This is a genomic window from Pararhizobium gei (assembly GCF_029223885.1).
GTDB classification, from domain to species: domain Bacteria; phylum Pseudomonadota; class Alphaproteobacteria; order Rhizobiales; family Rhizobiaceae; genus Pararhizobium; species Pararhizobium gei.
In genome coordinates, this window is sequence record NZ_CP119409.1 from 4,115,093 (window position 1) to 4,345,778 (window position 230,686).

General features: G+C 59.9%; 192 protein-coding genes and 2 pseudogenes (2 of these 194 cut by a window edge). 103 read left to right on the top strand and 91 right to left on the bottom strand.

Annotated features, from left to right (window positions below):
• A protein-coding gene (phaR, locus tag PY308_RS19895; protein ID WP_275786110.1) for a polyhydroxyalkanoate synthesis repressor PhaR crosses the window boundary here: on the top strand, positions 1-88 show its 3' end. 494 nt of this gene lie to the left of the window's left edge; only the last 88 of its 582 coding nucleotides appear in the window; its start codon lies beyond the left edge, outside the window; the stop codon is at positions 86-88.
• A gap of 57 nt (positions 89-145) precedes the next feature.
• Here the strand turns inward: phaR and PY308_RS19900 are convergent, their stop codons facing one another.
• The 4 genes from PY308_RS19900 to mtgA all read right to left on the bottom strand — a co-directional run bounded on the left by PY308_RS19900 (position 146) and on the right by mtgA (position 2,539).
• The gene (locus tag PY308_RS19900) at positions 146-553 is read right to left on the bottom strand and encodes a hypothetical protein (RefSeq protein ID WP_275786113.1); all 408 of its coding nucleotides are present in this window, start codon (positions 551-553) and stop codon (positions 146-148) included.
• 144 nt (positions 554-697) lie between these two features.
• Positions 698-883, bottom strand: coding sequence for a 50S ribosomal protein L32 (gene rpmF / locus PY308_RS19905; RefSeq protein WP_037208532.1), 186 nt, complete (start codon positions 881-883; stop codon positions 698-700).
• A 156-nt stretch (positions 884-1,039) separates the two neighbouring features.
• Positions 1,040-1,687: a glutathione S-transferase family protein gene (locus PY308_RS19910; protein WP_275786120.1), complete on the bottom strand. Its 648-nt coding sequence runs from the start codon at positions 1,685-1,687 to the stop codon at positions 1,040-1,042.
• Positions 1,688-1,762: 75 nt separating this feature from the next.
• A complete protein-coding gene (mtgA, locus tag PY308_RS19915) occupies positions 1,763-2,539 on the bottom strand; it encodes a monofunctional biosynthetic peptidoglycan transglycosylase (protein ID WP_275786123.1) in 777 nt (258 codons plus the stop codon).
• 133 nt (positions 2,540-2,672) lie between these two features.
• Here mtgA and PY308_RS19920 point away from each other — a divergent pair, with 133 nt between their 5' ends.
• Positions 2,673-3,587: a polyprenyl synthetase family protein gene (locus PY308_RS19920; protein ID WP_275791214.1), complete on the top strand. Its 915-nt coding sequence runs from the start codon at positions 2,673-2,675 to the stop codon at positions 3,585-3,587.
• Between the two features lie 245 nt (positions 3,588-3,832).
• Positions 3,833-4,471 (top strand): LysE family translocator, encoded by a 639-nt coding sequence (locus PY308_RS19925; RefSeq protein WP_275786126.1) that lies wholly within the window; start codon positions 3,833-3,835, stop codon positions 4,469-4,471.
• A gap of 12 nt (positions 4,472-4,483) precedes the next feature.
• Here the strand turns inward: PY308_RS19925 and ispG are convergent, their stop codons facing one another.
• The 3 genes from ispG to PY308_RS19940 all read right to left on the bottom strand — a co-directional run bounded on the left by ispG (position 4,484) and on the right by PY308_RS19940 (position 7,983).
• Positions 4,484-5,737, bottom strand: a complete 1,254-nt coding sequence (ispG, locus tag PY308_RS19930; protein WP_275786129.1) for a flavodoxin-dependent (E)-4-hydroxy-3-methylbut-2-enyl-diphosphate synthase — start codon at positions 5,735-5,737, stop codon at positions 4,484-4,486.
• Between the two features lie 111 nt (positions 5,738-5,848).
• Positions 5,849-7,039 carry an MFS transporter gene (locus tag PY308_RS19935; RefSeq protein WP_275786132.1) on the bottom strand — a complete coding sequence of 397 codons (1,191 nt, stop codon included), beginning with the start codon at positions 7,037-7,039 and terminating at the stop codon, positions 5,849-5,851.
• 161 nt (positions 7,040-7,200) lie between these two features.
• Positions 7,201-7,983, bottom strand: coding sequence for a DeoR/GlpR family DNA-binding transcription regulator (locus PY308_RS19940; protein WP_275786134.1), 783 nt, complete (start codon positions 7,981-7,983; stop codon positions 7,201-7,203).
• A gap of 269 nt (positions 7,984-8,252) precedes the next feature.
• On the opposite strand from PY308_RS19940, the gene PY308_RS19945 reads away from it, so the two are divergent.
• From PY308_RS19945 to PY308_RS19955, 3 genes are all read left to right on the top strand, one after another.
• On the top strand, positions 8,253-9,029 hold the full coding sequence (locus tag PY308_RS19945; protein WP_275786136.1) for an amino acid ABC transporter substrate-binding protein: 777 nt from the start codon (positions 8,253-8,255) through the stop codon (positions 9,027-9,029).
• 108 nt (positions 9,030-9,137) lie between these two features.
• Complete coding sequence (locus PY308_RS19950) at positions 9,138-9,818, top strand: amino acid ABC transporter permease (RefSeq protein WP_275786138.1); 681 nt, start codon at positions 9,138-9,140, stop codon at positions 9,816-9,818.
• Positions 9,815-10,576: an amino acid ABC transporter ATP-binding protein gene (locus PY308_RS19955; RefSeq protein ID WP_275786139.1), complete on the top strand. Its 762-nt coding sequence runs from the start codon at positions 9,815-9,817 to the stop codon at positions 10,574-10,576. The genes PY308_RS19950 and PY308_RS19955 overlap by 4 nt, the downstream gene beginning before the upstream one ends.
• 92 nt (positions 10,577-10,668) lie before the next feature.
• Here PY308_RS19955 and pyc read toward each other — a convergent pair whose 3' ends face one another.
• Both pyc and PY308_RS19965 read right to left on the bottom strand, forming a co-directional pair.
• Entirely contained in the window at positions 10,669-14,124 is a 3,456-nt protein-coding gene (gene pyc, locus PY308_RS19960) for a pyruvate carboxylase (protein ID WP_275786142.1), read from the bottom strand.
• 113 nt (positions 14,125-14,237) lie between these two features.
• Positions 14,238-14,978 carry a LuxR family transcriptional regulator gene (locus PY308_RS19965; protein WP_275786147.1) on the bottom strand — a complete coding sequence of 247 codons (741 nt, stop codon included), beginning with the start codon at positions 14,976-14,978 and terminating at the stop codon, positions 14,238-14,240.
• Between the two features lie 404 nt (positions 14,979-15,382).
• On the opposite strand from PY308_RS19965, the gene PY308_RS19970 reads away from it, so the two are divergent.
• Entirely contained in the window at positions 15,383-17,140 is a 1,758-nt protein-coding gene (locus PY308_RS19970) for a glucan ABC transporter ATP-binding protein/ permease (protein WP_275786150.1), read from the top strand.
• A 98-nt stretch (positions 17,141-17,238) separates the two neighbouring features.
• Here PY308_RS19970 and PY308_RS19975 read toward each other — a convergent pair whose 3' ends face one another.
• The 3 genes from PY308_RS19975 to PY308_RS19985 all read right to left on the bottom strand — a co-directional run bounded on the left by PY308_RS19975 (position 17,239) and on the right by PY308_RS19985 (position 28,301).
• Positions 17,239-18,402 carry an OpgC family protein gene (locus tag PY308_RS19975; protein ID WP_434064177.1) on the bottom strand — a complete coding sequence of 388 codons (1,164 nt, stop codon included), beginning with the start codon at positions 18,400-18,402 and terminating at the stop codon, positions 17,239-17,241.
• Positions 18,403-18,515: 113 nt separating this feature from the next.
• Positions 18,516-26,996, bottom strand: a complete 8,481-nt coding sequence (locus tag PY308_RS19980) for a glycoside hydrolase family 94 protein (protein WP_275786153.1) — start codon at positions 26,994-26,996, stop codon at positions 18,516-18,518.
• Between the two features lie 411 nt (positions 26,997-27,407).
• A complete protein-coding gene (locus tag PY308_RS19985; protein ID WP_275786156.1) occupies positions 27,408-28,301 on the bottom strand; it encodes a LysR family transcriptional regulator in 894 nt (297 codons plus the stop codon).
• A gap of 112 nt (positions 28,302-28,413) precedes the next feature.
• Between PY308_RS19985 and hglS the strand changes: the two genes are divergently transcribed.
• The 3 genes from hglS to amaB are packed head-to-tail and all read left to right on the top strand — an operon-like array spanning position 28,414 to position 32,800.
• Positions 28,414-29,814, top strand: coding sequence for a 2-oxoadipate dioxygenase/decarboxylase HglS (gene hglS / locus PY308_RS19990; RefSeq protein ID WP_275786158.1), 1,401 nt, complete (start codon positions 28,414-28,416; stop codon positions 29,812-29,814).
• Between the two features lie 9 nt (positions 29,815-29,823).
• Positions 29,824-31,245, top strand: coding sequence for an FAD-binding oxidoreductase (locus tag PY308_RS19995; protein ID WP_275786160.1), 1,422 nt, complete (start codon positions 29,824-29,826; stop codon positions 31,243-31,245).
• A gap of 22 nt (positions 31,246-31,267) precedes the next feature.
• Complete coding sequence (gene amaB, locus PY308_RS20000; protein WP_275786162.1) at positions 31,268-32,800, top strand: L-piperidine-6-carboxylate dehydrogenase; 1,533 nt, start codon at positions 31,268-31,270, stop codon at positions 32,798-32,800.
• A 112-nt stretch (positions 32,801-32,912) separates the two neighbouring features.
• On the opposite strand, the gene phnN is transcribed toward amaB, so the two are convergent.
• From phnN to fba, 4 genes are all read right to left on the bottom strand, one after another.
• The gene (gene phnN, locus PY308_RS20005) at positions 32,913-33,509 is read right to left on the bottom strand and encodes a phosphonate metabolism protein/1,5-bisphosphokinase (PRPP-forming) PhnN (RefSeq protein ID WP_275786163.1); all 597 of its coding nucleotides are present in this window, start codon (positions 33,507-33,509) and stop codon (positions 32,913-32,915) included.
• The gene (locus tag PY308_RS20010) at positions 33,509-34,648 is read right to left on the bottom strand and encodes an alpha-D-ribose 1-methylphosphonate 5-triphosphate diphosphatase (RefSeq protein WP_275786166.1); all 1,140 of its coding nucleotides are present in this window, start codon (positions 34,646-34,648) and stop codon (positions 33,509-33,511) included. The genes phnN and PY308_RS20010 overlap by 1 nt, the downstream gene beginning before the upstream one ends.
• 26 nt (positions 34,649-34,674) lie before the next feature.
• On the bottom strand, positions 34,675-35,358 hold the full coding sequence (locus tag PY308_RS20015; protein WP_275791216.1) for a DUF1045 domain-containing protein: 684 nt from the start codon (positions 35,356-35,358) through the stop codon (positions 34,675-34,677).
• Between the two features lie 139 nt (positions 35,359-35,497).
• Complete coding sequence (gene fba / locus PY308_RS20020) at positions 35,498-36,544, bottom strand: class II fructose-bisphosphate aldolase (protein WP_275786169.1); 1,047 nt, start codon at positions 36,542-36,544, stop codon at positions 35,498-35,500.
• 743 nt (positions 36,545-37,287) lie between these two features.
• Here fba and PY308_RS20025 point away from each other — a divergent pair.
• The 13 genes from PY308_RS20025 (at position 37,288) to PY308_RS20085 (ending at position 54,485) form a co-directional block, all read left to right on the top strand.
• Positions 37,288-38,886, top strand: a complete 1,599-nt coding sequence (locus PY308_RS20025; protein ID WP_275786172.1) for a peptide ABC transporter substrate-binding protein — start codon at positions 37,288-37,290, stop codon at positions 38,884-38,886.
• 59 nt (positions 38,887-38,945) lie between these two features.
• Complete coding sequence (oppB, locus tag PY308_RS20030) at positions 38,946-39,869, top strand: oligopeptide ABC transporter permease OppB (protein WP_275786175.1); 924 nt, start codon at positions 38,946-38,948, stop codon at positions 39,867-39,869.
• Entirely contained in the window at positions 39,862-40,989 is a 1,128-nt protein-coding gene (locus tag PY308_RS20035) for an ABC transporter permease (protein ID WP_275786178.1), read from the top strand. The genes oppB and PY308_RS20035 overlap by 8 nt, the downstream gene beginning before the upstream one ends.
• Before the next feature lies 1 nt (position 40,990).
• Positions 40,991-42,592: an ABC transporter ATP-binding protein gene (locus PY308_RS20040; protein ID WP_275786180.1), complete on the top strand. Its 1,602-nt coding sequence runs from the start codon at positions 40,991-40,993 to the stop codon at positions 42,590-42,592.
• 66 nt (positions 42,593-42,658) lie between these two features.
• Positions 42,659-42,844: a hypothetical protein gene (locus PY308_RS20045; protein ID WP_275786183.1), complete on the top strand. Its 186-nt coding sequence runs from the start codon at positions 42,659-42,661 to the stop codon at positions 42,842-42,844.
• Between the two features lie 120 nt (positions 42,845-42,964).
• Positions 42,965-44,920 (top strand): putative bifunctional diguanylate cyclase/phosphodiesterase, encoded by a 1,956-nt coding sequence (locus tag PY308_RS20050; protein WP_275786185.1) that lies wholly within the window; start codon positions 42,965-42,967, stop codon positions 44,918-44,920.
• Between the two features lie 181 nt (positions 44,921-45,101).
• The gene (locus PY308_RS20055; protein ID WP_275786188.1) at positions 45,102-45,356 is read left to right on the top strand and encodes a hypothetical protein; all 255 of its coding nucleotides are present in this window, start codon (positions 45,102-45,104) and stop codon (positions 45,354-45,356) included.
• A gap of 206 nt (positions 45,357-45,562) precedes the next feature.
• The gene (locus PY308_RS20060; protein ID WP_275786191.1) at positions 45,563-48,235 is read left to right on the top strand and encodes a glycosyltransferase; all 2,673 of its coding nucleotides are present in this window, start codon (positions 45,563-45,565) and stop codon (positions 48,233-48,235) included.
• Between the two features lie 86 nt (positions 48,236-48,321).
• On the top strand, positions 48,322-48,888 hold the full coding sequence (gene rfbC / locus PY308_RS20065) for a dTDP-4-dehydrorhamnose 3,5-epimerase (protein WP_275786192.1): 567 nt from the start codon (positions 48,322-48,324) through the stop codon (positions 48,886-48,888).
• Positions 48,889-48,923: 35 nt separating this feature from the next.
• Entirely contained in the window at positions 48,924-49,991 is a 1,068-nt protein-coding gene (gene rfbB, locus PY308_RS20070) for a dTDP-glucose 4,6-dehydratase (RefSeq protein ID WP_275786195.1), read from the top strand.
• Positions 49,988-50,884 (top strand): dTDP-4-dehydrorhamnose reductase, encoded by an 897-nt coding sequence (gene rfbD / locus PY308_RS20075; protein WP_275786198.1) that lies wholly within the window; start codon positions 49,988-49,990, stop codon positions 50,882-50,884. Before rfbB ends, rfbD begins: the two co-directional genes overlap by 4 nt.
• An 18-nt stretch (positions 50,885-50,902) precedes the next feature.
• Positions 50,903-51,769, top strand: coding sequence for a glucose-1-phosphate thymidylyltransferase RfbA (rfbA, locus tag PY308_RS20080; RefSeq protein WP_275786200.1), 867 nt, complete (start codon positions 50,903-50,905; stop codon positions 51,767-51,769).
• 61 nt (positions 51,770-51,830) lie between these two features.
• On the top strand, positions 51,831-54,485 hold the full coding sequence (locus tag PY308_RS20085) for a glycosyltransferase (protein ID WP_275786203.1): 2,655 nt from the start codon (positions 51,831-51,833) through the stop codon (positions 54,483-54,485).
• 104 nt (positions 54,486-54,589) lie between these two features.
• On the opposite strand, the gene PY308_RS20090 is transcribed toward PY308_RS20085, so the two are convergent.
• Together PY308_RS20090 and PY308_RS20095 are read right to left on the bottom strand one after the other, a co-directional pair.
• Positions 54,590-55,324, bottom strand: coding sequence for a P-loop NTPase family protein (locus PY308_RS20090; protein WP_275786204.1), 735 nt, complete (start codon positions 55,322-55,324; stop codon positions 54,590-54,592).
• A gap of 17 nt (positions 55,325-55,341) precedes the next feature.
• Positions 55,342-56,553 carry a glycosyltransferase family 4 protein gene (locus PY308_RS20095; RefSeq protein ID WP_275786206.1) on the bottom strand — a complete coding sequence of 404 codons (1,212 nt, stop codon included), beginning with the start codon at positions 56,551-56,553 and terminating at the stop codon, positions 55,342-55,344.
• A gap of 148 nt (positions 56,554-56,701) precedes the next feature.
• Between PY308_RS20095 and PY308_RS20100 the strand changes: the two genes are divergently transcribed.
• The 8 genes from PY308_RS20100 (at position 56,702) to PY308_RS20135 (ending at position 66,226) form a co-directional block, all read left to right on the top strand.
• A complete protein-coding gene (locus tag PY308_RS20100; RefSeq protein WP_275786209.1) occupies positions 56,702-57,775 on the top strand; it encodes a polysaccharide pyruvyl transferase family protein in 1,074 nt (357 codons plus the stop codon).
• 113 nt (positions 57,776-57,888) lie between these two features.
• Positions 57,889-58,833 (top strand): polysaccharide pyruvyl transferase family protein, encoded by a 945-nt coding sequence (locus PY308_RS20105; protein WP_275786211.1) that lies wholly within the window; start codon positions 57,889-57,891, stop codon positions 58,831-58,833.
• A 124-nt stretch (positions 58,834-58,957) separates the two neighbouring features.
• Positions 58,958-60,154 (top strand): polysaccharide biosynthesis/export family protein, encoded by a 1,197-nt coding sequence (locus PY308_RS20110; RefSeq protein WP_275786213.1) that lies wholly within the window; start codon positions 58,958-58,960, stop codon positions 60,152-60,154.
• Between the two features lie 157 nt (positions 60,155-60,311).
• On the top strand, positions 60,312-61,601 hold the full coding sequence (locus PY308_RS20115; RefSeq protein WP_275786216.1) for a KpsE/RkpR family capsule polysaccharide export protein: 1,290 nt from the start codon (positions 60,312-60,314) through the stop codon (positions 61,599-61,601).
• Between the two features lie 33 nt (positions 61,602-61,634).
• Positions 61,635-62,426: an ABC transporter permease gene (locus tag PY308_RS20120; protein ID WP_275786220.1), complete on the top strand. Its 792-nt coding sequence runs from the start codon at positions 61,635-61,637 to the stop codon at positions 62,424-62,426.
• A gap of 118 nt (positions 62,427-62,544) precedes the next feature.
• Positions 62,545-63,972 (top strand): mannose-1-phosphate guanylyltransferase/mannose-6-phosphate isomerase, encoded by a 1,428-nt coding sequence (locus PY308_RS20125; protein WP_275786222.1) that lies wholly within the window; start codon positions 62,545-62,547, stop codon positions 63,970-63,972.
• A 203-nt stretch (positions 63,973-64,175) separates the two neighbouring features.
• Positions 64,176-65,504, top strand: a complete 1,329-nt coding sequence (locus tag PY308_RS20130) for a glycosyltransferase family 4 protein (RefSeq protein ID WP_275786225.1) — start codon at positions 64,176-64,178, stop codon at positions 65,502-65,504.
• Positions 65,505-65,551: 47 nt separating this feature from the next.
• Positions 65,552-66,226, top strand: coding sequence for a hypothetical protein (locus tag PY308_RS20135; RefSeq protein WP_275786228.1), 675 nt, complete (start codon positions 65,552-65,554; stop codon positions 66,224-66,226).
• 18 nt (positions 66,227-66,244) lie between these two features.
• Here PY308_RS20135 and PY308_RS20140 read toward each other — a convergent pair whose 3' ends face one another.
• Together PY308_RS20140 and PY308_RS20145 are read right to left on the bottom strand one after the other, a co-directional pair.
• Positions 66,245-67,345: a polysaccharide pyruvyl transferase family protein gene (locus PY308_RS20140; RefSeq protein ID WP_275786231.1), complete on the bottom strand. Its 1,101-nt coding sequence runs from the start codon at positions 67,343-67,345 to the stop codon at positions 66,245-66,247.
• A gap of 112 nt (positions 67,346-67,457) precedes the next feature.
• The gene (locus tag PY308_RS20145; protein ID WP_275786233.1) at positions 67,458-67,664 is read right to left on the bottom strand and encodes a hypothetical protein; all 207 of its coding nucleotides are present in this window, start codon (positions 67,662-67,664) and stop codon (positions 67,458-67,460) included.
• 124 nt (positions 67,665-67,788) lie between these two features.
• Here PY308_RS20145 and PY308_RS20150 point away from each other — a divergent pair, with 124 nt between their 5' ends.
• Positions 67,789-68,103 (top strand): DUF6074 family protein, encoded by a 315-nt coding sequence (locus PY308_RS20150; RefSeq protein ID WP_275786235.1) that lies wholly within the window; start codon positions 67,789-67,791, stop codon positions 68,101-68,103.
• Positions 68,104-68,182: 79 nt separating this feature from the next.
• On the opposite strand, the gene PY308_RS20155 is transcribed toward PY308_RS20150, so the two are convergent.
• The 11 genes from PY308_RS20155 to PY308_RS20205 all read right to left on the bottom strand — a co-directional run bounded on the left by PY308_RS20155 (position 68,183) and on the right by PY308_RS20205 (position 85,618).
• Positions 68,183-68,350, bottom strand: a complete 168-nt coding sequence (locus tag PY308_RS20155; protein ID WP_275791245.1) for a hypothetical protein — start codon at positions 68,348-68,350, stop codon at positions 68,183-68,185.
• A 17-nt stretch (positions 68,351-68,367) separates the two neighbouring features.
• Positions 68,368-68,850 carry a transcription elongation factor GreA gene (gene greA / locus PY308_RS20160; RefSeq protein WP_275786238.1) on the bottom strand — a complete coding sequence of 161 codons (483 nt, stop codon included), beginning with the start codon at positions 68,848-68,850 and terminating at the stop codon, positions 68,368-68,370.
• Positions 68,851-69,016: 166 nt separating this feature from the next.
• Positions 69,017-72,514: a hypothetical protein gene (locus tag PY308_RS20165; protein WP_275786240.1), complete on the bottom strand. Its 3,498-nt coding sequence runs from the start codon at positions 72,512-72,514 to the stop codon at positions 69,017-69,019.
• Positions 72,514-75,846, bottom strand: a complete 3,333-nt coding sequence (locus PY308_RS20170; protein WP_275786243.1) for a hypothetical protein — start codon at positions 75,844-75,846, stop codon at positions 72,514-72,516. The genes PY308_RS20165 and PY308_RS20170 overlap by 1 nt, the downstream gene beginning before the upstream one ends.
• 111 nt (positions 75,847-75,957) lie before the next feature.
• Positions 75,958-76,344 (bottom strand): hypothetical protein, encoded by a 387-nt coding sequence (locus tag PY308_RS20175; RefSeq protein ID WP_275786246.1) that lies wholly within the window; start codon positions 76,342-76,344, stop codon positions 75,958-75,960.
• A gap of 31 nt (positions 76,345-76,375) precedes the next feature.
• Positions 76,376-77,662, bottom strand: a complete 1,287-nt coding sequence (locus tag PY308_RS20180; protein ID WP_275786248.1) for a hemopexin repeat-containing protein — start codon at positions 77,660-77,662, stop codon at positions 76,376-76,378.
• Between the two features lie 10 nt (positions 77,663-77,672).
• Positions 77,673-78,986 (bottom strand): hypothetical protein, encoded by a 1,314-nt coding sequence (locus PY308_RS20185; RefSeq protein ID WP_275786250.1) that lies wholly within the window; start codon positions 78,984-78,986, stop codon positions 77,673-77,675.
• Positions 78,987-79,018: 32 nt separating this feature from the next.
• Entirely contained in the window at positions 79,019-80,662 is a 1,644-nt protein-coding gene (locus tag PY308_RS20190; protein ID WP_275786252.1) for a hypothetical protein, read from the bottom strand.
• Positions 80,663-81,009: 347 nt separating this feature from the next.
• Positions 81,010-82,710, bottom strand: a complete 1,701-nt coding sequence (locus PY308_RS20195; protein WP_275786255.1) for a S8 family serine peptidase — start codon at positions 82,708-82,710, stop codon at positions 81,010-81,012.
• Between the two features lie 48 nt (positions 82,711-82,758).
• The gene (locus PY308_RS20200) at positions 82,759-83,745 is read right to left on the bottom strand and encodes a phosphatase PAP2 family protein (RefSeq protein ID WP_434064268.1); all 987 of its coding nucleotides are present in this window, start codon (positions 83,743-83,745) and stop codon (positions 82,759-82,761) included.
• A gap of 40 nt (positions 83,746-83,785) precedes the next feature.
• The gene (locus PY308_RS20205; protein WP_275786260.1) at positions 83,786-85,618 is read right to left on the bottom strand and encodes an AfsR/SARP family transcriptional regulator; all 1,833 of its coding nucleotides are present in this window, start codon (positions 85,616-85,618) and stop codon (positions 83,786-83,788) included.
• A 570-nt stretch (positions 85,619-86,188) separates the two neighbouring features.
• Here PY308_RS20205 and PY308_RS20210 point away from each other — a divergent pair.
• The 8 genes from PY308_RS20210 to PY308_RS20245 all read left to right on the top strand — a co-directional run bounded on the left by PY308_RS20210 (position 86,189) and on the right by PY308_RS20245 (position 94,980).
• Positions 86,189-87,325, top strand: a complete 1,137-nt coding sequence (locus PY308_RS20210; RefSeq protein ID WP_275786261.1) for a transporter substrate-binding protein — start codon at positions 86,189-86,191, stop codon at positions 87,323-87,325.
• Positions 87,322-87,903 (top strand): ANTAR domain-containing response regulator, encoded by a 582-nt coding sequence (locus tag PY308_RS20215; protein ID WP_275786264.1) that lies wholly within the window; start codon positions 87,322-87,324, stop codon positions 87,901-87,903. The genes PY308_RS20210 and PY308_RS20215 overlap by 4 nt, the downstream gene beginning before the upstream one ends.
• Positions 87,903-88,751 carry an ABC transporter permease gene (locus tag PY308_RS20220; protein WP_275786267.1) on the top strand — a complete coding sequence of 283 codons (849 nt, stop codon included), beginning with the start codon at positions 87,903-87,905 and terminating at the stop codon, positions 88,749-88,751. Before PY308_RS20215 ends, PY308_RS20220 begins: the two co-directional genes overlap by 1 nt.
• Position 88,752: 1 nt before the next feature.
• Positions 88,753-89,673: an ABC transporter permease gene (locus tag PY308_RS20225; protein ID WP_275786271.1), complete on the top strand. Its 921-nt coding sequence runs from the start codon at positions 88,753-88,755 to the stop codon at positions 89,671-89,673.
• 37 nt (positions 89,674-89,710) lie between these two features.
• A complete protein-coding gene (locus PY308_RS20230) occupies positions 89,711-91,330 on the top strand; it encodes an ABC transporter substrate-binding protein (RefSeq protein WP_275786273.1) in 1,620 nt (539 codons plus the stop codon).
• 178 nt (positions 91,331-91,508) lie between these two features.
• A complete protein-coding gene (locus PY308_RS20235) occupies positions 91,509-92,453 on the top strand; it encodes an acetamidase/formamidase family protein (protein ID WP_275786277.1) in 945 nt (314 codons plus the stop codon).
• Positions 92,450-94,132 (top strand): ABC transporter ATP-binding protein, encoded by a 1,683-nt coding sequence (locus PY308_RS20240; protein WP_275786280.1) that lies wholly within the window; start codon positions 92,450-92,452, stop codon positions 94,130-94,132. The genes PY308_RS20235 and PY308_RS20240 overlap by 4 nt, the downstream gene beginning before the upstream one ends.
• A 182-nt stretch (positions 94,133-94,314) precedes the next feature.
• Positions 94,315-94,980 (top strand): helix-turn-helix domain-containing protein, encoded by a 666-nt coding sequence (locus PY308_RS20245; RefSeq protein ID WP_275786282.1) that lies wholly within the window; start codon positions 94,315-94,317, stop codon positions 94,978-94,980.
• A 37-nt stretch (positions 94,981-95,017) separates the two neighbouring features.
• Here PY308_RS20245 and PY308_RS20250 read toward each other — a convergent pair whose 3' ends face one another.
• From PY308_RS20250 to PY308_RS20265, 4 genes are read right to left on the bottom strand one after another with little or no spacing between them, the layout of a single operon-like run.
• On the bottom strand, positions 95,018-95,590 hold the full coding sequence (locus PY308_RS20250; protein ID WP_275786285.1) for a sarcosine oxidase subunit gamma family protein: 573 nt from the start codon (positions 95,588-95,590) through the stop codon (positions 95,018-95,020).
• Positions 95,583-98,540 (bottom strand): sarcosine oxidase subunit alpha family protein, encoded by a 2,958-nt coding sequence (locus PY308_RS20255; protein ID WP_275786288.1) that lies wholly within the window; start codon positions 98,538-98,540, stop codon positions 95,583-95,585. Before PY308_RS20255 ends, PY308_RS20250 begins: the two co-directional genes overlap by 8 nt.
• On the bottom strand, positions 98,537-98,809 hold the full coding sequence (locus tag PY308_RS20260; RefSeq protein ID WP_275786291.1) for a sarcosine oxidase subunit delta: 273 nt from the start codon (positions 98,807-98,809) through the stop codon (positions 98,537-98,539). Before PY308_RS20260 ends, PY308_RS20255 begins: the two co-directional genes overlap by 4 nt.
• An 11-nt stretch (positions 98,810-98,820) precedes the next feature.
• Complete coding sequence (locus tag PY308_RS20265) at positions 98,821-100,071, bottom strand: sarcosine oxidase subunit beta family protein (RefSeq protein ID WP_275786294.1); 1,251 nt, start codon at positions 100,069-100,071, stop codon at positions 98,821-98,823.
• Positions 100,072-100,159: 88 nt separating this feature from the next.
• On the opposite strand from PY308_RS20265, the gene PY308_RS20270 reads away from it, so the two are divergent.
• From PY308_RS20270 to PY308_RS20340, 15 genes are all read left to right on the top strand, one after another.
• Positions 100,160-101,140 carry a GlxA family transcriptional regulator gene (locus tag PY308_RS20270; protein ID WP_275791217.1) on the top strand — a complete coding sequence of 327 codons (981 nt, stop codon included), beginning with the start codon at positions 100,160-100,162 and terminating at the stop codon, positions 101,138-101,140.
• 153 nt (positions 101,141-101,293) lie between these two features.
• Positions 101,294-102,199 carry a class II glutamine amidotransferase gene (locus PY308_RS20275; protein WP_275786295.1) on the top strand — a complete coding sequence of 302 codons (906 nt, stop codon included), beginning with the start codon at positions 101,294-101,296 and terminating at the stop codon, positions 102,197-102,199.
• Positions 102,200-102,237: 38 nt separating this feature from the next.
• A complete protein-coding gene (locus tag PY308_RS20280) occupies positions 102,238-102,924 on the top strand; it encodes a GXGXG domain-containing protein (protein ID WP_275786297.1) in 687 nt (228 codons plus the stop codon).
• A gap of 15 nt (positions 102,925-102,939) precedes the next feature.
• Positions 102,940-104,268: an FMN-binding glutamate synthase family protein gene (locus tag PY308_RS20285; protein WP_275786299.1), complete on the top strand. Its 1,329-nt coding sequence runs from the start codon at positions 102,940-102,942 to the stop codon at positions 104,266-104,268.
• A gap of 89 nt (positions 104,269-104,357) precedes the next feature.
• Positions 104,358-105,665: a type III glutamate--ammonia ligase gene (gene glnT / locus PY308_RS20290; protein WP_275786302.1), complete on the top strand. Its 1,308-nt coding sequence runs from the start codon at positions 104,358-104,360 to the stop codon at positions 105,663-105,665.
• Between the two features lie 58 nt (positions 105,666-105,723).
• Positions 105,724-106,608: a formyltetrahydrofolate deformylase gene (gene purU / locus PY308_RS20295; protein ID WP_275786306.1), complete on the top strand. Its 885-nt coding sequence runs from the start codon at positions 105,724-105,726 to the stop codon at positions 106,606-106,608.
• Between the two features lie 103 nt (positions 106,609-106,711).
• Positions 106,712-107,845: an aminomethyl transferase family protein gene (locus PY308_RS20300; protein WP_275786308.1), complete on the top strand. Its 1,134-nt coding sequence runs from the start codon at positions 106,712-106,714 to the stop codon at positions 107,843-107,845.
• A 10-nt stretch (positions 107,846-107,855) separates the two neighbouring features.
• The gene (locus PY308_RS20305; protein ID WP_275786310.1) at positions 107,856-108,461 is read left to right on the top strand and encodes a dimethylamine monooxygenase subunit DmmA family protein; all 606 of its coding nucleotides are present in this window, start codon (positions 107,856-107,858) and stop codon (positions 108,459-108,461) included.
• Positions 108,458-109,423 carry a PDR/VanB family oxidoreductase gene (locus PY308_RS20310; RefSeq protein ID WP_275786312.1) on the top strand — a complete coding sequence of 322 codons (966 nt, stop codon included), beginning with the start codon at positions 108,458-108,460 and terminating at the stop codon, positions 109,421-109,423. Before PY308_RS20305 ends, PY308_RS20310 begins: the two co-directional genes overlap by 4 nt.
• 18 nt (positions 109,424-109,441) lie before the next feature.
• Positions 109,442-110,482, top strand: a complete 1,041-nt coding sequence (locus tag PY308_RS20315; protein ID WP_275786315.1) for a heme-dependent oxidative N-demethylase family protein — start codon at positions 109,442-109,444, stop codon at positions 110,480-110,482.
• Positions 110,483-110,666: 184 nt separating this feature from the next.
• On the top strand, positions 110,667-112,004 hold the full coding sequence (locus PY308_RS20320) for a trimethylamine monooxygenase (protein WP_275786317.1): 1,338 nt from the start codon (positions 110,667-110,669) through the stop codon (positions 112,002-112,004).
• A 424-nt stretch (positions 112,005-112,428) separates the two neighbouring features.
• Complete coding sequence (locus PY308_RS20325) at positions 112,429-113,784, top strand: ammonium transporter (protein ID WP_275786319.1); 1,356 nt, start codon at positions 112,429-112,431, stop codon at positions 113,782-113,784.
• Positions 113,785-113,882: 98 nt separating this feature from the next.
• On the top strand, positions 113,883-114,050 hold the full coding sequence (locus tag PY308_RS20330; protein WP_275786321.1) for a hypothetical protein: 168 nt from the start codon (positions 113,883-113,885) through the stop codon (positions 114,048-114,050).
• 136 nt (positions 114,051-114,186) lie between these two features.
• Entirely contained in the window at positions 114,187-114,453 is a 267-nt protein-coding gene (locus PY308_RS20335) for a type II toxin-antitoxin system ParD family antitoxin (protein WP_275786324.1), read from the top strand.
• The gene (locus tag PY308_RS20340) at positions 114,446-114,796 is read left to right on the top strand and encodes a type II toxin-antitoxin system RelE/ParE family toxin (RefSeq protein WP_275786327.1); all 351 of its coding nucleotides are present in this window, start codon (positions 114,446-114,448) and stop codon (positions 114,794-114,796) included. Before PY308_RS20335 ends, PY308_RS20340 begins: the two co-directional genes overlap by 8 nt.
• On the opposite strand, the gene PY308_RS20345 is transcribed toward PY308_RS20340, so the two are convergent.
• Positions 114,763-117,132 (bottom strand): trimethylamine N-oxide demethylase, encoded by a 2,370-nt coding sequence (locus PY308_RS20345; RefSeq protein ID WP_491565762.1) that lies wholly within the window; start codon positions 117,130-117,132, stop codon positions 114,763-114,765. The genes PY308_RS20340 and PY308_RS20345 overlap by 34 nt on opposite strands.
• Positions 117,133-117,418: 286 nt before the next feature.
• Between PY308_RS20345 and PY308_RS20350 the strand changes: the two genes are divergently transcribed.
• Positions 117,419-119,206 carry a trimethylamine N-oxide permease gene (locus tag PY308_RS20350; RefSeq protein WP_275786332.1) on the top strand — a complete coding sequence of 596 codons (1,788 nt, stop codon included), beginning with the start codon at positions 117,419-117,421 and terminating at the stop codon, positions 119,204-119,206.
• A gap of 263 nt (positions 119,207-119,469) precedes the next feature.
• Entirely contained in the window at positions 119,470-120,423 is a 954-nt protein-coding gene (locus PY308_RS20355) for an IS110 family RNA-guided transposase (protein WP_275786334.1), read from the top strand.
• 63 nt (positions 120,424-120,486) lie between these two features.
• Here PY308_RS20355 and derI read toward each other — a convergent pair whose 3' ends face one another.
• From derI to PY308_RS20370, 3 genes are read right to left on the bottom strand one after another with little or no spacing between them, the layout of a single operon-like run.
• Positions 120,487-120,930: a D-erythrulose-4-phosphate isomerase gene (derI, locus tag PY308_RS20360; protein ID WP_275786336.1), complete on the bottom strand. Its 444-nt coding sequence runs from the start codon at positions 120,928-120,930 to the stop codon at positions 120,487-120,489.
• Positions 120,931-120,955: 25 nt separating this feature from the next.
• A complete protein-coding gene (locus PY308_RS20365; protein WP_275786338.1) occupies positions 120,956-121,723 on the bottom strand; it encodes a triose-phosphate isomerase in 768 nt (255 codons plus the stop codon).
• Entirely contained in the window at positions 121,720-122,505 is a 786-nt protein-coding gene (locus PY308_RS20370; RefSeq protein WP_275791218.1) for a DeoR/GlpR family DNA-binding transcription regulator, read from the bottom strand. The genes PY308_RS20365 and PY308_RS20370 overlap by 4 nt, the downstream gene beginning before the upstream one ends.
• Before the next feature lie 284 nt (positions 122,506-122,789).
• Here PY308_RS20370 and pncB point away from each other — a divergent pair, with 284 nt between their 5' ends.
• A complete protein-coding gene (gene pncB / locus PY308_RS20375; protein ID WP_275786340.1) occupies positions 122,790-124,094 on the top strand; it encodes a nicotinate phosphoribosyltransferase in 1,305 nt (434 codons plus the stop codon).
• Positions 124,095-124,214: 120 nt separating this feature from the next.
• Here the strand turns inward: pncB and PY308_RS20380 are convergent, their stop codons facing one another.
• Positions 124,215-124,499: a hypothetical protein gene (locus tag PY308_RS20380; RefSeq protein ID WP_275786343.1), complete on the bottom strand. Its 285-nt coding sequence runs from the start codon at positions 124,497-124,499 to the stop codon at positions 124,215-124,217.
• Between the two features lie 103 nt (positions 124,500-124,602).
• Between PY308_RS20380 and PY308_RS20385 the strand changes: the two genes are divergently transcribed.
• The 3 genes from PY308_RS20385 (at position 124,603) to glgA (ending at position 127,984) form a co-directional block, all read left to right on the top strand.
• Positions 124,603-125,259, top strand: coding sequence for a TetR/AcrR family transcriptional regulator (locus PY308_RS20385; RefSeq protein ID WP_275786345.1), 657 nt, complete (start codon positions 124,603-124,605; stop codon positions 125,257-125,259).
• Positions 125,260-125,272: 13 nt separating this feature from the next.
• Positions 125,273-125,947 carry a spermidine synthase gene (locus PY308_RS20390; protein WP_275786348.1) on the top strand — a complete coding sequence of 225 codons (675 nt, stop codon included), beginning with the start codon at positions 125,273-125,275 and terminating at the stop codon, positions 125,945-125,947.
• Positions 125,948-126,505: 558 nt separating this feature from the next.
• Complete coding sequence (glgA, locus tag PY308_RS20395; protein WP_275786350.1) at positions 126,506-127,984, top strand: glycogen synthase GlgA; 1,479 nt, start codon at positions 126,506-126,508, stop codon at positions 127,982-127,984.
• Positions 127,985-128,015: 31 nt separating this feature from the next.
• Here the strand turns inward: glgA and glgX are convergent, their stop codons facing one another.
• From glgX to PY308_RS20415, 4 genes are all read right to left on the bottom strand, one after another.
• The gene (gene glgX / locus PY308_RS20400) at positions 128,016-130,094 is read right to left on the bottom strand and encodes a glycogen debranching protein GlgX (RefSeq protein WP_275786352.1); all 2,079 of its coding nucleotides are present in this window, start codon (positions 130,092-130,094) and stop codon (positions 128,016-128,018) included.
• A 203-nt stretch (positions 130,095-130,297) separates the two neighbouring features.
• The gene (locus tag PY308_RS20405) at positions 130,298-130,678 is read right to left on the bottom strand and encodes a DUF6481 family protein (RefSeq protein ID WP_275786356.1); all 381 of its coding nucleotides are present in this window, start codon (positions 130,676-130,678) and stop codon (positions 130,298-130,300) included.
• Positions 130,679-130,869: 191 nt separating this feature from the next.
• Positions 130,870-131,085 (bottom strand): hypothetical protein, encoded by a 216-nt coding sequence (locus tag PY308_RS20410; protein ID WP_275786359.1) that lies wholly within the window; start codon positions 131,083-131,085, stop codon positions 130,870-130,872.
• Between the two features lie 174 nt (positions 131,086-131,259).
• A complete protein-coding gene (locus PY308_RS20415) occupies positions 131,260-131,469 on the bottom strand; it encodes a cold-shock protein (protein ID WP_113242549.1) in 210 nt (69 codons plus the stop codon).
• Positions 131,470-131,851: 382 nt separating this feature from the next.
• Here PY308_RS20415 and PY308_RS20420 point away from each other — a divergent pair, with 382 nt between their 5' ends.
• Positions 131,852-132,784, top strand: a complete 933-nt coding sequence (locus tag PY308_RS20420) for a VOC family protein (RefSeq protein ID WP_275786365.1) — start codon at positions 131,852-131,854, stop codon at positions 132,782-132,784.
• 11 nt (positions 132,785-132,795) lie between these two features.
• A complete protein-coding gene (locus PY308_RS20425) occupies positions 132,796-133,395 on the top strand; it encodes an alpha/beta hydrolase (protein ID WP_275786368.1) in 600 nt (199 codons plus the stop codon).
• A 72-nt stretch (positions 133,396-133,467) separates the two neighbouring features.
• Here the strand turns inward: PY308_RS20425 and ggt are convergent, their stop codons facing one another.
• Together ggt and PY308_RS20435 are read right to left on the bottom strand one after the other, a co-directional pair.
• Positions 133,468-135,213 carry a gamma-glutamyltransferase gene (gene ggt / locus PY308_RS20430; protein WP_434064178.1) on the bottom strand — a complete coding sequence of 582 codons (1,746 nt, stop codon included), beginning with the start codon at positions 135,211-135,213 and terminating at the stop codon, positions 133,468-133,470.
• A 117-nt stretch (positions 135,214-135,330) separates the two neighbouring features.
• Positions 135,331-136,557, bottom strand: coding sequence for a TIGR03862 family flavoprotein (locus tag PY308_RS20435; RefSeq protein ID WP_275786371.1), 1,227 nt, complete (start codon positions 136,555-136,557; stop codon positions 135,331-135,333).
• 171 nt (positions 136,558-136,728) lie between these two features.
• Here PY308_RS20435 and PY308_RS20440 point away from each other — a divergent pair, with 171 nt between their 5' ends.
• Positions 136,729-137,523: an SDR family NAD(P)-dependent oxidoreductase gene (locus PY308_RS20440; RefSeq protein ID WP_275786374.1), complete on the top strand. Its 795-nt coding sequence runs from the start codon at positions 136,729-136,731 to the stop codon at positions 137,521-137,523.
• A 32-nt stretch (positions 137,524-137,555) separates the two neighbouring features.
• On the opposite strand, the gene PY308_RS20445 is transcribed toward PY308_RS20440, so the two are convergent.
• Positions 137,556-140,429 carry a PAS domain S-box protein gene (locus tag PY308_RS20445; RefSeq protein ID WP_275786377.1) on the bottom strand — a complete coding sequence of 958 codons (2,874 nt, stop codon included), beginning with the start codon at positions 140,427-140,429 and terminating at the stop codon, positions 137,556-137,558.
• 281 nt (positions 140,430-140,710) lie between these two features.
• Here PY308_RS20445 and PY308_RS20450 point away from each other — a divergent pair, with 281 nt between their 5' ends.
• The 7 genes from PY308_RS20450 (at position 140,711) to PY308_RS20480 (ending at position 148,197) form a co-directional block, all read left to right on the top strand.
• Positions 140,711-141,454 (top strand): FadR/GntR family transcriptional regulator, encoded by a 744-nt coding sequence (locus tag PY308_RS20450; RefSeq protein WP_275786380.1) that lies wholly within the window; start codon positions 140,711-140,713, stop codon positions 141,452-141,454.
• Positions 141,455-141,490: 36 nt separating this feature from the next.
• Complete coding sequence (locus PY308_RS20455; RefSeq protein ID WP_275786382.1) at positions 141,491-142,465, top strand: sialic acid TRAP transporter substrate-binding protein SiaP; 975 nt, start codon at positions 141,491-141,493, stop codon at positions 142,463-142,465.
• A 63-nt stretch (positions 142,466-142,528) separates the two neighbouring features.
• Positions 142,529-143,101, top strand: coding sequence for a TRAP transporter small permease (locus PY308_RS20460; protein ID WP_275786384.1), 573 nt, complete (start codon positions 142,529-142,531; stop codon positions 143,099-143,101).
• Between the two features lie 3 nt (positions 143,102-143,104).
• The gene (locus PY308_RS20465) at positions 143,105-144,511 is read left to right on the top strand and encodes a TRAP transporter large permease (RefSeq protein ID WP_275786385.1); all 1,407 of its coding nucleotides are present in this window, start codon (positions 143,105-143,107) and stop codon (positions 144,509-144,511) included.
• Entirely contained in the window at positions 144,508-145,569 is a 1,062-nt protein-coding gene (locus PY308_RS20470) for an L-idonate 5-dehydrogenase (RefSeq protein ID WP_275786386.1), read from the top strand. The genes PY308_RS20465 and PY308_RS20470 overlap by 4 nt, the downstream gene beginning before the upstream one ends.
• A 10-nt stretch (positions 145,570-145,579) precedes the next feature.
• Positions 145,580-146,776: a mannonate dehydratase gene (gene uxuA / locus PY308_RS20475; RefSeq protein WP_275786389.1), complete on the top strand. Its 1,197-nt coding sequence runs from the start codon at positions 145,580-145,582 to the stop codon at positions 146,774-146,776.
• 2 nt (positions 146,777-146,778) lie between these two features.
• Positions 146,779-148,197, top strand: a complete 1,419-nt coding sequence (locus PY308_RS20480; protein ID WP_275786392.1) for a mannitol dehydrogenase family protein — start codon at positions 146,779-146,781, stop codon at positions 148,195-148,197.
• A gap of 522 nt (positions 148,198-148,719) precedes the next feature.
• Here PY308_RS20480 and PY308_RS20485 read toward each other — a convergent pair.
• A complete protein-coding gene (locus PY308_RS20485) occupies positions 148,720-149,646 on the bottom strand; it encodes a DMT family transporter (RefSeq protein WP_275786395.1) in 927 nt (308 codons plus the stop codon).
• Between the two features lie 430 nt (positions 149,647-150,076).
• On the opposite strand from PY308_RS20485, the gene PY308_RS20490 reads away from it, so the two are divergent.
• A complete protein-coding gene (locus PY308_RS20490; RefSeq protein ID WP_275786398.1) occupies positions 150,077-151,153 on the top strand; it encodes a DUF475 domain-containing protein in 1,077 nt (358 codons plus the stop codon).
• Positions 151,154-151,412: 259 nt separating this feature from the next.
• Positions 151,413-152,366 carry an IS110 family RNA-guided transposase gene (locus tag PY308_RS20495; RefSeq protein WP_275786334.1) on the top strand — a complete coding sequence of 318 codons (954 nt, stop codon included), beginning with the start codon at positions 151,413-151,415 and terminating at the stop codon, positions 152,364-152,366.
• A gap of 63 nt (positions 152,367-152,429) precedes the next feature.
• On the opposite strand, the gene PY308_RS20500 is transcribed toward PY308_RS20495, so the two are convergent.
• From PY308_RS20500 to PY308_RS20520, 5 genes are all read right to left on the bottom strand, one after another.
• Complete coding sequence (locus PY308_RS20500) at positions 152,430-152,597, bottom strand: hypothetical protein (RefSeq protein ID WP_275786401.1); 168 nt, start codon at positions 152,595-152,597, stop codon at positions 152,430-152,432.
• Between the two features lie 172 nt (positions 152,598-152,769).
• Positions 152,770-154,287, bottom strand: a complete 1,518-nt coding sequence (locus PY308_RS20505) for a tripartite tricarboxylate transporter permease (RefSeq protein WP_275786404.1) — start codon at positions 154,285-154,287, stop codon at positions 152,770-152,772.
• A gap of 9 nt (positions 154,288-154,296) precedes the next feature.
• Positions 154,297-154,788 carry a tripartite tricarboxylate transporter TctB family protein gene (locus tag PY308_RS20510; protein WP_275786406.1) on the bottom strand — a complete coding sequence of 164 codons (492 nt, stop codon included), beginning with the start codon at positions 154,786-154,788 and terminating at the stop codon, positions 154,297-154,299.
• The gene (locus tag PY308_RS20515) at positions 154,785-155,729 is read right to left on the bottom strand and encodes a Bug family tripartite tricarboxylate transporter substrate binding protein (RefSeq protein WP_275786409.1); all 945 of its coding nucleotides are present in this window, start codon (positions 155,727-155,729) and stop codon (positions 154,785-154,787) included. The genes PY308_RS20510 and PY308_RS20515 overlap by 4 nt, the downstream gene beginning before the upstream one ends.
• 237 nt (positions 155,730-155,966) lie before the next feature.
• Positions 155,967-157,034 (bottom strand): ABC transporter substrate-binding protein, encoded by a 1,068-nt coding sequence (locus PY308_RS20520; protein ID WP_275786412.1) that lies wholly within the window; start codon positions 157,032-157,034, stop codon positions 155,967-155,969.
• 77 nt (positions 157,035-157,111) lie between these two features.
• Between PY308_RS20520 and PY308_RS20525 the strand changes: the two genes are divergently transcribed.
• Positions 157,112-157,786, top strand: coding sequence for a response regulator (locus PY308_RS20525; RefSeq protein WP_275786415.1), 675 nt, complete (start codon positions 157,112-157,114; stop codon positions 157,784-157,786).
• Between the two features lie 2 nt (positions 157,787-157,788).
• On the top strand, positions 157,789-159,177 hold the full coding sequence (locus PY308_RS20530; RefSeq protein ID WP_275791220.1) for a sensor histidine kinase: 1,389 nt from the start codon (positions 157,789-157,791) through the stop codon (positions 159,175-159,177).
• Here the strand turns inward: PY308_RS20530 and PY308_RS20535 are convergent.
• Positions 159,174-159,296, bottom strand: coding sequence for a hypothetical protein (locus tag PY308_RS20535; RefSeq protein ID WP_275786418.1), 123 nt, complete (start codon positions 159,294-159,296; stop codon positions 159,174-159,176). The two genes, PY308_RS20530 and PY308_RS20535, sit on opposite strands and share 4 nt — an antisense overlap.
• Before the next feature lie 170 nt (positions 159,297-159,466).
• The gene (locus PY308_RS20540; RefSeq protein WP_275786421.1) at positions 159,467-160,276 is read right to left on the bottom strand and encodes a MerR family transcriptional regulator; all 810 of its coding nucleotides are present in this window, start codon (positions 160,274-160,276) and stop codon (positions 159,467-159,469) included.
• 190 nt (positions 160,277-160,466) lie between these two features.
• Here PY308_RS20540 and PY308_RS20545 point away from each other — a divergent pair, with 190 nt between their 5' ends.
• Together PY308_RS20545 and PY308_RS20550 are read left to right on the top strand one after the other, a co-directional pair.
• Entirely contained in the window at positions 160,467-161,735 is a 1,269-nt protein-coding gene (locus PY308_RS20545) for a 4-aminobutyrate--2-oxoglutarate transaminase (protein ID WP_275786423.1), read from the top strand.
• 104 nt (positions 161,736-161,839) lie between these two features.
• Entirely contained in the window at positions 161,840-163,297 is a 1,458-nt protein-coding gene (locus PY308_RS20550) for an NAD-dependent succinate-semialdehyde dehydrogenase (RefSeq protein WP_275786425.1), read from the top strand.
• 48 nt (positions 163,298-163,345) lie between these two features.
• Here PY308_RS20550 and PY308_RS20555 read toward each other — a convergent pair whose 3' ends face one another.
• Together PY308_RS20555 and PY308_RS20560 are read right to left on the bottom strand one after the other, a co-directional pair.
• A complete protein-coding gene (locus tag PY308_RS20555) occupies positions 163,346-164,815 on the bottom strand; it encodes a UdgX family uracil-DNA binding protein (protein ID WP_275786426.1) in 1,470 nt (489 codons plus the stop codon).
• Positions 164,815-166,047, bottom strand: a complete 1,233-nt coding sequence (locus PY308_RS20560) for a putative DNA modification/repair radical SAM protein (protein WP_275786427.1) — start codon at positions 166,045-166,047, stop codon at positions 164,815-164,817. Before PY308_RS20560 ends, PY308_RS20555 begins: the two co-directional genes overlap by 1 nt.
• Before the next feature lie 113 nt (positions 166,048-166,160).
• Between PY308_RS20560 and PY308_RS20565 the strand changes: the two genes are divergently transcribed.
• Positions 166,161-166,721, top strand: a complete 561-nt coding sequence (locus PY308_RS20565; protein WP_275786428.1) for a type 1 glutamine amidotransferase domain-containing protein — start codon at positions 166,161-166,163, stop codon at positions 166,719-166,721.
• Between the two features lie 62 nt (positions 166,722-166,783).
• Here PY308_RS20565 and PY308_RS20570 read toward each other — a convergent pair whose 3' ends face one another.
• Positions 166,784-167,788 carry a YihY/virulence factor BrkB family protein gene (locus PY308_RS20570; RefSeq protein ID WP_434064269.1) on the bottom strand — a complete coding sequence of 335 codons (1,005 nt, stop codon included), beginning with the start codon at positions 167,786-167,788 and terminating at the stop codon, positions 166,784-166,786.
• Positions 167,789-167,811: 23 nt separating this feature from the next.
• The gene (locus PY308_RS20575; protein WP_275786430.1) at positions 167,812-168,060 is read right to left on the bottom strand and encodes a DUF6894 family protein; all 249 of its coding nucleotides are present in this window, start codon (positions 168,058-168,060) and stop codon (positions 167,812-167,814) included.
• Positions 168,061-168,239: 179 nt separating this feature from the next.
• On the opposite strand from PY308_RS20575, the gene PY308_RS20580 reads away from it, so the two are divergent.
• Together PY308_RS20580 and PY308_RS20585 are read left to right on the top strand one after the other, a co-directional pair.
• Positions 168,240-168,506 carry a hypothetical protein gene (locus tag PY308_RS20580; protein WP_275786431.1) on the top strand — a complete coding sequence of 89 codons (267 nt, stop codon included), beginning with the start codon at positions 168,240-168,242 and terminating at the stop codon, positions 168,504-168,506.
• A gap of 12 nt (positions 168,507-168,518) precedes the next feature.
• Positions 168,519-168,818, top strand: a complete 300-nt coding sequence (locus tag PY308_RS20585; protein ID WP_275786432.1) for a DUF2934 domain-containing protein — start codon at positions 168,519-168,521, stop codon at positions 168,816-168,818.
• Between the two features lie 256 nt (positions 168,819-169,074).
• Here the strand turns inward: PY308_RS20585 and treZ are convergent, their stop codons facing one another.
• Entirely contained in the window at positions 169,075-170,826 is a 1,752-nt protein-coding gene (gene treZ, locus PY308_RS20590; RefSeq protein WP_275786433.1) for a malto-oligosyltrehalose trehalohydrolase, read from the bottom strand.
• 157 nt (positions 170,827-170,983) lie between these two features.
• Between treZ and treY the strand changes: the two genes are divergently transcribed.
• A complete protein-coding gene (treY, locus tag PY308_RS20595) occupies positions 170,984-173,473 on the top strand; it encodes a malto-oligosyltrehalose synthase (RefSeq protein ID WP_275786434.1) in 2,490 nt (829 codons plus the stop codon).
• 138 nt (positions 173,474-173,611) lie between these two features.
• Positions 173,612-173,809, top strand: a complete 198-nt coding sequence (locus PY308_RS20600; protein WP_275786435.1) for a hypothetical protein — start codon at positions 173,612-173,614, stop codon at positions 173,807-173,809.
• A 266-nt stretch (positions 173,810-174,075) separates the two neighbouring features.
• Here PY308_RS20600 and PY308_RS20605 read toward each other — a convergent pair whose 3' ends face one another.
• From PY308_RS20605 to PY308_RS20615, 3 genes are read right to left on the bottom strand one after another with little or no spacing between them, the layout of a single operon-like run.
• The gene (locus PY308_RS20605) at positions 174,076-175,215 is read right to left on the bottom strand and encodes a mandelate racemase/muconate lactonizing enzyme family protein (RefSeq protein WP_275786436.1); all 1,140 of its coding nucleotides are present in this window, start codon (positions 175,213-175,215) and stop codon (positions 174,076-174,078) included.
• A gap of 13 nt (positions 175,216-175,228) precedes the next feature.
• Positions 175,229-176,146 (bottom strand): dihydrodipicolinate synthase family protein, encoded by a 918-nt coding sequence (locus PY308_RS20610; RefSeq protein ID WP_275786437.1) that lies wholly within the window; start codon positions 176,144-176,146, stop codon positions 175,229-175,231.
• 1 nt (position 176,147) lies between these two features.
• Entirely contained in the window at positions 176,148-176,729 is a 582-nt protein-coding gene (locus PY308_RS20615; protein WP_275786439.1) for a GntR family transcriptional regulator, read from the bottom strand.
• A gap of 249 nt (positions 176,730-176,978) precedes the next feature.
• Here PY308_RS20615 and PY308_RS20620 point away from each other — a divergent pair, with 249 nt between their 5' ends.
• The 5 genes from PY308_RS20620 to PY308_RS20640 are packed head-to-tail and all read left to right on the top strand — an operon-like array spanning position 176,979 to position 182,218.
• Positions 176,979-178,580, top strand: coding sequence for an ABC transporter substrate-binding protein (locus PY308_RS20620; protein WP_275786441.1), 1,602 nt, complete (start codon positions 176,979-176,981; stop codon positions 178,578-178,580).
• Between the two features lie 25 nt (positions 178,581-178,605).
• Entirely contained in the window at positions 178,606-179,667 is a 1,062-nt protein-coding gene (locus tag PY308_RS20625) for an ABC transporter permease (protein WP_275786442.1), read from the top strand.
• A 5-nt stretch (positions 179,668-179,672) separates the two neighbouring features.
• The gene (locus PY308_RS20630; protein ID WP_275786445.1) at positions 179,673-180,584 is read left to right on the top strand and encodes an ABC transporter permease; all 912 of its coding nucleotides are present in this window, start codon (positions 179,673-179,675) and stop codon (positions 180,582-180,584) included.
• Positions 180,577-181,425, top strand: coding sequence for an ABC transporter ATP-binding protein (locus tag PY308_RS20635; protein WP_275786447.1), 849 nt, complete (start codon positions 180,577-180,579; stop codon positions 181,423-181,425). The genes PY308_RS20630 and PY308_RS20635 overlap by 8 nt, the downstream gene beginning before the upstream one ends.
• A 7-nt stretch (positions 181,426-181,432) precedes the next feature.
• Positions 181,433-182,218, top strand: a complete 786-nt coding sequence (locus PY308_RS20640; RefSeq protein ID WP_275791222.1) for an ABC transporter ATP-binding protein — start codon at positions 181,433-181,435, stop codon at positions 182,216-182,218.
• A 141-nt stretch (positions 182,219-182,359) separates the two neighbouring features.
• On the opposite strand, the gene PY308_RS20645 is transcribed toward PY308_RS20640, so the two are convergent.
• Positions 182,360-183,115, bottom strand: coding sequence for an IclR family transcriptional regulator (locus tag PY308_RS20645; RefSeq protein ID WP_275786449.1), 756 nt, complete (start codon positions 183,113-183,115; stop codon positions 182,360-182,362).
• Between the two features lie 139 nt (positions 183,116-183,254).
• Between PY308_RS20645 and PY308_RS20650 the strand changes: the two genes are divergently transcribed.
• From PY308_RS20650 to pcaF, 3 genes are read left to right on the top strand one after another with little or no spacing between them, the layout of a single operon-like run.
• Complete coding sequence (locus PY308_RS20650) at positions 183,255-183,962, top strand: 3-oxoacid CoA-transferase subunit A (protein WP_275786451.1); 708 nt, start codon at positions 183,255-183,257, stop codon at positions 183,960-183,962.
• Positions 183,959-184,678, top strand: coding sequence for a CoA transferase subunit B (locus tag PY308_RS20655; protein ID WP_275786453.1), 720 nt, complete (start codon positions 183,959-183,961; stop codon positions 184,676-184,678). The genes PY308_RS20650 and PY308_RS20655 overlap by 4 nt, the downstream gene beginning before the upstream one ends.
• Before the next feature lie 10 nt (positions 184,679-184,688).
• Entirely contained in the window at positions 184,689-185,894 is a 1,206-nt protein-coding gene (gene pcaF / locus PY308_RS20660) for a 3-oxoadipyl-CoA thiolase (RefSeq protein WP_275786455.1), read from the top strand.
• 137 nt (positions 185,895-186,031) lie between these two features.
• Here the strand turns inward: pcaF and PY308_RS20665 are convergent, their stop codons facing one another.
• Positions 186,032-186,946 carry an AraC family transcriptional regulator gene (locus PY308_RS20665; RefSeq protein WP_275786458.1) on the bottom strand — a complete coding sequence of 305 codons (915 nt, stop codon included), beginning with the start codon at positions 186,944-186,946 and terminating at the stop codon, positions 186,032-186,034.
• A 108-nt stretch (positions 186,947-187,054) separates the two neighbouring features.
• Between PY308_RS20665 and PY308_RS20670 the strand changes: the two genes are divergently transcribed.
• Positions 187,055-188,263: an MFS transporter gene (locus PY308_RS20670; RefSeq protein WP_275786460.1), complete on the top strand. Its 1,209-nt coding sequence runs from the start codon at positions 187,055-187,057 to the stop codon at positions 188,261-188,263.
• 196 nt (positions 188,264-188,459) lie between these two features.
• Here PY308_RS20670 and PY308_RS20675 read toward each other — a convergent pair whose 3' ends face one another.
• Both PY308_RS20675 and PY308_RS20680 read right to left on the bottom strand, forming a co-directional pair.
• Entirely contained in the window at positions 188,460-190,766 is a 2,307-nt protein-coding gene (locus PY308_RS20675) for a molybdopterin guanine dinucleotide-containing S/N-oxide reductase (protein WP_275786463.1), read from the bottom strand.
• Positions 190,767-190,770: 4 nt separating this feature from the next.
• Positions 190,771-191,457: an FCD domain-containing protein gene (locus PY308_RS20680; protein ID WP_275791223.1), complete on the bottom strand. Its 687-nt coding sequence runs from the start codon at positions 191,455-191,457 to the stop codon at positions 190,771-190,773.
• Positions 191,458-191,627: 170 nt separating this feature from the next.
• On the opposite strand from PY308_RS20680, the gene PY308_RS20685 reads away from it, so the two are divergent.
• From PY308_RS20685 to PY308_RS20710, 6 genes are read left to right on the top strand one after another with little or no spacing between them, the layout of a single operon-like run.
• Positions 191,628-193,115 (top strand): ABC transporter substrate-binding protein, encoded by a 1,488-nt coding sequence (locus PY308_RS20685; RefSeq protein ID WP_275786466.1) that lies wholly within the window; start codon positions 191,628-191,630, stop codon positions 193,113-193,115.
• Between the two features lie 3 nt (positions 193,116-193,118).
• The gene (locus PY308_RS20690; protein WP_275786469.1) at positions 193,119-193,958 is read left to right on the top strand and encodes an ABC transporter permease; all 840 of its coding nucleotides are present in this window, start codon (positions 193,119-193,121) and stop codon (positions 193,956-193,958) included.
• A gap of 4 nt (positions 193,959-193,962) precedes the next feature.
• Positions 193,963-194,883, top strand: coding sequence for an ABC transporter permease (locus PY308_RS20695; protein ID WP_275786472.1), 921 nt, complete (start codon positions 193,963-193,965; stop codon positions 194,881-194,883).
• Positions 194,880-196,256, top strand: coding sequence for a M20 family metallopeptidase (locus tag PY308_RS20700; RefSeq protein WP_275786476.1), 1,377 nt, complete (start codon positions 194,880-194,882; stop codon positions 196,254-196,256). Before PY308_RS20695 ends, PY308_RS20700 begins: the two co-directional genes overlap by 4 nt.
• A complete protein-coding gene (locus PY308_RS20705; protein WP_275786479.1) occupies positions 196,250-197,251 on the top strand; it encodes a hypothetical protein in 1,002 nt (333 codons plus the stop codon). Before PY308_RS20700 ends, PY308_RS20705 begins: the two co-directional genes overlap by 7 nt.
• A 12-nt stretch (positions 197,252-197,263) precedes the next feature.
• Positions 197,264-198,097 carry a sulfurtransferase gene (locus PY308_RS20710; RefSeq protein ID WP_275786482.1) on the top strand — a complete coding sequence of 278 codons (834 nt, stop codon included), beginning with the start codon at positions 197,264-197,266 and terminating at the stop codon, positions 198,095-198,097.
• Positions 198,098-198,112: 15 nt separating this feature from the next.
• Here the strand turns inward: PY308_RS20710 and scpA are convergent, their stop codons facing one another.
• The 17 genes and pseudogenes from scpA to PY308_RS20795 form a co-directional block, all read right to left on the bottom strand.
• Entirely contained in the window at positions 198,113-200,251 is a 2,139-nt protein-coding gene (gene scpA / locus PY308_RS20715) for a methylmalonyl-CoA mutase (RefSeq protein ID WP_275791224.1), read from the bottom strand.
• 57 nt (positions 200,252-200,308) lie between these two features.
• A complete protein-coding gene (locus tag PY308_RS20720; RefSeq protein WP_275786483.1) occupies positions 200,309-202,330 on the bottom strand; it encodes an acetyl-CoA carboxylase biotin carboxylase subunit in 2,022 nt (673 codons plus the stop codon).
• A gap of 116 nt (positions 202,331-202,446) precedes the next feature.
• Positions 202,447-202,604, bottom strand: a pseudogene (locus PY308_RS20725) (methylmalonyl-CoA carboxyltransferase); the annotation flags it as partial.
• Positions 202,605-202,772: 168 nt separating this feature from the next.
• Positions 202,773-202,886 (bottom strand): annotated as a pseudogene (locus PY308_RS20730) (IS3 family transposase); the annotation flags it as partial.
• A gap of 72 nt (positions 202,887-202,958) precedes the next feature.
• Positions 202,959-203,687 (bottom strand): SDR family oxidoreductase, encoded by a 729-nt coding sequence (locus tag PY308_RS20735; protein WP_275786488.1) that lies wholly within the window; start codon positions 203,685-203,687, stop codon positions 202,959-202,961.
• Positions 203,688-203,706: 19 nt separating this feature from the next.
• On the bottom strand, positions 203,707-204,762 hold the full coding sequence (locus PY308_RS20740; protein WP_275786491.1) for a carbohydrate kinase family protein: 1,056 nt from the start codon (positions 204,760-204,762) through the stop codon (positions 203,707-203,709).
• 25 nt (positions 204,763-204,787) lie between these two features.
• Positions 204,788-205,771, bottom strand: a complete 984-nt coding sequence (locus PY308_RS20745; protein WP_275786494.1) for a hypothetical protein — start codon at positions 205,769-205,771, stop codon at positions 204,788-204,790.
• A gap of 45 nt (positions 205,772-205,816) precedes the next feature.
• Positions 205,817-206,542, bottom strand: a complete 726-nt coding sequence (locus PY308_RS20750; RefSeq protein ID WP_275786497.1) for an SDR family oxidoreductase — start codon at positions 206,540-206,542, stop codon at positions 205,817-205,819.
• 14 nt (positions 206,543-206,556) lie between these two features.
• Entirely contained in the window at positions 206,557-207,330 is a 774-nt protein-coding gene (locus PY308_RS20755; protein WP_275786500.1) for an SDR family NAD(P)-dependent oxidoreductase, read from the bottom strand.
• Positions 207,331-207,353: 23 nt separating this feature from the next.
• Entirely contained in the window at positions 207,354-208,415 is a 1,062-nt protein-coding gene (locus PY308_RS20760) for an ABC transporter ATP-binding protein (RefSeq protein WP_275786502.1), read from the bottom strand.
• Between the two features lie 10 nt (positions 208,416-208,425).
• Complete coding sequence (locus tag PY308_RS20765) at positions 208,426-209,469, bottom strand: NAD(P)-dependent alcohol dehydrogenase (RefSeq protein WP_275786506.1); 1,044 nt, start codon at positions 209,467-209,469, stop codon at positions 208,426-208,428.
• Between the two features lie 39 nt (positions 209,470-209,508).
• The gene (locus tag PY308_RS20770) at positions 209,509-209,754 is read right to left on the bottom strand and encodes a DUF2160 family membrane protein (RefSeq protein ID WP_434064179.1); all 246 of its coding nucleotides are present in this window, start codon (positions 209,752-209,754) and stop codon (positions 209,509-209,511) included.
• Positions 209,755-210,591 (bottom strand): carbohydrate ABC transporter permease, encoded by an 837-nt coding sequence (locus PY308_RS20775; protein ID WP_275791226.1) that lies wholly within the window; start codon positions 210,589-210,591, stop codon positions 209,755-209,757. It abuts the gene before it with no gap.
• Positions 210,591-211,472 carry a carbohydrate ABC transporter permease gene (locus PY308_RS20780; protein ID WP_275786508.1) on the bottom strand — a complete coding sequence of 294 codons (882 nt, stop codon included), beginning with the start codon at positions 211,470-211,472 and terminating at the stop codon, positions 210,591-210,593. Before PY308_RS20780 ends, PY308_RS20775 begins: the two co-directional genes overlap by 1 nt.
• Positions 211,473-211,577: 105 nt before the next feature.
• The gene (locus PY308_RS20785) at positions 211,578-213,011 is read right to left on the bottom strand and encodes an extracellular solute-binding protein (protein ID WP_275786511.1); all 1,434 of its coding nucleotides are present in this window, start codon (positions 213,009-213,011) and stop codon (positions 211,578-211,580) included.
• 235 nt (positions 213,012-213,246) lie between these two features.
• Complete coding sequence (locus PY308_RS20790) at positions 213,247-214,203, bottom strand: AraC family transcriptional regulator (RefSeq protein WP_275786513.1); 957 nt, start codon at positions 214,201-214,203, stop codon at positions 213,247-213,249.
• Positions 214,200-214,544, bottom strand: a complete 345-nt coding sequence (locus PY308_RS20795) for a hypothetical protein (RefSeq protein WP_275786515.1) — start codon at positions 214,542-214,544, stop codon at positions 214,200-214,202. The genes PY308_RS20790 and PY308_RS20795 overlap by 4 nt, the downstream gene beginning before the upstream one ends.
• A 29-nt stretch (positions 214,545-214,573) precedes the next feature.
• Here PY308_RS20795 and PY308_RS20800 point away from each other — a divergent pair, with 29 nt between their 5' ends.
• The 4 genes from PY308_RS20800 (at position 214,574) to PY308_RS20815 (ending at position 219,055) form a co-directional block, all read left to right on the top strand.
• A complete protein-coding gene (locus PY308_RS20800) occupies positions 214,574-215,458 on the top strand; it encodes a sugar phosphate isomerase/epimerase family protein (protein WP_275786516.1) in 885 nt (294 codons plus the stop codon).
• Positions 215,459-215,494: 36 nt separating this feature from the next.
• Positions 215,495-216,682: an ROK family transcriptional regulator gene (locus PY308_RS20805; protein ID WP_434064180.1), complete on the top strand. Its 1,188-nt coding sequence runs from the start codon at positions 215,495-215,497 to the stop codon at positions 216,680-216,682.
• Positions 216,683-216,770: 88 nt separating this feature from the next.
• On the top strand, positions 216,771-217,778 hold the full coding sequence (locus PY308_RS20810) for a tagatose kinase (protein WP_275786518.1): 1,008 nt from the start codon (positions 216,771-216,773) through the stop codon (positions 217,776-217,778).
• Entirely contained in the window at positions 217,772-219,055 is a 1,284-nt protein-coding gene (locus PY308_RS20815; RefSeq protein ID WP_275791228.1) for a D-tagatose-bisphosphate aldolase, class II, non-catalytic subunit, read from the top strand. The genes PY308_RS20810 and PY308_RS20815 overlap by 7 nt, the downstream gene beginning before the upstream one ends.
• Before the next feature lie 59 nt (positions 219,056-219,114).
• Here PY308_RS20815 and PY308_RS20820 read toward each other — a convergent pair whose 3' ends face one another.
• The 7 genes from PY308_RS20820 to PY308_RS20850 form a co-directional block, all read right to left on the bottom strand.
• Positions 219,115-220,791, bottom strand: coding sequence for a glycerol-3-phosphate dehydrogenase/oxidase (locus PY308_RS20820; protein WP_275786520.1), 1,677 nt, complete (start codon positions 220,789-220,791; stop codon positions 219,115-219,117).
• Positions 220,792-220,804: 13 nt separating this feature from the next.
• Entirely contained in the window at positions 220,805-222,325 is a 1,521-nt protein-coding gene (locus PY308_RS20825) for an FGGY-family carbohydrate kinase (protein ID WP_275786522.1), read from the bottom strand.
• Between the two features lie 74 nt (positions 222,326-222,399).
• A complete protein-coding gene (locus PY308_RS20830) occupies positions 222,400-223,266 on the bottom strand; it encodes a DeoR/GlpR family DNA-binding transcription regulator (RefSeq protein WP_338051094.1) in 867 nt (288 codons plus the stop codon).
• 103 nt (positions 223,267-223,369) lie between these two features.
• Positions 223,370-224,317, bottom strand: coding sequence for a D-ribose ABC transporter substrate-binding protein (locus PY308_RS20835; RefSeq protein WP_275786524.1), 948 nt, complete (start codon positions 224,315-224,317; stop codon positions 223,370-223,372).
• 117 nt (positions 224,318-224,434) lie between these two features.
• The gene (locus PY308_RS20840) at positions 224,435-225,475 is read right to left on the bottom strand and encodes an ABC transporter permease (protein WP_275786526.1); all 1,041 of its coding nucleotides are present in this window, start codon (positions 225,473-225,475) and stop codon (positions 224,435-224,437) included.
• A gap of 12 nt (positions 225,476-225,487) precedes the next feature.
• Entirely contained in the window at positions 225,488-227,029 is a 1,542-nt protein-coding gene (locus PY308_RS20845) for a sugar ABC transporter ATP-binding protein (RefSeq protein WP_275786528.1), read from the bottom strand.
• Entirely contained in the window at positions 227,026-227,676 is a 651-nt protein-coding gene (locus tag PY308_RS20850; protein ID WP_275786531.1) for a DUF2291 family protein, read from the bottom strand. Before PY308_RS20850 ends, PY308_RS20845 begins: the two co-directional genes overlap by 4 nt.
• 775 nt (positions 227,677-228,451) lie before the next feature.
• Between PY308_RS20850 and PY308_RS20855 the strand changes: the two genes are divergently transcribed.
• Positions 228,452-230,002, top strand: a complete 1,551-nt coding sequence (locus PY308_RS20855; RefSeq protein WP_275786533.1) for an FGGY-family carbohydrate kinase — start codon at positions 228,452-228,454, stop codon at positions 230,000-230,002.
• 48 nt (positions 230,003-230,050) lie between these two features.
• Positions 230,051-230,686, top strand: partial view of a glycerol-3-phosphate dehydrogenase gene (locus tag PY308_RS20860; protein ID WP_275786535.1) — the start only. The gene runs 876 nt beyond the window's last position; the window shows 636 of its 1,512 coding nt (coding positions 1-636); it begins with the start codon at positions 230,051-230,053; the stop codon falls past the right edge of the window.

The following is a 230,686-nucleotide window of genomic DNA, read 5'->3' on the forward strand; positions in this document are numbered from 1 at the left end:
GGAGCCGCGCAAGGCCGAAGCGAAGGACATTGACGACCTGAAGGAGCAACTGCGCGCCTTGCAGACAAAGCTGGAAAATCTGGGCTGACCGCTGCACCCGGTCCGGATCGGGCAGCGTGTAAAAGCGCTCCCGTGAAATACGCGGTCATAGCCCGATCGATACATCCCGCCCGGCCGTGCGCATGGACACGGAAAAGCCTGCGATCACGTCGATGAAGCAGATCGTCATGAGAATGAAGAAGACATGCGTCGCCGCATTGGCGACGAGCAGGAACTCGACAAGAAAAACGATGAACAGCACCATGGAAAGAAGGTGATCCATCAGCGCCTTGGAACTGATGCGCGTGGCCTTGAGGATTTCCACGAAAAGCACGGCGAGCGCGATCACGATCAGCAGGTCCCCGACACTCATCGTCCAGACCGCACCGGACAGCATGGTCATCGAGAAGATCGTATTGTCGAAGACGGCAACCCCTCCGCTTCCCAGCAGCCCGACCATGCCGAGATTGTAAAGCACGAAGGGCAGGATCAGCAAAGGAATGGCGGCAATCATCGACAGGAACTCCCGGTTTCTTGAGACCGGTCCCGACCGGCGCAATGATATTCGCTTACAGTGTTTTTGCGGTCAAGAAATGGCACCAAAAGAAAAGGGCCGGCAAAAGCCAGCCCTCCGTCTTCAATCCCAAGCATGCGCTGATTAAGCGGAAGCCTTCGGGGTCAAAACCTGGCGGCCGCGGTACATGCCGGTCTTCAGGTCGATATGGTGCGGACGGCGAAGTTCGCCGGAGTTCTTGTCCTCGACATAGGTCGGGGACTTCAACGCGTCAGCGGAGCGGCGCATGCCGCGTTTGGACGGGCTTGTTTTTCTTTTTGGTACAGCCATTTCAGTCTCCACTTATCGGGCAAAACTCTGTTCAGCGGCCAGACCGTTGGTCGGGACAAACAGATGTCAATCTCGGAATTTTCCGGGCTTATACATGCCCGGCAGATGTTTGACCAGTCCCTGCCATCATTTTTTCGCAAAGGACGGTTCGCATCATCAAGCCTCGTCCTCCGGAACGATCCAGCTTTCCTGCAACGCCGCGTCCTGCCATTTCCGGAAGGCCGGATGGGTCTTGACCGCATCCATATAGCCGAGCGAGCCAGGATTGCGGGTGAGATCGTAGATCTCGAACCGGTTGACCACCGGTGCGAACATAGCATCCGCAGCGGTGAAGCGACCGAACAGGAAGGGGCCGCCCGAGCGGGCCACGGCCTCCCGCCAGATCGTCTCGATCCGCTCAACATCCTCCATAACGCCGGCAGGCAGGTCTATGGCGCGCTTTTCACGGCGGATATTCATCGGGCAGGCATTGCGGAGAGCCCGGAACCCGGAGAGCATTTCCATGGAATAGCTGCGGGCGGCGGCGCGTTCCACCATATCCTCAGGCCAGAGCCCGGCCTCAGGAAAGAGCTCGGCGACATATTCGATGATCGCCAGTGATTCCCAGATCCGGATATCGCCGTGGTGCAGCACGGGAACGCGACCGGTCGGCGAAATATCCCGAAATTTGGGATTTCCGGCTGGAAAATCGAAAGGGATGACGACATCTTCGAAGGGAATGCCGCAGCCTTCCAGCGCAAGCCAGGGCCGGAGCGACCAGGAGGAATAATTCTTGTTGCCGATATAGAGGGTGAGATTGGTCACGGTCTTCTCCGATCCGCTTGGGTTGCCCTGCTATAGGGGCAAAGCCACGCTCAAAGCCAATCAAAAGGCCTGATCCTACTCATAAAGACACTTGATATATTCGCCGGAACGCCCGGCCCGGCGTTCGATGACCGAGGCGAGACGCCGCAGACCGCGTCCCGGTTTGCCCGCATTGCGCTCGACCGGATTGGGAAGCGATACCGCGAGAAGAGCCGCCTGGCGGCGCGTCAGCTTGGCAGCAGGAACGCCGAAATGGCGTTGCGCGGCGGCCTCGGCGCCATAGATGCCCGGACCCCATTCGGCAATATTCAGATAGAGTTCCATCATCCGCCGCTTGCTCCAGACGAAATCCGCCGCGACCGCCAGCGGCAATTCCATCGCCTTGCGGACAAAGGAGCGCCCATTCCATAGGAACAGGTTCTTGGCCGTCTGCATCGGGATGGTCGAGGCACCGCGGGTGGATTCGCCTTCGAGGGCCTCGTTGACGACGCCACGCATCTGTACCCAGTCGACGCCGGCATGGATGCAGAACTGGCCGTCCTCCGACATCATCACGGATTGGACGAGATTGGGAGAAATATCGTCGAGCGACACCCACTGGCGGTCGTAGCCGCGCAGCAGCACCAGATCGCGCAGCATGAGCGTCGAAACCGGATGGACGAAACCCGGCACGTAAAGGACGATCAGCACATAGGGCAACAGAACGATGGCGAGGACGATGAATATGATCTGGCGCCAGCGACGGTGCAGAGCCGCGCGCCATCCCTGAGAACGGCTGGACGACACCACCTCTTCCTCTTCCCGGCTTTCCGGTATGATTTCCACCCCTGACACACCCGCCTGATGATCCATTTGAATTTTCATAGAGCAAGAACAGCGGGAGTTGAACGCTTTTCTGGACTTTGTCCCGTCCGGCGGCCGCATCCATGGCCATATGGCAAAATCCCGTTGCCAGCGGCAGCGCAGTCGTGCCAAACAGCGCCGCATGAGCGACCTGCCCCATTCTTTCGAAGTGCGCCTGAAGAGCCATGCTATGGCCGTCGAGGCCTGCCTTGTTCACCTTCTGACAGATCAGGTGCAGTCCGACGAGATCGCCCGGCCGACATCGCTCCTTGCAGCCATGCGGCACGGCGTGCTGAACGGCGGCAAGCGCCTGCGCCCGTTTCTGGTGATGGAGAGCGCTGCCCTGCTCGGCGGCGATGCACAGGCAGCACTCAGGGTCGGCGCGGCGCTCGAATGCGTTCACAGCTATTCCCTTGTCCACGACGATCTTCCGGCCATGGATGACGACGAACTGAGGCGCGGGCAGCCGACCGTGCATATCGCCCACGGCGAAGCGAATGCGATCCTTGCCGGCGACGGCCTGCTGACGCTCGCCTTCGACATTATCGCCGCACCGGAAACCCATCTCCCGGACAGCAGCAAGACGGACCTGATCCTGGCGCTGGCCCGCGCTTCAGGTATTGGCGGCATGGCCGGCGGACAGGCGCTCGATCTGGCGGCAGAGGGGCGCGGTCTCGACGAAGCCCGCATTATCACCCTGCAGGCCATGAAGACCGGGGCGCTGATCCGCTTTGCCTGCGAGGCCGGCGCCATCATCGCCGGCAGCACCGCGGACGACCGGCGCGTGATGCGCCAGTACGGCGAAACGATCGGCCTTGCTTTCCAGCTCGCCGACGACCTTCTCGATCTGACGGCCGATGCCAAGACCATGGGCAAGGCCACTGGCAAGGACGCTGCCCGCGGCAAGGGCACGCTGGTTGCGCTGCGCGGTCAGGTTTGGGCTGAGGCAGAGCTGGCAAGGCTTGTCGCCAATGCAGAGACCTTGCTGACGGCTTTCGGACAGGAGGCCTCGATCCTTTGTGAAACGGCCCGTTTCGTGGCCAATCGAAGCCACTGACCATTATATGCTTTCGCCGGAGCCTCGGCCCTGCCCCTTCCATTGGGGAGGAGCAAGAACGCAGGCCAGCGGGAACTCCTTCTTGGTCTCTCTCGGCTTAAAGGGAGAGGTACCAACAAGGCGAGGAACGTCGGGCCATTGTCCACCCGGCCAGCCAACTTGTTACCGCAACAAGATTGCACATTCCCTTCGCCGGCCGCTGCGGCAGAATGAATATACGTAACTTTCCGCCCGGAGTCTCCGCTTTGCCAGATCTTCTACCCCACCTGCCGCAGCTTATGCTTGCCTGGAGCGCCTATCTGATCGCCGTCGCGTCGCCCGGACCGGCAGTCCTCGCCATCATCGGCACCTCGATCAGCCGTGGGCGCAGCGCGGGTATGGCGCTGGCGCTCGGCGTGCTCACAGGGTCCTATATCTGGGCGATGCTGACGGCGGCCGGGCTTTCGGCTCTGATCCGCTCCTATGGGCAGGCGATGATCGTTCTGAAGATCGCCGGCGGCCTTTATCTGCTGTGGCTTGCCTTCAACGCCTTGAGGGCCGCTCTGCGGAAAGATCTGCCGGCAGCAGCCGCAAACGAAGTTCAGCCTTCTCTGCGGAAACTCTATTTCAAGGGCCTGGGCATCCACCTTACCAATCCCAAGGCGATCTTTGCCTGGATCATGCTGGTCTCGCTCGGCATGCCGAAGGATGCGCCCGCCAGCATCATGGCGGTGTTGATCGGCGGCTGCATGGTCATGGGCGTGGTCGTGTTCACTGGCTTTGCGCTGTTGTTTTCGCTGGCACCCGTCAACCGGGCGTACCGGAGGGCGCACCGTTGGATCGAGGGGGCCATGGCGGGCTTCTTCACCTTTGCCGGCCTCCGCCTGCTGACGGCAAGGCTTTAGAGCATCGTTCCCTTACTCGGCGGCGGCCTGTCCCTGGCCGAAGCGCTTCTCGATATAGTCGGCGACGAGCGTCTCGAAATCGCCGGCAATATTGGTGCCGCGGATCGTGATCGCCTTCTTGCCGTCAATATAAACGGGAGCGGCCGGAAGCTCGCCGGTGCCGGGCAGCGAAATGCCGATATCGGCATGCTTGCTTTCACCGGGTCCGTTAACGATGCAGCCCATGACCGCGACCTTCAGCCCTTCAACACCGGGATATTTTTCGCGCCAGACCGGCATGTTGCGGCGGATGTCGCCTTCGATCTTCTGGGCCAGTTCCTGAAACACCGTCGATGTGGTGCGGCCGCAGCCGGGACAGGCGGCAACGACGGGAATAAACTGCCGGAAACCCATGACCTGCAGCAACTCCTGCGCGACCTGCACCTCGCGGGTGCGGTCGCCGCCGGGCTCTGGCGTCAACGAGATGCGGATCGTATCGCCGATGCCCTGCTGCATCAGGATGCCGAGCGAGGCGGCGGACGAGACGATGCCCTTGGAGCCCATGCCGGCCTCCGTGAGGCCGAGGTGCAATGCATGGTTCGTCCGGCCGGACAGCATCGAATAGCATGCGATCAGATCCTGCACGTTCGACACCTTGGCCGACAGGATGATGCGATTGCGCGGCAGGCCGATGTCTTCGGCCAGTTCGGCCGAAATCAGCGCGGATTGCACGATGGTCTCGCGCATGACCTGGCTGGCCGTCAGCGGGAATCCCTTGGCCTGATTATCGTCCATCAGCTTCGTCAGCAGATCCTGATCGAGCGATCCCCAGTTGACGCCGATGCGCACCGGCTTGTCGAACAGGATGGCGCGCTCGATGATCTCGGCGAATTGCTTGTCCTTCTTCGCCTTGAAGCCGACATTTCCCGGATTGATGCGATATTTTGCAAGCGCTTCGGCGCAGGCCGGATGGTCGGCGAGAAGCTTGTGTCCGATATAGTGAAAATCGCCGATCAGGGGCACATCCAGCCCCAGCCGTTCGAGCCGTTCGCGGATTTTCGGTACGGCGGCCGCGCTCTCGTCGCGATCGACGGTGATGCGCACCAACTCCGAGCCTGCGCGGTGCAGGGCGGCGACCTGTGCAACTGTCGCATCGACATCGGCCGTATCGGTATTGGTCATCGACTGGACGACGACGGGCGCCGATCCTCCGACGATCACGCCGCCGACATCGACGGCAACGGAAGCCCGGCGCGGCTGAGGGTCGAAATCAAAGGCGGACGACATGGTGGCCCCTTGAAGGTTCTGGTACGGCGACGATCCTCAGGTGGATGAGGATGGCCGCCTTGTCAACGGCCAACACCATGTCTTGACGGCGAATTGATGGTTGCCCTGCCGTCAGTCGCGCCCTTTCAGATCGGCATGCGCCGCATGATGGGAGAGCAGGAGGACGACGATAAAGAGGATGGGCACGCAGGTGAAGATAATGGCAAACCCCGTGTGTTCGGCAACGAAGCCGATCAGCGAGGGCGCAAACAGCATGCCGGAATACCCCATGAAGGTGGCGACCGACAATCCGATGCCGGGCGCCAGCCCCGGCATGTTGCCTGCCGCCGAAAAGGCGATCGGCACCATGTTGGAGATACCGACGCCGGCCAGCGCGAAGCCGAGAATGGCGAGCGGCGCAGTGGGAGAAAGGCCTGCCAACAGAAGGCCGACCAAGGCCGTCAACGTGCAGATGCGCAGCGTCTTCACGCCGCCGAACCGGTCGCGGACATGGTCGCCGGCAAATCGCATAATCGCCATGGTCGCGGAAAAAGCAGCAAAGCCGAACCCCGACAGCGCGACCGAGGCGCCGAGCTCATTGCGAAGGTATAGCGCGCCCCAGTCGAGCACCGTCCCCTCCGGCACCATGGAAAACAGCGCGACGAGACCGATCAGCCAAGGCAGCGGCGTCAGCGGCAGACGCAGTTTCTGCTTTGCGACATCGGGATGAGGCTTGTCTGCATGGATCATCGGCCAGGCAATGCCAAGAACCGCAACGCAGAACAGCGTGACGAGGAGTGCGTGCGGCAGGACGCCGAACTGCGCCATGATCACGCCGCCGCTGGCCGAGCCGATCAGGCCCCCGAGACTCCAATAGGCATGGCAGGACGACATGATCGCCCGGCGCATGGATTTCTCCACCTCGACCGCATTGGCGTTCATCGCCACGTCCATCGCGCCCACAAAGCCGCCAAGCAGGAACATGGCGGGAATTGCCGTCCAGATGTTCGACACCAGCGTGAGAAGAAACAGAAGAGGCGACAGGATGACGGCCGTCACCCTCACGACCTTCTGCGACCCAAGTTTGGCGATATAGCCGCCGGCAATTGGCATCAGCACCAACGAGCCGATGCCAAAGACGAGGATGAGAAGCCCCAGTATGCTTTCGCTGATACCCAGCTTGTCCTTGAACTCGGGAATTTTGGGCGCCCAACTGCCGGTAACGAAGCCGTTCATCAGGAAGAGAAGAGAAACGGCCAGGCGCGATTTCGGCATGTAACCTTGCCGGAGGGTGTCGTGCTGAGGAAGAGAATGCTGATCCATGACCTTTTCCAATGCGGGGCGGAACCCGCTTCAAACCGTTGTTTAACAAAATTGCCGTCGGGTCGTTCAGGACGGCCACGCAAAGCCGCGGCTCCTGATGCCGGCAGGAGGGATGAGAACCGGTCGCCACGGCACCGGCAGCTCTTCGACGATGAGCATCCTCATGGTTTCGCCTTTCGTGCACGGGCGATGACAATACCTGCTTCTTCGAACGAACCGACGGCATCGGCCGGCGCATCATATTCGACGATCAGTGTTGCACAGTCTTGCGCGCCGATGACGGCATGGGGAGCGGAGATCCCGAATTTGTCGTTGGTAATGGCTGTGATGACCGAAACACTGTGATGCGCCAACAGCCTCTTGAACTCCGCGTCCTCGTATTCGGACACGGTCAGGCCGGTCTTGATATCCGCACCGCAGGCCCCGAGAATACAGAGATCCGGCCGCAGCATCTCCAGATCGCGCTGCGCCTTTGCGCCGATAGCCGCTCCCACCCGCTGGTCGATCCGGCCTCCGATCACGATCAGTTCCACCAGCGGCTTGTCCAAAAGGGCCGAGGCGATCAGCGGCGTGTTTGTCGCCACGGTCAACTCGAGATCCGGGGCAAGAGCACGGGCAATGGCAAGATTGGTGGAGCCGGCATCGAAGAACACCATCATGCCGGGACATATGAAGGGCAATGCCGCCGCGGCCAGCGCCGCCTTGCGCTCCGGCGCCTGGCCAACCCGTTCCGTGAGCGTCGTGCCGCCCGGTGCGACAAGCAACGCTCCACCATAAACCCGCTCGCACAGTCCAGCCGCGGCAAGCTCCCGGAGATCGCGCCTTATCGTATCCTCGGAAACCCTGAACTCCTGCGCCAGATCGGCCGCCAGCACCCTGCCGGAAACGGTCAAACGGTCTCGGATCATCCGCTGGCGTTCCTGAAGGAGAAGCTCTGGCTGCATATTTAAGCGCAATCAAGGATGAATCGGCATAAACAGGCATAAAGGGGTCAGAAACAAATTGCAACCCGATCATCATTTTCCGTCAAAGAATGAGCAGGAAGCCTTGTTTTTAGGCTAAGGAAGCCAAACTTCTCCCAAACCTGCCAATTTAGAAAAAGCATTCCCTGCTTGGCGCGGCACCCGGGGTTTTGTACGCAGAGATCGGGGCAGAGCTGTGCGATTGTCACGCAACATCGGCATATGAGCCGTCAGAAAGAATGGAAAAGACAATGAAGTGGGTTCCCAAACTTCTCGCCGCCGCCGCTTTTGCCCAATTGGTGTCTTTCGGGGCGGCTCAGGCCGGCGAAAACCTTGAGGCTGTCAAATCGGCCGGCGCCCTGAAGATCGGCACCGAAGGCACCTATGCGCCATTCACGTATCACGACGAAAGCGGCAAGCTCGTCGGCTTCGATGTCGAGATCGGCGAAGCCCTTGCCAAGAAACTGGGCGTCAAGGCCGAATTCTTGGAAGGCAAGTGGGACGGCCTGATCGCCGGCCTCGACGCCAAGCGTTACGACACCGTGATCAACCAGGTTGGCATTACTGACGAACGCAAGAAGAAATATGATTTTTCCGAGCCCTATATCGCCTCAAAGGCCGTTCTGATCGTCAAGGCGGACAATACCGAGATCAAGGGCTTCCCGGACTTGAAGGACAAGAAAGCAGCACAATCGCTTTCGAGTAACTTTGGCAAGATTGCCGCCGATGCCGGTGCAGAGCTCGTCGGCACCGATGGCTTCGACCAGTCGATCCAGCTGGTGCTGACGGGACGCGCCGATGCTACCATCAACGACAGCCTGTCTTTCCTCGACTTCAAGAAGAAGAAGCCGGACGCGCCGGTGAAGATCGCTGCCGAGCAGGCCAATGCCGATTATTCCGGCGTCATCATCCGCAAGGGCGAACCCGAGCTTCTCGAAGCCATCAACAAGGCGCTGGCCGAGATCAAGGCAGACGGCACCTACGACACGATCTCGCAGAAATATTTCGGCGCCGACGTTTCGAAATAGGCGTTCGGTGGGTGCGGGGGAACAGGTTTCGTCGCTCCCTGGTCTGAACTATAGTCGTGATCCGTTCCGGACCTCCGGGACGGATCACGGTGTTTGAAAGGCTCTTCCGTGCCCCCCTGGCTTCAACTGATGCTCGATTCGCTCCAGCCGCTTCTCTGGGCCGGGCTGATCTTTACCATTCCGCTGACGCTGCTTTCCTTTGCGCTCGGACTGGCGCTCGGTCTTCTGACGGCTGTCGTGCGGCTGTTCGGACCAAAGCCTCTGGTCGCGGTGGCGCGCTTTTATGTCTGGGTCATCCGGGGCACGCCGCTTCTGGTGCAGCTCTTCGTTATTTTTTACGGCCTGCCAAGCCTTGGCATTCTGCTCGACGCTTTCCCCGCAGCGCTGATCGGCTTCACGCTGAACATCGGCGCCTATACCTCGGAAATCATCCGTGCCGTCATCTCCTCGGTCCCGCGCGGCCAATGGGAAGCCGCCTATTCGATCGGCATGAGCTGGGGCCAGGCAATGCGCCGGACCATCCTGCCGCAAGCGGCGCGTGTCGCCGTGCCGCCGCTTTCAAATACCTTCATTTCGCTGGTGAAGGATACATCGCTTGCCGCTGCAATCACCGTGCCGGAGCTGTTCCAGACGGCGCAACGCATCGTCGCGACGACCTATGAGCCGCTGATTCTCTACATCGAAGCCGCGCTGATCTACCTCGCGCTAAGCTCGGTGCTCTCCGCGCTGCAGGTGCGCTTGGAAAAACGCTTCGCCCGCTATGGCGGTTTTCTGGAGGCGCGCACATGATCGAACTCACCCATATCGAAAAACGCTTCGGTGACAATATCGTTCTGAAGGATATCAGCGTCACCATTGCCGAGGGCACGGTGACGGCCCTGGTCGGCCCCTCCGGCGGTGGCAAAAGCACATTGCTGCGTTGCATCAACCTGCTCGAGATTCCGACATCAGGCACGATCAGGCTGGGCGAAGAGCAGATCACCTTCGCGCCTGACAAAAAGACCGGCTGGGACGCCAGCCAGCGCCTTCGCCGCCAGACCGGCATGGTGTTCCAGAACTTTCAGCTCTTCCCGCACCAGACGGCGATCGAGAACGTCATGGAGGGACTGGTCACGGTTCTGAGATGGCCGAAGGCGAAGGCGAAGGTTCGAGCGCAGGAACTGCTCGAAAAGGTCGGCATGATCCATAAGGCCGATGCATGGCCGGCGACTCTGTCCGGCGGACAGCAGCAGCGTGTCGCCATTGCCCGCGCGCTGGCCCCCTCTCCACGGGTTCTCTTGTGCGACGAGCCGACATCGGCGCTCGACCCGGAGCTGGCGGAGGAGGTCGTGGAGGTTCTCAACCGTCTTGCCGCGGAGGGCACCACGATGATCATGGCCACCCACGACCTGCGGCTGGCCTCAAAAGTCGCCGATCAGGTTCTGTTCCTCGACGGAGGCCTGATCGTCGAAAGCGGCGCGCCCAGGAACATTTTCCAGACGCCGGAGCGGGAGCGGACAAAGAAATTCATCTCTTCGTTGAGTGCCGGAAACAGCTACGATATTTAAGGAGTTTTCGAGTTTCAATGTCGCGAAGGCTTACCCTCTGTCGCTGAGACAGAGGGTAGTGCGCGTGACATGCCGACGATAGGCACAGCCCCTCAGCCATAAACTATCAGCAGGTCCTTGGCATCGATCTGGTCGCCGGTCTTGACCAGCACTTCCGCGATCGTGCCGTCCTTTTCCGCATGCAGCGCTGTTTCCATCTTCATCGCCTCGATCGACAAGAGGACGTCGCCGGACTTGACTGTCTGGCCGGCCGAGACCGAGACTGTGGAAATGACCCCCGGCATGGGCGCGCCGAGATGGGCGGCATTGCCCAGATCGGCCTTGCGGCGCGCGGCGCTGGACGCGGAGCGGTTGCGATCGGGAACCTTGATCAGGCGAGGCTGACCATTCAGCTCGAAGAACACCTTGACCATGGCCTGCTCGTCCGGTTCGGTCTTTGCCTGATGCAGGATGACGAGCGAAACACCCTTTTCCAGCTCCGGCAACAGTTCCTCTCCAGCCGAAAGCCCGTAAAAATAGGCGGGCGTCGGCAGAACGGAAACTGGACCATAGGTATCGACAGCAAGCGCGTAGTCGGTGAAGACCTTCGGGTACATCAGATAGGAGGCGAACTCGAAGTCGGAAATCTCACGGTCGAGCTTTTCCTCAATAACCTTGCGTTCGGCATCGAGATCGGCGTCGGCAAGCAGCGAGCCAGGTCGGTCCGTATAGGGCCGTTCACCCTTCAGCGCCTTGTCCTGCAGCGCCTTTGGCCATCCACCCGGGGGCTGGCCGAGATCGCCTTTCAACATGGAGACGACCGATTCCGGGAAGGACACCTCCTTGGCCGGGTTTTCGACATCGGCGACCGTCAGATCCTGTGACACCATCATCAACGCCATGTCGCCGACGACCTTGGAGGAGGGTGTCACCTTGACAATATCGCCGAACATCTGGTTGGCGTCGGCATAGGTCTGCGCAACCTGGTGCCAGCGGGTCTCAAGCCCGAGCGAACGGGCCTGTTCCTTCAGATTGGTGAACTGGCCGCCGGGCATTTCGTGCAGATAGACTTCGGAGGCGGGGCCTTTCAGGTCGCTTTCGAAGGCGGCATACTGGTTGCGCACGGCCTCCCAGTAGAAGGAGATGCGGCGGATCCAGGCCGGATCGAGGCCGGGATCGCGCTCCGATCCGCGCAAAGCCTCGACGATCGAGCCGAGGCAGGGTTGCGAGGTATTGCCGGAGAAGGCGTCCATTGCCGCGTCGACCACGTCGACGCCAGCATCGACGGCGGCCAACACCGTTGCTGCGGCGATGCCGGACGTGTCATGCGTGTGGAAATGGATCGGCAGGTCGGTCGCTTCCCGCAAGGCCTTGAACAACACCGTCGCAGCCGCCGGCTTCAGAAGGCCGGCCATGTCCTTGAGCGCGATCATATGCGCGCCGGCCTTTTCCAGGTCGGCGGCAAGGGCCGTGTAGTATTTCAGATCATATTTCGGACGCGCCGAATTCAGGATGTCGCCGGTGTAGCAGATTGCCGCTTCGCAGATCTTGTTCTCTTCCGACACCGCGTCCATCGAGACGCGCATGTTGTCGACCCAGTTCAGGCAGTCGAACACGCGGAACACGTCGATGCCGCCCTTGGCCGCCTGACGAACGAAATATTTGACGACATTGTCGGGATAGTTCTTGTATCCGACGCCGTTGGCGCCGCGCAGCAACATCTGCAGGAGGAGGTTCGGGGCGTCTTCCCGTACCTTGGCAAGACGCTCCCATGGATCTTCCGTCAGGAAGCGCATGGAAACATCGAACGTGGCGCCGCCCCAGCATTCGAGCGAAAACAGGTTCGGCAGGGCGCGGGCATAGGTGCCGGCGATGCGGGCAATGTCATAGGTGCGCACGCGTGTCGCGAGCAGCGACTGGTGACCGTCGCGCATCGTCGTATCGGTCAAGAGCACGCGTTTTTCGGCACGCACCCATTCTGCGAATTTCTTCGGCCCGAGCGCATCCAGCTTCTGTTTCGTGCCATCGACGATATCGCCCTTGCTGTGGGGAACGATCGGCTTGGCGGCATCGGCGCTCGGCTTCGGCCGGCCCTTGGCTTCCGGGTGCCCGTTGACCGTGACATCGGCGAGATAGGTGAGCAGCTTGGTGGCGCGGTCCTGGCGCTTGACCTGCTGGAACAGTTCCGGCGTCGTATCGATGAACCGCGTCGTATAGGTATTATCCTTGAACTTCGGGTGCGTGATGATCGCTTCGAGGAAGGTCAGGTTGGTCGCAACGCCGCGGATACGGAATTCGCGCAGTGCGCGGTCCATGCGGGCAATCGTCTCCTGCGGGCTCGGCGACCATGCCGTGACCTTGACCAGCAGCGGGTCATAGAACCGGGTAATCACCGCGCCCGGATAGGCTGTCCCGCCATCGAGGCGGATACCGAAGCCGGAGGCGGAGCGGTATCCCGTGATGCGGCCATAGTCCGGAATGAAGTTCTGTTCAGGATCTTCCGTCGTGATCCGGCACTGCAGCGCATGGCCGTTAAGGCGGATATCCTCCTGTTTGGGAACACCCGATTCCGGCGTGCCGATGGCAAAACCGTCGAGAATATGGATTTGCGCCTTGACGATATCGATGCCGGTGACGACTTCCGTGACGGTATGTTCGACCTGGATGCGCGGATTGACTTCGATGAAGTAGAATTTGCCGGTGTCCATATCCATCAGATATTCGACGGTGCCGGCACCGACATAGTTCGTCGCCTGGGCGATCCGCGTCGAATAGCCGGCCAGTTCCTGGCGCTGTTCCTCGCTCAGATAAGGCGCCGGGGCGCGCTCGACGACCTTCTGGTTGCGGCGCTGCACCGAACAATCGCGCTCGAACAGATGCACGACATTGCCGTGGGTATCACCAAGCACCTGGCTTTCGACGTGGCGCGCACGCTCCACAAGTTTCTCCAGATAGACCTCGTCCTTGCCGAAGGCAGCCATCGCCTCGCGCTTGGCTTCGACGACTTCCCGGGAAAGATCCTTGGGATCGCGGATGGTGCGCATGCCACGCCCGCCCCCGCCCCAGGAGGCCTTCAGCATGATCGGATACCCGATGCTCTCGGCCATCTTTGCCACTTCCGCCATATCGTCCGGCAGGGGCTCTGTCGCCGGAACGACCGGCACGCCGATCTCGATCGCAAGATTGCGCGCCGCCACCTTGTTGCCGAGACGGCGCATCGTATCGCCGGTCGGGCCGATGAAGATGATGCCGGCTGCCCTGCAGGCGTCGACAAATTCCGGGCTTTCCGACAGGAGGCCATAACCGGGATGGATCGCGTCGGCACCGGAGAGCTTGGCGACGCGGATGATTTCCTCGATAGACAAATAGCTTTCGATCGGTCCGAGATCGCGCGCCAGATGCGGGCCCCTGCCGATCGGATAGCTTTCGTCCGCCTTGAAGCGGTGCAGGGCGAGCTTGTCCTCCTCGGCCCAGACAGCAACCGTTTTGATACCCAGTTCGTTAGCCGCGCGAAACACGCGAATGGCAATTTCCGAACGGTTGGCGACCAGAATCTTCGAAATGGGCAAATCGGACTCCTCAAGACCTGAACACGGCAATGCTGCACCGCGAAACAGATTAGTAGCGGCTCATGAGATGAAGTTCAATTTCAGACTTGCACGGTGCCGCGAAAGATTTTCAATCAAGAAATAAGACCGAGCCGAAAGGACAGGGCGACGATGTGCTGCCGGTTTTTTGCCTTCAGCTTATCCTGGATTCCGTTCATGTACCAATCGACGGTATGGTTCGATATTTTCAGCACCCGCCCGATTTCGGCCGATGTCATTCCCTGTGCAAGATAGTTCAGCGCTTCCATTTCGCGGTGGGTCATCTGGACATCGACGCTTGAGGCCAGTTCTGCCAGCACGGCCGGATTGACAAGTTCAAGCAACCTCCAGAACAGCTTCTTGGCAACGGCGTCGAACAGGCTGATCTCGACGGGGCTGAGATCGACCGGTTTTCCGCCGATGGTCAGGTTGCCAAGCAGCCCACGCCGGCCATGTACGGGAAGGATATAGCCGTCATGGAGGCCGTGGCTGCGCGCCTCGACGATCATTCGCTCCATCCGCTTGCGATGCGGGTCCGAACGGAACGCGACCATGGTTTCGCGCCAGCGGAACCCGTGCCGCGCATGACCAAGATAGCGGATCGTCGGATCGATCACGACATATTTCTTGCGGATGTAGATATGCGGCCAAAGCTCCGGCCATCGCCCCGCCAGCAGCAGGCTCAAAGGATCGACACTCGGTTTGAGCTGCTGGAAGACACCGTAATATTCAAAGCCGTACCGGTCCAGAAGCCTTTCGAATTCCTGCACGATCTCGTCGCGGCCGCGCAACTCGTCGATCAGGGCGAGGAATTGAACCAGCAACGTAATCTTCATGCAATTTCCTCGAAGGGCAGCTGTTTTTCAGGCGGAAAACATCATTGCAGCGCAACATGAATGCCTTGTTCAGCACTGGTTCATGTTGCAACCGCGATAGTCGGCATCGTCAGTCCATGGACCACCTAACACTGCATCATAACTGTTCTGCAAGGCGCAAAAATTCGGGCGATGGAATGCGGCACCGACGACGAGACCCGTCGCGCCTGCCACAGGAAGCCCGGACTGCCTGACCGGATCAGGGACGGTGACTGTTTTGTGGGCCATGGAAATAGGAAGATTTCGAAGCTCCGGCAAAGAACAACTCTCAAGAAGAGGTTGCGGTCGCCGGGACGGACAATTTTCCGCTTCATCGTATCGCGGAGCATTTGCGCCGCACCCAACTGCCCAAGAGGGATAAGACCGTGTCATTGTTTCAGGTCTATGCAAGAGCGCTTCAATACCTTGCCGTACATAAGTTCCGCGTTTCGGCGATTGTCGCTGCCAATATCGTATTGGCAATGATTACGATCGCGGAACCCGTTCTGTTCGGCCGCATTATCGATGCGATGTCTTCCAAGCAGACCGTAACGCCCATGCTTCTGATGTGGGCGGGTCTTGGCGTGTTCAATACGATCGCTTTCGTGCTGGTTGCCCGCGAGGCCGACCGGCTTGCTCACACGCGCCGTTCGACCCTGATTACGGAAGCCTTTGGCCGGATCATTTCCATGCCCCTGTCCTGGCACAGCCAGCGCGGCACCTCTAACGCCCTTCATACGCTGCTGCGCGCCTGTGAAACCATGTTCGGCCTTTGGCTGGAATTCATGCGCGAACATCTGTCGACCGTCGTAGCCCTGGCCTTGCTGGTGCCGACTGCGCTGATGATGGATGTGCGTCTGTCGATCGTTCTCTTCGTGCTCGCCGTTCTCTATGTGCTGATCGGCAAGGTCGTCATGTCCAAGACCAAGGACGGCCAGGCTTCGGTTGAAGGCCATTATCACACGGTTTTCAGCCATGTCTCCGACTCGATCAGCAATGTTTCGGTCGTTCACAGCTATAACCGCATCGAGGCTGAAACGCGTCAGCTCAAGGAACTTGCCAATCGTCTGATTTCCGCCCAGCTGCCGGTCCTCGACTGGTGGGCGCTTGCCAGCGCACTCAACCGCATGGCATCGACCATCTCGATGATGACCATCCTGGTGATCGGCACCGTGCTCGTCCAGCGCGGCGAGCTCGGGGTTGGAGAAGTTGTTGCCTTTATCGGCTTCGCCAATCTCCTGATCGGCCGTCTCGACCAGATGAAGAACTTCGTCAACCAGACTTTCGAGGCGCGTGCCAAGCTGGAAGATTTTTTCAAGCTGGAAGACTCCGTGCGTGAACGCGAAGAACCGGCCGATGCCGGCGAACTGAACCATGTGCGCGGTGAAGTCGAATTCCGCAACGTATCCTTCAACTTCCCCAACACGAATGACGGCCTTCAGGATATCTCCTTCAAGGTGAAGGCTGGCCAGACGATCGCGATCGTCGGTCCGACCGGCTCTGGTAAGACCACGCTGATCAACATGCTGCAGCGCGTTCACGAGCCGCTGTCCGGGCAGGTGCTGATCGATGGGGTCGATGTCGCCACCATTACCCGCAAGTCGCTGCGTTCGTCGATTGCCACCGTGTTTCAGGATGCCGGTCTTCTCAACCGCTCGATCAGCGACAATATCCGCCTTGGCCGGGAAGATGCGTCCGATGAGGAGGTTGTCCGGGCGGCTGAAGCTGCAGCGGCTGCCAACTTCATCGAAGGCCGGGAGACGGGTTATGAGACGCGGGTCGGCGAGCGGGGCAACCGGCTTTCCGGCGGCGAGCGCCAGCGGATCGCCATTGCCCGCGCCATCCTGAAGAATGCACCGATCCTCGTTCTGGACGAGGCGACCAGCGCACTGGACGTCGAGACGGAAAATCGGGTCAAGGAGGCGATCGACAATCTGCGCAAGGATCGCACCACCTTCATCATCGCCCACCGCCTGTCGACAGTTCGGGAGGCTGACCTGGTGGTGTTCATGGACCACGGCCGCGTCGTCGAAATGGGCGGCTTTACCGAGCTCAGCCAGAGCAATGGTCGTTTTGCAGCCCTTCTGCGGGCAAGCGGCATCCTGACGGACGAAGATGTCCGCCGGAGCCAGACAGCGGCCTGATCCATCCATATGCAGCAAAAATCCCCCAGGACAGATTGTCCTGGGGGATTTTTTTTGCGTTCAGTTCCAGACCGGTGAGAACCAAACCGGTTTGTCTGTTAAACCCCAACGGTCCGCGGTCGCGACAGGCCGCCCAGCCAGTCGAGATAACGCGCATAGACAAAGTGCAACACGAGACCGAAGGCCACCAGCAGCGAGCCCCATAGAGGGTCCCGGCCCGTCACGAAGAGGATGACCTGGGCCACCATGGCCAGAATCGTACCGAAGATGAAGATCGGCAGGGAATGGCGCCCGATCATGACCAGCGGATGATCTGCGCGCAGCCGCGTCACGCGGCTGAACACGGGGAAAACGGCAAGCAGATAGCCAAGCGCAAGAATATGGAGTAGCCGCGTCAGCGACAGGAAAGTCTTGTCGAACCCGGTGAGGACTGCGGGAAGTCCATAGGAAAAATCGATGTTCCACCACGACAGCGTCACCCAGAAAAAGGACAGCGTGACGTAGCCGGCGGAGACGAGGATCATCAGCGGGTGGCGCGGCAGGGGCTTTCCCTTTCTGGACCGGGTCATGCAGATCAGACCGATGACAAACAGGAACTGCCATGACCAGGGATTGAGAAACCAGTACCCCTCGTCGAGAAAATTGATCGGCACGATGGTGAAGATCCCAGCCGCCAGCCAGAGCAATGCGGATGCGCAGAACAGTAGCAGCGGACTGCGGGCATTGAGCCAGAGCATGCCGGGCAGAAGCAGGAATAGCACGGCATACATCGACAGGATATTGTTGTAGCCAAGCTGATGCCCGAGAAGCACCATCGCGACAATGCCCTGCTCAGTGTGTTCGAGAAGCGGGCGGATATTGATCTCGCCGATGAGATCCTGCCGGCCGAAATAAAGCGCGCCGCCGGCAAAGATCGCCAGCGTCAGAATGCTCGTCATGATATGCGCGACATAAAGCGTGAGCGCCCGGCGCCAGATCTTCAGGCTGACCGCGAGCCGATGGCCCGGCGAGAATTTCCGGGCATAGGCAAGGCCGGCCGATAGCCCGGAGATCAGCACGAAAGCTTCAGCCGAATCGGAAAAGCCGAAATTCTTCGTCGTGAGATATTCCAGATACTGCCCGGGAACGTGATTGATGAAGATCATGATCAGGCAGATCGCGCGATAAACATCCAGCCGGGTATCGCGTTCGGGCGGCGTGGGCGGGACAGCTCCGATATGTCCTTTGACGGCGGGCGGGTCGAAATTCAGCTTCTGAAGCATAGCAAAGGGTCTCGTCGGAGTTCAGTGCCCCTGCCCTCATTGACGGATGACATAATATGCAGTGGACGAAGGCTGGCCGCGCTGGCCAGCCTCTTGCGTCGAAGATGCCCGTTTTAAAGCAGCACACCTTCATGCGCGTTGTTTGTGACAGTTTTATTGACACTGACGATGGGCTCGCCGCTTTCCCCGTTCTTTGTTACGGAAATCTCGTAAGGCTTGCCGTCGATTGTCAGGGTCGCCGAAAAGCCGTCCCAGCCCGTGGGCAGAACAGGGGTAACGAACAGCTTGTCGCCTTGCTTGCGGATTCCGAGAATGCCTTCGACTGCAGCCCGGTAGAGCCAGGCCGCCGAACCCGTGTACCACGTCCAGCCGCCCCGTCCCGTCAGTTCGCCATCGCCATAGATGTCGGCGGCGACCACATAGGGTTCAACGCGGTAGAGATCGGCGCTTTCACGATCCTTGGCGTGGCTGACCGGGTTGAGCATTTGAAACGCGCGCCATGCGTCCTCTGTGCGGTTCTGTGCCGCGAGCGCCAGCACGACCCATGTCGCGGCATGGGTATATTGCCCGCCGTTTTCACGTACACCGGGCGGATAGGACTTGATATAGCCAGGATCCTGCGCGGTCCCGGACAGCGGCGGCGTAAACAGACGAATGATCTGATGATCGGCATCCGCCAGTTCGGATAGCACCGCATCCATTGCCTGCGCCGAACGGGCGGCATCGCCTTCGCCGGAAAGCACGCTCCAGGATTGCGCAATCGAATCGATCCGGCATTCGCTGCTTTCTGCCGATCCCAACGGTGTTCCATCGTCATAATAGCCGCGACGATAATGCCCGCCATCCCAGCCGGCAGTTTCCAGAGCCTGCTTGAGGGCAGCAAGATGGGCTTCCCAGGCTTGAACCCGCTTTTCATCGCGCCGCTCCCGGGCGATTGCGAGGAAGGAGCGCAAGGTGGCGGCCAGGAACCAGCCGAGCCAGACGCTCGTACCGCGACCGTCAATGCCGACCCGATTCATCCCGTCGTTCCAGTCGCCGCCGAGAATGAGCGGAAGGCCGTTTTCCCCCTTGCGGGCGATCGCAAGGTCGAGCGCCAACGCGCAATGGTCGTACAAGCTCGCGCGTCTCTCCGACACATCGGGTTGGAAGAAGTTGTCGTGTTGGCCGGACTGAAGTGCCGCTCCCTCGATAAAGGCGACCTGTTCGTCAAGGACCGCCCTATCCCCGGTGACCTTGCAATAATGCTGTACAGCGTAACCGAGCCAGACCACGTCATCGGAAATAAGTGTCCGCACGCCCGAGCCGTTGCCAGGCAACCACCAGTGCAGAACGTCACCTTCGGGAAACTGCCGGGCCGCCGCGTTGAGGATCTGCGTGCGTGCGAGTTCCGGCCGATGGATGAGGAAGGCAAGCGTGTCCTGCAACTGATCACGGAAGCCGAAAGCGCCGCTTGCCTGATAAAAGGCCGAGCGGGCGAGAATACGGCAACCGAGGCTCTGGTAAGGCAGCCATGCATTGACCATGTTGTTGAAGGACTTGTCCGGTGTTTCCACCTTCAGAACATCGGTGAAGTCGTGCCAGAAGGCATGCGTGGCGTCCAGCACGGCGTCGAATGTTTCCTCCCGCGCCGCGGCAAGATGTGTGAGCGCCTGCTCGGCCGAGTCCGCATCACCCATATAGAAGGTGAGGTCGCGGCTTTCGCCCGGCTTCAGAACGATATCCACAGCAAGCGCTGCGCAGGGATCGCCGTCGGCATCCATCTCGCCTGAGAGGGATACCCCGTCCGATACAGCCTTCGGCGCCAGGATGCTGCCTGCAAGCCCGATGAATTCGCGCCGGCTCGTGGTGACGCTTTCCGGCAATTCGCTCGCCCCCAGAAAGGCCGTGCGCCCGGAATAATCGATACTATAGGGATTGCCGGCCAGAATCGCCCCGCTCGCCTCATCGCGGGACGACAGAATGAACGGCGCGGTCTTGCTGCGATTGTTTCCAAGCACCCATTCCGCATAGCCATAGACCCTGAGGCTTCTGCTGCCCTTCGACTGGTTCGAAATCCTGACCCGCCAGTATTTCACCGGCGCCGTGCGATGGACGGCATGTCCCACGTCAAGGGCAAGCCCGCCCTGTACACTGGAGAAGACCGAATAACCGAGCCCGTGTCGCGTTTCGAACAGGACCGACTTTCGGCGCGAGAGCGCCGCATAGGGCGAGAATACATCGCCGCTGTCCTTGTCGCGGATGAAGATCGCCTCGCCCGGCCTGTTGATGACCGGATCGTTCGTCCAGGGCGTGAGCTGGTAGTCGCGCGAATTGCGGCTCCAGGTGAAGGCCGATCCTTCCGCTGCGACGTGGAACCCGAAGGCCTCGTTGGAAATAACGTTGATCCAGGGCTGCGGCGTCGCCTCGCCACCGCGAAGACGTGTCACATATTCGCGTCCGTCCTGCGAGAATCCGCCATAACCGTTCCAGTAGTCGAGACCGTCGCCATTGATCTGCGCCGGAGCCCCATCGCCATCGGCACGGGGGCTCGAGAGCAGCGGGAGCACGATCGTCTTGTCCACGGGCTTGGCAAACAATGCCTCGGCGCGGGCGATCTGGTCCGAAATCTTGCCGTTGCGGGCATGGAAAACAGCGCGTGCCGACGCCAGAAGCGCCGACCAAGTCTGCGCCTCCATGATGTCGCGGCGAACGGCGAAGATATGCTGGCGGGCGCTGTCGGTGAGGCGCAAGCGTAAATTTTCGCACATGGCATCCAGCGTATGCTGCATGTCCTGCGCATAGGAAGAGGCCCGCTCGTTGATGATCACGAGATCGGCCGTGACGCCGCGCGAGCGCAGATATTCCTGAGCTTTCAAAGCCTCGCGGGCGATGCCGAGATCGATATCGTCGTTGATGCGCACGGCAAAGATCGGGTAGTCGCCCGAGATGGACAGCGGCCAGAGGGCGGACTGCGGCGCAAGCCCCGCTTTGACAGTGGCGATGTCGGCGCGCAATTGCATGTCCGGATAGGTCAGGTAGCGGCCGAGCGTCTGGAAGCTTGCCGCTTCCTGTGATGTCACGCCGACATGCCGCATCTGAACCTGGCTTCGGGTCCAGGCATGAATCATTTCGTGATTGAAACTGTCGGGATGACGGTAGCGTTCGATCGCCCTGTCTATCTGCTCGCGGCCAGGCGCCGCGATGGTCCAGAAAATGACGCTGACTTTCTTGCCGGCCGGCACCCTTACGGTACGGCGCAGCGAGATTACGGGGTCGAGCGTATAACCGTCGGCGCCAGATAACTTGGAGCCTTCATCGAACGCCTGAGCTTCAGCCAAGGTGCGTCCGACACCGATGAAGCGTCGCCTGTCCGTTTCTGCCTCGGTCAGCCGGTTGCTGCCGGCATTGTCAACGATGAGATGCGCAACCTGCATGTCCGGTTCGCCTGGGCTACGCTTGTTGCGCGTCACATAGATCACATCGCCCTTGGGATCGATGTCCGTCCGCAGGAACATCTTGGCGAACATGGGATGAGCGCTGTCTGTGTCATCCGTCGTCAGAACAGGCTCGGCATAGGACGTCACCTCGATGAATCGGTCTTCCGTGCCGGTGTTGAGAAGGATCACCCGCCGGCCTTCGGCATCGTGCTCGGTGGCGACGATGCATTCGACCTCGCTCACCAGGGAACCGACCGTCTTGATGAACTCGGCCTTGTCGTCGCCGAACCGGATCGACGCTTTCTCGCCCTCCGTCCGCCGCGGCTCTGCTGTCGCCGACCACCAGCCGCCGGTTTCCGTGTCGCGCAGGAAGATGAAGGTGCCGGAGCGGTCCTCGCTGGGGTCGGACTTCCAGCGAACGACGGTTTGGCCATTCCAACGGGAATAGCCGCTGCCCGTCGCCGTCAGCATGACCGAATAGTGGCCATTCGACAGGAAGGCGGTTTCACGGTCCTTGATAAGCGGATTGTTGACGGTCCGCACTTCAGGGCGAAGCAGATCTTCCTGCCCCTTGCCAAGCGCTTCCGGCTCTTTCTTCGTATTGATGATGGGAATGTCGCGCGGGGCTTTTTCCTGTAACAGTAGTTCCGCCGCCTCGATGACGGGGTCGGCGTGGAACCAGCCGCGGAGGCGACCGTTGAACACGACGTTCGCGACCGCAGCGATGGACATGCCATGGTGGTGGGCATAATAATTGCGCACCACCGCACAGGTTTTTCCTTCGGGCACGCGTGTCGGCGTGAAGTCGACGGAATCGTGGAAACCATAGGCGCCGAGGGCTCCGACCCCGCGCAGCCGTACCAGATTGGCAAGTGCTGCCTTCGGGTCATACATGCTGGCAAGGATAGAGGCATAGGGCGCGATGACGGCGTTCTGGCCAAGACCACGCTTCAAGCCCAAGGTCGGCACGCCGAAATTGGTGTACTGGTAGGTCAGCTCATGGTCTCGAGCGTTGAAGGCCGCCTCGGAAATACCCCACGGCGTGCCCAGCCGGCGTCCATGATTCATCTGCTCCTTGACGATGAGATTGTTGGTCTGGTTGAGAATACCGCCCTGACGCTCCTGCATGACGAGCGGTGGCATCAGATATTCGAACATCGAGCCGGACCATGATACCAGCGCGCCCCGCGCACCGATCGGCACGATCGGACGCCCGAGCTTGTACCAGTGTTCCGTCGGCAGATCGCCCTTGGCGATCGCGAACAGACTGGTAAGGCGCGCCTCCGATGCCAGAAGATCGTAGCAGGCTTCATCCAGTTCGTTTGTATTGACGCGATAGCCGATGGAAAGAAGGCGGCGTTCCGGCCGGAAGAGGAAACTGAAATCCATCGAAAAAGCGAGATCGCGCGACCGGTCGCGCAGGACCACCAGCCGCTGGCGCAATTTCTCGATGGCACCGAGATCGAACACGCCATCGGCAATGTGGGATTCGCAGGTGTTGACCAGCATGGTCGCCCACTTGGCCACTTCGCCGCTTTCGCCAGTCTTGATCTCATGGTCGAGATTGGTGGTGAGCTTATGGATATCGCGTGCCAGAACCGCAAGATTGATCACGCGGATAGAGGCGAATTCAGGCTCGCGCTTCACGGCCTGCAATGCATTGTGGAACCCGAGAATGCGCTCCTCGAGCAGGCGGCGCAACGGCCTGACGGTCTTGCGGTCATCAGGCAGATCCGCCAAAACTTCCGACAGGATCGAGGCGACATCGCCGATGCCGTCGAGATTGCCCTGGACATGCGCGGACGGCGCCTCGGCCAATTCGCGACACATGGATGACACGGCGATCAGATGGCCGGCGAGATTTCCGCTATCGACGGCCGAGATATATTTCGGCTCCATCGTATTGAGCGGGTTGGTCGTATACCAGTTGAAGAGGTGGCCCCGGTATTTCGGCATCCGATCGATGGTGCCGATCGTCTCTTCAAGGCGGCGAACGGTCTCTTCGAAGCCGATCCAGCCGAAATCGCGGGCAGACATGACGGAGAGCAAATAGACGCCGATATTGGTCGGCGACGTGCGCTCAGCCAGAACGGGATGCGGGGTTTCCTGAAAATTGTCCGGCGGCAGAAAGTTCTGCTGCGCCGTGACGAACTGCTCGAAATAGAGCCATGTCCGGCGCGCAATCTTGCGCAGTTCCCCGGCATCCTCGTCGGATACGACCAGTTGGTCCTCGGTTTCGGCGGACTGGCTGACGAACCAGGCGATTGCCGGAGAAAGGGCCCAGAGCAAGGCAAAGGGAATTCCGATGAAGGGCAGTCCGGTGTCCGAAACGGCTGCAAGAAGCAGAGATAGCACGGCGAGCGCCGGCGCAATCCACATGGAGCGGTAGTAGTCGGCAATGGTGCCGCCGGCGGAACTCTGGGCTTGCGCCGCCGTCCGCCACTCGAGCATCAGCTTGCCGCTGACAAAGGTGCGGTAGACCGATCGCACGATGGCATCGCCCATCATGGCGGCCGAATGGGCGATGAAGACGATTCGCAGCGCGACCTGCGCATTGGCCGCCTGGATTTCCGAAAGTACCGCGTGAAGATGGGCACGCGCGACGATATCGTTGCGGCGCGGCATCAGGCCGGAGATGAGCGATAGGGTCGGCGCGACGAACAGGCTGAAAATCAGCACGAATTGCCACACCAGCGCTTGGGTCGGCTGCATGTAGTACCAGCCCATAACGGATGCGATGAGCCAAGCCATCGGGATCAGCGACCGCCTGAGGTTATCGTACATCTTCCAGCGGCCCAGCATGCTGACGCCATTGGAAAGGTTGAACATATAGGGAAGAAGTTGCCAGTCGCCCCGGGCCCAGCGGTGCTGGCGGGACATTTCGACCTCGTAGCGCGTCGGGAAGTCCTCGACAAGCTCGACATCGCTGACCAGCGCGCAATGCGCCATCGAGCCTTCCAGCAGGTCATGGCTGAGAACCGAATTCTCTTCGATCCTGCCCTTCAGCGCGGCCTCGAAGGCATCCACATGATAGAGGCCCTTGCCGGTAAAGGTGCCCTCGCCGGCGATATCCTGATACACGTCGGACACCGTGAAGACATAAGGATCGATGCCGCGATTGACGGAAAAGATGCGCTGGAAGGCAGAGGCATTGCTGCCGGTCGTCAGGGAAGGCGTTACCCGCGGCTGCAGGATGCCGTATCCTGCAGTGATCGTCTGCGTAACGGGATCGACGACCGGGCGATTGATCGGGTGATAGAGCTTGCCGACGAGCTTGGTCACGGCATCGCGCATCAGCCGGGTGTCCGAATCGAGCGTCATGACATATTGCACGTTTGCCGGAACGGTATTGGCGCCAGCGAGGAAGCTTGTATCATCGTCACCGCGCAGCAGCAGATTAAGCTCGTGCAGCTTGCCGCGCTTGCGCTCCCATCCCATCCATGCGCCTTCGGCCTCGTTGTAGAGGCGTCGACGGTGGAGCAGGTAAAACAGCGTGCGCCCGACATGGGCATAGCGCGCGCTCAGCGCATCAACTTCCTGTTTGGCATAATCGAGAACATCCAGATCCGCCGCCGTTTCCTCGTTCAGGCTGTCCGTCCAGTCGCTCAACAGGGCGAAATAGATCTCGCCCTTGGGATTTGCGAGATAATGGACCTCGAGATTTCGGACCAATTCGTCGACATCATCGCGTTTGGCAATCAGACAGGGAACGACGACGAGGGTACGCGCATCCTCGGGAATGCCGTTGAGAAATTCGTATCCGACAAGCCGGGATGGTGTGACACAAAACGTGACCAGCGTGTTGAAAAGCCCGGCAGCACCTTCCGAGGCCGGAAGCGCAAACAGGAGAAGCATGACCAGCTTGGCGCCTGTGGGAATGTCCATAGGGCTGACGAAGGCATAGACCGTGATCATCGCAAGGATTGTCAGGATGATGTTTGGTCCTGCGATCGCCAGCCAATCGAGCTTGCGGCCGAGCCGGACAATGGTTTGCAGCAAACTCGGCTTGTAGCCGATCCTGTCTTCAAGAAGCCGCCGCTGCTTGCCGACGAGGAAACCGCCGACATTCGGCTCATGGGGGATGTCGGCGGGCGACGCGACCTGCTCCTCCACCATGTCGAGCGCCAGTTGCGTCACGTCCAGTTCCGCACGACCGGAACGGCGCGCGAGGCGCTCGATGGTGTTGCGGTATTTGTTACGCGAACCGAAATCCAGCGCCATGTAATCCGAGCGCTGGCGCAGCGCCTCATCGAGCTTGCTGATGCTTTCAAACCAGACGGCCCAGTCATTATCATCGATTTCGCGCAGGCTGCGGACGATATTGCTCATCGTCGCATTGCCGGATGAAAGCCGGCTTTGCTCGGCAACCAGGGCCTCCTCTACATTGCTGTCGCGTTTCTCAAGCTGTTCCTCAAGCCAGGTAATGACAAAGCTGGAGGTCTGCGAACCGTCGCGCAGTCGATAGAGCAGCTGTGTTACGAACGTGTTGTCGGCACAGAGCGGCTGCGCCTCAGCAAGGACCGGACCGAATTTCTCCTGTTCACCCAACCGCACAATCTGGTCGGCAACGTCGTTCGCCTTGATGCGCATGCCGCGTGACCGGTCGACGCGGATGGCAATGCGGCGAAGATTTTCGATCAGCACGAAGCGGATGATCGACGGGAGAGCCCAGAGCTCGCCGATCTTCAACGTCTCGTGCTGTTGAAATCCGTCCACCATCGCCGTCAGGCTTTCACGCGAGACGGTGCTGTGGGTGTGCGCGACGTAGAGCCAGGCGAGCGCCATGGTCCGCGGAATTTCCGCTCCAAGGACGGACATGGTCGGGAGTTGCCGATAGAACTTGCGCGGGAAATCGCGTCGAACCTCCTGTATCGCTTCCTCGATCAGATAATGATTGTCGAGCAGCCATTCCGCCGCCGGCGTGATCGAGGCACCTGCTTCGACATCCGCCGCCGTTATCTTGTAGACCCGGAAAATCTCGTTCTCATTATCGCGATGCCGCGGCCGAAACTCGAAGGGAAAGAAATTCGGAAGATCCGCCAAGCCATCGCGCGCAAGCGCTGCGCCGCAATCACGAAGTTCATCGATGGTGAAATAGGTGGAGCGGATCGACTCATTGTAGTCGATCGGCTTGATCTCGGCTTCGCTCGAAGGCGTAGAGGGGGTGTTTTGATGCATGGGTGCGGGTTCTAGTCCAGGCTGTGTTGAAGGGTCCGGGAAGAATTATCGTCCCGGATGGGCGTCAGCCCTTAAGTCTGTCTCTGCGCGGCTGCCAGTCCGGAACGTGGTCGTGCCATCGGATTCACACAGGCGAAAGCCATGGAATTCGGCACTGCCGGAAAAGGCGGTAAAGGCTTCAGTCGCTTCGCTGCCGGAACGACGTGGTATAAGAAATGGGCATTTTTTAGCCGCGCTGCCAATAGGTTGCAAGGAGCGCATTGCCCTGTATAGCCGAAATCCAGCCGGTCGGGGAAAAGAATGGGCGGCTGGCTCCCATTCTTCGTGAACAAATGGATACAGCGCTTGAACCTGTTTTTTTCGGCAGGGATCATCCGCGGTTCAACGCTGATGCAGCAGAATGGTTCCACGTTATTCCACCTGACCGGTGATCCATGTCCGGAAAGAGCGGCTGACCGGATTCTCCAGCTTCCCCTCCGGAATTACGAGGTAATAATTGTTCTCCGTCTGCATAGGCCTGTCGAACACCACACAAAGCCTCCCTCCGGCCAGTTCCTGTTCGATCAGATAGCGCGGCAGAAGCGCAAAGCCGAGGCCCGCGACGGCCGCTTCGATGACCATCGAGAACTGGTCAAAGCGGTTGCCACGATAGGCTGATGTCTTGTCTCCACCATTGCCTTCGAACCATTGCGCCCACATCTTCGGGCGTGTCGCAAGATGCAGGAGCGGCTTGTTTTCCAATTCACCGGGCTCGGTCATGGGGTAAAGGGCCTGCAAACCCGGGCTGGCGACCGGCACGATGATCTCGCTGCAGAGATAGCTGCAGGTCGCGTGCGCCCAGACCGGCTGGCCATAGTGGATGGCGAGATCGAAATTCTGCTCCTCGAAATCGAAAGGCTGGGATCGGGAGGCGATATTGATGACCGTGCCGGGATGCGCATTCAGAAATCCCGGCAGCCGTGGTGTCAGCCATCGGCTGCCGAAGGTCGGCAGGGAGGCGATGGAAAGTGTCGATTCCGAAAGGGCCGACGCCATGGCGCGCACCATCAGCTCTTCCGACTGCGTCAGCAGCCGTCGCACCTCCGGCAGAAACTTCTGTCCGGCTTCCGACAGAATAACCCTTTGCCGGACGCGCTCGAACAGGAGCACGCCGATCTGACTTTCCAGATCCTTGATCTGGCGGCTGACCGCGCTTTGCGTTAGGTTCAGTTCCGCCGCGGCCTGTGTGAAGCTGCCATGGCGGGCGGCGCATTCGAAGGCCTGCAGGGTCGTGACGTCTGGAACCAGTCTTCTGCTCAACGTCATTCCGGCCTCGCATGATCTAAGTCATAACCGTCGCAATCAATGGTCATTCTACAGCTATATGATACGAAATGAGAATGATCGACCCGAATTTCATACTGCGAGGCACCGCGCCGTGAAAGAGAATAGTTTCGTTTCCACCGACCATATCCGATCGGCCTTCTCGTCTGCCATGTCGGCCATGTATCGGGCCGAGGTTCCGGCCTATGGCACGCTGATGGACCTGGACGAGACAGTTAATGCCGAAACGCTCGCGGCGCATCCCGAACTGCGTGCCCGCCTTGAGGATACCGATTCACTCGACCGCATTTCGCAGGAACGTCATGGAGCGATCCGGCTCGGCTCGCCAGCGGAACTGTCGATGATGCGCCGTGTCTTTGCCGTCATGGGCATGTTTCCCGTGGGCTATTATGATCTTTCCACCGCCGGCGTACCGGTTCACTCCACCGCCTTCCGGCCGGTGGGCGATGCCAGCCTGAAAAAGAACCCGTTTCGCGTCTTTACCTCCTTGCTCAGGCTCGACCTGATCGCTGACGAGGCCCTGCGCATGGAAGCGGAGGAGACCCTGTCGAAGCGGCAGATCTTTACGCCCGGTGCGATCGTGCTGACTGAAAAAGCCGAGAACCAGGGCGGTCTGGACAAGGATGATGCCGCGCGTTTCGTTGCCGAAACCCTTGAAACCTTCCGCTGGCACGAGAGAGCGAGTGTAAGCCCGGCCATGTACAAGCGTTTGCACGACGCCCATCGTCTGATTGCCGACGTCGTATCGTTCAAGGGCCCGCATATCAACCACCTGACCCCACGCACGCTGGATATCGATGCCGTTCAGGCGCGCATGCCGGATTATGGCATTGCGCCCAAGGCGATCGTCGAAGGACCGCCGACCCGCCAATGCCCGATCCTGTTGCGCCAGACCTCGTTCAAGGCGCTGGAAGAACCGGTCTCCTTCCAGGCCGACGACGGAAGCTGGCAGCAGGGATCGCACACAGCCCGCTTCGGCGAGATCGAACAGCGTGGCATCGCGCTGACACCCAAGGGCCGCGCCCTGTACGACGATCTTCTCAACGCGTCCCGCAAGACCGTTCGCCCCGCAGCAGACGGTTCCAACGCCGCCGAATATGAAAAGGCGCTGGCCGAAGCCTTCGCGCCATTTCCGGACAGCTGGGCCGGGATCCGGGCTGAAAACCTCGGATATTTCTCCTACTCGCTGACGGCAAAGGGCAGATCGGCCAAGGCAGATCGCTCCGCAAGCCTCGACAGCTTGATTGCCGATGGCCTGGTCCAGTTCGATCCCATCGTCTATGAGGATTTTCTGCCCGTCAGCGCCGCCGGTATCTTCCAGTCAAATCTCGGTGACGACGCGGCGCAGGAATTCGTGGCGAGCCCGAACCAGCAGCGGTTCGAAGAGGATCTCGGCGCAAAGGTGCTCAACGAGTTCGATCATTATGCAGCGATCGAGCAGGCCTCGATCGAGGAATGCCGCCGCTTGCTGTCATCCGTTGCCGCCGCCGAGTAATCCGACCGAATGATCGATCAAGAGCACATTGCAGCACTGGCCGGGATTGTCGGTGACAAGGCCATTGTTCCCGGGAACAGTGGCATGGCTGCCTACCAGTCCGGTGCGCGCTATGATGAAGGACGCGCGGCACTGGTGATCCGGCCGCAGACGACGGAGGACGTGTCGGCGGCCCTTGGCTATTGCGTCCGCAACGGCATTGCAGTCATTCCGCAATCCGGCAACACGGGACTTGTGTCCGGCTCGACGCCCGACGCGTCCGGCGGGCAGGTTGTCCTCAGCCTCGATCGGATGACACAGCGTTTCGACATCGATCTCGACAATCGCACGCTGCATGCGGGTGCCGGTTTCCGGCTGTCGGACGTCAATGGCAAGCTCGAAAAACACGGGCTTTTCTTTCCGATCGATCTCGGTGCCGATCCGCGTCTCGGGGGCATGCTTGCCACCAACACGGGCGGCTCGCGCTTTCTGAAATATGGCGACGTGCGACGCAACACGCTCGGCATCAAGGTCGTTCTGGCTGACGAGCAGGGCACCATCCTCGACCTCACATCTCAACTGCGCAAGAACAATACCGGCATCGACTGGAAACAGGCATTCATCGGGACATCGGGGGCTTTCGGTGTCATTACCGAATGCGTTCTCAACCTCGAATATCTCCCGAAGCAAGTTGCGACCGCATATCTGGTGCCATCAAGCGGCGCCCATGTCATGCCCCTGCTGCGCGCCATGGAAGACAGGCTTGGCGCTTATCTATCCGCATTCGAGGGGATTTCGGGAAACGCCATCGCAGCCACGCTCGATCATGTGCCGTCGCTCAGAAATCCGTTCCAGGGCGGCGGCGTGCCGGATTATGTCATCCTTGCGGAAATCTCCCGCACCTGGGAACCGCGGCAAGGCGAACAGAGCCTCGATTCGGTTCTCGAAGCCGTTCTGGCGGAAATCTGGGAGACGGATGAAGCACCGCTGGCCGACGCCTTTGTTGGCCCGGCACATGAAATGTGGGCACTCCGGCACGCGCTGTCGGAAGGCGTCAAGCATGCGGGAAAACTGATCGCCTTCGATCTGTCTTTCCGCAGGGGTGATATCATGGCTTTTTGCGACCGCATGAAGAGCGAGATGCCGAAAAATTTCCCCGAGGTAACCATCCGCGATTTCGGCCATATCGGCGACGGCGGCGTCCACTTCAATCTGACGGTGCCGAAAGACAGCGCCTCGGCGACAGAGCCGGATTTTGAGAGGCGCCTGCGCGACTGGGTGTTTGCCGTCGCCGTCGATGATTTCGACGGCAGCTTCAGCGCCGAACATGCCATCGGCCGGAAAAACCAGATCTATTACGACCTATATACCCACCAGAAGATCAAGGACATGGCCCAGGGCCTCAAAGCGATGACATCACCGGGCGATCTCGGCTCGGTGCGCTTTGGATAGTCCATAGAAGGAGTTACCCATCATGAACATTGCAACGAAGACGGTGAATGTCGTTCAGGAAACGGCCGCTCTCCTTGACAAGCTCGGCGTCCCCAGGGAGCTTTACACGGGCGGCAGCATGGCCTCCTATTCGCCCGTTACCGGCGAGCAGATCGCCAGTCTGAAGACGGTTTCGGCCGACGAAGCCGCCGAAAAGATCGATGCGGCCGACGCGGCCTTCCGCGCCTGGCGTCTCGTGCCGGCGCCCAAGCGCGGCGAGCTGATCCGCCTGCTGGGTGAAGAACTGCGCGCCAGCAAGGCCGATCTCGGCCGCCTCGTGTCGATCGAGGCCGGCAAGATCACCTCCGAGGGTCTCGGCGAAGTGCAGGAAATGATCGACATCTGCGATTTCGCCGTCGGCCTATCCCGCCAGCTTTACGGTTTGACGATCGCAACCGAGCGCCCCGGCCATCGCATGATGGAAACCTGGCACCCGCTCGGCGTCATTGGCGTCATCTCCGCCTTCAACTTTCCGGTTGCCGTCTGGGCCTGGAATTCGGCGCTGGCCCTGGTCTGCGGCAATGCCGTGGTCTGGAAGCCGTCGGAAAAGACCCCGCTGACCGCACTTGCATCGCAGGCTATCCTTGATCGCGCCATTGCCCGCTTCGGCGATGCGCCTGAAGGTTTGACGCAGGTTCTGATCGGCGACCGCGCCATCGGCGAGGTCCTGGTCGATCATCCGAAGGTGCCGCTGGTCTCGGCGACCGGCTCGACCCGCATGGGCCGGGATGTCGGTCCGCGCCTGGCCAAGCGCTTCGCACGCGCAATCCTCGAACTCGGCGGCAACAATGGCGGTATCGTCTGCCCTTCCGCCGATCTGGACATGGCCCTGCGCGCCATTGCCTTCGGCGCCATGGGGACTGCCGGCCAGCGCTGCACGACGCTGCGCCGTCTCTTCGTCCACGAAAGCGTCTATGATGCGCTGGTTCCGCGCCTGAAGAAGGCTTATGCGAGCGTTTCGGTCGGCAACCCGCTGGAATCGGCGGCCCTTGTCGGCCCGCTTGTGGACAAGCCGGCCTTCGAGAATATGCAGAAGGCAATCGAAGAAGCCAAGGCACACGGCGGCATGGTGACCGGCGGAGAACGCGTCGATCTCGGTCATTCCGACAGCTACTATGTCAAGCCGGCTCTGGTGGAAATGCCGAAGCAGCATGGCCCTGTTACGGAAGAAACCTTTGCGCCGATCCTCTATGTCATGAAGTACAGCGATTTCGACGCTGCGCTCGCCGACCATAATGCGGTGGGTGCGGGTCTCTCCTCATCGATCTTCACACTCGACCTGCAGGAGGCCGAGCGCTTCCTCTCGCCGGATGGCTCCGACTGCGGCATCGCAAACGTCAATATCGGCACATCAGGCGCCGAAATCGGCGGCGCGTTCGGCGGAGAGAAGGAAACCGGCGGCGGCCGTGAATCCGGCTCGGATGCATGGCGGGCCTATATGCGCCGTGCCACCAACACCATCAACTATTCGAAAGCCTTGCCGCTCGCACAGGGCGTCTCCTTCGACATCGAATAGTCGAGAGTGACCATTGAGCAACGAGATGGACTTGGCATCTGTCTCGTTGCCTTCAGGTGCCAACCAGACTCCTGCATCGCCTGTGACGGGCAGGCAATGGCAGTATAATCAATCAAGCCTCGGAAGCGTTGCGCCTTGATCGTCGCAGCGCTTCGATCAGTTGCACGAAATGCGTACCCGCCGTTTCCAGCGGGCCGCTATTGTCGATCGTCGTGACGTCGGCGGCTTCCAGAATGTCGGGAGCCTGACGCTGCAGACGCTTGAGGATATCCGCCTCGCTTTCGCGTCCCCGCGAGACCAGACGCGCGGCAAGGACCTGCGGCGAGACGGTGACGTTGACGATCCTGACGGCGGGAAAGACCAGCCGAAACTGATCGAGGACTGCACGGCTGCCGTTGGCGACCACGATCTGCCCCGCCCGAACCCTGTCCAGCGCTTGACGGGGTATGGCATATTTCAACCCGTGGGCCTGCCAGGCGACCGCAAAATCGCCAGCCTTCAGGCGGCTTTCGAACAGCTCGTCCGAAACGCTCTCGTGATCCTCACCGCCGGCATCGGATGGCCTGGTGATGACCCGGCGCACGATGTCGACATCGTCGCAGCCTGCAAATCGGCTGGCGGCAAAGCCGATGACGCTGTCCTTTCCGGCCCCGCTCGGGCCGACGATGACGATCATGGTGCCGGGGCTGTCCGCCGATGCGCGATGCATCAGGCGACCCGCCGACCTTCGCGCCAGACCGAGCGAACAACCGGAATGGTTTCGCTTCGCTGGACCCGGACAATATCGCCGCGCAAGCCGATGGCAATGCGACCGCGATCATCGAGACCGACAGCGCGGGCCGGCGTTGCCGTGACCATGGCCAGCGCCTGGGGCAAACTGACGGTTTCGACCTCGCCGGCCAGAACAAAGGGCGCGTGAATGAGGCTGAACGGGACATAGTCGGATGACAGCACATCCAGAACCCCACGCTCCGCCAGATCCCGGGCGGCGATATTGCCGGAATGGGACATGCCACGCACGATATTCGGCGCGCCCATCAGCACACTCAACCCCGCGGCGTGGGATGCCTCGGCGGCTTCGAAACTGGTTGGAAATTCGGCGAGGCGAATGCCATAGCCAACGGATTCCTCGACATGGGCAAGCGTCGCATCGTCGTGACTGGCCAACGGAATTCCCCGCTCCGCGCAGGCTTTCGCAATCTCGGCCCGATGCGGGGCGGAATATCGCGCCGAAAGAGCCTGCTGGCGGGCGCAGAATTCCGCGAAAGCGTCGTCGGACAGACCGCGCTTGGTCTTATAATAGAGCGTGTATTGGTCCATGGTTTGAAATTGACGCTGGCCCGGCGCATGATCCATCAGAGAGACAAGGCCGACCTGCGGATCGTTTTCGAATTGCTCGAAATGCGCCAGGACGTTTTCAGTCGAAACTTCGCAGCGCAGATGGATACGGTGATCAGCGCGCAACCGGTTCTCCCGTCCCGCCTGCGCGAGCGTATCGGCCATATCGCGCATCTCGCCCTGCTGGAATCCCCCTTCGTCATCGGAGCCCATGCGCAGACAATCGAAGACCGTCGTGATCCCTGACCCGGCCACTTGCGTGTCATAGGCCTGGATGGCGGCCATCTTCACCCACCGCACGCCGGGGCGTGGGGCGTAGTGGGCTTCGAGATGATCGGTATGAAGTTCGACGAGACCGGGGATGAGGTAGTCTCCCTCGAAGTCCTCGCCGACGCGGCTGGAGCCTTCACAGATATCGGCAATCCTGCCGTCTCGAAGAAGAACGGAACCCGCGATGATCCGGTCTTCGAGAACGATTTGCGCGTTGGAGAAAACGGTTTCCGCGGTCATATCATGATCTCTCTCGTTTGGATGTTTTAACCGAGCGGCAACGTGGAATGGACGGCAAACGCTGCGCCGCGCGCTTGCTCGATAAACAGGGCAAGCGATCCAACAGCAAGCGGCTTGCCGATGAAGGGCGCAAACATCTCGAGAAGCACGGCCTTCATGGCAACCTGCCGCTCCTCCGGCACCGGCCCCGTCAGTGTCATGTGAAAGCGGAACTGGTCGAAGACATAAGGATAACCGAACGAGATGAGGTTCGCCCTTTGCGCATCGCTGAGGAGTTCCAGTTTCCGGCGCACAAAATCCTGCGGCGAGAGGGGTGCGCGGAACGGTTCGAAATGACGAACCGTCGCATCGGCCAACGCCTGCAGGTCCGGACACTCCATGGCCGGAACGAGCGCGAAAAACGGCCCGAGTTGCCCAACCGTCATTGCCGGGATCTCGAAAGGGACGGCTTGCGCGGCAAAGTCCGCAAAAGCTGCAAGAAGTTGCGCCTCGTTCTTTTCGGCTGCCAGCGCAAAAGGCGCCTTGATCGTGCCGTGGAAACCATAGCGCCGCGGATCGGCCGTCAGGGCTTCCAATTCGGCAGCCTGAAAACCGGACCTGGAACGCAGTTCGACGGCTTCCCCGGTAAAGGGATTGCGTCCCAGCCAATCCGCCGCGGCAAGCGTCAGGGGGTGGTCGCGCTCGGGCGTTATGTAACAGGCGTAGCGCAGGGTCAGTCCTCTGGTGGCGACGGGCGGCCCATCAGACCGTTTGTGCGTCGCTAACCGTCCTTCGTGACATTATCGTGATGTGGATCGAGCAAAAGGCACCCTCGAGCTGGCCGGGACCAGATTCGCGCCCGCACACCGTCTACGCTGCCGTCGAATATGCCTTTGCCATATCCGGCAGACGCTTGACGCGGATTTTCGAGGCCTGGCCGGCAGTATTGAAGGCGATGAAACGCTCCCTGCACACATCGACCATGCGCGCCGTCGCCGGCTTCAGATAATTGCGGGGGTCGAAATTATCCGGGTTTTCGAGATGATGCTTGCGGATCATGCCGGTGAAGGCGAGGCGCAGGTCGGTATCGATATTGACTTTGCGCACGCCCAACGGAATGGCCTTCTGGATTTCGGCAACCGGCACGCCCCAGGTCTGCTTCATCGTTCCGCCATTGGCGGTGAACAGGTCCTGCAGATCCTGCGGCACCGATGACGAGCCGTGCATGACCATATGGGTGTTCGGCAGCCGCTTGTTGATCTTCGCGATGGTCTCGATCGACAGAATGTCCCCATCCGGAGCACGGGTGAACTTATAGGCCCCGTGGCTGGTACCAATGGCCACGGCAAGCGCATCGACGCCGGTTTTCTCGACGAAATCGAACGCTTGTTCCGGGTCGGTCAGCAACTCCTCGCGCGACAGCTTGCCCTCGAATCCATGGCCGTCCTCCTTCTCGCCGGCTCCGGTTTCCAGATTGCCGAGGCAACCGAGCTCGCCCTCGACGGAGACGCCGGCGGCATGGGCGATCTTCACGACGTCCGCCGTGACGCCGACATTGTATTCATAGCTGGCAATGCTCTTCCCGTCGGCGAGCAGCGACCCGTCCATCATCACGGAGGTGAAACCATTGGTGATCGCCGAAATGCAGGTCGAGGGCTGATCTCCATGGTCAAGATGCAGACAGACCGGAATATGGGGATATTCTTCGGTCGCCCCGAGGATAAGATGCCTGAGGAAGGCATCACCGGCATAGGCGCGGGCTCCGCGGCTCGCCTGGAGGATGACGGGAGAATCCGTCGCATCGGCAGCCCGCATGACAGCTTGAATATATTCCAGATTGTTCACATTGAAGGCCGGCAACGCGTAATTGTTCTCGGCCGCGTGGTCCAGCAGTTGCCGCAAGGTGATCAATGCCATTAAACTCTCCCGTTCATCACACCGCCCGTTCATTGGCGGCTTGTTGTTCTCAATTCGAGCAGATTCCAGTGCAGGCCTTCGCCGGACAAGCCTCCCGCCGCGCGGATTATTGCAGCACCTTAATTGATGATCACGGTTTGGCAACCGGGAACGACGCGGATTTGCGTTTGTCGAAACGATGAAAGCGACCCGTGCCTTGAGCACGACATAGACCGATGGCCGCGCATTTTCTTGGCCGTCTTTGAATAGACCGCACCCAACTGATTGCAGACCGCTTCAAATGAGTCGCACTCGGTTTTTTCGCGCCATTTGCAGACCGGGCTGCCGCTCCAAGTAGATCCATCAACAGGATTTCACGCGTTTTCGACAGCCTTGGATATTCATCTCGAGATTGCGCCGGGATACCCGGCTTAATCACCCTGCCTCGGACTTAGCTGCAGGGAGAAAATAAAGTGTTGAAACGCTTTCTTTCGCCTCAGGGCGCTACGCCACATGACATATTACGTAAACTGCTCGAAATTGATCTTAATCTGTCGCGACGCTGCGGCTGCATCCGCGATGACGGTATTTTAGCCAGTCGGAAAGCAGGGGAGAATAATGGCGCAAAGACAACCAGAGAGCGATCGACACCGTCCCCATAACGACACAGCCAATCATCGGAAACCGACAAACGGCCTTGCTTTCGGTAGAAAATTGGCATTCTCTCGCCCCTTCGCAACCTGAAAGAGGGGAAGGATAACAAAATGACTTTGGCGAAAATCAACCTCCGCACAGCGGCACTGCTCGCGTCGTTCATCGTCGGCGCAAGCCCGGCACTCGCAGAAACCGTGCTTCACCGCGGCAATGCCGGAGAGCCTCAGACGCTTGACCAGGCCCACACCTCGATCAATATCGAGGAGTTCATCCTCAAGGATCTCTACGAGGGCCTCACCATTTATGATGCCGCCGGCCAAGTTGTGCCGGGCACTGCCGAAAGCTGGGAATTGTCCAGCGACGGCCTGGTCTACACCTTCAAGCTGCGCGCCGACGCCAAGTGGTCGGATGGTTCTCCGGTCACCGCCGGGGACTTTGTCTTCTCGCTCCAGCGCGTCGAGGATCCGAAGACAGCGGCCGGCTATGCCAATATCCTTTTCCCGATCAAGAATGCCGAAAAGGTCAACAAGGGCGAAGTTCCGGTGGATCAGCTGGGTGTGAAAGCCGTCGATGAAAAGACGCTGGAAATCACCCTTGAACGTCCGACACCCTTTTTCCTCGAATTGCTCGCGCATCAGACCGCCCTGCCGGTTTCCAAGGCAAGCGTCGAAAAGAACGGCGCCGATTTCGTCAAGCCCGGCGTCATGGTGTCTAACGGTGCCTACAAGCTTGTCGCCCATACGCCGAACGACAGCCTGACCGTCGAGAAGAACCCCAGTCACTGGGATGCGGCCAACGTCAAGATCGACAAGGTTATCTTCTACCCGATCGATGACCAGGCAGCCTCCGTCCGCCGGTTCGAAGCCAAGGAAATGGATCTCGCCTATAATTTCTCGGCCGACCAGCTGGAGCGGCTACGCAAGTCCTACGGCGCGCAGGTGCATGTATCGCCGACGCTTGCGACATATTATTACGCCTTCGACACGCGCCAGGAGCCCTATAGCGACGTGCGCGTTCGCCGTGCCCTCTCCATGGCCGTCGATCGCGACTTCCTGGCCAAGGAAATCTATTCCGGCTCGCAGCTGCCATCCTATTCCATGGTGCCGCCGGGCATGGCGAGCTATGGCGATCCGGCAAAGGCCGATTTCGCCGACAAGTCGCAACTCGACCGCGAGGACGAAGCGCTGAAGCTCATGAAGGAAGCCGGCTACGGCGAAGGCGGCAAGCCGCTCGACATCGAGATCCGCTACAACACCAACCCGAACCACGAGCGCGTGGCGACAGCCGTCGCCGACATGTGGAAGAACACCTTTGGCGCCAAGGTGTCGATGGTCAATCTCGATGTCTCCTCGCACTACGCCTATCTGCAGGAAGGCGGCAAGTTCAACGTTGCCCGCGCCGGCTGGGTTGCCGACTATGCCGATGCCGAAAACTTCCTTGCGCTCAGTGTATCGACCAACAAGACCTTCAATTACGGCCATTTCGAAAACAAGGATTTCGATGCCTTGATGAAGAAGTCCTACGAGGAGACCGACCCGGCCGCACGCTCCAAAACCCTTCATGAAGCCGAGGCGCTGATGATGAAGGAACAGCCGGTGGCTCCATTCCTCACCCAGGCCGATCTCTGGCTCGTCTCCGACAAGGTGAAGGGTTGGCAGGATAACGCCGTCAACGCGCATCTCAGCCGCTTCCTGAGCGTTTCCGAGTAACGGATTTCTGACGCGCGGCCGCTGTTGGCTGCCGCGCGTCACGGTCAGAGAGCAAAACCATGATCTCCTTTGTCCTGCGCCGCCTTGCGAGCGCCGTGCCGACCCTGTTCATCGTCGTCACGATTTCCTTCTTCCTGATGCGCTTCGCTCCGGGCGGGCCTTTCAATCTCGAACGGCCGCTACCGCCGCAGACGATGGCGAACCTGATGGCGACCTACCATCTCGACCAGCCGCTGTGGAGCCAGTATCTTTCCTATATCGGCAATGCAGTGACCGGCGATTTCGGGCCGAGCTACATCTACAAGGACAATACGGTCGCCGAACTGATCGCCAAGGGCCTGCCCTATTCGATGGAACTCGGGTTCTACGCGCTGCTTCTGGCCTTGATCGGCGGGGTGCTGACCGGCACGATCGCGGCGCTTCGGCAGAACAGTGCCGTCGATTTCCTGGTCATGTCGGTCTCGACCGTCGGCGTTACCGTGCCGAACTTTGTTGTCGGCCCTGTGCTGACGCTCGTCTTCGCGATCACGCTGGCCTGGCTTCCTGCCGGCAGCTGGGGGGACGGTTCGCTGCGCTTCCTGATCCTGCCGATGATCGCGCTCGCCCTGCCGCAGCTTGCAGTCTTTGCCCGGCTGACGCGCGGCTCGATGATCGAGGCGCTGCATACCGACCATATCCGGACCGCCCGCGCCTATGGCCTTCCGTCGCGCGTCGTCGTCGTCACCCATGCGATGCGGGCGGCGATGCTGCCGGTCGTTTCCTATCTCGCACCCGCCGCCGCCGCCCTGCTCACCGGCTCGGCCGTCGTCGAGACGATCTTCACCATTCCCGGCGTCGGCCGGTACTTCGTGCTGGGTGCGATCAATCGCGACTATACGCTGGTCATGGGAACCGTGGTGCTGATCGCCATCTTCGTCATCGTTTTCAATCTTCTGGTCGACATTCTCTACGGCCTGCTCGATCCGAGGGTTCGCCATGACTGATATCGTCACAACCCCGCTGCCGCACGAGACTGCAAGCCGAAGCCTGTTTCAGCTCGCCACCCTGCGTTTTCGCCGAAACCGCGCCGCCATGGCCGGTTGCGTCATGCTGACGCTGATTGCCCTGTTCTCGTTCCTCGGACCCTATTTCATCAGCCATGGCTACGATCAGGTTTTTCCATCCTATGTCTCGATCCCGCCGAGCCTTGAGCCGCGGCCCGACGCGTCGAGCCTGCAGGAGGTGATGGAGAGCGTTGCCTCCCGCGCGCGCGTCGATCTGAAGGAATTCGCCGTTGAGGGTCAGGCCTTCACGGCCACCGTGACATCGGCCTCACCGATCGATCCCCGCACGACCCGCTATTTCGACCGCGCCAACGAATTCGACAATACCCAGGTCACCGCCACCGAAGACGCTGGTAAGACACTGAAACTGGCCGGCAACGTATCCCGGGAATATTTTCTGTTCGGCACCGATTCCAACGGCCGTGACCTCATGGCGCGGGTCATGCTTGGCGGCCAGATCTCGATTGCCGTCGGCCTGCTCGCCAGTCTCGTCTCGCTCTCGATCGGCGTTCTCTACGGCGCAACCTCCGGCTATATCGGCGGCCGCGTCGACAATGTCATGATGCGATTCGTCGAAATTCTCTATTCGCTACCCTTCGTCTTCCTCGTCGTGGTCCTGGTCGTCTTTTTCGGCCGCTCCTTCGTCCTGATCTTCCTCGTCATTGGTGCGGTAGAATGGCTTGATATGGCCCGCATCGTGCGCGGCCAGACGCTGGCACTGAAACGGCGCGAGTTCATCGGTGCCGCGCAGGCGTTGGGTCTGACCGACTGGCAGATCATCCGCCGCCATATCATTCCCAATACCATCGGGCCCGTCGTGGTCTTCGTCACCGTCGTCGTGCCGAAGGTGATCCTGCTCGAAAGCTTCCTGTCCTTCCTCGGACTGGGCGTGCAGGCGCCTCTGACCAGCTGGGGCGCGCTGATTGCCGAAGGCGCCAACAATATCCAGTCGGCACCCTGGCTTTTGATCTTCCCGGCGATCTTCTTCGTGCTCACCCTGTTCTCGCTCAATTTCGCCGGCGACGGCCTGCGCGATGCGCTCGATCCGAAGGACCGCTGACATGACTGATACACGGGAAACAATTCTCGCTGTCCGAGACCTTAAAGTGTCCTTTTCGACACCGGACGGAACGGTGCAGGCGGTCAAGGGCATCGATCTCGACATCAAGGCCGGCGAAACCCTGGCCGTGGTGGGCGAGAGCGGGTCCGGCAAGAGCCAGACGATGATGGGCATCATGGGACTGCTTGCCTCCAACGGAACCGTTGCCGGCTCGGCCAGATATCGCGGACAGGAACTGGTGGGGCTGCCTGCAAAGGCACTCAACAGCGTGCGAGGCGCAAAGATCACCATGATCTTCCAGGAGCCGATGACCTCTCTCGACCCGCTCTACACGATCGGACGGCAGATCGCCGAACCGATCGTCCACCATCGCGGCGGCACGTTCAAGCAGGCGCGTGCCCGCGTGCTGGAACTCCTCGAACTGGTTGGCATTCCCGATCCGGGACGGCGGATCGACAGCTACCCGCATGAAATGTCCGGCGGTCAGCGCCAGCGCGTCATGATCGCCATGGCGCTGGCCAACGAGCCCGACATCCTGATTGCCGACGAGCCGACCACGGCGCTCGACGTCACCATCCAGGCGCAGATCCTTGATCTGCTCAAGACCCTGCAAGCGAAATTCGGCATGGCGGTGGTGCTGATCACCCATGATCTCGGCATCGTTCGCCATTTTGCGAACCGTGTCGCCGTTATGCGCCGGGGCGAAGTGGTTGAGACCGGAACAACCGAGGAAATCTTCGAGCGGCCTCAGGCCGACTATACGAAGATGCTGCTTGCCGCCGAACCGAACGGCCGCAAGGACGCACCGGCGGAGAATGCCCCGACCATGCTGGAGGGCATACATGTCGCGGTAGACTACGCGACAGGCGGCGGACTTTTCGGCAAGCCGGCAGGCGTCTTCCGGGCCGTCGATGGCGTGAGCATCCGCCTGCGGGAGGGACAGACCATCGGGATCGTCGGTGAGTCCGGCTCCGGAAAATCGACGCTCGGCCGGGCCTTGCTCCGGCTGATACCAAGCACCGGGCGCTACAGGTTCGGCGCAACCAATATTTCCGATTTCGACCGGTCAGCCATGCGACCCCTGCGGCGTCAGCTGCAGCTCGTCTTTCAGGACCCCTACGGCTCGCTGTCGCCGCGCCAGACTGTCGGCGAAATCATCACCGAGGGTCTCTATGTTCACGAACCGCAACTCGGTCGAGCCGAACGGGATCGAAGGGCTATTGAGGCGCTGAGGGAGGTCAGGCTCGATCCGGCTGCCCGCAACCGCTATCCCCACGAATTTTCGGGCGGCCAGCGGCAGCGCATCGCGATTGCAAGGGCGATCATTCTCAAGCCGAAGGTCGTCATTCTGGACGAGCCGACCTCTGCGCTCGACCGCTCCGTCCAGGGCCAGGTCATCGACCTGCTGCGCGACCTGCAGAAAGCCCACGGCCTCTCCTATATCTTCATCAGCCACGATCTGGCCGTGATAAAGGCCATGTCGGACTATGTGATCGTCATGAAGAACGGCACCATCGTCGAGGAGGGCCGGACGGACGAAATCTTCGATACACCCCGGGAAGCTTATACACAGACGTTGATGAAAGCTGCTTTTACCGCGTGATGCCGAGTTGAACCAAAAGGATAGACAAGCGTTGAGCAGCTGTAACGCTGATGACGGAGACCTGAGATGACAATTCCACCCGACCCTCTTCCAGACGTGCCTGGCGTACCACCCCTCGGTCAGCCCGATCCGCCGATCGGAGAACCTGAGCCAGATCGTCTGCCGGACGAAGATCCTGTTCCCAATCCGGATGAAAACCCGCAGCCGCCCCAGTATGTCGGGCCGCTCGATGCACTTCGCGATCTGAGTTAGGACAAATCGTCGGGCAGGCGCGAGGTTTGACGATCCGTCAATCGCAATCCCAGTGGGCGATTTTTTAGCTTTGCTTCATTTTTATAGCCGATAGTCTCCGCTTGGGAGGAGACAACTGCGATGCGCGGGCGACTGAAAGCATTTTTTGCCGTCGATGAAAGCAATCCTGCTTTGATTCAGGCACAACACGCCGCGTTTTCACAGCAGATCCCGCTCCTTTATTTCATGCTGCTGACCAACACGGTGGCATTGTCTCTGACACACCTGAATTCCGCGCCGCGGTATTTGACGGTCTATATTCCGGCGATGCTTGGCATTGCATGCATCATCCGCGTGTCGATGTGGTGGCGAACACGCTTGCGGGTGATCAGTGATCGGATGGCTGCGGCTCGTCTCCGCTCCACGATCAGGCTTGCGGGCATTCTCGGTTGCAGCTTCACCGCATGGGCCCTCGCTCTCTTTCCTTACAGCGAAGGACTGGCCCGGGTTCACGTGGCCTTCTACATGGCCGTGACGGTCATCGGCTGCATCTTCTGCCTGATGCATCTCCGCTCGGCAGCCTTGCTGGTGACGGCCATTGTTCTGACACCCTTCACGCTGTTCTTCGCTTTGACCGGCGAGCCGGTTTTCCAGGCGATTGCGATCAACATGGTGCTTGTCGCAGCGTCGATGATATACATTCTCTTGACCCATTATCGCGACTTCGTCGATCTGATCGAATCTCAGAAGGCACTCACCGCCAAACAGGAGGAAACGCAAAAGCTGAGCGATGAAAATCGCAGGCTTGCCAATATCGACAGCCTGACGGGCCTCGCCAACCGCCGGCGCTTTCAGGACGAGTTCCATGTGCGCATTGAGGCCGCAGCGCAGCATCATGAGCGCCTGGCCATCGGCATCATCGATCTTGATGGCTTCAAACCCGTCAACGACGCCTTTGGCCATGCAGTCGGCGATGCCGTGCTGATCGAGGCAGGCAGCCGGCTGAAAACCTTCGAGAACGAGGGCGTTTTTGCTGCACGTCTCGGCGGAGACGAGTTCGGTCTGATCGTAAAAACGGGAGACAACATTGCCCTGACGGAGTTGGGGCAGCGAATATGCCATATGTTGCATGTTCCCTGCCACGTGCGCGGCATATCGGCAAAGGTTGCGGGCTCTCTCGGTTTCGCTGTTTTTCCCGATGCCGGGACACAGGCGTCTGTGCTGTTCGAACGCGCGGATTTTGCACTTTACCACGCAAAAGAGCATCACCGCGGCCAAGTCGTGGTTTTTTCCGAGCACCATGAAAGTGAAATCACCCGTCTCAGCCGTATTCAGCAGGAATTGCAGAACGCCGAGTTCGAACGGGAGCTCAAGGTCGTCTTTCAGCCTTTTGTCGATATGGACACGAGCAGGGTCATCGGGTTTGAAGCACTCGCACGATGGCACAGTCCCGCACTCGGCGCCGTCCGGCCTGATATTTTCATTCCGGTTGCCGAGCGTTGCGGGATCATTGCTGCCATGACGCCGGTGCTTTTCGAAAAAGCACTGCAAACCGCCGTCCAGTGGCCTGCAGATACCCGGCTCTCCTTCAATCTGTCCACAAAGGACATCATGTCTGAAAAGACGGTCTCCGCGCTGATCGATATACTTTCAACGAGCGGCTTTGATCCATCCGCGCTGGATTTCGAAGTGACGGAAACCAGCGTCATGTCGAACTTTTCGCTCGCGCTGGAGAATCTCGACCGGTTGACCGCGACCGGAGCCGGAATTGCGCTGGACGATTTTGGTGTTGGGCAGTCCAGTCTCGGCTACGTGCATCGGTTGCCGCTGCGCAAGGTCAAGATCGATCGAAGCTTCGTGGTCGATATCTGCACGAACATCTTCAGCCAGAGCATTGTAAGGACGATCGTCGACCTCTCCCGCAATATCGGCTGCACCTGTATTGTCGAGGGCATGGAGACAGCGGAACAGGCGCTTCTGCTGCGCAGCCTCGGCTGTCGCGTCATGCAGGGTTATTATTTCGGCAGGCCGATGGACGGACCGGATACTTTCTTACGCCTGGGTATGTCCCACCCTTCGGCGGCACTGGCCTTATAGGTTGAAAGTCCGAAGCGCAGCCAACAACCATCAACCACGCAGCCGGACAGCAAACAAGGCTCACGCAAGCTCGACTATGGATAACGGTCCGGCCTGCAGAACTGAATGAGCGCGCCGACCCGTTGCCTGAACCCGCAACCCGCTCAGCCAGTCGCAGATCACATGCTCGATGGAGGGTTCCATGTTTCAGCCACTCGACGGAAATGCAGCGCTTGAGGCGGAGGATCTCAACCTTCTGCAAAGCTTCCTTGAAGCCTGGTGCGAGGAAAATGCTGCCGACATTCGCAGCGAAGCCGCGAGCGAGGTCGCAGCCGGGCTCATCGCCTGGTATCAGTCCGGCGTCAGCGACCGCATCCGGTTGCAGGCTATGTTCAAGGATGACGTGGTTCTGACCGACCGCATCGATACCCTGCTTTGGGAACTGTCGGCGCTCTGAATCCCGGATGTTATAACGGCTTGTCAGGCAATCAATGTCCGAACAACTGCAACGACCGCGTCGCCTGATCGTCAGCGGCTCGCCTTTACAAATTGTCAAACCGGTCCCATTTTGCATCGCCTCCAAGCAATGCTATCGGCAGGTACACGCAACATAATTTTGAACCTGCGGGCGCAGGTCAATGCTATCACAGCACTGGAAGCCTCATGAGTTCACTGGACGAGGTCGAGCGACTGAAGGGACTGGGCCGGTGGCTCGAAGCAAGCGCTGTTTACGCGAGCCTCCTTGAAAGCGACATCGAGTCAAGCCCGCGCTGGGTGCAACTGGGGCATATGCTGAAAGAGGGCGGGGCATCGGCGGATGCTGAATTTGCCTACCGCTCGGCCATAAGGGCAGATGGCACCGATCCGGACCCCCGGCTGCATCTTGCCCATCTTCTGAAGAATCTCGGGCGGCTTGAAGAGGCTTTGACGGAATTCGAAGCGCTGGACCGGCTTCCCCACGAGACGAAGGTTTCCCAGGAAATTGCAGGCCTGCGCGTCGCTCTGGCGCCGGAGAACCGGCAGTTGCGTCCGGCATCGGCAGATCTTCTCGACACAGTGGCAAAACTCGAACCGCACCGATCCAGTATCGATCGGTTGAAATCACGACAGACCCAGATCGCCGAGCGTGAGCGCGACGCTTTGTTCGCCGAAACGCCAACTCCGGCGAAGCCAAGCGGCGGTGCCGCAGCACTCTACAAGGCGGCATGCGGACGGCGGCTCGATGTAAAGCTCGTTCCGAAGGCCAATCTGATCGTCAGGAACGGCACCTTCATTGCAACGACGCCCAATCCACGTTTCGACCTGCTGTACGAAGACGGCGGCCCACCCGGTGGCTGGATCGAGATCGAGTTTGGCATCGAGGGGAAATTTCCCTCTGTGGACCCAATTCTCTATGTCGAACACAGTCCGCATTGGCAGGCATTCTCGTTCTACCGGCTTTCGCAACACGACGGCCGGTTTTACGCCTTATGTCTCCTGACAGCGCCAGTGCTGTCGATGCGGCTCGACCCGGTGCAGTTCGAAGGCGCCTTTAAGGTGACGGTCTTCCAGATGAAACAGAGAGGCCTGCCGGGCGCCCTGCGTGCAGCCTGGAGGATCGACCGCCGTTCTGCCCGAGCCGCACTTTCCAGCTGGCGCACGCACAGACGTCTGAGCCAGCTTGAAGACGACATCAGCAACATACTCGCGTTCAAAGGCCCCGATTTATATCAACGCTGGATCGGCAGACATGGCACGCCTAAGCCTGAGCAGATCGGCGCGCGACAGAGAATGTCCGAGAGATGGTCGAAGCCGCCGCGTATCACCGTGCTGATCCCGTTCGACCTGCAGCAAACGGATGCGTTGAAACAAAGTCTTCTCTCGCTATCCGGCCAGATCTACCGCCACTTCAAGGTGCAGTTCATCACCGCCGCATCGTCTTCAGATGCGGATGAAACGACGCTATCCGTTTTTCTGGAAGAAAAACACCGACTGCCGCCAGTGGACAGTCTACCGGCCGCGATTGCGGGGGGGGACGATGATTTTATGCTGATGCTCGAACCGGGTTCGACGCTCGCGCCCGGGGCCTTGTTTGCCTTCGCAGAAAAAATCGTCGCCAACCCTTCGGTGGATCTTCTTTATGGCGACGAGGACAGTCTCGAGGACGGCCGGCGCTGCAATCCCCTGTTCAAGCCCGATTGGGATCCCGACTACGAGGCGGCAACGGGCTATCTCGGCAACTTTGTCGCCATCAGGTGCAACCGGTTGAAAGCGGCACTGGAGGCAGCGCCCGCACCCGCCCCTCACTGGTTCGACCTTACGATACAAACCGCCTATACGATCAAGCCACACCAGATCGTCCATATTGCCGCCGTTCTCGGCCATATGGACAGCCGGCTACCGTCAATTGCGTCGAGGGCTTTTACCGCCGAGGGGCAGGAACTGCTCGCGCAAGCCATCGGCACACCCGGCATCAGGATCGTAGCAGACGGCCCCGGGCTCAACCGCATCGTCAGGCCTGAACCGCCGGAATGGCCTCACGTCACCCTGATCGTTCCGACACGCGACCGGGTAGACTTGCTTCGTCAATGCCTTCACTCTCTCTTGTCCATGACGGCCTATCCGAGCTTCGATATCATCATCGTCGACAACGACAGTTCCGAGCCGGAAACTCTTGCCTATTTTGCCGAGCTTGGTGGGCAACCGGACATATCGGTCCTGCCTGTTCCGGGTCCCTTCAATTTTTCGGCGCTCAACAACGCGGCCGTGCAACAGGCGCGCGGCTCCATCGTCGGTCTCGTCAACAATGACATCGTTGCCGTGGAGGAAGGCTGGCTCAAGGAAATGGTGCTCGAAGCCGCCCGCCCGGAGATCGGCGCCGTCGGAGCGAAGCTTCTATATCGGTCGGGGCATGTTCAGCATGCCGGCTTCGCCTGCGGCATCGGACTGGTGGGGGGACATCCCCACAAGTTTCGCGGGCGCGATGATGCCGGCTACATGATGCGACTTGCAGCGGCGCACCGCGTCTCAGCGGTGACGGCAGCCTGCCTGATCGTGGAAAAACGGAAGTATCTCGATGTCGGTGGCCTGGACGAAAGCCTGGCCGTCGCCTTCAATGACCTCGACTTTTGCCTGAAGCTTGGAGCGGCAGGCTATTTCAACCTGTTTACGCCTCGCGCGCAATTGATCCATCTTGAAAGTGTCACTCGCGGACTGGACACCACGCCAGAGAAAGAGAAGCGCTATCGCGACGAGGCGAGCATCGTCCTGGGCCGCTGGTCGAAAATCGTCAAAAACGATCCCTACTACAACATCAACTTGACCAGGGAACGCGAGGACTACTCCATTGGCCCATGACCGAGTGGCGAACAACTTGCCGGTTGCTTCGAGTTTCAGCCAACGGTAAGACTGCACCCAAACCACCGCTTGAATGGAAACAGACATTGATCTTCTCGCCCCTTTCGATTCCAGACGTCGTCCTTATCCAGCCGAAGAAGATTGGCGATGACCGCGGCTACTTCATGGAAACCTTCCGCCAGTCGCTGTTCGAGGAACAGGTCGCAGCGGTCGATTTCAAGCAGGACAATCAGTCGCTCTCCGCTGATGCCGGAACGGTGCGCGGCCTGCATTTCCAGCTCGAGCCACGGGCCCAGGGCAAGCTCATCCGCTGCATTGCCGGCGCCATCTTCGACGTCGCCGTCGATATCAGGGTTGGCTCTCCGACCTATGGAAAATATGTTTCGGCAGAACTGACGGCACAGAACGGTCATCAGCTCTGGATACCGGCTGGCTTTGCCCATGGTTTCTGTACATTGCAACCGGCAACCGAGGTCAGCTACAAGGTCACGGACTATTACAGCCCGGAGCATGACCGCGGCCTGCGATGGGATGATCCGGCGATCGGCATCGATTGGCCGGACGTGACCAGGACTGCCGTGGTTTCCGGCAAGGACAAGGTCCAGCCGCTCCTTACGGAGCTGTCAGAAAGCTTTTCATACATTCAAAAATAATTCATCATAATCTCTTTCAATACAGGTTTACCGATATGCGCGTTATTGTCACCGGAGGAGCTGGCTTCATTGGTTCGGCTGTCGTTCGTCATCTTGTCCTCGACAAGGGATACGAAGTTCTCAACATCGATAAACTCACCTATGCCGGCACCTTGTCGTCTCTGGCGAGCTTGGACAATCAGGCCAATCACCGCTTTTTGCAGGCGGACATCTGCGACAGGAATGCCATTCAGGAAGCTTTCGACACATTTCGTCCCGATCGGGTAATGCACCTGGCTGCCGAAAGCCATGTCGACCGGTCGATTACAGGGGCTGCCGATTTCGTGCAGACCAATGTCATCGGCAGTTTCACCATGCTGGAAAGCGCGCGGGCCTATTGGAACACCCTGGCAGGAGACGCGAAGGCGGCATTCCGGTTCCTCCACGTCTCCACCGACGAAGTCTACGGCTCTCTTGGTGAGAATGGGCTGTTCACGGAAACGACGCCCTACGACCCGAGTTCGCCCTATTCGGCCTCCAAGGCGGCCTCGGATCATCTGGCCAAGGCATGGACCCGGACCTACGGCCTGCCTGTGGTCGTGTCCAATTGCTCGAACAATTACGGCCCCTATCATTTCCCTGAAAAATTGATCCCGCTGGTCATCCTGAATGCGCTCCATGGCAAGAGCCTTCCCATTTACGGCAGCGGCAGCAATATTCGTGACTGGCTGTATGTCGAAGATCATGCACGGGCGCTTGACCTGATCGCCGAACGCGGCGCGATCGGCGAGACCTATAATGTCGGCGGCCGCAACGAGCGGCGCAATGTCGATGTCGTGACCCGCATATGCGAGTTGATGGACAAATTCCGGCCGCAGGGCAAACCGCATTCGCAGCTTATAGAATATGTTGCGGACAGACCTGGACATGATGCGCGCTACGCAATCGATGCGACCCGCCTTGAAACGGAACTCGGTTGGAAAGCCTTGGAAAATTTCGATACCGGCATCGAAAAAACGGTTCGCTGGTATCTCGACAATGAATGGTGGTGGCAACCGTTGCGCGATGGCTATGACGGTCGGCGCCTGGGGCTTCTGCAGGGTGAGGTTCCTAAGAAATCATGACGCGGAAAAAAATTCTCGTCACAGGCCGGGAAGGCCAGGTTGCTCGCTCGCTGCTTGCGCGCGCTGAAAACCATCCAGATATCGAGATTGTGATCCTTGGCCGGCCTGAGATTGATCTTGGCGAGCCGGACACGATTGTGAGCCCGCTGAAGGCGATCAGGCCGGATTTGATCGTATCCGCCGCGGCCTACACGGCCGTCGACCAGGCCGAGAGCGAAGAGGATCTTGCTCGACGGGTTAACGGGGATGCGCCGGGGGTGCTGGCCCAAGCCGCAGCCGAACTTGGTATTCCAATCCTGCAGATCTCCACGGACTATGTTTTCGACGGCAGCAAGACCGGCGCCTATGTCGAGGATGATCCGGTTTCTCCGCTTGGCGCCTATGGCCGTTCGAAGCTTGCCGGCGAGCTTGCAGTTGCAGCGGCAACGGACAACCACGTCATTCTGCGAACAGCCTGGGTCTACAGCCCCTACGGCAAGAACTTTTTGAAGACCATGCTTCGCCTGGGCGCTGATCGCGACCTGATCAAAGTGGTAGCCGATCAGTATGGAACGCCGACATCCGCGCATGACATCGCTGACGCCGTTCTGACGGTGGCCGGCAATGTTCTCCAGAGCGGAGACCCCGCGTTACGAGGAACATTTCATCTGACGAATGCCGGTAGGGCAAGCTGGGCAGAGTTTGCCGAGGCTATTTTCGAGACGTCGAAGATACAGGGCGGACCGTTTTGCAATGTCGAGCATATTCCTTCGAGCGCTTATCCGACACCGGCGCAACGGCCGGCAAATTCGCAACTCGATTGCAGCAAGCTCGCTGATAAGCACGGTGTTTCCATGCCGAATTGGCGGGAGGCCGTGAAGCCGGTGGTCAAACAGGTTTTAAAAACAGTTTAGTTTTGGGAGTATTTGAGTATGAAGGGAATTATTCTCGCGGGCGGCAGCGGTACCCGGCTTCATCCGATGACGCTGGTGACATCGAAACAACTGATGCCGGTCTACGACAAGCCGATGATCTATTATCCGCTTTCGACGCTGATGCTGGCCGGGATCAAGGATATCCTGATCATTTCGACACCCCATGATCTGCCCAGCTTTCAGCGCCTGCTCGGAGACGGCAGCGATTGGGGCATTCAGCTGAGCTATGCCGAACAACCGTCACCCGATGGTTTGGCCCAAGCCTATATCATCGGCGCCGATTTTGTTGGATCGGACCCGTCCTGCCTTATCCTCGGAGACAATATCTTCTATGGGCACGGCATAACCAGCCTGTTTGAAAATGCGGCTGCGCGTCAGACCGGCGCGACGGTTTTTGCCTATCATGTGGCCGATCCCGAGCGCTATGGCGTGGTCGAGTTCGATGATCAAATGAAGGCGTTGTCGATCGAGGAAAAGCCGCCGCAGCCGAAATCGAACTGGGCCGTGACCGGCCTGTATTTCTATGATGCCGACGTCGTTGATATCGCCGCCAATCTTGCCCCCTCGCCCCGGGGCGAACTTGAAATTACCGATGTCAACCGGGCCTATCTGGAACGCGGCTCCCTGAATGTCGAACTGATGGGCCGAGGCTATGCCTGGCTCGACACGGGAACGCCCGACAGCTTGTTGGATGCCGGCGAATTCGTCGCAACGCTGGAGCGCCGCCAGGGCTTCAAGATCGCCTGCCCGGAAGAAATTGCCTATCATCAAGGCTTCATTTCTGGCGAGCAGCTGGAAAAGCTGGGCAAAAAGCTGGGCAAGAGCACCTATGGCAAATATCTTCTATCGAAGGTTTTGGCTTAGGTGACGGTTAGCGGCTGAAGCCGGCTTGTCTGAAGCTTTTTTCAATACCGGGAATTTCAGTGTGCGGAAAAATTTTTCTACGTTTTTCGGAAGTGCCAATTCGAGCCTTTCCAAAGCCATCCAGCAGGGCGATAGGTTCAATCAGGCGCGCAACTGGCCCGAAGCCGCTCGATATTATCAGCTGGCCGTGAGCATAGACGACACCCGCGCGCCCATATGGGTTCAGCTCGGCCATGCGCTGAAGGAAACGGGAAATTTCGCAAAGGCACAGGAAGCCTACGCAACAGCAGCAGAACTCGACCCCAAGGATTCGGACGCCTATATCCATCTCGCGCATCTCTTGCGCCGGACGGGCGACACCTGGAACAGTTTTCTTACCTTCCTGAAAGCCATCGATGCTGACGGAAACGAGGAAGCTGATCGGGAAGTTGTGCGGATGATCGGATCGGACAGATCCTATCAGGAGACGCTTGGCCTTTTGAAGCAAGTTTTCGATGGTGAAGACTATCTCAAGATAAACCCGGACATCCGGCAGGCAGGCGTCGATCCGACAAAACATTATCTATTGCATGGCTGGAAGGAAAAGCGCGTTCCTTCCCGCTATTTTGATCCCTGGTATTACGAACAAAAGTATCGCAGGGCCTTGAAGAAAGGTACTATCCCTCTGGTTCACTATGCTGAAAACCGGCACAAGGGCTTCAAGGGAAATCCGATCGGCGAAAAAATGTGGTTCGTGCCGGTGGCACCGAGTGAGCAGGAATGGGCGCGTATCGAACCTGCATGCCGCTCCAGCGAGACGAGAGCTGTCGTTATCATCCCCGTTTACAAGGGATATGATGAAACCCTTGCGGCGGTTTATCATGCAGTCGCGGCGCGGGGGCAGTCGAACTACAGCCTTCTTGTCGTTAATGATTGTGGCCCGGACCTGCAGCTGAACGCCGAGCTTGAGAAGCTCGCGGCGCGCAATATGTTCGACTACCATGTGAACGACCGGAACCGTGGCTTTGTGCAGACCTGCAATTATGCGATTGAGGACCTGTCAGGATCTCTCGATGTCGTACTTCTGAACTCGGATGCTTACGTCTTCGATGGTTGGTTCGACCGCCTTGTCGCCCATGCCGACAGGGATGAAAAGATATCCACGATCACGCCGCTGTCCAACAATGCGACGATCTGCAGCTACCCGCTGACCGATCGGGATAACTTTCTTGCATTGGAGGTGACGCCGGCCGAACTGGACAAATTTGCCGCTGAAGCCAATGCCGGCATCTCCGTTGAGACGCCCACGGGAGTGGGCTTCTGCTTTTATATGCGCCGCAGCGTGATCGAACAGATAGGGGCGCTGGACTCGAAGACCTTTGCGGTGGGGTATGGTGAAGAAAACGACTTCTGCATGCGTTCCCTGAACGCCGGCTTCAAAAACGTCATCGCCTGTGACGTTTTTGCTTTTCACGTCGGCTCGGTATCCTTTTCCAGCATCAAGGAAACCAACTTCGATGCGGGCCAGAAAGGCCTGTCGCGCAAGCACCCGAATTACGTTCCGCTCGTCACCTACCATGTCGCAGCCGATCCGGCGCTGCATTACCGCCGGCAGCTGGATCTCGCCCGTCTTGCTCACTATGCCAAGGGCTGCGTGCTGGTCGTCACCCATGAATGGGGAGGGGGAATCGAGACCTATCTGAACAACAAGGCTGAGGAATTCCAGGAAATCTCGCCTTCCATTTTAACGATGACAGTCTCGGGCAGACATTATGCCAGCTTCTCTTTCCAATCCGACAGTGAGATCTTCATACCCAATCTTTCGGGGATAGATCTGCGGGTGGATCTCGATTTTATCGAGGAAATCATCGGAACGATTGCGCCGGGACTGATCCATGTCAACAGCTTTGCGGGACTGGCCTGGACGTTTCATTCCGCATTGCTCGACATTCTTGGCAGATCTCCCGCGCGAAAGCGGTATGTCGTCCATGATTATTCGCCCGTATCCCACAATTTTCAACTGATCAGGCCAGATTATATCTATACCGGCTTGCCGTCGCAGGACATGTTGCGATCCTGGGCTCGCATGAAATCCTCCGACCCGGTGGATGTCTGCGACCCCTCGGTCCGGCATGAAGCATACAGAAAATTCTTTGCCCTTACTGAAGTCGAGGCCCCGAGTAAAGCGGCAGCGGACATTATCAATATCTACTATCCCGACGTAAAGATCGAGGTTGTTCCGCATGTCGAGCGAGATATGCCCCTTCCGCTGAAGAAGGAACACCGCGTCGTCGGCCAGCGTCTTCACATTGCGTTGATCGGAGCGATCGGCCCGCACAAGGGATCGAATGTTCTACTAGCACTTGCAAAGGATGCTCAGGAGCGCGGCTTGCCCATCGATTTCAGCGTCGTGGGCCACACAAATCAGGATGACGCACTGAAGCAATACGGCGTAAAGATTACCGGGCGTTATTATTCAGAGGAGGATGCCGTGGAGCAGCTCGCCGAGTTGGCGCCGGATTTTGCCTTCATTCCCAGCGTCTGGCCTGAAACCTATTGTTATACACTCTCCTTGGCATTTCATATGGGGATAGAACCGCTGGCCTTCGATCTCGGCGCCCAGGCCGAAAGGATCAAGGCCTCCGGCACGGGCCACTGCCTGCCGACGAAGCTGATTAACGACCCCGTCGCTCTTGCGGATCATCTCCTGACGCTCCACCGGCCTTTGTCCTCGTGAGACCCATGGAATGGGACAGCCTATACGTGGCCGTCCCAAATCGGCTGCCGTTACCGTGCCTGAAGGTGACCGAAACCGCAGGATGAGTAGGCGAGCGGCGATATCTACATCATCTCGTTGTTCTCTTCTCTCTCTTCTTTCTCCTCCACATTGGCGACGCTATCCAGTTCTCCGTCACCATCTTTAAGCTTGTCCTTGCCAAACCAATTTTCCGCCTCGTCGGCTGAGTTCACTTCGTGAATTTGGAAATCGTCTATAACAAAGAAATCATTGCAATATTTTCTCAGCAGGTTCGGCGAGGACGTCACGATGATGAAGCCGGCAGATTGCATCCGGTCTTTGACGAGTTCCTCGCATTTGTTTCTAAAGGCGCCGCGCCCACCAATAATGCTTTCATCGACGATGTAAGTCTCGAACGGAATGGCGTAGCACGATGTAAACAGAAGCCTTGTGCGTTGATCTCGATTGAGATGCTTGAACGGCTTGTCGAGCGCATCGCCGATTTCCGTGAAATCCAGCACGAAACGAATGATTGGAACCGGATCGAATCCGAAGACACGGCAAAGGAACGCCAGGTTCTCGCGACCTGTCAGAGATCCGTTGAAAACACCAGGAGCGGCAACCGGAAACGACACCAGAGAGGACCGTTTTACTCGCCCCGTATCGGGACGTAGTTTGCCCGTCGTCAGGTTGGCGACGGTCGATTTTCCGGTGCGCGGCGGTGCAAGAATTCCGGTCAGTCGGTCAGGGTTGAATTCCACGTTGGCGCCCTCGAGCACCTTGGTCCGGTGGGTTTTCTGCCTGAGGGTTTTGTGGACATTGATGAATTCGATCGTCACGTTCAGTCTTTCACCTGTTAATGGCCAGACCCGCTGCTGCGTGCAGCAATCTCTTTGAGCCAGGCAAAGCCGTCCAGCGGGCTCAGAAAAATTGTACCCGGCGGTGCAATCTCGCGAAACACCGGAATGTCAGAGGCGATGGATGGCACCCCCAAGGCCGCCGCTTCCAATATAGGGATGCCGAGCCCCTCGGCAAAGGAAGGAAACAAGAGCGCCTTGGCCTGGCGCAATATCGTTTGAATTTCGAAATCCGAAAGACCTGAGAACTCGAACACCGAGTTTCCGATCACCTCGCACCGGTCAAGCATATCTATCACATTTTCGTTTTCCCAGCCACGTTTCCCGATAATGCAAAGACGGGGCGGATCCTGCCGCTGGGCAAGTTCACGCCATATTTGCAGCAAAAGAAGATGGTTTTTTCGGGGTTCGATCGTTCCAAGCACAACGAAGAAAGGTCTTTGGTCCGCCAGAAATGCATCGACACGCGGCGAAAGTGGCCTTTGCGGCGCGCTTTTGAACTCCAACGTCGGCACGACCACGTCGCTTTCCTTCAAGGTCCAGCCGTTTCGCGATGCGAATGAGGAAACCCGCCTGTCTGTGTCCCATGAATTGCTGACGGCGATGATCGGAACATCCGTCAGTTCTTTCAGAAAGCCAAGAAACTGCCGCTTGGTTTGCGGTCTTTGGTATTCGGGATATTCGATGGGTATGAGATCGTGAAAATAAATGAGGCGCTGCATTTTCTGCTGCGGATCGAGGCGTCGCATCCCTCCCTTAACCTTGCCCACACCCGAATGCGAAGCGACGACATAGGTCGTTTGCTCGGCGACGACATCTTCCCCCGCTGAAAGGAAGCGTCGTAGGAAAGGCTCAATATTCAGACGCGGCCCGACAAACAGCCGTCTGCTCGCCCCGCGTGCTTCGCCGTTCCAGGCATGCCGCAGGGCTTCAAGAACACTCTCTCCCAAAGTCCTCGGTAGAATGCAGACCCCATGCATGCCCGCATGGACGAAATGACAATTCGGGCCAAATCGCTGGGAAAGGTCCAGACCAATGGCCAGATCAATCCGGTCCACCCCTGTGCCAAACGGTTTTCCATAACTGCGGACCAGCCGTGAAATATCGAAAAGGACGCGAGGCGTTTCAATCGAAAGGGGCCGCATTGAAAGACGATACATCGATGCCTGCAATTCCAGATGCTGTTCAAACGATGGGAAACGCCACAGCACACACTGAAGAGTTCAACATGCGCCTCCCACAAGCGCCACTTTCGCATATTAAACCGGTATGGTATACGCCGCCGCAACTGAAACGGCGGTTGCATCCTTCGGAGACAATGGAACCGGAGCCTGTATCGTCATCTAAGTATGGTGAAATTTGTCGCAAGCACTTCTTGATATCGTCCGCTCGAAAGGAACGATTCCCCTTTCATGGGTGACCACCCGCAGCGATCAGAGTTATCTCAATCTTGGCGATGCCTTGTCGCCGGTCATCGTTTCGATGATGTCCGGTCTTCCGGTCGATCATACGGCGACCAAGACGAATGCGGTAAGGCTGGCAGCCGTCGGCACGATCGGCCATATGTTCGCCGGTGGCGATGTGTCTTTCTGGGGAACGGGAACATCTCCCAACCTCAACCCCAATCAATCGGACCAGCCGAAAATCGCCTATACCCGGCCCGGCAATACACGATTTCACACCTATGCAACACGCGGCCCCTTCAGCCGGCGTATTCTGGCACCGGACGCGACCGGCGCTGCGGTTTATGGCGACCCCCTATGGCTTCTTCCCCGCTTCCACGAGGCACCGAAGGAGAAAACCCATGAGCTGGGTGTGATTTTGCATTTGTCGGAGCTGGCTGACCGCGAACATGCGGCGCATCCCAAGCCTGACTCGATGCGCCATGTCATCGATGCCGCCGACCGGCAGACGGTGAAACTGATCAATACGGTTACGCCCGTATCGATCGATGGCTTAAGAGACAGGCTAGACGAGATCCTGGCGTGCAAGCGTATCGTTTCGACCAGTCTTCATGGAATGGTGTTTGCGGAATCCTATGGCATTCCGTGCCTCTATTTTTCGCCGCGATCCAAAACACCGGGGCTGGGGCGCATTGATTTGACGCTCGAGGAAGGGCTCGATCTGCGATTTGTGGATCTCTACCGGGGCCTTGGGCAGGACCATCTGGATGTGTGGTATCAGCCGCGCGGCGTCAAGACGGATTGGAATGCGCTGATCCAGACAATCGACCGCGTCTGGGAACAGAAATATCTTGACGAGGATGCGCTGATCGAATCTTTCCCGCTTCCTCTCTCCATGCTGGAAAAAGGCCAAACGGGCAGCGCATTCGATCACCCCCTGATTCGAAGCGCTCCGGTTGTCCGCGAGCCCAATCTCATCGAACGCGCCACGAACGGCTTTCTCTCGCGTTTTTTTAAGCGGACACGATAGAAATGGTGGTCGCCATGGGCTTAGAAACAGCAAAGCGCTTGCTGGGCCGTAAAACCTTGCCGGCTGCCGGCGTTCTGTCCAGGGATAGAACCAGCCGCCAAAAACGAATTCGCTTGTCCTGGGTTTGGACCACGCAGCAACATCCGGATGCCAACCTCGGCGATGCGTTGAGCGCCGTCATGGTGTCGGCCATATCCGGACTGAAAATCGATCCCTCGGCTTTCAATCAGAAAAGCGAGCGGATGACCGCGGTAGGCACCATCGGCCATGCGCAGCGTGGAGGAAAAGTCCATGTCTGGGGCACCGGCTTCGATTTGAACCGCGACCCCACCGGCGCCGTGGGTGAATACCGGGTGCCAGAGGATACGACCCTGGTCGTTCACGCTGTGCGCGGCAAGCAGACGGCGGCGGGGTTGCGCAAACTCGGGGTCGATGTTCCTGATATTTTCGGCGATCCCGTCTGGTTCCTGCCGCGCATCTTTCCCTTTGCCAGCCTGGAGAAGAAATACGAACTCGGAGTCATCGTTCATATTTCGGAACTGGATGAGGCGACGGCTCAAGCCACCGTGCGCAAGAATCTTCTGCGCTACAATATTCCCTTGGAACTTTCCAAGGAAATCAAGATCATCAACACCTACACCGGTGCAAACCTCGCCGGAATGCACGACAAGATCGAGGAAATTGTTTCCTGTCGCCGCATTCTGTCGACCAGTCTTCACGGTTTGGTCATTGCTGAGACCTACAATATTCCCTGTGCCTGGTTTTCCACCAATCAGGGCGAGTCCGGGTTTTTGCCCATCGACGGATCACGGCCGATCGATCATCGCATGATCGATTTCTATGGCGGCGTCGATAGGGACGCGGTCTTGAGTTATCTGCATCCGCACCACAAGGAAACGGCCTGGGAAAAAGCGATCGCGTTTATCGATACGCATTGGCAACCATTAACCTATACGGGAGAGGCTCTTTTCAACGCATTTCCATTGAAACACGCCGTTCGATTCCAGGATAATGTCTGGAATTGCTCACCAGAGGTGTTGCAGGGAAACCGTTATTGATGGCCTTTGATGCGCTTGGTGTGTCGCTTTTAACTAAAAATTGCTGTTTTTGTCGACGTGGCTTTGATGTGATTGTCTAGGCAGGTGCTTTGCGATATCCAGTGCGCACCTGAGATCGAGTGAAATGGCTTGGATACAAGCCGACAAGTACAGGGTTACCATGGGGCATTTGGACAAATTCACCAAGATTTCATTGACCGCGGTCTGTGTTGCCCTGTCATCGTGCACGATGCCAAGTTCCGGGCCGAGCGCCAACACGATCCGGGCGGAAGCTAAAGAGAAATACGCACCTTACACGTTGATCAATGTCAACTCCGGCGTCGCTTCCATTCTGGATCAGGCTCTGGACCAGCAACTTTCGGTATCGCTTGGAAACAGTAAAAAGCGAAGTTCGTCGCTGATCGGCGTGGGCGATACGGTAGCGATTTCCATTTGGGAAGCCTCCCCTGATGGCTTGTTCTCCAGCGGCGCCGGCCGTGGTGGCGGAACGCAGATCCCCGAACAGCCGGTTTCGGAAGCCGGCACTATCTCGGTTCCCTATGCGGGTGTCATCAAGGCCGCGAACCGGACCCCCGACGACGTTAAACAGTTGATCGAGCAAGCTCTCGTCCGCATGGCCGTCCAGCCGCAGGTTCTTGTCAGCGTCATCAAGAACGTGTCCAACACGGTCACGGTGACTGGCGAAGTGGCAAATAGCGGACGAATTCCCCTCTCGCCGCGTGGCGAGAAATTGCTTGACGTTATCGCAACTGCAGGCGGTCCGCGCATTGAATCCCACCAGCTCTCCGTGCAGATCACGCGAGGCAGGCGGACAGAAACCATTCCTATGGAACGCCTGATTTCGGATCCGAGCGAAAATATCTACGTTCAGTCAGATGATGTCGTGGCGTTGATCCGGCAACCCCGCAGCTTCACAGTGTTTGGCGCAACCACCGCCAATGCATCGGTGCAGTTCGATGAATCGAAGCTCTATCTCAACCAGGCACTTGCGAAGGTCGGTGGCTTGAATGACGATCGGGCAAATGCAAAGGGCATATTCATCTACCGGTCGGAATCGACGAGTTTGCTTCGCCGACTGATGCCGCAAAAGGATTTTTCGGCCTACGGCTCGACGACGAACGTGATCTATCAAATCGACTTGACCGATCCGAGCGGGTTCTTCCTGCTCAAGGAGTTCACCATGCGGAACCGGGATTTGATCTATATCGCCAATTCCTCGCTTGCCGAAGTGCGTAAGTTCGCAACGCTCGTCAGTTCGACGGCCGCGCCGATCGCACAGGCGGCTTCTGTGACCAATGCACTTTCGGACCTGGGCAAGTAGCCACAAAAGGCTTCGCCTCAAAGCCGCCCAGTTGTTGCAGTTAAAGCTCCATCGGTAACGCCGATGGAGCTTTGCGTTTGATGCACTTTTTCAAGTTGCATATTCGTGTTATGAAACATGCTCGTTGTGGCAAAGCGCCCAATTCAGGAGATGAAATTTGAAGGACGTGTCCGGGTCGGCGAAGCTAGACAAAACAAAAACGCGACCGGAGGATACCGGCGCACTGGTTTTGCGGCTCGATGATGTAAGACCTGCGCGGCAGAAGACCAGCGCGGTTCCTGCCACCAAGGAATTCCCCCGGAAAACGACGGTTACGTACAAATCCGCGCGCATGACGGGCATGGTCGCCAAGGCGAAGGGTGGCATATCCGGCACGTGGATTTCATTTTTCCTGATGGTAATCGTGCCAACTGTTATCGGCGCGCTCTATTTTGCCTTTGTCGCGTCTCCTCAGTATATGTCGGAGTTCCGTTTTTCCGTGCGCCCGACGGATGGTGCCGCAATGTCTTCGTCCGTCGCCGCAGATGCGGCGCTTGCCATGTCGAACAGTTTTATCGTGTCCGACTACGCGTTGAGCCGGGACGCCGTGGAATCGCTTGAAAAGACCATCGGCCTGCGTGACATTTATGCGGGAGAGACAATCGATCATTTTTCACGGTTGCCGCAAGACGCCTCACTCGAATCGCTCGTGGATTACTGGCGCGATCATGTATCGACGAGCTATGACCTCATGACCGGCATCAATGTGATCGAAGTTACGGCCTTTACGCCGGCAGACGCTCACAAGATTTCCGTCGCCTTGCAGGCGCTGTGCGAACAACTGGTCAATGATATCTCCGAAAAGGCACGCCAGACACAGATGGCTTTTGCCAAGGGCGAACTCGATCGCTCGGAGCAGAGGCTCAAGGATGTTCGTCAGCGTGAAACGGAACTGCGCTCCGGAGAGAAAAGCATCGATGTCAGGAAGGAGGCCGAAGGCAAGCTTCTTTTGAACAACAGGCTTCGCGGCGATCTGGCGAACTTGGAGGCTCAGTATTCCGCACTCTCAAGCTATATGGACGCGACTTCGCCGCGCTTGACTGTCCTGAAGAACCAGATTGCGGCCGCACGCGAGCAGATCGAGAACCTGCAGACGCAGGTGTCCACGGTTGCTGGCTCGACGCCGGGTATGCTTGATGATGCCCAGCGCATAACCAAATACGATCAGTTGCAGACCGATGTCGAGATCGCCACGAAGCTCTACAGCTCGTCTTTGACGAATTATGAAAATGCCCGTATGCGTGCCAACAACAGCCAAACCTATCTGGCAACCTATGTTCAACCGAGCATCGCACAGGTCGCATCATATCCCCGCGTGTTTGTGGATACGCTGCTGTTGCTCTTGTCGGCCATTGGTATCTGGGTTGTATCGACGCTGATCTATTACAGCATCCGCGATCATGCTTGATCGGGACATCGGACCGGGTTTGGGACAGTTTTAATGAATGCGATCGCCATCGGCCTTTCCCGTCAGGTAAGAATCGTCAGTGCGCTGACGATTCGTGAAGTTCGGTTGCGCAACAGCAAGCACGCCTTCACGCAGTTGTTCGATCTGCTGGAGGCGGTCGTTTTCATTGTCGTGCATTACGCTATTTTCAAATTTCTTGGGCGGCATATCCCCATCGGAGATAGTCTGCTTCTTTTTATCAGCACGGGCATTCTCCCCGTGCTGTTTTTCCGCACCATAAGCATTCGAGCAGCATCGGCCATAGAGGCGTCCAAAGCCGTGACGGCTATCCCGTATATTGAGGCAATCGACTACGCTATTGCACGAAGCTTTGTCGAATTCCTTTCATTCGTTATTGCTTTTGCGGGCTTTTTTGCGCTGATCGGTGTTCTCGACCTTTCGCGTCTCGCGGTTCCATACAACCCGATTGCGATCGTTCAGTTTTTGATTCTGATTTCACTCTTCGGCTTCGGCATCGGCCTGATCAATTCATTCCTGGCGTTTCTTTTTCCCCTATGGACATTCATCTGGGGAATGATCTCCCGTGTTCAGATTTTCTTCAGCGCAGTCTTCTACATTCCGGAATATATGCCGCCGCAGATGAAAGAGATTTTGGTTTACAACCCTATAATGCATTTCGTCGCGCTGTTTCGTACCGCTTTTTACTCCAATTATCCGACACACATGCTTTCAATGAACTACATGATCGGCTGGACTTTTGGTGTTATGCTCGTCGGTCTGGCACTCGAAAGAGCGCTGCGAAACCACAGGGCCAACGGACACTGAGGGCAAGCGCAACATCGTGTAGCCCTTCGGCTGGTGGGTGCCGGTAAGACTACCGGGTTCGGTCATTGTTCGGCCAAACGCTCGAGACGCGATTGCCTGAGGCTGCAGAGGAATATTCATGTCTTCGAAAATCGTGCCGGTCATAATGGCTGGCGGCAGGGGAACGCGGCTTTGGCCGCTGTCCCGATCAGCATCTCCCAAGCAATTTCTTCAGTTTCTCGGCGATCACTCCCTGTTTCAAAGAACCTTGCAGCGCATTTCAAACTCCGAGCTATATGCGCCGCCGATCATCGTCACCAATTCCGAGTTCCGCTTTATCGTTGCCGAACAGGCTATGACGGTGGGGGTTCCCCTTTCAGCTATCCTGCTTGAGCCGGTGGCACGCAACACAGCCCCGGCACTTGCGGCGGCGGCCTTTATCGTCCAGCGCGACCATGGCAGCGGCGCCATCATGCAGGTTATGGCCTCCGATCACGAGATCGATGCCTCGGCGCACTATTTCGATTGTATTGCGGTCGCGCGCGCGACAGCAGAATCCGGCAGGCTCGTGACCTTCGGCATCGCCCCCACCGAGGCGGCCACGGGCTACGGATATATCGAAATTGGCGTCGACCTCGATACCGGCGCCAAGACGGTGGCCCGGTTTGTCGAAAAACCGGATCAGGCCCGCGCCGCGCAATTGCTCGAGAGCGGACGGTATCTCTGGAATTCCGGAATGTTCATGCTGCCGGTTGGACTATTTTTAAGTGAGCTTGCCACCTTCGTTCCGGCAGTCCATGCAGCCGTGCAGAAGGCCGTCGAAAACGCAGCTGCCGATCTCGACTTTGTCCGTCTCGATAGCGCTTCCTTTAGCGAAGCACCGGACATTTCGGTCGACTATGCCGTGTTTGAAAAAACTGGCCATGCGGCTGTCGTGCCCTCATCTTTCTGTTGGTCCGACCTCGGCAGCTGGGATTCCGTCTGGGCCATTGGTGACAAGGATGCTTTCGGCAACGTCATCGGCCCGCAGGCCACGGTTTCCAACACCAGAAATTCGCTCATTTTATCCCGGGACATCCATCTTGCCGTCCACGGCCTGGACGATATGGCCGTAATCGCCAGCGAGGATGCCGTCTATGTCGGTCGCTTGGCCGACAGCCAGGATGTCGGGCAGATCGTCAAGCAACTGGCGAAAACGCCAGAGACCCGCAAGCTTGCCGAAGTTCATCCCACATCCTACAAGCCATGGGGAGCGGTTGCCTCGGTGCTGAGCGGTGAACGTTTCGAGGTCAAAAGGCTGCATGTCGCTCCGGGACGGAAAATATCCCTCCAGAAGCATCATCATCGTTCGGAGCACTGGATTGTCGTGCAGGGCACGGCCGAAATCACCATTGGAAACGAGATCCGCCTGTTGCACGAAAATGAGTCGATCTACATTCCTCAGGGCGAAGTTCACAGATTGAGCAACCCCGGGAAATTGCCCCTGGAACTGATCGAGGTGCAAACCGGCTCCTATCTCAAGGATGATGATATCGTTCGTTTGGACGATGAGTTCGGCCGGGCGTGACATCCGTGCCAGCCCGTTGATGAGCCCCCGCCTGCCCGGCAACAGATGAGGTTGCTTCCAAAATGGTGATCGCCTAGATAGCAATTAATCGCTCTCGTCATCGGCTGCGCTGATCCTCTCTGAAGCAGTCGGCCGGTGACATCGGTTAAGCCTGCGGCCAATCCGGATCTGGTTCGGCCGACAACAAATTAGGATTAGTTTTCATGTCCAGTGCCCGCATCATGGTCGATGGCTACAATCTCGCGCTGGAAAAGGGAACGGGCATTGCCACCTATGCTCGTAACTTGAGCGAGCAATTGTCAGGACTTGGCCATCAGGTCGACCTGATGTACGGGGTCCGGTCGTCGGCTGGGAAGAATGAGCTTCTTGCGGAAGTCAGCTTCTTCGACCCGTCGACGAAATCGATGCAGGCCCACGAAGTCATAAAGCGTCTTATCACCTCGCCTATGGGTGTCAGCGCCAGACAGGTGCCGATCACGGGCAAGGTCATCGCCAGAACGACCGCTGGCGGACTTCCCGTGCATGACCGGATTTTCAACGCGCGCGACCTCTATACGCTATCGCGTTGGCACTTCAGAACCTACGGCCAGTTTCTGAACGTTGACTATCCCGGCGCCGCCGATATTGCCCATTGGACCTATCCGCTGGCCGTGACGCTCAAGAATGCAGCCAATCTTTACACGATCCACGATCTGGTACCCTTGCGGTTGCCCTATACGACGCTCGACAACAAGAAGGAATTCCTGAAGAAGGTCCGGCGGATCAGCGAAAAAGCCGATCATATCGTCACAGTCTCTGAAGTTTCCAAGAGGGATATCGTCGAACTTTTGGGTGTCGATGAAAGCCGCGTGACAAACACCTATCAGGCGGTCAATCTCCCGAGCTACATCCTGAACCGCCCTGAACATGAGGTGCGTCAGGAGGTCCAGTCCATATTTGGTCTGGAGCACAAGGAATACTTCCTGTTTTTCGGCGCGATCGAGCCGAAGAAGAACGTCGCCCGCATTATCGAAGCCTACTTGGCCAGCCAGACGAACCGTCCGCTTGTCATCGTCGGCCAACTGGTTTGGAAGAACGCCAATGAACTGCGTCTCCTCGGCGTGCCCCAGGACACTGGGAAATCGCGCCGGAGCCAGTTTTCCGATCCGACGATCGGTCATGCATCGAAAACGGCTTCCGTCGTCCGGCTGGAATATCTCCCTCTCAACCTGCTGACATCACTGATCCGCTGTGCTCGGGCCGTAGTCTTCCCTTCGTTGTACGAAGGATTTGGACTGCCGATCCTCGAAGCCATGCAGTTGGGCACGGCCGTGATCACGGGCAGCGAAGGCGCGAACCCCGAGGTCGCCGGCGACAGCGCGTTGATCGTCGATCCTTACGATGTTAATGCAATTACGCAGGCCATAAAAGATGTTGCACATGATGACGGACTGGTGGAGCACTATCAGACAGTCGGCCTTGAGAGGGCGAAGCTGTTTTCGCCGGAGAGATACGGCGCCCGCCTGCAGGAACTCTATGCAAAACTGAAATAAGCTATTCGGACCGTAAGCAAAATTGTGATCCAAGAAGCAGGCCGTCGATGACAGATCCGAAATCGTCTTTGAATGATCTTCTCGCAAGGGCACGAGAAGGCGCGCTGGCATCGGCCGACAAGAATGCATCGGCGCTTCTTCTGGAAATTTGTGCCGCCACATCGGCCCTGATCGCCGAACAGGACGATATCCGCAAGGAAGCTTTCCGGGACGGAATCCGGGGCGCCGCGAAAGTCATTCGAAACCGGCAAGCCGCTCCCGGGTCGGCGCTGTCCGAACTGTTTACGGGCGAGAACAGCAATCCGGATCTTTTTGCCGAGGAATTGAACGGGATAGCCGATAATTTGACGGTGACCGTGGCGGACCTGCGCAAACTCCGTCAGAAGATCAATTCCGCACCGGATGGCAGCGATGACATCGATGACGATATTCGCCGGGTCTATTATTCGGTGATGAACGAGCGCAATCCGACCTCTGCAGACGTGTTACCGCCGGGCTCACCGTCGCGCTCGCTCGACGTTGCAACCTTCGTTATCGAAAAGATACTCCGCAAGGGCTGGTGGACGCTCGGCAATAGCGGCGTGGATGCCGATGACAAGCCTGTCGGCAAGGTCGGCATCAGCCCAAGTGAGAGCTCCAAGCCGCAGACCGCGGCAACCACGCCTCTGACTTTGCTGTCCGCCCTTGTCCTCGCCTTGATTGAAAACAGCAAGTCGCGCTGAGGTCACATATAGGTGGCCTCAGCGCTCGGTACGCATCTTGTCCGCGCGTATGAGTTCGTTCACATCGTGTTGCAGCTTTAGCCTTTGAAGCACCGGATGATCCCATATCGTTCCGCCGCTTGGGGCGGACAAAGGTTCAAGGTCAAGCGGAAAGGCTGCGAGAAGCCGCTCCGCGTCGAAGCGTTTCGGCGTCCAGGCACTGTCGATGGCAGCCATAAGCTCGTCCCAATCAGTCATCTGCCGATGCGGCTGCGCGTAGACGGCCAATTCGCTCATTCCGAGACCCCGATAGAGATCGATGATCCGGGAATCGAGGGAACAGCCGTCTCCGAGATTGCGAACATGAAGGCCGTCCGGACCCTGGGTCGGAAAAGGCAGACACGGAATGCCGTAGCTTTCGGCGAAAACCATACCGTGCAGGCTGGTCGAGACAATCCGTTCGCAGGCCAGGATCTCATCGATCCTGTCCTTGATCGCCGTCATTCCGATCGGGGTTACGGTATTGATCAGATGAACGTCATTTTTGAGATGTTCGGGAATGGAATAGCGGAGAAGATCCGCTTTGACATGGGCTTCGGGGTCACGATCCGCCAACTCGGAGAGGTGAACGATAACCCCCAGCTTCCACGTCTTGACGGGTCGCGGCGCATAGAAGCGGGGCAACAGCCAGACAGGGTCGCCATAGACCCCGACCGTCCCTTCCACCTTGCCCGTCAGAAGATTTTCCGACAAAGGTCCGCGGGTTGCCGTCACGGTAAAGCCCGTTTCGCCGGAAACATCGAAGATCACCCGCTGGTCCGCAGGCGCGCCGGGATTTTTCCATGGTGAGGCGCCGGTTCCCCAAAACCAGACTTTGCCGCCTTCGACCCCGTGCCCGACCGTGCCGACGCAGGCCATCCGCAGGGAATTCGACTTCGAGGGAACGCGCTCTATGTCGCGCCCCGACAGAAGCGCGACCATGACGGCGCTCAACGCATCGCCGATGTTCAGATAATCCATCGTAGAGGTGGAACCCGCCCACGCCAGCGGCACCTTTCCATGGCGACGGACATACTTGGCGAGCGCATTCGATTTTCTGCCGTCCGTTAATCCCAACAGCGACTTCAAAAAGGATTTCACCAAACTGCTCCTCAACCATCATATGGAAGCTGTGTCCTAGGGACAGTTCTGTCCCGAGGCAAGATGAGGCGACGAGCGCCTGCATTATTGTGAGGCTTGCCGGCCCACCGGGCTATTCGCCGATCAGGCCGTCGAAGACTTCCACGAGGGCGTCGCTGATCGCCCTTCCCAGCTTCGCTGCCGTATCGGCCAGGGCTTCCTCATTCATATCGCGGGCGGCCATGGCCAGTCGCGCGCCTTCATTTGTCAGAATTTCCTGTGAGCGCTGTACGGCCCAAAGGGCGAAGTCGGCGCGGCTGCCGATCTCGGTCGTTTCCATGGATGTTCTCCGTCCTGTTGAATGAGATTGTGTCATGGACCGAAACACGCAAAATCGCCAGCGGATACCAAGCGTTAACCATATGGTTCCTAAATAGGAATCACGAACATGGAGAACCGCCGGAATGAGTATTGCGTTGAAGGATGTGCGTTTTTCGGATTCCGATAACAAAGTTTTGTCTTTCCCGCTGGCCGGACAGGTCAGTGCCGTCAGACGATGCGCCGGCGAGCTGGAAAATATCCACGGTGAGGCAGCGCTCCTTTACTGGAAGACCGAATGCCGGGCGCTTGCAGCCCGTCTCAAGAAACTTGGTATCGCCGACGAGGCTATTTCGCAGCAGGTTCTGGCCTTCCAGACGGAAGTTCAGGTGGAAATGATGCGACGCTATTCCGACCGTCTTGCCGCGGAGGCATATGATGGTTTCCGCCTTCACCCTTAGGCAGGACTTGTATCGGAAGACCGGAAAGACATTTTTTCAGATCATACGGTCAATTTTCTAACTGCGCGGGCTTCGCTCGTTAGACGCTGAGCGCTGCAGGGCAATTGTAAAAGCCATTAATCGCCGGTTCGCGGTGCAGCCTGTCAGCGATAGCCCGGCCGACGACGTGGCGAGAGAGCAGATCGATGACAACGGCAGGATTGAGCCCGCCCTCATGGGTCCAATACGCAAGAGTAAGAGGGGTCATCCGAGCCTCGAGGTCCTTTACGCGATAACGAGGATCTCGATCTCCTGGCCATCGATATCGGCGACATCTCCAACACCCTTTCCCATCAAAGCACGCGCCACGGGGGAGACGAAGGACATCGATCCCGTCTTAGGATCGGCTTCGTCTTCGCCCACGATACGGTAGGTCTGCACGCGACCGTCGTCACGGCCGAAGGTCACGGTGCTTCCGAAGGCAACGCTGTCGGTTGATGCCGGGGCGGTCATGAGCTGAGCAGATTGCACCCGGGATGCAAAATAGCGCGTATCCCGCAAGGGACCCGCCGTTTGCCGACGCCGTTCGTTCACGTCGTCGATCCTGTTCGCGACATCGTAGTCTGCCCGGGCCTGCCGAAGCTGAGCCTCCAGAGCGTTCAATCCTGCCTGTGTGACGAGGTTGGGGTGAGGCGAAATCGGACGGTCGGGCAAAAAGGTTTCCGCAGCCGTTTCCGAGCTTTCTTCCTTGGTAAAGGCGACACTCACTTTACTCTCCGTGCTTGGCTCCTGTCCTTGTGACGCAATGGACGATGCTCTGACAAGAGGTCGCACCCAAAAATCGATTTAGCCACAGATCCTGAAGAGATAGTGAGTCATCTCGATGTAGCAAGGCTGAAATGCCAAACAGAGGACGGCCTTGGCCCGCGAAAAATCATGGAGTCAATGGTACAATATCCGTAAAGACGACCCTTTCTGTCAGTTCGTCTGCGGTTCCGGTTTGAGCTGGGAATGACGCCCCGGGGCCTCCGATAAGCTCCACTTCACGGATTCTCAGGCGCAGAAATTCCTGATCCATCGGTAGCGGCAAGGAAATTGTTCCGCCACCGAGCTCGATATGCTGGATGCCGTTCAAAACCGGCTGCCAGGCGGGTGCATCCATCGGCGATGTCGCGTGAGCGGTGAGCGCAGCGGATTGGGTTGCCGATGTCTCCAGGATCACATCCACACGGTTGCGGCGCGGGGCAATCGGCCCAAGTCCGTCAACGCCGACCGTAATACGTCCCGACGACCGTGTGACGGTCACTTCGCGGTCGGGGTAGAGCTGGACCATGTCGGTGAGGACGACCGGCGACAGTCTCCGATCGGATCTGTCGTCGACAACACTTTCCGGCTGGTACCGGCACACGGCAAGTTGCACGAACGGACAGTAGGAGAGGTTGGCGATGTTTTTCAGAATGACGTCCGCATACCAGCGATTGTCGTGAAACCAGGGCTCGAAGGGCAAGGCGACAACAGTGTCCGAGATTTCATCCAGTCTGACGCTGCCCCCTTCGCCTGAAAGCCCTGCGAAATCGGCGGGTCCGAGCCAGGCCAGCGGCAGATCCGTCCGCCAGATCGGATCCGCTCCCACACGGCTGAGAAAGCCAAAGGCCAGCGGTGGCGGGCTTTCGCTGTTTGGCCAGACGATGACTGCGAGCTTTTCGCCCTCTCCGGTCTGGAACCAGGGCCTTTGCAATTCGATACGGATACGTCCGCCCAGCCGGCGCCTTACGATCGTTCCGCTGGCGGTATCGCCGCTTTCCTCCCATAGAAAGGATGGGCGTGTCGACAGCAAGATCGGCGCAGGTGGCCTGACCGAACTGGGAATACTGACCCGGCTCTGCCCGATGCTGCCCCTCGCGACGAACCGCTCGGGCGCCTCGCTTGCATCGAAATAGCCGCGAAAGCGGGAAACGGCGGTTGCCTCATAGGCGATGACGCGATGTTTTGTATCGCCAAACGCGTGTCTTATCGGCACACCAAAATCCGCGTCCTGGCGGGAAAGCAGGACCGACTGCACGGGAATCGCCGCCTGCAACACCCTCTGGTCGTCGGAAAACTCTGTCCAGGTCGCTTCTATATCGACCTGGGCGGTGCTGTCGGGATCGACGCCGAGGCGCGGCGTATCGGCGACCAGCGTCGTGAATGTTTCACCAGGATTGCGGTGCGCTGTCAGCTTGCCAACGGGATCTCTCAGTGGTTTGCGGACGGCATGCGTAAAGGTGACGGCGGTTGCCGGCGTAACCAGCGGATGACGCCCGGCTGCGAAAGCATCGACGGATGCGCCCGGGATCGGTTGGAGCGCGAAATGCGCCATCATCTCGCCGACCGGGAATGAGGAAAGATCGAGTGTCACCTGGGCCGCCGGCGGAAGCGCCACGACCAGATGTTGCGGTCCTTCTCCGTTCTGCCAGCCGATCGTTGCGGGCTGCCCCGCAGCACGTTCCTGCAGTTCGACCCGTTTGGAAACGGTGTTGGGCCACTGCCCGGTCCAGGGCCGGTCGCTCGACGGTGCCGCAAATCCCCCCGTGTCGCGGCGCACGAAGACGCGAACGCCTTGCGCTGCCACATCCGGCAATGTCGATTCCGCTCCACGGCCTGCGGCGGCGATTGCGCTGTGCACCCGTTCCCAGACATCCTCGGAGTCCAGATCGTCCAGTGCGCCATGCTGCTCTGCAAGGGCGAGCGATGCGCGTGGTGGCCCCAGGTTGCGGCGGCTGTGGGTGCCATAGCCTGGATTGGCTGCGGCAAAGGCGGCGACAGTCATACCGCGGTCACTGCGAATGACCACCACATGCGCCGTCTCCGACGGTCCGAGACGCCCATTTTCAGGGGCCTCGCCCGGCACCGTCACCTCCGGCGAGGCAATAGGCTCGTAGCGCAGGTAGGGCACCCGATCGGTGAAGCATCGTTCGGCCGCAGGGTCGTCGAGAGAGAGGCCGCCGCCTGCGACATCGGCGACGCGGGCACGGAAGCTGTAGCTGTGCGAAAATCTCAATCGCGGCAGGCTTCCGGCAACAGGCGCAAAATCCCAGGAAAACTGAAAGGGAACGTTGTCGATTCGTCGTCCGGAAGTCCGGGCGCCCTCGGATGCATCGAAGGCCGGGCGCGGCACGGAGAGCCCCCAGCCATCCCAGCGGGCAACGACCTCGTCGGCCCGCAGCATGTCGCCGCCGTCATCGACCGCAGCATTATGCTTCAAATGCCCCTCTTCGACGATCGCTCCACCGGCCACCGCACTCTCGTCAGATGAACCGCCCACGCGGTAGCTGGCCCGTCTCTGATGCAGTGATTGCCAGCCTTTGCTGGCGGTGTCCCTGACATCGATACGGTAGCCAATGACCAGATCATCCGCACCGAGCACAACATCCTCAAGTGAGGCGCGCGCGGCATTTTCCGCTGCCGCCCGCCGACGGTTGGCGAAGTCATCTGCCCGGCCCTTCTTTACCAGCATCATGCCGGCCGACCGCAGGGTCGGCATCGTGACGCGCGGGGTGGGCAGGCCTGCTTCGCCGGCTCCGTTGTCAAGTTTTCGCGCTGCCTGTCGCAGCCGCTCGACGCCATTGTCGACATCGAACGTGACGATCCTCCAACCTTTGTCACCGTTGGCGACACGATCGTCGGTGAGCATCACCATGCCGCTGCTGATAGTGGAGGATGAAGCCGGTCGAAAGTCTGGACCATACAATGTCCAGGGCGAGGCGATTTGCGGCAGGAAGTTTGGCGCATCCGCGCAGGTGACGCGCAGGCTCGGCGCGCTTCCATCACGGGGAATTGCCGCTGCCGGAATGTCTATCTCGAAAATAAGGCCGAGACTTTTCAGCACCGCCGGATGTTCGCGCAACAGCGCAAGCACGCGGTGAAAGTCAGCGGGTTCCGGAACACCGACCGCGGTGGACGGCCGTTTCAAAACGGGCTCCGGATCCTGCAACCAGTCTTTTTGAAGATTTGACGTGACGGCAATCTCCAGCTCTGGATTGACGTCGAGATCGGCGTGAACGGGCATCGAAGCGGCCTGCACGAATGCGTGCGAAACCCTGTCTGCAAGGTCGGCAGTCGGCACGATCTGCAGGTCTTTAACCTGGCGTTTTTCACGCAGTCCGGTCGGTTTCACGGCGATCCCACCCCCGAAGAAGCGATCCCAGACGCCGTCCTCGGCAACGATGTGAGGGGGGCTGATTATAAGAGGAGGCATGGGCGGTGTATTGCCGTCCGTCCGAAACTCGACCTCAAGACGTGCGCCCGAAATCTCGGGAGGCGGCCAATTTGCAAGACCGGCCTCGGCAAGGTTCGTCGTCGTCAATCGAGGTGAGATCAAGACTCGCAGCCTGGCGCTTGATCCGTCCGCCAAAAAGCCGTTCGGGACGGCAATCCATACGAGTTCGCTCATCAGCCAAAAGCCTCCTGGTAGCGGCGCCATTGCGCGCGTTGCATCTCCTGCCTGCCTGCATCTCCCATAGGCGGCGCGGCAGATGCGGTGATGAACTGTCTGTCGGCCTCGAGCGAGCGCGTTTCGTCTCCCGCCAGCACCCATTCGCCGCTGTCCAGTTCGACCGATTCCGAGAAGAGTGTCAGATCCACTTCGATGACCAGCGTCGCCCGGCCCACAAGGCGATTGCGCTGCTGCAATCCCAGAACAGGATCGACGACCTGTTCTTCGATGTAATCCAGCGTGATGACAAGCTCGACGGAAACCGAAACCAGACCCAGCACGCTGAGGCTTCCGCCGATGCGCAGGAACGCCGACAGCGATACCGCACCGTCGGCCAGTTCGAAGCGTATCCCGCCGAGAGCATGGACTTCGCCCGATGCGACAAGAAAATCGACGGCGACGGCAGCGCCGAATTCCATCGAGGCCTCCAGTCCCGTCAGGCCTTTTGGCCCGATGGTGAAGTCGATATAGCCTCCGCCGCCGAACATCAGGACGCTCAGATTGAACGGATTGTCACGCCGGGCAAAACCGAGCGAGACGGTCACGGGCTTGCGTCTGAAGGGAACATCGACGCCGATATGGATTGCGACATTGCGCATGGCGAAGACGCCGGAGCTCACACTGGGGACGGTGAGCGTATAATCAGCCGTTACACCGTCCGTCGTTGCCCGGATGGCTGGCCCTCCCGACCCGACAAGGCTGCTGACCTTATCCAGCAGCGGCTTCAGCAATTTCAGAGCGCCGAAGAACGAAACGTTCAGTCCGCCCATCGCCATGTCCGGCATTTTTCCAGGCGCAAGGGTAAGCGCCAGCGTGCGAAAATCGAGGCGGACAAGCGGACTTGCCTCGGGAATGGCGAGGGCGAAATCATCGATCCGGCACACCGTCTCGGAGATTGGGGCCGAGCGGATGACAGTCAAGTCCATCTTGCCGTTTGGTCCTGCCTTGAACATCCCCGACGAGCGAAGTGGCAGCGCCCATTTCATCTTCACGCCCGATGGTATGGTGCCGTTCAGGATGGGGACGATCTCGGGTGTTCCGGGCAGGTCCGGGAGGGTACCTGCGACGAGGTCGCGCATTGACAATCCGAGCAGGGTCGTGTCGTTCAGCACACTGCTGAGATCGCTCCCGAAGTCTGGCAGGGCAGCCTTTGCGATGGGGCCAAGGTCTGGAGAGATGACATCCGCAACAAAATTTGGAACGACCAGTCCCCCGGAGCGGTCTGCATTGTCTTGAAAGTCGATGCCGACCGGCACCCGCGGCCTCAAGGCAATCGCGGCCTCCAGTCCCCGATCGAGAAAGTCTTCGGTGAATTCGAGGGGAACAAGGCCGATTTTTTCGGGAAGCAGTGCGCGCAGCGCAGGCAATTCGGCCAGCACCTGATCAATCACGGCGCGAAATCCGTCGCCGTGCGGCACGGCGGCAAAATTCATTTGATGCACTTCGTGAACGTCGCCGGGGCGCTGCACGACGGCACGAACGAGGTCTATCCGCTGCCCGTCAAGGGGAACGATGCCGCTCGTGCCCCACATGTCATGTACTCTCGACAGAATATCGTCGTTGGATAGTGCTCTGAATCCAAAGAATTCTTCGGTGTCCGGAATATCGATATCGCGAATGAACACGGCCTTGACCGTGAACCGTATATCGCCGTTTGTCCCGGCAGCCCGCACCGGGAGGACCAGTGCATCGGCAGAGACTGTTTTGGGCGCGAAAAAAACGGGGTGACTCGCATGCGTTGCCGCAATGGCGTCCAGTCTTGCCTGTATCTCGATCGATGCCAGTGCTGCTGGATCGCCGAGGGCAGCCAGCGCGTTTATATCGCGCGGAAGCATTGCGAATTCCTGCTCCACATCAGCCTGAGCCTGGGCGCGCGATGCTCCGGCGCTGGCGATTTCTGCCTCCTTTGCCCGGATCAAAGCAAATAGCTGCGCGGGAATGAAGCCCGAATCCGACATTATCGGCATGTCCGGAAAAACGGGCCGATCGGAGCCGATGACATCCGCTTCGATGAACTCCGGCGGCGGCGGTGGCGGATCGACTGGAGGGTCCGGTGGAATCGAAGCAATCAAATCGGCGAGCTCGGACTGCAACTGAGCCAAGATCCCATCCCAACTGTTGAGAATTGGCACCGACCCCATCTGCAGTTCGAAATACTCCGCAAGGGACCGCGGTTGAGCAAACAGGGTTTCGAACACCTGCCGTTTGAATTCCGTCAGGTTTGACCGGAGTTTTTCCAGAAACTCCGAATTCTGAGCCTGTGTATGCGTCTCCCAGTTCGGCTCGGCGATCTCGAACTGGCTTCCCATGATCTCGATTGCGTCGAACGGAAGCCTGCGCGCAAGTCGAGGATCAGACGCCGGACCGACGACGGGTTGAAGCACGGAGAGAATGGTGTGTCCACGCAGACCGGCGACTGCCCGCTCCTGCGAACCTCGAACAGGGGCGAAGCCTCGCACCGCGCTTTCCACGACCCTTGCCCTATGGCCGAAGGGATAGAGGACACCGGTTGTAACGACCTGCACATTCATGTCGCGGCCGAGAACCGTGTTGTGGGTCCAGTCGAAATCAGGCCTCGACAACCCTGTCATGAGGGAGCCGCCAAGGGCCGAGAGCTCCATGTTTTTCAGCCAGGGCAACGCTCCGCCGCCAGTCTGCGCAAGCGCGACGATTCCGCCGCGATGGGCAGCCGACAGCGGCGAAAAACCCGGGATTTCCTCGCCCGGCATAAGGTCTGCCAGCGGCAACAGGGACAACGCCGCCTCGCCGCGAATCGGGTTCAAGCTGCGCAATCGCGCGCGCCACAGTCCAGTCGTTCTATCGGCAGACGATACCGGGAATGCCGCGCATTCCACACCGAGCCGCGACTCGCCGTCTGAGGCCAGGATCGAGGACACGAGACGCCAGGGCAATTCGATCCGCGTTGGGGCGTCCGGTGTCGCGTTTCCGCCCTGAAGCTCGGTGTCGACATCACCGAGTGCTGCCAGAATTCCCTCGATGGTGAGCGAAATTTCGCGAGTGGCCGGCGGCCGGAATGTCAGGACGCTTGGGCCGGACAGTCGCGCTCCCGGATCGCGCAGGGGCTCTCCCTGAATGAGGTTTTCCAATTCACTGGCCGAGAATTTTCCCTCCCCGACGGCTTGCGGCGGGAAGGTCAGCGAAATCGTCGCGTCGGCAGTTCTGGGAACAAGCCGGGAGGGAACACCGGGCGCGACGTCATAGCCGGCCCAGGACACGCCCAGAACGACGAGATCATCGCTGCGGGTCAGCAAATATTGCGGTAGCAACATCAAACGACTCCTCTCGTCGCATTTCAAGCGCGCACCGGGAACTGTGCCGGAACCCGGGTTTCGATTATCCTGCCAAAACCGGGTGTCGGCAGTGACCTCCCCGTCATTGGGCTATTCGACAATTTCCAGATTGCTGTTGCTGTTGACGGCGCCGTCGACGGTATTTCCGTCCGCGATGACGCGGCAGATGAGATCGACATGGGTTCCGGCCTGAAGGAAACCTGCGATATCGGCCGCAATCGTCAGCGTCTCATTCGGCTGGATCGTAACGGGATCGCTCATGACTGAAAAGCCGGCAAAATCCTGATCTGTCGTGAAGAAGCCGTCCGGCTTGATTTCGAACTCGATCGTCACCTCGACATCGGTCACGTCGCAAACATAGGAAATGGTCGTGACCGCATGGGTGAGCATGCTTGCCTTGAAAAACGAGGCGCAGCTTGATCCATCTTCGGAAAAACAGGGCGCCTGAACCTGGAAGCAATCGGTAAAGTCGGTCATGGGAAACTCCTCATGGTTGGGATGAAGTCGGCTAATGCGAGACGGTCGGCCCGATCTGCATGTGGATATGGTTGTTATGGTCGTGGCGAAGACGTTGGTTGTCGGCGCTTCCGTCGCCCCAGTAGTCCGGGCAGATAACGAAACCGCCTTCGCCGATTTCTGTCGGAGGCCAGACATTCCCGCGGTTGCATTCGCACTCGTAGGTGCCGAAGGCGTAGGCGCGCTTGAAGAGATTGTGCGCAACGGGCGCCGTTGCCGCGTCCAGCCTGTATGTGCCCATCGGACCCTCCGGCCGGGCGCCCCAGTCACGCGTGACCTGCAGGTCGAATGCCGCATCGTCAACGGAGCCGCTAAGGCCAGACAGATCCAGTGCTCTTCCCTGGTTGTGGCAATCGTTGGGATTGGAGCCGCCGTGGCCGATGCCGAGATGGCGGATCTCGGTGACGGTGGGATGGTCCGCATTCATCCATCGCCCGAGCCGCTCGAGCGCCACCAGCATGCGGGGATCGAGATTGTCGATCGTCTGGCTCTGCAGGTTGAGGTCGTTGACATACTCGACCATGCCGATGCGGCGCGGCTCGACGGTGGCCGGCTTGTTCGGATTGAGCGAAGCGACGCTGCCATCCGCAGCGTGTGTAACCGCAGTCCAGGCTGTCTTGAACTGGTAGAACCCGCTGTTTGCCTGCCAGACTGCGATCTTGGCGGCATCGTCCCGCGACAGGTCACGCGCCGGCGTCAGCAATCCCCTTGGCACGCCAGCGGGAGCGAAGGATGCAATCGGCCGGTCGACACCGTCGCTGGTATCGGCGGCGATATCGAAGATGCGAAAGACCTGCCCCTTGAAGAAATAGACCTCGTTGCCTCCGGGGTAGAGGGCGGCATCGACGCCATCGGCCCATATGCCGTTCCACGCACCGGCAATGGCACGGGGATATCCCTCATCCATGCGGTCGAAGCCGATGTCCCAACGCACATAGTCGCTGCCGCGGAAGATGTAGAGCTTGCCGTTGGTCCAGTTGATGCAGGCCTCGATGCCACTGGTCCACAGGCCCGGCCAGAAGTCGACGATGGGGCGGATGTAATCGACCGTGTCGGTTACGCAGTCGTAACGGCAATAGTCGGAGCCTTTGAAAAAGAATGCCTTGTTGTAACCCCAGTAGACGCCGGCATCGACCCCATCGGGCCACAGAGTGCCCCAGGCGCTCGAGATCGCCACGTCTGTGGCCTCGCAAACGCCGGTCAGGGCGTCCCAGCGCTGATAGGTGGAACCGGAGAACAGGTAATGTTTGCTGTTTGGCCAGGCGATTGCTGCGTCCATGGTCTGATCCTCATACGGTTGGGAGATTGGGGTCGCCGGCAGGCGGAATGACGGGCATGCGTTCGCATAGCCAGCCGATCGACTGCATGCCGGAGACCGTAATGGCCGCCGAACCGGCATCGTAATCGCGCCCGAGCAGCGACAGCGGACCGAGCGATGCCGAACTGGACAGCGCCTCGCGGTCGTCGTCGGTCCACTGACCCTTGATCTGGAGGTCGCGGATCAGGATGCAGCCGGTCGGGACCAGCGCCATGGGCGCCGTCAGCGAAGATGCATCCGACAGGCTTCCCCTGGCGAAGCCCGGCAAGTACCAGCCCGGCAGGCTCAGCAGGGACTGCGAAAGCCATGGCCGATGCAGTTGCACCAGACACAGCCGAAAGGAGATGCTGAAGGAATCCGTCGAGACAGGTTTCGGCGTTGCATTGGCAAGCACCAGGTCGTTCAACGCACTCAGACGTTCCGCGGTAAAAAGCCGGCGTTTGTCCATCCGGTGGTTGCGCACCAGTCGTGGCGCGGGCTCGACGGCCACACGGGCGGCATCGCGCCTCATTGCAACACGCTGCGCAGTCAATGAGCCCACCCGTGTGATGGGAGATTCGACGGCTTCGACCTGGCGCAGGAAGCGGGCATCGATCGCGCCCGAACGTTGCAACCGGGCATGCGGCTGAAGAGGTTGAACCAGATTCAAGGGAGCATCCGCACCAAGGAAGGACGGTGTTTCCGTCGCGTCGAACAGTTGGATATCGAGCGGTTTCGACAGGATCTGGCGTTCGGTGGAAGGCAGCGTCTGCCACATCGTCAATGTGGATGCGTAGCGCCCCGGCACCCGCTGCGTCGGCGGCGGATCATCCGCGGCGCCAATTCTGATCGTCGTCCAGTTGCCGTCGGCAGAGAGATCGTACCAGTTGGCGGGCGTTGCCATGACCGGCCGGTAGCCGCCCATGCCAGGTTGCAAGGCCTGGACCTCCACATCGAAGTCATCACTTGCAATGCGTTTGACGGCGCCCAGCATTTCGGTCGTCGCAGGGTCGATCGGCGCGGCGCCGGAAAGGAGCACGCCATATTGGTTTTCCACCGTCAGCATCCGGCGCGAAAACAGAGAGTCGATCACCTCCGGGAAGGTATCGGCATGGGCCGAGATGAATTCACGCGCAAGCTCCGGCGACAGCGTGCGAGCCTCGTCGGCCAGCCTGAAACTCTGGTCGGGAATGGGCGTGCCGGGCTCGAACGCAATAAGTTTCGAATTGCCCGCCACGCCCGCTCCCCCGAGATGGTCGAGAACGGTGTCGCGCAGTGCGTCAAAGACGTGTTCGATGGTCGACATCGCGTCCTCCTCCAATCAGATGTTGCCTTGCTTCAAGCGAGTGTCGGATCGTCTTTGTCAGGGCCGGCGGGAACGACGTCGCTGAGGAAGCCGATGATCTGGGTGCCCCTGATCGACAGCGTCTGGCCATCGAACGTCGCGCCGTAATTCGACGTGCTGTCGTTTGCCGCCCAGCCGGACGATTGGCCCGAAGAGTTTGAGCGCGACGTCTTTCCCGTGCCACCGAAATTCAGGAAGCCGAGGGCGACGCCAACCGCGGCGCCAGCGCCACTTTGGGAGCTCTCGTCAGAGCCCTGGCCGCCGCCATAGGCGTTCTGAAGGGTCTGTCCGTCCTCGCCCCAGTCGGTCGAATGAATGGAGACGTTGCGCACCACCAGGAACTGCTGCGGGATCATCGGCAACAGCTTTTCCTGGCTGTCCGCCTGGCCGTCGATTGTTCCGTCGCTGACCGAGTTCTTCTTGGTACCGACAAGGTACCAGTTCTTCAGGAAAAACAGGTCGCTGATCAGCCAAGGCCGGACGATGGTGCACAGGCCGTATTCCAGGCTGATCGTCATTCGCTTGGCGGAATTCTTGAAGTTGCTGGTAAAATGCGACTCGCTCGAATTCTGCCAGGAACCGCCTGAGCTTGAGGAACTGCCGGTTGCGCCGACGGTGATAAAACCGAGCGAGACACCCGCGCTGCCCGACTTGCTCTTGGCATGGCGCTCCCAGGACTGCTGGGACTTTGAATTCGCCTGGGCGTCGGAATGGCGGGAGTAGGAGCTGCTGTCGACCGTCAGCACCTCAAAACCCTGATTGTCCTCGAAGTCGCACCAGTTGGTCGGCAGGATCAGTGAGTAAGGCATTGCACCGGGCACGATGCCCGACAGTCCGAGGTTCCAGTTGTCGTAAACGTCTTTTGCCTTGGAGATCATATGCGCCTGCATCGGGACGCCCACCGATGTGATGGTGTCGAGGGCGCGCTCGACCTTTGGCCCGCCCTCCGTCTGCAGCGCATCGCGCGCCTGATTGACAGCCTGCTGGTAGGTGGCCGACACGACCGGCCAGGCCTGCGCCTTGGCAGGATCGAGCAAGGCCGACTGGTTGGCGGTGGCGTAGTCGGCCTTCGCCTTTGCCAGCGCCTGCGCATTGGCGACATAGTTTCGGTAAATTTTGGTCTTGCCGATGATGGCGCCGTCCTCGTCCTTTTCGAAGAGGATCTTTTCGGCGGTCTCCACCCGCTCCTTCACGTCCGGAGCCATCTCTGCTTCCGTCCCGGGCTGCATCCCCTTCAGGATCGACTCATAGGCGATGTCGAGGTGGCGGCCTGTCGGATATTCGCGGTAGGTGCCGTCGGTCGTCAACTCGAGCATGGTCCGGCACAGCATGGAGGTTTTCCACGCGGCCTGCATCGCTTTCAACATCCGCGGGTCCGGCGCCGGAACCGGCGGAGCGCCTTCGACAGCAGCTGCCGGCACCGCACCATTGGCAACCGCGTCCTGAAGCGAAGCGCCGCCGGCGGGAGACCATGGACGGTGGTAGTCGTCCTTCCATATCGGCATGCCCAGCAGAAGCTGCGAGTAGACCATGCTGCCCAAGGGTTTGTCATCGGTGCGAGCCGGCGACATCTGCTTGATCCGGTCGACAAGCTCGTCAAAGATCGTGAGAACTGCTGCTCCAGGTTCGTTGCTCATGGGATCGCCCTTTGTGTTGGTGTTGACTGATATCGGCAGAGACGCGACGCGCATTGCACCAGCAGTGGGGCAATCACATTGTTGCTTCTTCTCTGTTCTGTTTGCTGTTCGTCAAAACGGGTTCGCCGGGATGGCACGGCGGCTGAGATACGTCGTCCCGCACGGTCTTTTGCTCGATTGAGCTGCGCGCCGGACTGAACCTGCTGTCTATGGGAAGATACTAAGCAGGCGGCGTTTCCTGAACGCTATCTGGCCGTCAACGCAGCGTCAAAAGCGCAGGCTGAATAGACTTTCAATAAAAAAGGACCCGCGAGCGGATCCTTTTGACGAAAGACGTCAGAGCGTGTTCAAGCGGTCAGCGCAGCCTGCACGGCCTTCGCCGCATCCAGCAATCCAGCGCCGAAGAAATAGCTTGGGTCGATGACGTCTTCGTTGTCCTCGTTCATGCAATCGGGCGTCAGGGGCCGGAAGCCCGGGGCCACATGGCTGCTGCAACTCGACGCCGCTTCCAGAATATGTTTCACCGCAACACCGTCCAGCTTCACCGCTCCGCTATGCGCGGCACGATGAGCCCGCTGCACCAGAGCCGCGACGCCCCCGACAAGGGCCGCCGCTCCGGACGTTCCGCCAAAGCTCGTATAATAGCCGCCGCCAATACCGGGATTGTTAGCGGAGGGGAGCCGCGACGACCAGGGCGCCTTGCCCTCGTCATAGCCAAAGACGCCCGGGAGATCCGTTGTCAGAAGACTGAAGTAGGAATGGCAATATTCCTTTCCGGAACCTGCGGTATACAAATGACTGCCGACGAAGGGGGAAAGACGATCGACGCGCAACTGATGCCGGTTGAAAACTTCGCTGTCATCGGAAGGCGCCACGAGGGTCAGTCCCTCTCCATAATTGCTGTACCCCGCTCGAAAACCTTCGACCGTGACGGCCCCGACCGCGACAATGCCATTGTCGGCAGCTGCCAGGCTCGCCGGATAGATCAGCTGGCTTTCGCCGCTGTTGCCCGCAGCACAGATGACCGGTATCTTCCGGCTCACGCCGATAATGACGCGCTTGAGGATTTTCCATAACCTGTCGGGATTGCAGCCTGGCTGCGGTGCTTTCGGCTCCAGTTCAGCCGGTCCCTCTTCGGCAAGGGCAATCCGCGCGAAGAGATCCGCGGCATCACGACTGGCCCAGCGTTCCAGATCTGCTTTGAGGTCATTTTTCGGCTCGATGACGCCCCTTCGCGGATCGGGGATGCCGCGAGGCACGACGATGACATCGACATTCTGAAGATAGGCATAGAGAAACGCCGCGATAAACTGTTTGGCATCCTGTTCAAACGACGTCCGGATGTTGAGAAGGCGGGAAAAGGGATCGGCGCCGAAATAGGGTAAAAGATTGAGATTTTTGTTGGGCCGCGCTTCGGTCGAACCGGGACCGGTAAAGATATCCTCGGGTGGTGAGGGACTGCCGCTGTCCGGGAAGAAGACTGCGGAGGGCTCTCCGGCAATCAATCCGGCGCAGGCCGTGCCATGGGAGGCGAACAGACCATTGACATCGAGAAGGCGACGCAAGACACCCTCCGAAGACACGTATTCTGCCACGATATCGTCCAGATATTCCTTGTCGTCGTTTGACAGGCCGAAATTTCCAAGCGCCGATATATCGAGCCCTGAAAAGAAATGCTGTTTTTGCTCCCGGAAAGCGCTGTCCGTATCGTCAAGTATGTCGAGCGTGCGGGCACCATAATTGTGCGTCGTCAGATCGATCGAAGCGCCGTGGTCGATCCGGGTCGCAAGGTTGGGATGATCGGGTGAAATTCCCACGTCGATGAGGGCCACCCTTGCCGGCGACACCGGACCGGCATCAGCGATCGCATCCCATACCGTGGTACTGATGACCGGCGACGGACTGTTGCGCAGCGCACTGTCTGAGGCAGCGGGCACCGCCGTGGGTGCGGCCCCGAAGTCGGCGTTGACAATGCCGAGGGCTGCCAGATGCCAGAGATAATAATACCCGACAGGCGCGGGCTGCATTTCATCCGATTGCGGTGCCATGTGTAACCTCATTCGCGCGTGAGCAGTCGGTAAGGAAAGGGATGCGTTTCACACCCACTCCTTGTGTACGGCATTGAAACTGGCGGTGAATGCGTCCCTCAGATAGGGGGCAAACCGCCGGGCGAGATCACGGCCGGCAGCCGTATCGCTTGGATAGTGGAGGCCCGCCCATTCCCGGTTTTCTGCAACATTCTGCGCAATTTGCGTCAGTTCTTCCGTCGCTGGGTGTTCCGGAAGGATCGTGTTGAACGCAAACGCGATCGAAAAGCACTGGAATGCATGGTTGCTCGGATAAGCCTCGTGAGCAGGCACCGCCAGAAGCGGTCTCAGGCGCGGTTCGAACTGATTGGGCCGCAGCCGATTGAATTTGCTTTTGTAGAGAAGCCCGACATATTCGCACGCCGTCAGGATGCTCTGGAAGAGACCTTCGGTTTGCTCGTAGCCGCCAATATTCTCGATATAGAGCGGTCGCGAAAACTCGCTGACGGAAAGCGACGCCTCCTGCTGGATATCCGATAGCCGCCGCGCCCGCTCACGGTCGCGCTTTTGCATCGACAGGAGAACTTTGGTTTCCAGCCGTGTGAAATCCGGGCCGGGTGGCGGCGGGATATCCAGCATTTCCCACGTGAACCGCGCTGCCGCCGTAAAGGCGTTTCGCGAGGGTTGTTGGTGCAGCCGGCGCAATTCGAACGCCGGAATCAAGGAGGCGTCGCCAGAACCGGATTCGCCGAAGGTCACCTTGTTCTTGTTTTTATTCTTGTTCTTGTTCTTGTTTTTATTCTTGTTGAGGGACGCCTTGTTCAGCACCGACTGGTTGGCGACGCCGGCGCTCATGACGCCGGCCGTATGCAAGACAGCCGCGGCCATCGGTAGAGCCGCGATGTCGGGCTGGTCCTCTGCCGGCATCGCCAATTCCGGCACGATCGAAAGGACCGGCATGGGAACACATGGCGATACCTGGTCAGCGTCCACCTGAAAGCGATACCTGTTCAAGAACTGAACCAGAGATGTTGTCGGCGTTCCGTCGGCCATGATCTGTACCCTTCATGTGGAAAGCGGATTGATCTGAAGGAAACTACCGGAGCTTCACGCCAGCCTTTGAGAGGCCGGCAATCAGCATCCTGCCGCCGGCAGTGTTCAAAAGCGGATAGCGATTGTCTTGCAGAGCCTCGATCGAAAAGTTTGGCTCGACCTTTTCCAGTCGCTGGACGCAGTCTCTCGCAAGGTCCATTTCATTGCGATGCGCGTAGCTTGCGGCGAGATACCGCAAAAGAGAATTGAAGTCGGGCCGCATCCTCAACGCCTCCTGGCCTGCCGAGATGGCTGCGGCGTGGTCGCCCGCCAGCGCCGAACTGATGCATTTTGTCGTATCGAAATAATATTTGTGGGCACTGTAGTACCCGAGATTCTGCACCCAGTTGGCCATGGCCGCCGCGTTTTCAGGCTGCCCGGCATAGCAATGCAACATGGAATAGAGATCCCAGCCGAGCGGTTGGACCGGGTTGAGACGTATCGCCCTTTCGAACAGGCCGGCGGCATAGTCATATTCGCAAAACAGGAACGAGTGCACATGCCCGATAAGAGCAAGCGCCACGGAATTATTCATATCGAGTTCCAGTGCTTTCCGGGCATAGAACTGGGCTTCCTCGACGATTGTCGAGTCGTATGCATTGAATCGCTGACCAACGCGAAAGGTTCTGATGAAGGCAAGCCACGCATAGACGGACGCGCTTGGCCGATCGGACGCAAGGGTGTGCAGGATGATCTCGGCTCGATTCAGATCGTCCCGGGACAACCGGAAAATCAAATTCACCGCTTCGACCAGACTGGTCTCTCGCTCTAGGTCTCCTCGTTCGGGCCGAAACAGAAAAAAGGCGTGGACCTGATCGATCATGTGGTTGATCAGGCCATGCACTTGGTGGGTTTCACCCCGCTCCAGCCGCCGCATTTCCGCGATGCAACTGTCCTTCCAGACCAGACTGTTATCGGCCAGCCGCAGGACCCTCAGGACGATCAGGGCCGTTTGACCGGAAAGCGTCAGTTCCAGTTGTATGCCAATCGGTGTTGCCAGTGAAACCCCGCCGTCGAATTGATCGCCATGGGGCAAACCCGCCCATCCTCCGCCGCCAAAGGAGAAATCGGTAACGCGGATGTCGGCCCCGTCAGCGATCGTCTTTGCGACCAGGCTCATCATTTCGGACGCAAGAATCTGTCCGCCATCGCTGCCTGCCGCTATGCGCGGCGGCAGGAGTGCAACGACCCATTGGCTTGATTTTGCTCCGACGATCGGGCTTGAGGAACCTGTTCCAAGACTGGAGCCTTCGCCTGCCGTCCTGTCGGTCTCCGGCCTTGTGGTGGTTGCCGGCACGAGGGGTGTTCGCTCCCTGTCATCGCGTGCCAATTCAAGTTTCGGTTCGAATTTGTGCTGGAGTTGCCCCTCCTCGTATCGACGCTGCCAGACCTGTCTTTCCAGCATCAACCATTCTTCGAACTCCGGGTCGCGCACGTCCACGCCTTCCAGGAAATGTTCGGCGGCCAGATCGTCCTGACCGCCCGCATGGGCGTTCGCAAGAATGTCGTCGGTATCCAGCCCGACGAGGTCCATCCGAAGGGAAACGGTATTCTTGTCGGTCACCAGGAGATCACGGGCGTGGCCCAGGCACTTGCGGATATCCAGCAGGGCCTGGCGAAGGCTTGCGGATGCCTGATCCTCAGGCCTGTCGCTCCATAGCTTGTCCCGGAGCCAGACCCTGGAGCGTGATCCCCTCAGGGAAAGGGCCAGCATGGCCAGAACGGCCTGCGACTTTTGCGACCGTGGAGTCAAAGCCTTTCCCGCACGGTCAGTGATCGCGAAGGGTCCGATCAGATACATGCGATAAGCCGCTTCTGGCTGCTGCCTGCGGTCCATGGGGGCTGACCTGATACTATCGTTGTAGGGAGACTTATCCTTGCCAAAATACGCGTCGCGCAAGTGTGGCACAAAACCTGGCTTTAGCAAGACGAGCGGCGATGCAGAGGCCGCTTGAGGGTAAACGGAAGCGACTATCTCCGACTGTTCGTGCACCGTTCCGCTCCATTTGCTTGGCTGCGCTACAATTATGCTGGAATACGATTCGACCGCTATTTCAGCGTGAAAGAAGCGTGAATAGTTGCGGGAAACGTGGTCAACGACGGCTACACAGTTTCCGAACGCCGTTTCGGCATGAGACGGGGAAGAAGTGCGACCAAAGGGATGATGAAGGGCACGGAGCAAACCCGTTGACGATGGCGCCTTCGCCCCTCCGCCCCGTCCCGTATACGATTTTGAGGGCAAATTTATCTTGACAAGCAGGTTCTGCCTGTATGTTAATCACGCAATAAGATTAGGCAGTTTCGTTCTCTTTCACATGACCCTCGTGGTCGCCGGGCAGTTTGGCCTCATGACGTCCCGTTCCCCACGGGAACCGCGTCATGGGGTTTTTTGATTTTTGGCGGGTTCATGCGCGACGCAGTAAAGATCGGCATTCTCTACTCCACCACCGGTCCCTACGGATCGATGGGGCGCGACGCCTGGGATGGGGCGGAATTGGCCATCGAGGAGTTGCAGGCAGCGCATGAAGACCGCATCGCGCCTGTGTTTATCGATCCGCAAGCCAGTATTCCGGGTTACCTCGAAGGAGCGCGGAGCATGCTGCGCGATCGGGGCTGCCGGCATATTGTCGGCACCATCACCTCGATTGCCCGCAAGGAAGTTCTCCCGCTGGTCGAAAAACACGACGGGCTGCTGTGGTATATGTGTCCCTACGAAGGCTTCGAGGCAAACGAGAACGTCGTCTATATTGGCGGCTGTCCCAATCAGCATTTGCTGCCAGTGTTCGATTACCTGCTGCCACGCTATGGCAGCCGGCCCTATCTTGTCGGTGCAAACTATGTCTGGGGCTGGGAGATGAACCGGCTGGCGCGGGAATTGATCGGCGCTGTCGGCGGCGAAGTTCTGGGCGAGCGTTACCTGCCGTTCGAGGAAACGGCTGTGGAACGCATCATCAGCGATATCGAGCACCGTCGGCCGAGCTTTATTCTAAACAATCTCGTGGGCCCGTCGAGTTACGCCTTTCTCGCTGCCATAAAGGCGCTTGGCGCGCGCGACCCGGCTTTCCGTCCCGAAAATTGCCCGGTTGTAAGCTGCGACCTGACCGAGTGCGAACTGTCGGACATCGGCACCGGCGTGGCGACCGGGCAGCTTTGCGCAGCGGCCTATTTCGACAGCATCGGCACCCCGGAAAACCTCGATTTCAAACGGCGTGTCGCGGCGCGGTTCGGACCGGAACGTCGGATTTCGAGTGTCTTCGCCTGCGCCTACACATCGCTGAAACTCTGCGCGGATGCGATCATTGCTGCCGGTACCGACGAGCCGGAGGCCGTGCGCCAGTTCTTAACCGCAGCCCCGTTACACACCGTGCTCGGCCCGATCCGCATCGATTCGGACACCCATCATGCGGCCCTGCCCTTCCATCTCGGCCGCATCACCGCAGATAACGGTTTCGATATCATCGCATCGCAGACGGCCATTGCTGCCGACCCCTATCTGACAGGGCGCCAGAGGCGCCTCCCGACACAGCTCCGGGTCGTTTCATGAGGGAAACACCGAATTTCAATGGCTGGCGTGCAACGATCCTGCACCGCGAAGACAGCATGACGGAGCGTCTGGCGCGCCAACTCAGGCTGCTCGGGTTGTCCGTGACGCTGCAATGGCAGCCGCTCGCGCCGAACGCGCTGCCGGATATCATCCTCGTCGATGCCGACCAGGGCTGGGATGGGCTGTTACCCTGGAAGGGAGAGGTGGCACCCCGTCCGCTCGTGGCGCTCCTCGGCTCGGAAGCCCCCGGCCGTATCGCCTGGGCAATGCAGCAGGGGGCCGGCGCGATCATCGCAAAACCGCTTTTGGTTTCTGCCGTATATCCGGCTCTCGTGATGGCTCTCGGCATTCACAGCGAGCGCACCGCCGTTCTGGAAAAGGTTCATCATCTGGAGGAGCGCGTTCGGCTGCGACCGCTCGTTCATGCAGCCGTGCTGCAGATCATGGCTGCGCGCAAGGTGGACGAACACGACGCCTATACGACCCTGCGCAACTGCGCCATGAAACGCCGGCTGCCTATGGAACAACTGGCAGCCTCGATTGTCGGCGGCGCCGAGCCCATGCCGGAGGCCGGCTGATGCGCGTGATGAAAACAATGGCGCGCCAGCCCGCGGCGCTGTTCGGTCTGTTGATCGTCGTCCTTGTCATGCTTCTGGCGATCGCGGCACCGCTGATTGCCCCCTATAGCCCCGACGAACAGATGTTCGACGGCCTGACGCTCGAGGGGGCACCCATGCCGCCAGGTGCGCAGTTCCTGCTCGGAACCGACACACTCGGCCGCGACCTGTTCTCCCGGCTGCTGTATGGCGCGCGCACCTCGCTGGTGATCGGCCTCGTCGCCAACGGCGTGGCCGTCTCCATCGGACTTCTGATCGGTATTCTCGCGGGTTATCTGCGCGGCATCGTCGGCAATCTGCTGATGCGCTTCACCGATCTGATGATGGCCTTTCCCGCCCTGCTGCTTGCCATCGTTCTGGCAGCACTTCTGCGCCCCAGCCTCTGGATCGTCGCCATGGTGATCGCGCTGGTCAACTGGGTGCAGGTCGCGCGCATCGTCTACACGGAGACACGTGGACTCGTGGAGCGTGATTTCATCGTGGCGGAGCGCTCGCTCGGCGCTGGACATACCCGTATCCTCTTTCACCATATTCTGCCGCATCTGATGCCGACGGCGATCGTCTGGGGTACGCTTGGCATTGCAACGACCGTGCTTCTGGAAGCCACGCTGTCGTTCCTTGGCATCGGCGTGCAGCCACCGCAGCCCTCCTGGGGCAACATCATCTTCGAAAGCCAAAGCTATTTCCAGGCCGCCCCATGGCTGGTTTTCATTCCCGGTGCGGTGATCCTGCTGACCGCCTTGTCCTTCAACCTCGTCGGCGATGCGCTCCGCGACATCCTCGATCCGACGCAGCGCGGGAGGGGCTGACATGGCGTTTCTGGTTGCCCGCCGTCTCGTCCAGACGCTGCTCATCCTGTTTGGCGTCGCTGCGATCACATTTCTGCTGCTTTACGCCTTTCCGGCGGATCCGGCACGCATGATCGCCGGCCGTAGCGCGACAGCGCAGACCGTCGCCAATATCCGCCACGAGCTTGGCCTGGACCAGCCGCTTCCGGTGCAATTCCTGACCTATCTGCAGGGTATCCTACAAGGCGATCTCGGCCGCTCCTACGCCCAGAAAACCGATGTCGGCACGCTGATCGCCGCGCGCCTGCCGGCAACACTTCTCCTGATGGCCGCCGGCATCTTCATCGAGGTGATGCTCGGCGTCTTCTTCGGCGTCGTCGCCGCGCTCCGCCGGGGCGGAACGGTGGACCGTGTCGTGATGATGGCATCCTTCGTCGGGGTTTCCGCACCGCAATTCGTGGCTGCCCTGCTTATGCTCTATGTCTTTGCCGTTACGCTCGGCTGGTTTCCAATGAGCGGCTTCGGGAGCTTTGCCCATGTCGTTCTGCCCGCCGCCACGCTCGGCATTCTTGGTGCCGGCTGGTACGCCCGCATGGTCCGGTCGACGATGATCGACGTGCTCAATCAGGATTATGTCCGCACTGCACGTGCAAAGGGTCTTTCTTCCGCCCGCATCGTACTTCGCCATGCGCTGCCCAACGCGCTTTTGCCTGTCATCGCCATGATCGGCATCGATATCGGCCAGTTCATGGGTGGCGTCGTCGTGGTCGAGGCGGTCTATGGCTGGCCGGGTATCGGCCAGCTTGCCTGGCAGGCCATCCAGCAGGTCGATATTCCAATCATCATGGGCGTGACGCTGGTCTCTGCGCTTGCCATCGTTCTCGGCAACCTCGTTGCCGACGTTCTCGCACCACTCATCGATCCGCGCATTCGAGCGCGTTAACCCATCCCAAAGCAGCAACCAAAAAGGGGAACTCATAATGTTCAAACGCTGGCTTCGACATACAACTGTAGCGGCGGCGCTCGCCTTCGCACCGCTTACCGCCTTCGCGCAGGACGCACCCAAACAGGGCGGCGATATCGTCATCACCTACAAGGACGACATCGCCACACTCGATCCCGCGATCGGCTATGACTGGGTTAACTGGTCGATGATCAAGAGCCTTTATTCCCGGCTGATGGACTATACGCCGGGCACGCCGGATCTCATTCCTTCGCTGGCCGAATCCTTCGAGGTCGCGCCGGATGGACTGACCTACACGTTCAAGCTGCGCAAGGGGGTCACGTTCTCGAATGGCCGCGAGGTCGTCGCATCCGATGTGAAATATTCGATCGAACGCGCCGTCAACCCGAAGACGCAAGGCCCCGGCGCCGGCTTCTTCGGCGCGATCAAGGGCTTCGACACGCTGTCGGGCGGCACGTCGGAGACGCTGGAAGGCATCGAGACGCCGGACGATGCGACTGTCATTTTCCGTCTCTCGCGTCCCGATGCAACCTTCCTGCATGTACTCGCCATCAACTTCGCCTCCGTTGTTCCGAAAGAGGCCGTTGAAGCGGCAGCTGGCGATTTCGGCAAGAATCCGGTCGGTTCCGGCACTTTCGTGCTGAAGGAATGGACCATTGGGCAGCGTCTCGTCTTCGAACGAAATCCCGACTATTTCGTCAAGGAGATGCCCCATATCGACAAGTTTACGGTGGAGGTCGGCCAGGAGCCGCTGGTTGCGCTGCTGCGCCTGCAGAAGGGCGAAGTCGATATCGCCGGGGACGGCATTCCACCGGCAAAATTCCTCGAGATCAAGAACGCGCCGGAAGGCGCCGACGTGATCGTCGATGGTGAACAACTGCACACCGGCTATGTGACGCTCAACACAAAAGTAAAACCGTTCGACGACCTGAAGGTTCGCCAGGCTGTCAACATGGCGATCAACAAGGAGCGCATCACCCGCATCCTCAATGGTCGCGCAACCGCGGCCAACCAGGTGCTGCCACCGTTGATGCCGGGCTACGACAAGGCCTATGCCGGCTATGCCTATGATGTCGAGAAGGCCAAGGCGCTGTTGGCGGAAGCCGGCCTTGCCGATGGTTTCGAGACCATCCTTTACTCGACCAACACCGATCCGCAGCCGCGCATCGCCCAGGCAATCCAGCAGGATCTTGCCGCCATCGGCGTCAAGGCCGAGGTGCGGGCATTGGCACAATCGAACGTCATCGCAGCAGGCGGGACCGAAGGCGAAGCGCCGATGATCTGGTCGGGCGGCATGGCCTGGATCGCAGACTTTCCGGATCCGTCGAATTTCTACGGGCCGATCCTCGGCTGCGCCGGTGCGGTCCAGGGCGGCTGGAACTGGTCGTGGTATTGCAACAAGGACCTTGACGCGCGGGCAATCGCGGCCGATTCGATGTCCGATCCGACAAAGTCGGCCGAGCGCACGGCCGCCTGGGAGAAGATTTTCACAGATGTCATGGCTGATGCGCCGTGGATCCCGGTGACGAACGAACGCCGGGTTGTCGCCAAGTCGCCGCGCATGGGTGGCGAGGGCAATATCTACATCGACCCGACCCGGGTCATCAACTACGACGCAATCTTCGTCAAGGACTGACGAAAGGGCACTGCCCCTCATCCGCCCCTCTTTCACCCAAAGGGGCGGGCACCTTCGCCCCGTAAACGGGGAGAAGGACGAGCGGCGAACTCCGAGCCAGTTCCCTCTCCCCGTGCGCGGGGAGAGAGCTGCGATGAGGGGCAAGCCTCACAGTTAAAAATCAATACGGGGAAACACCATGTGCGTCGCCTGCACCTATACCATTCACCGCGCCCAGCACAATTTCGGCTGGAACAGGGACTTCGAACCGGCTGTCATCGCCAGGCCGGGCGAAACGATCCATTTCGAATGCCTGGATTCCTCCGGTGGCCAGCTGGGGGCCGGCTCGACGCTGGAGACGCTGGCGGCACTCGACTTCGGCAAGATCAATCCGGTCACCGGGCCGGTCTATATCGAAGGGGCTGCGCCGGGCGATGCGCTGAAGGTCACCATCCGCCGTTTCATCCCCTCCGGCATCGGCTGGACAGCAAATATTCCCGGTTTCGGGCTCCTCGCCGATCAATTCAAGGATCCGGCCCTGCATATGTGGTCCTATGACGCCAACACCATGGCGCCGTCTCTTTTTGGCCCCGGTGGCAAGGTTCCGCTAAAACCCTTCGCCGGCACGATCGGCGTCGCACCGGCCGAGCCTGGATTGCATTCCGTGGTACCGCCACGCCGCGTCGGCGGCAATCTCGACATCCGCGACCTGACGGCAGGCGTCACGCTCTATCTGCCGGTCGAAGTCGAAGGCGCCCTCTTTTCGATCGGCGACACGCATGCCGCCCAGGGCGATGGTGAGGTCTGCGGTACGGCGATCGAGAGCCAGATGGAGGTGGAGGCGACGATCGAACTGGTCAAGGATGCCCGGCTGCAGAGCCCGCGCTTCACCACCACCGAACCCGTGACCCGGCATCTCGATGGCATGGGCTATGAAGTGACCACCGGTATCGGCCCGGATTTGATGACCGGTGCGCGGGAAAGCGTCATGCGCATGATTGACCTGCTCACCACCGAACACGGCATGAATCCCGTTGATGCCTACATGCTCTGCTCGGTCTGCGGCGATCTCAGGATCAGCGAAATCGTCGACATGCCGAACTGGGTCGTATCCTTCTACTTCCCCAGGATCGTATTTTCGTGACGCTCGCCGTTGCCGCAGCAGGCCCGGTCCTCTCCGTACGTGAACTCTGCGTCGATGCCCGCACGCCGGAAGGACGGCGCAGGGTACTCGATGCCGTCGGTTTCGACCTGCGCCAGGGCGAAACGCTGTGCATCGCGGGAGAAAGCGGCTCGGGAAAATCCGTAACCTCGCTTTCGATCATGGGTCTGCTGCCGCAAGCCTCGCTTCAGATTGCTTCAGGCAGCATCGCGCTGGCCGGCCGCGAACTGACAAAGCTCTCCAATCGTGCAATGCGCACCGTGCGCGGCGGTGATATCGCCATGGTGTTCCAGGAGCCGATGACCTCGCTCAATCCGGTGATGACCGTCGGCGCGCAGTTGATCGAGGCCATTCGCGAGCATCAGGGATCAGAAGGCACCACTCCGACCGCTGTGGCGCTGCGCATGCTGGACGCTGTTCAGATTTCAGAGCCGGTGCGCCGCATGACCCAGTATCCGCACGAGCTGTCCGGCGGCATGCGCCAGCGCGTGATGATCGCCATGGCGCTGTCCTGCCAGCCGAAGGTTCTCATCGCCGACGAACCGACCACCGCGCTCGATGTTACCGTCCAGGCGCAGATCCTGCGTTTGATGCGCGAACTGAAGCAGGAATTCGGCGCGTCGATCATCCTCATCACCCATGACATGGGGGTCGTGGCAGAAATGGCCGACCGTGTCGTGATCATGCAGGCTGGCCGAGTTATCGAGCAGGATGGCGTCCTGCCGATCTTCAACACGCCGCGTGAACCCTATACGCGCGAACTGCTGGCTGCCGTTCCGCTGCTTGGCGCTCACCGCGGCACCGACGGGCCACCGCGCGTCGGCGCAATGCCCGCAGAATCGGCAACCCCCGACCGCTTGCCGGTCCTCAACGTTCGCGACCTTGCCGTGACGTATGGGGCAAAGTCGGGATGGCTTTTCCGTCCGAAGCCCGTTGCGGCGGCAGTCGAGGAGGTGTCGTTCGATATTCTTCCCGGCCAGACTCTTGGGCTCGTCGGCGAAAGCGGCTCCGGCAAATCCACGACCGGGAAGGCCGTGCTCGGCCTCATCCCTTTCACCGGCCATATCGCCATCGATGGTAGAACTATCGGCGGCCTCAGCCAGCGGCAGATGCAGCCCGTTCGGCGCTCCGCCCAGATGATCTTCCAGGACCCCTATGCCTCGCTCGACCCGCGCATGGCTGTCGGCGATGCGATCGCCGAGCCGCTGATCATCCATGGCATCGGCAATCGCTCCGAACGCCGGGATCGCGTTGCCGAACTGCTCCGACGCGTCGGCCTGCAGCCGGATGCGGCAAGCCGATATCCGCATGAATTTTCGGGTGGACAGCGGCAGCGGATCTGCATCGCGCGTGCGCTGTCGCTCGCGCCAAAGTTGATCGTCGCCGATGAAAGTGTCGCTGCGCTTGATGTTTCGGTCCGCGCCCGCGTGCTTGATCTGATGCTGGAACTGCAGGAAACGATGGGGCTGGCCTATCTTTTCATATCGCATGACATGGCAGTTATCGAGCGCATGTCCCACAATGTTGCGGTCATGCGAAACGGCCGCATCATCGAAATGGGTTCGCGCCGGTCCGTGTTCGAGAATCCGCAGGATGCCTACACGCGGGCACTGATGGCAGCGGTTCCGATCCCGGATCCAAAGCGCCGCCATATTGCCTGATGTTGGCTTGCATGGAGGGGTTGGATGTCGCAACGCGATCTTGTGCGCCACGAAGGCCATGCTTTCGTCGCCTGCGAAAAGGTCGATTGCAGCTTCACCGCAGTTTGCATCTCATTCAGCTAAAAATTTCTTCCGAATATTGAAATGTTTCCTGTAGAGAACATAACGTACAGGAGATGGCGATGACCGACACGAATGAGAAGGACGGGCAGAAGGCAGTCCTGTCCCAGGATCCGCACCGGATTCGTGAGCCCCGGGAAAATAACCTTGAAATGGCCATAGGGCATGAGGTTCGAACCTATCGCAAAGCACTCGGCATCACCGTTACCGATCTCGCCACCGCGACCGGGATATCGGTGGGCATGCTGTCGAAGATCGAAAATGGGAATATTTCGCCCTCGCTGACCACACTGCAAGCCCTGACCAGAGCGCTTGGCGTGCCGCTCACTGCCTTCTTCCGCCGGTTTGAAGAGCCGCACAATGCGGTCTTCGTCAAAGCCGGGACAGGTGTAAACATCGAACGGCGCGGTACGCGCGCGGGTCATCAGTACAGCCTGCTCGGCCACATCGCAAACAATACGAGCGGCGTCACCGTGGAGCCCTATCTGATAACGCTGACGACCGAATCCGACGTCTTCCCGACGTTCCAGCATGAAGGCATGGAGTTTCTCTATATGCTGGAAGGCGAAGTGGTTTACCGCCACGGCGACCAACTCTTCACCATGCAGCCGGGCGACAGCCTCTTCTTCGATGCCGATTCGCCTCACGGACCGCAGGAATTGGTTCAATTGCCTGCCCGCTATCTGGCAATCATCAGCTACCCGCAGAAGCGGAGCCAGACCATTTGATTTTGTTTTCCAACGAAATTTGAAGCCAGCGGACCGTCTAACGCAATGTCGTTGCGTCGACGCCGAACTCAAGGCTCATCTGGATGAGCTCGTCCCACAGGCTTTCGGCAAAGCCGCGCAACACCAGAAGCTCGAAACCTTGCGTGTCCGTTCGCGTCATGAGCGCCGAGATATGACCGATCAGCGTCATGGCGGAGTGGCCGACCGGGAAATTGGCAGCGTCGAGATCGACGGCCGTACCCTTGGCAAGAACGGCCTCGACGAACGCACCGCTGATGCCGATCCGGACGCGACCATGGCCTTGATCGGAAATGGACGCCCTGCCATCCAGAAGCGGCGTCCTGGCAAAAATCTCTGCGGGCGAGAGAGGGATATCGCCGATGACGAACCATTGTCCGGGGCCATAGGGTCGCACGGCATGGGGCGTCCCGTCTCCGATGCGGGGGATCAGGTCTTGCAGGTCGCCGCTTCCGCGCGCGGCCAGAACCTGCAGCACATGCCCTTCCGGCAGGGCCACCAGCGAGATCCGCGTGCCGGTTGACGGGGCGCCGAACGAACCGGACTTGGCATCGGCAAGGGCAGGACGATGGAGAAGTGCAAAATCAGCCATGGAGCTTTCCGTTTTCCGGATCGAAGAAGACCGGGCTGCACAGCACGGCCTTGGTGAACTCGTTTTTCAGATCGTTCCAGACAGTGACGTGCTCGCCGTGGCGCTTCGGTCCGTGCTTGACGAGGGCGAGACCGATGGTCGAACCAAGGTTCGGCGAGTAGCAACTGGAGGAGACGTAGCCCTGGTCGTTTTCGAGCGACGGAACGGCACCCTCCGAGAGGATATGCGAGCCTGTCTTGAAGGTCGTTGCCGGATCGAGTGGCTTGACGCCAACCAGCGAGAGCCGGTCATCCGCGACCAGCCCATCCCGGGAGAGCATCGCCTTGCCGATGAAATCCAGCTTGGCCGCGGAAACCATCCTGGCAAAGCCGAGGTCCGACGGGATAACAGTACCGTTGATCTCGGAATGGGTGACATGGCCTTTTTCGATGCGCATGACGCCCAGCGCTTCGACGCCATAGGGGCAGATGCCATGCGGCGCGCCTGCCTCCATGATGGCATCGGCGATTGCCTCGCCGTAGCCGGCCGGAACCGCCAGTTCATAGGCAAGTTCGCCGGAAAAGGAGATCCGGAACAGCCGGCCGGTCAGCCGGCCGCCGCAGATCGACACTTCCCTGGCACCGAGGAACGGGAAGGCCGCGTCGGAAATGTCCTCATCGACAAGCGTCTGCAGGATCATCCGGGATTTCGGTCCGGCAACGGCGATCTGTGCCCATTGATCGGTCGAGGACGCAAACTGCACGTCGAGATCGGGCCAGACGACCTGGGCGCAGAATTCCAGATGGTTCATGACCCCTGCCGCATAGGCCGTGGTTGTTGTCATGAAGAAATGGGCTTCGCCAAGACGGCTCGTCGTGCCGTCGTCGTAGATCATCCCGTCTTCGCGCAGCATCAGGCCGTAGCGCGCCTTGCCGACCGGCAGCTTCAGAAAGGCGTTGCAATAGATCCGGTTGAGGAATTCTGCGGCGTCCTTGCCGAAAACCTCGATCTTGCCAAGGGTCGAGACATCGCAGATCCCGGCATTGCTGCGGACATTCAGCACTTCGCGATCGACACTTTCACGCCAGGTCGCCTCCCCCGGCTTTGGAAACCAGGAGGAGCGGTACCAGAGGCCGGTTTCGACGAAGACCGCGCCGTTCTTCCTGGCCCATCCGTGCAGCGGCGATTTGCGCACCGGCTGGAAGTGCTTGCCCTTGGAGGCACCGGTCAGCGCACCGAAAGAGAGCGGCGTGTAGAACGGGCGGAATGTCGTGGTGCCGACATCGGCCGGAGAGACTTTTCGCGCTTCGGCCAGAATGCCGATGGCATTGATGTTGGAGAGCTTGCCCTGATCGGTCGCCATGCCATTGGTGGTATAGCGCTTGGCAAGCTCGACATGGCCATAGCCTTCGCTCACCGCGAGGCCGAGATCCTTGAGGTGCACGTCGTTCTGGTAGTCAACGAAGGCCTTGCCCTTCGATCCGTGAACTCGCCAGAGCGGCTTGGATACGGTTGTGGTGTCGGCAATCGAGGCGAAAGCGGCGATGGCATTCGAGTAGCCGAGTGCCTGCAGGGTCGATGCCGCTTTTCCGGCGCCATCTGCAAGGCAGGCTTCGGCGCTGCCAACGCCTGCGGCGGCACCGGCGGCGGTCAGTCCGTCCTGCCCGTCCGGAGCGAGGAAAGCAGCCTTGGCGTCCGACCAGACTGGTTTTGCGCCGCGATGGCAGGCAAGGTTGATGATCGGGCTCCAACCTCCGGACATGCCAAGCGCATCGGCGGCGATGGCTTCCGGACGCCCATTCCTGAGGACCGTCACCCCCGTCACGCTCTTGCCGCCCTTGGCATCGAGAACCACCGCATTGGGAAGGACCCGGGCCCTGCCGGACCAGGTGACGGATGCATCCGGTCGGCTATCGACGACGGCCGCCACATTGACCCCAGCTGCTTCCAGGTCGCGGGCTGTCGCGTAACCGGAGGCATCGTTGGTGAAGATGACGGTGCTTTTGCCGGGCGCGACGGCCTGGCGGTTGAGATAGGAGCGCATCGCGCCCGCCATCATCACACCGGGAATGTCGTTGCCGCCGAAAACCAGCGGCCGTTCTTCTGCGCCGGCGGCGAGGATTGCCTGTTTGGCGGCGATGCGCCAGATGCGCTCGACCGGCCGGTTCGGGTCCACCGTGGCGGTGTTCTTCTGCACGTTCTCGACAGCGCCGAAGACATTGCCGTCGTACCAGCCGAAGACGGTCGTCCGGGAGAAAATGCGGATGTTCGGCAAAGCCGCCAGCTCGGCCAGCGTCTGGGCGAGCAGGTCGCTCGCGGTTTTTCCATCGACAGGCGCGGTTTCGGACAGCAGCGAGCCGCCGGGTTCGAAACCTTCATCGGCAAGAATGACGCGGGCCCCGGCGCGGCCGGCGGTCAGTGCCGCGGCCAGCCCGGCGGGGCCTGCGCCGATAACCAGCAGGTCGCAATGCGCCCAGCATTTCTCGTAGCTATCGGGATCGGGTTCATAGGTGGCACGGCCAAGGCCTGCCGCCTTGCGGATGATCGGCTCGTAGATCTTTTCCCAGCAGGCGGCCGGCCACATGAAGGTCTTGTAGTAGAAGCCGGCACCGAGGAAGGGCGAAAGCAGGCTGTTGACGGCGCCGAGATCGAAATCGACGGAGGGCCAGCGGTTCTGGCTCTTGGCGGTCAGGCCGCTGTAAAGCTCGACCAGCGTGGCGCGGGTATTGGCTTCCGTGCGGCCGCCTTCGCCGATGGTCACCAGCGCATTCGGCTCGGCGGCACCCGCCGTCAGGATGCCGCGTGGGCGGTGATATTTGAAACTGCGGCCGACGAGCTGGCGGCCGTTGGCAAGCAAAGCAGAAGCCAGCGTATCGCCGGCAAAGCCCTGCATCGACTTGCCGTCGAAGCTGAAATCGAGCGGCTTGGCGCGGTCGATGCGGCCGCCCTTGGAAAGACGGTAGGAACTCATGCGGTCTCTCCTTCGGCGCTGGCATCCATGACTGTATAGATCGCGTGGGTCATCGTATCGCGCTCGACCACCAGCCAGCGGCGGCAGCCGGAGGTGTGGTGCCAATGTTCCTTGTGGCGTCCGCGTGGATTGTCGCGCAGGTAGACGTAAGCGTACCAGGCATCCTCACCCGCATCCGGTGCCGGGCGCTTGATCCCGGCGTCGCCGCGAACGGTGAATTCTTCCTTGGGGCGCGGCCCGCAATGGGGGCAGGCGATCAGGCTGGCCATCTCTCAGGTCCTCAATGCAGATTGGGTTGGGCGCCGACGCCCTTTTCATCGATCATCCGGCCGCGCGCGAAACGATCGAGCCGGAAGGCGCGGCCGGTCTCGTGCGGTTCATTTTTGGCGATCAGATGGGCGTAGCAGAATCCGGAGGCTGGCGTGGCCTTGAACCCGCCGTAACACCAGCCCGCGTTGAGATAGAGATTGTCGATATGGGTGCGGTCGATGATGGGAGAGCCGTCCATGCTCATGTCCATCACCCCGCCCCAGGATCTCAGCACACGGACGCGCGAAAGTGCCGGGATCATCGCCACACCGGCTTCGGCGACATGCTCGACGGTCGCTAGATTTCCGCGCTGTGCGTAGGAATTATAGCCGTCGATATCGCCGCCGAAGACGAGGCCGCCCTTGTCGGATTGCGAGACATAGAAGTGGCCGGCACCGAAGGTGACGACATTGTCGATGAAAGGCTTCAGCCCCTCGGAGACAAAAGCCTGCAGGACGTGGCTTTCGATCGGCAGCTTCATATCGACCATGTCGGCAACGGTGGTGGAATTGCCCGCCGCCGCCAGCGCCAGCTTGCCGCAGCCGATAAAACCCTGGCTCGTCTCGACGCCCACGACGCGGCCGTTTTCGCGGCGGATGCCGGTGACTTCGCAGTTCTGGATGATATCGACACCGCGCATATCCGCGCCACGGGCATAGCCCCAGGCAACGGCATCATGGCGCACCGTGCCGCCGCGCTTCTGCATCAGTGCGCCCTGGATCGGGAAGCGGGCATTGTCGAAATCGAGAAAGGGCAGCATCTGGCGCACGGCGTTGCGGTCGAGCAGATCTGCATCGACGCCGTGCAGGCGCATGGCATTGCCGCGCCGCGTATAGGCGTCCCGCTGGGCGTCGGAATGATAGAGGTTGAGCACGCCGCGCTGCGAGACCATGGCGTTGAAGTTGAAATCCTGCTCCAGCCCTTCCCAGAGCTTCATCGACAATTCGTAGAACGGATTGTTGCCGGCAAGCAGGTAGTTGGAGCGGATGATGGTCGTGTTGCGGCCGACATTGCCGGAGCCGACATAGCCTTTTTCCAGCACTGCGACATTGGTGACGCCGAATTCCTTGGCGAGGTAATAGGCTGTTGCCAGACCATGTCCGCCGCCACCGATGATAATGACGTCATAGTGGTTCTTTGGGACCGGGCTGCGCCAAGCAGGCGCCCAGCCCTTGTTGCCGCGCAGGGCATTCAGAAAAACGGAAAAGGCGGAATAGCGCATGGTATGGATCCCGGTGAACCGCGCCAATCATGACAGGATTGCGTTTTCATACTTGCAGGAAAAGGCCGTTTTAAGCCATTATTGGGACATGGCGTCAGACGACCTCAAGAACGTCCAGAAGATCGGCTTCATCCTCATCCCGGGATTCGCGCTGATGTCCTATGCGTCGGCGGTAGAGCCGTTTCGTGCAGCCAATCTTCTGGCGGGGCGGGATATCTATGCGCTCTCGGCCCATGGTGTGGACGGGAATGCGGCGATGACATCCTCCGGCATTCCGGTTCCTGCCACGCCGCTGCCTGGCCGTGGATCAGGCTTTCATACCGTCTTCGTCTGCGCCGGCGGTACGCCGATCGACTGGAATGTTCCGGTTGTGCTTGCCTGCCTGCGCCAGCTTGCCCGCGATGGCGTGCGCATCGGCGGCATTTCCGGCGGTCCCTATCTCATGGCGGCGGCGGGTTTGCTGCAGGATCGCGACTTCACGATCCATTGGGAGCACGCGCCGGCTCTGGTGGAGGCATTTCCCGGACTTGCTCCGCGTCAGGCGCGCTATATCCTCGATGGCAACCGCATCACCTGTGGCGGCGGCGTAGCACCGCTCGACATGATGCATGCCCTCATCGCGGAGCGGATGGGCTCGGACTTCGCCCGCCGGGTCAGCGACTGGTATCTGCATACCCATGTGGAAAGCTCCGGTGCTCCCCAGCGGGCGTCATTGGCGGAGCGCTACAGAGTTAATCATCCGGGCTTGTTGACTGTGCTCGAGAAGATGCAAGCAACGATCGAAGCGCCGCTCGACCGGCAAAGCATGGCCAAGCTGGCCGGTGTTTCGCCGCGACATCTAGACCGGTTGTTTTCCCGTCTGATGGGCTCCTCCTTTCTCCTCGAATATCGCAAGCTGCGGCTTGATCATGCGCGGCGCCTGCTGCGGCAGAGTCCACTTTCTATCTCCGAAATTGCCTTCGCCACCGGATTTTCCAGCGCCGGTCATTTTGCGCGGAGCTACCGTGCTGCGTTCGGAGAGCCACCGCGCGCGCAGCGGCAGTCAACAGTCCCGAGCGGCTCTGCCTAGGATTTTTCTGGATACAGACCGTTTTCCTATCCAGGCACGACCAGATGGATCGGTTCAAATATTGCCTTAAAAGAAAAAAAATTTCCTGCAGGTTGAAATTCTGAAAGGCACCTGCTATCCATCTTTCATCGTCGAAATGAAGGATCATCCCCAATGTGCGGAATTGTCGGATTGTTTTTGAAGGACAAGAGCCTGGAGCCGCAATTGGGCGCCATGTTGTCTGATATGCTGGTGATCATGACGGACCGTGGGCCGGATAGTGCAGGCATTGCCATCTACGGAGCACCCAGCGACGGTCGCGCGAAACTCACGGTTCAATCGGCAAAGCCGGCAACGGATTTTGCAGGGCTGGAAGCGCTGCTGAAGCCTGCCGATGCCAGCGTGACGGTTGAGCTGAAAAGCACGCATGCGGTGATCGAAACGGCCACGACACAGGCATCGGCCGTGCGCGACCTGCTCGCGCAGGAGCGCCCTGACATCCGGGTCATGGGCACGGGCGACAGCGTCGAGATCTACAAGGAAGTGGGCCTGCCGAAGGACGTTGTTTCCCGCTTCGGCATCCGCGAAATGGGCGGCACGCACGGCATCGGCCATACGCGCATGGCAACGGAATCCGCCGTCACGACGCTCGGAGCGCATCCGTTTTCGACCGGTGCCGATCAGTGCCTCGTGCACAACGGCTCGCTCTCCAACCACAACAACCTGCGCCGCGAACTGGTGCGCGAGGGCATGACCTTCGAGACGCAGAATGACTCGGAAGTCGCCGCCGCTTATCTCACGGCAGAGATGGCCAAAGGCAAGGATCTGGGGCAGGCGCTGACCGGAGCGCTCGACGATCTCGACGGCTTCTTCACCTTCGTCGTCGGCACGAAATCCGGCTTCGGCGTGGTCCGCGATCCGATCGCCTGCAAGCCGGCCGTGATGGCCGAGACCGACCAATATATCGCCTTCGGCTCCGAATATCGCGCGCTCGTCAACCTGCCCGGCATCGAGGGTGCGCGGGTCTGGGAGCCGGAGCCGGCGACCGTCTATTTCTGGGATCATGAGAAGGCCGCCTGAACGTGAATGTCAGCCTAAAACGAGAAAGTCTGGAAGCGATGCGCACCTTCGATCTTGCCACAACGCCTCTGCGCGACCTGAACAGCGCGCTCCACAGCATTGCGCCCGGCGCGAATGATACGAACTTCGAGGTCGTCAATCCGCGCGGCAGTCATTCCGTCGCCGTCGGTATCGACCAGCCGGTGACAGTCGAAGTGCACGGCAGCGTCGGCTATTATTGCGCCGGCATGAATGATGGCGGCATCGTCACCGTTCATGGGTCCGCTGGGCCCGGTGTCGCGGAAAACATGATGTCGGGCACGGTCGTCATCGAGGGCGATGCCAGCCAATATGCCGGCGCGACGGGCCGCGGCGGTCTCCTCGTCATCAAGGGCAACGCTGCCTCGCGCTGCGGCATCTCGATGAAGGGCATCGATATCGTCGTCCAGGGCAATATCGGCCACATGTCGGCCTTCATGGGCCAGTCTGGGCATCTCGTGGTGCTTGGCGATGCCGGCGATGCGCTCGGCGATTCCCTCTACGAGGCCAAGCTCTTCGTGCGCGGCGAGGTCAAGAGCCTGGGTGCCGATTGCATCCGGAAGGAAATGAAGCCGAAGCATTTGAAGCTGCTTGCCGAGCTTCTGGAAAAAGCCGGCATCACGGGCATCAAGCCGGGAGAATTCAAGCGCTACGGCTCGGCCCGCACGCTCTACAATTTCAATATCGATAACGCTGACGCGTACTAAGGCAGGGAGCCGTTCATGAGCTATCACAACCCCTATACCCCGCCGCGCAAGTCAGCGACCTTCGACGATTATACGCTGGCCGAAATCCGTCGTGCTGCGGCAACCGGCATCTACGATATCCGCGGCGCCGGCACCAAGCGCAAGGTGCCGCATTTTGACGATCTGCTGTTTCTCGGCGCCTCGATCTCACGCTACCCGCTCGAGGGCTACCGCGAGAAATGCGACACGTCGGTCGTGCTCGGCGCGCGCCATGCCAAGAAGCCGATCGTGCTGAAGACGCCGATCACCATCGCCGGCATGAGTTTTGGTGCACTATCGGGCAATGCCAAGGAAGCACTTGGACGTGGTGCCACCATCGCCGGAACCTCCACAACCACCGGCGACGGCGGCATGACGGACGAGGAGCGCGGGCATTCCCAGACCCTCGTTTACCAGTACCTGCCGTCGCGTTACGGCATGAACCCGAAAGACCTGCGCCGCGCCGATGCGATCGAGATCGTCGTCGGCCAGGGCGCCAAGCCCGGCGGCGGCGGCATGCTGCTCGGCCAGAAGATCTCCGACCGCGTCGCCAACATGCGCAACCTGCCCAAGGGTATCGACCAGCGCTCGGCCTGCCGCCATCCCGACTGGACCGGCCCGGACGATCTGGAAATCAAGATCCTCGAACTGCGCGAAATCACCGACTGGGAAAAGCCGATCTACGTGAAGGTCGGCGGAGCACGCCCCTATTACGATACGGCGCTTGCGGTAAAGGCCGGTGCCGATGTCGTCGTGCTCGACGGCATGCAGGGTGGGACCGCGGCAACGCAGGACGTTTTTATCGAAAATGTCGGCATGCCGACGTTGGCCTGCATCCGCCCCGCCGTCCAGGCGCTGCAGGATCTCGGCATGCATCGCAAGGTACAGTTGATCATCTCCGGCGGTATCCGGTCGGGCGCGGATGTCGCCAAGGCGCTGGCGCTCGGCGCGGATGCAGTTGCGATCGGCACGGCGGCGCTGGTCGCCATCGGCGACAACGACCCGCACTGGGAAGAGGAATACCAGAAGCTCGGAACGACGGCCGGTGCCTATGACGACTGGCACGAGGGCAAGGACCCCGCCGGCATCACCACGCAGGACCCGGAGCTTGCCAAGCGGCTCGATCCGGTTGCCGCCGGTCGCCGGCTGGCCAACTATCTGAAGGTCATGACGCTGGAAGCGCAGACGATCGCGCGCGCCTGCGGTAAGAACCACCTGCACAATCTGGAACCGGAAGACCTCGTGGCGCTGACCATCGAAGCCTCCGCCATGGCGCAGGTGCCGCTTGCCGGAACCAGTTGGATCCCGGGCAAGGGAGGCTTCTGACCAACCACAATTTGGCCGTTGCCTGATCTCCCAAGGCAGGTAGCGGCCTTTCCACGAAAAAGTGTCTGAATAATCCAAAGGGGAACCCAGTGACACTCGATCTTGCGACCTTTGCCAAGGACCGTGGCATCAAATATTTTATGATCTCCTACACCGATCTGTTCGGTGGCCAGCGGGCGAAGCTCGTTCCGGCCGAGGCGATCGCCGACATGCAGAAGGACGGTGCAGGCTTTGCGGGCTTTGCCACCTGGCTCGACCTTACCCCTGCCCATCCCGACCTATTTGCGCTGCCGGATGCCTCCTCGGTCATCCAGCTTCCCTGGAAGAAGGATGTCGCCTGGGTTGCTGCCGATTGCGTCATGGAAGACAAGCCTGTCGAACAGGCGCCGCGCGTCATGCTGAAGAGGCTGGTCGCGGAAGCCGCCAAGGAGGGGCTTCGCGTCAAGACCGGCGTCGAGCCGGAATTCTTTCTGATCTCGCCGGACGGTTCGAAAATCTCCGACGAGTTCGATACGGCCGAAAAACCCTGCTACGACCAGCAGGCCGTCATGCGCCGTTATGATGTCATTGCCGAAATCTGCGACTACATGCTCGAACTCGGGTGGAAGCCCTACCAGAACGACCACGAGGATGCGAACGGCCAGTTCGAGATGAACTGGGAATATGACGACGCGCTGCAGACGGCCGACAAGCACTCCTTCTTTAAATTCATGGTGAAATCGGTCGCCGAAAAGCACGGCCTTCGCGCGACCTTCATGCCCAAGCCGTTCAAGGGGCTGACCGGCAACGGCTGCCACGCTCATATCTCCGTCTGGGATCTTGACGGCAAGACCAATGCTTTTGCCGACAAGGATATGCCCTTTGGTCTCTCTGCCAAGGGCAAGACCTTTCTTGGCGGCATCATGAAGCATGCCTCGGCGCTCGCCGCCGTCACCAACCCAACGGTCAATTCCTACAAGCGCATCAACGCGCCGCGCACCGTATCCGGTGCCACCTGGGCACCGAATACTGTGACATGGACGGGCAACAACCGGACACACATGGTCCGCGTACCCGGCCCGGGCCGGTTCGAACTGCGCCTTCCCGACGGCGCGGTCAATCCATACCTCCTGCAGGCAATCATCATTGCCGCCGGTCTCAATGGTATCCGGCAGAATGCCGATCCGGGCCGTCACTACGACATCGACATGTACAAGGAAGGCCATACCGTCACCGACGCGCCGCGGCTGCCCTTGAACCTGCTCGATGCGCTCAGGGATTACGACAAGGACGAGGAACTGAAGGCAATCCTCGGCGAGAGTTTCTCCAGCGCCTACCTGAAACTCAAGCACCAGGAATGGAATGCCTACGCATCGCATTTCACGGACTGGGAGCGGCAGACGACGCTCGATATCTGAGGGAACTCGTTTCGAAAGAGACATCACTTGGCAATCGCTTGACCGGGAAAAATCACATATGAAAAACTACGTGCTCACCGTAGCTTGCAAGGCGACCCGTGGAATCGTGGCGGCGATATCCGGCTATCTGGCGGCCAAAGGCTGCAACATCAACGACAGTTCGCAGTTCGACGACATGGAATCGGGGAAATTCTTCATGCGCGTCAGCTTCGTTTCCGAAGAACAAAGAACGATGGAGGAGATCGCCGAGGGTTTCTCCGAAATCGCCAAACCCTTTGGGATGAGTTACCGCTTCAACGACAGCGACGAGCGCATGAAGGTGCTGCTGATGGTCTCGCGCTTCGGCCATTGCATCAATGATCTGCTCTATCGCTGGAAGATCGGCGCACTGCCGATCGAGATCGTCGGCGTCGTTTCCAACCACTTCGACTACCAGAAGGTTATCGTCAACCACGACATCCCCTTCTACCACATCAAGGTAACGAAGGAGAACAAGCCGCAGGCCGAGGCCCGATTGATGGAAGTGGTCGAACAATCCGGTACGGAACTCATCGTTCTCGCCCGCTACATGCAGGTGTTGTCGGATGCCGTCTGCAAAAAAATGTCGGGCCGGATCATCAACATTCATCACTCGTTCCTGCCGTCGTTCAAGGGTGCGAACCCCTACAAGCAGGCATTCGAGCGTGGCGTGAAGCTGATCGGTGCGACGGCGCACTACGTCACCGAAGATCTCGACGAAGGTCCGATCATCGAACAGGACGTGGCGCGTATAACTCATGCGCAATCCGGAGACGACTATGTCTCGATCGGCCGTGATGTCGAAAGCCAGGTACTCGCGCGCGCCATCCATGCACACATCCACCACCGCACTTTCATCAATGGCAACCGCACGGTGATCTTCCCGCCGAGCCCCGGCTCCTACGCTTCCGAGCGAATGGGGTGAGCCATGGCAACACCAGTGTATGGGTTCATCACACTTGCGAGTTTGCGCGGCAACGGTATAGTGAAGAAATAAATATTCCGGAAAAGAAAATGGGGACGAGGATATGAGTCTTAGCTGGCGTTTTTCCGCTCTTGCAGACCGGCATCGGGCATTGGGGTCAAACCTTGAGGACTGGAGCGGCATGGGAACCGCCTGGACCTACGACAAGGACATCTACGAAGAGCACATCGCTGTGCGCACCAAGGCCGGCATCATGGATGTCTCGGGCCTGAAGAAGGTCCACCTCGTCGGCCCGCATGCGATTGCCATCCTGGAATATATCACCACCCGCGACATGACCAAGGTCTATCCCGGCAAGTCGGTCTATGCCTGCATGCTGAACGATCGCGGCCATTTTACCGACGACTGCATCGTCTACCGCACGGGTCCCAATTCCTGGATGCTGGTGCACGGCTCCGGCACAGGCTTCGAGGAAATCGTCAAGCAGGCGCAGGGCCGCAACTGCGCCGTTCTGTTCGATGATGACCTGCACGACCTGTCGTTGCAGGGACCGCTTGCCGTCGACTATCTCGAAAAATACGTGCCTGGCATCCGGGACCTGAAATACTTCCATCACATGCAGACGACCCTGTTCGGCGCACCGGTGATGATCTCGCGCACCGGCTATACCGGCGAGCGCGGCTATGAAATCTTCGTGCGCGGTCAGGATGCAGGCATGGTCTGGGACCGCATCGTCGATGAAGGCAAGGAGATGGGTATCATCCCCGTCTGCTTCAGCGTTCTCGACATGCTGCGCGTCGAAAGCTATCTGCTCTTCTACCCCTATGACAACTCGCAGATGTACCCGTTTGCCAACGAGCAGCCGGGCGACAGTCTTTGGGAACTCGGCCTCGATTTCACCGTCAGCCCCGGAAAGACCGGCTTTCGCGGCGCCGAGGAACATGCGCGCCTCAAGGGCAAGGAACGCTTCAAGATCTTCGGCCTGCTGGTCGAGGCCGACGGCCCGACAGATCTTGGCGACGAGGTCTGGGCCGATGGCAAAAAGGTCGGCGTCATCACCTGCCCGTCCTATTCGAAGCTTACAAACCGCTCGATGGCGATCATGCGCATCGAGGTTCCCTATGCCGTTCAGGGCACCAAGCTCGAGGTGAAGGGCAAGACGGTCAATGCACCGGCGATCGCGCATACGATCACCTTCGACGATCCGAAAAAGACCAAACGGACGGCGGTGGGCTGAGGATTCCAGCATGCTCGTGAAAGGGATCAAAAGCAGACCGGAATACAAGGGGCTCGACGTCGATCGCCACGCCAAAAGGCACCTCTTCGTGCTCGAGGGCGAAGGAGCCGGGGCCTTGACAGATCAGGTCGAGGTCAAAGGCAGGGATTTCCTTGAAAAATCGGAAATCCTTTACCTGCCGGCGGGTGCTGCTCCTAAAGCTTATGACGTGTCGCTTCAGGCCCTGTCCCCGGACGTCTTCTGGCAGGCCCCAACGCTGCAACCCATGCTGTTTCGACTGCGTGCCTGTCTCGAACAGGCCCGAATGGGTACGCGGCTCTACATATCGGGCACCGAAGGCTTCATCGGCCAGATCATGCAGGTAGCGCTGGAATACGGCATGGACTTCAACTCGATCCACACAGAACATCGCGGCTCGACAGCGCGCCGCGTCCAGTGCGTGCACTGCAAGGGCATCACCGACAATGTGACGACCAGCCCTTTTTCGTGCACCCATTGTGCACTTCCACTGCTTGTGCGCGACCATTATTCGCGTCGTCTCGGGGCCTTCCAGGGCGTCAACATCGATGCCGAGGAACCGGGCACTGCCCCTCAGCCAGAGGAGATGTTCCCATGAGCCTCAACACCGACATGCCCGTGCGCGTCGTTGCGGTGACGCAGGTGACCGATCTCGTCAAACGCTTCCGCTTCGAGCGGCTTGACGGCCATTCCATGCCGTTCTTCTCCGGCGGCGCCCATGTCGTCGTTTCGATGAACGACAACGGCCTGTTGCGCCGCAACCCCTATTCTTTGATGTCCAATCCCGACGACAACAGCGCCTATGAAATCAGCGTGCTCCGGGTTCCCAATTCCCGCGGCGGCTCGGTCTTCCTGCACGAGCAGGTCAAGCCCGGCGACCAATTGAGCGTCAGCCAGCCGGTCAACCTGTTTGCGCCGGATCATCGCGGCAGGAAGCATATCCTGGTTGCCGGCGGCATCGGTATCACGCCGTTCATCGCGATGATGGAGCAGTTCAGCCGTGATAACATCGCGTTCGAACTGCACTACGCCATCCGCTCGCGCTCCCACGGTGCCTATTGGCAGCAACTGCTGGAGCGCTATGGCCCACGCCGGGTGAAAATCTACATTGACGAGGAAAAGACCTTCATTCCGGTCGCTGAGATCGCCGACAACCAGCCGCTGGGCACCCATCTCTATGTCTGCGGCCCGGCCGGCATGATCGACGGCGTGCTCATGACGGCACTGAAAGCCGGATGGCCCAAGGAAAACCTGCATTCGGAGCGCTTCCTCGCGCCGCCTGCGGGCCAGCCATTCCAGGTCTTCCTCGAACAATCCAATATTCACATGACGGTCGGCGAACACCAGAGCATTCTGGAAGCCGCCGAGGCCCATGGGTGCGACGCCCCTTACATGTGCCGCGGCGGCGCTTGCGGCCAGTGTGAAACGGCGGTCTCATCCTGCGATGGCATGATCGAACACAATGATATCTACCTGTCGGACGAGGAAAAGGCCTCTGGCAAGAAGGTCATGATCTGCGTCTCGCGTTTCAAGGGCCAGCAACTCGTTCTTCAACTCTAACTTAAGGGGACCGGACAGATGACCATCACGTTCAGGAGCGAGACGTTCCGCGACGACTTCACCTTCCGCAACAGCCTCGCCAATATCAGGCGCTTTCCCTTTCCCTTCGATCGCGACGAATACATGTATTCGGTCAACATGGAGCCGCATGTACGGGGCCGGAAAGATACCATTTTCGAAAACCTGATCGACGTCGACGAGCACTATGTCGCGGAGATGCAGGACCGGGCGATGGTGCTGAAGGAAGATCCGCTGCGCTGCCAGGCGCTGCCGCACATGATGACAGCGCAATGGGATGTGCTGGAGCTTCTGATGGAGCATCAGGCGCAGGATTATCCCGAGCATTTCACGCTGACGAAGGATGGCGACCGCTGGCGCTGGATCAACCGCCCGATGGGCATCGATGACACGTTTACCTTCGGCGATCCGTCCACCCTGCCCTATCCGCCGATGGAATACATCACCCGCCAGGCCCAAGGCGACTTCTGCATCGTCGATCAGCGCGACAACAATCTCTGGATGGACGCCGGCATGGTCACCACGCAGGCCGACTGGTCGCTGGATTTCGACATCGGCATGAACTTCATGGAATGGCACGGCCCGGTGCCGCTCGCCCACCAGATCGGCGTCTTCGACCGGGCGCTCAAATTTCTGCTCAACCTGCAACAAGGAAAACCGACCCGCCGGCTGAACTGGACCATGACGGTCAATCCACGGCTCGATACCTCACCGGAGAACTATCACAAATGGGGTCCGGACCGCCTGACGGTAACGCCGGAGAATGTCGGGCAGAAGATGCACCTGCGCGTCGAGCTGCAGAGCCTGTGGCGCCTGCCGCGCTCCAACGCCATCCTCTTCGTCATCCGCTGCTATCTCATCAGCCTCGATGAACTCGTGACAGTACCGAAATGGGCGCGCCGCCTGCCCCGCGTTCTCCAAAGCCTGCCGCCGGAGATCATCGATTACAAGGGCCTGACCCGCAACCGGCCGATCATGATCGACTGGCTGGCGAAGTATGACGACGGCGCGCCGACGAGCGCGGGTATTTTTCCGGACTAGGCGCAGCCGCCCCTCGCCCAGCTGGCGGGCACCTTCCCCCCGTTTTAACGGGGAGAAGGGACAAGCGGCAACCTCCGTCGTCCCCTCTCGCCGCCTGCGGGGAGAGGGTGAGGGGTAAACAATCAAGTAGAAAATCGGCAACGACCGAAAAACCATACAGACATAACAAAGGGAACGTACCAACATGACCAGAGTAGCCGTGATCGGCGCAGGACCATCCGGCCTTGCCCAACTGAGAGCCTTCCAGTCCGCCGCCCAGAAGGGCGCGGAAATCCCCGAAGTGGTTTGCTTCGAAAAACAGGCCGACTGGGGTGGCCTTTGGAACTACACCTGGCGCACCGGCCTCGACGAATATGGCGAGCCGGTTCACGGCAGCATGTACCGCTATCTCTGGTCGAACGGCCCCAAGGAATGCCTGGAATTCGCCGACTATTCCTTCGAGGAGCATTTCGGCAAGCCGATCGGCTCCTATCCGCCCCGCGCGGTTCTCTGGGACTATATCAAGGGCCGCGTCGAAAAGGCCAATGTCCGCGATTGGGTCCGTTTCTCGACCCCCGTCCGCATGGTCCGCTTCGATGAGGAATCCAAGACCTTCACCGTGACCGCGCATGACCGCGTCAACGACGTGATGTACGACGAAATCTTCGATTATGTCGTCGTCGCCTCCGGCCACTTCTCGACACCGAATGTCCCCTATTTCGAAGGTGTGAAAACCTTCGGCGGCCGCGTGCTGCACGCCCATGATTTTCGCGACGCGTTGGAATTCAAGGACAAGGACGTGCTGATCGTCGGCCGCAGCTATTCGGCCGAGGACATCGGCTCGCAATGCTGGAAGTACGGCGCGAAGTCGGTGACGACGAGCTACCGCTCCAAGCCGATGGGCTTCAAATGGCCGGAGCGCTTCGAGGAGCGGCCGCTGCTGCAAAGGCTCGTCAATAAGACCGCCCATTTCGCCGACGGCACCACCAAGGAAGTCGATGCGCTGATCCTGTGCACAGGCTATCTCCACCACTTCCCGTTCCTGCCCGACGACTTGCGCCTGAAGACCGCCAACCGGCTCTGGTCCGACAGCCTCTACAAGGGCGTCGTCTACGAGGACAATCCGCAACTGATGTATATCGGCATGCAGGACCAGTTCTACACCTTCAACATGTTCGACGCCCAGGCCTGGTACGCCCGCGACGTCATCATGGGCCGTATCACCTTGCCGTCGACGGCCGAGATGAAATCCCATTTCGACACCTGGCGCGCCCGCGAGGAAACGCTGGAGGATGCCGAGCAGATGATCTGGTTCCAGGGCGACTACGTGCTTGAGCTCCTCGAAGACACCGACTATCCCAAGTTCGACATCGAAGGCACGAACCAGACCTTCATGGAGTGGGAACACCACAAGGCCGAAAACATCATGGGCTTCCGCGACAATGCCTACCGCTCGCTGATGACCGGCAACATGGCGCCGAAGCACCACACCCCCTGGCTGGAGGCGATGGACGATACGCTCGAGGTTTACCTCAGGAACTAACATTTGCTGCGGGCGTCGAAGGCGGCACTGCCCGAAAAAGACCTGAATGTCTCGACACCGCAGCGCTCTCCGCTGCGGTGTTCGCGTTCCCGGCAGGCACGAACCCATCACCTTCACTCGCCGAAAAAATATTCAGATGCTCATTTTTTAGAATAGATTGCAGAAAATATAGTCATAAATTACAGTAAATTCAACAACATAAAAACTTGAAACTATTACCGATAAATATAAACTGTTTTTCCAGCCTCCCGCATTTCGCATTTTCTGCACTGCATGGAATAAGACCGGGGGCGGACGAAAACGATGCCTGAAGCTATGCCATCACCTGGAATCCGGGATGGCTCGTTGCGTCCGTTTTCCCGATTGCGCTCCCTGCTGCCAGACATTTTGCAGCGGCAGACAACGGCTCAAGAAAGGGGACAGCATGGAACAGCAGTTGACGGAGCTTGCCGCCAAGGTGGCAACGCTTGAAGCCAGCGCAGGCTGGATGAAAAAAATCGACATGGAGATATTTTACTGGTGGTGCATCGCTCTGATGTTTGCGATCCATGCCGGCTTTCTCGCCTATGAAATGGGGGCGTCCCGCGCCAAGAACGTGCTTGCCTCGGGCATCAAGAACATTCTCGCCGTCGCCTTCATCATTCCTGTTTTCTATTTTGTCGGTTGGTGGATCTATCTCTCCTTTCCCGCCGGCATCACGCCCAACCTGGAGACCGGGGCTGCAGGCTTGCCCTGGTCGGCATCCATGGGACCAAACCTGACGGACAGCGCGTCCGGCATCTTCTGGGGTGCCTTCGCTCTCTTTGCGGCAACGACAGCCTCCATCCTGTCCGGTGCCGTCATCGAACGTATCCGCTTGTCAGCCTTCATCATCCTCGCCATCGTTCTCGGCTGCTTCGCCTGGATTTTGGCCGCCTCCTGGTCGTGGCATGGCAGCGGCTGGCTGTTGACGCAATTCGGCTGGCACGATTTCGGGGCCGCCGGTTGCGTGCACATGGTCGCCGGCTTCTTCGCGCTCGGTGTTCTGATTAACCTCGGACCCCGCCTTGGCAAATTCGGCCCCGGCGGCAAAATCAACGATCTCAGCCCCCACAACCTGCCCTTCGCCATCTTCGGCCTGATGCTGATCATCGTCGGTTTCTTCGGCTTCCTCGGCGGCTGCATGATCTATATCGGCGACGGCCAGTGGACGAGCATCTTCGGCAATCCGACCACCCTGTCTGCCGTTTCCTTCAATGTTCTCATGGGCTTTGCAGGCGGCATCATCGGCGCATGGCTGATGACCCGCGATCCGTTCTGGATGATGTCCGGCGCCCTTGCCGGCATCTTTGCGGCAGCCCCCGGCCTCGACGTCTACTACCCGCCGCTTTCCTTCCTGCTTGGCGTCGGTGGCGGCCTGATCACGCCGCTGGCAGATCGCTTCCTGCAAAAAATGGGCATTGACGATGCCGTCGGCGCCGTCTCTGTTCATGGTATTGGCGGCTTGTGGGGCATTCTGGCCTTTGGCATCTTCGCCTCCGGCTATCCGCAGACCGTCGCCGGTGCGCCGGATACCAATTTCTTCGCCCAACTGATCGGTGCCGTCACCATGGCGCTTGTCGGCTTCGTTCCGGGCTTCCTCGTGTCGATGCTGCTCAAGTCCATCGGAAAACTGCGCATTCCCGAGAAGATCGAGATCATGGGCATGGACAAGGCCAAGGTCCCGGTTCGCGCCTATCCGGAAGGCCATTTCGGCACGCCACCACGGGGCATGACCGAAGTCCCCTTCCCGGGCGAATAAAGACAGGCGGGTGCCGCACCTGCAAGTGCGGCGCCCTTCAATCATCTCCCAACACCCCGGTGCGCCCGGCGCTCGGGGCAAGACCTGAAAGGATTGACATGGGTTCTCCAATCGCTTCCTGGGAAGGTGCAGAAGCCTACTTCACCGGCTTCGGCAGCTTTTCCACCACCTTCTTCCTGATCGCCGCAATCGCCTTCACCATCGGCGCCATTGCCTATGGATCGAAACACGAAACAGAAGCCTACGAACGCAGCCAACTGGAATAACGACAAGGGCCGGGATGGTTGACAGGTTGACATCCCGGCCTTTTGATTCTGTCGATGTCAGCAAGGCGGAATATCCTTATAAGCATTTTTGTGATTTATTCTTATCCATGTTAGGATACTCGAAAGGAGTTCCAGCATGGCAACCATGACCATATCACTGCCCGATCCCATGAAAGAGTGGATCGAGGCGCAGATTCGCAAGGGTGAATACGCGAGCACGAGTGACTACGTCCGCGATCTCGTCCGTCGCGATCGATCCCGCCGCGATCAGGAACTGACGATTGAAGACTTGCGCCAGATCGTAACGGAATCACGATCCAGCGAAACCGGCAAACAAAGTCTGGACGAGATTTTCCAGAATGCCGAGCGCATCGCACGGGCACGGGGAATTGTAGTTGAGTAGCTACAGGCTGACTGAGCGTGCCGAAGACGATATACTTGCTTTATTTCTCGATGGTATCGAGATGTTCGGCCTGATCCAGGCCGGCCGCTACAAGGACGAACTGAAGCATTGTTTTCAACTGATCGCATCGCGTCCAAAGATGGGACGGCTTGCCCCATCGATCGGCGAAGGGGTACGGCGGCACGAGCACCAGAGCCATATCATTCTCTACGAAGAGACCAAAGGCACCATCGTCATCCTCGCAGTCGTGCCGGCGAGAAGCGTGCGACTTCTGAAACTTCAAGGACACACAGCATCAACCGATCAATGCTATGACCGCGGCTTGAGCTTCTGCGGATCGTAATGCGCAAACGGCACGATCCGAGCCGGAAAGCGCTTCTGCTGGCCATCGAGCTTGCCGATCTCCACATCCGTACCAATCTCCGAATGCAGCACGTCCATGCGTGCCAGGGCAATCGTCTTCTTCAGGAGAGGCGAGCGCGTCGAACTGGTCACGACGCCCACCTGGCCGCGGCCGATATGCACCGTGTCCCCGTGGCCGACCGCATCATTGCTGTCGATATCGAGGCCGACCAGTTTGTAGCGCGGGTTTTCCTTTCGCTTGATCAGGGCATCGCGGCCGATGAAATCCTCCGTCTTCGATTTCAGTGGCACGGTGAAACCTATGCCCGCCTCGAAGGGATCGGTCTGGTCGGTGAAGTCGTAGTGCGCAAAGATCAGGCCCGCCTCGATGCGCACCATGTCGAGCGCTTCCAGCCCCATCGGCTTAATTCCATGCTTCTGGCCAGCCTCCCAGACGGCATCGAATACAGCGACCCCATCTTTCGGATGACAGAAGATTTCGTAACCGAGTTCGCCCGTATAGCCCGTCCTTGAAACGACGACCGGCGCGCCCTCGAATTGTCCGATGCGGCCCACGGCAAAGCGGAACCACTCCAGTTCGCCGATCGACGGTTGCGCCGGCGAGGTCCAGATAATGTCCTTGATGATCTCCCGGCTCGCCGGCCCCTGAACCGCCAGATTGTGCATCTGGTCCGTCGATGAGCGCACCCAGGCCTTGAAGCCCATCTTTTCGGCCTGCTGGCGCAGCCAGAGACCGGAAAAATCGTCGCCGCCAATCCAGCGGAAATTGTTATGCGCCAGCCGGAAAACCGTACCGTCGTCGATCATGCCGCCGTTTTCGTAGCACATGGCGGTGTAGACCACCTGCCCGGGTGAAAGCTTCCGGATGTCGCGTGTCAGGCAATATTGCAGCAGCGCCTCGGCGTCCGGCCCCGTGACCTCGAACTTGCGCAAGGGCGACAAGTCCATGACGACGGCCTTTTCGCGGCAGGCCCAGTATTCCTCGATCGGTCCGTCATTGTTGAAGCGATTGGGCAACCAGTAGCCGCGATACTCCGTGTGGTTGCGCGTCATCGCCGACAGGCGTGGATGGAAGGCAGTTTCCTGGGTCATCTCGGGCTCTGCGTCGGGGGTCATTCGGATCGCGACGGCACGTGAGAATTTCTCCTGTCCCGAATAGGTGCGCACATGGATATCGGTCGGATCCCAGCCATTGGCCGCGTCGATGTCATCGGGACAGGAGGACGAGACGCAGACGAGGTCGGTCAGTGCCCGCATGAGCACATAGTCGCCCGGCCGCGACCAGGGCTCGTCGAGATAAAGCTGATTGTGATGGTCGATATTGGTATTGTAGAAATAGTTGAGTGCTTCCCAGCCCTTGCGCGGCGCAATGCCATAGGGCGCTAAGGCCTGGTTGAAGTTATCGGTGCAGTTGACATGGCCGGGATAGCCCATGTCGTCATAATAGCGTGAATTGCAGGCCGTGGCGAAGGCATCGTGGCGCCCGACCGTGTCCTGCACGATCTCCACCAGCGGCTCGAAATCCCGGTCGAACGCCTTGGACGGCAAGCCAGGCATTGGGTAGCTGCGCCCCAGAAGCGTGCGCGTCACCGTCGCATCCAGCGCGAGATCCAATCCCTTGTCGACCTTGCGTGCGGCAAACGCCTGAAAATCCGTGCATTGCCGGCCGCTGACATCGATGATCTGGATGAATTCGCCGGCCCGCACGAAATAGGCCGAAGCCGTCGCTGCCTGAATACGCAGATCCTGCAGTTGGTCGGCCATCGGTTCCGGCAGCATGTCCTCGTAACTGCGTTCGGTGTTGGAGCGGGCGACCCGCAGTTCGAGGGCGGTCGCGGTGTTCTGCGCCTCCGCGTCCATCGGCGGCGCCGGAGCCGCGACAATCAACAGGCCGTCAAGCGCGATCGTCAATTCCGCAGAGGCGCCTGGCGAGGAGCTTTCGCCAAACAGAACCAGCGCCTGTGCGCCTGCGGGATCGACATTGCGCCGTTCCAGCGCGCGCCGTGTCCGCTTAGCGCTATCTTCGTCCTGCCCGAGAATATCCAGAAAACCGTCAGCCGATCGAGAAAACGGCATGCCGAGGCCCCCGGCATTGAACCGCCCCCTGGCATCGACAAAACTCACTTCACAGAGCTGTCCACCTTCAATATCTCGGATGATGACCTGGTCGCCGGCTGTCACCTTGATCACCGTGGTGCCACGTCCCTTGACGCGATAACGCTCGATGCCAGCGGCAGGCGCCGGCATGCCCGGCCGCAAAATCCTGCTTGGCCTCGGCGGCGTAAGGGCGCTAGCGGATAGTTCGGAAATGTCCATCTCAATTCCTATCCAAACACAGTCGTTGACGCCCCGAAGGCACCCCGGTTTGTGCGCTGGCAATATGGCAAAACTATCGACGGGCAACCTTGAAAAGTAAAGAGAGACTTGACCGAGAAGAAAAAAAATTCACTATGAGAATAAGTTGCGGCGACAAATTGAAACGGGAACAGGTGGCGACACTGCAGAACGCAGGCGCCGCCGGCGAGAAAGCCGCGGCGAAACCATCATTAAAGGGGACGCGCGGAAATGCGCTTCAAGACAAAACTGGTCGAGGAGACTGTTTATGGCATCTATCGTTGAGACGGAAGGATCCACCGCTGCCTCGGGCACCGGGTTGATCCGCGCGCTGGACTGGAAAGGGGCTTTCTGGGTTGCGGCCGGCGTACCGCCGCTGGTGCTGTTTTCCATCGGCGGCATCGCAGGCACGACGGGCAAGCTCGCCTTCGTGGTCTGGATCATTTCCATGGTAATGGGCTTCCTGCAATCCTTCACCTATGCCGAAATTGCCGGCATGTTCGGCAATAAGTCGGGTGGCGCTTCCATCTATGGCGCCACTGCCTGGCTGCGATATTCGAAATTCATCGCGCCGCTGTCGGTGTGGTGCAATTGGTTCGCCTGGTCCCCGGTCCTGTCACTCGGCTGTGCCATCGCGGCCGGTTATATTCTCAACGCGCTTTTCCCCATTCCGGGCGCCAATTCGCCTGCCGTCATGGAATGGATCAGCGCCAATATGGCGACCCTGACCGCGGAAAGCCCGCGGGTCGCTGAATGGCTCGCCGCCAATGCCGGCAAGACGCCACAGGACGCAATCTCCGCTTTACTGTCAGTCGATGCCGTTGCCGCATTGACACCGGCGATCCGGAGTTGGTCGCTCGCCAGCTTCGACATTCCGTTTCTTGCTAAGGCAAACCTGAACACCACCTTCGTGATCGGCGGCATCCTGATGTTGATCATCTTCGCGATCCAGCATCGCGGCATTCAGGGAACGGCCAGCGTTCAGAAATGGCTCGCCATCATTGTTCTCCTGCCCCTCCTGATCATCGGCCTCTATCCGATCTTCTCCGGCCAGATCGACAGCGCCAATATCACCAACCTCGTACCGCCGACGGCGGGCTATTCCGGCATTGACGGCGTCTGGAGCAATGGCGGCTGGACGCTGTTCCTCGGCGGCCTCTATATCGCTGCCTGGTCGACCTACGGCTTCGAGACGGCCGTGTGCTATACCCGCGAATTGAAGAACCCGAAAACCGATACGTTCAAGGCAATCTTCTATTCCGGCCTTCTCTGCTGCCTGTTCTTCTTCCTTATTCCCTTCACGTTCCAGGGCGTTCTCGGCCATGCGGGCATGCTTGCTCCCGGTATCGTCGATGGCACGGGTGTCGCGGAAGCCCTGGCAAGTCTCGTCCATGGCGGCCAGATCGTTACGCAGATCCTCGTCGTCCTGATGATCATGGCGCTCTTCCTCGCCATCATGACCGCGATGGCTGGCTCGTCTCGGACTCTCTATCAGGGTGCGAAGGACGGCTGGCTGCCCAAATATCTCGATCACACAAACGAGCATGGCGCCCCGACCCGCGCCATGTGGACCGATTTTGCCTTCAACCTCATCCTGTTGGCCATCGCCTCCGACGTGGCCGGCTACTTCTTCGTGCTGGCCGTGTCCAATGTCGGCTATATCATCTTCAACTTCCTCAACCTCAATGCCGGCTGGATCCACCGCATGGATTCCGGCCATATTGCCCGCCCCTGGAAAGCACCGACCTGGCTGATCGGCCTCAACACCGTGCTCGCCTTTGTCAACGCGCTATTCCTCGGCGCCGGCGCCAAGGTCTGGGGTTATTCCAACGCGCTGTGGGTCGGCTTCATCTTCGCAGCTCTCATCCTGCCGGTCTTCGCCTATCGCCACTACATACGCGACGGCGGAAAATTCCCGGCGGGCGCCATGGAAGACCTTGGCCTTGTGGGGCAGGATCTAGGCGTCAGGAAAGCCGGCATCCTGCCCTATGTTGCGCTTGCAGCCGGCCTTGCCGTCGTGCTCGCCGCAAACGCCTACTTCCAACTTCCGGCCTGACCCGACAGCAAACCAGCAAGAGAGACCCGCGCATCACGAGGATGCGCGGGTCCTTATACATTGTGAGGCTGGAACATTGTTATGATGTTCCGGCCTCGTTTGTCATTGGGTGGTTGCAACACCTTGATGACGATGCGCAAAGCGGTTGGTCCTCGCGGGCCTGAACTTTCGTTCGTAAAAAAGCATAACCCTTTGCGCATTTCGAGGCTTAGTCGAACCGTTGAGAGAGCTTCTCGCTCGCGTATAAGGGAGACGTTAGCCTCATGACCTATACTAACCGTTTTATCGGCATCGACATATCAAAATCCTCCTTCGATATCTGCGTGCTTCCCGAGATCGACTTGGCAAGCTTTGCCAACGATGCCTCCGGGATTGCCCAGTTTCTCGCCTTCATCGCTCGATTGGATAACGTCGCGCGCCTGGTTCTGGAACCGACTGGTGGCTACGAGCGACCCGTCGTAGATGCCCTGCTGGCTGCTCGCCTGCCGGTGGCACGGGTGAATGCCAAACAGATCAGGCAGTTCGCGCGCGCCTGCGGCCAGCTCTCCAAGACCGACAGGATCGACGCCTTCGTTCTGGCGGACTACGCCAAGCGTATGGAAACCAAAGTTCTCACCCCATCTTCGCCAGCTCAAACAGCGATGATCGATCTGGTTTCACGTTACAAGCAACTATCGCACATGATCGTGCAGGAAAAGAACCGGCGGGAGAAGCTGCGTAATCGCGACGATAACAAATCCAAGGCCTGGATCGAAGAAACGCTGTCATTCCTGCTGCAACAGCGCCAGTCGGTGGTCGATGCCATGGAAACCTGCCTGAAGTCGCACAAAGACCTTGCCGACAAAGCGAAAGTCCTCACCTCGCTCAAGGGCATCGGACTGCGAACCGCATGCATTCTGATCGCCGGGCTTCCCGAACTCGGGCTGTTGGACAAAGGCCAGATCGCAAAGCTCGTCGGTGTCGCCCCAATCAATCGCGACAGTGGCCTGATGCGTGGAAAACGGATGATTACAGGTGGTCGAAAACCGGTAAGGGACGCTCTCTACATCGCCGCGTTACCGGCAATCCGCTTCGATCCCGCCATGAAAGCCGTGTTCGATCGACTGAAAGCCAAAGGCAAGCCCGGAAAGGTTGCTCTCGTCGCCGTCATGCGCAGGATCATCATAATTCTAAACGCTCGAATGCGTGAATATCGGGCAACGGTGCTTGACCCGTAACACCGTTACTTTTTTATCAATAAGGTCACGGCAGTCTGCACGACACAGCGACAAGACGCTGATTCACTGCGCCTTGCCGGCATCGAGCCTGTCGATTGCCTCTACATTCCCGGCGGACGAGCCGTTCGGGTCGAATTCCGATTCCAGCCATTTGTCGACGACGGCCTTTGCCAGTTCCGGGCCGATGACGCGGGCGCCCATGGTAATGATCTGGGCGTTGTTGGACTTGGCGGCCCGCTCGGCGGAATAGGTGTCGTGGGTCAAAGCCGCGCGAATACCCGGAACCTTGTTTGCCGAGATGCTCACTCCGATGCCAGTTCCGCAGATGAGTATCCCTCGCTCGTTTTCACCGTTGACGATCGTCTCGGCAAGACCTTTGGAAAGATCGGCGTAAAAGCCCGAGCGGCTGAGGTTGGTCACCTGTAAATTGCTCTTTGTCGCCAGATGCGCCTCGATAACGTCGAGAAGCGGCTTGCCGGCACTGTCGGCACCGATTGCGATTTTCATGGTCGTTCCTTTCCAGTGTTGATCGTCAGATGGCTGCGGCAACGCGGCCGAGGATATCGAGATAGCCCGTAATGTTCCAGGCAGAGCGACCGATAAAGAGCCCGCCTATATGCGGCTTGGAGATAAGCTCCTCGCAATTTCCGCTGTTGACGCTGCCGCCGTAAAGAACCGGCACAGACACGCCGAGGATTTCTTTCGCCCATTGCGAAATCAGGCCGTGGCGCTCGTCGGCATAATCAGCAGACGCTGGAATGCCGTTGACGCCGATTGCCCAGACCGGCTCATAGGCAAGCAGCACCGGTTTTTCCGTGTCGCCGCTTTCCACAAAGGAGAGCGCGCCTTCGACCTGGCGTTTCAGAACGACATCGGCATTGCCCGCTTCCCTCTCGGCCAGCGTCTCGCCGATGCAGATCAGCGGAACAAGCCCGTGCCGGATAGCTGCGGCCACTTTCAGGCCCACGGTCTCGTCCGTCTCGCCGAAAAATTCCCGCCGCTCGCTATGGCCAAGCTCGACGATGTCGAGATGGCAGTCCGTCAGCATCAGCGGGGAGATTTCACCGGTCCATGCACCGGCATCATCCCAATGCATATTCTGCGCCCCGACCTTGACGCTTGTTTCGGCCAAACGCTGCTTGACCTGCCGCACCGCAGTATAGGGCGGGATGACAAAGCGCTGGATGCGGATGTCCCGTTCCGCATCCGCATCGGCAAGGCCATTCGCAAACGTCAGAGAGTCTGCGAGAGTCTTGTTCATTTTCCAGCTTGTGCCGACCCAGATGGACGATTTCGTCATGCAATGTCCCCCGCGGCGTCCCCGCCTATGGTTTCAAGAGTGATGCCGCCTTCACGCAGCGCCGCAGCATAAGGCGCGTCGAGTTCATCGCCCGTCAGAACGGCCTGGAACCCGTCAAGCCTCGTCAAAAAGTGCAACGCGGATTTGCCGAATTTTCCGTGATCCACCAAAAGATACGATTTTTCGGCCGATTTCATCATCTGACGCTTGGTCTGGACAACCTCCTGATCCTGATGAAAGGCGGCATTGCCGTTTACGGCGGAGCTTGAGAGAAAGGCGAGATCGGCGCGCAGCGACCGAAGCGCCTCCTGCGTGTTAACGCCGAAAAAACCGTTGAATTTGCTGCTGTAAAGACCGCCCAGCGAAATCACGTTAATACCGGCGACAGGGGCGAGCTGGATGATGACGCCGAGATTATTGGTGATGACGGTCAACGGCCGCAGATCCCGGATATAGCCAGCCAGAGCGCCTGCCGTTGATCCATCATCGATAATGATGATCTGACCAGGTTCGATAAGCCGGGCAGCATGCCGGGCCAGCCGCCGCTTTTCGTCAGCGGCTATCCTTTCACGATACCGGAAATCGCTTTCGAATTGCGGACTGGATTGAATTGACGCCCCACCATGAATCTTTCGCAGCAGGCCCGCCTGCTCGAGCTCGTCAAGATCGCGATGAATGGTCATCTTGCTGACACCGAAGCGGACGGACAATTCTTCGATGGCTGCCGATCCGGTCTCCATCAACATTTCCATCATCAATTGTCGGCGGTCATCCGGCTTCATATCGCGTCCGATATCTGCGTTCATTTGCTAGTTAACAGACATTTCCGTTCCTTTCAACTTCTGTGTGTTATTTTGTTATAATTTTTCGTTACAATTATTGATGCCGGAAGAGTCTTTAAAATCGACGGCGAAGCTGATCACGCGGCAATTCAGGAGTGACGGGTTGCAGGGCAGGGAAAGCTTATGTCATGACTGACCTTGAGGGCCGGCAACCGTATCACTGGAAGCGCTGGGACAAATGACGGGAACGCGCGCCGGACGAGTGGGCGTGCAGGAGGAATTTTATGCCCAAGACTGACATTGCCCGGCGCGTCTATGATAATGCCTGGAAACTCGATCCCGTCATTCGCAGCCTTCTCGATACGGATTTCTACAAGCTTCTGATGCTGCAGATGATCTGGCGGTTATATCCCGAGGTGGACGCGACTTTTTCGCTGATCAACCGCACGAAGACAGTGCTTCTCACCGACGAGATCGATGAACAGGAACTGCGCGAACAGCTTGACTACGTGCGCGGGCTGCACTTTACCAAGAAGGAGATGATCTGGCTCGCCGGCAATACCTTCTATGGTCGCAAGCAGATATTCTCGCCGGATTTCCTGGCCTGGCTGGCGGACTTCCAGCTTCCTGACTACGAATTGTCGCGTCGGCACGGGCAGTATGAACTGACCTTTCCCGGAAAATGGACCCACACGACCATGTGGGAAATCCCGGCGCTCGCCATCATCAACGAGCTTCGCTCGCGTTCAGCCATGAAAGATATGGGCCCTTTCGCGCTGGACGTCCTCTATGCCCGTGCGAAAGCGAAGATGTGGTCGAAGGTGGAGCGGCTTCGCGACTATCCCGACCTGCGCATTTCGGATTTCGGTACGCGCCGACGCCACAGCTTCCTGTGGCAACGCTGGTGTGTCGAGGCCTTGAAGGAAGGCATCGGAACATCCTTCACCGGCACCAGCAATGTGCTGCTTGCCATGGACACCGATCTCGAAGCCGTCGGCACCAATGCCCATGAGCTGCCGATGGTCGCAGCAGCGCTCGCCCGGACTGATCTGGAACTCGGTGAGGCGCCCTACAAGGTCCTGCAGGACTGGAACCGGCTTTACGGCGGCAATCTACTGATTGTTCTTCCGGACGCCTTCGGAACCGCCGCCTTCTTGCGCAACGCTCCGGACTGGGTTGCCGACTGGACCGGGTTTCGTCCCGATAGCGCGCCGCCGATCGAGGGGGGCGAAAAGATCATAGGCTGGTGGCGCAGCAAGGGTCGCGACCCGAGGGAGAAGCTATTGGTCTTCTCGGACGGGCTGGACGTGGAGACGATCATCAAAACCTATCGCCACTTCCATGGTCAGGTTCGCATGAGCTTCGGCTGGGGCACGAACCTCACCAATGACTTTGCAGGTTGCGCGCCGATGCATCTCAGCGGGCTTGATCCGATTTCCATCGTCTGCAAGGTTATCGACGCCAACGGGCGTCCTGCCGTCAAGCTGTCGGACAATCCGCGCAAGGCGACGGGCGATCCCGCCGAAGTCGATCGCTACCTCAGGTTCTTTGGCACTGAAGATTTTACCGAACAGGCTGTTCGCGTGTAGCAACGGTTGCAATGCACAGCCTTGATGCCGTGGAAAAACAAAAGCCCAGCCGGTGGAGGCGTCCGGCTGGGCTTTTTCCGCGCCACCGGAAGCGGCGCGCTGGGAGATCGGTCGTGTTGCTCAGGCGCTCATCCTGAAGTCAGAGCGCACGGCAAGCGGATGAACCATGGATAACAGGCGGCGCTTGGGCGCCGCAAGCAGGTTGGCCGTGTGGCTTTTCGCGCCAACGGCGCCAGGCTGCATCTGGCGCAACGCACTGGCTGCCGAATAGAGCAATGTTTTCATTTCATTCGTGGTCACGCCATCCGCACGCATGATGGCGCGGATCATCGGATCGCTCAGAACCTCAGAGATGGTCAAATCGCTGTTTGGCTGCTGCATCGGGTATTCCTTCGGGTTCATCATCATACCCGGCAGACGGGTATCCGCCGGGGTCTTTCACTTGACATCCATGAGATGTGGTGTTACCAGTAAGTAACATCTGTATAGTTACCGACCGGTCACACCCATGTCAAGAACGCTCGTGCAGAAAAATTCCAAATCCGTATCGTCGGCGAAGCCGGCAGATCTAAGGCTGGAAAAAGGTGACTGTGTGCCGCTGCGCCCAGCACCCAGAGACAGGATCGTTTCGACGGCCTGCGAGCTGTTTCGACAGCATGGAATCAGGGGCATCGGCGTCGATGCGATAGCCGAAGCCGCCGATACGAACAAGATGACGCTCTATCGTCATTTCGGCTCAAAAGACGATTTGATTTGTGAAACCCTGAAATTCAAATCTGAAATGGCATCGGCTTTCTGGGAGGAGCTGGAGACCGCTCATCCCAATGACGCCATGGCGCGGCTTCTGGGGTGGGTACGAGGCCGGGCTCAATGTCTGGCTGACGACCGATATGGATGCGATCTAGCCAATGCGGCGGTCGAGTTGAAGGAGCAGAACCATCCGGCTCATGTGGTCATCGAGGAATTCAAGCTCGCCCAGCGCAGACGCCTCGAAAAGCTCTGCCATGACGCCGGCGCCAGAGAGCCGGAGCTTTTGTCCGATACGCTGTCCCTTCTGATGGAGGGCGCGCAGGTGAGTAAACTTGCAACTGGCAGCGAAGGCCCTTCGATGCGCTTCATGCGGGCTTGCGAAGCCGCCATCAACTCATTTTGCCGATCGTCCTGACAGGAAACGCGGCATGATCCCCTGGACCCACCTCGACACGGCAACGATACCCGATGGCGGCGGAGAACTGCGCCTGAAGCAGCGCGGCGCCGAATTCTCCATCATGCTTGGAGCGACCGAACTGATGAACAGCCGCTTGAGCGGTTCGGAAGAAGCTCTTGCGCGGCTTACCCATGAACGTATCCGGCAGCGGCCTCGGCCACACATGCTGATCGGCGGGCTGGGAATGGGATTTACACTGAGGGCCGCGCTCGGCGTGCTGCCCTTCGATGCGCAGGTTACAGTCAGCGAGCTCGTGCCGGCTGTCGTTGAATGGGCGAGAGGACCAATGGCCGACGTTTTTGATGGTTGCCTGGACGATCCCAGGACAAACATCGTCGAAAATGATGTCGGTCAGCTCATCCGCGCCGCAACAGGCAGCTATGATGCCATACTTCTGGACGTGGACAATGGGCCGGAAGGACTGACGCGCAAGGCCAATGATGACCTTTACAGCTTGTCCGGCCTTCTTGCCGCGAAAAAGGCACTCCGCCAGGGCGGCATCCTCTCCGTCTGGTCATCTGCTCCCGATGCAGCCTTTACAAGGCGATTGCAAAACGCTGGTTTTCTCGCCGAAGAATTGAAAGTCCGGGCAAGCACAAAAGGTACTGGCGCCCGCCATGTCATCTGGCTGGCTACAAAGAAATAGCCAGCTACAGATTTTCTCTTGAACAGTGTCCGGACTCGTTGCAGCGGCGCTCACACCGACTTTTCCATGAGCGATTGCGTCAGGGCGCGCGTTGAGACGATGGGATTTCGCCGGAACCAAATGCCGTTTTCGCGGTTGTTTCGTTGCGCATAAAGCGGAGAAGACAATGACTGTCATAACGGAGGCTGAGATAGGCCATCGACGGCAAACACCGGCAACATTGGCGAAATGCGGTCCGTGCGGCAGAAGAAGACACAGCCACGGCTGCTCCGTCATCCACGAGGATACACGGACTTCCGGTCGTTGCCCATGATGCCCCGCTGGAACAGACAACGAAGGCTGCCCGCGAACCGGTTTGATCCATCGCGCTTCTTTCTGCTACTTTCACGGCAGCGAGTCTCGCAGCGTCCCCCTTGATTGTGCGGCGCAAAGAAATGTTTTGTGCACTGCACTTTTTTGGGGACATCAACCCGACTTTGCAACATCATGCCTCTCAGCGCATTCCCTTATCGACAGCATCTGCGGATGTGGATACCCTTAAAAAGGAACGAAGCTTACGTGAAAATACTCTCGGTAACGTCGGAAATTTTTCCGTTGATCAAAACCGGCGGCCTTGCCGACGTCACCGGGTCTTTGCCGAAAGCGCTTGCCGCATATGGCTATTCCACGCGCACGCTGGTTCCCGGTTATCCCACACTCTTGGCCAAACTGGGCGAGACCACCGTTGTCCACGATTTTCCGGATTTGTTCGGGGCTCCCGCTTCCATCTTGTTGACGCGTTACGAGCAGCTGGACCTCCTGATTCTTGATGCTCCGGCGCTTTATAGTCGCCCCGGCGGCCCCTATCTCGATGAAAACGGACGAGACCATGCCGATAACTGGAAGCGGTTCGCCGTGCTCTCCTATGTGGCCTCGGCGATTTCCGACGGACTTATCGAGGATTGGCGACCCGATCTTGTGCACACCCACGATTGGCAAACGGCGCTTACCTCCGTCTATATGAAATATTCGACTGCAGGCCGGAATCTGCCGAGCGTTTTGACAATCCATAATCTCGCATTTCAGGGACAGTATCCGAAATGGGTTGTGGGGCAGATCGGTCTTCCTCAGGAGACGATTTCCATCGATGGACTCGAATATTACGGGGATATCAGCTATCTCAAGGGCGGCATTCTCACGGCAACTGCCATTACGACGGTCAGCCCCACCTATGCCCGCGAGATCGTCTCGCCGGAGCTGGGCATGGGGCTGGAGGGGGCGCTCAGTTCGCGTCCCGGGGCATTGACCGGCATTGTCAACGGTATCGATACGGAGATTTGGAATCCCGCTTCCGATGGCTATCTCCCGGCGAAATACGATCATAAAACCATAAGAGTAAGGGCCGTCAATCGCGCCAAACTGCTCGAAGCTTTTCGTCTTGACGATGGACCCGGACCGATCTTCGCGGCCGTCACGCGGCTTACCTGGCAGAAGGGCGGCGACATGCTCGCAGAAGTCGCCGAAGAGATCGCCCATCTTGGGGGACGGTTGATCGTGCTCGGCAAGGGTGAACAATTTGTCGAAAATGCCTTGTTAACCGCCGCGGGACGGTACCCAGATCGCATTGGCGTACGCATTGGCTATGATGAAGAAACGGCCCATCTTATCCATGGCGGCGCAGATCTCGTCATTCAGCCCTCCCGATTCGAGCCCTGTGGCCTGACCCAGCTTTACGCCTTGCGTTACGGTGCAATTCCGGTGGTGTCGCGAACCGGCGGCCTTTCGGAAACTATCATCGACGCCAATGATGCGGCTGTAACGGCCAGGGTCGCGACCGGATTTCAGTTTCACCCTGCGACGGCTGAAAATCTCAGGCTTTCCATCCACCGCGCCTTTGCTGCCTATCATGATCCAAAAAAATGGGCACGACTGCAGAATCAGGCGATGAAAGCCAATTTTTCGTGGGAGCGGAGCGCCGAGCAATATGCCGCGCTCTATACCGACCTCATTGAAGGCGGCAAGGCTTCGTCGATATTCACGGCAAGGGCCGCCGAGTAAGCACGGCAGCCCTTCGAGGCAGATGGCGCGGTTATTCCGGATGAAAAAGCATCAAACTGCGCGGCGGCATTTCGATGACGCCGTCCTGTATGCGATCCTGACCGCTATCGGCGGTCATCAGCACCAATTTCCAAGCTCCGGACGCCAACTCGGGCATGACGAATGGCACAGGCCCTTCATGAGGGTTGAAAAGCAGCAACAGCTCCGGCCAGACATGATCGACAGTCTTCAAATCGTCCCGTGACAGCCGGACGCCGATCGTCGTGCTTCCGCCATCGGCCCATTGCTCGGGGGTCTGCTCGCCGCCGCCGGGATTGAGCCACGTGACGATCATGCCGTCCCGCCAGTTTTCCCGCCGCAGCAGCGGCTGCTCCGCTCTCAGGTGAATAAGCGTGCGCACGAATTCCCGCAGCGCATCTGCGCTGGGCGGCAGGTTTTCCCAATGGACCCAGCTGATCTCGCTGTCCTGACAATAGCCATTATTGTTACCGAGCTGGCTGCGCCCGAACTCATCGCCGGCCAGGATAAGCGGCGTCCCGTGCGAGAGCAGCAATGTCGCCAGGAGATTGCGTTTTTGCCGGTCACGGACAGCGTTGATGCCCTCGTCGTCCGTTGGTCCCTCCGCACCGTAGTTGAAGCTACGGTTGTCGTTGTGACCATCCTTGTTGTCTTCTCCATTCGCCTCGTTGTGCTTGTCATTGTACGAAACAAGGTCGTTGAGCGTGAAACCGTCATGGGCGGTGACAAAATTGACGCTGGCCCAAGGCCGCCGGCCGCGCTGGTCGTAAAGATCACCGGAGCCCAGAAGACGGGCGGCGAAATCCGGCGCCGTGCCGTCCGTGTCTTTCCAGTAGTCGCGCACCGTATCCCTGTATTTGTCGTTCCACTCGGCCCAGCCTGGCGGAAAGCCACCCACCTGATAGCCGCCTGGACCGATGTCCCAAGGCTCGCCGACAAGCTTGACCTTTGCGAGCACCGGATCCTGGGTCACGGCGTCAAAAAAACCGCCGCGCTCGTCGAAACCTTCCGGCTCCCGCCCCAGAATAGTGCCGAGGTCGAAGCGGAACCCATCGATATGCATGTCCTCGACCCAGTAGCGCAACGAATCCGTGACCATCTGCAGAACGCGGGGATGCGACGTGTTGACGGTATTTCCAGTGCCGGTATCGTTGATGTAATACCGGTGGTCGGTCGGCAGGGTGCGATAATAGGAGAAATTGTCGATACCCTTGAAGGACAGCGTCGGACCAAGCTCATTGCCTTCGGCGGTATGATTATACACCACGTCCAGGATAACCTCGATCCCGCCATCATGAAGAGCGCGAACCATGTCGCGAAATCCGTCCATCTTCCGAGGACCATAATAGCGCGACGCCGGTGCGAAGAAACCCAGACTGTTATAGCCCCAATAGTTCTTCAGTCCACGATCGAGCAAATGGCTGTCGTCGGGGAAATAATGCATCGGCAGCAGTTCGACTGAGGTTATGCCGAGGCTTTTCAGATAATCGACAATCGCCTTGTCGCCGAGACCCTCGAAGGTGCCGCGCAGATTTTCCGGCACCGCCGGATGCAGCTGGGTGAATCCCTTGACGTGCGTTTCGTAAAAAATCGTTCTCGACCAAGGAATTGATGGCGGTCTGTCGCCTTGCCAATCATAGGAAGTGGAATCGACAACCCGGCATTTCGGCATGCCGGGAGCACTGTCCGTGGTGTCGAAGGACAGATCTTTTTCCGCGCTGTCGAGCACATATCCGAAATTTGCCTGGGACCAGGAAACGTCGCCGGCCAATTCTCGCGCATAGGGGTCGATCAGAAGCTTGTTTGCGTTGAAACGGTGCCCACTTGCCGGATCGAAGGGTCCGTGGACACGATAGCCATAAAGTGCGCCGGGTTTCAGATCCGGGACGTAGCAGTGCCAGACCTCGTTTGTATATTCCGGCATTTCGATGCGCGCAGTTTCTATTGAGCCCGTCTCATCGAAAAGACACAACTCAACCCGCTCGGCATGTGCGGAAAACAGAGCAAAATTTACGCCATCCTTGTCGGGCACAGCGCCCAATTTATGCCAAGTGCCCGCTTCGACTTCGTATTGCCTTACCTTGGCATCCATCTTTAACCCACCCTCAAAACACAACCTTCATTAATTGTGCAGTGCGTCAATTGTTCCATAGCAAGTCGTGATGCGCAAAAAATAAGGGTTTGTCCGGCCAGTGATGAAAAAAACGCGACATCGCTCCAACCCCGCATACGACAAAAAGGCCCCTTCCTTGCATTGAAGAGGCCTTAAAACAGTTGGTTCGCTCTGCGAAATGTCTAGCGCTGACGCGCCTTACGAGCAGCGTAACGACGGTCTCGTTCCGCCTTGCGTTCGGCTTCGTCCGCTATGACCCGGGAGATGCGATCGCGCTCCGCGCCTTCGCGTGCGACGGCCTCCGCCTTGGCCTCTGCCTCCGCCGCAGCGGTCAGGGCAGCAGCTTCGGCCAGTTGCCTGTCATGCTCTTCCTGCTTCGCCCGCTCCCGCTCGGCGCGACGGGCTTCGCGCGCCGCAGCGTTTGCCTGGCGTTCAGCAAGCTTGGACGCCAGTTCCGGATCGTCCGGCTTCGGCGCCGAGGCAAACTTCTTCAGGAGCTGCTGCTTGGCTTCGGCCGCAGCCTTGCGCCGATCGGCAAAGCCATTATCGGATGCGTGTCTCAATCTTCGTCGTCCTTGTTCGGTAGATTATCGTTTATGCCGGCCCATTGCCGGAAATGGAGCCAGCCCAAGGCCATCTCCACCGCTATTTCGCATTTTGCGCTTTATCAAGATAGGGGGAAGCTTAAAAAAAGAAAGCCCTGCTGGTGTCCCGCCGAAACCATATTGCACCGTCTCGGGAGATAGCAACCTGATCAGCGCTTGGTACGTTTGCGCACAACAGGAATAGCTGCAGGCGCGGCGGCCTCTCTCTCGAGGCGCAACTCCCGCAGCCTCAATGTTTTTTCGTCACGCGCAGCAGCGACATCGTCGATTTCGGAAATAGTCCGGTTGCGGGCCATGAATTGCGTTTGCGTTCTGCTGAAAGCCGATTCCGCCTGTTCGCGGGCTTTCACTGAATTCTCGGTCAAAATGACATCCTGATGTTGGCGCAGGCCCATTTCTCGGATCATCCGTAAACGGCGGCGCGCGTTTGGCTGAGAGGCCAAAAAAAAGGCCAGGCTTTAGGCCTGACCTTCGATTGGAATACGCCTCTTCAACGATGCCAGTACATCCGTGGTCACCGGCGAGGCGTCATCCGATTTTTAAGCAGCCTGGAGCTGGCAAGCGGACATTTTGCCCGACTTGTTATCGCGTTCCATTTCGTAGCCGATCTTCTGGCCTTCGACGATTTCGCGCATTCCGGCGCGCTCTACAGCAGAGATGTGAACGAACACGTCCGCGCCGCCGTTGTCAGGCTGAATGAAGCCGAAGCCTTTGGTGGAATTGAACCATTTTACTGTGCCAGTGGTCATAACGAACCCTTTCAATAGCAACATATATCCGCCACCGTGCGACGCACAGTGGCTACTTTATTTCGATTTTTGAAGGGAAGTTCGTCAGAGACGCGTCAAGCGCGGGCAGAAACAAATATCAGTCAAACAACTATCGATGACAGTCTTATAGTTTCCAATGCCCTGGGTGTCAACCTTTAGTTTTCTGAGCATTCAAAAACCAACATCGGTTGTATTCCTATTCGTTTCCCGCATGCGACGGCTGCATGATTGAACGAAACACAAGGTTTGTTCACGATTTGGAGACAATGCGTCTATTGCCACGCATCTATCGCAACGGCCCGGACGGACACATTTAGAAAGCGAAGGCAACGTCCGGCAACCGGATGGAAAGGATCAGATCATGCTCACCCAGATCAAGGGATTGCACCACGTCACATCGATGGCAGCGAGCGCCCGCACGAACAACCAGTTTTTTACCGACACGCTCGGTTTGCGGCGCGTCAAGAAAACCGTCAATTTCGATTCGCCCGACGTTTATCATCTTTATTATGGCGACGAGACGGGCACCGCCGGCACGGTCATGACTTATTTTCCTTTTCCGCATATGGGCCGTGGACGGCCGGGCACCGGTGAGGTGGGCACGACCGTCTTTTCTGTTCCTGAAGGTTCGCTCGGGTTCTGGAGCGACCGGCTGGCGCAACGGGGCATAACGGGCCTCAAGGCGGAAGAGACCTTTGGCGAGAAGCGCCTGAACTTCGCGGGGCCGGACGGCGACGGGTTTGCCCTGGTGGAAGTGCGTAACGACGCGCGTCCCGCCTGGACCGAAAACGGCGTGTCCGAAGATTATGCGATCCGCGGCTTCCATTCCGTTGCCATGCGTCTGCGCGACCAAGGCGCGACTGCCGAGCTGTTGAAGTTCATGGGCTATGACACCCTCGACAGCAAAGACGGCGTGACGCGGCTTATCGTGCCGAAGGGGAATGGTGCAGGGCTGATAGACCTCGAAACCATGCCCAATATCCAGCGCGGGCTTCAGGGCGCCGGCTCGGTTCACCACGTCGCCTTTTCGGTCGAAAACCGTGAAAAGCAGCTGGAGGTCCGCAAGGCCTTGATGGACACCGGCTATCAGGTGACCCCGGTCATCGACCGCGATTATTTCTGGGCGATCTATTTCCGGACCCCCGGCGGCGTCCTGTTCGAGATCGCCACCAACGAGCCGGGTTTCGATCGCGACGAAGATACGGCCCATCTCGGCGAGGCGCTGAAGCTGCCGCAGCAGCACAAGCATCTGCGGCCGATCCTGGAACAGCAACTCGAAAAGCTGGACGGCTGAGGAGCACTGCAATGGTTGAGTATGGATATGTACATCGTTTGAAGGCCGGCACCCCGGGACATGCGATCTTCTTCGTCTTTCACGGAACGGGCGGCGACGAACGGCAATTTTTCGACTTCGGCAGCAATTTGCTGCCCGAAGCTACGATTGTCTCACCGCGAGGGGACGTTTCGGAGCATGGCGCGGCGCGGTTCTTCCGGCGCACCGCCGAAGGCGTATACGATATGGCGGACCTTGCCCGGGCAACGGAGAAGATGGCGGAGTTTATCGAGGCACTCGCGCATGAACACCAGGCAACCGAGGTGATCGGTCTTGGATTTTCGAACGGTGCCAATATTCTGGCAAATCTGCTGATCGAAAAGAATCTGTTCGACAAAGCGGTTCTCCTGCATCCGCTCATCCCGTTCGCGCCGAAGGACAACGCTGCGCTGGCAGGCAGAAAAATCCTGATTACCGCCGGCCAGCGGGATCCGATCTGCCCGGCGCCGCTCACCCAGGCGCTCGCCGACTATTTTGCCGCGCAGCACGCCGTCGTGGACCTGGAATGGCACACCGGCGGCCACGATATCCGCCAGAATGAAATCGAGGCAGTGCAACGCTTCGTCGGTTGATCCACACGCCTCTTCTCCCGGCATCGAGAAGAGGCGTGTCGTCGCATGAATGCGCGACGTAGTGGCTGGCCTTTAATACCCCCGTGCGGCACCGGCTGCCGAGCGGCTGTCGATCGCGCCCGAATAGCGGGCGCCGCCGCCCGCTTCTATTTCCTTGAGGTTTTTGCCGCCGACGAGGATGCCTGCAGCCTGACCCCAGACAGGCCAGCTTTGGTCGATCGCCACATCATGGCCTATTTCGGTCAGGCGTTTCAGCGTATCGGACGAGAGCGCAAAGGGCTCCATATAGACTTTGTCCGGCAGCCATTGGTGATGGATACGGGGAGCATCGATCGCCTCCTGTATGGTCATTCCATGGTCGATGACGTTGATGATCGCCTCGAGCGTGATCGTGATGATGCGGGCGCCGCCGGGGCTGCCGATGACCATGAAGGGTTGGCCGTCCTTTGAGATGATTGTCGGGCTCATGGAGGACAGAGGTGTCTTCTTGGGCTCGATGGCGTTAGCCTCGCCCTGCACCAGGCCGTAAAGATTGGGTGCACCGGGCTTGGACGTGAAATCGTCCATTTCGTTGTTGAGCAGGATGCCTGTTCCCGCCGCCACGATGCCGGCGCCGAAGGAGCCGTTGAGCGTATAGGTCACCGCAACCGCGTTGCCGTCCCTGTCGATGATGGAATAATGCGTGGTCTCCGTGCTTTCGCCCATGCCTTTCGGCATGAGATCCTGCGAGATGCCAGCCCGGTATGGATTGATCTTGTCGCGGATTTTGGCTGCGTAGGATTTGTCGATCAGTGTATCGACAGGATTGTTGACGAAGCCCGGATCGCCCAGGGCCGAATTGCGATCGACATAGGCATGGCGCATTGCCTCGATCATGACATGCACCGTTTCTGCCGAACCGTAACCCATATAGGAAAGCGGATAGCCTTCCAGCACATTGAGAATTTCGCAGATGATGACGCCGCCCGAACTTGGTGGCGGCGAGGACGCGATGTCGTAGCCCCGGTAGTTGCAGGTCACAGGCTTCAGTTCCCGCACGGTATATTGCTCGAAGTCGGCCTTGGCGAGGATGCCGCCGGAATAGGTACTGGCCTTGACGATCCTGTCGGCAATCTCGCCCTTGTAGAAGGCGTCGGCTCCCTTTTCCGATATTTTAGCCAGGCTCGCAGCGAGATCCGGCTGTATCAATCTTTCGCCGACGCCGTAGCTTTTGCCGTCCGGCTTCAGGAAGACCGCGGCGGCCTCCCTGTCCTTCGATAGTTTCTTCGCGCCGCTAGCCAGCGAAGCGACATCGCCCTGTGACAGAACGAAACCGTTCCTGGCGAAATCGATCGCTGGGGCGATCAGATCCCGGCGCTGCATGGTTCCATAGCGTTCACGGGCCGTCTCGAGCCCCATGACCGAGCCCGGCACACCGACAGCCAGATAGCCGTCCGTGCTGCGCCCCTTCACGATCTCGCCTTTTTCGTCGAGATACATTGTTTTGGTCGCAGCCATCGGCGCACGCTCGCGAAAATCGAGAAAGGTCGTATTGCCATCCTTCAGCCGGATCGTCATGAAGCCGCCGCCGCCGATATTGCCGGCAGTGGGATAGACGACTGCGAGCGCATAGCCCACCGCGACGGCGGCATCGATGGCGTTGCCGCCCTTCTTCAGGATCTCGATGCCGACGTCGGATGCCAGTCTCTGGGCTGTGACGACCATGCCATTCTCTGCCTTGACAGGCTCCGGCGATGCGGCAAAGGCAGGCGACACGGGGAGAAAGGCGATCGACAGGCATTGAACGAAGGTCGCGGCAAGGCGAATGACGGGTTTCATGATCGGGGTCCCGGTTCCGGTTTTTCGGATGTTTCATCTTCGCCGAGATTGTCCGCCAATACCATCGGCTATTTTGAATTTTGAGCGGCGGAGATGCCAGTGCGCGACTGCAGAGCCCTATCGGGTCGTAGGCGAATGCGACGCGAGCCACTCCACAAGACCAAGGGCCGCAGCACGGCCCGTGGCAAAACAGGCCGTGAGCAGGTAGCCGCCCGTCGGCGCCTCCCAGTCCAGCATTTCTCCGGCGGCGAAGACACCTGGCAGAGCCTTCATCATGAAGCGATCGTCAAGCGCCGTGAAACGAATGCCCCCTGCAGACGATATCGCCTCGGCGATCGGCCGGGGTGACACCAACGGGATGGGAAGGCCCTTGATCAGCATGGCGACTGCCTCGGGGCGGAGCTGGGCAGCCTCCGGAACGATTTCCCGCAGCAAAGCCGCTTTCACGCCTTCAAGGCCGGCGGCCTTGCGCAGGCGTGTCGCCAGGCTTGCCTTGCCGCCCTGCCGCGCAAAATCCTGTGCCAGACGCGCCGCATCCCTGCCCGGAACAAGATCGACGACAAGATCGGCGGCCTGTCCGAGCTCAAGCCTGTCGCGCAAGGCCGCAGCATGGGCATAGACGAGACTGCCTTCGATGCCATGGCGGGTGACGACGAATTCGCCGGAAAAACTGCCGGCTTCCGACGTGACCTTGACGGATTTGAGCGGCGCACCGGCAAAGCGGTCTTTGAAAACCGTACTCCAACCGACGTCAAAGCCGCAATTTGCCGGCCGCAAGGGTGCTATATCGACGCCATTGCACGTCAGAATGCCTGACCATTCTCCGTCCGAGCCAAGCCGCGGCCAGCTGGCGCCGCCAAGCGACAGCAGCACGGCGTCGCACGAGACCTGCAGGCTGCCACCAGGGGTATCGAAGACGAGGTGGGATCCGTCAAGGCCGGTCCACCGGTGACGTGACCGGAAATTGACGCCCCGGCTTTCCAATCGGCGCAGCCAGGCGCGCAGCAGCGGCGAGGCCTTCATGGCGATCGGGAAAACCCGGCCTGACGTCCCGACGAATGTCTCCGTTCCAAGGCCGAACGCCCAGGCCCTCACATCGTCGGGGGTGAAGCCTTCGAGCGCCGAGCGGAGATTGGCGGTGGCTGCGCCGAACCGCGTGGCAAAGCGTGAATAATCTTCCGAATGCGTGATGTTCAGCCCGGACTTGCCCGCCAACAGAAATTTGCGGCCGAAGGTCGGCATGGCGTCATAGATCGTGACGGCATGGCCGGACTGTGACAGGGTCTCTGCCGCCATGAGCCCGGCGGGACCACCGCCGATGATCGCGATCTGCTTTCCAGTCATAAGTCCGTGCCATATCGGTTTCGGATTATTGTCTTGCGACCTCCGCAGCATTTGCGCAAGTGCCGGATGACATGCGAAGGCTTTGTCGGTGTGATCATCGACAGGATGGCTGGAAAGCCAAGCTTTCGCGCCTATGTTCATCGCCGACACGGATAAGGAGAGGGCAAGGCAATGGCGAACGGACAAAACATGTGGCATGGCGTGAAAATCGCGGACCTTGAAGGCAAGGCCGTGCTGATTACCGGCGCCTCCACAGGAATCGGGGCGGCACTTGCGAGGGCCTTCGCCGCGCAGGGCGCAAGCGTTGCCATCCATTACAACGAGAGTGTCGATGCTGCAGGCCGGCTGCTGGCGGAGGTCGAAGATGCCGGCGGCAAGGCGATGCTGGTTCAAGGGGATGTCTCCGCTGAAGGCGAAACGGAACGCGTGGTTGAGGACGCCGCCCGTCATTTCGGACGGCTCGATGGTCTGATCAACAATGCCGGCGGCATGCTCGGCCGACTGGCGACCGCTGAGATGACCGACGCACACTATCAAAAGGTCATGGACCTCAACGGCCGCTCGGTTCTCGCCGCGGCGAGGGCGGCGCATCCCTGGTTGCGCAAGCAGGGTGGCTTCATCATCAACACGACCTCGATTGCAGCCCGCAACGGCGGCGGCAACGGCGCAATTCTCTATGCTGCTGCCAAAGGCTTCGTGTCCACGATCACCCGCGGCCATGCCAAGGAGTTTGTCGGAGACAATATCCGCGTCAACGCGGTGGCCCCGGGGATCATTTCGACCCCCTTCCACGACCGCTACACCGATCGGGATATGCTCGAGGCCCAGCGGAAAACGGTGCCGATGGCACGCGTCGGATCACCTGACGACTGTGTCGGAGCCTATCTCTTCCTCGCTTCGCCAAGCCTTTCCGGATACATCACCGGCCAGATCATCGAGGTCAATGGCGGCCAGCTCATGCCGTGATCCATAGATTCGTTGCTGTGCTCGATCGAGGTTTACCTGGTACCAAGCACGCTGCGGACCTTGCTTGCCAGCTGTTCCAGCGTAAAGGGCTTCTGCAGAAAATTCGTGCCAGGGTCGAGAATGCCGTTATGGACCACGGCGTTGTTGGTATAACCGGTCGCGAAGATGACCCGCAGACCAGGCTGGAGCAACAGGGCCGCGTCAGCGAGTTTGCGGCCGTTCATGTCGGGCATGACGATATCCGTCAGCAGGAGATCGAAGGGCTTGCCCTCCTTGAGAATCCGAAGTGCTTCCGGGCCGCCATTGGCGGAAACGACGTGATAGCCGAGTTCGTTCAGCGCCTGCCGCACGAACAGCCTCACCCTGTCGTCGTCTTCCACGAGAAGAATATGTTCGTCGGCAGATCCGCGAGGGAAATTCGTCTCTTCCGGACGACGCTCGGCTGGCGATTCATCGCCATAGAAGCGCGGCAGATAGATCTTCAACGTCGTGCCGACACCGAGTTCGGAATAGATCTTGATATGCCCGCCGGTCTGGCGAACGAAACCGAACAGCTGGCTAAGGCCAAGGCCCGTACCCTTGCCGACTCCCTTGGTGGTGAAAAACGGATCGAAGGCTTTCTCCATGACATCAGGCGTCATGCCGGTGCCGGTGTCCGTCAAGGCAATGAGGACATATTGGCCGACACTGATGTCATGTTCCCCGGCATAATCGTCGTCGATATGCGCATTGGCTGTTTCGATGGTCAGACGACCGCCGTCCGGCATGGCATCACGCGCATTGACGGCGATGTTGAGCAAGGCGTTCTCCAGCTGACTGATATCGGCCTTGGTACGCCAGAGGCCGGCAGCAAGCACAGTCTCGATCCGGATATGTTCGCCGAGCGCCCGGGTCAAAAGGTCGTTCATCCCGGCAATCAGCTTGTTGCCGTCCACCGGTTCGGGCGAAAGCGGCTGCTGGCGCGAAAAGGCGAGAAGCCGCTGGGTCAGGGCAGCGGCCCGCTGCGCGCCTTCCGCCGCTCCAGCGATCAGCCGCTCCAGATCGTGCGTTTCGCCGCGCTTCAACCTGCGCTCTATAAGACTGAGGCCGCCAAGGATAACGGCGAGATTGTTGTTGAAGTCATGGGCTATGCCCCCGGTCAACTGGCCGACTGCTTCCATTTTCTGGCTCTGGCGCAGTTGCTCCTCCGACCGCCTGAGCGCGGCGGTGCGCTCCGCCACCTGTTCTTCGAGCGAAAGGGTGAGCATGTGGAGCTCTTGCTCCGCACGCCGCCGTTCGACGGCCTGTCGGGTTCGTTCCGCCACCTCGTTGATGAAGCGCAGTTCTCCCGGCTCCCAGACCCGGGGTACGCTATGCGTTATGAAGAAGAGAGCTGCCAAGCCGCTTTGTTCTCTGATCGGGATATTGACCAGGGATGCCACGTCAATGGCCTTGAAATTATCGACACTACCGCGCGTCCTGGGGTCGCGGCCAACATCCTCCAGCACGACCACGTCGCCGCGTTTCAGGTCATCGATAAAACTGCCATAGTCCCGGAAATTCTTAACGCCCTGGAGGCTACGGATCCCCTCGGCCGTCCAGTCCCTGTCGATCGTCACAGTCTCCCGTTCGAGATCGACCGTACCATAGCCGGCACGGCTGGTTTTCAGCATCCTGCCAAGCATCGCAGCCGCGGCATAAGCAACATCTGCCGGATCGTCCAGAAACCGGATTTCCTCCTGAAGATCAATGATTGCCGATCGCTCGATTTCACCCGTCTTGAGTTCGTGGATATCCGTGCACGTCCCGAACCATCGAACGATAGCGCCATCTTCGTCGCGAACTGCGTTGGCCCGGCCGATCACCCAGCGATAGACGCCGGTCCGGTGCCGAAGACGGTACTCGATATGATAGGGCTCGCCGGTTGTCAGGCAATGTCGCCAGATCGACCAGGCACGCTCCTGATCGTCCGGATGGAACATGCCGTTCCAGCCCTCGCCGTCGGTCGTGCCGTAGGGAACGCCCGTGAACTCATACCAGCGGTCATTGTAAAAATCGTGAAAACCGTCCGGGCGCGTCGACCAGATCATCTGATCGATGGAATTGGTAATGGCCTTGAGTTCGCCCTCGCTCTCGCGAAGCTTCAGCTCCATCTCGTGGCGCTCGTCGATATCAAGGACGGAGCCGATATAACCGCCAAAGGTGCCATCCGGCATGAACCGCGGTTCGGCGGTGTCGATTGCCCAGCGATATACGCCATCGGCACGCCGCAACCTGTATTCGATCCGGAATGCTTCCTGCTTTTCCAGGGCGGTAAGAAAAATATCGTTCGCACGCTGCCGGTCTTCAGGATGAGTGGCTTCAAGCCAGCCATAGCCCTCCGCCTGCTCGACCGTCTGTCCGGTGAAGGCATACCAGCGGGGATTGAGATAGGTGCAGTACCCGGCTTCATCGACCACCCACAACATAACCGGCGCGTGATCCGCCATGTTGCGAAATCGCTCTTCGCTTTCTTTCAGCTTCTGCTCGTAACGCGTCCGCTCCGTGGTTTCACTGACAATGCACAGAACACCGGCCGTTTCGCCGTTCTCGTCCGGGACAGCCGAATAGGAAATGTCGAACGTCACGGTCTCCGGCTTGCCGTAACGCTCGATATAGAATGGTCGATCCTTTGCCAGAACCGGTTCGCCGCGCTCTCGCACCTGATCCAGCAAAGGCTTCAGATCATCCCAAAGCTCCGCCCAGTTTTCCGAGGCCGGGCGGCCAAATGCATGCGGGTGTTTATTGCCGATCGTTGGTGCGTAAGTATCGTTATAAAAGGCTTTGTAGTCAGGCCCCCAGAACAGGACGATCTGCAGAGGGGCAGCAATTATCGTATCGATCATAACTTTGAGAGATGTCGCCCCGCCCGCTGCATCTTCAGACAACACGGTCTCTCCAACAGTCTTCAATAGGGTTCGAACGCTGATACGGCTGGTAGAAGTACATGTCATTTCTGGAAGTATCCTTGCAACAAGAGCCGTGGAGCGCGGATCGACGGCTTCCCAGAACCGCATGCACTTTGAGCGAGCGATTATCTAACGCTCCTTTTCCGGAAAGCAACAGCGCAACGGGCGCGAATATTTGAGCTCTTGACATATGTTCCGGCAACTATAATGTCAGGAAATTGGTATGACCACATGGCCAATTACCATGTCGGGGAGGAAACATGTTCTCTGCAGTGGAATCGCGCCGCCTGTATCGTCAGGTTGCCGATCAGATGCGTAGCCTGATTGAACGGGGCGAACTCGCCGCCGGGTCGCGGCTGCCTGCAGAGCGCGAACTGGCACAGAGGCTCGGCGTTTCCCGGCCGACGATCCGCGAGGCGCTGATCGTGCTTGAGGTCGAGGGCTTTATCGATATCCGCATGGGTTCGGGCATCTATGTCAATGCCCGCAAGCCCATGCTCGCCGATATTCCGCCGGAGGATTTCGAGGGACCGTTCGAGCTTCTGCGCGCTCGCGCGGTTGTCGAATGCGCGGTTGCAGAAGAAGCCGCCCGGCTGGCTCGACCGGAGCATATTCGGGGGCTCGATGACAATCTTGCGCGAATGGCCGATGCGCTCCATGACCGTCATGCGGCGCTTGCGCTCGACCGCGACTTTCACGTGATCGTATCGGGCATCATTGCCAATGCGACCTTGAGCCGGTTTGTCGGCAGCATTCACGACATGCGCATGACGCCCTATTTCGAAAAGCTCGCCAGCTATTTCGAGAACACCGAAACCTGGAGGGCGGCAATGGAGGAGCATTGCGTCATCCGCGACGCCATCGCCGCAGGTGACCCGGCGGCGGCGCGCGCAGCCATGCGCATGCATCTCGATCAATCGCAAATGCGTCTGTCGGAAAGCTTCGAGGAGAGGCCTGCCGGCAACACGATACCCGCCGCATGGAGTCGTGCCGGAGGAAACTAAGACATCAATGAACTTCAACTTGGGAGGAGATATAAGATGAAGCTCACACTGAAAATGCTACTGGGAGCCACGGTCGCAGTCCTGGCCTCGACACTGACGGCACAGGCCGAAACGGCCCTGAAATGGGCGCATGTTTACGAAACGTCCGAGCCTTTCCACACGGATTCCGTATGGGCTGCCGAAGAGATCGGCAAGCGAACCGAAGGGCGCTACAAGATCGATGTCTTTCCGGCATCGCAGCTCGGCAAGGAAGCCGATCTCAACCAGGGTCTGAAACTCGGCACCGTCGATATCATCATCTCCGGCTCCAGCTTCGCAGCACGCGAATCCAAGCCGATCGGCGTCACCTACTTCCCGTATATTTTCCGCGATCCGAGCCATCTGATCGCCTATACGAAGAGCGACATCTTCAAGAAGCTGTCAGCCGGCTACGAGGAAGCGTCGGGCAATCATATCGCCGCCGTGAGCTATTACGGCACGCGCCACACGACCTCCAACAAGCCGATCGAGAAATGTGCCGACATGCAGGGCCTGAAGATCAGGGTTCCCGACGTGCCGGCCTATCTTGCCATGCCCAGGGCATGCGGCGCCAATACGACGCCGATTGCATTCGCCGAGGTCTATCTCGCGCTGCAGAACGGGACGGTCGAGGCGCAGGAAAATCCGCTGACCACAATCGAGGCAAAGAAGTTCTACGAGGTCCAGAAGCACATCGTCCTGACGGGCCATATCGTCGATCACCTAAACACACTGATCTCCAAAACGCTGTGGTCGAGCCTGTCGGATGCGGACAAGGCGATCTTCACCGAGGTCATGCAGCAGGCCGCGGAGCGCACAACCAAGACGATCGAGGAGCGTGAAAACGCGCTTGTGGCCAGCTTCAAGGAAAAGGACCTGACCGTTACCAAGGTCGACAAGGCCGATTTCGAAAAGAACGTCATCGAAAAAGTGACCTTCGAGGAATTCGGCTACGACAAGCAGGATTGGGAAGCCATCCGCGCCATCAAGTGAACCGTCGTGCCGGCTGCCCGCAACGGCGGCCGGCATTCCTCTTCTCCTGTGCCGGATGATCCCATGCCACAAGAAATTCATACCCCGGTGACACCGGAGGAGCTTGCGCACTCTTTCGAAGACGCTGCGCCAACCGCTGACATTTCCGATTATGCCGTCGAAGACTGGGCCACGCTCGCGATCTTCTGGATCATGACCGGCTGCGTGTTCCTGCAGTTCTTTACCCGCTATGTGCTGAACAATTCCTATGCCTGGACCGAGGAAATCGCCACCAACTGCCTGATCGGCGTTGTCTTCCTGGGCTCGGTCATGTGCGTGCGGCTATCGCGCCATATTCAGGTCGACGTGCTCTATCACTACCTGCCGAAACAGGTCGCCCGGGCGCTGGCCATCTGTGTCGATATCGTCCGCATCGGCTTCTTTGCCTATGGCTGCTGGCTGATGTGGCGCTATGTGGCGATCGTCTCCGAGGAGCGCATGGTGACCGTCGACCTGCCGCGCAACATCGTCTTCTACAGTGTTTTTGCCGGTTTCGTGCTGATGCTCGGCCGCTCCATCCAGGTCTTCATTGCCAATCAGCGCCGCGGTTATTCGGTGCTCGAACGGCCCGAGGAATTTCAAAAGGTCGAGGATTGATCCATGCTCTTGCTCGTTGGCGGATTTCTTGCCCTGATGCTGATCGGCGTTCCTGTCGCCATCGCCATGGCCGTGTCCTCGGTCCTCTATCTGGTCTTCTACAATGTCGCTCCTGACATCATCGCCGCGCAGCGGATGATCGCCGGCGTCGAGAGCTTCCCGCTTCTGGCCGTTCCCTTTTTCATCCTGGCGGGAAACCTGATGAACTCGGCCGGCGTGACCGGCCGCATCTATTCCTTTGCCGTTGCCCTTGTCGGATGGATGAAGGGCGGGCTGGCCCAGGTCAACATCATCGGATCGGTCATTTTCTCCGGCATGTCCGGCACCGCGCTTGCCGATGCGGCCGGCATCGGGACGATCGAGATCAAGGCAATGAAGGAGCATGGCTATCCGGTGGAAGTGGCGGTTGGCGTGACGGCCGCATCGGCAACGCTCGGCCCGATCTTCCCGCCCTCGCTGCCTTTCGTCATCTACGGCATGATGGCCAATGTCTCGATCGGCGCCCTGTTCATGGCCGGCATCGTTCCCGGCGTCGTCATGACGGTGCTGATGATGCTCACAGTCGCGATCTTCGCCTACCGGCACGGCTGGGGTTCGGATACCCCGTTCGAGATAAGGCGCCTGATGGCCGCCTCCGTTGAAATCCTGATTGTCCTTGCCGTACCGCTTTCCATTTATCTTATGATGCTCGCCGGCTTTTCCCTCAACATTGCCGTCGGCATCGCCCTGGTCGCTCTGATCGCGGTCGACTGGTACTTCGATTTTTCCGCAGTCATGGCGCTGATGACGCCCGTGATCCTCATCGGCGGCATGACGATGGGGTGGTTTACGCCGACCGAGGCAGCTGTGGCGGCCGTGTTGTGGTCCCTCTTTCTCGGCCTCGTGCGCTATAGGACCATGACACTCTCGTCCCTCGCTCGCGCGACCTTCGACACGATCGAAACGACGGCGTCGGTGCTGTTCATTGTGACGGCCGCATCGATTTTCGCTTGGCTCCTGACTGTCAGCCAGGCGGCGCAGATGCTCTCCGGCGCGATCCTGACCATCACCGACAACAAATGGGTCTTCCTGATCCTGGTCAATATCCTGATGCTGTTCGTCGGTTGTTTCCTGGACACGATCGCGGCGATTACCATTCTCGTCCCGATCCTCCTGCCGCTGGTGCTCCAGTTCGACATCGATCCGGTGCATTTCGGCCTGATCATGACCCTCAATCTGATGATCGGACTGCTTCATCCGCCGCTCGGCATGGTCCTGTTCGTCCTGTCGCGCGTGGCGAAACTCTCGGTGGAACGCACGACCATGGCCATCCTGCCATGGCTGGTGCCACTGTTCATCGCGCTGATCCTCATCACCTTCATCCCGGCCATCACGCTCTGGCTACCGACGGAAGTGGGGCTGATCCGATGAGTGAGGACATTCCCCTTCAGACCCGGCTGGCAAGGCTTTATGGCCAGACCGATCTCCGGCTGGAGAATGCCGAGGTGGCAAGACCCGGCGATGGCGAGGTCCTCCTCAAGATGGCGGCAGCCGGGATCTGCGGTTCGGATCTCCACTATTACCAGGACGGCGGCTTCGGCCCCGTCCGGGTCCGGGAACCGATCATTCCGGGCCATGAAGCGTCCGGTACCGTTACGGTTCTGGGTAACGACGTCTCTGGGCTTGCAATCGGTGAACTTGTCGCCGTCAACCCGAGCCAGCCCTGCGGCGACTGCCGGTTCTGCAGCAAGGGCTTGCCGATCCATTGCACCAATATGCGGTTTATGGGCAGCGCCATGCGCCTTCCCCATGAGCAGGGAATGTTCCGCGATTGGCTGGTGGTCCCGGCGCGGCAATGCGTCTCGGCCGGCTCACTTATTTCTCCCGGCGAAGCCGCCTGCGCCGAGCCTCTGGCGGTCTGCCTGCACGCGGTTTCGCAGGCTGGAGATCTCAACGGCAAGTCCGTTCTGGTGACCGGCGCCGGCCCGATCGGCGCCCTCGTCATCGCGGCGACCCGGCATGCCGGTGCAGCCAGCGTCGTCGTAACCGACCTCGCTGATGCCGCACTGGAAAGGGCTATCTCCATGGGGGCGACCGAGACGATCAATGTCCGCCGTGATCCACAGCGGCTCGCAGTGTTCGAAAAAGACAAGGGGCAGTTCGACGTAGCCTTCGAATGCTCCGCAGCCGAACCGGCGCTTCGCAGCGCAATCGCCGCCGTGCGCCCACGCGGGCTGATCGTGCAGGTCGGCGTTACCGGTGACATCACGCTTCCTTTGAACGCGATCGTCGGCAAGGAACTGCGGCTGATCGGCTCGCAGCGGTTCGACACCGAATTTGCGCTGGCGCTCGACCTGATCGCCGATCGCCGGATTGATGTGCGGCCGATCATTTCCCATCGTTTTCCCATCGGTGAGGCAGTTCAAGCCTTCGAGCAGGCCGGCGACCGCTCGGCTGCCTGCAAGGTGCAACTGACCTTTCTTTCCTAAAGGAGTTTCCATGCGACACACGTGGCGTTGGTTCGGCCCGGTCGACCGGGTGAGCGTACAGGATGCGGCACAGGCAGGCGCGCTCGGGATCGTCAGCGCCCTGCATCATATCCCGACAGGCGAGGTCTGGCCCGTCGAAGAGATTGCCAAGCGGCAGGCGGAAGTGCGGGCGGGCGGACTGCAATGGGATGTCGTCGAGAGCGTTCCTGTCTCCGAAAGCATCAAGACGCAGACCGGCGAGTGGCGCAGTCACATCGCCAACTGGCAGGAAACCCTGCGACGGCTGTCCGCAGCCGGAATAGGAACTGTCTGCTACAATTTCATGCCCGTCCTCGACTGGACGCGCACAGACCTGCGCTGGACGACGCAGCACGGCGCCAAGGCCATGCGTTTTGACAGAATCGATTTCGTCGCTTTCGACGTTCATCTCCTGGAACGCCCCGGTGCAGCGGAGGACTACGATGCCGAAACCCTGGAGCGGGCGCGCCAGCGCGTTCGGGACATGAGCGACGATCGCAAACTTTCGCTTTCACGCAACATCGGCGCGGGCCTTCCGGGCTCCGCCGATGGCTACAGCCTGCCCCAGCTTCGGGACCATCTGCGAACGTACGACGGCATCGACAGGAGAAGACTGCAAAGCAATCTTATCGACTTCCTTGCGGAGGTGACACCCGTTGCGGAACAGGTTGGCATCAATATCTGCGCTCATCCGGATGATCCGCCATGGGCTTTGCTTGGCCTGCCGCGCGTGCTGTCGACAGCCGACGACTATGCCGTCATGCTCGATGCGGTGAACAGCCCGGCAAACGGCGTGACCGTATGTACGGGTTCTCTCGGCGCGCTGGCTGCCAACGACCTGCCGGCCATGGTACGCCAATTTGCACCCCGGATCCATTTCGTGCACCTGAGGAATGTCCGTCGCGAGGAAGACCGCACGCCCTGCTCGTTTTACGAAGACGAACATCTGGAAGGCGGCACGGATATGGTGGCGGTGATTGCGGAGCTCCTGAAAGAGGAAAAGCGCCGTCGGGACACCGGCCGCGCCGATCACGAAATTCCGATGCGGCCGGACCACGGGCAGGAGATTCTCGACGATCTCACCCGAGGCGCCCAGCCAGGCTATCCCGCCATCGGACGCTTGAAAGGGCTCGCCGAATTGCGCGGCATAGAGCGCGCCTTGTCCCACTCCGTGTACGGATTGTCCTGACCATGAAACGCCTATCTGCCTCGTCTTCCTTTCCCTTGAACGTCGTAACGCCGAATTATGACCGGGCTTCATTGAAGGCGGGCATCGTGCATCTCGGCTTTGGTGCGTTTCACCGGGCACATCAGGCCGTTTATACCGACGCGGCGCTCGAAGCGGATTTTGGGGATTGGGGCATCGTCGGGGTCAGTTTGAGATCGAGCGACATGATCCGCGATCTCAAGGCGCAGGATCATCTCTTTTCGGTAACAGGCCGGGGGGCGGATGCAACCGAGATCAGGGTCGTCGGCTCGGTCATCGGCGGCTTGTCCGCCCGGGAGCAGCGCGAGGATCTTCTTGCGCTGCTCGCCGATCCGGCCATCCGCATCGTCTCCATGACCGTAACGGAAAAGGCCTATGGCATCGATCCTGTCACAGGCGGTCTCGATCCCGGGCATCCTGCCGTGGCCGAAGATCTGGCGAACCCGCGGCAGCCAGCAGGCGTAATCGGTGTCATCGTAGAAGGTCTGGCACGGCGGCATGCTGCCGGCGCCCTGCCCTTCACAGTGCTGTGCTGCGACAATCTCCCGACCAATGGCGGTGTCGTGCGACGTTTGGTCACCGAAATGGCAACGATCCGCGATTTGGCATTGGCCGACTGGATCAGGGAGTATGGAGCCTTCCCTTCGACAATGGTCGATCGTATCGTTCCGGCGGCCACGTCGGCGACACGGCAGCGGGCGGCAGAGCTTCTCGGGGCGGACGATGCGCTTGCGCTCGACACCGAGCCCTTCATGCAATGGGTCATCGAAGACCATTTCGTATCCGGCCGGCCGGCCTGGGAAGCGGCCGGCGCCCTGTTTGTCAACGCTGTCGAGCCATACGAGAAGATGAAGCTGCGCATGCTGAACGGCGCTCATTCCATGATCGCCTATCTTGGACAGGTCCGGGGCCTCGAATATGTTCGTGACGTCATGGCTATCCCGGACTGCCGGGCCGTCGTCGAGCGCTATATGCGGGCGGCGGCACTGACGCTGGATCCGGTTCCCGGCATCGACCTCGATGCGTACCGGGAACAACTGCTAGCACGTTTTGCCAATCCGACCATTGCCCACAAGACGCGCCAGATCGCCATGGACGGGAGCCAGAAACTGCCGCAGCGTACCTTTTTCTCCGCGGTGGATGATCTGGTTGCAGGACGCGATGGTGGGATTTTCGCCTATGCCACGGCGGCATGGATCGCCTTTCTGCTTCGGGCAACAGCGCTGGACGACCCTCGCCGGGACGAGCTTGCAGATGCAGCCGCCAAGGTCGCGGAAAGCGGCAATCCACGCTTCGTTTTCGCCATACCAGGGTTGTTTCCGCAACCACTGCTGGAAGACGAAGCTTGGCTGAATCGTGTCGCACAGGATCTTCAGGAGATCGTCCGAACTGATAACCGCTGATTGCACTGATTGAGACGTACGGCCGGAACCAATTGACGGGCAGCAACGTTCCTCTCCCGGTTGAAACCAGAGGATTTATCATGAACCGTATCATCTACATCGTCGGACTCGTCGTTATCGTTATTGCAATCCTGTCCTTCTTCGGCCTGCGCTGATCCCGCGGGTCCCCAAATAATTCCATTTAAGCTGGAACATTCCCAGTTCTCTCCGGTTTATCCAAGCCAGAAGAAACAGGGGAGGAATCCTTATGCCATCAAGTGAACAACTCCGCGTTCAGTATGACTGCATCAGCAAAACCGTGCTTTTGCAGTGCAAGGAAAGAAGTCACGTTCTGTCTGAACGCTTTGAGAACAAGGACAGCGCGGAACGCGCGGCCCAGAAATATGCCGAGACGCACTGGGGCTATCGGGCGCCCGTCACCACTCAGCAATAAACGAACTGTTGAACCATTTCATGCTTGGCCCGGCTGACAACCGGGCCTTTCGCATTTTATCCCGACGATGGTCGAGCCGGCCTTTCCGATTATGTCTCGACAACGCGATCGTCAGACGATGTTTGCTTCAGTTGCTGCTCGCGGAAGAAAATGAACAGCCCGGAGGCGACGATGAGAGCCGCGCCGATGACGACGGTTAAACGCGGCGTATCGCCAAAGAAGAACCAACCGAAAATCACCGCCCAGAACAGCAGCGTGTATTGCAGCGGCACGACGGTTGCCGCATCCGCGAGTTTCAACGAGCGGCTGACAAAAAGATGGGCAAGCATGGCGACGATCCCCAGCAAGCTGAGCGAGAGCAGCGCCTGAAGATCGAGTGGCGTCCAGCCCTCAGGATTGGCTGCAACGCCGAACAGGGAAAAGATCAGGGCTCCACCCAATTGCCAGAAGATCAGCGTTATATCGGGCGTCGCGCGAAATTTGCGGCCGAGCAACAGCGCGAAGGCAAAAGCCGTGCTGCCGGTCAGAGCAATCAGCGCCGGCAGGGAAAAGCTCTGCTGCGATGGTTCAAGCGCGACGAGGACGCCGGCAAACCCGATCAGGATCGCGGTCCAGCGTTTCCAACCGACCTTCTCGCCCAAAAGAAATGGCGACGCCGCCGCCACATAGATCGGCGCTGCCAGCCAATAGGTCATGGTATCGGCAAGCGGCATATAGGCGACCGCGAAGTAGAATGCGGAAGCATCCGCGGCGAACAGAAACGCGCGCAGAGCATGCAATCTAGGTCGCTCGATCTTGACGAGGCTGCGCCAGCCGCGACGGACGAAGAACGGCGTCAGAACCAGAAGGGCGGCCAGGCTTCTGATGACCATCAATTGACTGACGGAATGGGTCGAGACGAGCCATTTTCCCATCACGTCGTTCAGCGAAAACATCAGCATGCCAAGGAGCATGATCAGCACGCCAAGGCGGGCTGAATGTCTCGAGGAGCGTATGGTATTCAGTCCGGCTTCCATGGCAATAATCCCGTTATGCTTCTGCCACTCGCATATTCGCGTGGCGTGATCCAGAGCGGAAAGCGGATGACTGCGTGAACAAACGGCATGGCTGCGTATTGTGATTGACTGGGTAAAAGCTCGATTTGCCCCAGCGCTTACGGTAAAGGGACGTCCACGGACCATGCCAGGACTTGATCTTCTGCCGATCGTCGCTAATTACTGGGGAATTCCGCAGTGCAGGGCATTTCACGCCTGTGGAGTAAACCTGATACCGGGCCCCTCTGGCGAGATTCTACGGCGCTCTCGTGATGTCGGTATCACCCGCAAATAAGCCGGCGGACGATAAGCATATGACACTCCCCAACATGTATCCGCATGCCGTTGGCATGCGGAATTTTTCCGTAGATCTTACGGTGCTCCTGAACTCCGGTTACCAGGGGGCGCGGCCATGACACCCGCCCCAACGCAAAACTCGGTGCTTGGCTATTTCACCTGGTCCTTTATCGTCACCGTGCTGGGACTGGCGCTCGGTGCCTGGCTTGGCTGGCAGACAACCGGCACGATCGGCGGCATGGCCACCGTCTTCTTCATCTGCGTGGTCCTCGCCGTCCTTGAAATCTCGCTCTCTTTCGACAATGCCATCGTCAATGCCAACAAGCTGAAGGACATGACGCCAATCTGGCAGCAGCGGTTCCTCACCTGGGGCATCCTTATTGCCGTCTTCGGCATGCGCATCGTCTTTCCGCTGCTGATCGTCGTCATCGCCGCCAATATCGGTCCGATCGACGCGATCGTCCTGGCGGCAGCGCGGCCCGAGGAATATGCGCGCATCATGAACGACGCCCACCTGCCGATCGCAGCCTTCGGCGGAACATTCCTGATGATGGTCGGCTTGAAGTTCTTCTTCGATCACGAGAAGGATGTTCACTGGATTGCCGCAATCGAACGGACAATGTCGAAAGCGGGCTCGATCAAGGGCGCTGAGATCTGCTTCGTTCTCGTCGTCATGCTGGTCTTCTCCTCTTTCCTTGAGGGCGAAGAGGCCGTGACCTTCATCTACTCGGCAATCTATGGCCTGGTTACTTTCCTCGTCGTCGAGGTTATCGGCGGCATTCTCGACGCGTCCGAGCAAACTATGAGCGCGGCGGCAAAGGGCGGTGTCGGAGCTTTCATCTATCTGGAAGTCCTCGATGCCAGCTTCTCCTTCGACGGGGTAATTGGTGCTTTCGCGCTGACCCAGAACCTCTTCATCATCGCAATCGGCCTTGGTATCGGCGCCATGTATGTGCGCTCGATGACCATCATGCTGGTCGAGAAGAAGACGCTTGCCGAATATCGCTACCTGGAACACGGTGCCTTCTACGCGATCCTGATCCTCTCCGTGATCATGTACGTTCAGACGCTCGTTCACATTCCGGAAGTCATCACCGGCCTGGGCGGCGCCGGTCTGATCGGTCTGTCGCTGTGGTCGTCAATCCGCCATAACAGGCGTGAACTCACCGGCTATCGACACGCCGAGGCGTGACGAGGCTTAAATGAACAGAAGAAGCCCGCCGGTCGAAAGACCGGCGGGCTTATACATTGTGAGGCTGGAACATTGTTATGATGTTCCGGCCTCGTTTGTCATTGGGTGGTTGCAACACCTTGATGACGATGCGCAAAGCGGTTGGTCCTCGCGGGCCTGAACTTTCGTTCGTAAAAAAGCATAACCCTTTGCGCATTTCGAGGCTTAGTCGAACCGTTGAGAGAGCTTCTCGCTCGCGTATAAGGGAGACGTTAGCCTCATGACCTATACTAACCGTTTTATCGGCATCGACATATCAAAATCCTCCTTCGATATCTGCGTGCTTCCCGAGATCGACTTGGCAAGCTTTGCCAACGATGCCTCCGGGATTGCCCAGTTTCTCGCCTTCATCGCTCGATTGGATAACGTCGCGCGCCTGGTTCTGGAACCGACTGGTGGCTACGAGCGACCCGTCGTAGATGCCCTGCTGGCTGCTCGCCTGCCGGTGGCACGGGTGAATGCCAAACAGATCAGGCAGTTCGCGCGCGCCTGCGGCCAGCTCTCCAAGACCGACAGGATCGACGCCTTCGTTCTGGCGGACTACGCCAAGCGTATGGAAACCAAAGTTCTCACCCCATCTTCGCCAGCTCAAACAGCGATGATCGATCTGGTTTCACGTTACAAGCAACTATCGCACATGATCGTGCAGGAAAAGAACCGGCGGGAGAAGCTGCGTAATCGCGACGATAACAAATCCAAGGCCTGGATCGAAGAAACGCTGTCATTCCTGCTGCAACAGCGCCAGTCGGTGGTCGATGCCATGGAAACCTGCCTGAAGTCGCACAAAGACCTTGCCGACAAAGCGAAAGTCCTCACCTCGCTCAAGGGCATCGGACTGCGAACCGCATGCATTCTGATCGCCGGGCTTCCCGAACTCGGGCTGTTGGACAAAGGCCAGATCGCAAAGCTCGTCGGTGTCGCCCCAATCAATCGCGACAGTGGCCTGATGCGTGGAAAACGGATGATTACAGGTGGTCGAAAACCGGTAAGGGACGCTCTCTACATCGCCGCGTTACCGGCAATCCGCTTCGATCCCGCCATGAAAGCCGTGTTCGATCGACTGAAAGCCAAAGGCAAGCCCGGAAAGGTTGCTCTCGTCGCCGTCATGCGCAGGATCATCATAATTCTAAACGCTCGAATGCGTGAATATCGGGCAACGGTGCTTGACCCGTAACACCGTTGCTTCTTTATCATGAGAAGGTAAAGACAGGGCGCTTTCAAAATCGCCCGCTTTGGATCAACGCTTCACGGCGTTGAAATTTCTCGGATCGATACCAAGCGTATAGAGGTCGCGGTCCATTGGACGGCGGTGGCCTTCGACAGCCGCGGCAGCGACCGTCGCCGCGCCAAAAATGGCGATGGCATTACCGAAGAAGCCTCGGGCATTGTTACGAAGGGCGGACATCTCGTTACTCGCTTTCTGATCTCTATAGATCGTGTTTCCTGCACACCGTTAAGATGATCCTCGTGGCCCTTGATTACAATGCACAACATGACATCCCAGCCATGCAAATGGACAAGGCCCGGTTCACGTCGGTGAACCGGGCCTTGTCCTTGTGACGGTCTTGGGAGGATCGTCAGTCTTCGTTGGCGGCAAGCTGCGAAAGCACCTGGCCGCGACCGCGCGCCCGCAGGATCAGGGGAACGATCAGCGCCGCGGCGGCCACAACCAGAAGCACCGCAGCCACAGGCGAGGTGAACAGCACCGTGACGTCGCCCTGGCTGATCGACAATGCGCGGCGCAGCTGCTGTTCCGCAAGCGGCCCAAGGATCAGTCCCACGACAACCGGGGCGATCGGATAGCCGAAGATGCGCATGACATAGCCGAGCACGCCGAAGGCGAGCAGCATGCCGAGTTCGAACACCGACGGATTGGCGCCTATGGTACCGAGGGTGGCAAATGTCAGAATGCCGGCATAGAGCCAGGGCTTCGGGATCGTCAAAAGCTTCACCCAGAGCCCAACCAGCGGAAGGTTCAAGACGAGAAGCATGAAATTGGCGATCAGGAGGCTGGCGATCAGACCCCAGACGAGTTGCGGATTGGTCGCAAACAGCAAGGGACCGGGCTGCAGGCCATATTGCTGGAAACCGGCCAGCATGATCGCCGCGGTCGCCGTCGTCGGCAGACCCAGCGTCAGCAGCGGCACGAGCGTCCCGGCCGCAGAAGCATTATTGGCGGCCTCAGGACCCGCGACACCCTCGATGGCACCATGACCGAACTGTTCCGGATGCTTCGTCAATCGCTTTTCGGCGGCATAGGACAGAAAGGTGCCGATCTCCGCGCCGCCCGCCGGCATGGCGCCGATCGGAAAGCCGATCGCCGTGCCGCGCAGCCAGGGTTTCCAGGAGCGCGCCCAATCCTCGCGGCTCATCCAGACCGAGCCCTTGACAGCCTCGATCTTGTCGGGTCCGAGATTGCCCTGGGCGGCGATATAGAGGGACTCGCCGATGGCGAACATGGCGACGGCCAGGGTCGTGACTTCAATGCCGTCGAGCAGGTCGGGAACGCCGAAGCTCAGGCGTGTCTGGCCCGTCAGCTGATCGATGCCGATGCAGGCAAGCGCAAAGCCGATGAACAGCGAGGTCAGGCCGCGCAGTGTCGAATCGCCGAAGGCGGAGGACACCGTAACGAAGGCAAGCACCATGAGCGCGAAATATTCGCGCGGCCCGAACACCAGTGCCAGCTTGACGATGAACGGGGCGATGAAGGCGAGCCCGATGGTTGCGATCAGACCGGCGACGAAGGAGCCGATCGCGGCCGTGGCGAGCGCCGGTCCGCCCCGCCCGGCCCGGGCCATCTTGTTTCCCTCGAGCGCCGTGACGATCGAGGCGCTTTCGCCGGGTGTATTCAGGAGGATCGACGTGGTCGAACCACCATACATGCCGCCATAGTAGATGCCGGCGAACATGATAAGCGAACCGGCGGGATCAAGCTTGTAGGTGACCGGCAGCAGAAGCGCCACCGTCAGCGCCGGTCCGATGCCCGGCAGAACGCCGACGGCAGTGCCGAGCGTCACGCCGATCAGTGCATAAAGAAGGTTCATCGGCTGGGCAGCGACGAGAATGCCCTGCATGAGAAAGTCGAAGGTGTTCATCTCAGGGCCTTACCAAAACAGGCGTTCGATCGGTCCCGCCGGGAGCGACAATTGCAGCAGACCGGCAAACACCAGCCATATGCCGAGACAGAGAATAATGCCGATCGGAATCGTCATCCACACTTTGCGTTTGCCAAAGGCCCCGGCCGTTGCGGCAAAGAGCAGACCGGTGGCAATCGAAAAGCCCGCGGTTTTCAAAAGCAGCATCTGGAGTGCAAGGCCGCCGATGATCCAGGCGACCGGCGCGATCTCCTGGCGTTCGCGCGCAGGAAAATCGCCTCGCCAGGCTTCGAAGACTGTCCAAGCGGCCAGGAGCAGCAGCCCACCTGCCACCACGAATGGAATGGTGGCAGGGCCGATGCCGGAATAGCCGCCCATGTTTGCAAGCCGGGAGGCGTCCCAGAAGATCACAGCGGCGAGTGCAGCCAGGAACACGGCGATGGCAAGCGCCGCCCAATCGGGGCGGCGCGTTTCCGTTGAAGGGATGTGACCCTTGCTCATTGGACGAGACCGATGTCCTTGAGGACGGCTTCGGTTGCGGAGACATCCTTGGCGAGCTGTTCTTTGAAGGCGTCGCCGGCCAGATAGGTGTCCTGCCAGCCCTTGGTCTTCAGGGCTTCCTGCCAGCCGGCCGACTTCGCAAGCTTTTCGATGTCGGCAGACACGGCGGCCTTCTGATCGTCGGTCAGCCCGGGGGCTGCAGCGATCATGCGCCAGTTCTCTACCACGACATCGAGACCGCTTTCCTTGATCGTCGGAGCATCGATGCCGGCAAGACGCTCGGCACTGGAGACGGCGAGAAGTCTCAGCGTGCCGGCCTTGACCTGGGATTCGAACTCACCATAGCCGGAAATGCCGGCGGTCACCTGACTGCCGAGAATTGCCGCCAGTGCCTCGCCACCGCCGGAGAAGGCGATGTAATTGATCTTGGTGGGATCGACGCCTGCAGCCTTGGCGATCAGTCCGACGGCGATATGGTCTGTGCCGCCTGCCGAACCGCCACCCCAGGATACGGCGCCCGGATCCTTCTTCAGCGCCTCGACAAGGTCGCCGAACGTCTTCAGCGGCGAATCCGCCGGGACCACGATCGCTTCATACTCGCCGGTCAGGCGCGCGATCGGAGTAACGTCGGCGAGTGTCACCGGCGACTTGTTGGTGAGGATGGCGCCAACCATGACATAGCCACCGACGATCAGAGAATTTGGATTGCCCTTCGCCTGGCTGGCGAACTGTGCAAGTCCGATGGTGCCTCCGGCGCCGGGCACGTTCTGGACCTGGACATTGCCGGAAATGCCTTCCTGCTGCATCACGGTCTGGATCGACCGGGCCGTCTGGTCCCAGCCGCCGCCCGGATTGGCCGGGGCGATGATCGTGTAGTCGGCGGCAAAGGCCGGAAGCGCGAGCGCGCCGGCCAGAATGGATGCGAGAAAAATATGTTTCAAGATTAGTCCTCCGTCAGGCGCGCTCGTTGACTGGCGCGCGATTTCAACTTTGCGGACGGGGATTTGGCTCACGTGCAATCCGGCGTTTTGACGCCGGTATGGTGAAACTCCTCCCATACGCCCTTTATCATCCGCCTCCACGGACGATGAAGAACTGCAAGGCACCATAAAAAGCTGTCATTTACCTGACATTGCCGGGCCTTGCCCGATTAATCTCTCTTAATTTTCCGGCTTCGTCTACTGGAGCCGCAGAACTTCGTTCCATCGGGCAATCAGTCGGGCCCGCTTGACCTGGTCGAGATAGACCATCAAGCCCGGACTGACCGGCACCGGCCGCAATTGCGCGCCCAGCAGGTCCCGCATCGTGCTGGCGGTGTTGGCGCCGGCGACATCGGGACTGACGGCCGGGATCTGCAACTCCCGCGCCATGATCGACTGCCCTTCCTTCGACATGAAGAACTCCAGGTAGCGCCTTCCGAGATCCGGCGCCGCCGCCGCCTGCGGCACGAGACCTATCCGTGACATGACGACTGTGTAATCCCTCGGCAGGACGATGCCGACATCCGGGTGACGGGAGGCCCAGTCCGCGGCATAGGAGCCAAGAATATTGTAGCCGAGCACGAAGCGGCCGTCCGAGACGCGCTCCAGGATGGCCGAACTGGTCGAATAAAGCTTCACGCCTGCCGCACCCATGGCCTGGATGACGGACCAGATATCGCCGAACTGCTCCTGATCGCGGGCCATGAACAGGAAGCCGACGCCTGAGCGCTCGATGTCGTAGGTGCCGATCTTGCCGAATACGTCGCTCCCCTGCTGCCTCAGATAATCGACGAATTCCCCCCGTGTCGAAGGCGGTTTTTCCTTGCTGAAGCTTGGCTTGTGATAGACGAAGACAGCAGGCTCGAAAGTCAGGGCGTAGGCAGTGTTGCGCCAGTTTGCCCATGCGGGCCAGCGGCCGCTCATCGGCAGGTCGCTGCGCTGTGCATAACCGTCATTGCTCAGCTTGACCTGAAGATCCATCGCCGAGGAAAAAGCGAAATCGGCGGTTTTTTGGCCGGCATCGGTTTCCCTGACGATGCGATCATAGATTTCGCCTGTGAGCATATCGTCATAACGCACCGCCACATCCGGATTGGCGGCCTGGAACCCCCTGATCATCGGCAGCGCGAGGGGTTCGTCGAGCGATGAATACACGGTGAGCACCGGCGCCTCGACATTTCCGGACCGCGCCGGAAAGTCGGAAGATCGGGCAATGGCCGGCAGCAACAGTTGCCCCAGAAGGCAAAGAAACAAAAGGAGGCGCATAAAAGGATATTGCCGCAGCCGCGGCCCGTTCACAAGCGGGTGGGTCGCGGCTAGGATGGTGCGGGGAGACTTGAACGTTGCGCATTCTTTTGGTCGAGGACAATACGGCACTTTCGGAAGGGCTTTTGGCCATCCTGCGCGGCAGCGGTTATGCGGTCGACGTCGTCCGCGACGGCGCATCCGCCGATGCCGTTACGGCAACCGAGAATTTCGACCTTGTGATCCTCGACCTGACTTTGCCCGAAATGGACGGGCTCGATGTCCTGCGCTCGATGCGCTCGCGCCAGAACAAGGCGGCCGTCCTGATCCTCACCGCGCGCGGCACGCAGGAGGAAAAAGTCCGCGGTCTCGACCTCGGCGCCGACGACTATATGATCAAGCCCTTCGATATCGGCGAGTTCGAGGCCCGCGTCCGGGTTCTCCTGCGTCGGCAGGCAGGGCTACGCTCGTCCCTTGTCAGTTACGGCGGAATTTCCTTCGACCTCAATTCGCGCAGTTTTTCCGCAGGCGGCGTGCCGCTCGATATCCCCACCCGCGAACTCGGACTGCTGGAAACCCTCTTCCTGCGCGCCGGAAAAGTCGTCGCCAAGGAGGCGATCATCCAGTCCCTCACGGCATTCAACGACGATCTGAGCGCCAATGCGATCGAGCAATATGTCAGCCGGCTCCGCAAACGCCTGGCGCCGCACGGCCTGACCGTCAGAACGGCACGCGGCATCGGCTATTATCTCGACAGAATCGCGGATTCCTGATGGTGCAGGCCGCCTATTCCCTGCGCCGCCGGCTTCTCGCCTGGCTGTTGATCGCGACGGCGGTGATTGGCTGCATCGCGCTGATCGACACATATCGCGAGGCGGTCAGAACAGCCAATACCGTGTCCGACCGCGTCCTGGCCGGTTCGGCCCTGGCGATCGCCGAGCGTGTCGTCGTGGCGGAAGACGGCTCCCTGCAAGTAGACATACCCTATGTCGCGCTGGAAATGCTAACGTCGGCAGCCCAGGACCGCGTTTTCTACCGGGTCGACGGTCCCCCCGGACAGTTCATTACCGGCTACCAGAACTTGCCATCCCTGACGGACACGGACGGCCAGACCGCGGCCTATGCGGATGCAGAGTTTCGCGGCGAGCCGATCCGTATCGCTGCCCTGCAACGGTCCGCCTCCACAGGTATCAAATCGGTTCCTTTCGTCGTGACAGTCGCCGAAACGACGATTGCCCGGCGTCAGCTTACCCAGGCAATCCTGCTGCGCTCCGCGCTGCGGCTCGTAACGATGATCCTGGGCGCCGCCGCAATCGTGTGGGTGGCAGTGACGTTTTCGTTGCGGCCGCTTTACCGGCTGAGCGATGCGATCGCCGAGCGCAATCCGGGCGATCTGCATCCAATCCGGCAATCCGTGCCCCGCGAGGTCGAAGGCCTGGTCGAGACGGTGAATTCCTTCATGGTGCGGCTCCAATCGGCACTGGATGCACTCCGGCATTTTTCCGGCAATGCCAGCCATCAATTGCGCACGCCGCTGGCAATCATCCGGACGCAGCTGACACTCTCGGCCCGGGCAACGACGTTGGAAGAAGCGCAACACGCAGCCCGCAAGGGCGACGAAGCCGTGGCCCACGCCGAACGCATTCTCGCGCAGTTGCTTCTCATGGCAAAGATCGACGCCGCCGGTTCGCAGAAGCCGGAGCCGCCCGATATCATCGATCTTGTTCGGCTGGCGCGGCAAATGACGGGGGAAAGAGTTCCGGGCGCGGGCGACGCCGGCATGGATCTGGGCTTCGAGGGGGAGGGCGAGGCGTTGATCCGAGCCGCGCCGCTTCTGATCGAGGAACTGCTGCGCAACCTGATCGAAAACGCGATTGCCTATGCTGGTCGCGGGGCGGAAGTGACGGTTCGGGTTAAAACCGCGGGCGCGAAAGTTCTGCTCGATGTGGAAGACAACGGCCCGGGCATTCCACTGGCTGAACGGCAGGTCGCACGCCAGCGCTTTGCACGCGGCGGACGCGGCGAAGCGCCGGGAATGGGTCTTGGTCTTCCGATCGTCGAAGAAATCGCCGGTCTTTTCGGCGGACACCTGACGCTGGGCGACGGACCGGACGGCAAAGGGCTGAAAGCCTCGATCTCGTTCCCGGCCGCGGGCTCAACCTAGCGGTGGCGACCCGTCATCAACGAGGACGTTTCACGGGTCTGAACGAGAAGGATCGCGTTCCAGATCATCTGGACAAAACCGCGATCAGACGGGTTCGACAGCTTGCGCTGCGAAAACATGATAAGCTCCATAGCATTGTTAAGAGGTGCAGATAGCATCCGGCACTGGAATTGGCCAGAGCGTCTCAAGCTGATCAGCCCTGCGCGCCGCACATGACTTCGATTTCCGAAATTGAACGGCACAATATGCCAAATACAAGTGACGCAACCTGTAACGACCCACGCAGTCATCAAAAGGTCGGCGGTGTATTGATCCACAGCAACACGGTCTCGCCATCATGCCGATTGGTCCAGGCATGGCGTTTCCGACTTTCGAAATAGAGCGAGTCGCCGGGCATGAGGTCATAGAATTCCTCGGCTTCGAGGACGAATTCCACACGGCCGGAAAGCACATGGACAAACTCTTCGCCGTCATGTTCATAGGCGCCTTCGCTGGAGGCGCCGGGCGCCAGCACGAAGCGATGGCAATCCATCTGGTTTCGCCCTTCCGCCAGGAGTTGGACCGTCACTCCGGACGTCGTGCGCGGCCAGGCCCGCCACTCACCCGCCCGCACCAGCGCCCGAACCTGTGGCTCGTCCTCACCTGACAGGCTGGAGACGGTGGTGCCGAAATAGTCCGCGAGGTTGTGCAGCACTGCAATGGAGACACCCTGGGAAGTGCGCTCCAGGGTCGAAAGAACCGACGGTGCAATACCGATGTCTGCTGAAACCTGCTCCAGCGTCTTGCCGTTCGCGTGCCTTAGGCTGCGGAGCTTGCGGCCGACCTGCATCGTGGAGGCTTCCGCAGCGGCAGGTAAGCCGCCATCGGCCAAAGCTTCGGCTTCGAGCGCCTCGCGGATGGCCGCCGGGTTGAGTCCGCGCTCGGACCGCAGGAAAGAAACGCGTTGGAGACGCGCGATGTCGCTCTCACCATAGTACCGGTGTCCGGTCACCGTCCGATCGGGAACAACCAGTCCTTGCGTCTCCCACAGACGGAGCGTCGATGACGAAACGCCGGCCAGCCTTGCAGCCTCCGCAACCTTGTAGCGGACCCTGGTCATTGGCGGTTTTGCCCTTTGTTCACGTCGTCACCCATTCCCGACCACCGACCCGGCTCCCGCTGAAGCAGCGTTGCCGAGGCGGAAGACATAAGAGACTCTGCTTCATTCCATCACCAAAATGAATTTGCAAACTTACAGAAAAAATATAAGATTTAAAGGATAAACCCACGCTAAAAACAGGATGAGTTTCGTGACCAGTTTGACCGACCGCAAGAACGCAGCCATTTCCCGCGGCGTGGGTATGACGACTCAGATCTATGCCGACCGAGCGGAAAATGCTGAAATCTGGGACAAGGACGGCAACCGTTACATCGATTTCGCCTCCGGCATCGCCGTGGTCAATACCGGTCATCGTCATCCCCGGGTGATCGAGGCCGTCAAGGCGCAGATCGACCGTTTTACCCATACGTGCCATCAGGTCGTGCCCTATGAAACCTATGTGCATCTGGCCGAGCGCCTCAATGCGCTGCTGCCGGGGGATTTCGCCAAGAAGACGATCTTCGTCACCACCGGCGCCGAGGCTGTGGAAAATGCCGTCAAGATCGCCCGCGCCGCGACGGGTCGTCAGGCGATCATCGCCTTTGGCGGTGGTTTCCATGGCCGCACGTTCATGGGCATGGCCCTGACGGGCAAGGTAGCGCCCTACAAGATCGGTTTCGGCGCCATGCCGGGCGATGTTTTCCACGCGCCTTTCCCGATCGAGCTCCACGGCGTCACTGTCGAGCAGGCGCTGGCGGCCCTGAAGAAGCTTTTTGCCGCCGATGTCGATCCCGGCCGGGTGGCCGCGATTATTCTGGAACCCGTTCAGGGCGAGGGCGGCTTCTATCCGGCGCCGCCGGCCTTTATGCGCGCCCTTCGCGATATCTGCGACCAGCATGGAATTCTCCTGATCGCCGACGAAGTGCAGACCGGCTTTGCCCGCACCGGCAGGCTCTTTGCCATGGAGCTTTACGACGTGGCAGCGGACCTGACGACCATGGCGAAAAGCCTTGCCGGCGGTTTTCCGCTCGCCGCCGTCACCGGCCGTGCCGACATCATGGATGCTCCGGCTCCCGGCGGGCTTGGCGGCACCTATGGCGGCAATCCGCTTGGGATCGCCGCGGCCCATGCCGTGCTCGACGTGATCGAGGATGAAAAGCTTTGCGAACGCGCCGAGCAGCTGGGTGGCCGCCTGAAGCAGAGGCTCGCCGCGATCCGCGAACAGGTCCCGGAGATCGTCGACATTCGTGGCCCGGGCTTCATGAACGCGGTTGAGTTCAACGATGTCGCGACCAATCTGCCGAGCGCCGATTTCGCCAACCGGGTGCGCCTGATCGCGCTGGACAAGGGCTTGATCCTGCTTACCTGCGGCGTCCATGGCAATGTCATCCGCTTTCTGGCGCCGATTACGATCGAGGACGCGGTTTTCGCCGAAGCGCTGGACATACTGGAAAGCGCCATCATGCAGGCGCGTGCCTGAACGGGCACCGCCGCACAGTGAGCCGCTTCAGGCATCCGGTGGATCTTCCATCGGGTCTGTCGGCGTAGCGAAGCAATCTCGGGCGACTGCCGAGGATATTACCGATGATCTTTACCGAAGCCCTGATCGCCCATGTCACGCGACCGGCGCTGCTGGGGCTGACGGGCAGCCCCTTCCCTTACACCGACAAGACCTTCGAGGTGCGCAATCCCTCCAGTGGCGCCCTTCTCGCCACCCTGCCGGACATGAGCGTTGCAGAAACGCAGGCTGCGATTGCCGAGGCCTACACGGCGCAATTTGCCTGGGCGGAGCGACCGGCGGGGGATCGCAGCAGCATGCTGCGCCGCTGGCACGATCTGATGGTGGCCCACATCGACGATCTTGCGGCGATCCTGACGGCGGAAATGGGCAAGCCTCTGTCGGAAGCGCGATCTGAAGTGCAGCACGCCGCGGCCTATATCGAATGGTATGCGGAAGAGGCAAAGCGCGTCTACGGCGAAACCATCCCCGCCCCCACCACCGACCGGCGCATGCTGGTGATCAAACAGCCGGTCGGTGTGGTCGGCACGATCACACCGTGGAATTTCCCGGCCTCCATGGTCGCACGCAAGATCGCGCCGGCGCTGGCCGTCGGCTGCACCGTCGTGCTGAAACCCGCCGAGCAGACGCCGCTGGTCGCCTATGCCATGCATGCGCTTGCCCTTTGCGCCGGCTTTCCGAAGGGTGTGTTCAATCTCATCCTCGCGTCGCAAGGCGATGCGATTGGCCGGGAACTCTGTTCAAACGCGCGCGTGCGCAAAATCAGCTTCACCGGATCCACTGAGGTCGGGCGGATCCTGATGCGCCAATGCTCGGACCAGATCAAGAAAGTCAGTCTCGAACTCGGCGGCAGCGCGCCCTTCATCGTCTTCGATGACGCGGATATCGACGCAGCTGTGGATGGCGCGATCCAGGCGAAATTCCGCAATGCCGGGCAGACCTGCACCTCGGCAAACCGTATCTACGTCCAAACCGGCGTCCACGACCAGTTCGCTGCAAAGCTGGCGAAGGAAGTGGGCAAGCTGACGGTCGGCGATGGCTTTTCGGCCGGCGTTTCCATTGGGCCGCTGATCGACCAGGCGGCAATCGAGAAAGTCGAACGGCATGTGAATGACGCGACAGCGAAGGGCGCTACTCTGCTGTGCGGCGGCAACCGGTTGTCGAAGGCCTTCTTCGAACCCACCGTTCTATCCAATGTCGACAGGACCATGCTGGTCGCCTGCGACGAGACCTTCGGTCCGGTGGCACCGATCATCCGCTTCGAGACGATGGAGGACGTGATCCTGCAGGCAAATGACACGATCTACGGGCTTGCGGCTTATTTTTACGCGACGGAACTCAAGAAAGTCTGGCGCGTCGCTGAAGCTCTGGAATACGGCATGATCGGCATCAATACAGGCCGCATGTCCTCGGAAGCTGCTCCTTTTGGGGGCCTCAAACAATCCGGCATCGGCCGCGAGGGCTCACGCCACGGCGCCGAAGATTATCTCGAGATGAAATATCTCTGCATGGGGAATATCTGACGGCTACTCGGACCTGCCGCGCATGGAACACGATGCCGGCGCGACAAATCATCCGGTGCGGCCGAAAGCGGTCGCTTGGGCAATATCGGCCTGAAACCGCGCAGTCTCTTCAGCCTTTTTCAGTGGATCCGGTAACCGAAGCAGATAGGATGGATGCACGGTCACAAGAAGGCTCCGGCCTTCACCGTCATCCAGCACGCGGCCCCGCAGGTCGGCCAGCTTTCCACGGCCATCCGTGAGAGCAGACAGCGCCGTTGCGCCCATGGCGACCACGAGCTTCGGCTTGACCAGGTCAAGCTCGAGTTTCAGCCACCATTTGCATTGCTGCACCTCGCCGGTGTTCGGGCGTTGGTGGATTCGCCGCTTGCCGCGCGGCTCGTATTTGAAATGCTTCACGGCATTGGTGAGGTAGAGGCCGGCACGGTCGAGCCCGGCCGACTTCGCTGCTGCATCGAAAACCTGCCCTGCAGGCCCGACAAAGGGACGGCCGGCCAGATCTTCCTGATCGCCCGGTTGCTCTCCCACCACCATGATAGCCGCATGCTCCGGGCCTTCGCCGAACACGGTCTGCGTTGCCTTGCAGTGGAGCGGGCAGCGCGTGCAGGATTTCGCCTGCTGCCGCAAGGCATCGATGCTATCGGGCAGGGCGCCGGGGACCCCGGTGGGGAGAGCCGGACCGTCTCTTGCCGTCCGCTGCAACCGATCGTGAAATGCCGGCGGCTGGCTTGCCGCTCTCTCCGCCATAGCGACGACGCTCGCCTGCGCTCCGGCGATCATGCCGGGGATAAGCCCCGCCTCCGGCAGGTTCTTCCAGTATTTCTTCGGCATTTCCGCCTGCATGGCCTTCACCTTCAGGCGGGCCGGATTGAAAATATTGGAAAAATAGGTGCGCCAGAGCTCGTCCGCCGCATCGGTCAGTCCCGGATTATCGCCGGGTTCGGTGGACGTCTTGAGGTTTTTCCCATCCCATGCCGCAATTCCCTTGGGCGTAGCGATGACCCAATCCATGTCGGTGAACCGCCGCTGGAAAAAGGGCGCTACCCTTGCGACGATATGGTGATCCGGCTCGAACCAGGCGAAGAACCGGCGTCGTGAATCCATCATCTCCTGCCCGACTTCCTTGAACCGGACGAAGGCCGTCATCTTATGATAATCGCGCCGTACAGATTTTTCCAGGCTGTGCAGGTGAACCACATCCACGTCCGGCCGCACCGCAAGCAGCGTGCGGTCTCGCTGCAAGCGCCAGAGAATGCGGTAAAGGAGCTGAAACCGGCCGGGATCGGAATGGCAAATGGCCGCTGCCGCTATATCGAGAAAGGCTTTCGGGACCGTCATCGTCTGTGTCGTGTTGATCGCGTCCGGCAGCGCCATCGTTTGAGCCGGGAAAAGTTCCAGAGCGGCGGCATCCTTCTGTCGCCAGTTGATCTCCTGCGGTGGCACGCCGGCCAGCAGAAGATCGCGCGCCGCCATGCGCCATTCCACAAGATCTCCCTTTCCTTCAAGGCTGACGGTCTGCATCAGAGCAAAGCCAGTTGTTCGGGTTTCGGCTCGAACATCGACCGCAGGTCGGGACGATCGATCAGCCTATGCGGCGTCCACCCTTCAGCAATCAGGAAAGACTGAACTTTCTTCAGGGACACACGCAGCCGCCCAAGATCCTCCAGCCGCAGGCGGCGATAGCGGCGGGCGGAGACAATCCCGTTGACAGCCTTGACCCCAAGCCCTGGCACCCGCAGAAGCATCTCGCGTTCCGCCGTGTTGATATCGACAGGGAAGCGGTGTCGATTGGCAAGAGCCCAGGCGAGTTTCGGATCAAGCTTCAGATCGAGCATCCCGCCCGGCTGATTTTCAGTGATTTCCGCGATGTCGAAGCCATAGAACCGATAGAGCCAATCCGCCTGATAGAGCCGGTGCTCCCGCATCAGTGGCGGCTTGATCAGGGGCAGGGTCTTGGACGCATCCGGAATAGGGCTGAAGGCGGAATAATAGACCCGGCGCAGCCCGTAGCTGCCATAGAGCCGGGCGCTGGTCGAGAGAATGACGGAATCGTCGGCAGTATCGGCACCGACGATCATCTGCGTACTTTGCCCGCCCGGCACGAAGCGCTTGCGCCGTTTCGTCTGTAACGTCGGATCGTTGGCTTCCTCTATTTTCAACCGGAGTTCGCCCATTGATTTGCGGATGTTCGCCGGCTGCTTCTCAGGCGCATATTGCGCCAGCCCGCTATCGGTCGGCAGTTCTATGTTGATCGACAGCCGGTCGGCATAAAGCCCCGCCTCCTCGATCAGCAGCGAAGATGCTTCCGGAATGGACTTGAGGTGGATATAGCCGCGAAAATTATGCGTTACTCGCAATTCCCGCGCAATCCGGACCATTTCCTCCATCGTGTAATCGGATGACCGGATAATGCCGGAGGACAGAAAGAGGCCTTCGATATAGTTGCGCCTGTAAAATTCCAGCGTCAGCCAGACCACTTCTTCGACGCTGAACCGCGCCCGCTCGACATTGCTGGACGACCGGTTGATGCAATAGGCGCAGTCGTAGATGCAGAAATTCGTCATGAGGATTTTCAGAAGGGAAATACATCGACCGTCCGGAGCATAGGCGTGGCAGATGCCCGAGCCTTCGGTCGATCCCAGCCCGCCGGTTTTTGATGAATCACGTTTCGTCGTGCCGCTTGAAGCACATGACGCATCATACTTGGCTGCATCCGAGAGAATGGCCAATCTTTCGTTCAGCGATTTTTTCATGTGTTCATGATATGTTCTTATCGGGTTTGCGTCAACTCCGGAAAGTCAGGGAACGTTTGAGGGACGCGGTCGTTGAGGACCCGAACCCTCCATAATCCAGAAGGAGTTGGCGAATGCCTTCCATCACCACATCGAAAATCCTCATTCTCGCCACGCATGGCTATGAACGCTCCGAGCTGCGCGTGCCCCTTGATAAACTGAAGAAGACCGGCGCCCAGGTGAAAGTCGCGTCGATCGAAAAGGACCCGATCAAGAGCTGGGATGAAAAGGACTGGGGCGACACCGTCGATGTCGATCTGCTTGCCAAGGATGTAAAGCTGGAGGATTTCGACGCTCTGGTTCTGCCGGGCGGCCAGATCAACCCGGATGTCCTGCGCCATGACGAGGACGCGATGCGGATCGTCAGGGAATTCGTTCAGTCGGGCAAGGTGGTCGCAGCCATATGCCATGCGCCCTGGCTTCTGATCGAGGCCGACGCCCTGCGCGGCAGGAATGCGACGTCCTATGCATCGATCAAGACCGACATGAAGAATGCCGGTGCAAACTGGTCCGACGAGCCTGTGGTCACCGACAAGGGCATCATCACCTCGCGCAAACCGGACGATCTCGAGATGTTCGTGAACAAGATAATCGAGGAAATCGAGGAAGGTCAGCACGACCGCCGCGCCGCATAAGCCTTTTGGGGCGGAAGCGCGCCTGGATAATTCCCGCCTCGGAGTCCTGGGGCGGGAAACGCTCAGTCGATCGCCTCCCCAAGCGTGTCAGCGACGTAGGCACCTCTTTCACCCATTGGCTTGGGGCTGCCGGTGGTCGTGTCGCAGGCAGTCTGATGTTCCAGCTCCGCATTCAGCTGCGCTCCGACAATCAAGATAATCATCGATATCCAGGTCCAGACCATAAAGCCGATCAATGCTCCCAGGGCACCATATGTCGCGTTGTAGTCGGCAAACGTCTCCAGGTAGAACGAAAACAGGATCGACGCGATGAGCCACAGCAAAGTGCTGAAGACCGCCCCCCAGCTAAGCCAGCGCAGTTTTGCCCGTTCGCGGCTTGGACCGAAATGATAGACGAGGCCAATCGCGACGGCGATAACGACCAAAAGCACAGGCCAGCGAAGAAACCGGATGAGGATCTCCTGCCAAGTGTCCAGCCAGAGATAGGCCAACAAGGCCGGGACGACGCCAACCGCGGCAATGAATGTCGCACTGAAAATCAGCGCGCCGAACGTAAAAAGCAAGGACATTGCGTTGAGGTGGATGAAGCCTCTTTTTTCCGCCTCTCCATAGGCAATATTCATTGCATCGAAAAGCGCCTTGACCCCGCTATTGGCGCTCCACAGGGCGATGGCCAGGCTGGCGAGAAAGGTCAGGCTCAAGGAGGAGTTCTTTTGCTGCACAAGGACATTTAGCTGGGTAATAATCATATCGAAGGCGCCGGGTGGCAGAACGTCGGCGAGAAAAGTGATGTGGTTCGCCATGGTTTGTGGATCGGCGATGAAGCCGTAAAGCGAAACCAGCGCGGCCAGAGCCGGAAAAAGGGCCAACAGGATAAAGAAGGCAACACCGGCCGCAATCAGCGTCACCCGATCCTCGATTGTTTCGGTAACCACTCTCCAGAAAACATCGCGCAGCCCTTTTGCGGGAATTTCATTCGGCGTATCCGCAGTCCGGCCACGCTCTTCCGGGCGCTCGCCTTTCGGCTGTCGCTCATGGCGGCGTTCGGCACTCAAGTCCTTTTCCATACCAACTGCACTGTAACCCGTTGTCATTTGCTGTGCACCACAGTGCCAGCCTCCTCGATCTCCACACGCATCGTGACAGTGAACAGGGTTTTTCCCTGCTCGTCATGACCGGCAACACTTCCCAAAATAACGCCGGAGCGGCGCAAGTCCTCCTGCAGGAAATGCGTCAGCGCAAGGAGCGCCTCCGCTTTGGCGGCTTCGATGCTTTTGAACTCGAACGTGCCGTCAGGTTCGATACCGCCGCCGTCGTTAAAAGTGAAATGGACACGCATGGAATTACCCCGGCTTTGCTACAGGGAGCTAATCCCCGGGCGCGGCTTTGGTTCCCTGGTATTAAGGGCGCGCCCGGCAACTGAATCCAATTCCCGCGAGCCGCCGGGAACTTTGACTGCTCGATGACGTTAGCGGCCAAAGGTGAAGTCGCTGCTGATCCCATGGCCACAGGGGATCAATGAATTCAACCCGCCTCGGTAAACGCAGGATTCGCGAAGAGGAGAATGGTATGGGTCAGCTTTATCAATTGACGGACGACGTGGACGAATTGCTTTCTGAAGCAGAGCGTGCCTTTGACCTGTCGGCGCGCCTGAAAAGCTTTCGCGCAGGCCAAACGCAGCACATGCCTTCCAGGCTTGAACACAGTAACGCCGTTCCGGAAACAGCCGGGGTTCCCGCAAATACATCGGTGTTGGAGAGCGGCACCAGAGCTGAGATCATGTGAAGGAGTGATGCCATGTCTGACATTGAAAAGCAGATTCGAGAACGTGCCTATTCGCTCTGGGAAAGGGGAGAAGGCGTGCATGGGAGGCACGAAGACCACTGGCGACAGGCTGAAAGAGAGCTGACCGGTCATTCGCGGGACAATGGTGCCGGGACGGTCTCCCCTCAGCCGGAGACTGTCGCGGTCGATGCGGGCGAACCACCAGCGAGAAGCGGGAAGGCGGAACAAAGCCAGATGCCGGTCGAGGCCGGCGACCAATCCAATCCGGTTCATCACAATGGCCGCCTGCCGCCAAATTTGCGGCCCGTCTAGCCGAATGGTTGCGGGAAAGGGCACTCCGCCCAACGCTGGCGTGCCTGGTTCGATCTGGACGCCGTTCATACCATCCACCATGCCGAAGAAAGGACGCGATCCTCGGCAAGCAACCCTTGATCGGCCAGATTGGCCGACGTGCGGAACTGGGCGGCGCTTGATCTGAACTGGCAGTTTTATAACGGGCGCCGTCATGAACGGTGAGGATCATGATGTAATTTGATCCGGAGAACTTTACGGCAACGCCATTCCTCCGTTACTCCAGAGTCCAGACTACCCCCCAAGGCGACAGCATCCCGGCCTCGTTTTCACCTAACTGAAAAAATATATCCCCTTCAGGGACCCTGCAAATGCAGCTTCTATTGGACAGGTTGGCACATAAACGCAAGGTGGAGTATTCGAAGCGCCATGCGATGGAAACGCTGCTCTCTGCAACCTCATAAACACCCGCACCGCTGCCGGCGTTTGTGAGCAGCGGCACAATGTGCTCACGCCGTAAATTGATCAGGAAGCGATAAAAGGTCAGCCAAGCATCGTTTTGATCAGTCGGCCATTTGAGCTTGGCACTGTGGAACGTGCTTTCGGCGGCCGGATCCAGCATGGTGCCGGCGTCAAAACCCGGCAATCTGGACAATTCCGTGCGCCTGCCTTTTCTGACAATGTCGTTTAACTCGGCATTGAAATCGCAGAAATAGGGGAATGGCTGCTCGGCCCGCCACTCTTCGCCCATGAACAGCATCGGGATTTGCGGACTGAGCAGGTAGACTGCGGCAAGCGCCTTCAACGCCTCGGATGGTACAGAGGCCAAAACGCGATCGCCTTGGGCCCGGTTGCCGATCTGATCATGGTTCTGGATGAAGGATATGAAGGCGGTCGGCGGTAAGCCGGTGCTGGACGTACCGCGTGTCTCGCCACGATAGGCCATATGCTCGCCCTGAAAAACAAACCCCTCCGCCAGAGCGCGGCCGATCTTCGAGACATCGTCGGCGTAGTCCCTGTAGTATCCAAAGGTTTCGCCGGTTCCCGCTACATGGAGCACGTGATGTATGTCGTCATTCCATTGTGCGGTAAATGACGTGGGCCTGCACTGATGATCGCGCTCCAGTAAAGCTGAATTATTGTCTTCATTTTCAACGACAAGGTGAACATGCCGGCCGGCTGCCGCCGTTTGAACCCGCCCAGCCAGTTCATGCAGAAGATGCTCCCTGCCGTCATCCTTGATCGCGTGCACCGCGTCCAGGCGCAAACCGTCCATTCGGAACTCGGTAATCCAGTAAAGCGCGTTCTGGATGACCAATTCGCGGACCCATGCGGCCCCCGCATCGTCATAATTGACGCCGGCCCCCCAGGGAGAGGCATGCTTCTCGGTAAACAGGGGCGCATAAAGCGGCATGTAGTTTCCGTCGGGACCGAAATGGTTGTAGACCACGTCGAGAAAGACGGAAATTTCGCGCTCATGAGCCGCGTCGACCAGCCGTTTCAGATCCTCCGGACGGCCGTAGCTTGCATCGGGTGCATAGGGGAGAACACCGTCATATCCCCAATTCCAGCGCCCCGGAAATTCGGCGACCGGCATGATCTGGATCGCGGTAATCCCGAGGTTCTTCAGATGATCCAGTTTTTCGATGGCCGAAAGGAAAGTTCCGCCTTCCGTAAACGTGCCGATGTGCAATTCGTAAAGAATCGTTTCCTCCCAGCGGCGCCCGCGCCAGCCGGCCGACTGCCAGGAGAATGAAGGATCGATGACCTCGCTCGGCCCGTGCACGTCTTCCGGCTGAAAGCGGGATCCAGGATCCGGCACCGCAAGGCCATTGGAGAGAACAAACTTGTATCGGCTGCCTGGACCCGCCGCTTCAGCCTTGAACAGGTGCCAGCCTTCGTCACCGGGCTGCATGTCATGAATTCCCCCCGGTTCAAGAGAAAGGCGCACCTTGTTCTGCAGCGGCGCCCAAAGGCGAAAAAGCACGCCATCTTCTGTGATTTCCGGCCCAAAACTCGACGTGTTCACGCCTTCGCTCTCCTTCTCATGCTGCGATGCACCTGACCAATCAACACAGTCCGCCGCCACCTGTTCCCTGGGCGAGCAAATATTCGGCCGAGCGTCACGTCATGGAACACCGGCGGCTTGGAGGTGTTACTTAATGACATCGACAAAAGAGAGCCGCATGAAACGTCCAACATCGACCTATCGCCTGCAATTTCGCAACGGCATGACCTTCGATGATGCTATCGATCTTGTCCCCCATCTGGTATCCCTCGGCATCAGCCATCTCTACGCGTCGCCGATTTTCACGGCGGTTGGCGGCTCCACCCACGGCTACGACGTCACCGATGCCAACGAGATCGATCCTGCCATCGGCGGGCAAGCCGGCTTCGAGCGCCTGGCGGAGGCGCTGCGGGAGGCCAATCTTGGACTCATCCTTGATATCGTCCCCAATCACATGGCCGCATCCGTGGAAAACGGCTGGTGGCGAGATGTTCTGGAAAATGGCAGGCAAAGCGCCTTTTCCAGCTATTTCGACATAGACTGGCGTGAAAAGCTGACCTTGCCTCTGCTGGGCAAGCCGCTGCCGGAGGTTTTGGCCGATAACGAATTGGTTCTGGTAACAGACGGAAACGACGGCCTTGAACTGGCCTATTACGAAACACGGCTACCTTTGGATAGGAAAACGGTTCGGCGCGTTCTCTCCGAGACGGCAGGCGGAAACCTATCCTGTTTTTCCGGGGACAAGCAAAAAATGCAGGCTCTGCTTGCTGAGCAACACTGGCAGTTGACGCATTGGAAGGATGCGGCAAAACATCTGAGCTATCGCCGGTTTTTCGAGGTCACCGGGCTTGTCGGCATCCGCATTGAAGACGACGCGGTATTTGAACATACGCACAGGCTCATCCTGCGCCTGGTGAGAACTGGTCGGGTTCAAGGTCTGCGGGTCGATCACGTCGATGGTCTTGCGGCTCCACAATCCTATCTGGATCGTTTGCGCCATGCCATTGGACCCGATATCTATTTGATCGTCGAGAAGATTTTGGGCCCCGGCGAGCAGCTGCGCCCGAGCTGGCCAGTCGAGGGGACCACCGGTTATGAGTTCAACACGGCTTTGGCAACACTTTATATCGATCAGGATGGTCTCGACCATCTTGAAGCCGGTTATGGCAAGCTCGCTCCACCCGACTCCATGCTTGCGACAGGCCTGCGCGATGCAAAACGTCTGATCGCGGGCCGGAATTTTGCGGGCGAAGGGGCACGCCTTGCAGCCTTGGTGAAGACGGCCCACCCGCATCTGCAGGAGGCCGACATCCTCTCCGCTCTGCAGGAACTGCTTGTCGCCTTTCCCGTCTACCGGACTTATGGTGACGAGGGCAGGCTTGACGCGGAAGATGAAACGGTCCTGGCGGGGGTGCTGGCGGAAGCGGAAGCGGAAGCGATGCTCCCCTCTCGCACCGCACTTGATGCGATCGCTGGCCTTTTGCGGAATCCTGACGAAGAGCATCTGGAGTTCCGGAGACGGTTTCAGCAACTCACCGGACCGGTCATGGCGAAGGCGGTCGAGGATACGTTTTTCTACAGGTATAACCGTCTGCTGGCTCTGAACGAGGTCGGCGGCGAAATCATACGTCCTGAAACCGGTGTGGCAGCCTTTCACCGCCTCATGGCAGACCGCGCCCGACACCAGCCGCACGGCCTTTCCGCAACCTCGACACACGATACCAAGCGTGGCGAAGACGCGCGGGCACGGCTTTACACCCTCTGCGAGGGGTCTGAGGTATGGAATGAAGCGGTTGAACGCTGGCGCGGAATGAACATGCGGCATTTGGCATCTGTCTCCGGTCGGAATGTGCCGGAAGCAGCCGTCGAGTGGATGCTCTATCAGGCACTGGCTGGGGCATGGTCCGACGACACCACGCAAGAAAACCTGGCATCGCGATTTTTGGCCTATACGGAGAAAGCCTCGCGCGAAGCCAAGCTTGGAACGGATTGGGCAGCGCCGGACGAGGATTATGAAAAAGCGGTTCTTTCTTACGCCGAAGCTCTCGTGTCACCGCAGAACGCGGACTTTACCGAAGACTTCCAGTTGACAATGCAGCCTTTCCTTGAGGCAGGCTATTCGAACAGTCTCTCGCAGACTCTCATCAAGTTGACCGCCCCCGGTATCCCGGACGTCTATCAGGGTACGGAGGGTCTCGATCTCAGCATGGTGGATCCGGACAATCGGCGTCCGGTGGATTATGCCCGGTTTTCGTCAAATGCCAGGGGATCGAAGACCCTGAGCGGCGCAGCGGCGAACATGAAGCAAGCTGTGCTGACAGCGATCCTGCAGTATCGCAAGGATCATCCCGCGCTCTTCAACGAGGGGGATTATCAGCCGCTTGATGTTACCGGACCTTGCAAGGATCATCTGGTGGCTTTTGCGAGGCGGAAAGGCGAGGAGTACCTGGTTGCGATTGCGCCCCGCCTGATGTTTGGAAAGCTGCAGGCGCATGCGCTCGTGGCCGTTCCCGGTTTCTGGAGCGACACCACGGTAAAGCTTCCTGCAGATGCGGGACGGCCGCTTAGGGACTTGCTCGGCGGCAGCGAAATCGCCGGAACGCAGATTACGGTCGAGACCTTGCTGACGGAGCGGCCCGTCGCTTGCCTCGTTATGGCGGATTCATAGCTGAGACACAGCCTTTGCCTGCGCATTGCGTGATTCAGGATAGCCGTTCGATAGCCGGATCATTGCCCTTACAGCAGGAACTATAACGGACGGAAAAAGTTTGGCCTGCTCATCGTTCCTTCCATGCAGGAGAAAATCATGCGCCGCCATGTCAAAAAAGCCCCCGCCCCGCCATCGTCACAGCCGAATGTCGGCCTGCCGATGAAGAAAAACGCGTGGCAGCCGCAGATCATTCCACCTTATAGGGTGGACTTGCCTCTTGCCAGGACGACAAGCGAACAGATTGCCGTCCCGGCCTCGATCAACGGGAGAAGCATGGTCAGCGGCCGTTTGTGAGATGCTGGTAGACGGTACATCGATATTGGTGGTTCCGGCGCTTCATCCGGCAACTGCCGTTTACACGATCCATGACGTGGCTCTGATGGTCGATCGGGACCGGGAAGCGCGCGAGGCGCTGCTCACGGCCGGCGCAGCCGGTCATCAGCTCGGTTTAGACGGAGCGAGAAAAGCGTCGGCCGCAAACGCCGTATCACTGTTGATACGAGCATTCGACAGCCGGCGAAGAACAGGGTGAAGCTGTCGAACGGCTCCCAAACCTGAGCTCAAGGGTAGGCCGTCGATCCGTCGGGTTTGCTGGTGATCTTGCGTTCCCAGTGGATGTAATCCTCCGTCGCCAGGGCCTTTTCGTCGATCTCGATCCCCCAGCCCGGGCGATCCGGGCGAAGCTCCATATGGCCGTCGACAGGGATATAGGGATCGAGCGCCCAGGGCGCGTGAACATGCGGCTTGTATTCGAGAATCTTGAAGTTCGGCTGGGCAGCACAGAAGTGGATGTTCACCGCAGTCGCCAGCGGTCCCATTGGGTTGTGCGGGGCGATCGTGACGTAGTGAGCCTCGGCGATTGCCGCAATGCGCCGCATTTCCGTGACGCCGCCGACGACGCAGATGTCGGGCTGGATGATGTCGGCACCACGCGCGTTCAAGAGCGCCAGGAATTCAAAGCGGTTGTAGAGCGACTCGCCGGTGGCGAGCGGCACAGTCACCTTCGATTTCAGTTCGGCCCAGGCCGGAATGTGTTCCGGACGGATCGGCTCTTCGTAGAACAACGGATCATAGGGGGCGATTGCCGCTGCAAGCTGGACGGCCTGATAGGGCTCATAGATCTTGGCATGGGCATCAAAGGCGAATTCGAAATGCGACGGGGTAATTTCCCGGATCTTGCCGAAATAGCCGCCGGTTTCCTTGACCAGTTCGCCCCATCGGCTGTTGTGAAGGTCGCGTCTGTAGGGGCTGAGCTTGAAGGCCGTGTAGCCGAAATCCTCGTTCAACTGAAGTGTCTGCTCCAGTGCCGCCTCCGGATCGGGGGCGGTATAGACGCCGCAATAGATCCTCACTCGATCGCGAACATTGCCGCCCAGAAGCATGTAGACCGGCAGGCCGGCGGCCTTTCCGGCAATGTCCCACAGTGCATGGTCGATCGCGGAAATGGCAGCCAGACCGAGGGCGCCCGGCGGAAAGCGGGCTTGCTGGTTGAGCTTCAGGACAAGATATTCGACGCGGCGCGGATCTTCACCTTCTATCTGGCGGAACAGGTAATCCAGCATGGGCGGAAGTGCCCAGTCGGGGCCATGATTATAGGCCTCGCCCCAACCCGATATGCCTTCGCTCGTCTCGATCTTGACCAGAAGGCGAGGGCGGTCATCGACGCGCTGCATGAACGTCTTCAAAGCAGTAATGTGCATTTCAATTCTCCGATCAGGCGGCGCGGGTTTCGCTGACGCGCATGACGATTTCCCTCAGGCTTTCCCTTTCCTGATCGTTCAGGGCCTCTACCCCGGGCACGCGTACAGGGCCGACATCCGTGCCCAGCATCCCGAGCGCCTCCTTGACCACAGTCACGTTGGCACCGTTCAGATATTTCGTCCGCATGCTTTCAAAACCGGCGATCTCATCGATCAGATTGCGGGCCGTGGCATAGTCTCCGGCTTCCAATGCGCGGTGGATGGCATGCGAGCGTTCCGGGAAGACGTTCACCAGGCCGGAGGTAAAGCCGCGGGCGCCCATGGCGTAAAAGGCGGGCGCCCATCCTTCTGCCAGTCCGCAGACCCAGATGGCCGGTGCGTCCTTGGTCGAGCGGATGACATCGGCGAGCAGCATCAGGTTGCCGGATGCGAACTTGATGCCGGCAATGTTCTCGTGCAGCGCCATTTTGCGGAAATCAGCGATGGAAAACGTGTCGCTCCGCACATAGGCTATCACCGGAACGGTGCAGCTATCCGCCAGCTCAAGGAAATACTTGCTCTGATAGGACGGCCCGGCAAAGGGGTCCATCGGATGGTGACCCATGATGGCGTCGGCGCCGGCAATAATCGCGTCGCGCGCCAGCGCTTTCGCTTCGACCAGGGAGCGTCCGACAGCGGCGCTGACCAGGGACTTGCCGGCCGCTGCCTCGATGGTGGCGCGATGGACGAGGCGAACCTCGTCGAGCGACAGGGTGAAGAATTCGCCGGTATTGCCGGCAGCCATCAGATTATGGACCCTGGCGGCGGCCATTTTCTCGATCAGCGATTTCAGCTTGACGATATCGACGCTTCCATCGGCCGCATAGGGCGTGACAGGAACTCCGGATATACCCGTCAGCGCCTGGCGAACTCGCGCAACAGCTTCGTTCACGTTAAACTTCCTCTTTGCTTTTAAAAACGATGTTCAGATAGGTTTGGCCAGATCTGACCACATGATCGCGCATCACGCGTTCTGCTCTGTCCGTATCACCGGCAATGATTGCCTCTGCGATGGCGGCGTGCTCGCCCAGCGCCAGTTCACGCTCCGTCGGATTGGAGTGGATCACCCTGCGGATGCTTGCGTCATAGAATTGCTGCCGTTCGATCATACGGGCCAGATACTGACATTGAGACGCCACATGAATCTGTTCGTGGAATGTCTCGTTCAAGGCGATCAGGTCGTCGGCCGCACCGGATTGGGTTGCTCTTGTCATCAGGTTGACGGTCGCTCGCAGATCGGTCGCGGCGGGGCTTAAAAGCCGTTTCGCCGCCAGACGCGCGATCATGGATTCAAGTGCTGCCCGGGCGAGAATCATTTCCTCAGCCCAGTTCGCATTGAAACGAATCAAAACGCCGCGACGGGGAAGGGCCTCGACGAGTCCCTCGGTCTCAAGCTGGCGCAGCGCCTCCTTGATCGGCGTCGTGCTGACGCCAAGCTGCTCGGCGAGCTGGCGCTCGTTGACCTTTTCGTTCACGCCAAATTTCCCCGAGAGAATGGCGGTTCGCAGGCTGCGGTGAACGTGGTCCCGCAGCGTCGTCAACAGGCGCGGATCGAGCTTTTCGATCCTTTCGTCGTGAAATGCCAGGCCGTCTTCTTGCTTCACGAACCAATTCCCCGTTGACGTCCGTTGCATTCTGTGAGATCTGATATACCAGATTTCAGATCGATGTCGATATGAAATCTCATTTTTGTTGCAGGGTTCAAGCTCTTGGGAGGAGTTGACATGGATTTGTTCAGACGCCGGCTTTTGGTGTCCACTGCGGTCGCCGCCGCATTTTTTGCCGTGCCGCTCACAGTCTGCGCCGCCACTCCGGAGGATCAGCTCGTCATCGCGCAGAACCTTTCGTCAATGCGCGGCCTCGACCCGAACGAGCTCAACCAGCTGGAGGCGGCCGAGGTCGTTGCCAACCTGTATGACCGTCTTATCGTTCTGCCCGCCGACAGCATCACCACGCCGACGCCTGGCGTCGCAGAAAGCTGGACTGTCTCTGCCGACGGCAAGACCTTCACCTTCAAGATCCGGTCGGGAATTACCTTCCATTCCGGCAACGCGCTGACCGCCAAGGACGTGGAATGGTCCTTGCGCCGTCTCGTGACGCTGGGTCTCGCGCCCTCGGTCGACCTTCGCCAATGGGGCTTCAAGGAAGACAATGTCGCTACCCTGATCACCGCGATCGACGATACGACGCTGGTCCTGCAGACGCCCGAGGTCTGGAACCCGAACCTGATCCTGCTATCGCTGGCGAGTTTTTCCACCTCGATCCTGGACAGCAAGTTGCTGGCCGAGCACATCAAGAATGACGACATGGGTCGCGAATTTCTGCAGAGCAACGATGCAGGCTCCGGCCCCTACTCACTGCGCACCTGGCGCTCGAACGATCTGCTGATCGCCGATGCCTTCGAGGACTACTGGCAAGGGGAGCCGAAGATGCGCCGCGTCATCGTCCGCCATCTTCCCGAATCCGCGGCCCAGCGCCTGCAGCTCGAGGCCGGCGACATCGATATCGCCACCCGGCTCTCATCGACGGATCTCAACGCCCTCGATCAGAGCGGCAAGGTGACGATTCAAAAGACGCCCGGCTTCGGTTTTTACTATCTGGCTTTGAATCAGAAGGATGAAATCCTTGGGAATCCCAAGGTTCGTGAAGCCTTTCGCTATCTGATCGATTATGATGGCCTGGCCGGTACGGTGATGAAATATTACGGCGTCAAACAGCAGACCATCGTGCCTGCGGGCCTTCCAGGCTCCGTCGATGAAAATCCCTACAAGCTGGACATCGAAAAGGCCAAGCAGTTGCTGGCGGAGGCCGGTTATCCCGACGGTTTCTCCAAGGTCTATTACGCAACCCCGGTGACGCCGGAATTCGAGGTGGCGCAATCGCTGCAGGCCAATGCCGCCAAGGCTGGCATAAAGCTGGATCTGCAGGCGGGCGATCACATCGGCAAGTTCCGAAGCCGCGAGTTCGAGATCTTTTCGGCCCGCTCCGGCGAACGTTTGCCCGATCCGCATTCGATCCTGCAATCCTATGCGACCAATGCCAATAATTCGGACGAAGCCAAACTGACCGGTCTCAATGCCTGGCGCACGGCCTGGGATGTTCCCAAGGAAATCCAGGACATGGTCGTCGCCGCAGCCCATGAAACCGATCAGGTTAAACGCACCGAACTCTATACCACGATCAACAAGGCCTATCTCGCGTCCTCGCCTGCACTCGTGACGTCGTTTCTCCGAACCGACGCCAAGGCTGTACGCAACGAGGTCAAGGGTTATACCGGGCATTCCACCTGGCTGACCCGTTGGGACACGGTCACCAAGGGCGAGTGACCGCGTTGAACAAAGGAATGCGAACGTGAGCATCGCGCAAACTCAAAACTCGCGCTCTTCGGCCGGGGCGACCTGGTTGAGGAGCATCCGAAAACTGGCAACCTCGTTCGCGGTCATTCTGACGACACTTTTGGGTCTGCTGGTGATCACGTTCGTCATTGGCCGGATGGTGCCGGCCGATCCGGTCATTGCCGTGATCGGAGACCAGGCGGATCAGGCGACGTATGATCGGGTCTACCAGCAGATGGGGCTGGACAAGCCACTTTACGTTCAGTTCGTCACGTATATCGGCAATATCGCACAGCTGGATTTCGGCCAGTCGAACGTTACCAAGAATGCGGTTTCCAGCGATCTGGCGCGGGTTTTCCCGGCGACGCTCGAGCTGGCGACGCTTGCCACCCTCATCGGGGCGGTGTTCGGTATACCGCTCGGCATCATCTCTGCCGTCCGCAAGGGCACCTGGGTCGACCATCTTGCCCGCTTTGTCGGGCTGCTTGGCCATTCGACGCCCATCTTCTGGCTCGGTACCATCGTCATTCTCATCTTCTACGCCAAATTCGGCATCATACCCGGAAGCGGCCGGCTGGACGTCTACAATGAAGGACTGGTCGATGGCCCGACCAACTCGCTGCTGATCGATGCCATCATTGCCGGCGAATGGGGCGTTTTCTTCGACGTCCTGCATCACGTTCTTGCACCGGCACTGATCCTGGGCTACGCGGCGATGGCCTATCTCAGCCGCATGAGCCGCAGCTTCATGCTCGAACAGTTGCGGCAGGAGTACATCCTGACGGCCAAGGCCAAGGGGCTGGACCAGCGCGCCATCATCTGGCGTCACGCCTTCCGCAATATCCGCGTGCAGCTGCTGACGATCGTTGCGCTCGCCTATTGCGGCCTGCTCGACGGTACGGTGCTGATCGAGACGGTATTCGCCTGGCCCGGTCTTGGCCAGTATCTCACCTCCGCCTTGTTCTTTGCCGACATGAATGCAGTGCTGGGCAGCGTCCTGCTGATCGGTCTCATATCGATTGCGATCAACCTGCTGTCGGACATCGTCTATCGTTTCCTCGATCCACGCACGCGGTAAATACAATGACAACCCGATATTTCGGCACACTGCACGACTGGCTGATCAGCGAGGATTTTTCCTCCACGCGCCAGGCCCGTCTTCACAAGGCCTATGTCCTGTGGCTCAGCCTGGTCAGCAACCCGCTGGCGCTCGCCGGTCTCGTCGTCGTCGTGGCGCTGGTGATCGTCTCCGCGCTGGCGCCGCTGCTGTCGACCCACGATCCGATTGCCCAGGATCTGGCTCTGGCCCTGCGTCCGCCATCGTCCGACTTCTGGTTCGGAACCGACGAGTTCGGCCGCGACGTCTATTCGCGGCTGATCTATGGCGCCCGGACCACGCTCTATATCAGCATCCTGGTCACCGTGATCGTCGGCCCCATCGGCTTCGTCATCGGTGCAACGTCCGGCTATCTCGGTGGCTGGACCGATATCGTTTTGATGCGCATCACCGATATTTTCCTGTCCTTCCCGAGCCTCGTGCTGGCGCTGGCCTTTTCGGCGGCCCTTGGTCCCGGCATCGAGAATGCGGTGATCGCGATCGCGCTCACGGTCTGGCCACCGATCGCGCGATTGGCACGCGCCGAGACGCTGACATTTCGCCAGGCCGATTTCGTCGTGGCGGCAGAGCTTCAGGGAGCGGGGATGGCGCGCATCCTTCTGCGCCACATCGTCCCGCTCTGCGCGCCGTCGATCATCATTCGCCTGACCCTCAACATGTCGAGCATCATCCTGACGGCCGCAGGGCTGGGCTTTCTCGGTCTTGGCGCGCAGCCGCCAATGCCGGAATGGGGCGCGATGGCTGCATCAGGACGTCAATATCTCCTGGATGCCTGGTGGCTGACGACCGTTCCGGGACTTGCAATCCTCACAGTCAGCCTCGCCTTCAACCTGCTCGGAGACGGTCTGCGCGACATAATGGATCCACGCAATGCCTGATATCAGCGACACCATTCTCTCCGTGGAAAACATGTCTGTCCAGTTTCCGACGCTGACCGGCGCGGTCACCGCTGTCAAGAATGTCTCCTTCAAGGTCGGCCGGGAAAAGGTCGGGATCATCGGCGAATCCGGCTCCGGCAAAAGCACGACAGGTCGGGCGATCATGCGGCTTCAGCCTCAGGGCGCCATCGTCGGCGCGGATCGCATGCAGTTCGAGGACGTCGATCTGCTGACGGCGAGCGAGGCGCAGATGCGTGATATCCGTGGCAGCCGCATCTCGATGATCCTGCAGGATCCGAAATATTCACTCAATCCCGTGATGACTGTCGGTGAGCAGATCTCCGAAACCGTCATCCTGCATGAGCATGTTTCCCGCCGCGAAGCGCGGACCCGGACTCTGGCGATGCTGGAACGCGTCAACATCCGCGATCCGGAACGGGTCTACGGGCTCTATCCGCACGAAGTCTCCGGCGGAATGGGCCAGCGCATCATGATCTCGATGATGCTGATTTCGCAGCCGTCGCTGATCATCGCCGATGAGCCGACCTCCGCCCTCGACGTGACTGTGCGCCAGCAGGTGCTCAGCATTCTCGACGACCTGGTGACCGAGCGCAATATCGGCCTGATTTTCATTTCGCACGATCTCAACCTCGTGCGTAGCTTCTGCGATCGGGTCTTGATCATGTATGCAGGCCGAATCGTCGAAGCGCTCGATGCCGACAAATTGCAGCATGCCAACCATCCCTACACGCGGGGCCTTTTGAACGCGCTTCCGAGCCTCGAACATCCCCGCGACAGGCTAGAGGTGCTCAAGCGCGACCCGCAATGGCTGGAGGACTGAGATGTCGATGATCAAAGTGGACAATCTGGCCGTCTCCTACGGTCACGGCCATGACGCGCTCAGGGTCGTGAAGGACGTGTCTTTTGAAGTCGCCAAAGGCGAAACCTTTGGACTGGTGGGCGAAAGCGGCTGCGGCAAGTCGACGGTGCTCGGCGCACTGGCCGGCCGCAACAGGAACTGGGGCGGCTCCGTCGTCATCAATGGCGAAGCCGCGCTACCGAAACGGACGAAAGCGCAGCTCGCGCTGCAGCAGATGGTGTTTCAGGATCCTTTCGGCTCGATCCACCCCCGCCATACGATCGGCCGGACTTTGCTCGAGCCGCTGGAAATCCATGGCTTGGACCAGCGACAAGAACGGATCGCACAAATCCTGCAGGATGTCGGCCTGCCGCATAATTTCCGCTACCGTTTCCCCCACCAGCTTTCCGGCGGCCAGCGCCAGCGCGTCGCCATTGCCCGGGCGCTGATCCTGAAGCCCCAGATCCTGCTTCTCGACGAGCCGACATCGGCGCTCGACGTGTCCGTGCAGGCCGAAATCCTCAACCTGCTCAAGGATCTGCGCGATCGCGAAAACCTGACCTTCGTGCTCGTCAGCCATGACATGGCGGTGATCGCCCATCTCTGCGACCGCGTGGCCGTCATGCAGGACGGTGTCTTCGTGGAAGTGACCACCCGGAAGAACCTGCTGCAGGGGACCGTCGCACATCCCTACACGAAGACGCTGCTGGATGGCAGCAAGGGCTATGTTTCGCCGCGCGCGCGCCGCGCCCCGGCCGACACGCTTCCAGCGTAGCGGATGACGCCACCAGCATCTCGGCAGCAACCGGATCTGCTTGTGCGCAAGGGGCCAGGGCCGGACCTTGCGCACCGCGAACGTCGAAAGTTACTCCCGCCTATGGCTTCGTGTCCTGTAAAGCGGGATTTTCAAGTGTCTTTATCTCAGGACCAGCCGCAGGGCACGCTGCGCCTCTTGCAACAATGGCAGATAGCGCTTTGCCATATCCGATGCGGGGGCAAGAACGGCCGGCGCTCCGATATTGATGGCCGCCACGGTCTGGCCTCGGTCATTCTCGATCGGCACGGCAATCGAGCAAAGGCCGATTTCGAGTTCCTGATCGATGATCGCATAGCCATGGGTTCGGACCCGGTTGAATTCCTCCATCAGTGCACCCGCATCCGTCTTCGTGTTTGGCGTATTCGCCATTAATTCGGTTCGCGACAGGATCGAGAGTGCCTCGCTTTCGGGAAGGGCAGCGAGCAGCACGCGGCCCATGGAGGCGCAATAGGCAGGCAATCGGCTGCCGGGAGTAAGGTTGATCGACATCACCCGCCGCTGCGATGCGCGGGCGATGTACACGATTTCCGCGCCATCGAGCACCGATGCAGAGGCGCTTTGGCCCGCCTTTTCGCAGAGATGATCGAGATGCGGCTGGATGAGCAGCGGCAGCGGTGTCGCGGAAAGATAGGCATGACCGAGCCGCAGGATCTTCGGCGTCAGCGAAAAGAACTTGCCGTCATAGTCGGCATAGCCGAGCTCCGCCAGGGTCAGAAGGCATCGCCGCGTCGTGGCGCGATCGAGACCGGTTTCCTTGGCGATATCGGCAATCGACAGCTTCTGCCGCGCCTCTCCAAAAGCCTCGATGACCTTCAGCCCCCGTGCAAATCCACTGACGAAATCCGTTTCCCGCATAGAAATCCCCAGTTCGATTTGTGCGATATATGAACAAATATCAAATAACGCACAAATCGCTTGCGGTCCAGAGTGCACGGATTTATGCCGGTAAATCAGGGACGCGAAGTCTCCGGCCGTCAGGATCAGGGAAAGCAGCATGGACAAGACAATCGGCAGCGTTGCCGACGCCGTCTCAGGGATCGGGGAGGGTGCGACCGTCATGATCGGCGGCTTCGGCGGCTCGGGCGCACCGATCGAATTGATCCACGCCCTGATCGACAAGGGTCCAAGAGACCTTACTGTAATCAACAACAATGCCGGCAATGGCCGGATCGGCATTGCCGCGATGATTGATGCCGGCATGGTCAGGAAAATGATCTGCTCGTTTCCGAGATCATCGGATCCCCGCGCCTTTACCGACAAGTATCTGGCAGGCGAGATCGAGCTGGAGCTCGTGCCGCAGGGGACGCTGGCCGAGCGTATCCGCGCCGGCGGCGCGGGTATTCCCGCCTTCTATACGCCGACGGGCTATGGAACAGAACTCGCAGGCGGCAAGGTCATCGCCGAATTCGACGGTCGTCCCTATGTCCAGGAGCGTTGGCTGAAAGCTGATTTTGCGATCGTCAAGGCCCATATCGGCGACGTGCACGGCAATCTCACCTACAATAAGGCCGCCCGAAATTTCAATCCGCTGATGTGCATGGCAGCGGCAAAGACGATCGTCCAGGTGTCAAGGATCGTTCCCCTCGGCACGATCGATCCCGAGCAGGTGGTTACCCCCGGAATTTTCGTCAACCGTGTCGTGGAAGTTGCGCACCCGCAGCAGGAGGAAGACCTCATTCGAGCCGGAGTGGTTTACGCATGACCATCGATACACGCACCACCGGAAACCCTCGCGTTGATACCAGGGACGACATCAAGCTTACCAATGCACAGATTGCCTGGCGGGCAGCCCAGGACATCGAGGATGGCGCCTATGTCAATCTCGGCATCGGTTTTCCCGAAATGGTGGCCCGTTACCAGCCTTCGGGCCGGCAGGCCATCTTTCACACCGAAAACGGAATCCTCGACTTCGGCGAGCCGCCACCTGCCGGTGAAGAGGACTGGGACCTGATCAATGCCGGCAAGAAAGCCGTGACGCTGAAGCCGGGCGCATCCTTCTTTCATCACGCCGACAGTTTCGCCATGGTACGCGGCGGCCATCTCGACGTCGCGATACTCGGTGCCTACCAGGTTGCCCAGAATGGTGATCTTGCAAACTGGCGTGTGGGTTCAAAAGGCGTACCCGCCGTCGGCGGCGCCATGGATCTCGTGCATGGCGCAAAACAGGTCTGCGTCATCACGGAACATGTCAGCAAGAACGGCGAGCCGAAACTGCTCGACAAGTGCACCTTTCCGCTAACGGGCGTTGCCTGCGTTACCCGCGTTTATACGAGCCATTCCGTGATCGACATTGTCGAGGGGCGTTTTTTGGTGAGAGAGAAACTGCCGGGCATGACCATGGATGAACTGCAGGCAATGACCGGAGCGCGGCTTCATGTCGATGCCGTTGTCGCTGACCTCGTTGTTCCGGCATTGTAAGGAAAACGGCATGACCGAAGCCTATATCTGCGATTATATCCGCACCCCGATTGGCCGTTTCGGCGGCGCGCTATCCTCAGTGCGGCCGGACGACCTCGCTGCGATCCCCTTGAAGGCATTGATGGAACGCAACAGCATCATCGACTGGGAGGCTGTCGATGATGTCATTTTCGGATGTGCCAATCAGGCCGGGGAGGACAACCGAAATGTTGCACGCATGTCGCTGCTGCTGGCCGGTCTGCCGGCCTCGGTGTCCGGTACGACCATCAACCGTCTCTGCGGCTCAGGCATGGATGCGGTGATCGCCGCCGCGCGCGCCATCAAGTCCGGTGAAGCCGATTTGATGATCGCCGGTGGCGTCGAAAGCATGAGCCGTGCACCGCTCGTCATTCCAAAGGCCGAAACGGCGTTTTCGCGCAATGCCGAGATTTACGACACCACCATAGGTTGGCGGTTCGTCAATCCGCTGATGAAAAGGCAATACGGCGTCGACAACATGCCCGAAACCGGCGAAAATGTTGCGCAAGACTATAAAATCAGCCGTGAGGATCAGGATGCCTTTGCCATGCGCTCACAGGCAAAGGCCGCAGCCTCGCAGGCAAGCGGCCGGCTTTCGAAAGAGATCACGCCCGTAACGATCCCTCAGCGCAAGGGCGATCCGGTCATTGTCCATCAGGACGAGCATCCACGCGTAACGACGGTTGAAGCGCTGGCAAAGCTCGCGACACCCTTCAGAAAGGAAGGCGGCACCGTCACTGCCGGCAATGCGTCAGGGGTAAACGACGGTGCGGCAGCGCTCGTCATCGCGTCCGGGGCGGCAATCAAGGCATATGGCCTTACGCCGATGGCGCGCATTCTCGGGGGGGCTTCGGCCGGCGTCGCACCGCGCGTCATGGGCATCGGTCCGGTCCCGGCATCGCGCAGGCTGATGGCGCGGCTCGGCATGACGCAAGAGCAGTTCGATGTCATCGAACTCAACGAAGCCTTTGCAAGCCAAGGCCTGGCCGTGTTGCGGGAACTGGGCATTGCCGATGATGACGCTCGCGTGAATCGCAATGGCGGAGCGATTGCCCTCGGCCATCCGCTCGGAATGTCCGGTGCGCGTATCGCTGGAACCGCAGCGTTGGAGCTGGCAGCGAGCAAGGGGCGCTATTCGTTATCGACCATGTGCGTTGGTGTCGGGCAGGGAATAGCGGTTGCACTTGAGCGCGTGTGAACGGCACTGATAATCTTCGGGCGGAAGCCGTCGGACCTGCGGCTAATAAATCTTCAGCCGGGCCTATCATGCTTTTCCGGTGGCATCGTGAAGAAAGTTCGTCGCTCCCGCCGACCGACGAAAGCGGTTCCATTCATTTATCTATGTTCGCGGGACTGGCTGGGAGATGCGCCGATGATGCGCTTGAAGGCACGGCTGAACGATGCTTCCGACTCGTAGCCAAGGCGTTCGGCGATCACGGCGACGCGCTGTCCTTCCCTCAGCCACTGGTGCGCCTGGTGCATGCGCATTCTGGCCACATATCTGGCAGGGGTTTCCCCCACGACGGTAGCGAAGCGTTGGGCAAAACCCGAACGGGAAGCGCCCATGTGACGGGCGAGCTTGTCGACGCTCCAATCATGCGACGGATCGAGATGGATAGCTGCCAGAACACGGCCGACTTCAGGGTTGCGCACGGCTGCGAGCCAGCCGGTCGAGTCGCCGCAGCCGTGCTCCACCCAGGTGCGGATAATCGTAGCGGTCAGGACGTCCGCCAGCCTTGAGAGAATGCCCCCTGCCCCGACGCGGTTCATATCCGCCTCCCGCATCATCGCATCGAGCAGGGGCGGAAGTGTCGGCTCGCTGGCGGCCAGATCGCTGGTGCGCATGACATCCGGCATCAGTTCCAACAGCGGATGCCGCTTGTCGATATTGAATCGCAAGACTGCAAAGAACAGGAGGTTTCTGGTATCGGGGCAGGCACATTGCAGATCGACGATACCATCGCAAAGGCGCTTGCGGGGCAAGCTTTCCACCGGCGTCGGCATCACACCCGGCTCACTTGCCAGAACATGGGCATCGCCGCGCGGCAAGAGGACAGCATCGCCGGGGTGCATCTCGGTCCATTCGCCTGAGGGCGATTGGAGAAAGGCGTGACCGGAAGCCAGGAAATGAAACTGCGCCTCCATTTGTGTCGGGTATGCCGTCGCCCAGGGAGCCGCTGGCTGGCAACGGCCATATTCCACGCCGTCGAGGCGAAGTCCCCTCAGCATCTCGGTCAGCGGGTCATTCATCGGGTGCTGCTCTTAGTTTGGACGAATGGTCATGTCTTCTGGCTTTTTCAGCATAGAAACACCAATGCTTCCCGTTTAGCCTTCTGTCAATAGGTATGGAGACAGCACATGAATGGCAAACAAGAGACACTTGGGTTTCGCGCCGACGATGGCCGCACGAAGCCTGCATGGGCGGGCGTGATTTCCCTCTCCCTCGGTGTGTTCGGCCTGGTTACCGCAGAATTTCTACCCGCGAGCCTGCTGACACCGATGTCGCAAGACCTCGGTGTCAGCATCGGCGCTGCTGGACAATCGGTGACGATGACCGCGGTCGTCGGCGCAATCGCCGGACCCGCCATCGTGGTCGGCACAAGCCGTTTCGACCGGCGCTATACGCTTCTGGGGCTCACCGCACTGCTGATCCTCTCCAGCCTGCTGGCAGCCCTGTCCAGCGGGCTGCCGATGCTGCTCCTGTCGCGTGCCCTGCTCGGGATCGGTCTCGGCGGCTTCTGGGCCATGTCGTTGGCTCTGGCGATGCGGCTCGTGCCGGAACGGCTGATGCCGCGGGCAATGGCCATCATCATGGGCGGCGTATCTGCCGCAACGGTCTGCGCAGCGCCTGTCGGCGCCTGGGTGGGCGACATAATGGGCTGGAGGTTCGCATTTGTGATCACGGCGGTCCTTGGCGTCCTTGCTCTCCTGACGCAGGCCTTCACTTTGCCCGCCATGCCCTCCGCCGGTCAGGCCAACCTGGGCACGATGGTCACCGTCTTGCGTCGACCCGCCATCCGCCTCGGGCTCCTGACGATTCTTCTCGTCGTGGCCGGCCACTTTGCCGGATTCACGTTCATCCGCCCATTCCTCGAGACCGTGCCGCATTTTGGCGTTGAAGGCGTTTCAGGGATTCTCCTGGCGTTCGGCATCGGCGGGTTCTTGGGCAATTTCGCCGGCGGTTTTGTCGCCGAGCGCAACACCGCTCTGTCGATAACGCTTGCGGCAGCCGGTATTGCCATCACGGCGTTCGCGCTGAGCTTTGCAGGCGCCTCGCCGGTCGTCGCCACGGTTGCCACAACCCTTTGGGGCTTTGCCTTCGGAGCGCTCCCGGTCAGCGTCCAAAGCTTCGTCACCCAGGCGGCATCCGATGAAGCAGAGAGTGCCGGGGCATTGATGCTCACAACCTTCCAGATTGCCATTTCGAGCGGCGCCGTGTTCGGCGGGCTCATCGTCGAAACCCATGGACCCGCCGGCGTCTTCGCCTTTGCCGGACTGTCAGCCCTGCTCGGCGCCACCCTGATCGGGTTTGCAAGCCGCACGCGCCTTGCCGCTGCCGCCGGATAGCACGCGAAGTCAGCTCGAACGGTCAGCCAGCGTGATTATCCCAGGCTCCGGCTGGCCGTTTTTCCGCATCAACACCGTCAGGGTCGGCTTCAATCCAGATAAGCGTTTGAGCCGGCCCGTTGCTCCTGATGTCGTCGGCCGCATTCGAAGTCCTTTCGCTTGAATCTCACGGACGATCAATTGGTCATATCGCCCGTCAAGCCGGATCACCGTAAGGAACAGTCACCGGAACTGTGAAAGCTGTCACATCGGGGGGCACGCCTCCCAGCTTGCTTATCGACACGAGACACGTCTGCGCGCTGCAGCCTTGTGAAAGGGAAGAGGCCCCTTGATCCAAGGTTACCGCATTCGGGTTGCCATGCTTTTCCAATCCTGACGCAAAATCGGGGTCGAACCATGCTCCCGTGGAAAGACGGACGACGCCAGGCATGACCGCCTCGATCAAGCGAGCCGATGAAAGACAACGGCCACGTGCATTGAAAACCTCGACCGGATCTCCGTTGGCTATACCCCGTGCTGCCGCATCGTCCGGGTGAATATCGACCGGTTCGCGGCCGTTGATCTTTCCAGCTTGACTGTGCGGGCTGGCATCCAGCTGGCTATGCAGACGGCGGGTCGGCTGGTCCGAGATCAGGTGCAGGCTGCCGGAGGGACACGTCTTGCTCCCCAGCCATTCCGGCGGCTCCAGCCAAACCGGATGAGCAGGGCAGTCGGCGAGATCGAAGCCCGCCAGCGTCTCGGAGTAAATTTCAATCTTGCCGGACGGGGTTGGCACCGGGAATGCTGCCGGATCCCTGCGGAAATTCTCCAGCATGATCACCGGTTTCGCCATTGGCTGCAGGTCGAACAGGCCCTCATCCCAGAACGTCTCGAAATCCGGCATGACGACGTTCTTGCGCGCTGCATTCTCGCGGGTAGTGGCGTAGATATGTCGCAACCAGCCGGATTCATCCAGGCCACCAGCGAAATCGACGTCCATCCGTCTGCCCAGTTCACAAAAAATCGCAAAATCGTCGCGTGCCTCGGCAAACGGCTCAAACACCTTCTTCATGGCAACGATATAATCTTCGCCGCCAGAAGCGCCGATATCGTTGCGCTCCAAGGGCGTCGTCACCGGCAGCACGATATCGGCAAGCTTCGCCGTCGGTGTCCAGTAGGGCTCGTTCACGATGATCGTTTCCGGCCGTTCCCAGGCTTTCAGCAGCCGGTTGAGGTCCTGATGATGATGAAACGGATTGCCGCCGGCCCAATAGACTGCCTTGATATCCGGATAGGTATGGGTGATGCCGTTATAGGTAAAGGTTTCGCCGGGTCGGGTCAGCAGGTCGGCGATCCTGGCCACGGGGATGAAGGCCGGGCAAGAATTGATGCCTTGCGGAAAGGCGCCGGCCTTGAACTTCACATTGGCATGCCCGACCGAATTCAGGGCGCCGTAGCCCACACCGAAACCACCACCCGGCAGACCGATCTGGCCAAGCATGGCGGCCAGCGTGACCAGCATCCAGAACGGCTGCTCGCCGTGCACGGCGCGTTGCAGCGACCAGGAAATGTTCAGCATCGTGCGGGCCGCAGCCATCTGTCGGGCGAGGAGTGTGATCCGGTCTGCCGCGACGCCGGTAATCTCTGCGGCCCAGGCGGGCGTCTTGGCGATACCGTCAGACGCGCCGGTGACATAGGCCTCGAACCGGTCGAAGCCGACGCAATGGCTCGTGAGAAAGCCCCGATCGGCGAGGTTTTCGGACATCAACGTCTCGGCGATGCCCAGCATCAGAGCCACGTCGGTATTCGGCCGGATCGCCAGCCACTCGGCCTCGACGGGCATGTTGTCGGACACCGGGCTGATATTGATGAAGCGCGCCCCCCGCGCCTGCATTGCCTGCATGCCCTGCTTCACCCGATGCCGGCCGGCGCCGCCCGCCGACATCTGCGCGTTCTTGATCGGCACGCCACCAAAAGCGACGAACAGTTTGGTTTGCTCTGCCAGAACCTCCCATGATGTGTGCTGGTCGAGCAGGATTTCGGTCGAGGCGACGACATGTGGCAGGATAACCCGGCCGGCGCCGAGGCTGTAATTATCGACATGGCTCACATAACCGCCGATCAGGTTGAGAAAGCGGTGAACCTGGCTTTGTGCGTGATGGAAGCGGCCGGCGCTGGCCCAACCATAGGAGCCGCCGAAGATCGCCTCGTTGCCATGATTCCTGACGATCCGGCCGAGATCGGCCGCCACCAGATCCAGCGCAACATCCCATTCGACCTCGACGAAAGCTTCGCGGCCGCGTAGATGGGGATTGGTCCCGGGTCCGCCTTCCAGCCAGCTCTTGCGGATCGCCGGACTGGCTATTCGCACCTTCCGCAGCGACGGCGCCGCCATATGCAGGCCGATTTCGGAAGGATCTGGATCGGATTGAAGCGCCTTGATGATCGGTGAACCTGTATCATCGTCGACTTCGTAGATGCCCCAATGGGCGGCTGTATAGCTCCTCGGGGCAGACTTGCTCATGCGATCACTTCACCGCCAGCAGCGAGGCATCGCGCGACTGCAGGGCCTGGATCACCCGTGCCGCACCATCGTCGATCGCATGTTCGATCGCCGTGCGGGCTGCCTCCGGCGCGCGGTTGCGCATGGCGAGCAGCAGGTCCTCGTAGTTATGGTGTTCCGATATGACGCTGTGTTCTTCCGGGTAGAGATAATTGAAGCCCGGCCCTGCCTTCAGCCACAAAGTCTCGATCACACCCAGCAGCGTCGGCATCTTGGCGGCTGCATAGAGGACGAATCGAAACTCCTTATTCTTCTGAAGGGCCAGATGCGGATCGGCGGCGTTCTTGGCGGCCAGATATTCCGCCAGCAGAGCCTCCATCCGCGCGATGTCGTCCGCATGGATCTGCAGCGCGGCTTTCGATGCCGCGAGCCCCTCGACCGCTTTGCGGATTTCAGCGATTTCCAGATATTGTGCGGCGCTCAGGCTCGGCACGCGAAAAGACTGAGCCGGTTCCGCGGTCAACACGCCCGAGGAGGCAAATCGCACGAGAGCCTCGCGCACCGGCGTAATGCTCATGCCAAGTGAGTCGGCCAAATCCTTGGTTACAAGGCGCGTCCCCGGCTCCAGACGGCCCTCGATCAATGCGGCGCGCAATTCATCTTCCACATGCGTCACCAGACTCTTGCGCGGAGCAGCACTAAACAAATTCACACTCAAAATCGCCTCCTATTGAGTAAATGCCTGGCTTTTCACCATGTGACGAGGTGCGCACATATCTTGTGCAATGAGAATATATCATATATCATTCACCCATTCATAGTGTTCTTGATGCGGCGCGCGCTGCAAACAAGCCCCTTAACCCAGGAGAGAGTGCGAGCCTCATGAAAAAATTTGCAGCCCTTGCCCTTGCCACCGCAATATTGCTGCCATGGGCCCCCCTTTCCGCGACGGCGGCCGATATCACGGTCGCCCGTTCAGCCTCCACCACCGCAATGGACCCTGGGTTCCTGAGAGAAAGCGCCACCATCGTCGATAACATCTTCGACACGCTGGTGATGCGCGACAAGGACATGAAGCTGGTTCCGGGATTGGCCGAATCCTGGACCGCGATCGACGATACGACATGGGAATTCAAAATCCGCAAGGGCGTGAAATTCCACAACGGCGAGGATTTCAACGCCGAAGCCGTCAAATTCACGATCGATCGTGTTCTTGACCCGGCCGCCAAGTCGCCGACACTTTCCTACATCCGCACCATCGCCGGCGTCACCGTCGTTGATCCCTACACCGTGCGCATCAAGACCTCGGCTGCCGATCCGCTGTTGCCGACGCGCATGAGCCGCTATCCGGCCTATATCGTGCCGCCGAAATATGTCACCGAAGTCGGCAACGATGTGTTTGCCACCAAGCCAGTCGGCACGGGTGCCTACAAATTCGTCGAGTTCATTCCCGACCAGCACGTCATCCTTGAAGCCAATAAGGACTATTGGCGCGGTGCTCCGGTCGTCGACAAGGTCACCTGGCGTGCCATTCCCGATGGCACGGCCCGCCTGACCGCGCTGGTCACCGGCGAAGTCGATCTGATCGAGAACGTGCCCGTCGATCTGGCGCCGATGATCGCCTCCAGCCCGGATGCTGATCTGGTGCCTGTCAAGAATGGCGGCCTGACCATCTATCTCGGCCTGGTGATGGGCCAGAAGCCGCTCGACAACGTCAAGGTTCGCCAGGCACTGGACATGGCGATCGACCGTCCCTCGATCGTGAAAAACATTCTGCAGGGCATGGCCACCGCGAAGGGCACTCAGGTCGGCCCCGCCGATTTCGGCTATCTCGACATTCCAGTGACCAAGTTCGATCCGGCCAAGGCGAAGGCGCTGCTGGCGGAAGCCGGCTATCCCGAGGGCTTTACCATCAAGATGCAATCGACAACCCGCTACATGAAGGACGGTGAAGTCGCCCAGGCAATCGCCCAGCAGTTCGGCGACATTGGCGTCAAGATCGAGCAGGAAGTTCTGGACTGGTCGGTCTACACCCAGCAGGTTCCGCGCAAGGGGCCGATTTTCATGCTCGGCTGGGGCTCCACCCAGACGCTGGATGCGGATGCCGCAGTCTATGCAATCTTGAAGACCGGCGAGCCCTATTCGACCGCATCGATCCCCGAACTCGACAAACTGCTCGACGAAAGCCGCAGCATCGTCGATCCGGCTGCCCGCAAGGTGGTGCTCGAAAAGATCCAGACGCTCTCGGCAGAGCAGGTTCCGCTGATCCCGCTCTACCAGGAAGACAGCATCTATGGGAAAAGCAAGAAAATCGCCTTCGAAGGGCGTCCCGATGCGCGCATCCCGATCTTCGACATCACGACGAAGTAAGCAATGAACCGGCTCTGGAATGTGAAGGACAATGCCGACGCCGTGCTGGCGATCACGCTTCTGGTCGCCATCGCAGCCCTGTGTATCGTCGTGCCGCTGGCCTGGCCGGTAGACGCGACACGCGGTTTGCTGACCGCCACATTCCGACCGCCAATGACAACCGTTGCGGATAACATCTATCCCCTCGGTACAGACCAGCTCGGACGCGATCTTCTCGCCCGGCTGGGCCTGGGAACGCTGATATCGCTTTGCATCGTGCTGTCGGCCTCGGTGATCTCGGTCGTACTCGGCACCACCCTCGGCATGATTGCCGGCTATTTCGGCGGCTGGGTCGATATCGTCATCATGCGCGCCGTCGATATCCAGCTGGCCATCCCCTTCATTCTGCTTATCCTGCTGATCGTCGCCGTCATCGGTCCCAGCATGACCAATCTGGTGATCGTGCTCGGTGTGACCGGCTGGGCGGTGTTTGCCCGGGTTGCCCGCGCCCGGACACTGGAGGTGCGCGAACTCGAATATATCGACGCCTCGCGCGCCATCGGCCTGTCCCATGTCGGCATCATTTTCCGCCACGTGCTGCCCAACATCCTCGGACCGCAGACCGTGCTGCTGACGCTCGATCTGCCGCGACTGATCATTCTCGAAGCTTCGGTCGGCTTTCTTGGCCTTGGCGTACAGCCGCCGACCCCGACGCTCGGCAACCTGATCGGCGAAGGCCGTTCCTACATCCTTCTCGCCAACTGGCTGGTGCTCTATCCCGGCCTTGTCATCGGCGCCTTCGTCATCGGCTGCAATCTGTTGGGCGACTGGCTGGTGCGGCGCGCCGACAGCAGGAACTCGTAAGATCATGAAAGTGCTCAGCTATATCGGCGGTCGTGCGCTTCAGGGTCTGGTCGTCATGGCCGGCGTGTCGATGATCGTGTTTTTCGCGCTCTTCCTGACCGGCGACCCGGCCGCGCTGATGATGTCGCCGGACGCCTCTCGCGCCGAGATCGAGGCTTTCCGTGAAGCCATGGGCTTTAACGATCCGGTCTGGGTTCAGTACGGCCGCTTCGCCGGTGGCGTGCTGCAGGGTGAGCTCGGCAACTCGCTGCGCTTCCAACGCCCGGCCCTCGATCTCGTGATGGAACGTCTGCCGGCGACAGCCCTGCTCGCCTGCGTCGCATTGGTCTGGAGCTCCCTGCTCGGCTTCCTGCTCGGCACCATCGCCGCCGTGCGCAAGAACAGCGCGATCGACTTTGCCATTCGGGTGATTTCGCTGCTCGGCCAGGCTATACCAGTGTTCTGGCTGGCGCTGCTGCTGATCATCTTCTTCTCGCTGAAACTGCGCTGGTTGCCGAGCAGCGGCATCGGCAGCTGGCAACAGCTGGTGCTGCCTTCCATCGCGCTCGGCGCCTATTATCTCAGTGCCATCACGCGGCTGGTGCGCGCCAGCCTGATCGAGGTCCTGGGGGAAAACTATATCCGCACGGCGCGCGCCAAAGGTCTGTCGCAGTGGCGGGTCGTCGTCCACCATGCGTTGCGCAATGCGCTGATCCCGGTGATCACCGTTCAGGGCATGTATTTCGCCTCTCTGCTCGGCGGCGCACTGGTCACCGAGATCATCTTTGCCTGGCCAGGCATCGGCCGGCTTGCGGTGGAATCGATCCAGAATCGCGATTTCCCGGTGGTGCAGGCGATCGTGCTGTTTGCCGCCGCCGTATTTGTGGTGGTCAATTTCCTGGTCGATCTGGCCTATGTCTGGCTCAATCCACGGATCCGCCTGTGACCGCCGGCCTTTCTGCACTTGTACAAAAAGCCCTTGCCCTGACGCAGGCCTGGTGCCGCATTCCCTCCATACGGTGTGATGATGCCGCGATGGCAGAGCAGGTTCGAGCAATCGTTGACTGGCTGCAGACCGAACTCGGCGCCACCATCATTTCCCACCGCCCGTCGCACGGACGCGCGCCGGTCATCCACGCGCGTCTCGATGTCGGCGCCAAAGACACTGTCATCCTCTACAACATGTATGACGTGATGCCGGCCTCGCCGGAGGGCTGGTCCGTCGATCCCTTCGAAGGTGGCATCGTCGATCTCGACACCATCGGCCGAAGTTTCGTCGCCCGTGGCGCCGAAAACAACAAGGGGCCGCTGGCGGGCATGCTCTGCGTTCTCAAGGACCTGGCCGATAGCGGGCGGCTGCGAGTTAATGTCGAGATTCTGGTCGAAGGCGAGGAGGAGAGCGGCAGCGGCGCGTTGCGTGACTACCTGCACGATCCGGACTGCCCGGTACGCCCAAGCAGGGCAGCGCTCTTTCCGTCTTTCTGCGAGTACGGCGGTGGCCCACCGCGTGTCTATCTGGGTTTTTCCGGCATTGCCAAGGGGGAGATCCGCGTCGATGCCGGCGCCTGGGGTGGCCCGAAATCGCCGATCCATTCGAGCAACTCCCCCTGGATCGCCAATCCTGCCAGCCGCTTGATCGAGGTGCTCTCGCAGTTCGGGCAGGCTCCGACCGGACGGCTTGGCCAGATCGAACTCGACACCGAGGCACAGGCGATCGTCGCCACGCTTGCCGAAAATTTCGATCCGGCGGCCGAACTGCGCTTTCGCAACACCGAGCGATTTTCGCTGGAGGCGGATGCCGCCGCTTTGCTCGCCCACGTCCTGACGACAGCGTCGCTCAACCTGTCGAGCCTGACGACCGAGCCGCCACATTCCAGCGCGATCATCCCGCCGGTGGCGCGAGCCGGTTTCGACCTGCGCTGCCCGCCATCGCTCGACCCCGCCGACTATATCGCCGGTTTCCGGGCCATTCTGAAGGACAAGGCAATTGAGGGCGTGACGATCAGCGTCGCCGACAGCTACCGCGGCCACCGTTTCGCCAGGGGCGCCGCCGGCGTCGGCACGCTCTTGGATGTCTATGCCAAAACCTCGGCGCCACCGCAGATCTGGCCGTGGGCAATTGGCGCGGCACCGTCCTATGCTTTTGCCGGTCACGCGGAAAGTTTTTTGCTTGGTGGCGCCGGGCGCGGCGGCAATGCCCATGGTGTAGACGAATTCATGACGCTTGATGGTTTCGAGCGTTTTTTGACGTCCATCGCCCTCTGGCTGGAAGGGATGGGCCATGTCGGCACGGCCAGCAGGGATGGGGTGACATGCTGACGATGCGCTATCTTTCCCGCACGGACGCCCTGGCCGCTGGCGCTGGCGACTGGGCCTTGGCAGTTGCCGATGTGCGTGACGCCATCAGGCTCTACCACAACGGCGAGGCCGCGATGGTCGCGGAAAGCGTCCTGCCGATGGGCATGGATCCGCGTGAAAAGGCTTATGGCCTGCCGGCTTCGCTCGGCGGCCGCTTCGATGCCGCCGGGCTGAAATGGACGGTGCACCGCGCGCGCGCATCGGGCGATCTGCCAAGCATCACCAGCAACACGTTCGTCAACCGCCTGAGCGACGGCCGGCCGCTGGGTCTGGTGGAAAGTGGCCTGCTCACGACCGTTCGCACGGCTGCCGTTTCGGCGCTGGCGATCGAATGCCTCCTGCCTGCCGCGCCGCGCCGCGCCACACTTCTGGGTGCCGGACGACAGGCGGAAAGCCATCTGGCGATGCTGATCGCCCGGTTTCCGTCGCTCGGCACCATCCATCTCTGGAACAGAACAGCCTCACGCCTCGACAGGCTTGTGCAGACATTGCCGGATGCAACGCCTGCCCTTGACCAAAGCCCTGCCCTCGTCCGTCACGAAACACTGAATGCCGCGATCGCGGAAACGGATGTGATCATTTGCTGCACGTCGGCGCCGGAACCATTCCTGCTGCCATCTGCGGTGCGCCCGGATCGTCTCATCATTCAGACCGGCTTCCACGAAGCCAGCTTCGAGACAATCGCTGCCTGCGACGTCGTCACCGCCGATCTCTGGGGCGACTTTGCAGAAAGGAGCGCCAAAAGCCTGTTTCAGATGTATCGTGCCGGCCGCTTTCGGCCCGAGCAGGTGGCCGCCGATCTCTCCGGGCTTGTGGTCGATGGCTGGCGTCCGCCGGCCGGCAGTTCGCTGTACTTTTCCAGTTTCGGCCTGAACCTGTTCGACATAGCGCTGGCGCAGCGGGTGCTGCAACGGGCCGGGCAACACGATATCGGCACGGTGTTGCCGCTGTTCTAATGTGGAGGTTCCATGCCTGTTCTGATTTCTGCGACCGAATTGCTGGCCCGCCTTGGCGAGGACCGCCTTGTGCTGGTCGATGTCCGCCCGGAAGCCGACTGGCGCGCCTCCACCCTGCCCGGCGCCGTTAGCCTGAATGTCTATGATTACTTCATTCCGGAAAGCGACGAGGCCGGCATTGCCGGCATGGCGGCAGGCACGCTGGCGGCCTTCAAGGCCCTGTCGATCGATACTGCGAAGACCACCGTATTCTTCGAAAACCAGACCGGAATGATTTCGCCGCGGGGCCTGTGGTTCCACGAACTCGTGGGCCTGGAAGGTGGCCTGATCCTCGACGGCGGCTATCAGGCCTGGATCGCCGCCGGCGGCACCGTGGCCCCGGGCAAAGGCGAGCCTGCCACCATCACCCAGTCAAAAGCGCCAATGACGGCGGACGATTTTCACCGCGAGCTCGTTGCCTCGACAGCCGAGGTTCTCGATCACGACCCGTCCACCACCGATATTTTTGACGCCCGCCGGCTGACCGAATTCGAAGGCACGTTCCTCCATCCCTGCTGCGCCCGTCCCGGCCGTATTCCGGATGCCAAGTTCATGTATTTCGAAGACATGCTGGTCGATGGCCATTATCGCCCTGCGGCCGACATCCGCGCCCGTGCGCTCGACGCCGGTTTGTCGCCGGATCATACGATCATCAGCTATTGCCACCGCGGCGCCCGCGCTGCGACCGCGCTGTACGGCCTTCGGATGGCCGGCTTCAAGGATGTGCGGATCTTTGTCGGCTCATGGCACGAATGGGCCGGCAACAGCGCATTGCCGCTGCATATCGGCCCTTGCGAAGCTGCATGAGTGAGCCGCGACTCCTCACTGATTGCGCAAGTTGCCCTGCATGAGATCGATGACTGCGCGTGCCGCTTCCAGAACATTGGTTCCGGGGCCAAAGACGGCGGAGACGCCGTGGCTGATGAGAAAGTCATAGTCCTGACGCGGAATGACGCCGCCGACCACGACGATGATGTGCCCGGCACCCCGGGCCTTCAGCGCTTCGATCAGTTTCGGGGCCAGCGTCTTGTGGCCGGCTGCCAGCGACGAGATGCCCACGACATGCACCTTGCTTCTGACAGCGAGTTCGGCCGCCTCGTCGGGTGTCTGGAACAGCGGGCCGGCCAGTACCTCGAAACCGATATCGCCGAAAGCCGACGCGATGATCTTGGCGCCGCGGTCATGACCGTCCTGGCCGAGCTTGGCGACCATGATCTTCGGCTGCGCCCCCAGCGTGCCCGCGAAGTCTGAAAGGCGGGCGACGAGGGTGTTGTACTCCGGATCGTCGGCATAGGCGTCGCCATAGACGTCGGTCACGACCTCGGGCACGGCTGAGTGATCGCCGAAGGTGGCGCGCATGGCATCGGAAATCTCGCCGACAGTGGCGCGGGCGCGGGCGGCGTCGACGGCGGCCTCCAGCAGGTTGCCGCTGCCGGTGCGCGCCACGTCTGCGAGGCGGGCAAGGGTGTCTTCCACCGTTTTCGGGTCACGCTGGCGCCGGGTCTGTTCGAGGCGCTTCACCTGCGCCAGCCGCACGGCCGTGTTGTCGATCTGCAGGATATCGATCGGCGCCTCGTCGTTCAGCCGGTATTTGTTGACCCCGACGATCACCTCGTCGCCCTTGTCGACGGCGGCCTGACGCCGCGTCGCGGCTTCCTCGATCCGCCGCTTCGGCATGCCTGTCGCGACCGCCTTGGTCATGCCGCCCATGGCCTCAACCTCCTCGATCAGCGCCCAGGCCTCTACCGCCAGATCGTTGGTCAGGCTTTCGACATAGTAGGAGCCCGCCAGCGGATCGACGACCTTGGTGACGCCCGTCTCGTGCTGCAGGATGAGCTGCGTGTTGCGGGCAATGCGGGCGGAGAAATCGGTCGGCAGGGCGATCGCCTCGTCCAGCGCATTTGTGTGGAGCGATTGCGTTCCGCCCAGAACGGCAGACATCGCCTCATAGGCCGTGCGGATCACGTTGTTATAGGGATCCTGTTCCTGCAGCGAGACGCCGGAAGTCTGGCAATGCGTGCGCAGCATCAGGCTGGACGCCTGTTTCGGTTCGAATTCCTGCATGATGCGGGTCCAGAGCAGGCGTGCGGCGCGCAGCTTGGCCGCTTCCATGAAGAAATTCATGCCGATGGCAAAGAAAAAGGACAGGCGGCCTGCGAATTCATCGACATTCAGTCCCTTGGCAAGCGCCGCGCGCACATATTCGCGACCGTCGGCCAACGTGAAAGCCAGTTCCTGCACCAGTGTCGCTCCGGCCTCCTGCATGTGATAGCCGGAGATCGAGATCGAATTGAACTTCGGCATCTCCTTCGCCGTGTATTCGATGATATCGGCGATGATCCGCATCGAGGGTTCTGGCGGATAGATGTAGGTGTTGCGGACCATGAACTCCTTGAGAATGTCGTTCTGGATGGTCCCCGACAGTTTTGCACGCGCAACGCCCTGCTCTTCGCCTGCGACGATGAAACTGGCAAGGATCGGAATGACCGCGCCGTTCATCGTCATCGATACCGACATTTCGTCCAGCGGTATCTGATCGAACAGGATCTTCATGTCCTCGACGCTGTCGATCGCCACGCCCGCCTTGCCGACATCGCCCTCGACGCGCGGATGATCGCTGTCATAGCCGCGGTGGGTCGCAAGGTCGAAGGCGACGGACAGGCCTTTCTGTCCCGCCGCGAGATTGCGCCGGTAGAAGGCATTGGACTCTTCGGCCTTCGAAAAGCCCGCATATTGCCGGATCGTCCATGGCCGCCCGGCATACATCGTGGCGCGAGGACCCCGCACGAAGGGGGCAAAGCCCGGCAGGCTGTCGAGGTGGTCGATGCCTCTGATGTCCTCGGCCGTATAAAGCGGCTTGACGTCGATGCCCTCCGGCGTGCGCCAGGTCAGCGTGTCGGGAGAGGCCTTGAGCTCTTTTTCCGCCAGCGTCTGCCAGTCATCAACCGTTTTGCCAGACATCGTTTTGCCAGCCATAAAAGGGTCTCCTTTCACCGTAAACCTCGCTGGGTCCGCATGTCATTCGAACTCCATGATCACTTCATCGACGGCAAGACTGGCGCCTGTCTCGACCGCAACACGTTTCACCGTACCACGGCGTTCGGCGCGCAGCGTGTTTTCCATCTTCATGGCTTCCACGGTAGCAAGCGCCTGTCCCGCTTCGACGGTTTCGCCTTCCAGGACAGAGATTGATGTCAACACTCCCGGCATGGGGCAGAGCAGCAACTTCGAAGTGTCGGGCGGACGTTTTTTCGGCATCAGACGGGCAAGATCTGCGACCCTTGGTGAGCGAACATGGACGCGCTGGTCAATACCGCGCCAACGCAGCCGGATGGCGGTGCCGACCAGATAGATTTTCACGCCCATGACCGCCCCGTCGACAAGGAACGTGGCATGGCTCTGGCCGGGCGTCCAGTCGCCGGCAGCGGTCAGGACTGTGCCATCCGCCAGTTTGACAAGGGTGCCCTCGGCGCAGGCGTCGAGCGTCACGGCAACGTCCTGGCCTGCCAGGGTGACGACCCAGTCCTTGCCGATCACCCGACGATGATTGCCGATGGTACCGGAAATCTGCACGGCGCGCGCCTGCACCGCTTGATGCACCAGCGTGGCGACGACTGCAAGCTTGACCGCCGATGCTGCATCCGGCTCGACACCGTGGAAACCATCCGGGAATTCCTCGGCAATGAAGGCAGTGGTGATATTGCCCGACCGGAACCTGTCGTGCTGCATGACTGCGGATAGGAACGGCAGGTTATGGCCGATGCCCTCGACCTCGAAATCATCGAGTGCAGCGCTCATCGCATCGATCGCGGCCAGTCGCGCAGGTGTCCCCTCTTTTTCAGGGGCCCAGATGCAGAGTTTGGCGACCATCGGGTCGTAATACATCGAGATTTCTCCGCCCTCGAAGACACCGGTATCGTTACGCACGATGGTGCCGTCGGACGTGACCCCTTCCGCGGGTGGACGATAGCGCGACAGGCGGCCGATCGACGGCAGGAAGTTGCGGTAGGGATCCTCGGCATAAAGCCGGCTTTCGATCGCCCAGCCGTTCAGTTTCACGTCGTCCTGGCCAAAGGACAGCTTTTCACCCGAGGCGACGCGGATCATCTGCTCGACGAGATCGATGCCGGTGATCAGCTCGGTGACCGGATGCTCGACCTGAAGCCGGGTGTTCATCTCGAGGAAGTAGAAATTGCGGTCGCCGTCGACGATGAACTCCACCGTTCCGGCGGAAAAGTAGCCGACAGCCTTCGATAGCGCCACGGCCTGCTCGCCCATCGCCTTGCGCGTGGCGGCGTCGAGGAACGGCGAAGGGGCCTCCTCGATCACCTTCTGGTTTCGCCGCTGGATCGAGCATTCGCGTTCGCCGAGGTACAGCACCGTGCCGTGCTGGTCGCCCAGCACCTGGATCTCGATATGGCGCGGCTGGGTGACGAATTTCTCGATGAAGATCCGGTCGTCGCCGAAGGACGCCTTCGCCTCGTTCTTCGAGGACTGGAAACCTTCGCGAGCTTCCATATCGTTCCAGGCAATGCGCATGCCCTTGCCGCCGCCGCCAGCCGACGCCTTGATCATCACCGGATAGCCGATCGACGACGCGATCGCCACGGCTTCATCGGCGTCTGCGATCAGGCCCATATGACCGGGAACGGTGGAAACGCCGGCTTCCTGAGCGAGCTTCTTGGATGTTATCTTGTCGCCCATCGCCTGAATAGCGCCGACCGGCGGGCCGATGAACGCGACGCCTTCTTTTTCCAATGCTTCGGCGAAGGTGGCGTTCTCGGACAGAAAGCCGTATCCCGGATGCACCGCATCAGCACCGGTGCGCCGGATGGCGTCGAGAATATTCTCGATGACGATATAGGACTGGTTCGATGGCGCTGGGCCGATGTGCACCGCTTCGTCGGCCATGGTCACATGCAGCGCCTCGGCATCCGCATCGGAATAGACGGCGACAGTCGCAATGCCCATTTTCCTCGCCGTCTTGATCACCCGGCAGGCGATCTCGCCGCGGTTGGCTATCAGAATCTTTTTAAACATTGCCTGTCCACCGTTATGTCTGCTTGAGCTTCTGCCGGCCATTCCATCTTCATTGTCTTCGAGGTTCGGGGAATAGTCCGAAAATCCAGCCGCAACACATCTTCTAAAAGCGCCCCGGCAGCGACGAAGGGGTTGGCGAACCGCTTTCATATTCTCGTGAGCCTGCCGCGATCTTGTCAGCCTCGACAAGCTCGAAACAGAAGATATCCGTCGCCCCTTTTGCGCCCGGGACCGCGATCTCGGCGGCCGGCCAGGCGTCGTTCACATCGGCCCCAAAAGCGCCTGGAAGAAACCCTCATCGAGAAGCACCTCGAACTGTTCGCACCGATACGCCGCTGTCTCAACGTCATAGGCTTCAATGCTGAATGCGCTTGTAGCCGAAAGCGGGTTCCTACAAAACCCTGGACCGCGTCTGTATGGGCTACCGCTGGCGAAAGCGCGGGGTCTTCTTTGCCCGCGTGAAGCCGACGAGCAGATCGGCGATCTGCTCGTTCTCCTCGTTTGGCTTGGCGCTGTAGCGATAGCAGGGCTCGCTGACGGCGAAGGTACGGCAGGCCGCCTTTAAAATCGGCCGCAGGAGGCGCACGTCGGGACGAACTCCCGAACAACCGCTCACGCCTTAACAATCTCAAATATCGAAATTCGTCGGCAGCACGATGATATCGCGGATGGTGACGTTGCGCGGCCTGGTCAGCATGAACAGGATGGCGTCCGCCACTTCCTTCGGCTCGATCAGACTGCCGGATTCCTTGGCCTTCTTCAGGTTTTCCTCCGGCCAGTCGGCGAGGAGCGCACTGATCACCGGTCCGGGAGACACCGATCCGACCCGCACGCCCTTCTTGTTGACCTGCCGGCGAACGGTCTGCACGAAGCAGGTGATCGCCCATTTCGATGCGGAATAGACCGGTTCCCACGGAACCGGAAAGTGGCCCGCGACCGAACTGGTGACGATGATGTCGCCCGTGCCGCGCTCGATCATATGCGGCAGCACGTCGTGGACGTTCTTCATCACGGCATTGACGTTGAGATTGAGCATCATGTCGATATTGGCGCTGTCGGCATCGACGAGGTCGCCACCGATATAGGTGCCTGCATTGGCGTGAAAAATATCGATCCGGCCGGTCATTTCCAGGATCGACGGCACCATCGAGGCGCAACTGCGGGGTTCGAGCAGGTCGATCACCAGCGGTATCGCGTCCTCGCCGAGTTCGACGCAAATCCTCTCCAGAGCCGCCTGGTCCCGGTCGACCAGCACGACGCGCGCACCGGCGTCCATCATCGCTCTTGTACTCGCAAGGCCGATGCCCGAGGCCGCCCCCGTTACTGCCGCGATCTTGCCTTCCAGTTCCTGTGCCATATGCGTTCCACCTTTTATGTCAGATCGATTTGTTTTTGCCGATTGCGCGCTCCGGCGGCCCTCGCCGGCCCCATTGCGCTGCGGTCTCCAAGCAGTCCCGCCAGCGCGCAACGCCGTCCGTGGTTCCTGCAGTGCGCAGCGAGCAGGCGGCGGCGGCATGCCCCAGCCACAGGCTGTCTTCGAGCGGCCAGTTTTCATGCAGACCGTAGAGAAAGCCTGCGGCAAAGGCATCTCCGGCGCCATTCGGACCGACGATCACCTCTGCAGGTACGGTGACGGAGCCGACGTAAACCGCTTGCCCGTCCCGTGGGACGGTAATTGCACCTTCCGGAAAATGCACGGTCACCAATTGCATGGCGCCCTGACGGAGGATGCCGGTCGCCGCCGCCACACAGGCCTCGATATCCGTCCGTCCATTGGCGAGGGTCGGAATTTGCGCCAGCGCGCCGATCTCGCTGTCATTGACGATCAGCGTGTCGAGAAAAGGCAGACACGGCAGGATCAGCCCGCGCAGCCGTTCCGGCGTCACGGTGCAGAGTTCGAGATTGGTTCGAAGGCCCGCCTGGCGCGCTGCCTTGAGGACCGTCACCCACCCATTGACATCGTCCTTCCAGCGCCCATCCATGGTGGGATGGATGCCGGGCAGGCCAAGATGCATGAAGCGCGCCGTCGTGGCGGAAAAATCGAAATGATCCGGCGACAACAGGCTGGAGACGCCGAGATCGGAGATATGCGTCCGCTGGCCACTCGCCTGCGAGATGAAGGCTTCGGTCGCATGGGTCGGCGCCTCGCGGCTCACATGCATCTGCCGGCGTTCAATCCCGGCCCGGTCCGCTTCCGCGATCAGCTTGCGGCCGGCGGCGTCGTCGCCAACCAGACCGATGGTTTCAACCGGAATGGACGGGTCGAGCCGCTTGATGTCGATGGCAAGGTTGCAGGCCGGACCACCGCCGCGTTCTTCAAGCCCCCAGGCGATGCCGACGCTATCCTCCCGCGGCCAGACGTCTATTTTGCGATTTCGGTCCAGGCACCAGGTGCCGCCGGCAATGAAGCCGTGCCTTTGCATTCCGGCCATCTCGTTTCCTCCACCCGTCCCCGCATCAACTCATCAGTACCTTTTCGGTGATCCGGACATCGTCTTCGATACTGCGCAGCGGGCGCTGGCCGGATGTCTGGAGCGCGCCGTGGTAGGCCTTTACGGCCTCCAACGGCAAAACCTCGCCATCGGCGACCGAACGCATCAGCGTGATCATGGCGCGAGGATCTTCCGCGAGATTGATCTTGCGGCCGAATAACGCGACGCGCGCGCCGTATTTCTCCGCCTGATGGATGAGCTCGAACGTGTCGCGCGCCGTGCCGGCGCCGCCGCCGAGCACGCCGACCACGAGATCCGGGTCGTAAGAGGCCAGTTCCTCCAGCGCCTGAGGACCGTTGAACGGGATCTTGAGGAATTGCGGCCGCTGCGCGCGGGTAAGGCCGGCCAGCGTTCGGCAGATGCAGTCATTGACATAATGAGGCTGCAGGTCCGGGTCGATGCCGGTATCGACATTGGGATTGAAGACTTCGAGGAAATAATTGAACTCGTTGTCGGCAGCCTCGTCGACGAAATCGAGAAAGGCAAGCTGGGACTCGTAGTCCGCGTCAAGATCATTGTTGAAGGTGATCGAATAGAGGCCCAGATCGCTCTGGCGGCGGGAGGCCTCGATCGAGGCCGTCCGATAGGGCCGGGAGGGCTCTTTTGCATAGGTGGCACCGCGGCCGACCCAGATGTCGGTCGTGTCATTGGCCCTGAACGCCGATTTGACACTGCTGCCGTCAAAAGCGCCGGTTTCGTTCAGGATCTCGAGGTTGGATGCCGAGGCCAGCATGATATCGATCACGTCCTGGGCAATGACGGCGCGCACCTGATCAAGGAATTCCGCGCGTGTGCGATACCGCGAGAATGTCGCGTCCTTGGCAAGGTTCGGACCGCAGGAACGGATGCTCGGCCCCATGTCGCCGTCCTTGGCATCGGCGATGATGAAATCACCCCGTCGGTAATTTCCTGCCTTGATCCGGGCAAGTTTGGTATCGTAGCGCGTCATGGCTTGGTCCTCGGTTTTATGCAGCAAGAGATCGTCGAGGCTGGGTCAGGCGACCATGTAGCCGCCGTCGACCGGCATCGAAAGTCCGTTGACCATCGCGGCCTCGTCCGACAGCAGGAACAGGATGACCTCGGCGACATCGTCGGGATCGGCAAAACGGCCGACAGGAATGCGGTTGAGCATGCCCGCTGCCTTTTGCGGATCACTCCAGGCTTTGATCGCCATCGGCGTCAGCGTCACGGTCGGGTGCACACCGTTGACGCGAATGCCTTGCGGTGCCAGTTCCTTGGCCATCACCCGCGTCAGGCCGTCAAGCCCTGACTTGGAGGCGCAGTAGGCAGCGTGATCGGGAATGCCGACAAAGGCGGCAACGCTCGATACATTGACGATCGCGCCCTTGCGGCCGGACCTGACCATGTCTCGGGCGTATTCCTGGGCGATTATCATTGGCGCCCTAGTGTTGACCGCATAGAGCAGGTCGAAATTTTCCACCGAGACATCGAGGAAGGATTCGAGCTCGGTGGTGCCGGCGCAGTTGACCAGGAGGTCGCCCGGCAATGCCTTGAGGGCCGCAGCCCTTGTCGCGACTGGATCGGCAAGATCGACGGTGATCGCCACGCAGTCGATCTCGTTTTGCAGGCTTTCAAGATCGGATGCCGTGCGGGTGAGTGCCACGACCTTGGCGCCGCGGGCAGCCAGCATCAAGGCGGTCGCCCGGCCGATGCCCTTGCCGGCGCCGGTGACGATGACGCGTTTTCCAGTGAAATCCATGGCTTTGTTCCTTGTTACCAGCAGGTGAAGCCCGCATCCGCCTTGACCGTGGTGCCGGTCATCAGGCTGGAGGCATCGCAGGCGAGAAAATGCACGACGGAGGCGATTTCATGAGGCTGGCCGACCCGGCCCATCGGCGTATCCCGCAGCCAGGTATCGACAACACCGGGGTCGATATTGACGACTCTCGTCATTTCCGACTCGATATAGGTCGGCGCGACCGCGTTGACGCGCACGCCACGGTCCGCCCACTCGGCTGCAAGCGAGGTGGTGAGGTGATGCACGGCCGCCTTGGAGGCATTGTAATAGGTCTGCATCTGCGGCCGGTTGACGATGTAGCCGGACATTGAACCGACATTGACGATCGCACCGCGTCCGGCTTTCAGCATCTGCCGACCGAAGGCGCGGTTGCACCAGAAGACGCCGTTGTAGTTGACGTCGTTGACATTGAGCCACAGTTCGTCCGGCGTATCCTCGGCCGCCGTTCCGCTGCGGGCGATGCCGGCATTGGCCACCAGCACGTCGATCCGGCCATATTTCTCGGCAATGGCGAAGGCGGCCCTGTCGACGGCGGCGGAATCGGTGACGTCGAGCACGTGCACGTCAGCCTGATGGCCCAGTTGCGCCAGTGCCTGACGGCCGGAATGGGCAATTGCCTCTTCGCGGTCGATGATCACCACCTCGGCGCCGGCCTCGGCCAGCGCCTCGCAGCAGGCAAGCCCGATGCCGCGGCCGCCGCCGGTGACCACCGCGACCTGTCCGTCCATCCGGAGTTTTTCGAGGAACATGACACTACTCCCTATCCAGAGGCTCAGATGCGCCTGCCGCTCTTTTTGTCGAAGAGATGCACGCGTTCGCGGTTGATCCGCAGCGGTATGGTTTCGCCGGGTTTGAGCAAGATCCGGTCCTTGACCACGGCGTTGAGTGGATCTCCGCCGATATGGGCGAAGATCTGGGTTTCCGAGCCTGTGGGCTCGAGCACGGAAATGGTTGCCGCGAGGCCGTCGGCATGGTGCTCGATATGTTCCGGCCGAATACCGTAGACCACAGGTTCTTCACGCAGGGGCGTCGCGGCCGGTACCGGCAGACTGGTGCCACCGTCGCTGACGAAGACCGTTTGGCCTTCGACAGTCGCGAGTTTGCCGCGCACGAAATTCATCGAGGGCGAGCCGATGAAGCCGGCGACGAAGATGTTGGCGGGCTGGTCATAGAGATCAAGGGGTGCACCGATCTGCTCGACCAGACCGTCGCGCATGACGACGATCTTGTCGGCCATGGTCATCGCCTCGATCTGGTCATGCGTAACGTAGATCGTCGTGGTCTTCAGCCGCTGATGCAATTCCTTGATCTCGACGCGCATGGTCACACGCAGCTTGGCGTCGAGATTGGACAGCGGTTCGTCGAACAGGAAGACCTGCGGATCGCGGACGATGGCGCGGCCCATGGCGACGCGCTGGCGCTGGCCGCCCGAGAGCTGCTTGGGATACCGATCAAGCAGCTTGCCGAGATCAAGGATGTCGGCCGCTTTTTTGACCTTGGCCTCGATCTCGCTTTTCGGCGCGCCCTTCAGCTTGAGTGGGAAGCCCATGTTGTCGGCGACATTCTTGTGCGGGTAGAGCGCATAGTTCTGGAACACCATGGCAATGTCGCGATCCTTTGGCAGAACGTCGTTGACCACCCTGTTGCCGATGGACACGGTTCCACCGGAGATCGATTCCAGACCGGCGATCATGCGGAGCAGCGTCGATTTTCCACAGCCGGAAGGACCGACAAGAACGACGAATTCACCGTCGGCAATGTCGATGCTGACCCCGTGAATGACCTGGAGACTTCCGTATTTCTTGATGACGTCCTTGACGGCGACCTGAGCCATACCAGTTCCTCTATTGCGGCAGGATGATCTGCATCTTCACTTCGCCCTTGGGCGCGGATGCAGCGGTTTCAAACGCGCCGACACTGTCATCGAAATCGAATGTGCGGGTAATGAGCGGCTTGACGTCGATGGCGCCCGAAGACAGCATGGCGACGCAGCGCGGAAAGACATGGGCATAGCGGAAGACATGCTCGACCCGGGCCTCGCGCACCATTGCCTTGCCGACATCGTAATGGATCGGGTGGACTTGGCTGCCGATGAACACCACGCGGCCGCCGGGCGACAGCGGATCGAACACGACCTCAGCGCCCGAGGGATGACCGGAGCATTCGAAGACGATCTCGACGCCCCAGCCGTCGGTCCCGGCAAGCACCGTCTTGGCGAGGTCCTGACGCTGGACGTTGATCGGGGTGATAGCCCCGAGTTTCGCGGCAATTTCGAGCTTGGCGTCGTCGACATCGCTGACGAAGACGCGGGCACAACCGGCGGCCAGCGCCGAGAGTGCGGTCACCAGCCCGATCGGGCCAGCGCCGATCACCAGTGCGATATCGCCGGGCTTGACCTGCGCCTTTGTTGCGGCATGCACGCCGACGGCCAACGGCTCGACCATCGCCGCTTCGGCAAATGAGACATTGTCAGGCAGCTTGAAGGTGAAATCGGCGGGATGCACCACAGTCGGGCGCAATACTCCGTGGATCGGTGGCGTCGCCCAGAACCGCACTGCCGGGTCGATGTTGTAGAGGCCCATCCGGGTGGCGCGGCTGTTGGGGTCGGGAATGCCTGGCTCCATGCAGACGCGGTCGCCGATTTTCAGCGACGTCACGTCAGCGCCGGCCTCGATCACCGTGCCCGATGCTTCGTGGCCAAGGATCATCGGCGCCTTCACCTGAAAGACGCCGGTGCCGCCATGGGTGTAATAATGAACGTCCGAGCCGCAGATGCCGACCGTGTGCAGCTTGATGCGCACGTCGCGAGGCCCCAGGTGCTCCTCGCGCTCAATGGGAAAGTCCCTGAGCGAGAGCTTCATTCTTTCTTCCAGAACCAGTGCTTTCATGGTCTCATTCCATCTTTCTTTAAGATCCGCTGCAGGCTTTCAGCCACGCCACACGATCAGGACGCCGAGCGCGATCGCCAGGACATGGCACACCGTGAGCGGGATCGATTGTTCGAGGAACCGCATCCAGATGAGTTCCAGGGCGACGAACAGGTAGATGCCGACGAACACCCGGTCAAACCAGTTGGTGACGATCGGCAGGAAGCCGACCCGCTCCTTGGTTCCGGCGGCAAGTTTGGCAGGCGTTTCGTCCGTGTCATCGAGATCGATTTCATGGTGCATCATTCACTCCTTGACCGCGCCGAAGGTGAGACCGGCGACAATGTGGCGCTGAACCATCGAAAAGATGATCAGGGCCGGGATGAGGGTGATGACGGCAATGGCAGCCATCGTGCCCCATTCGGTTCCGGTCGTGGTGACATATTCCGACAGGCCGGTCGTGATGGTGCGGGCGTTGAAGCTTGTCAGCGTCGCGGCCAGCAGGAATTCGTTCCAGGCGAAAACCCAGGTGAGGATGAACGTGACGGCAAGGCCGGGACGCGCTAAGGGGAACACCACTTCGGAAATGACCTGCCAGGTGCTGGCACCGTCGACGGTCGCGGCTTCGTCGAGCTCCTTGGGGATGCCGTCGATGGTTGGCCGCAAGGTCCAGATGGCAAACGGCAGGTTGAAGGTGCAATAGAGCAGGATCATGCCGATCTTGGTGTCGTAGAGCTTCCAGTCGCCAAAGGTGAAGACCTGGGTGAACAGGAGGTAGAACGGCAGCAGGAACACGGCGGCCGGCGCCATCCGGTTGGTGATCGTCCAGAAGAAGATGTTTTCCTTGCCGGCCAGATCGAAGCGCGACAGCGAATAGCAGGCCAGAAAGGCCAGCACGGTGACCAGGGCTGCATTGCTGGTCGAGATGATCAGCGAATTGATCATGTAGCCGCGGAGCGTCGCGTTGCCGATGACGTTGATGTAATTCTTCCAGTAGACCGTATCGAGGATGAGGCTCGGCGTCGTGAAAAGCTCGACCGCCGGCTTCACCGAGATGACGAACAGCCAGTAGATCGGAAACAGCGTCAGGAGGCTCAAGCCCAGCCAGAGCAGCAGGTAGATATAGGGACGTTGCTGGCGCATCATGCCACCCTCTTGCGTTCGCGGCGGGCGACGAGCGAGACATAGAGTATCCAGCACATCACCAGCGTCAGGTAGAGAACGATCACCGAGATGGCGGCGCCGTAACCGTAGTCGGTCTTGGGAAAGACGATCTTCCAGATATGCAGGCCGACATAGCGGGTGGCGTCGCCCGGGCCGCCCGATGTCAGCATCCAGACTTCGTCGACGGTGCGCAGCGCGTCCATCAGGCGGATGAAGACCGTGGCGAGGATTGCCGGGCGGATCATCGGCAAAGTGACATGCCAGAAGATCTGCCAGCGGTTTGCGCCATCGATCTGGGCCTGCTCGAACGGTTCTTTGGGCAGCGCCAAGAGGGCGGCGAGCAGGGTCAGCGTCACCAACGGTGTCCAATGCCAGATGTCCATGATCACCGTCAGCGCAAACGCTGTGCCGGCATCGCGGCCGATGTTCATGTCATAGTCGAACCATTGCTTGAGCAGATAGGGAATGATTCCGATCGATGGCGTCGTCATTAGCCGCCAGACGGAACCGACGACAATCGGCGCGACGATCAGCGGCAGCGTATGGATGGTACGGAAAAAACCGCGGCCGGGAAATTCGCGCATGAACAGCTGGGCCAGAAGATAGCCAAGGGCGATCTCGCTCACCACGGCGAAGAAGGCAAATTTGGCAGTGACGGCGACCGAGCGCAGGAACTCCGGATCGAAGACCAGACGACGGAAATTGTCGGCGCCGTTATAAATCATCAGCGGACTGGCGCCGAACGGGTTCCATTGATGGAAGGCCACGTAGAGCACATAGAGGAAGGGCGCTATGCCGAAAATCCCAAGTATCGCAATGGTCGGGGCAAGCATAAGCCAGCCCACAGTGTTTGAACGCATGAACCTGTCTCCCGGAAGTCGATCCGCGCGATGATGATGCGGCGGAGCAAGAAACGTGCATCCGGGTGGCGTACTACTGGCCACCCGGAGCAGACTTGCGTCGGCTTATTTGCGATAGCCGAGGTTCTTCAATTCCGCTTCCGCGGCCGCGGCCATTTGATCGAGACCTTCGTCGGACGGGATTTCGCCAAGCAGGATCTTGTAGAAGATCGGAGCCGTCGCTTCGCGCACCTGGGCGTGGAACGGATAGGGCGGTGCACCAGCGAACAGCTTGCCGTCGTTCTTCAGCATGGAATAGTAGCCGTTGAGCTTCTTGTCCATGTCAACGATCTTCGGGTCGTCATAGGTTGCGGTATTGGTAATGCGCGGTGCTGCGACCGCCCAGTCCGGCTGCACCGAGTCCTGGCCAATGAACTGCAGGAACAGCAGCGAGGCTTCCTTGTTCTTCGATGTCACCGGCAGGCCGAAGGCGCCACCGTCGTAGTAGCCGAGATAGCCCTTGCCCGCCTTGACGTCCTCAAGGACCTTTGCCTCCGTCGGAGGCAGCGCTACGCCGACATTGCCCACGACCTTCGACTTCTCGGCGTCGCTGGCGATCCAGGCGGCATTTTCACCATAGACCAGTCCCTGGGCCACACGACCGGCAGCAAAGGTCGTCCCCACCTCGGTCCATGTGCTTGCGGCGGATTCCGGCGGCGCGATGTCGCGCAGGTGCAGCCAGTATTTCATGGCCGCCTTGGATTCCGCGCTGTTCATGGTGCCGCCGTTTTCAACCGACGCAGCGTAGTTCTTGGAAGCGTCGACACCCCAGTTGAAGACACCGAAGGTCGGAGCGATCGATTCGAAGAACTCATACCATGATGCAGGGTGACCGGTATGGGCTTGCGCCGTCGTTCCCCAGAGATCGAGGCCGTTGTCCTTGCCATACTTGGTGAAGAACTCGGCGATCTCGGTATAGTCTTCATGGGTCACGGCGGGCTTCAAATCCTTGCCGGTTTCCTTCTTGAAGGCTTCCTGGATCTTCGGATCATTGAACAGGTCGGTGCGGTAGAGATAGACCTTGATGAAGGCTTCCATCGGCGTGCCGAAGATGTCGCCGTCAGCATTCTTGAAGTAGTTGGCGAAGGTCGTGTAGTGCGACTCATCGTAGTCCGGCGACTTCAGCGATGGATCGTCCTTCAGCGACTTGGTGATGTCGACGAGGAAGTTGCGGGCGAGATAGGCATAGATGATGTCCTGCTCGATGTAGATCATGTCATAGATGCCGGTCTTGGCTTCCATGTCCTTGATCGCCTTGTCGTACATCTGGTCCCAGGAGGTCGTTTCGATCTCGACCTTGATGCCGGTCTTCTTTTCGAATTCCGGGGCCAGCACGTCCTTGATGTAGTTGGATGGCGGCGTGCTTTCGGTGACGCCATGCAGCACCACGCCCTTGTATTTCGCGCCGGCATCCGACCAGAAGTCGGCGCGCGCCGGCAGGGCGGTCGTCATCAGCGCGAGTGTCAGCGCGGCAAGCCCGATTCCACTTTTTTTGATCATGTGACTCTCTCCTCCTAGAGCGTTCCTTGTGCCTGCAGCCGACGGCCGACAGGCGCCTCCGCGCCTGGCAAAGCCCGGCGCCTTAAAACCCGATGCGCCGGCTCCTCCCGGCTGTCGAATTCCGTCTCGCGATCATGATGTTGCTGTCCGCAGCATTGTGCGGCTTGCTTACCAAGTGCGTCCGTAAAGCTTAGTGGCGGTCTGATTCCTTAGCCACGCGTGCTTTGCGGGCGACCTATACTTTTCCGCCGACAGCACCAAGACCAGCGGAAAAGGCCCGGATTTGACGAAACGGATCGGCGCGCGCTTCGGTGCCGATCCTGTGGGCGTTGCGGCGATAGTCCGACGGTGTGCGGCCGCATATCTTGTAGAACTGACGGTTGAAGTTCGCGATGTTGTTGAAGCCGACTTCGAAGCAGATGTCGGTAATCGGCCGATAGGTCTGCGTCAGCAGCGCGCAAGCCGCATAGACCCGTGCCAGAATCACGTAGCGGGCGAAGGTGTGGCCGGTCTGGCGCTTGAAGAAGCGCGAGAAAGCTTGCGGTTCCAGGCCACAGGATTTCGCGACGGAAGCCAGATCGATATCGTCGCTGTAATGTTCCATCACATAGCGTACGGCGCTGTCCAGCTCCGAAGGCAGTTCGGCATGACTGGATATGTGCGCGAGCCGCGACAGCTTGCGGCGCTCGGACGGATTGCGGGCAAGGGCGACCATCAATTGCATAAACAGCAGGACCCGCTCGGCACCGTGCGCCGCGCCGATCTGGGCCAGCAACCTTTGGCCGGCCAGTGCCGTGGCGCCGAAAAACTCGACGCCATAAACCGCGTCCTCGTAAAGCGGCCTTATGCCCGCGAATTCCGGGCAAAGGCCGGTGCTGCGGTCAGCCCATTCGGCGGTGAATTGAATGAGCATGTCGCGATTTCGGATCAGTTTACCGGGCTCGATATCGCTTACCCAGTTGTGCGGCACATTCGGACCCGTCAGCACCAGGCAGCCCGGCTTGAACTCGCCGATATAGTCTCCGACCATCATCATGCCGGATGTCGTCCGCGTTAGATGAAGCTCATATTCCGGGTGGTGGTGCCATTTCGCGCCGAAATAGGGATAGTCGTGCATATTCCAGCGAAACGATTCCGCCGGTGCGCAGATAATCATCTCGAAATCCGGAACGATTTTCAGATCGGGTCTCATGGAATGGCTCCCCTCCCAACATTACGCCGTCTCGGCAAGCGGCTGCCCGTGCTCGCCTTCCAGGCCAAATCACCGGCCGCCTGCGCCCGATCAAACCAGCAGCTTCTTCCGTCGCCCATATGTTGCTTGAAAATACAAATTAGTACATTTGCGAGGTCTGTCAACAACCACGCGATCTTGGTCGCCGATCTCAAAAAAAGATGCAGCGCAGGTGCAATATTTAATTTTTGCAGTGCGAAAGGAATCAATCTGTTGCGGTTGGCAAGCAGTGTCTGTGCGTGATGGCGCATGATGCCCTTGACATAGACTTCAATTGAATATTTTGTTGCATACAGCAACATAATAAATCATCGTGTCTTGGGAGGACATCATGGGACGGCTCGGCATTCATTCCTTCGTTTGGACAGGCGGCCAGACCCAGGCGATGTTGGAGGAGGCGATGGAGAAATCGGCGGCCTGCGGGTACCGGTTGATCGAATTCGCCTATCTGCGGCCGGAGAAGTTCGATCTCGACGCCCTGTCAAGGCGGGCGACAGCGCTCGATCTCGACATTGCGGTCACCATGGGGTTGCCCTTCAGCCACGACGTGTCAAGCGAAGATTCCGAGACAGTCAAAGCCGGCGAACGGATGCTGGCCGATGCTGTTGCTGCCGTGCGCGACATCGGCGGCAGCAAACTCGGCGGCATTCTCTATTCGGCGCATGCAAAATACGCGCGCATGCCCACACAGAAGGGCTGGGACAACAGCGTGGGAGCGATCGCGAGGACCGCCGACATTGCCAAGACAGCCGGCGTCGACCTTGTCCTTGAAGTGGTCAACCGGTTCGAAACCAATCTCCTCAACACCACTGCGCAGGGCCTCGCCTTCATCGGCCAGACCGGCTCAGACGATGTTCGGCTGCACCTCGACACCTTCCACATGAATATCGAGGAGGCCAATCCGGCAGCGGCCATTCGGCTTGCCGGAGACAAGATTGGCTACTTCCACATCGGCGAAAGCAATCGCGGTTATCTCGGCGATGGGGGGATCAATTTCGATCTGATCTTCGACGCACTTCTGGACATCGACTATCAGCGCGACATTACCTTCGAATCTTTCTCAAGCGCGGTGGTGGACGAGGGGCTTTCCCTGGCCTGTGCGATCTGGCGCGACACCTGGACGGACAACATGCCGCTTGCCGAGCACGCCAAGGCCTACATCGATCTCAAGATGGACGAGGCGGCCCGCCGCCGGTCGACCAATTCGCGGCCCTGACCGTGCTGCGCCGGGAAAGACAGAGGAGACGTTCGCGTGGCTGAGGGCGTGGCGCGCGGTACCCGACAGCGCAACGAACTTGCGGCCATGCGGGCCTTGCATCAGTTCGGCCGGTTGAGCCGTGCCGAGCTTGCCCGCATTCTCGGCCTGAACCGCTCGTCGTCCGGCCATATCATCGCCGGTCTGACGGCCGATGGTCTTGTGCAGGCGGTGGGCGTGGAGGGGCAGGTACAGCCCGCCCCTTCCCATGTCGGGCGCCCGGGCATCTTGCTGGAACTCGTGCCGACGGCTGCCACTTTCCTCGGCGTCGAGATCGGCGTCGAACATATCACCGTCGTCGAAATCGACCTGTCGTCGCAAATTCTTTCCCGCAGAACGGAGCCCTTCGACGGAAGGGCAGTCGATGCCGATGAGGCCGTGCGCTGCGCCATGCGGCTTGCCTTTGATACCCTGCCTCCGGAGCATCTGCAGCGCTGCGAGGGCATCGGTGTGGCGGTGCCGGCGCAGATGGACAGGCATGGACTGATCCGCATCGCGCCGTTGCTGGGCTGGGAAAACATTCAACTCGCCGACCGGATACGCGATGCGCTGCCGGAGCCCATGCCGGTGATTGCCGAAAACGACGCCAATGCCTTTGCCATCGGCGCAAGCCACAGGAACCGCGGAACCCATTCGGGCGTCACGCTTTTCCTGGTCATGGAGACCGGGGTCGGCGGCGGCATTGTCGTCGATGGGGCATTGCTTCGCGGCGGGCGTGGCCTTGCCGGCGAGATCGGTCATTTGCACGTCCACGGCGTGGCCGAGCCTGACCGCAGCCTGGAAAATGTACTGGGGCTGGAAAGCATCCTGACGGCCTACCGGGCCGTTTCGACGCAACCGGAGCCAAATCTTCCAACCTTCCTTGCCGATGTTCGCGATCGCGTGCCCGGTGCAGTGGCGATTGCCGAGGACTGGGCGCGGGCGCTGGCCTTTGGACTGATCCAGGCGTGTCGTGTCATCGATGCCGACCGCATCGTGCTCGGCGGCTCGGTCGCCGCCCTCTATCCCCTGATGGCGGCGCGCGTGTCGCACCATATCCGCTCCATGCAGGAGGCAAGCTTTCCGGTCCCCGACATTGAAACCAATGACGACGAGACCGTCGGCCCGGCGTTCGGGGCAGCCTGTATCCTGCATCACCGTTATCTGTCGGCGGAGAGTTCGCGCCCAGCCGAGGAGACCGCATGAGCGGACCGCTGCCAATTCAGTTTTGTAGTGCCCACCTGCGGAACAGGACGTCCGCCTTGTGTCCACGAACATTTCGGGGAAAGCGTTCATGCCGATAACCAGATCAATGCAAATTGCCGGTGATGCACTTGCCCCTGACGCGCTTGGGCCGACGATCACCATCGGCGAGATCCTTGTGGAGATCATGGCTGATCACCGCGGCGATGGCTTTCTCGAACCGATCGCGCTGACCGGTCCCTATCCGAGCGGCGCGCCGGCTATCTTTATCGACCAGTGCGCCCGCATGGGAGGGGCCGCCGGAATCATCGCCAGCGTCGGCGACGACGATTTCGGACGCATCAATGTCGAGCGCCTTCGCAACGACGGCGCCGATATATCGGCCATTTCCGTGACCCGCGACTATCCGACCGGCAGTGCCTTTGTGCGCTACCGCCACGACGGCTTGCGCGACTTCGTCTTCAACATTGCCAAATCCGCAGCCGCCCAGATCATGCTCGACGCGCAAGCCAGTGCCTTGATTGCCCGTGCCGGCCACCTGCATGTCATGGGCACCGCCTTTGCCATTCCGGGCGCCTGGGACATCATCGATCATGCGATCGAGGTAATTCGCTCGCGTGGCGGTACTGTCTCCTTCGACCCCAACCTCCGCAAAGAGTTGCTGGGAGAAGCTTTGACCCAACAGCGCTTTCAAAGGCTGGTCGATACCGCTGACCTGATCCTGCCGTCCGGCGAGGAGCTGTTCGTGGCGGCCGGTTGTGAAGGCGAGGCCGCTGCCGTGCAGGCACTGTTTGCCCGTAATACCCACGAGATCGCGCTGAAGCGCGGCGCGCAGGGCTCGACGTTTTTCGGCCCCGGCGGTAAACGCGTCGATTGCCCTGCCTTTGTGGTCGAGGAGGTGGATCCGACCGGGGCCGGGGATTGTTTCGGCGGCGCCTATGTCGCCTGCCGTAGGCTCGGCATGCCGGCGGAGCAGGCGCTGCTCTACGCCAGTGCCGCTGGAGCCCGCAACGTCACCGTCCGCGGTCCCATGGAAGGGGCGGGCACCAGAGCCGATCTCGACGCGTTCATTGCGTCCACACCGAGGTGCATATCATGACCTCCGTTCTCACGGAACTTGCCCGGTCGCGGCGCGCAGGCAGCCCCTTCGGCATCTCGTCGGTCTGCTCCGCCCATCCGCTGGTGCTGCGCGCGGCAATCCGCAACGCTGTCCTTCATGGTGGGCCGGTGCTGATCGAGGCGACCTGCAACCAGGTCAACCAGTTCGGCGGCTACACGGGTATGCGCCCGCATGACTTTGTCGACCTGATCGAATCGATCGCTGCCGAGGAGGGTCTTGCACGCGAAAACATCCTTCTTGGCGGCGACCATCTCGGGCCGAACCCCTGGCGTATGGAGCCCGCCGATGTGGCCATGGCAAGAGCAGAGGACATGGTCGCGGCCTATGTCGAAGCCGGCTTTCGCAAGCTTCATCTCGACACCTCGATGGGCTGCGCCGGCGAGCCGGAAGCGCTCGATGACATGCTGACGGCGACACGTGCGGCACGGTTGGCAAGGGCTGCAGAGCGGGCAGCAGACGCTGTGGGCGGCGAAAGGCCGGTTTATGTCGTCGGGACCGAGGTTCCCCCGCCGGGCGGCGCCCACCATGTCATCACCTCGCTCGATCCGACGCGACCGGAGGCGGCTATCCGCACGATCGAGATACACCGGCGGATTTTTGCGGAGGCGGGGCTTGAAGACGCGCTTTCGCGGGTCATCGCCGTGGTGGTGCAGCCCGGCGTCGAGTTCGGCAACGAAAACGTCGTGGCTTATGATCGAGGCAAGGCACAGACGCTTTGCGCACTTCTGGAAAGCGAGTCCGATCTGGTTTTCGAGGCGCATTCGACCGACTACCAGGGTGCCACCGCTCTCGGCCAGCTTGTCGATGACGGCTTCGCCATTTTGAAAGTCGGGCCTGAACTGACCTTTGCGCTCCGCGAAGCGCTCTACGGCCTCGACCTGATCGCCAGCGATCTCCTGCCCCACTATCCGCCGCGCAATCTGATGAGGGTCATGGAGCAACTGATGCTCGCGGATCACAGCCATTGGAAAGGCCACTACCATGGGTCCGAGGTGCAACAGCGCGTCCAGCGCCATTATTCCTATTCGGACCGAATCCGATATTACTGGAACCGGCCTGAGGCCGAGCAGGCGGTGGGGCACCTGATAACCGAGCTCAACGGCGTTGTCGTTCCAGCGCCTTTGTTTCGGCAGTATTTGCCGCGTTTCGAAAGCTGGTCTAGCCGGCCGCTGGACCCGCGGCAAATGCTCGTTGCAGCGGTGCAGCATGTGCTCGACATCTACCGTCAATCGACACAGCCCCGCCAAAGCGGGTGATGGCACGTCGCATCTGGAGACGATAGTCTTGCTGTCCGATCGGTACCGGAAGCAAGTCCTCAGAATCGCGCACGGTTGACGTCGGCCAGTTGGGCCGAAACGGCAGCAATTTCCGCCGCTCGCCTGCTCTCATCCCAACCGAGCGCTTCGCCTGCAACAGACGCTATTTCAGCAAGTCCCGCAGCTGTCAGTTTGCCCTCGATGGCGAGTGTCGTCCGGCGCATCACTATATCGGCCAGATGCCCGACCATTTCGTGACGTGCAATCCAGTCGATCTCAGCGTGACCATAATCTTCGACATCAAGGAAGAGCGCGTCGCCGCCAATTGCAGCGATATGAGCGAGAACGGAATCGGCGGTCGTTCCGTAGCGGGCAAGAAGCGCCTCCACACGCGGGACAGGCCACCCGCTTTTCATCGACCGTTCGGCAATCCAGGCCCGACGGGTATCCGCCTCCACCGGAAAGCTGCGCCCGCCGCCAATCGGTAGCATCCGCGTGCTGGTCTTGCGGCTGCGGCCCAAGCGCGAAAGGATTGTGTCGGCCACCTCCTCGGCGAAGCCGCGGAACGTCGTCCACTTGCCGCCGACCAGCGATATCACGGGGAACGGGCGCCCCTCTCCCGGCTCCGCTACGGGTGCCGAGTGATCACGGCTGATCATACCAGGCTCATTGGCATTCGACACCGGTAGCGGTCGGATGCCGCTATAGGCATAAACGATCTGGTCGCGGTCGAACTGCAAGGCGGGCAGAAGGGAGCGAAGGCTGGCGAGGAAATAGGCGATCTCGTCGTCCTCGCAGCGCACCGTTTCCGGATTGTCCGCCTTGATATCCGTCGAGCCGACGAGCGCAAGACCGAGGAAGTCGTAGACGAGGCAGATGCGACCGTCGTCCGCTTCGAAATAAATCATGCGGCCCTTTAAGCTATCGACCAGTTCGGGATGCCTGAGCAGGATATGCGAGCCTTTCGTGCCACCGATCAGCGTGCCGGGAACGCCCAGCGTTGCATTGACGTGATCGATCCATGGCCCTGCCCCGTTGACCACGATCCCAGCGCGAACCAGCCGCTCCGACCCGCACGGATCGTGAAGCCGGAGCACGCCGTCCTCCTGGCCCAGCAGCGTCGTGAAATTCGCGGCCCCGGACTCCGGGCTGGCATCGAGCCCGTCCCTGACAAGCTCCCAGACGAGCCGTTCCGGCCGGCTGATCTTGGCGTCGTAGTAGATGCCGCCGGCAACGATGCGCGGCGTGATCGCCGGCATTTCCTCCAGCGCCTTGCGGCGAAAGAAGAACTGATGCTTCGGCATGACGCGATGGCGCGCGCCGTAGAGATCATAGAGCGTAAGCCCGATCTTGATGAGCAACGCACCCCGGCTTCGCGGCGCCGTCGTTGAGCCGAGCAGCGTCCGGAACGCCGCAAGGGCGCCCTTCATCAGTGAGAAGGAGGGAATGAAAGTCGGCAGCGGCTCGACGCAATGCGGCGCGTTTCGCAACAGGAGATTGCGCTCCAGCGTCGATTGCGCGACGAGACCCAGTTCGCCGGTTTCGAGATATTTGATGCCGCCATGGATGAGGCGCGAGGGCGCGGCGCTGGTGCCGGAGCCGAAATCGGCCTTGTCGACGATCAGGCATTTCAGGCCTTGAAGGCAGAGATCCCGGAAGAGCCCTGCCCCGTTGATCCCCGCGCCAAGGATGATGACGTCGAAGGTCTTGACCGTTCCGGCTGTCGTGTCCGTCATGATAGGCATCCTGTTACTGCGCCACGCTGCCAAGACGCCGGAGCGTCGGCCAGAGCGGCTTCATCGCCTCGGCGAGATCGAGGAAGACCCGATACTTCTCGTCGTAGGCGCGCTGCCTGTCGAAGTCTGGCTGGTGAACGGTCTCGATCGACGCGAGATCGCGCGGATCGTCAGTGTGCGAGGCAAAAAGACCGGCGCCGGCGCCGGCGCAGAGCGCCGCCCCCCAGGCGGCCGCCTCCTCCGTGCGAGTCGCCGTGACGGGCAGGCCGAGGATATCTGCGAAGAGGCCGGCCATGGCGGGATTGCGCGAGATGCCACCCGTGAGCCGGGTGGAGCTCGGCGCAAAGCCGTCGCGCAACGCATCGACATGGACGCGGTGGTTGAAGGCGATGCCCTCCAGCACGGCGCGCAGCAGATCACCCCGGTCGTGCCAGGCATTGAGGCCATAGAAACCGGCGCTCGAGGCGCCGCCGAAGGGCGAGCCGAAAAGATAGGGGTGGAAGAACACGCCCGAAGGGCGCTGACGCGCGGCTTCGAATTCCTTGGCGACGATCATGTGGATACTCTCGGAGGCTGCTGCCTGCCGCGCGTCGCCAGCGCAGAACTGATCGATAAACCAGTCGTAGTTGGCGGTCGAGGCCGGCGATATCGACATGTTGTTCCATTCTCCTGGCAAGATACCGCTGCGGCAGAACCAGCGGTCATCGACCTTTGGCGCTCGCGACACCGTCGCGTTGATCGAATAGGTCCCGGCGATGACCGCGACCACGCCTTCGCCATAACCGCCCATGCCGAGCGCGGAGGCTGTGACATCGTGCAGACCCGCCATGACCGGTGTGCCTTCGACGAGCCCCGTCAGACGAGCGGCCTCGCCCGTCACGCCACCGACGATCTCGGTCGACCCCGCCATCGGCGCCTGCCGTCCGGCAAGGCGGTCCAGCCCGAAGAGGCGGAAGGCCTCATCGGAATAATCCTGTGTCGCAACATCGGTGAAGGAGGTGCTCGCCTCCGTGCGGTCCGTGCCGATCGTGCCGCAGAGGCAGAAGCGCAACCAGTCCTTTGCCGCGATGAAGTGGGCGATCCGGGCGTAGCGCTCCGGCTGGTGCTCGCTTATCCAGCGAAGGATCGCTGATGGCGCCGAGGCGTGCGGTCGCTGCCCGGTCAGTTCCAGCGCGCGTGCACCGACCGCACCCGCGTTCCAGGCATCGGCGATCGCCCCGGCGCGCGTGTCGAGCGAAATCACCGCGGGACCAAGCGGCCTCCGCTCCTCATCGAGCAAGTAGATACCGTCGCCATGGGCGGTGGCGGCGATCGCGACGATATCGGCAGCCGGCCTGCCGCAGGCGGCGACCGCCTCGCGAATGGCATCCGCCGTTGCGGCCCACAGGCTGTCCATGTCGCGCTCGACATATTGCGGCGCGGGGATAAGCTGCGGGACGCGCCGGCGGGCGATGGCGAGCACCGTTCCGTCCGCGTCGAAGATGACCGCTTTGGTCACCGTCAGGCCGCTGTCTATACCCATGATGCAGGGCATCCATATCTCCATGTCTTAAGCGAAGGGCGGAACGGAATCCGGCAATCCGAGGGTACTCCGCAGTGGCGGAAAACTCAGCCTGCCCGTTCACCGTCCGCCACAATCACGTTGATTCCCTTCGAGCGCATCCGCGACAGGTGGGAAATCGGAATATCCTCATCGACGATCACAGCGTCGAATTCCCGGAGCGTCGCGAAATGGTGCAAGGCGCGCCGCTCGAATTTGGTGTGGTCCGCCAGAAGAACGCGCTTGGCCGAGCTTTCAAACATCGCCCGTTTGGTCTCCACGGTATCGGGCGACTGGTGATAGACCTCGCCATCGACGATCGCCGAAAGCGACATGAACACGGTATCCGCTCTCAGGCGGCGAATTTCGTTTGTGGTGATGTGCCCCATAAAGGCATTGCACCAGTTGTAGAACTGGCCACCGAGACAGATCAGGTTGAGATCGCTCACATCCTTCAGCTCGTTGATAAGCACGAGCGAATTGGTGATGACGGTCAGCGGCACCTTGGCCGGCAGGAACCGGATCATTTCATGCACGGTCGTCGCATCGTCCATGAAGATCGCCTGTCCCGGCTCGACGAATTGCATCGCAGCCCTTGCGATCGCCTTCTTTTCCTTGGCCTGCTTGGTGGCGCGGTAGACGTCGGAGGATTCGACAAGGCTGGTCGGCGCTGCGGAAACGATGCCGCGCGTCTTGCGAAACAGGCCGCGGCTGACGAGGTCGTCGACATCCCGGTGCGCCGTCATCAGGCTGATGCCGAAGCGCTCGGTCAGATCCTCGATGCGAATCGAGCCTTCGGCGATCACCGTTTCAGCAATCGTCTGGCGCCTGACGAGCTGGCGCGCATGTCGGCTGTCGCTCGGCAATTCCTCCGAAAGCAAATCCTTGACGTCGACTTTCTTGTTCACGCTGTGTCCCTGCCATGCTTCGAGGATGGAGGTGTCGTATCTCGTATCGGATGGCAAGGAAATGCCAAGCAGCCAGAGCGGCGGTTCCTGTTCGAAACGGGAGCGCCGCAAGGGGCGCTCCCGCCTTCGACTACTCACTCAAAGTAAAGGGAGCTGTGTACTTGTCGATATTGTCCTTGGTGATCAGGAGGCAATCGAACAGCTGCTTTTCGGTAGCAGCACCGGTGCTGCCGTTCTTGATGACATTATCCGCCTGCTTGACGGCCTCCGCCGAGAACACGGCGACCGGCTGGAGAACGGTGTACTGCATTTCGCCAGCCTTGATGGCGGCAACCGCATCCGGCGAACCGTCGAAGCCACCGACCTTCACCTGGTCGAGCTTGCCGGCTTCCTTGAGCGCGGCGATCGCACCCAGCGCCATTTCGTCATTGCCGCTGATCACGCCGATGATGTCGGGGTGAGCCTGAAGCATGGACTGCATCTTGGCGTGACCCTTGGTGCGATCCCAGTCGGCGACTTCCTTGGCGGACTTTTCGAGGTCCGGATACTGCGTCAGGACGGTTTCATAGCCGTTCGAACGCGTCGCGGCGTTGTTGTCGGCCGGGTTGCCGAACAGTTCGGCATATTTGCCCTTGTCGCCGACCGCTTCAACCCATTGTTGCGCACCGAGAGCAGCGCCCTGGGCATTGTTCGAAACGAGCTGCGCCTTGGCAAGGCCTTCCTGGTTGATCTCGGCATTAACGAGAATAACCGGGATGCCCGCAGCAACAGCCTTCTTAACCGCGCCGACCGAACCGTCAGCGTTTGCCGGGTCGAGGATGATGGCGACCGACTTGTTGGTGATCGCGGTATCGATCAGGTTACTTTCGGTGTTGGTGTCACCCTTGTGGGCACCGACATTGGCCGAGTAGCCGAGCTTTTCGGCCGTCGCCTTGGCGACTTCGCCTTCGGTGAACCAGTACGGGTTGGACGGATCGTTGACGATGACTGTGACCAGACCTTCGGCCCAGGCGGTGCTGAACAGCAGCGGCATGACCGCGGTTGCTGCGAAGAGTACACGCATACCTTTTTTAAACATTGTCTCACTCCCTTTGTTGAGTTCGGTTGCGCCGATGATCGGCAATACTTTCCGCCGTCGGGCCAATTCATGGTCTGCCCCTCCCGGCTGCGGTCAGTTCGATCCGGACGCCGCTTTTCAGCGGCGGCCGTATTTGAAGCTGTTGAGAAGAACAGCGGTGACGATCACGGCGCCGGTGAAAACCGTCTGCCAGTAGGCGGAGACGCCGATGATCACCAGGCCGTCCGAAAGGAAGCCGATCACGAAAGCGCCGAGCATGGTTCCGATGACCGTGCCGCGACCGCCCGTCAGCGCGGCGCCGCCGATGACGACGGCGGCGATCGCCGTCAGTTCGTACGTGGTGCCGGCGGTCGGGCCTGCGGATGTCAGCTGCGAGGAGAGCACCAGGCCGGCAACGGCGGCGCAGACGCCCGAGAGCACATAGACGGCGATCTTCACCCCCTTGACCGGCACGCCAGAAAGCTCCGCGGCGCGCTCGTTGCCGCCGGAGGAATACAGCCAGCGACCGAAGGCCGTGCGGGCCAGAAGGATGTGGCAGGCGACCGCAAAGACGAGAAGTGCCAGCACGCCGATCGGCACGCCGGCAAGACGGTTGAACCCGAGCCAGTCAAAACCGGTATTGCCGAGTTCGGGACGGCCGCCGAGATTGTTGTAGGTGAGGCCATTGGTCATCAGCAGCGCGATCCCACGGGCCACGTAGAGCACGCCGAGGGTCGCCACGAAGGCCGGCACGCGCAGATAGGCGATCAAGACGCCGTTGACCGCACCGACGACGGCACCCAGCAGGCATGTCAGGACCACCACGACCCAGACGGACGGATAAAGGATCACGCCGAACTGCGGCAGCGTCACACCCTGCATCAGAAAGCCCGCCACGACGCCGGCAAGACCGAGCGTCGAGCCGACGGAAAGGTCGATGCCGCCATCGAGGATGACCAGCAGCATGCCGATCGCCAAAAGGCCGAAGATCGCCACATGCGAGGCCATGATCAGGAAGTTGCTGACCGTGAGATAGTTTGGCGACATCAGCGAGAAGACGACGACGATGGCGATGAGCGCGAAGAAGGCGCGACCTTCGAAAAGAAGTTCGACGAAGCTCTTTTTGCGCTTGCCGCCGCGCGTCGCCGTCTTTGTGTCGATTGCCGGTGTGACTGACATGCGTTGACGCTCCTAGTGGGCATGCACGGCTTCGCCCGAGGCGGCCATGATTTGTTCTTTGGTCACGTCGGGACCGAATTCAGCGGAGATGCGGCCGCGCCGCATGACGATGATACGATGGGCGATGCTCAGGCACTCGCCGACCTCGGAGGTGGTGTAGAGGACAGCGAGCCCGTGTCTGGCGCGTTCGGCGAGCAGCTTGAAAACTTCCGCCTTGGCGCCGATGTCGATGCCGCGGCTCGGCTCGTCGAGCAGGATGACCTGCGGATCGGTCGCGAGCATCTTGCCGATGACTACTTTCTGCTGGTTTCCGCCGGAGAGCGAGCCGATCGGCGCGCCGCCGCCATCCGTCTTGATATGGACCTTGCGGATCGCCTCGCCGACGAGCCCGGCCTCGAGCGTGGCGGAGGTGAAAAGACCGCGTGTGAAGGCGCGCAGATTGGCAAGAGACAGGTTGCGAGCGACGGTCATGGTCTGCACCAGGCCATCGCGCTGCCGGTCTTCCGGCACGAGAACAAGACCGTTGCGGATGCAGCTCGCAATCGATTGGCCGGTGACGTCGCGGCCCTTCAGCACGACCTTGCCGGCCGTCGGCTTGAGGCGGCCCGCGACCGCTTCGAGCAGTTCCGTGCGCCCTGCCCCCATCAGACCATAGATGCAGACGATCTCGCCGGTGCGCACCGAAAGCGAAAGCCCATCGACCACCGAATAGCCCGCGCCACCCGGATCCGGCACCGTCAACCCCTCGATCGACAGCGCGACATCGCCCTTCTCGTAGCCGGTCGGTGGCGAGCCGAGGTCGAAATTGTCGCCGACCATGTGGCGAACGATCCATTCGAGATCGATGTCCTTGCGTTCGGCATAGGCGGTCATTGCGCCGTCGCGCAACACGACCGCGTGATTGGTGATCTGCAGCGCCTCTTCGAGATGGTGCGAGATGTAGACGATGGACACGCCGCGGCTCATCAAGTCGCGGATGACCTTGAAGAGAACGTCCACCTCCGTGGCACTCAGCGCCGAGGTCGGTTCGTCCATGATGAGGATGCGGGAATTGACCGAAAGCGCGCGCGCGATCTCGACGATCTGCTGCTGGCCAAGGCGCAGGTCCTCGACAGGGGTGAGAGGATCGATGTCCTCTTCGAGTTCAGCCATCAGGAGGCGCGTCTGGCGCTCTTCTTCTGCGAAGTCCACCCCCGTCGCCGTCATGATCTCGCGACCCATAAAGATGTTGTCGCGAACGTTCATGTTGGGAGCGAGGCTGAGCTCCTGATGGATGATGGAGATACCGCGATCGCGTGCTTGGGAGGACGACGCGAAAACGATTGGTTCTCCATCAAGAACAATCTCGCCGGAGGTGGGCTGCACCACGCCGGAGAGAATTTTCATCAGCGTCGATTTGCCGGCGCCGTTCTCGCCGAACAGCGTCGTCACCTGACCGCGGTGAATGTCGAAATTGACGCCTTTCAGGGCGTGAATATTGCCGTAGACCTTCGCCACGTTGCGCGCGGCGAGCACGACCTCGCTGCTTTGCTCGGATCCCGGAACGGCGGTCATTGAACGTCGAGCCTTACAGGGGTGACGATCCAGCTTTTCGGGTTGACCAGCTTGAAGACGCCGATCACCGTCGCGGTCTTGCCGGTCAGGCCTGCCGGATCGATCCCGCCGAGCACGACTTTTTTTACCTCATTGTTAATGGCCGAACCGGCGTCCTGATACTCGATCTGGTTCTTGAACTGGCCGAATTCGATTTGGCCCGTCGCATCGCGAAGATCCGTGCCGTTCAGCGCCGGGCCGGTCTGGACCCGCACCGTCAGCTCGGCCGGCAGGCCCTCGATGGCGACAACATTATAATTTGCCTTGCGCTCACCGACGACGCCGGTGAACTTGACCGGGAGGACCGGGCCGACCGAGGTCGCAACACCGTACTTTTCAGCCGCCGCCTTCTTGTCGGCGGCGATTGCCGTCGAAAGGTCGACAGCATCGACGGCGCGCGTCTCGACACTCTGTTTGATGAGCGGAAACTGCTCGGCACCGTAGGCTTCCGGTGAGAATTTCTGCACCTGCACATCTCTTTCGGAGCCGATACGCACGATCGTCGTGTCGAAGACCATGGCACCGGCGAGCACGACAGCGGCCGCAATGCCGATCCACCGGTAGTTGCGCGCGGCCTGGGGCGATTTCGATAGCGTGGCGTCGGTCATGTCGAATGGCCTTGCGGTTGAACGATGAAAACGTCAGCGGGGGAAGCAGAAAGGAACCGGCGATATGAACACGTTGCGAGGCATGTCTGTGGCAATACCGAAGGGCATGGAAGCCTTCCAAACAAAGCGTGTCATGATATCCTCCTCCGATGATGCGCGAGCCAGATCTCCTCACCTGCCCCGCGATGCACTGCACACTTTCTCGCAGTTGCGATATATGTGTGTTATATTTTCCAGTTTATATGATAAATTAACGCAGACTGTCAATCTGCCTTTCTCGACCATATTGCTTTCAAACATGATGTCTCTTCAGATTTTAGCTGACAGACTGAGGACGAATTCCGCCCGAACACCATAGCCTCGCCCGTAAGAGAGAAGACCACACAGTGGCCAGTATCGCCATCCGCATTATTGAAATTACGCATTAATTTTAGCGCGTGCGACCATTGCAAGCACCAAAGCGCCGTATGAACACCGCACCGGAATTATTAGCAGATTACTGAAAACACGGCTTAGCCACACGCATTGTCCGTGCTCATCATATCTGAAAAAAAATTCGTTAGCCGAAAAATTTTACGATACATGCGATAGCTTTGTGTTATATTCTCTTCCGAGGTTTGGAGTTCCGTAGTAAGTCCTTGGGAGGTCAACTTGGTCACGGCCAGATGGCCTGCAAGGCCACGTATGCTTCGTAAAGACGATCGGGAGGATTGAATGCTCTGTTTCGGGTCAGGCGAAGCGACGCAAGATGTCGCGGCATCCGTTGGTGCGCGTCATGGCTGAAACGGCAGACCTCATCATCGGCATCGACGCCGGCACTTCCGTTATGAAGGCCGTCGCCTTCACGCTGACCGGCCGCCAGATTGCCAGCGCCTCCGTCCGCAATACCTACAGGACCGGGGATGATGGTTCCGTCACCCAATCCCTCGATCAGACATGGCTCGACTGCGCGCGTGCGCTGCGCGGGCTTGCCGAAAAGGTCGAGCGCCTCGCCCACCGCACCGCCGCCATCGCCGTTACGGCTCAGGGCGACGGCACCTGGCTTGTGGGCGCCGGAAACCGGCCGGCCGGCGATGCCTGGCTCTGGCTCGATGCCCGCGCCGCGCCGACCGTCGAACGGCTTGCCGCCATCGACGCCGACCGGGAGCGGTTCGAAGCGACCGGGACCGGCCTCAATACCTGCCAGCAGGGCGCGCAACTCGCCCATATGGACCGCTATTTCCCGGAATTGCTGGCCGGTGCCGAAACCGCCATGCACTGTAAGGACTGGCTCTACCTGAACCTCACCGGCGTTCGCGCCACCGACCCTTCCGAGGTCAGCTTCACCTTCGGCAATTTCCGCACCCGCCGCTATGACGGCGATGTGCTCGCCGCGCTGGGTCTGACCCACCGCCGCGCCCTGTTGCCTGATGTGGTCGAGGGTACGGAGACCGTCCATCCTCTGACGGCGGAGGCCGCCGCGGCTTCGGGCCTGAAAGCCGGCACGCCTGTCAGCCTCGGCTATGTCGATATGTGTATGACAGCGCTCGGTGCCGGCGTGCGCAGCGACGGGCGCAATGCCGCCTGCTCCGCCATCGGCTCCACCGGCGTGCATCTGCTGGCAAAGCAGGTTTGCGAGGTCGTCTTGAACCCGGAGCGCACCGGTTATGTCATCGCGCTGCCGATCCCCGGCATCGTCACCCAGGTTCAGACCAACATGGGCGCGACGATTAATCTCGACTGGCTGCTGCAACTCGGCGCCGACCTTCTCGGCGACTTCGGCGTCACAGTCGGCCTCAACGACATGATCGGCCGCATCGACCCGTGGTTTGCCGCCAGCAAGCCGGGCAATATCCTCTACCATCCCTATATTTCCGAGGCTGGCGAGCGCGGTCCTTTCGTCAACGCGCGGGCCCGCGCCAGCTTCACCGGCCTGGCCAGCCGCCACCGCTATCCGGATCTGGTGCGCGCCGTCGTCGAAGGCCTCGGCATGGCGACGCGCGATTGCTACTCGGCCATGGGCGCTCTGCCGCCCGAGTTGCGCGTCAGCGGTGGGGCGGCCCGTTCGACGGCGCTTCGCCATACACTCGGCGCGGCACTTGGGGCGCCGGTTCGCGTCAGCACGCGCGAGGAGGCCGGAGCGGCCGGCGCATCGATGATGGCTGCCGTGGCCATCGGCGCCTACCGCACCATGGACGACTGCATCGCCGACTGGGTAACGCCCCATCTTGGCGAGGCCGAACAGCCGAACCCCGAAGATATCGAACGCATGACGCGCCTCTTTGCCGCCTATTCCGGTGTCCGCCGCGGGATAGCCCCCGCCTGGGACATCCTGGCCGCACGCTGAAGCAGAAGACTGCGCTACCCCCCGCAGGTCGCATTCAAGGAGAATGAAATGAACGAGCCCGAGCTTATTGACCTCTTCGTGATCGGTGGCGGCATCAACGGTGCCGGCATCGCGCGCGACGCGGCCGGCCGTGGCCTTTCGGTCGTGCTGAGCGAGAAGGACGATCTGGCCGAGGGAACCTCCTCGCGCTCCGGCAAGCTGGTGCACGGCGGCCTGCGCTATCTCGAATATTACGAATTCCGGCTGGTGCGCGAGGCGCTGATCGAGCGTGAGGTGCTGCTCAATGCCGCTCCGCACATCATTTGGCCGATGCGCTTCGTCCTGCCGCACAGCCCGCAGGATCGCCCGGCCTGGCTCGTGCGGCTTGGCCTCTTCCTTTACGATCATCTCGGCGGCCGTAAGAAACTTCCCGGCACGCGCACGCTCAATCTGGCGCGCGCCCCCGAAGGTACGCCGATCCTCGACCAGTACACCCGCGGCTTCGAATATTCCGACTGCTGGGTGGATGATGCCCGCCTCGTGACCCTGAATGCCGTGGGTGCAGCGGAAAAAGGTGCCTTGGTGTTGACCCGTTCACCGACCGTCTCCGCCCGCCGCGAAAACGGCGCGTGGACCGTGACGACGAAAAGCAGCACGACGGGCGAAACGCGCACCTTCCGCGCCAAGTGCCTCGTCAACTGCGCC

Coding starts and splice junctions, on each gene's coding strand:
- PY308_RS19900 (WP_275786113.1), bottom strand. CDS start 553: ATGATTGCCGCCATTCCTTTGCTGATCCTGCCCTTCGTGCTTTACAAT.
- rpmF (WP_037208532.1), bottom strand. CDS start 883: ATGGCTGTACCAAAAAGAAAAACAAGCCCGTCCAAACGCGGCATGCGC.
- mtgA (WP_275786123.1), bottom strand. CDS start 2,539: ATGGATCATCAGGCGGGTGTGTCAGGGGTGGAAATCATACCGGAAAGC.
- PY308_RS19920 (WP_275791214.1), top strand. CDS start 2,673: ATGAGCGACCTGCCCCATTCTTTCGAAGTGCGCCTGAAGAGCCATGCT.
- ispG (WP_275786129.1), bottom strand. CDS start 5,737: ATGTCGTCCGCCTTTGATTTCGACCCTCAGCCGCGCCGGGCTTCCGTT.
- PY308_RS19935 (WP_275786132.1), bottom strand. CDS start 7,039: ATGGATCAGCATTCTCTTCCTCAGCACGACACCCTCCGGCAAGGTTAC.
- PY308_RS19940 (WP_275786134.1), bottom strand. CDS start 7,983: ATGCAGCCAGAGCTTCTCCTTCAGGAACGCCAGCGGATGATCCGAGAC.
- PY308_RS19945 (WP_275786136.1), top strand. CDS start 8,253: ATGAAGTGGGTTCCCAAACTTCTCGCCGCCGCCGCTTTTGCCCAATTG.
- PY308_RS19955 (WP_275786139.1), top strand. CDS start 9,815: ATGATCGAACTCACCCATATCGAAAAACGCTTCGGTGACAATATCGTT.
- PY308_RS19965 (WP_275786147.1), bottom strand. CDS start 14,978: ATGAAGATTACGTTGCTGGTTCAATTCCTCGCCCTGATCGACGAGTTG.
- PY308_RS19975 (WP_434064177.1), bottom strand. CDS start 18,402: ATGCTTCAGAAGCTGAATTTCGACCCGCCCGCCGTCAAAGGACATATC.
- PY308_RS19980 (WP_275786153.1), bottom strand. CDS start 26,996: ATGCATCAAAACACCCCCTCTACGCCTTCGAGCGAAGCCGAGATCAAG.
- PY308_RS19985 (WP_275786156.1), bottom strand. CDS start 28,301: ATGACGTTGAGCAGAAGACTGGTTCCAGACGTCACGACCCTGCAGGCC.
- PY308_RS19995 (WP_275786160.1), top strand. CDS start 29,824: ATGATCGATCAAGAGCACATTGCAGCACTGGCCGGGATTGTCGGTGAC.
- amaB (WP_275786162.1), top strand. CDS start 31,268: ATGAACATTGCAACGAAGACGGTGAATGTCGTTCAGGAAACGGCCGCT.
- phnN (WP_275786163.1), bottom strand. CDS start 33,509: ATGCATCGCGCATCGGCGGACAGCCCCGGCACCATGATCGTCATCGTC.
- PY308_RS20010 (WP_275786166.1), bottom strand. CDS start 34,648: ATGACCGCGGAAACCGTTTTCTCCAACGCGCAAATCGTTCTCGAAGAC.
- fba (WP_275786169.1), bottom strand. CDS start 36,544: ATGGCATTGATCACCTTGCGGCAACTGCTGGACCACGCGGCCGAGAAC.
- PY308_RS20025 (WP_275786172.1), top strand. CDS start 37,288: ATGACTTTGGCGAAAATCAACCTCCGCACAGCGGCACTGCTCGCGTCG.
- oppB (WP_275786175.1), top strand. CDS start 38,946: ATGATCTCCTTTGTCCTGCGCCGCCTTGCGAGCGCCGTGCCGACCCTG.
- PY308_RS20035 (WP_275786178.1), top strand. CDS start 39,862: ATGACTGATATCGTCACAACCCCGCTGCCGCACGAGACTGCAAGCCGA.
- PY308_RS20040 (WP_275786180.1), top strand. CDS start 40,991: ATGACTGATACACGGGAAACAATTCTCGCTGTCCGAGACCTTAAAGTG.
- PY308_RS20045 (WP_275786183.1), top strand. CDS start 42,659: ATGACAATTCCACCCGACCCTCTTCCAGACGTGCCTGGCGTACCACCC.
- PY308_RS20050 (WP_275786185.1), top strand. CDS start 42,965: ATGCGCGGGCGACTGAAAGCATTTTTTGCCGTCGATGAAAGCAATCCT.
- PY308_RS20055 (WP_275786188.1), top strand. CDS start 45,102: ATGTTTCAGCCACTCGACGGAAATGCAGCGCTTGAGGCGGAGGATCTC.
- PY308_RS20060 (WP_275786191.1), top strand. CDS start 45,563: ATGAGTTCACTGGACGAGGTCGAGCGACTGAAGGGACTGGGCCGGTGG.
- rfbB (WP_275786195.1), top strand. CDS start 48,924: ATGCGCGTTATTGTCACCGGAGGAGCTGGCTTCATTGGTTCGGCTGTC.
- rfbD (WP_275786198.1), top strand. CDS start 49,988: ATGACGCGGAAAAAAATTCTCGTCACAGGCCGGGAAGGCCAGGTTGCT.
- rfbA (WP_275786200.1), top strand. CDS start 50,903: ATGAAGGGAATTATTCTCGCGGGCGGCAGCGGTACCCGGCTTCATCCG.
- PY308_RS20110 (WP_275786213.1), top strand. CDS start 58,958: ATGGCTTGGATACAAGCCGACAAGTACAGGGTTACCATGGGGCATTTG.
- PY308_RS20120 (WP_275786220.1), top strand. CDS start 61,635: ATGAATGCGATCGCCATCGGCCTTTCCCGTCAGGTAAGAATCGTCAGT.
- PY308_RS20125 (WP_275786222.1), top strand. CDS start 62,545: ATGTCTTCGAAAATCGTGCCGGTCATAATGGCTGGCGGCAGGGGAACG.
- PY308_RS20130 (WP_275786225.1), top strand. CDS start 64,176: ATGTCCAGTGCCCGCATCATGGTCGATGGCTACAATCTCGCGCTGGAA.
- PY308_RS20135 (WP_275786228.1), top strand. CDS start 65,552: ATGACAGATCCGAAATCGTCTTTGAATGATCTTCTCGCAAGGGCACGA.
- PY308_RS20145 (WP_275786233.1), bottom strand. CDS start 67,664: ATGGAAACGACCGAGATCGGCAGCCGCGCCGACTTCGCCCTTTGGGCC.
- PY308_RS20150 (WP_275786235.1), top strand. CDS start 67,789: ATGAGTATTGCGTTGAAGGATGTGCGTTTTTCGGATTCCGATAACAAA.
- PY308_RS20155 (WP_275791245.1), bottom strand. CDS start 68,350: ATGACCCCTCTTACTCTTGCGTATTGGACCCATGAGGGCGGGCTCAAT.
- PY308_RS20165 (WP_275786240.1), bottom strand. CDS start 72,514: ATGAGCGAACTCGTATGGATTGCCGTCCCGAACGGCTTTTTGGCGGAC.
- PY308_RS20170 (WP_275786243.1), bottom strand. CDS start 75,846: ATGTTGCTACCGCAATATTTGCTGACCCGCAGCGATGATCTCGTCGTT.
- PY308_RS20175 (WP_275786246.1), bottom strand. CDS start 76,344: ATGACCGACTTTACCGATTGCTTCCAGGTTCAGGCGCCCTGTTTTTCC.
- PY308_RS20180 (WP_275786248.1), bottom strand. CDS start 77,662: ATGGACGCAGCAATCGCCTGGCCAAACAGCAAACATTACCTGTTCTCC.
- PY308_RS20185 (WP_275786250.1), bottom strand. CDS start 78,986: ATGTCGACCATCGAACACGTCTTTGACGCACTGCGCGACACCGTTCTC.
- PY308_RS20190 (WP_275786252.1), bottom strand. CDS start 80,662: ATGAGCAACGAACCTGGAGCAGCAGTTCTCACGATCTTTGACGAGCTT.
- PY308_RS20195 (WP_275786255.1), bottom strand. CDS start 82,710: ATGGCACCGCAATCGGATGAAATGCAGCCCGCGCCTGTCGGGTATTAT.
- PY308_RS20205 (WP_275786260.1), bottom strand. CDS start 85,618: ATGGACCGCAGGCAGCAGCCAGAAGCGGCTTATCGCATGTATCTGATC.
- PY308_RS20210 (WP_275786261.1), top strand. CDS start 86,189: ATGCGCGACGCAGTAAAGATCGGCATTCTCTACTCCACCACCGGTCCC.
- PY308_RS20215 (WP_275786264.1), top strand. CDS start 87,322: ATGAGGGAAACACCGAATTTCAATGGCTGGCGTGCAACGATCCTGCAC.
- PY308_RS20220 (WP_275786267.1), top strand. CDS start 87,903: ATGCGCGTGATGAAAACAATGGCGCGCCAGCCCGCGGCGCTGTTCGGT.
- PY308_RS20225 (WP_275786271.1), top strand. CDS start 88,753: ATGGCGTTTCTGGTTGCCCGCCGTCTCGTCCAGACGCTGCTCATCCTG.
- PY308_RS20230 (WP_275786273.1), top strand. CDS start 89,711: ATGTTCAAACGCTGGCTTCGACATACAACTGTAGCGGCGGCGCTCGCC.
- PY308_RS20235 (WP_275786277.1), top strand. CDS start 91,509: ATGTGCGTCGCCTGCACCTATACCATTCACCGCGCCCAGCACAATTTC.
- PY308_RS20245 (WP_275786282.1), top strand. CDS start 94,315: ATGACCGACACGAATGAGAAGGACGGGCAGAAGGCAGTCCTGTCCCAG.
- PY308_RS20250 (WP_275786285.1), bottom strand. CDS start 95,590: ATGGCTGATTTTGCACTTCTCCATCGTCCTGCCCTTGCCGATGCCAAG.
- PY308_RS20255 (WP_275786288.1), bottom strand. CDS start 98,540: ATGAGTTCCTACCGTCTTTCCAAGGGCGGCCGCATCGACCGCGCCAAG.
- PY308_RS20260 (WP_275786291.1), bottom strand. CDS start 98,809: ATGGCCAGCCTGATCGCCTGCCCCCATTGCGGGCCGCGCCCCAAGGAA.
- PY308_RS20265 (WP_275786294.1), bottom strand. CDS start 100,071: ATGCGCTATTCCGCCTTTTCCGTTTTTCTGAATGCCCTGCGCGGCAAC.
- PY308_RS20270 (WP_275791217.1), top strand. CDS start 100,160: ATGGCGTCAGACGACCTCAAGAACGTCCAGAAGATCGGCTTCATCCTC.
- PY308_RS20275 (WP_275786295.1), top strand. CDS start 101,294: ATGTGCGGAATTGTCGGATTGTTTTTGAAGGACAAGAGCCTGGAGCCG.
- PY308_RS20280 (WP_275786297.1), top strand. CDS start 102,238: ATGCGCACCTTCGATCTTGCCACAACGCCTCTGCGCGACCTGAACAGC.
- PY308_RS20285 (WP_275786299.1), top strand. CDS start 102,940: ATGAGCTATCACAACCCCTATACCCCGCCGCGCAAGTCAGCGACCTTC.
- purU (WP_275786306.1), top strand. CDS start 105,724: ATGAAAAACTACGTGCTCACCGTAGCTTGCAAGGCGACCCGTGGAATC.
- PY308_RS20300 (WP_275786308.1), top strand. CDS start 106,712: ATGAGTCTTAGCTGGCGTTTTTCCGCTCTTGCAGACCGGCATCGGGCA.
- PY308_RS20305 (WP_275786310.1), top strand. CDS start 107,856: ATGCTCGTGAAAGGGATCAAAAGCAGACCGGAATACAAGGGGCTCGAC.
- PY308_RS20310 (WP_275786312.1), top strand. CDS start 108,458: ATGAGCCTCAACACCGACATGCCCGTGCGCGTCGTTGCGGTGACGCAG.
- PY308_RS20315 (WP_275786315.1), top strand. CDS start 109,442: ATGACCATCACGTTCAGGAGCGAGACGTTCCGCGACGACTTCACCTTC.
- PY308_RS20320 (WP_275786317.1), top strand. CDS start 110,667: ATGACCAGAGTAGCCGTGATCGGCGCAGGACCATCCGGCCTTGCCCAA.
- PY308_RS20325 (WP_275786319.1), top strand. CDS start 112,429: ATGGAACAGCAGTTGACGGAGCTTGCCGCCAAGGTGGCAACGCTTGAA.
- PY308_RS20330 (WP_275786321.1), top strand. CDS start 113,883: ATGGGTTCTCCAATCGCTTCCTGGGAAGGTGCAGAAGCCTACTTCACC.
- PY308_RS20335 (WP_275786324.1), top strand. CDS start 114,187: ATGGCAACCATGACCATATCACTGCCCGATCCCATGAAAGAGTGGATC.
- PY308_RS20345 (WP_491565762.1), bottom strand. CDS start 117,132: ATGGACATTTCCGAACTATCCGCTAGCGCCCTTACGCCGCCGAGGCCA.
- PY308_RS20350 (WP_275786332.1), top strand. CDS start 117,419: ATGGCATCTATCGTTGAGACGGAAGGATCCACCGCTGCCTCGGGCACC.
- PY308_RS20355 (WP_275786334.1), top strand. CDS start 119,470: ATGACCTATACTAACCGTTTTATCGGCATCGACATATCAAAATCCTCC.
- derI (WP_275786336.1), bottom strand. CDS start 120,930: ATGAAAATCGCAATCGGTGCCGACAGTGCCGGCAAGCCGCTTCTCGAC.
- PY308_RS20365 (WP_275786338.1), bottom strand. CDS start 121,723: ATGACGAAATCGTCCATCTGGGTCGGCACAAGCTGGAAAATGAACAAG.
- PY308_RS20370 (WP_275791218.1), bottom strand. CDS start 122,505: ATGAAGCCGGATGACCGCCGACAATTGATGATGGAAATGTTGATGGAG.
- pncB (WP_275786340.1), top strand. CDS start 122,790: ATGCCCAAGACTGACATTGCCCGGCGCGTCTATGATAATGCCTGGAAA.
- PY308_RS20380 (WP_275786343.1), bottom strand. CDS start 124,499: ATGATGAACCCGAAGGAATACCCGATGCAGCAGCCAAACAGCGATTTG.
- PY308_RS20385 (WP_275786345.1), top strand. CDS start 124,603: ATGTCAAGAACGCTCGTGCAGAAAAATTCCAAATCCGTATCGTCGGCG.
- PY308_RS20390 (WP_275786348.1), top strand. CDS start 125,273: ATGATCCCCTGGACCCACCTCGACACGGCAACGATACCCGATGGCGGC.
- glgX (WP_275786352.1), bottom strand. CDS start 130,094: ATGGATGCCAAGGTAAGGCAATACGAAGTCGAAGCGGGCACTTGGCAT.
- PY308_RS20415 (WP_113242549.1), bottom strand. CDS start 131,469: ATGACCACTGGCACAGTAAAATGGTTCAATTCCACCAAAGGCTTCGGC.
- PY308_RS20420 (WP_275786365.1), top strand. CDS start 131,852: ATGCTCACCCAGATCAAGGGATTGCACCACGTCACATCGATGGCAGCG.
- PY308_RS20425 (WP_275786368.1), top strand. CDS start 132,796: ATGGTTGAGTATGGATATGTACATCGTTTGAAGGCCGGCACCCCGGGA.
- ggt (WP_434064178.1), bottom strand. CDS start 135,213: ATGAAACCCGTCATTCGCCTTGCCGCGACCTTCGTTCAATGCCTGTCG.
- PY308_RS20435 (WP_275786371.1), bottom strand. CDS start 136,557: ATGACTGGAAAGCAGATCGCGATCATCGGCGGTGGTCCCGCCGGGCTC.
- PY308_RS20440 (WP_275786374.1), top strand. CDS start 136,729: ATGGCGAACGGACAAAACATGTGGCATGGCGTGAAAATCGCGGACCTT.
- PY308_RS20450 (WP_275786380.1), top strand. CDS start 140,711: ATGTTCTCTGCAGTGGAATCGCGCCGCCTGTATCGTCAGGTTGCCGAT.
- PY308_RS20455 (WP_275786382.1), top strand. CDS start 141,491: ATGAAGCTCACACTGAAAATGCTACTGGGAGCCACGGTCGCAGTCCTG.
- PY308_RS20460 (WP_275786384.1), top strand. CDS start 142,529: ATGCCACAAGAAATTCATACCCCGGTGACACCGGAGGAGCTTGCGCAC.
- PY308_RS20465 (WP_275786385.1), top strand. CDS start 143,105: ATGCTCTTGCTCGTTGGCGGATTTCTTGCCCTGATGCTGATCGGCGTT.
- PY308_RS20470 (WP_275786386.1), top strand. CDS start 144,508: ATGAGTGAGGACATTCCCCTTCAGACCCGGCTGGCAAGGCTTTATGGC.
- uxuA (WP_275786389.1), top strand. CDS start 145,580: ATGCGACACACGTGGCGTTGGTTCGGCCCGGTCGACCGGGTGAGCGTA.
- PY308_RS20480 (WP_275786392.1), top strand. CDS start 146,779: ATGAAACGCCTATCTGCCTCGTCTTCCTTTCCCTTGAACGTCGTAACG.
- PY308_RS20485 (WP_275786395.1), bottom strand. CDS start 149,646: ATGGAAGCCGGACTGAATACCATACGCTCCTCGAGACATTCAGCCCGC.
- PY308_RS20490 (WP_275786398.1), top strand. CDS start 150,077: ATGACACCCGCCCCAACGCAAAACTCGGTGCTTGGCTATTTCACCTGG.
- PY308_RS20495 (WP_275786334.1), top strand. CDS start 151,413: ATGACCTATACTAACCGTTTTATCGGCATCGACATATCAAAATCCTCC.
- PY308_RS20500 (WP_275786401.1), bottom strand. CDS start 152,597: ATGTCCGCCCTTCGTAACAATGCCCGAGGCTTCTTCGGTAATGCCATC.
- PY308_RS20505 (WP_275786404.1), bottom strand. CDS start 154,287: ATGAACACCTTCGACTTTCTCATGCAGGGCATTCTCGTCGCTGCCCAG.
- PY308_RS20510 (WP_275786406.1), bottom strand. CDS start 154,788: ATGAGCAAGGGTCACATCCCTTCAACGGAAACGCGCCGCCCCGATTGG.
- PY308_RS20520 (WP_275786412.1), bottom strand. CDS start 157,034: ATGCGCCTCCTTTTGTTTCTTTGCCTTCTGGGGCAACTGTTGCTGCCG.
- PY308_RS20535 (WP_275786418.1), bottom strand. CDS start 159,296: ATGTTTTCGCAGCGCAAGCTGTCGAACCCGTCTGATCGCGGTTTTGTC.
- PY308_RS20540 (WP_275786421.1), bottom strand. CDS start 160,276: ATGACCAGGGTCCGCTACAAGGTTGCGGAGGCTGCAAGGCTGGCCGGC.
- PY308_RS20550 (WP_275786425.1), top strand. CDS start 161,840: ATGATCTTTACCGAAGCCCTGATCGCCCATGTCACGCGACCGGCGCTG.
- PY308_RS20555 (WP_275786426.1), bottom strand. CDS start 164,815: ATGCAGACCGTCAGCCTTGAAGGAAAGGGAGATCTTGTGGAATGGCGC.
- PY308_RS20560 (WP_275786427.1), bottom strand. CDS start 166,047: ATGAAAAAATCGCTGAACGAAAGATTGGCCATTCTCTCGGATGCAGCC.
- PY308_RS20565 (WP_275786428.1), top strand. CDS start 166,161: ATGCCTTCCATCACCACATCGAAAATCCTCATTCTCGCCACGCATGGC.
- PY308_RS20570 (WP_434064269.1), bottom strand. CDS start 167,788: ATGGAAAAGGACTTGAGTGCCGAACGCCGCCATGAGCGACAGCCGAAA.
- PY308_RS20575 (WP_275786430.1), bottom strand. CDS start 168,060: ATGCGTGTCCATTTCACTTTTAACGACGGCGGCGGTATCGAACCTGAC.
- PY308_RS20580 (WP_275786431.1), top strand. CDS start 168,240: ATGAATTCAACCCGCCTCGGTAAACGCAGGATTCGCGAAGAGGAGAAT.
- PY308_RS20585 (WP_275786432.1), top strand. CDS start 168,519: ATGTCTGACATTGAAAAGCAGATTCGAGAACGTGCCTATTCGCTCTGG.
- treY (WP_275786434.1), top strand. CDS start 170,984: ATGAAACGTCCAACATCGACCTATCGCCTGCAATTTCGCAACGGCATG.
- PY308_RS20600 (WP_275786435.1), top strand. CDS start 173,612: ATGCGCCGCCATGTCAAAAAAGCCCCCGCCCCGCCATCGTCACAGCCG.
- PY308_RS20605 (WP_275786436.1), bottom strand. CDS start 175,215: ATGCACATTACTGCTTTGAAGACGTTCATGCAGCGCGTCGATGACCGC.
- PY308_RS20620 (WP_275786441.1), top strand. CDS start 176,979: ATGGATTTGTTCAGACGCCGGCTTTTGGTGTCCACTGCGGTCGCCGCC.
- PY308_RS20630 (WP_275786445.1), top strand. CDS start 179,673: ATGACAACCCGATATTTCGGCACACTGCACGACTGGCTGATCAGCGAG.
- PY308_RS20635 (WP_275786447.1), top strand. CDS start 180,577: ATGCCTGATATCAGCGACACCATTCTCTCCGTGGAAAACATGTCTGTC.
- PY308_RS20640 (WP_275791222.1), top strand. CDS start 181,433: ATGATCAAAGTGGACAATCTGGCCGTCTCCTACGGTCACGGCCATGAC.
- PY308_RS20645 (WP_275786449.1), bottom strand. CDS start 183,115: ATGCGGGAAACGGATTTCGTCAGTGGATTTGCACGGGGGCTGAAGGTC.
- PY308_RS20650 (WP_275786451.1), top strand. CDS start 183,255: ATGGACAAGACAATCGGCAGCGTTGCCGACGCCGTCTCAGGGATCGGG.
- PY308_RS20655 (WP_275786453.1), top strand. CDS start 183,959: ATGACCATCGATACACGCACCACCGGAAACCCTCGCGTTGATACCAGG.
- pcaF (WP_275786455.1), top strand. CDS start 184,689: ATGACCGAAGCCTATATCTGCGATTATATCCGCACCCCGATTGGCCGT.
- PY308_RS20665 (WP_275786458.1), bottom strand. CDS start 186,946: ATGAATGACCCGCTGACCGAGATGCTGAGGGGACTTCGCCTCGACGGC.
- PY308_RS20670 (WP_275786460.1), top strand. CDS start 187,055: ATGAATGGCAAACAAGAGACACTTGGGTTTCGCGCCGACGATGGCCGC.
- PY308_RS20675 (WP_275786463.1), bottom strand. CDS start 190,766: ATGAGCAAGTCTGCCCCGAGGAGCTATACAGCCGCCCATTGGGGCATC.
- PY308_RS20685 (WP_275786466.1), top strand. CDS start 191,628: ATGAAAAAATTTGCAGCCCTTGCCCTTGCCACCGCAATATTGCTGCCA.
- PY308_RS20690 (WP_275786469.1), top strand. CDS start 193,119: ATGAACCGGCTCTGGAATGTGAAGGACAATGCCGACGCCGTGCTGGCG.
- PY308_RS20695 (WP_275786472.1), top strand. CDS start 193,963: ATGAAAGTGCTCAGCTATATCGGCGGTCGTGCGCTTCAGGGTCTGGTC.
- PY308_RS20705 (WP_275786479.1), top strand. CDS start 196,250: ATGCTGACGATGCGCTATCTTTCCCGCACGGACGCCCTGGCCGCTGGC.
- PY308_RS20710 (WP_275786482.1), top strand. CDS start 197,264: ATGCCTGTTCTGATTTCTGCGACCGAATTGCTGGCCCGCCTTGGCGAG.
- scpA (WP_275791224.1), bottom strand. CDS start 200,251: ATGTCTGGCAAAACGGTTGATGACTGGCAGACGCTGGCGGAAAAAGAG.
- PY308_RS20720 (WP_275786483.1), bottom strand. CDS start 202,330: ATGTTTAAAAAGATTCTGATAGCCAACCGCGGCGAGATCGCCTGCCGG.
- PY308_RS20735 (WP_275786488.1), bottom strand. CDS start 203,687: ATGGCACAGGAACTGGAAGGCAAGATCGCGGCAGTAACGGGGGCGGCC.
- PY308_RS20740 (WP_275786491.1), bottom strand. CDS start 204,762: ATGGCCGGAATGCAAAGGCACGGCTTCATTGCCGGCGGCACCTGGTGC.
- PY308_RS20745 (WP_275786494.1), bottom strand. CDS start 205,771: ATGACGCGCTACGATACCAAACTTGCCCGGATCAAGGCAGGAAATTAC.
- PY308_RS20750 (WP_275786497.1), bottom strand. CDS start 206,542: ATGGATTTCACTGGAAAACGCGTCATCGTCACCGGCGCCGGCAAGGGC.
- PY308_RS20755 (WP_275786500.1), bottom strand. CDS start 207,330: ATGTTCCTCGAAAAACTCCGGATGGACGGACAGGTCGCGGTGGTCACC.
- PY308_RS20760 (WP_275786502.1), bottom strand. CDS start 208,415: ATGGCTCAGGTCGCCGTCAAGGACGTCATCAAGAAATACGGAAGTCTC.
- PY308_RS20765 (WP_275786506.1), bottom strand. CDS start 209,469: ATGAAAGCACTGGTTCTGGAAGAAAGAATGAAGCTCTCGCTCAGGGAC.
- PY308_RS20770 (WP_434064179.1), bottom strand. CDS start 209,754: ATGATGCACCATGAAATCGATCTCGATGACACGGACGAAACGCCTGCC.
- PY308_RS20775 (WP_275791226.1), bottom strand. CDS start 210,591: ATGCGCCAGCAACGTCCCTATATCTACCTGCTGCTCTGGCTGGGCTTG.
- PY308_RS20780 (WP_275786508.1), bottom strand. CDS start 211,472: ATGCGTTCAAACACTGTGGGCTGGCTTATGCTTGCCCCGACCATTGCG.
- PY308_RS20785 (WP_275786511.1), bottom strand. CDS start 213,011: ATGATCAAAAAAAGTGGAATCGGGCTTGCCGCGCTGACACTCGCGCTG.
- PY308_RS20790 (WP_275786513.1), bottom strand. CDS start 214,203: ATGAGACCCGATCTGAAAATCGTTCCGGATTTCGAGATGATTATCTGC.
- PY308_RS20795 (WP_275786515.1), bottom strand. CDS start 214,544: ATGTTGCTGTATGCAACAAAATATTCAATTGAAGTCTATGTCAAGGGC.
- PY308_RS20800 (WP_275786516.1), top strand. CDS start 214,574: ATGGGACGGCTCGGCATTCATTCCTTCGTTTGGACAGGCGGCCAGACC.
- PY308_RS20810 (WP_275786518.1), top strand. CDS start 216,771: ATGCCGATAACCAGATCAATGCAAATTGCCGGTGATGCACTTGCCCCT.
- PY308_RS20820 (WP_275786520.1), bottom strand. CDS start 220,791: ATGACGGACACGACAGCCGGAACGGTCAAGACCTTCGACGTCATCATC.
- PY308_RS20825 (WP_275786522.1), bottom strand. CDS start 222,325: ATGCCCTGCATCATGGGTATAGACAGCGGCCTGACGGTGACCAAAGCG.
- PY308_RS20835 (WP_275786524.1), bottom strand. CDS start 224,317: ATGTTTAAAAAAGGTATGCGTGTACTCTTCGCAGCAACCGCGGTCATG.
- PY308_RS20840 (WP_275786526.1), bottom strand. CDS start 225,475: ATGTCAGTCACACCGGCAATCGACACAAAGACGGCGACGCGCGGCGGC.
- PY308_RS20845 (WP_275786528.1), bottom strand. CDS start 227,029: ATGACCGCCGTTCCGGGATCCGAGCAAAGCAGCGAGGTCGTGCTCGCC.
- PY308_RS20850 (WP_275786531.1), bottom strand. CDS start 227,676: ATGACCGACGCCACGCTATCGAAATCGCCCCAGGCCGCGCGCAACTAC.
- PY308_RS20855 (WP_275786533.1), top strand. CDS start 228,452: ATGGCTGAAACGGCAGACCTCATCATCGGCATCGACGCCGGCACTTCC.